A 222768-nucleotide genomic window follows, 5' to 3' on the forward strand; every position below is an offset into this window, starting at 1 on the left:
GCCCTCCGGACCACCGACAGGGGATCCAGCCGCAGCGCGGCCTGCTTCGCCAGCGCCCCGATCCGTTTATCCCCGCACCCGTGCAGCGTCTTCGGATCCGCACACAAGTCCTTATCGACGCGGGCGCGGTCTTCCACGCTCAGGCAGGCGGTTTCGCGGACCAGGATGGTCGCCCGCCACTCGTTCAACCGGCCCTCTGCCAACGCCCTATAGGCGTGCGGCATCTCCCTGATCAGCGTGGTCGACAAGCCCAGATGCTTCCCGCCCCGGTTGGGCGAGTCCTTGCGGGCCAGGCCGATCTCCTTGGCCAGGCCCCGGCCCCGCCTCTCCGCCGGAACCCCGGCCGCGGCCCGGGCCTCCCGCCGCGAGGCCACAAACGCTTCCGTCTCGCGGGCCTGCGCGGCAGCGAGGGCGCCCTTGAGTTCCTCCAGCGCGGTAATCCGGTCAATCCGCACCCCCTCCGAAACATCCTGATCCAGACCTGCAAGTTCGGCGGCCCAGCCCCGGACCAGCACAGCACCCGGATCACCGGGAACCGGCTTCACCGGATCCATCTCCGCCGGAACGATTGACTCGAACATGTATTCGATTCTACCGTAGGGTGACGAAGAACATAACGGATGGAGGCCGCCTGTTGATATTCCTCCGCGCCAGAAGCAGCACGCTTCAGATCCTGGCCAGACGAACACAGAAAGTGGCGCCGAGACGAGCGCATGACGTCGCGGCGAAGAGAGCGCCCGACCCGCGCCAACCGGCGGTAGCGACGCCAATTAGCCTGCCACAGCAGCCGTGGAGGCCCCTTCATCAGAGGCGGCCTCTTCGGCGAGCACCATGCTGCGTGAAATTTTTTCCACGGCATCATCCATATGCTCCGCCAGCAGCTTGTGGAACACCGGCACATCCGCGGCTCCGATAGCGTCCGCAATCGCAACGTGCTCCGCCAACCGGGCCTCAGGCGTATAGCCGGTGTCTTCGAGCGCCGCCATGCACATGCGCGTCTCGGTAATAAGGGTGTTGTGCATGCGCGACAACCTCGTGCTGTGCGCCATCGCCACCAGCAGTTCATGGAACTCAATGTCCAGGTCGCTCAGGACCCCGCCCCGCTCCCCCGCGGCAACGGCATTGGCCATTCGGTCGGTCACTTCATGCAGTGCCGCCGCAACCTCTTTGTGCCGACCTTCCAGTTCGATGATTTTCAATCCGGCTGCACGTTCGACGGCGGTGCGGGCCAAATACATATCGACGATATCCGCGGGGCCCAGTTCAGTGACGAAAATACCGCGGTTGCGGATACTGACCAGAAGGCCTTCCTGCGTGAGCCGCTGCATGGCCTCACGGAGCGGCCCTCGGCTGACCCCAAGATCGCGGGCCAACTCTGCCTCCCCAAGCTGCTGGCCCGGCTCGAGCTCCCCATGGCCGATGGCGTACCTAAGCTTCCGGGCGATGATCGCCGGCGTCGACTCCTGGACCAGGGGCTCGATAAATCTGCTCTTTGCCATGGCTTCCTTGCTTTCGGCAGTGGATCCTTGGCAGGCGGCGTACGAACCACCACCTGTCTCATTGCAGACAATCTTACAACTTAGCAGCAGAAGCGACTACAGTCCGGCAGCCATCACTTTAACAAGAGGCAAAGACGCCTTAAAGCCAGCAGGGGCGGCGGTACAGTACCGCCGCCCCTGCTGGGCGATCAAGATGATCCGGCTGTCGCGCCAGCGAAAAGAACCTGTTAGACGCCCGCAAGCTCCCGGTTAGCGGAAGCCAGTTCCAGCCCATGGGCTTCGGAAACCGAGCGGTGCGTGACCTGCCCCGCCGCGACGTTCAGGCCCGCGGCGAGTGCCGAGTCCTTGGCCAGCGCAGCCTCCACGCCTAGATCCGCGAGCGCTACGGCGTAGCGGAGCGTGACATTGGTGAGGGCGTAGGTGGAGGTGTTCGGAACGGCGCCGGGCATGTTGGCGACGCAGTAGAACAGCGAGTTGTGGACGCGGAAGGTCGGCTCCGCGTGGGTCGTCGGGTGGCTGTCGGCGAAGCAGCCGCCCTGGTCGACGGCGATGTCGACGAGGACGCTGCCGGGCTTCATCTTGGCGACGAGTTCGTTGCTGACAAGCTTCGGTGCCTTGGCGCCGGGAATGAGCACGGAACCGATTACCAGGTCGGACTCAACAACCGCGCGCTCGATCTCCAGGCTGTTGGAGGCGAGGGTCTTGAGCCGTCCGGCATACTGGGCGTCGAGCTCACGCAGGCGGTTAATGTTGATGTCCAGAATGGTCACATCGGCACCCATGCCCACTGCCATCGCCGCAGCGTTGGTGCCCGCGACACCCGCGCCGAGCACGGTGACCTTGGCCGGACGGACACCGGGGACGCCGCCGAGCAGGATGCCGGGGCCACCGGCGGGAACGGCCAGGGACTGCGCGCCGACCTGCACGGAGAGGCGTCCGGCCACTTCACTCATCGGGGCCAGCAGCGGCAACGCGCCGTTGGCCGTCTGGACGGTCTCATAGGCGATGGCAGTGACGCCGGAATCCAGCAGCGCGCGGGTCAGCTCCGGCTCGGCGGCCAGATGCAGGTAGGTGAAGAGCACCAGGCCCTCGCGGAAGTGGCGGTATTCGGAGGCGATGGGCTCCTTGACCTTCATGACCATGTCGGCGCGGGCCCACACCTCGTCGGCGCTCTCGACCAGCTCGGCACCGGCGGCCGCGTACTCGGCGTCGTCGATCCGCGAGCCGGCACCTGCGCCGGCTTCGATCAGTACAACGTGACCGCGGCTGCGCAGTTCGTGTACGCCGGAAGCCGTGATGGCCACGCGGAATTCGTTGTTCTTGATTTCCTTGGGAACGCCGATGATCATCGGGAGCCTCCGTATCTAGGTGTGCGAATAGCCAGGTGCGCTATCGAAAGGGTTGGAACTGCGCCGCAACCGGCGATGAGTCAACTGTAGGACCCGATTTACGACGTCGTTCCTTGTCTTCCGCAACGACCTCGCCGCACGCTTTGGCAATGTTTGCGGACGAAGCGGACGCAGCCAGCCGCTCCGCCTACCCGGATCCGCGCCATTGCAGGGAACAGCACGGCACGTAGCGGGACCAGGACGCGGCGATCAGTGTGACCGCTACCACATCGATTGCCCGACGGCAATCGACAAATGTCGCGTCGGCGCGCGCCAAGTGTCGCCCCGTGTCTGTCCGGCTTCCCTAGACTGGAGGCAGACCAACCACCACCAGGAGGCCCAATGCAGAGTCCCGATGCCGAACGGGCTGTGGAGGAGATTGCGCAGGCGCTGGGCCACGGGGTTTCCGTTGAGGATCTCGACGGCGACCTCATCGCCTACAGCAGCCATCAGGCCTCGGCGGATCAGGTGCGGGTGAACTTCCTGCTGAGCAAGAAGGTGCCGGCGGATGTCAGCGCTTGGCAGCTGAGCCATGGGATCGCGACGGCGGTGCGACCGGTGGTGGTTCCGGCCAACGCGTCGCTGGGCATGCACGGCCGGGTCTGCGTTCCGCTGCTGGTGCGTGGCTTCCGCGTGGGCTACCTGTGGGTGCTGCACGAGCAGGATGAGGAGGCTCCGGATACCATCCTCGCGGCGCTGCCCGGGGTCCGGCCGCTGCTGGACAGGCTGGCGGAGCAACTGCTGGATACCAATACGCCGGAATCGGATGCCCGACGGCGGCGCGAAGCCGAGTTCCTCGCCGCCTGCGAAGGTGACGCTGCCGCCGTCGAAAGCGTGGCGGGCTGGCCCGAGGTGCAGGGCCGTTCGCCCTGGACAGTGGGCAGCATGATGGAACGGATCGAGGATCCGGACACGGCGCTGGCGGAGCAGGCCGACCCGGAGGCGGCCGTGCTGCTGCAGCGGATTTCGGCGCTGCAGGCCACCGTCGGGATCAGGCCGGCGCTGTTCAGTGCAGGCTCCCAGCAGCATGCCGTCATCCTCTTCCGCGACCTGCCGGGCCGGGCCGAGCACGCCGAGGTGCTGAAGCGGTACGGGGCGGAGATTTCCCTGCGCGGCGGCCACCCGGAGCGGCCGGACATGCTCGGCCTCAGCGAGCCGTTCACGGACCTGCGCCGGCTGCCCGAAGCCTACGAGCAGTCGAAGACCGCGGTGCAGGCCGCTGCCGTGGACCCGCAAGTCGGCCCACTCACGGACTACCGGGATACCGGCGTGTACCAGTTCCTCGCCACAGGCAAGGGGGCGTTGCCCGGCCGCTCGGTGCACTTCGCCGACCTGCAGGAGCAGGACCGCAACGCCGAACTGCTGCCAGTGCTGGAACTGCTCTACGACACGGACGGCTCCGTCGCGGACGTGGCCGCCCAACTGCACCTGCACCGCAGCAGCGTCTACAACAGGCTGGCGCGCGTGCGCTCCGTCATCGGCGCGGATCCGCTCAAGGGCAGGGTGCGGCTCGAGCTCCACCTGGCGATGAAGGCCGCGCGCTGGTCCGGCAGGCCGCGGCTGTAAGTCCGGCTGAGGCATGGCTGTTGCCCCGCGTAACACGCAGCCAAAGGCCGCGCGCCCCCTGCAATAAGACGGCTCCACTGCAATAATCAGACCAGGCTGCCCCGTGGCAGCGCACCTGATCCTGACGTAGCCGGGCGAACGAGGCGGACTAGATGACAGTGACCCAGAAGACGGCGGACCCGACGATCAACGAGGCGAAGCTGCACCAGCTCGCTCAGACCCACGGTGTGGGCACCAAGTTCACTGGGTGGGACGGGCTCCCCTATGACGTGGATCCGGAAACCCTGGTCAAGGTGCTGGCCGCGCTCGGCGTTCCGGCCGGGACCGGTGAGCAGGTTGAGGCTTCCCTAGCGGACGCGGAGCTGAGGCCATGGCGGCGGATGGTGCCGCCCGCCGTCGTGGTTAAGGACGGAAGCGCAGACAACGACGGCGGGGCCGGCGACAGTGGGGAGACGCTTGTTCCGGTCCATGTGCCGCAGGGCGCCGAGGTACGGGTGCGGATCGTCACCGAGGACGGGCTGGTGCTGCTGCCCGAACAGCGGACCGTTCCCGCGCAGCCGCGGATGGTGGACGGTACGCTCACCGACCGCATCATGTTCGCCGTTCCGCCCGGGCTGCCGCTGGGCTGGCACACCCTGGTCGCCGAGACCGGCGGCGGGATCGGCAGTGGGTCGGGTGGTGCGCCCGGCAGCGGGACGCGCGGCGCGCCTGGCACCCAGGTCGGCACCGTCCGCGCTGAAGCCGTCTTGGTCGTGACGCCGGCTCGGCTGACTACCGCGGACCCGCTGGAGCAGCGACCCGGCTGGGGGCTGGCCACGCAGCTCTACTCGTCGCGCTCCACGCGGTCCTGGGGCATCGGCGACTTCGCGGATCTGGCGGATCTCGCCGCGATCAGCGGTGCCCGCGGCGCGGACTACGTTCTCGTGAACCCGCTGCACGCCGCCGAGCCCGCGCCGCCGGTGCAGCCGTCACCCTATTCGCCGTCCACCCGCCGGTTCTTCAACCCGCTGTATCTGCGAATCGAGGCCGTGCCGGAGCTCGCCTACCTGCCCGCGGACCAGCGCGCGCGGATCGATGCCCTGGCAACGGAGTCCCGCCGGCTGAACGAGCAGGCGGACCGGCTTGACCGGGACACGGTCTACGCGGCGAAGCTGGAGGCGCTGGAGCTGCTGTACCAGGCGAAGCGGTCGCCGGCGCGGCAGCGTGCGTTCGAGAAGTTCTGCGCCGAGGCCGGCCAGGGGCTGGAGGACTTCGCCCTCTGGTGCGCGCTGCGCGAGGACCTGCCCGCCAACGATCCGCTGTGGCATGATCCCGCGGCGGCCCCGGGCACCGCGCTGATGGACGGCAAGCGGCGCGAGCTCGCCGGCCGGATCGACTTCCACCGCTGGCTGCAGTGGCTCTGCGACGAGCAGCTCGAATCCGCCCAGCGCGTCGCGAAACTGGCCGGCATGCGCCTTGGGGTGGTGCACGATCTGGCCGTGGGGGCTGACCTTTCCAGCGCGGACGCGTGGATGCTGCGCGACGCGCTGGCTCCGGGCGTCAGCGTCGGGGCACCGCCGGACATGTACAACCAGCTGGGGCAGGACTGGTCGCAGCCGCCGTGGCACCCGCGCCGGCTGGCCGAGGCCGGCTACGCGCCGTTCCGCGACATGCTGCGCACAGTGCTCCGGCATGCCGGCGGCGTCCGGGTGGACCACATCCTGGGCCTCTTTCGGCTCTGGTGGGTGCCGGCCGGCAACGGTCCGGCCCGCGGCGCGTACGTGCAGTATGACCACGAGGCGCTGATCGGTATCCTGGCGCTCGAGGCCCAGCGTGCCGGCGCCGTCGTTATCGGCGAGGATCTTGGCACGTTCGAGCCGTGGGTGCGGGACTATCTGGCGGAACGGGGCATTCTCGGCACCTCCATTCTTTGGTTTGAGAACGACGACGGCGCTCCCCTGCCGCCGGAAAAGTACCGGGTGCACTGCCTCGCCAGCGTCAACACCCACGACCTGCCGCCGACCGCGGGGTTCCTCGCCGGGGACCATGTGGTGCTGCGCGAATCGCTCGGGCTGCTGGAGCGGCCGGTCGCCGAAGAGCGGGCCGAACACGACGCCTCGCTGGCGTCCTTCCTCGCGTTGGCGCGCAACCGCGGGCTGCTGCCGGCGGACGGAAAGGCCGGCGAAGAGGAGCAGATCGAGGCGCTGCACCGGCTGCTGGCGCAGGCGCCGTCGGTGCTGCTCGGCGTGGCGCTGGTGGACGCGGTCGGCGAGCGCCGGGTGCAGAACCAGCCCGGCACCACCGCGGAGGTCTACCCCAACTGGCAGGTGCCGCTGGCGGATTCGGCCGGCAAGGCGGTGCTGCTGGACGAGCTGGAAGGCAACGCGAGGTTCAACCGCCTGCTGGCCGCAGTGGAAGAATCGATGGCCAAGTAGCGGCGCCAGACAGCGTCAGAGCAGCAGCGGCGACACGGCGAAGACCGCGGTAATCACGTGCCGTTCGCGCCGCGCCACCTGGTGCATGAGGCCGGGGCCGTCCTCGAACGGCACCACGTCCGTCACGAAGTGCTTGCGGATGAGGTCGCCGTGCAAGCGCAGCAGCTTGACCGTCTCGGCGGACAGCCGTCCCCGGTCCCACTGGGCAGACAGCCCGCGCGGCGTCCGGCCGATCTGGGCGCAGCGCAGGCTCAGTCCGTTGTGGTGGAACTCCTCGCCCAGGCGCACCGCGTCCGCACCCTGGGTGTAGAAGGCCAGGTCGATCACCGTGCCCTGCGGCCGGACCGCACGCAGGGCGGCGTGGAGGGCTTCGGCGCGGCCGCGGCATTGGAAGACGACGTCGGCGCCGCGGTCCCCGGGGCCGTGCCGCCAGCGCGTTTTGAGCAGCTTGCCCGGATCGCCGTCGAGGTCCACGGCGAGGAAGCCCAGCTCCTCGGCCAGCTGCCGGCGGCGGGGATCGGCGTCCGCCACCGCCACTTCGCGCGCGCCCAGGGACGAGGCGAACAGTGCGGTCATCAGGCCGATGGGCCCGGCTCCGGTGACCAGGACAAGGCGCCCTTCGACGCCGTCCTGCAGCCCGCGGACCATGCCGCCGGTGGCATCAGCGGCGGCATGCAGGAGTCCGTTGGCGCAGATCGGCCCGAAGTGCGCGACGAAAACTCCCAGCAGCGGATCCAGCTGCGCGGGCAGCGGCACCAGATGCTCGGTCAGCGGGTCGGCCACATGCGCGGTGGCGTGCCCGTAGGCCGAGGCCAGCACATCCCCCTCGGCGAACGCGTCCGTGCGGGACCGCACCACTTTCGCCACCTCCATGTATCCGAGTCGCCGCACCGGGTAACCCGTGCCGGGCGAGCCGGGCAGGAAGAGGCTCAGCTCGGGATGCAGCCTGGAGCTCAGGCCGGGGTGGTTGCCCTTGACGAAGGCCAGTTCGGTGCCGGCCGACAGTCCGGTGGCCAAGGTCTCCAGCAGGACGCCGCCGTCGGGCACGTCGGGAAGCTCCTCGTCGACAATCTCGACGTTTCCGGCAGCGGCAACAATCAAATTACGACGGCGATTCATCGCCGTTAGGGAACGCGGATCTCTTGCTGGGCGGGCGGCGGGCAGGCCCGTAAGCAGTATTGCGGAAGGCCGGACGGGTTCCGGCTCCGGCCTCGGGTCCGCCTTCGGCTCCGGCTCCGGCTCCGGCTGGAGCTTTACCGGGCGTCCGGTCCGCGCCGATTCGGCAATGGCACACGCCAGACGGTGGCTGCGGAGGGCTTCGGCGTAAGGCACGCGGGTGGATTCGCGTTCGCCGCGCACGGCCTCGATAAATTCCCGGTCGACGGCGATCCGCGGGTCTTCGCCGCATTTCATGTTTGTCCGGGCCGAGCCGTCGAAGCTGCTCAAGCCGTCCTCCGACAGCTCCAAATACAAGCCGCGGCTGACCGTGTGCAGGGACGCCCGGTGTTTGGCGGCCAACACCGACGTGGCCGCCAGCGTTGCCACGGTCCCGGAGGCAAACCGCACGGTCGCCGCGGTGGCGTCGTCGACCTCTTCGTATTCCTCCCGGTCAGCCGGCACTCGGTCGGAGGGGTCAGTTTCTTCCAGACCACGGCGGAGCCCGGCGGCGTAGACTTCCACGGCTTCGCCGAGCAGGAAGCGTGCGGTGTCCAGCACGTGGGTGAGCTGCTCGACCACCTGTCCGCCGGAGCGGTCCATCCGGCCCCACCATGGCACGGGCGGACGCTTGTCCAGCCAGTAGCCGTTGGCCAGCAGCGGCGGGGCGTCCGCCAGCAGTTGCCGAGCGTGCTCAACAGAGTCCATACAGCGCCAGTGGTAGCCGGTTCCGGTCACCACCCCGCTCTCTTCCACGAGGGCGCCGATCTCCTCGGCCACGTCCCGGCCAAGCCCCACAGGCTTTTCCACAAACAGCGGCAGGCCCCTGGACAGTGCCGCCCGTTCCCCGGGACCATGGGCAAAAGGAGGTACACAGACGTACACCGCGTCCACATCGACGGCGTCGAGCGCTTCTTCCGGGTTGGTGAAGGCTGGCAGGTCGAGCTCGCCTGCCAGCGCCTGGGCCGCGGGCTCGTGGGCGTCGGTAATGCTGACGAGCCTGACACCGGGCAGCGAGTTCAGGACGCCGGCATGGCGCCGCCCCACCGATCCTGCTCCGATCAGGGCGATGCTGATGGTCATGCGGCCTCCCGGATGAGCTTTTCGTACAGATCGAGGTAGTGTGCGGCCATGGCGTGCGGACTCCAGGCCGCGGCGGCGGCGCGGCAGTCCTGCGGATCGATGCCGTCCAGCTTCTGCAGGTACTGCGCCAGATCCGGCTCGCTGGCCGCCAGGTAGCCGGTGCGGCCGTGGTCCACCAGCGAGGGCAGCACGCCCAGCGGCGTTCCAACCACCGGTACGCCACGGGAGAGCGCCTCAACCACTCCCGTTGCCCCGGGTTCGGCCCAGCGGTTCGGAGCCAGCAGCACCCGGGCCGAGCGCAGCACCCGCTCCTTCGCCTCGCCGGCCACGCCGCCGATCCATCGTGCGCGGCGCCCGTCCAGCAGCGGACGGACCTCGGTCAGGAAGTACTTCACGTCGGGGTGGGCGGCAAGGGCGTTGTCCCCCTCGGCGAGCCGGCGGTCCAGTTCCTGCGGATCGTTGATTCCGGCCACCGGACCGGCCAGGACCAGCGGAATGCCGGCCGCCGCGCAGATCCGTACGGCGGTGTCCTGGCCCTTGTCCTGGGTGATTCGGGCGAGCAGCAGAGCGTGGTCGCCCGAATCCACCTGCACCTCGAGTGCCGGGGCCGGGGCCAGCGGGACCACGCCGATGGCCTGGCGCTGCAGCTGCTCCGGAGCGCGGTCCAACTGGGACTGCGAGACAGCGGCGAAGCGCACCCGGCCACGCCCGTTGAACGTCGAATAGAACGCCGCATGTTTGGCCAGGTCCCAGTGCAGGGTCTGCAGGACCGGTGGCGCCGAGGCGCCCATCGCGGCGAAGACGGCCGGCCCCACCACCTCAAGGTGATCGTGCACGAGATCCCAAGTGCCGCCGTCGTACATTGCATTCACCAACGCATGCATGTGAGCGTGGGCAATGCCGGAAACCTGGTTGTACGGCAGCGCGATGGAGCGGAACTGCGGCTCGTCCAGCGGCCGCAAGTAGTCATCCGCCTCGATGGAACTGGGCCCTACGGTGGCAAGGGTGACATGGACACCGGCGCGGCGCAGTTCCGGGATGAGCGTGGCCAGGACGATTTCGATCCCGCCGTAGCCTTCGGGCGGAACCGGAAGCCAGGGGCCGGCATTGACCAGGATCCGCATGGCTTAGCTGGCCTTGCCCGCGGTCAGCCGGTAGTCGGGGATCTCGATCATGGGCGGACGTTCGGAAATTTCGATCTCGCAGGTTTCCTCGATGAACCTCTCGCCGTCGCGCAGGAACTGGGTCAGCGGCGCCGACGCCGGCGCGGCCGTTACCAGCCCGCTGCGGAACAGCCGGGACTGGACGGTCAGTTGCACCTGCATCGCCATCTTGGACAGGTCCGCATCCGTGGCGTTGCGGTGGCAGCGCACGCCCAGGTCCACCTGCGCCATGCCCTCCAGCCCCACCGCTTCCAGCACGTCGATCAGCATGCCGATCTCCACCCCGTAGCCAGAAACGAACGGGATGCGCTCGAGCAGGGAACGGCGGGCCGCGTATTCACCGGCGAGCGGCTGCACTATCCCGGCGAGTTCGGGCCAGAAAAGGTTGAGCAGCGGACGGGCCACGAGCTCGGTCACGCGGCCGCCGCCGGCGGGCATCACCGTGACCCCGTTGTTGAGCGGGCGGTCGTAGCAACTCTTGACGAAGTGGACGCGCGGTTCGGTCAGCAACGGGCCCAGCATTCCGACGGCGAACTGCGGATCGAAATCATGCAGGTCCGCGTCGATGAACACCACGATGTCCCCGGTGGCCACCGTGAGGGATTTCCACAACGCCTCGCCCTTGCCCGGGACGTTGCCCAGCTCCGGCAGGATGTGCTCCTGGCGGGCGACCTTGGCGCCGGCGGCGGCCGCGACGGCGGACGTGGCGTCCGTCGAGTTGGAGTCGATGACGATGATTTCATCCAGCAGCGGCACGGCTTCAACCAGCCGGGTGCGCAGCGCCGAAACGATCTGCCCCACCGTGGCCTCTTCGTTCTTTGCCGGCAGGACAACGCTCACTTTCTGGCCGTCTTTTTGTGCTGCCAGTTGCTCCGCCGCATACCGGGATCCTTGGTAGCTTCCGGTGGAAAACCACCGCTGCAGGTCTTCGCGCATGCCGATCTCTTTTCGTGCTGAGGCCGGATTCCCCGTCCCGGCTGTCGATAGGATCTAGACGAAGCCTACGTTTCTGTCCTGCCCGTGTGAATACCCTGAAAGGAGATGCAGCTCCTTCGATGGACGTCCCGAAGGGGATCCGGACGGAGTTCGCTCAAGTCATGTCGGCGGTTCCGCGGCCCCGATGCAACGGCACCAGAACGGAGAAATTAATGCAGACCGCTTATCCATCCCCGCGGCCTCAGCGGCCCCGGCTGGTGCTGTGGCGCCACGGCCAGACCGAGTGGAATGTGCTGGAGAAAGCCCAGGGGCAGGCGGATGTGCCTTTGGATGACACAGGCCGGACCCAGGCGAAACAGGCCGCAGGGATGCTGGCCACCTTCGACCCGGCCTTCATCTGGTCCAGCGATCTGCAGCGTGCCCGCGACACCGCCCAGGAACTGGCCGCGCTGACCGGCCGGGACCTTGAGCTGGACGCCCGGCTCCGGGAGTACCACGTGGGTATCCGGCAGGGAACAACGTTCGCCGAGTTCCGGGCGCAGCACCCGGACATCTACGAAAAGTTCTTCTCCGAAGAGAACTACCGCGTCCCGGGCGCCGAACTCCCCTCGGAAGTCAATGAGCGGATGAAGGCTGTCATCGATGAAGCTGCCGCCGCAGTGAACGAAGGCGAGACGGGTGTTCTGGTCGGCCACGGTGCTGCCCTGCGCAGCGGCCTGCTGGCGTTCTTCGAAGCACCGTCCCATCTGCGCGAAATGTTCGCGGGCATGGCCAACTGCGCCTGGACCGTGTTGGAAAAGCATGCCGAGCGCGGCTGGCAGATCATCGACTACAACGCGCAGACCCTGCCGGACGCCTCCTCCGTCTTGGCCGATGAGATGCCGGTGGAGCATTGAGCCAAGCGGCGCGCGCCGGTACAGCCTGAACGCCGGCATCTCCGGGACCCGGGCAGGAGGTTTTGGTCACACCTGTCCCCTGTTCGCCGCGGGGATTGGTGACGGTTAGAAAAATGCCGGATGAACACTTGGTACGCTGGATGTAGCCAGCCGGGCTCTCCGGCGAGGTATCCCAGCCACTCGACGAGGCCCCGTCGTCGTTATCTTCCGTTCGCATCCCGTAGGAGACACCGCACTCAATGCAAAGTCTGGCAGTAGAAACTCAGCAGGAACAGCTCTGGAACCGTCGCTACGATGAGAACGTCGCCGACGTCAACCAGCTGTGCGACTCCCTGAAGGAACTCAAGCCGGGCAGCGAAGTCCCCTATATCGATCCGATGCATGACACGGACCAGTGCCGGATCATCAGCCTCTTCTCCAGCCCTGCCGCCGACTCCGGCTCCGGCTTCATTTCGGCCGGGGACCACGACGCCGTGACACGGCTTCTCGGTGTCCAGTGGCAGGTGGGACTGCGCCCCGAGTACGTCATGCCGTGGAACGCCTACCCGTGGCTGGTGCCCGGTGCCGAAGGCAAGCTCACGCCGGCCCAGATCGCCGAAGGCGTCAAGCCGCTGCTGCGTTTCCTGGCGCTCGTTCCCCGTGCGTCGGCGCTGGTGGCCCACGGCACCGAAGCGCAGAAGCTGGCCAACCTGTTCCTCAAGACCGAAAACCGGATGATCTACCGCCGCGGCTTCAAAACCTACAAGGTCCGCGCCCTCAGCGGCCGCCCGTTTGCCGGCTCGCCCGAGAAGCAGCAGCAGTGGCTTGACGACATGCAGGCTGCCTACGGCGATGCCATGGCGCGCACCGGGCTGCCCCGCCGCGGCCAGTAACCTCGGCCGCTCCGCAGAGGGCGCTGACCGGGCCCGCCGGAGGGTAGTAGGCTGAGAAGCAGGAGATGGACGGTCGTCCCCTGCTGGTCGGCCGCCCGTCGGAGAGCAACAGCTGCTCATCGTAGATCCGGCACAAAGGAATTCTGATGCGACGCATGGCAGACCCGGCATACCGAGAACAACAATGGAGCAGGCGGTTCGACCCGAACATCGCCGAAGTGAACCAACTCTGCGAGTCACTCGTGGAGCGCAAGCCCGGCAGCGAGGTACCCTTCGTTGACCCGGTGCACGATGTGGACGAGTGCCGGATCGTGAGCCTGTTCGCCAGTCCCGGACCAGGCGCGGGTTCCCGCTTCATCTCCACGGAGAACGACGACGAGACGGCCGCCCGGACGCTGGAAGTCTACGAGGCCGTAGGTCTTCGTCCCGAGCACGTCATGCCGTGGAACGCGTACCCCTGGTACGTCTTCGACGAGCAGGACGGCAAGCTCACCGCCGCGCAGATTTCCGAAGGACTCAAGCCGCTGCTGAAGTTCCTGCGGCTGGTCCCGCGCGCTTCGGCACTGGTGGCCCACGGCGGCGAGGCCCAGAAGCTGGCGGACCTGCTGCTGAAATCGAAGATTCCGGACATTCAAAAGCGCGGCTTCAAGACCTACAAGGTCCGTGCGCTCGGCGGCCGGGCCTTTGCGGGCAAGCCGGCCGACCAGCAGAAGTGGCTCGATGAGGCCCTTGCCGCCTACACAGACGCTATGGCCAGGGCCGGGCTGCTGCAGGCCAACCGTTAGGCGGGGCGGGGGCAGCACAGGACTTAGGGCAGTCGGCGGTCCTCGGCGTGCAGCACCCGCAGCCATCGATAGCCGTAACCGCCAAGCGGCAGTTCGCACCTGCCGCCGTCGGCCAGTTCCACGTCCTCGTCGCCGAGCAGGTCCAGCAGCACGGAACCCACAAACTTGTCTTCGGCCTCGTCCTCCGTGGCTAGATCGATTGCCACGGTGGCCGGCTCCGGGCTCAGGTTGTGGACCAGCACAAGGCTGGCCGTTTCCCACGTGCAGCGATGGGCCAGCACCGACGTGGCAGGTTGCTGCAGCAGCTCGAAGCGGCCCCACCCCAGTTCCGGACATTCCCGGTAGCGCCGGATCAACGTAGCCATGAAGCTCCACAGCGAGTCCGGGTCACGTTTGGACTGGGCAGCGTTGACGAACTGCGGCCCGCAGCCGCCGTCCACCAGGGGCGACACGAGTTTCCCGGACGGTGCGGTGGAGAATCCGGCATTCGCACCGTCCGTCCACTGCATCGGGGTCCGGACTGCCAGCCGGCCCTCGGCCTCCAGGTCCTCGCCCATCCCGATCTCCTCGCCGTAATAGAGCACCGGCGTGCCGGGCAGCGAGAACAGCAGCGAGTACACCATCCTGATGTGGCGCGGATCCCCGCCCAGCATCGGCGGCAGCCGGCGTTTGAGCCCCCGACCGTACAGCTGCATCCGCTCTTCGGGCCCGAACGCCGCGAAGACCTCCTGACGTTCGTCCTCGGAGAGTTTGTCCAGCGTCAGCTCATCGTGGTTCCGGACAAAGGTGGCCCATTGGTTGTCCGGGTTGATGGCCGGGCGCTTGGCCAGCGTCTCTGCCAGCGGCCGTGCGTTCTGCCGCGCCAGCGCAAGGTACATGTTCTGCATGGCCATGAAGTCGAACATCACATTGAGCTCGTCGCCTTCACTGCCGCCGAAGAACTCCGTCTGCTCCTTGTACGGCAGGTTGACCTCGCCGAGCAGAATCCCCTCGCCGGAGCGCCGGTTCAGGAAGCGGCGCAGGTCCCGCAGGAATTCGTGCGGATCCGGCAGCTCCTCCGGCTCCTCGCCCGTGGTCTCGAGGAAGAACGGCACGGCGTCCACACGGAAGCCATTGATCCCAAGCTCCAGCCAGAATCCCATGGCCTTGGCGATATGGTCGCGGACGGCAGGATTAGTGACATTCAGGTCCGGCTGGTGCTTATAGAAGCGGTGCAGGTACCACTCCCCCGTGGTTTCCTCCTTGGTCCAGATGGAGTCCTCCTTATCCGGAAACACCACCTGCTCCGACGTGGGCGGGGGCGGATCCGAACGCCACACGTAGTAGTCCCGGTACGGGCTGTCCTTGGACTGCTTGGCGGACTGGAACCACGGATGTTGGTCCGATGTATGGTTGACGATCAGGTCGGCGATAACCCGCATCCCCCGGTCCCTGGCGGTGCGCAGGAACTCCACCAGGTCCCCGTGGTCGCCCAGCCGCCGGTCCACCCCGTAGAAGTCGGTGACGTCGTACCCGTCGTCGCGGTCCGGCGTGGGGTAGAACGGCATCAGCCAGATGCAGGTGACGCCGAGGTCCGCCAGGTAGTCCACCCGCTGGGCGAGTCCGGCAAAGTCGCCGATGCCGTCGCCGTCGCTGTCAAAGTACGTTTCAATATCCAGGCAATAGACGACGGCGTTCTTCCACCACAGGTCAGATGTGTCCGTGATCCTCACGCGAGCTTCCTCTCGTCGTCCTGCGGATGTGGTCTCAGCGCAGCTGCGGGAGCACTTTTTCGGCGAAGGTGTTGATGAACGGCTCCTGCTCCTGGCCGACGAAGTGCAGGTACAACTCGTCGAAGCCCAGGTCCAGGTATTCCTGCAGCCACTCAACGTGTTGGCTGGTGTCGGCCGAAACGTTGACCGACTGCCGCAGCTGGTCTTCGCCGACGTGCTCGCTGACGGCGTCGAAATGCTTGGCCGTCGCCAGGTCCGCGGCGACATGCGGCGGGAAGACGTTGGTCCGCCACTGGTCCAGGCCGATTTCCACGGCGGCCTCCTCCGAGGGTGCCCAGGACAAGTGCACCTGCAGCGCGGCCTTGCCCCGGCCGCCGTTGTCACGGTAGGCGTCCAGGACCTTCTTCAGCTGCGCCGGCGGCTGGTTGACCGTGATCAAGCCGTCCGCCCAGGCAGCCGCGCGGCGGGCGGTGTCGACGCTGATGGCCGGGGCGATCAACTCGGGTTTGGGCTCGGGCACCTCCCAGATCCGGGCGTGCTCCACGGTGACCAAGCCGCGGTGGGTGACTTCCTCGCCATCATGCAACCGGCGGATCACCTCCACCGATTCCTCGAGCCGCTGCTGGCGCACATCCTTGGACGGCCAGGCGTCGCCGGTAATGTGCTCGTTGGTGTTCTCGCCGCTGCCCGGCGCCAGCCAGAACCGCCCGGGAAACATGACCGCCAGGGTAGCGGACGCGTGCGCGATGATCGCGGGATGGTAGCGCTGGCCGGGCGCACTTACCACGCCGAAGCGGAGCCCGGTCGACGCGAGCGCCGCGCCGAGCCAGGACCAGGCGAAGCCAGAGTGCCCCTGCCGGGCGGACCACGGTTCAATGTGGTCCGAGCACATGGCCGCGTCAAACCCGGCAGCCTCGGCGAGCTGGACATCGGTCAACAGCCGCGCGGGACTGATCTGTTCATGGGACGCATGGAATCCGATCACAGGCACCCTCCATGCTTACCCGGCGGCATAGGCGTTGTCGAGGGTTACAGTGGCATTGTGGAGGACAATATCGGCATCGGACGCGCCTGCCCATGAGCCAGGGAACCGCGGACACGGATCTGGCGGGCATCGCCGTCGAACTCTATGCCCTCCTGCCCAAGGACTTCACGGCCGCCCGCAACGAGCGGGCCAAGGAGCTGGGCAAGACCGACAAGGACCTGTCCAAGCAGGTCCGCGGCCTGCCGAAACCCTCCACCGCGGCCTGGCTGGTCAACATGCTGGCCGCGCACCGGCGGGAAGAGATCGACGGCGTGATCGGGCTGGGGGCGGCCATGCGCGAGGCGCAGGACGAGCTGGATCCGCAGCAGCTGCGGGAGCTGAGCGACCAGCGGCACCGGTTACTGGCGGCGATCGCGAAACAGGGCCGGAAGCTGGCGAAAGAGCTCGGGCATCCGGTCAGCGAAACCATCGCCGCGGACGTGGAGCAGACACTGCGCGCGGCCATGGCGGATCCGGCTGCGGCCGCCGCCGTGGCCAGCGGCCTGCTGACCGATTCGCTGTCCTCGAACGGGCTGGATCCGGTGGAGCTGGACGGCAAGGTGGCGGTCCCGGAGGCCGTCGGCGAGGCCGCTCCCACGGCGTCGAAGACCCGGCAGAAACCGGTGGATGAGCTGGCCAAACGCCGTACCGAACGCGCCGCCCGGACGGACCGCGAGAAGCAGCGCCGCGCCGAGGAAGCCGAACGGCGCCGTCAAAAGGCCCAGTCGGATGTGGACAAGGCTGCCCGCCGGCTGGCCGAGTCGGAAGCCGGCGAGCAGGACGCCGAAGCCGACGTGGAACAGATCTCGGCCAAACGGGAGGACCTCGCAGCGGAACTGGCGGAGCTGAAAAGCCGGATCCGCACCCTGGAGCGGAGCATCACGGCGGTGGACACGGAGGTCGCGGCCGCCGAGGACCGGCTCGAGGAAGCCACGCGTTCCGCGGCGGAGGCGCGGCGCGGACTGCAACGCGCACGGAAGGCCTTGGAGGATCAGGACTAGGGGTCGACCTGAAGGCAGACAGTAAGTATGCTTATAACCTTCCCTGCAAGCCGTCTTTCCAGGAGTTCACAATGTCAGGAAATCTTGTTGCCCGGTCCGTCCATGATCTGACCGCAGGCGCCTGGTTCGGCGGCTCCCTGATGGGAGCCATCGGACTGAACGGTGCCGCCGCACAGGCGAAGGACCCCAGAGAACGGGCCAGGCTGTCCAGCCTAGGTTGGAAAAAATGGGCTCCCGTCCAGGCCGGAGCCTTCGGCGCGCACCTGCTCTCCGGGATTCCGCTCGTCATGAAGAACGCGGACCGGCTGGGCAGCCAGCACGGCGTGGTCCGGCTCTCCGTCTACAAAGCTATCGTGACGCTGACCGGCGCCGGCGTGACCGCGTACGCGGGCCTGCTGGGCCGGAAGGTCGAAAAACTTTCGCAGGAAGGCGCTGCTGGAGCCACCGAGCCGAGTCCGACGTCGTCGGAAGAACTGGCACAGGCGCAACGCCAGTTGAAGATCCTGCAGTGGACCATTCCGGTTTTCGCCGGCTGGGTCATGGTGCTCAATGCCAAGGAAGGCGAGATGCAGCGGCCGCAAAACGTCGCCTTGGGTCTCCGGAAGAACATGTCCCGCCCCGAACTGGCCAGGATGCTGCAGGAGTGGAAGGAGCGCTCCCGGCTCATGTAGCCTGCGCCTCTAGTGGCCGGATGCCAGCAGCCGCTCGAAGCACCGGCTCGATCGAACCCTGCCGTCGGGCCTTGGACCGCCTTGGTCCGGGCCCGACGGCGGCCGGATGCTACTTCAGCTTGCGGCCTATGCCAGCTCCGGCACCTCGGCCAGGACAGACCTGTCCTTGATCCGCGAGGTGGCAGCGTACTCACGCGTCGCGTTGATCGCGGCCACCACGGCAGACTTCTCCGCGTAAGCCTCCGAGACTGCTATGACCATATTCTTGGCCCCGAGCAACCGGAAACGATACTGCTTGTTGCGGTCTTTGAAAATTTCAAACAATCGCATTCTCCCAAAATCGTGGGGCGCCTTGCTCTCCGTTGAGCGGTCGAAGCTGTTCCCCAATCCAGAAGCATAAGCGCCGAAATCCGTACTGCCGAGTAGGAAAGTAGCCTGCGTCACAGATAGTCAGGAAATCCCAAGAACGACGCCGGCACTAACCTTCCTCGGTCTCGGCCCGATAGCGGGCGGCCAGTTCGCTGCGGGAACTGATGCCCAGCTTCGAATAGATGCGCGTCAGGTGGTACTGGACCGTCTTGGCCGCGATGAACAATTCCAGACCGGTCTCCTTATTGGTCCGGCCCTCCGCCACCAACCGGGCCACGGCAATTTCCTGCGCGGTCAGGACTGAGAAGTCCAGGGCACCCCGGCGGCCAGTGCTCTGCACTCCGCTGGCCTGGATCTCGCGGTCGCAGCGCTCCACGTAGACGCTGGCGCCCAGTGCCAGATAAAGGTCCCGGGCCCGGGCCAGGACGTCGGCGGCATCCCGGCGCTGACCGGCCCGGCGCAGCATCTGTCCATAGGCGAAGTTTCCGCGCGCCCTGACGTACGGCGTGGGCAGGTCCTTGATGCCGGCGAGACTCGTTTCGAATACCTCGCGGGCTTCATCCAGCCTGCCCTCGGCGCCAAGGATCCGGCCCCGAGGCACCGCCAGCCGGGCCATCACGGTACGGTGGCCGCGCTGGGCCGCCAGCTCTTCATGCGGCACGAGGAAGTCTGCCGCTTCCGCCATCCGATCGGTCATCACCAAGGCGTTGGCGTAGACATCGTGCCACGGCCAGAACCCGGGCTCGTCCATTCCGTTGGCGCGGTCCAGCTGCAGCAGCGGCCCCAGTGCGCGCAGCACGCCGTCGTAATCCGCAGCGGCTTCGGCCACGAAGGCGGCGGCCATCGCGGCGGGCAACTGCATGATGGCGTAGCTGTCCGCCGGCGCCCTGGCCGCGTCCCGGTGGAGCGCGCTTTTGGCCGTCTCTCCCCGCAGGGCATGGATCTGGGCTGCGGTCAGATGGAGCAGCGGGCGGGCCAGCTGGATCTGCAGGCGTTCCTGCTGGAGCAACCCCCGCTCCACCGTGCGCAGGGCTTCGTCCCAGTCCCCGAGCTCGAACTCCGCCCGGGCCAACCAGCCTTGGGCCCATTGCGCGATCCGGCCTGAACCCAGATGGTATTCGGTGGGGACGGCGGCGGCGAGCTGGTCCCGGGCCAGATAATGCTCGTCCTGCGCCAGGAGCAACCAGCCCCGGCCCAGCTGCACGCGCTGGCGCTGGGCCCCAAGGGCCTTCAGCGATGGAAACTTCCCGTACTGGGCGTGCGCCTCCTCGATGCGGCCGAGCCCGGCCAGACCCAGGCCCATGATGGAGCGCGATTCGATGAAGGCAGGGGAATCCTCGGGTGCCAGTTCGATCGCGCGCTGCGCCCAGAGCACCAGATCGGCTCCGTTCTGCGCGGCCAAGGCATGCAGGACGCGACGCTGGCAGATCATCGCCGCGATGTCCGGCGACGATGCCGGATTGCACTGCTGCCAGGCCTTGTCCAGCTGCATGTCTGCCTCGGTTTCCCTGCCGCGAAGGACGGCCAGGTAGCCCAGCACGGCTTCCTTTAATGGGCCGGGCCGGAAACCCGCGACCTGCTGCGCATAGGCGCTGGCCCGGGGCAGGTCGCCGGCGGCGACGAGGGCATCGAGTGCCTGGAGCAGACGCTGCTGGCGGCCGGTGGCATCGGGCCAGACATAGCTGGCGCGCAGCAGGGCAGCGGCCGCGGACAACCACGCGCCGCGCTCTGCCTGGTGCGCGGCGTACGCGTCGAGTTGTCGGGCCAGACCGATATCCGGCAGCGCCGCGGCGGCAGCCAGATGGAACAGCTGCTCGCCTTCGTCGTCGCCCATCGACGAAGCGGAGCGGTGCAGTGCAGCCCGCTGGGTCGCGGTCAGGGCGGCGTAGACGGCGGCCCGGACCAAGGGATAGGGGAAGTTCAGCACCTGCAGATCGGCGCCGATCTTCAACAGTCCCAGCGCACGGGCCTCGTCCAGGGCCGCCAGTGGATCCTCGATGCTGTCCGTTCCGGCGGCGTTGGCCAAGGCGACGGCGTCGGCGAGCAGACAGCCGGGTTCCAGGACCGCAGCGGCCTGCACCAGAGCACGGGTCGCCGCGCCGGCACCGGCCAGCGCGGTTTCGATTTCGTCTCTCAGGCGCAGCGGCGCCGGCAGATGCTCGTGCCACTCGTTCCAGTAGTCGTCCGGCTGTTCCTGCAGCAGTTGGAGGAGATAGCCCGGATTGCCGCCGGCATGGGTGCAGAGCCGCAAGGCCATCGGCGCGGGAAGTTCCAGCGCCCGGACCGACCAGGCGAGCGAAACGACGTGTTCGGGGGCCAGCGGACGGAGCCGGAGCTTTTGCACGGCGGCGGAGCCGGCGAATTCGCGGAAACCCGCCGGCAGCTGCCACCACTGGTCATCACGCACTGCCAGGAGGACCAGCACGCGTTCGGCAGCCAGGCGCCGCAGAGCGAAGACCAGCGCACGCAGCGAAAATTCGTCGGCCCACTGCACATCGTCGATCCAGACCACGAGCGGCGGGTGGTCCGTCTCAGCAGCGGCATTGTGCGTGCCGGCTGAGCGGAGCCGTGCCAGCAGCAACTGCCCGGCCTCCGCGGGGTCAGCAGGGACGGCGGCGGGTGCTGTTGTGCCGCCGTCGTAACCTCGCAGCAACTGGGCCAGGACGCTTCCGTCCAGAGTCGTTTCCCAGCGGGCGCCTGCTGCCCGCAGCACTTTGCCGGAATCGGGCCGGGACAAAAAGTGCTCCACGAGGCTGGACTTCCCCATGCCCGCAGCACCGTGGATGATGGCGACCTGCGGGTCGGCGGAACTGGCGGCGCCGGCCATTGCTGCCAGCGCCGCCAGTTCCGCGGATCGCCCCGCCAGGGGTTCGGTTTTGGTCTCAGTCATTCCCGACAATGTTAGCTGCCGTGGCCATCTCGGGTGCCGGACGGTCCTCGGCCAGGCCGGAGCTCTCCTCGGTAACCGGACGCTTAGGCAGGAACAGGGTCACCAGCGCTCCGGCCAGCGCGACCCCGGCGAAGACGTAGAACGCCGTTGCGGTCTGCACCCCGGCAGCGATCAGGAAACCGCCGAGCAACGGGCCGAAGATGCCGCCTAGGCGGCCGAAGCCGGCGCACCAGGCCACGCCCGCGGCGCGCACCGAGGTGGCGTAGTAGTTCGAGACGAGGCCATAAATCAGCACTTGGGTGCCCAATGTACCGACGCCGGCGATGGCGATGGCGGTCAGCAGCACCGGCAGCGGGAAGCCGAAGGTCAGCAGGACCAGGGATACCGCGGCCAGCGCGAAGGTTGTCGACACAATCCGCTTGGCACCGAACTTATCCGCGGACCGGGATGCGATCAGGCCGCCGACTACGGCACCGGCATTGAGCGTCACGAGGAACATCAGCGAGTAGTTCTTGTCGTACCCGTACTGGCTCATGATTTCCGGCAGCCAGGTGTTCAGTCCGTACGTCAGGAGCAGCCCGGAGAAGCTCATGATGCCTAGGAACGCCGTGGGAACTGCGTAGCGCCGGCTGGCGAGACCGGCAAAACCGGCCTTCTGCTGCACTGCCCGTGCTGCGGATGCAGCGGTCGCCGTCGAGGCGGGAGCTGCTAGCAGCGGAATACCGGTCTTCACCGACAGCAGTTCCGCTTCGCGCTGGCGGCCGCGGGCCTGCAGCCAGCGGGGCGACTCGGGAAGCTTGAACAGGGCCACCGGGAGCAGGAACACGATGGGCAGCGCGCCGATCATGAACAATCCGCGCCAGTCGAGGATGCCGTTGAAAACGATGGCAAGCACCGAGGCCAGCGTGGCACCGGCCGGGACGCCCGAGTAGACGATGGCGTTGTAGAAATTCTTCTTGCCGGCCGGCGCGAACTCGGCCACGACCGCTCCCGCCGTCGCCACCAGGGCGCCGACGCCGATGCCGGTGAGGAAGCGCAGGATGCCGAAGGCGAAAACGCTGGTGGCCATGGACGTGAGCGCCATGCCGATGGAGAACCAGGCGATGTTGATCAGCATGACTTTGCGACGGCCGAGGAAGTCGCCGACGGCACCGACTACAAGGGCACCGACCATGACGCCGACCAGGGCATAACTGCCCAACGCACCGGCTTGGGCCGCATCGAGCGGGCCAAGCTGGCTGGGATCGTCCAGCAGGCTGGAGACCACGGTGCCGTACACCACCAGGTCGTAGCCGTCGAAGACCAGTGCGAGGGCGGCGATCAGCACCACCCAGCGGACTGTTTTGCGGCCGCGCGCTGCTGTCGCGGCGGATTCGGTAAGAACGCTCATGTACAGACTCCTTTGTCCGGCGGCCTGTTTTGAGACAGGGCGCGATAGGGATTCGTGTCGAAATGGGGACTGCGCGGCCGTCGAAGGCCGGCAGGATTTAGCCGCGGGGAGCGGCCGGCAGGAAACTAGCCCGCGAAGCGGCCGGGGGAAATCATGGCATTCCCCGATTGTCACCGGAGACTTCGGTGTGGCCGGGCTGGCCTTCGTGTTCCTCCCCCGTCTCCTTGATGGAGCTGGTGGAGCCGACGGCGAAGCGCTCGTAGTAGAAGTTTTCCGGCACGATCCCCTGGCCGTCCCAATACTTGCGCACGGCGTCGACCATGGCCGGCGGTCCGCAGAGGTAGACGTCCACGTCGCCGCCGTTGAGCTGTTCCTCGGCGATGTGCTGGGTGACGTAGCCCTTCTTCTCCGCAGCGCTTTCGGGGTCGGCGACGCAGTAGTCGAAGGTGAACTCCTTGATCCGCTCCGCGTAGTACTCCAGTTTGTCTAGCTCCACCAGGTCCTTGTCGAAGGTCACGCCGTAGACCAGGTGGATCGGGTGCAGTGGATGGCCCTGTTCGGTAGTGTCGAGCTTTTCCAGCATGGCCAGCAGCGGTGCGATCCCGGTGCCTCCGGCGAGCATCAGGGTGGGGCGCTTGATGTCGCGGAGGAAGAAGCTGCCCATCGGTCCGGTCAGCTCCAGCACGTCACCCGCCTGCGCGCGGTCCTTCAGGTAGCCGGTCATGGCTCCGTCCGGGGCGGTGCGGACCAGGAACTTCAGCTGTTCGGAACTGGGCCCGCTGCTGAAGGAGTAGGACCGGACGGCGTCCGTGCCCGGTACAGCCACATTCATGTACTGGCCCGGCAGGAAGGACAGCTCGTCGCGGTTCTCGATGTCCAGGGTGAAGCCGGCGGTGTTGTCCGCGAACCAGTGCAGGTCCGCAATCTTCGCCTGGAAGGTCTGGGCTCCGGTTTTCGCCATTTCTGCCGTGCCGGAAATCTGCAGCACCAGGTCCGATTCCGGGACCATCTGGCACGGCAGGCAGAAGCCCTTGTCCGCTTCGTCCTCGGTGAGCGCTTCGTCGATGTACTCGCCGGCGTCGTAATTTCCTGACTCGCAGAAAGCCTTGCAGGTACCGCACGCGCCGTCGCGGCAGTCGAAGGGGATGTTGATGCGGGCCTTGTAGGCGGCGTCGGCCACCGTTTCATAGGTGTTGCACTTGATGAATCGGGTCATGCCGTCTTCGAAAGTGAGGGCAACTTGATAGGACATGGGAACTCGTTTCCATCGGGACCGGGGCTGTCTGGGGAGGCGGTGCCTTCGGCTGCCGGACAAGGATCCCGGTCCGGCAGCCGCTCGATCAGATGTGGTAGACGTCCACGACGTGGTGGATGTAGTCGTTCTTCAGGACGACCTTCTTCTTCATGATGACCGGCTGGGTACCGGAGAAATCGAGCGTGTAGAAGGAGGTGCCGAAGTAGGTGTCCACGTTGTTGTAGCGGTAGTACAGCGTGAACCAGTTGAAGCGCACGTCCACCGTGTCACCGCGCTGCTCGATCACCTCGACGTTGGTGATGTTGTGGCCGGTGCGCGGCTCGGGCAGGCTGGTGGCGCTGGAGCGGTCGGTGCGGATCCGGAAGACCCGGTCCTCGATGCCGCCGCGGTTGGAGTAGTAGATCAGCGAGATCTCGCGCTGCGGATCCTCGGTGAGTTCATCGTTGTCGTCCCAGGCCGGCATCCAGAACTCGGCCGAAGGGTGGTAGCAGTCGATCCATTTCTCGAATTCGCGGTCGTCCAGGAACCGTGCCTCGCGGTAGAGGAACTGCTGGATGTCCTCCAGTGCGACGGCGGTGGCGGGCTGTTCAGCGGTTGCAGTCATCGTCGATGCTCCTTAGGCGTTGTTCTTCTCGGCGGCTTCGGCCTCGACCGCTGCCTTAATGCTTTGCAGCCAGTAACCGTGCTGCACGGGGTACAGGCCTTCGTCCTCGGTCTTCGCGCCGCTGGAGAGCGGGTTCAGGCCGATCTTCTTGGCCTGCTCGTCCGGCCCGTTCAGCTGGTGGGTCACCCCGCGGCTGAGATCGTTCCACTTCGCCGTGCCCGCGAGGTAGGTCTTCTGGCAGGAGCGGAATTCCTCCAGGTCGTCCGGCGTGGCCATGCCGGAGGCGTTGAAGAAGTCCTCGTACTGGCGGATCCGGTTTGCCCGCGCCGCATCGGACTCGCCCTTCGGTGCGATGCAGTAGATGGTGACCTCGGTCTGGTCCACCGAGATCGGCCGGAAGTGGCGGATCTGCGAGGAGAACTGGTCCATGATGTAGACGTTCGGGTAGAGGCACAGGTTGCGTGAAGCGCCCACCATGAACTCCGCCTTCTCGGCGCCGAACTCCAGCGCGAGCTCTTCGCGCCGCTCGTACAGCGGGCGGTCTTCGGGGTTGCCCCACCACATCCACAGCAGCAGGTGGCCGTGCTCGAAGGAGTAGTAGCCGCCGCCCTGCTTGCCCCAGGTACCGGCGTCCATCGCCTTCGTCTCATTGCTGGACTCGCCCGCGGTCCGGCGGGCAGTCGTCGCCGCGTAATTCCAGTGCGTGGCGGAGACATGGTAGCCGTCGGCACCGTTCTCGGCCTGGACCTTCCAGTTCCCGTCATAGGTGTAGGTGGAGGCGCCGCGCAGCACCTCGAGGCCTTCCGGGGACTGATCCACGATCATGTCCATGATCTTGGTGGAATCGCCCAGGTGCTCTTCGAGCGGCTTGACGTCTTCCTTCAGCGAGCCGAAGAGGAAGCCGCGGTAGGACTCGAAGCGGGCGACCTTGGTCAGGTCGTGCGAGCCGTCCTTGTTGAACTGCTCGGGGTAGCCGGCGTCGCGGGAGTCCTTGACCTTGAGCAGCTTACCCTTGTTGTTGAACGTCCAGCCGTGGAACGGGCAGGTGAAGTTGTTGCGGTTATCCGTCTTGCGCCGGCACAGCATCGCGCCGCGGTGGCTGCAGGCGTTGACCAGGCAGTTCAGCTCGCCGTCCTTGGACCGGGAAATGACCACCGGAGTCCGTCCGATATAGGTAGTGAAGTAATCGCCCACATTCGGGATCTGACTCTCATGCGCCAGGTACACCCAGTTGCCCTCGAAAATGTGCTTCATCTCGAGCTCGAAGATCTCCTCGTCGGTGAAGATACTCCGCTTGGCCCGGTGGATCCCGTTCTCATGATCCTCGATCAGGGCGTCCTCAAGGTGAGTGCGGATGCTATCCAAGGTTTCGGTCATGGTCACTCCATTCAACGTTGGGCGTCGTTGCCCGGCAGGCCTCTTGGCAGCCGGTCCAAATCAGATATTCCACCCTCGCAGTACTGTGACCTGCGTCGCACCAGACATTTGCCTAGTCGCGGCTAGGGGGTCCAGCAAGACTCCCGGCATCCTAAAACCACCCTCGATTGTCTGAATCCTTTTGCCCTGTAATCCCGCGTAAAACCGGGCGTATTCCCGTCGTGGAAAAGCCAACGGACCCCGGCTGCCGAAGCTTCCGGGGCCCGCCACAGCGAGACCAGGCGTTAAACCTTGGCGCGTCTGCGCAGGATCAGGTAGGACACCGTGCCGGCCAGGCATCCCCAGAACGGCGACACGATGCCCCACGGCGCAACGCCGGACGCCGTCACCACCAGGGTGATCAGCGCAGCTTCCAGGACAGCCGACGAGGCCTTGTCCGCCGTCACGGTGTCCTTGAAGGATCCCTGCAGCGCACCGATCAGGGCCACCCCGGCCAGGGCGGTGAGCATCTCCCCCGGGATCACCGCAAACAGCGCCACGATCGCCGTGCTGAAGGTGCCGAACGCCAGATAGAACAAGCCGCAGAAAACCCCGGCAACGTAACGGCGCCGCGGATCGGGGTGGGCCTCCGGACCGGCGCAGATACCGGCGGTGATGGCGGCGAGGTTGATGGCGTGGGAGCCGAACGGGGCGAACAGCACCGACGCCACCCCGGACGCGCCGAGCAGCAGCTTGTCGTTCGGCTCGTAGCCGCTGGCGTGCATCATCGCCAGTCCCGGCCCGTTCTGGCCTGCCATGGTGACGATCAGCAGCGGTATGGAAATGCCCATGATCGCCGTCGCGTTGAACGTGGGCATGGTCCACAACGGGCCGGCCAGCGAGAGGGACAGCTGCGGCGCGGCAAGCTCCCCGGTGGAGATGGCAAGAACGACGCCGGCAAACAGCGCCACGAAAACCGCATACCGCGGCAGGAAGCGCTTGCCCGCCAAATAAGCCAGGACCAGGCCGCCGGCCACCAGCGGGGAGGCGATCACGGCCGAAGCCGCATTGACCACGAAGGGCAGCAGCACGCCGGCCAGGACGCCGGCGAGAATAGGCTTCGGCACCGCGGCCAGCAGCTTGCCGAAGAGCCCCGTGACCCCGAGGACGGTGCCCAGGATGCCCGCGACGATGTACGCGCCGATAGTGTCGGAGTAAGAGTAGTCGCCTAGGGCAGTCAGCAGCAGCGCGGCGCCGGGAACGGACCAGGCCACCATCACCGGCTGGCGGGTGAACAGGCTCAGCACCGTACACACCAGCCCGCTGGCAATCGAAACCGCCCACACCCACGAAATGGTCTGCTCGGGCGTCAGCCCCGCGCTTTTCGCCGCTTCGAGCACCACCAGCAGGGGCCCGGCATAGGAGACGGCCACGGCGATAAGCCCGGCCAGGACAGCCGAGAGAGACATCGCGGAGCGGTGGGTCAGGCGGGAAGAATCAGTCTGTGTGTTTGCCAGCGCCATAATGTTGCAGACACTATCCGACGGCTGTGGCGCGGCCAACAACTGCCCGGCCGATCCTGCGTATGTGCGTAACAACCTAGGCAATTGTCCTAGCCAACCCGGACATTTACGACGGCGGTGGCTCACCCGCCGTCGTTGGTTTCAGTAGGCGCCGTTTCTAGAACGGGACGCCGCAGCGCAGCACCACGTTGGCGTAGGGGGTGGCTTCCCCCGTACGAATGATCAGGGCCGCCTGCGGGAGCAGGGCCTTCAGTTCCTCGTGGCTTATCAGGCCGGGCTGCAGGCCGCGTTGCTCCAGCCAGCCCAGCACCTCGGGACCGGTTTCGGCGGCTGCGGTGCTCGCCTCGACTTCGAGCTCGGCCAGCACCGCATCCAGGACCTCGGCGAACCGGGGAACACCCCGCACCAGCGCGAGGTCAACCACGGGACCGGCTGCCGGCAGGGGCAGTCCGCAGTCCGCGATAACCACCAAGTGCCCGTGGCCCAGCCGGGACAACCCGGCGTTGAGCGCCGGATTCAGGATGCCTGTCTTCTTCAACGCTGCTCCGCTTCTTCGGGTTCAATGCCTCGCCTGACCGCCGGCAGCTCATCGGCCAGCGTCGGATACGAAGGCTGCGCACCGGCTGCCTGCACCGCGAAGGCGCCGACACGCGCAGCGAAACGGGCGGCTGCGGCAAGGTCCTCGCCGCGGGACAGGGCAGCGGCAAGGGCTCCGGTGAACGCGTCGCCGGCCCCCGTCGTATCCACGGCCCTAACCTTTGGCGCCGGTATCACGGTGACGGAAGCGCCGCCGTCGTCCGTGGTTTCTCCGACCAAGGCACCCGCGGAGCCAACGGTCATGACGACGGACCGCACCCCCGCGTCAAGGAGCCCGCGGACCAGATCCTCGTGGCCGTTTCCTGCGGGCTGCCCGCCCAAACCGGTCAGCGCGAGCTCGGCTTCGTGTTCGTTGACCACCAACGGATCGGCAGCGCGGACAACCGCCGGATCCAGATCAACCACGGGGGCCAGGTTCAGCATGACCCGTCCGGTGGCGAGCGCGGCCGCAGCTTCGATGCCGCACCGGGGGATCTCGCCCTGCAGCAGCACGATCTCCGCCGAGGCGATCAGCTCGCGCTGGCTTTCGACGGCGGCCCTGTCCACGGTCCCGTTGGCACCGGGGATCACCACAATGGTGTTTTCGCCTTGCCGGTCCACCTCCACCAGGGCCACGCCCGTGGAGCCGTCCGGATGCACCAGACCGGTGAGATCCACGCCGGCTGCACGGAGTCCGGAGAGGGCAATGTCGGCATAAGCGTCATTGCCCACGGCGCCTACCAGCGCCGTTGCCGCTCCCAGCTGGGCCGCGGCAACAGCCTGGTTGGCGCCCTTACCGCCGGGCAGAACTGCCATCGATTCGCCCAGCAGCGTTTCGCCGGGGCCCGGATGGCGGTCAAGGCGGATCAGCAGATCCGCATTGATGGATCCTACGACGACGGTCAGGCCGTTCACTTGATGAATTCCTCCACATTTTCCTCGGTCACGGTGGTTACCGGGACCGGCACGTCGGACTCGACGGTCTCGCCGGCCAGCAGCTGCGCCATCAGTTCCACCGAGCGCTTGCCCAGCTCGGAGGGCTGCTGCGCGATGGTCGCGGTCATGGTGCCGGCCTGGATCGCGGCGAGGGCGTCTCCGGTGCCGTCGAAGCCGACCACCTTGACGTCCGTGCCGGCCCTGTCGCCCAGCGCCTGGATGGCGCCGAGGGCCATCTCGTCATTTTCGGCGAAGATGCCGGTCACGTCGGAGTTGGCCTGCAGCAGGTTGGTGGCGACGTCGAGTGCCTGTGCGCGGTCGAAGTTGGCGGTCTGCTTGGCCACTACCTCGATGTCCGGGTAGGCCTTGATGCCCTCTTCGAAACCGGCGCCGCGGTCGCGGCTGGCGGAGGTGCCGGCCACGCCCTGGAGCACGATCACTTTGCCCTTTTCGCCCATGGCCTTGGCCAGCTCGTCAGCGGCCTGCTTGCCGCCGGCGACGTTGTCGCTGGAGACCAGGGATGCGATTTCGGCGTCGTTGACCGCGCGGTCAACCGCGATGACGGGGATGTTGTTTTCCAGCAGCGGGCTGACCGCCGCGGCTGCCGAGTCCGAGTCCACCGGGTTGATGATGACGCCCTGCACACCGCTGGTCGCGGCGGTGGCCAGCTGGTTGGTCTGGGTGGCCGAATCGTTCTGCGCGTCGACTACTTCCAGCGTCATGCCCGCGGCCTCGGCGGCCTCGGTGGCGCCGTCGCGCAGGTCGACGAAAAACGGGTTGTTGAGGGTGGAGACGGCCAGGGTCACCTGGCCACCGGACGCGCCTTCTTCGCCGCGGTTGCAGCCGGTCGCTCCCAGCGCCACGGTCAGGCCCAGGGCCAGCACGGCTGTGCTGCGCTTGAAAGATGTGAACTTCATTGTTTTGGATCCTTCTCTAGTAATTTGTTCGGGTTGTTCGGATGTCAGTGGATGGTGTTCTTGCGGCGCAGCACGTCGATCCCCACGGCCAGCGCGATGACCAGGCCGATCACTACCTGCTGCCAGAAGGAGGACACATTGAGCAGGTTCAGGCCATTGCGGATCACTACCAGGACAAGGGCGCCCACGAGCGTGCCGGAGATCCGGCCGACGCCGCCGGCCAGGGAGGCACCGCCAATAACGACGGCGGCAATCGCGTCCAGTTCGTAGCCCACCGCTGCCTGCGGCTGGGCCGAGTCCAGCCGTCCGGAGAGCAGCATTCCGGCCAGACCGGCAAACAGGCCGGAGAGGGCGAAGACAATGACCAGCACCTTCTGGACCGGGATGCCGGAGAGCCGGGCGGCCTCCTTGTTGCCGCCTACCGCATACATGTAGCGGCCGATGACTGTGCGGTTGAGCAGGAAGGCAGCGACCAGGCCGGCGACCACCAGCACCACAATGGGCATCGGGATCGGCCCGATGTTGCCGCCCAGGAACGAGACCTGGTCGGCCGTCCGCACCGGCCTGCCTTCGGAGATCACCAGCGTCAGCCCGCGGGCCACGCTGAGCATCGCCAGGGTGGCGATGAAGGAAGGCAACCGGCCGTAGGCGGTGGCCAGACCGCTGGCGACACCGCACGCCGCTCCGGTCAGGAGCCCGCCCAGCAGCGCGACCCAGCCATTGAGGCCGGCGGTAGTGAACATTGAGGCGGAAACCATCGCGGACAGCGCCGCCACCGATCCCACCGAGAGGTCGATGCCGGCTGCCACGATCACGAAGGTCATCCCGAAAGCCAGCACGGCAATAGTGGACGCCTGGATACCGATGTTGAGCATGTTCCCGGCAGTGAGGAAGTCCGGCGTCGCAATAAACAGCGCCAGGCAGAGCACCAGCAGCCCGACCAGCGCCCCGTTGTTCGCCAGGAACTTCTTGATGTCCGGGCCTTGGCGCTTCTCGGCCTTCACAGCAGTAGTCATGTTCTTAGTCCCTTAACTCTTGTCTTCCAAGTCCCGCACCACGTCCCGGACGGCCAGTGTCATGACCTTGTCCTGCGTGGCGTCTTCTGCTGCCAGTTCGCCGGAGAGATGCCCTCCGCTCATCACCAGGATCCTGTCGCTCATTCCGAGCACTTCCGGCAGTTCGCTGGAGACCATAAGCACGGCGCCGCCGGCAGCGGTCACCGAGTTGATCAGCTCATAAATTTCCACCTTGGCGCCGACGTCGACGCCACGGGTTGGTTCGTCGAGCAGGAGCACTTTGGCGCCGGCCGCGATCCAGCGGCCGAACACGGCCTTCTGCTGGTTGCCGCCGGAGAGCGAGCGCACCGTCTGGTCCAGTCCGCTCATCCGGATGCGCAATTTTCCTGCCACATCCTGCGCCTTGTCGCGCTGGCCCTTGAAGTCCACCAGACCAGCCTTGGCTGTGCTGGCCAGCGTGGCGTAGCCAATGTTCTCGTTCACGGAGGCGTCCAGCACCAGGCCCTGGACTTTGCGGTCTTCGGGCACATGCCCCAGTCCGGCCTTGATTCCGGCGCTGATGTTGTGCCGCGGGATTTTCCGGCCCCTGATGGTGACGGCGCCCGAGTCATAGGGATCCACACCCGCGACGGCGCGGACTACTTCCGTCCGGCCGGCACCCACCAGCCCGGCAAGGCCCACCACTTCGCCGGCGTGCACGGTGAAGCCCATGTTGTTGACCAGGCCCTTGATGGACAGCCCCTCCACTTCCAACAGTGGCTCGGACGGACCGGTATACTCGCGGCGGCGTGGAAACTGCTGGCTGATATCGCGGCCCACCATGAGGCGGACCAACTCCGGCTCGGCCGTGTCCGCGGGCACCTCGGCCACGAATTTGCCGTCGCGCAGGACCGAGACGGAATCGCCCACTTCGGCGATCTCATCGAGGTGGTGGCTGATAAACACCATGCCCACGCCGCGCTCGCGCAGATCGTGCACCACGCTGAACAACGCGGCGATCTCGCGCCGCGTGAGTGCCGCCGTCGGCTCGTCCAGAATCAGCATGCGGGCATCAAGGCTGAGCGCCTTGGCGATCTCCACCAGCTGCTGCCGGGCGATGCCGAGTTCACCCACCGGCTGGTCCAGGTCGATGTCCAGGCCGATCAGGTCCAGGGCCGCGCGTGCCTGCTTGCGGAGTGCCGGGCGGTCCACCATGCCGAACCGCTTCGGGAACCGGCCCATCATGATGTTCTCCGCGACGGACATGGTGGGCACGAGGTTCAGTTCCTGGTGGATAGTGGCGATGCCGGCCGCCTCCGATGCGTTGGTGTCTCGGAACTTGACCGGTTCGCCGTCGAGCAGGATCCGTCCGCCGTCGGGCTGGTAGACCCCGGCCATCATTTTGATCAGCGTGGATTTGCCGGCACCGTTTTCGCCGAGCAGCACCTGGACCTTGCCCGCGTGAACGCTGACGGTCACCTCGTCGATGACTTGCACAGGCCCGAAGGATTTGCTGATTTTTTCCAGCGTCAGAATCGGCTGTCCGTTCATCGGTTCTCTCCAGTCTTTGCAGGTCCGGTTGATTTGCGCACCATCAGCCGGGTGGGTAGGATAACCGGCTCCGGTTTCTCCCCGGCAATCACTTGATGCAGCAACCGGACGGCCGTGCGGCCCATCTCGTCGGCGTCCTGTGCGATCAGGGTCAGCGCCGGACGCATGATGGCGAAGGCATCGATGTCGTCGTAGCCGACCAGGGACAGGTCCTCGCCGATGCGAATGCCCAGTTCCTGACAGACCCTGACTGCACCCATGGTCATCAGACCGTCCGCGGCGATCAAGGCGGTGGGTGCGTCGGAGAGTTCGAGGAGCTGCCGGGCACCCGCAGCGCCGCTGCCAGCCTGGAAGTCACCGAACACCACCAGTTCCGGATCCTGCTCCAGTCCGCACGCCTTGGTCGCAGCCTGGAACGCAGCGAAGCGTTCCCTGCCGGTGGAGGCGGACCGCGGCCCGGATATGTAACCGATCCTGCGGTGGCCCAGCTCCGCCAGATGCTGCACCGCCTCGCCCATGCCGCTGGAATTATCTGCGGTCACGCTGGGCAGATCGATATCGTCAATCACGCGGTCCACGAATACCGCCGGCAGTCCGCTCGAAGCCAGCATTTCGACATTGGCGTTGTCCCCGCCCTGCGGCACCAGGATCAGCCCGTCGACCCGCTGCGCCAGCAGGACGTCCAGGTAGCGGTTCTGCTGCTCGACGCTCTCATTAGCGTTGGCCAGCAGGGTAATCAGTCCAAGTTCAAGCGCCTGCTGCTCCGCGGCATGGGCGAGGTCGGCGAAGAAGGGGTTCCGGACGTCGGAGATCAGCAGTCCAATGGTACTGGTGCGGGTAGAGCGCAGCGAGCGTGCCTGCGCATTCGGGCGGAAGCCGAGCTCGGCGACAGCCTGCTCCACGCGTTCCCGCGACAGTACGGAGGTTGCCGGATGGCCGGAGAGAACGCGGGAAGCCGTGGCCGGGGAAACACCCGCACGGGCCGCGACATCGCGGATCGTCACACCCCGCACAGCAGCTCCTTTGCTTGTCAGCTCACGAAAACGCGGCAACCATTTGCCCGTCCACCAGTTAGTGGAATCGATTCCATGAAATCGTTTCCACGAGTATGAAACAGGTCACCATGCGGTGTCAACCCCGCCCCTTGCCTCCGCTGCCTCTTCATGTTTTCGGCGCCGGAGACTCCTCGGCAACAGGGAGGCGTGGAACACTGGTAGCGGGAGTCAGGCGAGGAAGCATTTCCAGCTATCGGAGGCGCCATGCTGTTCGAGACACTCTTCATCAACGGGGTCATCTACACCCAGGATCCGTCCCGTCCCCGTGCCAGCGCGCTTGGCGTCCATGCCGGCCGGATCATCAGCCTCGACGACGAGCTGCCGGCCACGCACTTCCGCAAGGTTTACGACCTCGGCGGTGCCGCCGTCGTTCCCGGTTTTAATGATGCCCACTGCCACCTGTCCATGGTGGGGCTGGCCGAATTGCAGGTGGACCTGCGGCCGTCCGTTTGCCCGACGATGGAGGACCTGCTCGCCGTCGTTGGTACTGCTTGCGCCGATGCACCCGATGGCGCCTGGGTCCAGGGCGCCGGCTACAACCAGAACTATCTGGACGGCCAGCACCCCACCGCAGAGCAGCTTGACGCCGTCAGCAACGGCCACCCGGTCTGGCTGATCCACAACTCCCGCCATATGGGCGTGGCCAACACGGCCGCGTTCGAAGCCGCCGGCTTCAGCGGACGCCGTAGAACAAAAGCGCCCGACGGCGGCGCCGTACCGATCGATGCAGACGGCCGTGCCGTCGGGCTGCTGCAGGAAACGGCTCGGGCACTGGTCACGGACAGCATCCCCATCCCGACCGTCGACGACGTCGCCGCGATGGTCGAAGCCGGCAGCCGCAAGGTCCTGCCGCTCGGCGTCACCAGCATCACCGAGCCTGGCCTCGGCGCTCCCGCACACATCGGCCACAGCCCCGCCGACATCGCCGGTTACCAAACCGCGCGCGACGCCGGGAAGCTGGGCGTGCGTGCCACGGTGATGCCCTATCTGACCACGCTGCATCCCTTGGACGGCTCAGATGAAACAGGAGCTCCGTGGGGTCTCGACCTGGGCATCCGCAGCGGCCTGGGCGACGAGTGGCTGCGGATCGGGCCCACCAAGATCCTCTCCGATGGCTCGTTGATCGGCCGCAGTGCCTTCATGAGCCACGACTACGCCCTCGACTCCCCTCCGGAAAACGGTAACCGCGGCCTGCTGCAGTTCCCGCAGGAGATGCTGCGGCAACGCATCATCGGCGCCCACCGCGCGGGCTGGCAAGTGGCTACCCATGCTATCGGCGACGCCGCCCTGGACGTCGTGATGGATATCTTCGAGGAAGCCCAGCGGCTCTTCCCCCGCGAGGACGCCAGGCACCGCATCGAGCACGTGTCGGTTGCCAGCGACGCGCAGATCCGCCGGATCAAGGAGTTGGGCCTGATCCCGGTTCCGCAGGGCCGGTTCGTCTTCGAACTGGGCGACGGCGCGGCGCAGGCCATGGGGTCGGAACGGGTGAAGCTGACCTACCGGATCAAGGGTCTGTTTGATGCCGGCCTCGAGGTTCCGGCCAGCACGGACGCCCCTGTGGTGGAGGTGAACCCGATCCTGAACATCCACGACATGGTCAACCGCAAGACGGCTTCCGGCGCGGACTTCGTTCCCGCGGAGCGGATAACGGTGGCGCAGGCGGTCCATGCCTACACCGTGGGCAGCGCCTATGCCGTCCACGAAGACCATGACAAGGGCGCCCTGACACACGGCAAGCTCGCCGATTTCGTCACCCTCTCCGAAGACCTGTACGAGGTTGCCCCGGAAAACATCAAGGACGTAGTCGTTACCGCCACTGTGGTCGGCGGCGCTGTGATCCATGGTGAACTGTGAAAATCTTTGTGTCGCCCGCCACGCCCGGGCTTTCGATGCCGACGCTAAATCCGTAAACTCAAACGTTCAGGCGGCTGATGCCGCCCCCCGGCCATCTTCCACGTCATCACCAACCAGCAGGAGAACATATGACTCTTTATGCCGTCACGAACCCGGCCACCGGTGAAACCGTCAAGGAGTACCCCACGGCTACCGACGTCGAAATCCAGACAGCCTTGGAGCGCACGGACAGCGCCTTCCGGAAGTGGACCCGGAGCCCGCTGGAGGAGCGCGTGAAGCTGCTCAACCGTGTTGCCGAACTCTATGAAGAGCGCCGCGACGAGCTGGCCGCCATCATCACCCGCGAAATGGGCAAGCCCATCCGCCAGGCTGGCTTCGAGGTCGACATCGTCGCATCGATCTACCGCTACTACGCCGAGAACGGCCCCAAGTTCCTGGAAGACGAAGAGCTCGACGTCGTTGCGGGCGGAAAGGCCGTGGTCCGCAAGGAAGGCCTCGGCGTGCTGCTGGGGATCATGCCCTGGAACTACCCGTACTACCAGGTGGCCCGCTTCGCCGCGCCGAACCTGATGAACGGCAACACCATCCTGCTCAAGCACGCCCCGCAGTGCCCGGAGTCGGCCCTGGCCATGGAACAGATCTTCAAGGACGCCGGCGCACCCGAAGGATCCTACGTCAACATCTTCGCCACCAACGAGCAGGTCGCGGACATCATCGCCGACCCGCGCGTCCAAGGCGTCTCGCTCACGGGCTCAGAACGCGCCGGCGCCGCCGTGGCCGAAATCGCCGGCCGCAACCTCAAGAAGGTCGTGCTCGAACTAGGCGGTTCAGACCCGTTCCTGCTCCTGGATACCAAGGACCTGGACAAGTCCGTCAAGACCGCTGTTTTCGGCCGCATGACGAACGGCGGCCAGGCCTGCAACGCGTCCAAGCGCTTCGTCGTGATGGAGGACATCTACGACGAGTTCGTGGAGAAGTTCACCAGCGCCCTCGCTGCCATCACCCCCGGCGATCCGACTAATCCCAAGACCTACCTGGGCCCGCTGTCCTCACAGGCTGCGGCCGACAACCTCGCCAAGCAGGTGGACTCCGCGGTAGCCGAAGGCGCCGTGGTCCGCACCGGCGGCGGCAAGGTCAGCGACGATTCCGCCTTCTTCCAGCCGACCGTGCTGACCGATGTCACGCCCGACATGAAAGCATTCCGCGAGGAACTCTTCGGGCCGGTCGCCATGGTCTTCAAGGCGTCCTCCGAGGACGAAGCCATCCGGCTGGCCAACGATACCCCCTTCGGTCTCGGCGCCTCGATCCACACCAACGACGGCGAGAAGGCCCAGCGCATCGCCGAGCAGATCGAGGCAGGAATGGTCTACATCAACGAACCGGGCGGCACCGCGGCTGAACTGCCCTTCGGCGGCGTCAAGCGCTCCGGCGTCGGCCGCGAACTGGGCAAGTACGGCATGGACGAGTTCGTCAACAAGAAACTGGTCCGCACCTCGGCCCGCTAGGACCCTCCTGCGGCTCAGCTGCACGACGGCGAAGTGGCGGGAACCTTTGTGGCTTCCCGCCACTTCACTGCATGCCCGAGGGCTGCGGCCGGTCTGAGTATCCGAACTTTGAGTTGTCAAAGGTTGGCGGTTCCGTAGACGTGCTTTCCTTAATACATGGCTACGTTGCCCGGTGATCATCGTCCGTACGTACTCGTACATATGGCCGTTTCGCTCGATGGCTCCTTTTCCGGGTTCCAACCGGACGTCTCTCAGTTCTATTCATTGGCGGCCGAGTGGCAAGAGGATGCCACGCTCGTGGGAGCCGACACGATATTGGCGCAGGAGAACGAGTTGGCGGATGCCGACCTGCCAGGACCGAAGGAGGGCGGCCCCATACTTGCCGTTGTGGATAGCGGGTATCGGGTGATTGCCTGGAATGCGCTCCGCGACGTTGGCCATTGGTCGCGCGTGATTGCCTTGAGGGGCAATGCCCTCAGTCCGACACACGGTGTGGAAGAAATCGTCACAGGCGGCCAACGGGTCGATCTTGCGGCCGCATTGGCTAAACTGCGGAGCCTGTACGGTGTGCAGAGGCTCCGCGTAGATAGCGGCGGCAAGTTGGTTGGCGCTCTGATGGCCGGAGGCCTCGTCGACGAAATCAGTTTACTCGTGCATCCCGCCCTCGTCGCAAATATCCATCGTCGTCCTTGGTGGGGCGGAGGGCACGCGGTTCCTATGTTCCGACTAACTGACCTCGATGCGCGGGCGATCGGCGACGATATTGTTCAACTGCGGTATCGGCTCGTCTGGTGAAGATGCGGGCTGTTCCTGTGGCAAGCGGAGCGCTCTGATGCGGTAACGCGAGCGCAAACTGGGCCGGTCAACGGGCATCACTTAGCCGGTGACCGGCCCCTGCCATTTCGCGTAGGCCTTTGATCCAGGCTTCAGCATCCGAAACTGCGCGCGGACCACCCCTGCGCAGAGAGCCTAGGCACTAGGCGCTCGCGCGGTCCACCGAAGAGCCAAGCGCCCGGGAGATCGCGTCCGCGGCGGCGACTGCTTGCGGCGCAAACTGCTCGATTGTGGAGCCAGGGTATTCAAGCTCAAGCGATGAGATCGACAGGCCATACATCACTCGTCCGAGGTGATCCCGGATCGGAGCTGAGACGCACACCGTGCCGCGCTCATTCTCACCGAGATCTAGCGCATAACCCCGTTGACGCACGTTCGCGAGCTCTGTGCGCAACTGTTCGGGATCGGTGATGGTCTTGTCGGTGCGGGGCGGCAGGCCCACCTCGGCTACCAACTGGGCCACCTGCTCAGGCGTCCAGCTCGCGAGCACAACCTTTCCCATGCCAGAGCAGTGCATCGGCATCGGTAACCCCACGCGCGAAGCCATCCGATAGGGCTTCGACGAGTCCTTGCGGATGACGTACACCATCTCGAAACCATTCACGACGCCGACGTGAACCGTGCAGTCGACTTCGCGTACGAGCTTCTCGACGATCGGCTCCGCGATGAAGGAGATGTCCAGCCGGGAGATGGCCCGGCCAGCAATGCCGAGGAGACGGGAGCCTGGGTGATAACCGCGATCGCTATCGCCGGTGATGAACTTCAACTCCGCCAGCGTCGCGAGAATACGGTGCACAGTCGCCTTGGGCAGCCCGGTCTCTTCGACGATGTCGGTGAAGCGGTCGTAGAGGATCGCGGCCTCGAGCACCCGCAACGTTTTCTCACTCGCGCCCATAGATGGCGCCGGGCTCGTGTCAAGCTCCTTGGGTTCCCCGGTCATGATCCGCATCATCTCATGTCGACAATCGCGACGCCATCCATGTCGTCGAAGGCCTGGTTCTCGCCGGCCATCGCCCACACGAACGAGTAGTTCGACGTTCCGACACCCGAGTGGATTGACCACGACGGCGAGAGCACCAGTCCCCCATCACCGACAAGCATGTGACGGGTCTCGGACGGTTCGCCCATGAGGTGAACGACGCGGGCCTCCTCGGGTACATCAAAGTACACGTAAAACTCGGTGCGGCGGTCATGAGTATGCGCCGGCATCGTATTCCACATGCTGCCGGCGTGCAGTTGGGTGACGCCCATGACCACCTGGCAGCTGCGCACGCCGTCTTCGTGAATGTACTGGTTGATCGTCCGGCGATTCGAGGTCAGCGGATCACCGAGCTCTCTGACCGTGCCCTGACCGGGTTCGACGAGCGCCGTCGGGCAGGTGGCATGCGCGGGCGCCGAGAAGCCGTAGAAACGAGCAGGCGTCGCGGCATCGTCGGACTCGAAGGAAACGTCCTTCACGCCGCGGCCCAAGTACAGGCACGCGCCGGTCGTCATCACATGGCGCTCACCATCGGCACGGACGGCACCCGCCCCTCCAATATTGACGATGCCGATCTCGCGGTGATCGAGGAACTGCTCACTACGGATCTCCGGCACTGCCTCGAGCGCAAGCGGTGCGTCAGTCGGCATAGCGCCGACCGCGACCACGCGATCGTAGTGGGTGACGATGGTGCGTACGGTGCCAGGAGTGAAGAGATCTTCGACGAGATAGCGGTCGCGCAACTGCTGCTGCGTGACCCCGGGAATCTGCTCGGGAGAAGTGGGGCCGTAAAGGGCGGTCATGGTATTTCCTTCCAATGGGAGAGTCAGAGCAGGCCCATGAGGCCAGGGAGCCACAGGGAAAGCTGGGGGACGAAGACGATGACGAACAGCAGCGCGATGAGTACGAGCAGGAACGGCATCAGTTTGGCGATAACCGGCTCGAGCTTGACCTTCGCCACCTGAGTACCGACGAACAGCACGGGTGCCGACGGCGGCGAGATCACGGCGATCGAGAGATTGAAGACCATCACGATACCGAAGTGCACCGGGTCGATGCCGTAGGAAACCGCAATCGGCAGGAAGATCGGAGTGAAAATCAGGATCGCCGGCGTCGGGTCAAGCGGGATGCCGATCAACAGCAGCACGAGCATCATGATGAGCAGCACGACGACCTTCGAGTCAGTCCACCCGAACAGTGACTCGGCGATCAGTTGCGGCAGCCGGGCGTAGGTCATGACGTAAGACATGATCGTCGACACCGCGATCAGGAAGATGACGATCGCGCTGGTGCGGCAGGCGTCGAACAGGACTCGCGGCAGGTCCTTGACCGAGATGGTGCGGTAGAAGAACGAGAGCAGCAGCGCGTAGATCACGGCCACGGCCGAGCCCTCGGTCGGGGTGAAGAAGCCAGCCACGATGCCGCCGATCGCCACCACGATCAGGCCGAGCGACGGAACAGCGCGCCCGAACGTACCCAGGAAGACGGGGAACTTGGGCCAGGACTCGCCCCGCAGCTCGGGGTGCCGACGGGCGTAGACCAACCCGACGAGCGCACATGCGAGCGCCCACAGGATGCCGGGGATGTAACCTGCGACGAACAGCGCACCAAGTGACGTACCGCCAGCAGCGAGTGAGTAGACGATAAGCGTGTTGCTCGGCGGGATCAGCATTCCAGCCGGCGCCGAAGCGATGTTGGCCGCCGCACTGAAGGCCCGGTCATAGCCCGCCTTCCGCTGCATTGGAGACATGGTGGAGCCGATGGCGGCGGCACTCGCGACGGCGGAACCGGACACGGAGCCGAAGATTGCGTTTGCGATGACGTTCGTCTGCACGAGCGGCGCCGGCGTGCGGCCCACGAGCACCCGTGCGAGGTTGATGAGCCGCTCGGCAATACCGCCGTTGTTCATGATCACGCCGGCCAGGATGAAGAACGGGATGGCGAGCAGTGCGAACGAGTCAGCACCGCCGATCATTTGTTGTGCGGAGGTGATGGCGCCTCGCTCGAAGTCCACTATCAGCAGCATGCATAGGGCCGACGGCAGCGCGATCGCTATGGAGACAGGGGCGCCAATCGCGAGCAGCAAAGCCAGGCCGCCGATAAGGATGACGCTGATGGTACCGGGCTCAATCACAGCGATGCCGCCTCGAGGTCCTCGTCGTGATCCATGTGGCCGGCATAACGGCTAGAGAAGGTTCCGACGATGTGGATGGTCAGGTAAATGGTCAACAGCACGCCGGAGATCGGCAGAGCCAGGTAGAGCTGGCCCTGCGTGAGGGGCAGCAGCGGATTCTGCTGCCCCCACGCGAGGGCGGACTGCTGGAGACCGCCAAACACCATCACGTACAGCACGAACGCGAGCGTGGTGAGGTAGGCGACGAAGTCGGCGACTCGCTGGAGCGACACGGGCAGTCGTGCCACCAGGAAGTCCATGATGACGTCAGCCTTCTCGCCGACGGCGATAGCGATTCCGATCAGGCTCACCCACACGAACGTGTGTCGCGCCGCTTCCTCGGACCATGCGCTTGGCTGCCCGAGCACCAAGCGGGTGAAGACCTGCCAGGCCACCAGCAGCACCAGCAGCGCAAAGAGGGTGACACAGGTTGCTCGGAGCGTGCCATCGAGCCACGCCCGTGCAGTCTTTATGAGCTTCCCGGTTGCCATTAGCTGCGCGCCGCCTCGATGGCGTCGTAAACCGTCTGCGCAACCTCGGACGTGACAAGCTCCTCATGCAGCGGGCGCGTCGCCTCACGGAACACCTCGGTGTCGACCTCGCTGAACTCAGCACCGGCTTCCTCGGCTGCGGCGGTTGCCTCCTCGACGGCGGCACCGAACAGCTCGAGTTCGGTGTCGACCGACGCCGTCAGCAGGTCCTCGAAGATCGCGCGGTCCTCCTCGGAGATGCCATCCCATACGGTGGGGCTCGTGACCAGGTAGTCGGGCATCATCAGATGTTCGGTGCGCGAGTAGTAGGGCGCAATCTCGTCGTGCGAAAGCGTCGAGTAGATAAGCTCGTTGTTTTCTGCGCCGTCAAGCACGCCTGACTGGATTGCGGTGTAGACCTCGCCCTGTGCCATTGGGGAACCGACGCCGCCCATGAGTCCCATCATGCGGACGTTCGTATCCGAACCGATAACCCGGATCTTCTGACCCGAGAGGTCGGCGGGCGTCTCAACCGGACCAACGCTTGAGTACACGTTGCGGACACCACCGTGATAGGCGGAGAGCACCTTGATCTTGTCGTCCAGCAGCGTGTCGTACAGCCCGCCTGCAACCTCAGGGTCGTTGAGCACGCTCATCTGGTGCTCGGGCGACTCGTAAAGGTAGGGCAGGTTCACGACCGAGAAGTCCGATTCGAAGTTCTCGAGCAAGCTGCCGGCGACGACGGCGAAGTCGATCGTGCCCGACTGCACCTGCTCTATGGTGGCCGCCTGGTCGCCGAGCGTCTCATCGGCGTAGAGCTCCAGCGCATAGCGACCGTCAGTCTGGGCCTCGAGCTCATCCGAGAGCTGCAGCAGCGCCTGAGCCTGGGGGTGGTTGATGTCCTGGTTGAAAGCAACGCGGAGGACAGTCTCACCGCCGCCGTCTTCCGCGGAAGCGGAGCACGAAGCAAGTGCCATTGTGGTGATTACGGCGGCGCTCAGTACGCCCAGAATCCTTTTTCCCTGCATGAAATTTCTCCTCGTCGAGTCATTTGATCGATGTGATTTGCACCACCGGCGTGATCGAAGACTACTATAACCAGATAGAACTCGGTTGCGCCACACGGAACTCGTAGCGGAACATGGTTCCATTAGATGAACAGCGGACCGAAGAAGGAGAGATGGCATTGCGAGCAGCTAGATACATCGGCGATCAAAGGATCGAGGTGGGCGACGTTGAAGCCAAACCGCCTGCAGCCGGGGAAGTCACCATACGCGTCGCATACAACGGAATCTGCGGCACCGACCTGCACATAGTGCAAGGCCACATGGACACTCGAGTGGACATGCCGGCAGTGATCGGCCACGAGATGAGCGGCGTCATCAGCGCGATCGGCTCTGACGTGGACTCGCTGACACCGGGGCAACCGGTCACTGTGATGCCGTTGCGCTGGTGTGGGGAGTGCGCCTCCTGCCGCGCCGGCCACCAGCACATCTGCCAGCGTCTTGACTTCGTTGGCATCGACTCCCCCGGCGCGCTGCAGGAGCAGTGGACGGTGCCCGCTTCCCTCGTGGTTCCGCTACCTGAAGGCGTCTCGCTCGAGCACGCCGCGCTCGTCGAGCCGCTCGCAGTAGCGGTGCACGACGTGCGGCGCTCGCGGCTCGCGGCGGGCGAGACCGCCGTCGTAATCGGTGGCGGGCCCATCGGCCAGCTCATCGCCGTCGTGGCTCGCGCCGTGGGTGCGGAGGTGATCCTGGCTGAGCCGGACGCCGCCCGCCGCGCCTTCGCGGCACAGCAGGGCACCATCGTCGTCGATCCCATCGAGGGCGACCTCGCAGCCGTCGTCGAAGAGCGCACCGGCGGCGCCGGAGCCGACGTCGTGTTCGAGGTCGCCGGCACCCGCGGCACCGCGCTTGATGCCACTCGGCACGCTCGCACACGCGGCCGTGTGGTATTTGTCGCGATTCACCCCGAACCGGTGCCCGTCGATCTCCATCGCATCTTCTGGCGCGAACTTGAGGTGCTTGGCGCCCGCGTTTACGAGCGCGAGGACTTCGAGCACGCCATCGAGCTGCTCGCCTCCGGCGTGGTACCGGCGGACGCGCTCATCACGCGCGTCGTGCCGCTCGACGACGCCTCTGAAGCGTTCGAGGCACTGCTCGCGGCGTCCGCAATGAAAATCCTCGTCGACGTGCAGGGGGTGCGCGCGTGAGTATCTCATTTGACCTGACCGGTACGACGGCCGTGGTCACCGGCGCCCGCAGAGGCATCGGCTTCGCAATGGCTGAGGGGCTCGCAATGGCCGGCGCCGACATCATTGCGGCATCCGCGAGCCAAGAGGCCGACGGCGGTGCGATCGGTGCGCGAGTACGCGAACTCGGACGCACTTTCGAGGGACATACCGTCGACTTCCGGGACCGCGATGCCGTCGCCGCCTTCGGAGCAGCCGTGCGGGATCGCGCGGACATCCTGGTGAACAACGCCGGCACCATCCGCCGATCGCCTGCGGCCGAGCATCCGCTCGAATGGTGGGACGAGGTGCTCGATGTAAACCTGCGCAACCAGTTCGTCCTCACGCAGGCAGTTGCGGCCGGAATGCTCGAGCGCGGCTACGGACGCATCGTCTTTACTGCGAGCCTATTGAGCTTCCAAGGCGGCATCACCGTGCCGGGGTACACCGCGGCGAAGTCGGGCATTGCCGGCCTGGTGAAAGCGCTCAGCAATGAGTGGTCCGCGCGCGGCGTCACGGTCAACGCGATCGCACCGGGCTACATCGCCACCGACAACACCGCGGCATTGCGCGCCGACGAGGATCGCTCGCAGGCTATCCTCGATCGGATCCCAGCCGGACGCTGGGGCAGGGCCGAGGATCTGCAGGGCGCGACGGTCTTCCTCGCCAGCCCGTCGGCAGCCTACGTCACCGGCGTCACGCTGCCGGTCGACGGCGGATGGATGGCCCGATGACGCTCGAGCTAAGCGGTGTTGTCCCGCTCGCGACCGTCGACGACGACGCGGCCGCCGATGTGCTCGCCGACGGCCTCGTCGCCGGCGGCCTGCCGGTGCTCGAGGTCGCGCTGCGCAACCCTTACGGAATGGCGGCGATCGAGCGCATTGCCGCGCGAGGCGACGTGCTTGTCGGCGCCGGCACCGTCCTCAATCGCGAGCAATTGCGCCGCGCGCTCGACGTCGGCGCAGCATTCGTCGTCGCGCCGGGTCTCGACGAGGAAATCGTCGAAGCCGCGCTCGCTGCCGGCGTTCCGGTACTGCCGGGGGTGATGACGCCGAGCGATATACAACGCGGCATCCGCCTCGGCCTTGACCGGCTCAAGCTCTTCCCCGCCGGCGTCGCGGGCGGGCTCGCGCTCGTCAACGCGCTGGCCCCGGTCTTTCCAAGTGTGCTCTTCATGCCCAGCGGAGGAGTGAGCACCGCGAATCTCGGCGAGTATCTGACGCATCCGGCTGTCTTCGCGGCGAGCGGCTCGTGGATTGCTTCGCCCGCGCGTATCGCGGCAGGCACCGAGGCTGTTGCCGAGGCCGCTCGGGAGGCAATCGCGGTTCGAGCCGAGGCAGGCCTGGGGGCCGTGCGATGAGCGTCGTCACACTCGGCGAGTCGCTGGGGCTGCTTGTCGCCTCCCGCATCGGCAGGCTCGAGCTCGTGCCGACGATGGATCTGGGCTTCGGCGGTGCCGAGAGCAACGTCGCGATTGGTCTGGCGCGCCTCGGCGTGCCCGTGACCTGGATGGGTCGCGTCGGTGACGACGCGCTCGGCCGCCTCATCGAGCGACAGCTTCGGGCCGAGGGCGTCAGCGCCGTGACGACCCTCGACCCGACGGCGCCCACCGCCCTCATGTTGAAGGAGCGTCCGGCGGCGGGCTCCAGCGCCGTCTCGTACTACCGTGCGGGCAGCGCAGGCTCCCGGCTCGTGCCGGAGCACCTCGACGTCGCCCGCATTCGGGAGGCTCGTATCCTGCACATCACCGGCATCACGGCCGCGCTTGGTGCTGGTCCGCGCGCTGCGCTGGACGCCGCGATTGACGCCGCGATCGATGGCGGCACCATCGTCTCGTTCGACGTGAATCACCGCTCGCGGCTGTGGAGCCACGCAACGGCAGCCTTCGCGTACCGCGAGATCGCGGCCCGCGCCGATGTCGTCTTCGCCGGCGATGATGAAGCGGAACTACTCACCGGTGAGCGCGAGCCGGCCGCGCAGGCCGCGGCAATTATCGAACTGGGCGCGACACAGGCGGTCGTGAAGCTCGGAGCTGAGGGCGCGTACGCGCTTGCCGATGGCCACGCCGCGGAACAGCCGGCATTCCCCGTGCACGCTGTCGACACGGTCGGCGCCGGGGACGCGTTCGTCGCTGGATACCTGGCCGAACTCCTCGCCGGCGCCTCGCTAGACGAGCGTCTCCGCACGGCCGCTGCCTGCGGTGCGGTCGCCTGCACCGCGCCTGGCGACTGGGAAGCGGCCCCCGACCATGCCGCGATCGCGCGGCTACTTGGAGCCGGTGACCCCGTGCAACGCTGACGTTCCGGTGCCCCGGGAGGCCCTACGGCTCTTCCTTTACGTCCCGGGGCCAGTGGCGCGATGAAGGAGGGGAAGCTGGGAGTCACTTGGTACACCGAAGCCAGTTGCGATTGCCGAGCAGACTCCAGCTGTCAGTTTGCCGTTACGGGGACGAACCGGTGTCCCAGGCACGCGGGCACTCTAGACCGGATGGATAACTGAAGGAGTCCTTCGGGTCTAACCACAGAGGGGCAGAGGGCACTGCACTCGGCCCCTCTGTGGTCTGGACTCAGGCTTGGAAAAGGTTTGGACGGCCAGTTCCTAAAGTCTCCCGATTGCGATTGGCGGCCCGAGAATTCCGAAAGCGGTGATTGCAGCTTGAGCTAGGCTCACAGTATGAAAGCTTCCGTCAGTCAGCGTGAATAACTGGAAATCCAAATCCGTAGCTGGCTGCTTGGTCCAATGAAGAAGGCGGCGCTGCGGCCCAACGAATAGGGATACTGCATGGACTTCTTCGAGACAATCCTGTTTCCCTTCAAATGGTTCGTATCGATCATCATGCTGGGCTTCCATGAAGGACTAAGCTTCATCGGCCTCCCTGCGGCTTCGGGCTGGACCTGGACCGCGTCCATCATCGGCCTCGTGCTAGTGATCAGAGCGGCGCTTATTCCCATCTTCATCAAACAAATCAAAGCGCAGCGGAGCATGCAACTGCTCCAACCTGACCTGCAAAAGCTGCAGGACAAATACAAGGGCAAGACCGACCAACTGTCCCGCCAGGCCAGGGCACAGGAACAAATGGCCATCTACAAGAGACACGGCACTAACCCGTTCTCGGCGTGTTTGCCGATGCTGATTCAAATGCCGTTCTTCTTCGCCCTCTTTACTATGCTCGCCGGTGTCACTACCGCTTCCCAAGAGGGCAAGGGCATCGGGGCGATGAGCCACGAACAGGTCCAGCAGTTCGAAGAGTCCACAATTTTCGGCGCTCCACTATCGGCGGCACTGCTGCACGGCGGCTTCGAGAACGTCGCGGTCACGGTCCTGACCATCGTAATGATCCTGGCAATGACGGGTTCGCAATTCATCACGCAGAAACAGATTATGGCAAAAAACATGTCGGAAGAAGCCATGGCCAGCCCATTTATGCGCCAGCAAAAGATGATGCTTTATATCCTGCCTGTCGTCTTTGGCATCGGTGGCATCAACTTCCCAATTGGCGTTCTCATCTACTGGACCACCACCAATCTCTGGACCATGGCGCAACAGTTCTTCGTAATCCGCCGCATGCCGACCCCTGGATCCCCCGCAGCCAAAGCTCTTGCAGCACGCCGTGCTGCCAAAGGGCTCCCGACCCTTTCTAACCCAGGGAACGAAACGGGCGAAAATAAGGCGGAGTCGACCGCCGCTGAAGATGCGCCAGCGAGGCCGCAGCGCGTCCAACCCCACCGTAAGAAAAGGAAGAAGAAGCGCCCCTGAAGTGTCCCTTGCAGTTTGGAGAAGACTAGTTCGTTCGCCATTAGCCAGAACGCCCAGGTTCAGTTCAAACGGAGCCTTACGTCCACAACCGCTGACCACGGACAAGCTGTGCGCCACGGCACTTGCGCTGTCGCCCATAGTGCCGATACGGCTTCAGCCGTTGCAGCGCCCTGTCCAATGATTGACCCGCACTATTAGAGCGCTTCCTCCACTGGCACATTGGCCTGATATTCTCGCCCCTCGGCCTCGCTAAACGCTGTCATTAGGTGCCCTTTTTCCAGTCCCAGTACCGTGCTTATGGGGAAGTGGCCGGTAATAGTATTCCCTGAATGCTCCACACCGCTGAGGTCGAAGTTCTCCTCGGTGCCGTCATGGCTGAAGCAATAGAACGAGACAGCTTCGCCGTTAATGAACTCGATTCCCATTCTGCGTTGGTGGGAATGATCCGGGGTGGCAGCCACGAGGCCGACCACATAGGGCCCCGACCCGGGAAGGTTGCCGTCTATATCGAATCTCGCTACCAGGGTGGCTTCCTGGGCTGCGATGGATACGTGCTTAAGAAATGCGTTGTGGGAGCTCATGGCTCCATCCTGCTTTCTGCGCTCTCATTCGTCTACCCTTCTCGGTGCCTATGCCACGGCAGTCGCACCGAACCAGGTGGTGAGAGCGTCGGGAAGCCCGGGATCAGTCGACTCTCCCACCCCAAGCCACGTACCCGTCGGGACGAATCAACACCGCAGTAGGCGCAGTGACCGCACCGATTGCTGGAAGCTCCCACGCACCGGCAAATTCCGCGTCCACCAGTTGGATATGATCTGCCCAAGGCGTGATGTCGAAGCGCCCGGGCTCGCCGAGGTTGAGGAGCACGGGGTTGGCCCGATGCAGCAGGGTGAACACGCGGACCGGACCGTCGGCGGTGGCCAGGTCAAGATCGGGCATACGGCGTCCGAGCAGCGGATGCCCCTCGCCGAGGTCATAGCGGACGTCCAGGCCCGACATCATGGCTCCGAATCGCTTCCGCGGTTCGTCCATACTCAGCAGCTCGGCGACGGTGTCGCGCAAGGCCGCAGTGCGCTCGTCAGCGCGGCGGAGCGCGACTTGCGCCATCGAGTTGCGCAGCACGCGAGCAGCAACCGGATGCCGCTCGGCGTGGTAGGTATCCAGAAGGCTCACCGGCGATGTTCCCTTGACGACCTGAGCCAACTTCCACCCCAGATTCACCGCATCCTGCATGCCCGTGTTGAGGCCTTGTCCGCCGTCCGGGGAGTGCACGTGCGCGGCATCGCCTGCCAGCAGGACGCGCCTGTCCCGGTAGGCTGCGGCCTGCCGGGCCATGTCTGTGAACCTGGAGATCCACGTTGGATTGTGGACCCCGTAGTCCGTCCCGTAAACAGTGATGAGCGCCTCGCTGAGATCACTCAACGTGGGTTCTGCCGTGTTTCCGACAGCTGCTTCAGTCACCATGACCTGCATAGGCCCGCCATCCAGGAAGACCACCTCGCCGTCGTGAATTTCATAATTCAGCTTGCCCAAGGCATGAAGTCCGAGGGCGTCGCGTCGAATGCCCAGCTCCGGCTCCTCGGCCATCTCGACCTCGGCGATCAGGTTGCTGACGGTCGGATCACTGCCGGGGAACTCGATGCCGGCCGCCTTACGAACCAGGCTTCGCCCGCCGTCGCAGCCAACGAGGTACTCCGCCCGCAGCTGCCCGCCGTCGGCCAACTTGATGTCGACGCCGGTGCCGCACTGAGCGAAACCGGTCACCTCGCGTCCGCGATAGATTGTCACGTCCAAATCGTTGACCCAGCCGGCCAGGATCCGCTCGATGTGGATCTGCCACAGCCCGAGCCCATAGTTATGCCGGGTGGGGAAGTCGCTGATGTCTAAATGAGTGCCGCCGAACCCGGCGACCTGCGCCACCTGCCCCTCCGACAGGAATCGATCGGCTATCCCACGCTGGTCCAGGACTTCAATAGTGCGCGAGTGCAAGCCACCTGCGCGGGCGCCGGCAAGGTCTTGGCTCGGACGCCGCTCGACGACGGCCACATCAACCCCTGCCAACGCTAACTCACCCGCCAGCATCAGCCCTGTCGGACCTCCTCCGGCGATCACCACCGCGTGCTCGGTCATCGACATGTGCATCCCCATTCCCTCAGTTCCCGCGTTTGCCGATTATGCAGCCGGGCCGGGGGCTTGCCGCAAGCCCCCGGCCGGGATATAGATTGGAAATAGGAAGTACGGGTTGCCCTGAACTCGGTCAGGGCCCGTCGGGTAGCCGAACTTTCTTCTCGCCCTTGAGCGCGCCTTCCATGGTGTCTTGCCAGACCGGGCCAGCCACTTCCGAACCGGTCAGGTCCCGATAGGTATTGCCGTAGGCCTGAACTCGGGTCAGCGGATACTGTGCGCCACCCCTCGGGTCGCCCAGCCACACGGCTGCCACCAGTTGAGGCGTGCCGCCCACGATCCAGTTGGCGGCGAAATCGTTGGTGGTGCCCGTCTTGGCTCCCGCTTCCCGGCCTTCGGGGCGGAGCCGCGGGCCAAGGGTGCCGGTTCGCTTGAACGGTTCCTTGAGCACATCGGCCACAGTATCGGCTATGTCCTCATCAATCGCCTGGTGGCAGTTAGGGTCCGGGACCGGCAGCTCTTCCTTGGTGCCGGTGCGCACTGCCCTGATGACCGTCACCGGTTGGCAAAGCACGCCCCCGCCCATGAATGCGGAGTAGGCATTGGCCATCTCCAGCGGGCTCACTTCGTAGGCGCCCAGGGCCAGCGAGGCTTCCCGCCCAACCAGCTGATCGGTCGGGATGGACGTGATGCCCAGTGTTTCGGCCATCTTGGCCGCGTTGATAACGCCGACGCGTTCAATAAGGCGGACGAAGTACACATTCACCGAGCTGCGGATGGCCTCATAGGCGTTGATGACCCCGTAGTCGCGGTTGCCGTAGTTGACATAGCCGCCCCGCGGGTTATCGAGTTTCGACGATCGGTAGGGTCCGTCAGCGCGTAGCCGGGTGGAGGTCGGAATGCCTTGGTCCAGCGCCTCGGCCAGAATGATGGGTTTCATGGCAGACCCGACCTGGAAGGCGTTTCTGGCGTAGATCACTTCCGTCTTGCCCTTGCCCTCGCCCCAGTCCCGGTTCTGGGCGATGGCCGCGATATGGCCCTTGCCCGGCACGATGATCGCGGTACCGAGGGCCGCACGGTTGGTGTTGCCCAGTGCTTTCTCGACCGCAGCCTGTGCAGCGTCTGCCGCTTTCCGGTCCAACGTCGTCGTTAGCGTTAAACCGCCCAGGTGGAAGCGTTCCTGACGGACCTCGGGTGTCTTCCCGAACGCCTTGTTCGTCAGGATTTCCTCGCGGACAACCTCGCAGTAGAAGGGGTACTTGGATTCCCCGCAGCTGGAGGGGGCCGCGCCGCGCTTCACGGCCAGGTCCGAGTCCAGTGCCGCCTGAGTCTCTTCGGCGGTCAGGACACCCCGTTGCTCGAGCACCGTCAACACGGTGTTGCGCCGTTCCGTGGCACCTTCGGGGTTGGTAAAGGGGTCGAGGTCAACGGGTGCCTTGAGCATGCCGACCAGCAGGGCCGACTGGACATGGTTCAGCTTCGCCGCCGTCGTGCTGAAGTAGATTCGGGCGGCCGCCTGCACTCCGTAGGCGCCGTTGCCGAAGTAGACGGCGTTCATGTACTGGGTGAGGATCTCGTCCTTGGACAGCTGCTTCTCCAGCGCAAGCGCGTATTTGGCTTCGCGGATCTTGGCGTTGTAGGTGACGCCGACTGCCACCTGCTCCTCGACTTCGTCCCGCGCATGGTTGACCAGCATGTTCTGGACCAACTGCTGCGTGATCGTGGATGCGCCTTGGACGTTCTCGCTGGTCACATTGTTGATCAGCGCGCGGGTGACGCCGAGGGGATCCACGCCCCGATGCTCATAGAACCGCGCGTCCTCGGTTGCGATCAGTGTTTCCTTGAACGCCTCGGACACCTGGTCCAGCTTCACATCTGTCCGGTTTTCACTGTAGATGCGGGCAAATTCCTTGCCGTCCTTGTCCAGCAGCACCGTATGCTGCGGCAGCGGGCGGTCCACCGGCAGGTCAGTCGGCAGCTCCTCCCACATGTCCAGCACGGAATTGCCGGCGACAGACAAGCCCACCGCAGCGGGTGCCACGATCATGCCGACGCCCAAAGCTGCGACAGCCACGCTCGCCAGCCACAGGTCGACGCGCCGCTGCCCGGCGCGTCGCTTCGGGGTTCGGCCGGGACGGGCTCCCGCCAGCAACTCGTCAAGGTTGACCGGTTCCGGTTTGTTGCGTCCCCATAGCCGCATGATGTTTTGTGGGGGAATTCCGGTGCCGGTTACACCTGTTGCGCAACCGGCCGCTACCGCGCATTATGAGGGGCCGCTGGGAAGGCACCCCTCGGGCGCCGCTGGTTTTCCCACACCCCTCCTTTGCCAAGATGGAGCAGATAAGAAAACAGTAGAACCTCCGCCGGGCGTTGACTAGAGCGTCAGGCATAATGGTGGACAGGACCCAAACGGTCCGACAGAAAGTCGTCCCACGTCTTGCGGCCTACCGCCTGTTCGGGCGTCAGGTTGGCGCCGTTCCTGAACGCCCGTGCTGCCCCGCCCGGCATCGGGACCGGCATGATCAAGCGGCGACGGCCGGTGGCCTGCAGGTAGCTGTGGATCAGGTCCGCCATCAAGTGCACCTGAGGCCCGCCCATCTCCGGTACCAAGCCGGACGGCCCGCCAAGGGCCAGTTGGGCCAGCCGTGCCGCTACTTCCGCTGCATCGATTGGCTGGACGCGGAGTCCGGCAGGAACCGGTATCACGGGCAGCTTGGCAATCCCCTGGGCCATCATCAGCACCAGGTCATGGAACTGGGTGGCCCGGAGCGTCGTGTAGGGCAAACCGGAATTGGCGATGATCAGCTCTGCCGTCCGCTTGGCTCCGACGTAGCCGAACATCGCCCGGTCAGCGCCGCTGGTGATCGGTGTGCGATCCGCGCCGACCACCGAAATATACACAAGATGCCGGACGTTGGCCCCCGCCGCGGCGCGAACCAGATTGCGTGCCTTTTCATCATCCCCTTGGCCGCTGCCGGCACAGTGGACAATGATTTGCACTCCTTCCACCGCCGCTTCGATGCCCTCACCGGTCGCCAAATCCCCGGTTACGAATTCGATGCCCTCCACCGGCTCGCGCTTGGTCCGGCTCAACACCCGGACGCGGCAACCGGCTTCCTGCAGGCGCGGAACCAGATGCCGCCCCAGCGTCCCGGTTCCGCCGGTGACCAGCACCGGCGTCGTCGTACTGTGCTCTTGATTGGTGTGCAGCTGCATTGTTGTTCCCCTATCAGGATTGTTACTCGTTATCGTGGTTCACTGTTATGACCCTTCCGGGCGGGAGAATGTGACAGATGGACGATCTTGAACAGCTGGCCGAGCAGTTCGAGCCGCACCGGGCCCGGCTCCGGGCCATGGCGTACCGGATGCTCGGTTCGCTCAGTGAGACCGACGACGCTGTCCAGGAGACCTGGCTGCGGCTCAGCGGCACGGATTCCAAAAGTGTCGAAAACCTTGGCGCCTGGCTGACAACCGTGCTCGGACGGGTCTGCCTGAACCTGCTGCGTTCCCGCAACACACGCCGGGAACAGCCGTTCGGGCTGCACATGCCGGATCCGGTGGTGAGCCGCGTCGAGGGGGCTGATCCTGAGCAGGAGAGTCTGCTGGCCGACTCCATCGGGCTCGCGCTGCTGATTGTGCTGGACGCCTTGACTCCTGCCCAACGGCTGGCTTTCGTCCTGCACGACATGTTCAGCGTTCCGTTCGACGAGATTGCCGAGGTTGTCGACACCTCACCGGCAGCGCCCGGCAACTCGCCAGCCGCGCCCGCCGCCTGGTGGAGCAGGAATCCCAAATCCCCGATGCCGACCCAGTACGCCAGCACGAAGCGATGGATGCTTTTTTCGCAGCCTCGCGCAACGGAGATTTCGCTGCGCTCGTCGCGGTGCTGGATCCCGACGTCGTTCTTCGTTCCGACGGCGGACTCACCCGTCGCGCTGCCACCACGGTCCTGCGCGGCGCCTCGAACGTGGCCGGACAAGCGGTTACTTACCAGCAGCTCGCCCCATTCGTGCGACCGGCGCTGGTCAACGGGAGCGCTGGAGCCGTGATGGTTCCGCGCAAGCAGGCGGTTTCAGTCATGGCATTCACTGTCAGGAACGGAAAGATCGTGGCGATAGATGTGCTCGCCGACCCGGCGCGGCTCAGCCGACTCTGCCCGGCCGTCTAGCCGAAGCCCGTTATCCGCCGTCGTGGATAGCGGGCACCGGTCCGGGAAATCAGGAAGGGTTCCCGGGGAGGGCTGCCGCGAGCGCGTCCAGGATCATGTTGAGCCCGAACTCGAATTCATCGCCGAAGTCGTAACCAGGTTTCAGCACGTGTTCAGTCGCCATTTCCATGAGGTGGGGGTACTCGCCCTCGGCAAAGAGCTGCACTATCGGTTCGGCGACGCCGGCAACGGTATCCGGCCCGCTGAAAGGCAGCGCGGCTTCCTGCAGCACGGAACCGTAGACATACGCGTCGAGCAGGGAGTAGGCGTGGGCGGCCATCTTTACGGAGAAGCCCGCCGCCCGCAGCGTGCCGAGGATGGCGTCGTGATGCCGCAGGGTGGCCGGCCCCGGCGTAGTGCGTGACTCCATCAGGGCGGTTGCCCACGGGTGCCGCTGCAGTGCCTGCCGCGCCGAATCCGCCCGGCGCCGTAGCTCGGCTCGCCAGTCCCCCGCAGAAGACGGCAGCTCGATCTCGCTGAAGACGAGGTCCACAACGCCATCGAGCATCTCGTCCTTGTTCGCCACGTAATGGTAGAGCGACATCGGCTTGGCTCCGAGTTCCTGCGCCAGCGAACGCATGGTGAGTGCCGCGAGGCCCTTTTCGTCGGCGATGGCGATGGCTCCGCGCAGTACCCGCTCCCTGCTTAAAGGAGAGCGTTCCTCGCCTGTTCCAATTGTTTCTTGAAGCATTCAGTTAAGCCTATCGCATTTTCGTACACTGTACGATACTCTCGTCGTACTTAGTACGGCATCTTTGCCGCACTTCATGAGTAAAGGAAACGGCCATGGCATCTCGTGCAGAGCATGTGGATAAGGGAACCCTGAAGAACAGCCCGGCGAAGGGGGAAACCGCCATGCGGGCCATCGCGCAGGACGTTTACGGCTCCGCGGAAGTCCTGCACCTTGCGCAGGTTCCACGCCCCGTTACCGCGGAGCACGAAGTACTTGTCCGGGTGCGGGCGGCCGGGCTGGACCGCGGCGTCTGGCACCTGACAAGGGGACTGCCCTACCTGGCCCGGCTGGCCTTCGGGCTTCGCAAACCCAAAAACCCAATACCGGGTATGGACCTCGCGGGCATCGTGGTTGCAGCCGGACCGTCAGTTGCCAGGTTCGCCGTCGGCGACGAAGTGTTCGGAAGCGGCCGCGGCTCCTTTGCCGAATACGCAGTGGCCCGCGAGGACCAACTGGCCATCAAGCCGGCAAACCTCACTTTCGAGCAGGCCGCCGCCGTTCCGGTATCAGCGGTCACCGCATTGCAGGGCCTGCGCGACGCCGGCAGGATCGAGCCGGGGCAGAAAGTGCTGGTCATCGGTGCGTCCGGCGGGGTGGGATCCTTCGCGGTTCAGCTGGCCAAGGCCTTCGGGGCGCACGTCACCGGCGTGGCGAGTACCGCAAAGCTCGACGTCGTTCGTTCCCTGGGTGCCGATCGCGTCATCGATTACACCCGCGAAGACTTTGCCGACGGCGCCAGCCGCTACGATCTGATCCTCGACATCGCAGGGAACCCCTCGCTCACCCGGCTGCGCCGTGCGCTGACCCCGGCCGGAACCGCCGTCATCACCGGCGGGGAAGAAGGCGGAAACCTGACGGGCGGCATGAACCGGCAACTGGGGGCCCTGCTCCTGTCGCCCTTCGTCGGCCAGCGGTTGACCATGTTTATCGGCAAGGTACGCTCCGTCGACCTCGAAGAGCTGACCGGGCTCATCGAGGCAGGGAAGCTCAAGCCCGGTATCGACAAGACCTTCCCTTTGGCCGAGGTCCCCGACGCGTTGCGTTACCTTGAGGACGGCAAGGTCCGCGGAAAGGTTGCTATCACCATTTGAACGGCCCGCGGTCCAAGTGCCGATGGGAGATTTTCCTCTGGAGCGGCGCGGCGGTGCTCCTTGGTGGAAGATGGAGCCATGGATGCTGTCGCCGCACTCAATGAGATTGCTTTCTGGCTCGAACGCGAGCTTGCTCCCAGCTTCAAGGTGCAGGCTTTCCGCAAGGCCGCCACCGCCATTCGCAGCCTGGAGCCCGAGGAGCTCGCGGCCCGGGCGCGTGACGGCCGGCTCAAGAACATGAAGGGGATCGGCAGCAGAACGTTCGAGGTCATCAGCCAGGCGGTCGACGGCGGGGTGCCCGATTACCTTGCGAAGCTGCGGGAACGTTCGGCCAAACCGCTGGCCGAAGGCGGGGCGGAATTGAGCTCGGCACTCCGCGGCGATCTGCACAGCCACAGCAACTGGTCCGACGGCGGGTCCCCCATCGAGACCATGGCGGACACAGCCCGGATGCTGGGACGGGACTACCTGGCGCTGACCGACCACTCCCCCAATCTGAAGATCGCCAACGGGCTAAGTGCCAAGCGGCTTACCGAGCAGTTGGACGTAGTCGCGGAGATCAACGATGCAGCCGACGGCTTCCGCCTGCTGGCCGGGATCGAGGTCGACATCCTCGAAAACGGCACGCTGGACCAAACTCCCACCATGCTGCAGCAGCTGGACGTTGTGGTGGCCAGCGTGCATTCAAAACTCCGCTCCGATAAGCGCACTATGACCAAGAGAATGCTGGGCGGCGTCACCGATCCCCATACCAATGTGCTGGGCCACTGCACGGGCCGCCTGGTCAAAGGGTCGAGGGGCACCCGCCCGGAATCGGAGTTCGACGCCGAGCGGGTGTTTGCCGCCTGCGCCGAACACGATGTCGCCGTCGAGATCAATTCGCGGCCCGAGCGGCAGGATCCGCCGGACAACCTGATCCAGCTTGCCCTGGACGCCGGCTGCCTGTTCAGCATTGACAGCGACGCCCACGCGCCCGGCCAGCTCGACTTCCTCCAGTACGGGGCTGAGCGCGCCGCGCGGAACGGTGTCCCGGCGGAACGGATCATTAATACATGGCCTTTGGAGCGGCTGCTGGAGTGGACGGGCGCGGGAAAATAACCGGACAAAAGCCGTGGGCAGGAACGGGGTTTTTTGTTGACCTTGGAGTGGGCTCCAAGGTTTAAGCTGAAGCCATGACTGGCTTACAGGCGCCTCACGCGCTGAAAGTTGGCGAGTTGGCCAAGGCTGTCGGCGTCTCCACCGATGCGCTCCGCTACTACGAGCGCGCGGGCTTGCTTCCGCCGCCGGACCGGTCCCCCGCGGGCTACCGGTTGTATCCGCCCAGCGCCGCGGACCGCGTGCAGTTTATCCAAGGTTGCCAGCGGCTGGGCCTGCGGTTGGCAGAGATAGCCGATCTGCTCGACGTCCGGGACACTGGCCGGTGCCCCTGTGAACCGGCAGAGTCATTGCTCCGCCGGCGGATCGGCGAGCTGGACAGGGAGCTGGACCGCCTCACCCGGTTGCGCTCCGATCTGCAGGCCATGGCCGACCAGCTGCACGGCACAGATTGCCCGGATCCGGCCCCTGGCACGTGGTGTCCGCCCGGTCCGGAAAGCAGAAAGGAGGTGAACCTTGATGCACACCCAGAAGGCGTGCCCCTGCTGCGATGACCCTGGCTGTGACGGAAGCTGCTGCGGCGGCGGTTGTTGCTGAACACGATCCAGAACAACGACGGCGGCCCTCCCGGTGAGATTTCCTTCCCACCTTGAGTGCCGCCGTCGTACGTAGTTAGGTTCTTCAGTTGGCGAAAACGTCCTGCAGCTGGCCCTGCGGGGTCCACAGCGCCACGGAGTCGCCGCCGTTGTTCAGCACCGAGGCGGTGCCATTGTTGTAGAAGCTCTCCGCGGTGTTGGTGCCGGGGCCGGTGTAGACGCGCAGCTCGGCGCCCGGGGCCAGGACGTAGCCGTCGCCGATGGCGAGGATGTTGTTGGCCGCGTCACGGATGATGCTGCCGCTGACATCGATGCTGCGTCCGGTGGTGTTACGCAGGAGCACGTGCTCGCCGGTTTCCGCCTGGACGTCGCTGCCGGCCGGGTTGTTGACCGAGTCCACGATTTCGACGCCGTTCGCCGAGGGGAAGGGCTTCCCGCCGTCGAGGTAGCGGGCGGTCTGGATCGGGAAGTCCCCGGTGACTGCGTCGACGCCAAGGTCGATGGAGTGCTGGACGGCCTCCGGGGAATTGGCGGTGTAGACGCCGATAACCAGACCGGCGGCCTTGACGTCGGCGACGTTCTGCGCGTTCAGCGTGCGGTAGTTGGTGCCCACGGAATCGGCGAAATCGGCCCACTGGGCCAGGGTTTCCGGTCCGGGAACGGTGCTGGAGAGCTGCTGCAGCTCGATCTCCGGGGCGATGGAGGCGAAGATCCGGTTGGAGGCCTCGTCGAAGCTGAGCACCTGGATCTTGTCCGCGGCTACCAATTTCTGCCACTTCTTATCGGTGCGCAGCTCATCGGCGACCAGCTGCTCGATGCCCGGCGAGTTCTTCGGGGACTTGATCTCGATGTAGACGCCGGTCTCGGTGGTGGCGACCCTGGCGGCATCGTCCAGATGCGGGATGCGCTCGCCGGCGAATTCCTCGCCGAAGTAGGCGCCAGCGTCGAGCTGCTGCAGCTCCGCCCAGGTGAAGGACGTGATCGGATCGTTTGCGCGGTCCGGGAAGACGCCCTCGACGTTGGTGGTGCGGGCCGGAGTGTCATCGTGGAAGAGGAACGGAACTCCGTCGGCGCTGAGCTGGACGTCGATCTCGAAGAAGTCTGCACCGGAGGCCCGGCCGTCCTTGAACGCGGCAACGGTATTCTCCGGTGCCGTGCCGGCGGCGCCGCGGTGCCCGATGAGCAGCGGAGCTTCGGCCTGGCTGCTGGCCGCGGTGTCCTGCGCGGCGGAGCCTGCTGTTCCAGTCTGCGGCGCGGTCTGCGGCCCGGTCTGCTGGGCAACGGCGGCAGGCGCTGCGAGCAGAGACAGCCCGACGGCGGTGGCCGCGGCTGACCCGGTCAGAAGCGTGGTGATGCGTGATGCCATACGAATTGAACTTCCTTCATCCTGGTGGTCAATATCCCCCTGGACCGATGCTGGGCCCTGGTTGCATCCGGCACGCCAACACAGGGTAAACCCGGAATGAAGGGCGGGAAAAGGTGGACGAGGAGTGGCGGCCGCCACTAGATTACGAGCATGGCTCAAGATGGGGGAACCAACGATCCTGCCGCTGCCGGCGGACGGACAGACGCCGCCCGGCCGGCCCAAGCTGGCGCCTCGCTGCCGGGACGGCCGCCGAGACCGCAATTGTCCGACCGGACCCCGCCGCCCATAGGGCAGGCACTGCCTCCTACCGGCATGGTGAAGGCGGCGAGATCCCTGTGGCTGGTGAGCTTCCTGCTTGGCGGGGTGGCCATCGCCTTTGCCTACCTATCCCGCGACGACCGGTTGGAGCGGCTCCGCGAGATCGTGACCGAGGTTGACCCTGCCCAGGACGAAGCGACGGTCGATGCAGCGGCTGCCCTAGTGCACTGGGGCAGCCTGGGAGCCCTGGCACTCATCATTGTGGTCGAGGCACTCCTGCTGCGCGCGCTGATGCGCCGGCGCGGCGGGATCCGGTGGGTCCAGCTGGTGGTCATACTGCTCCACGGTGGAGCAGCGGTCCTGGCGGACGCTTTCCTGGTGGCTCCGGGCGAGGGCGAAATGTACCTCCGCTGGGCGCTGATAGCGCAGGTGGTGCTAGCCTGTGCGGCGCTGCTGGTCAGCCTGCTGCCCGGCGCCGACGCTTGGTTCCGCGCCAAGCACGAGACGTACGGTAGGCCGCGGGGCTGAGGCATCCGGCATCCCGGCAAGGACCGCCTCGCAGCTGCGGACCACAATATGGCAAGCTTCCACGGCAGTGCGGTCGGTCATCGGGTTCTCGGCCAGTGTGCGCCAGCGGCGCAGGCTGGCCAGGGCTTCGGCCCGCAGCGCCTCCGCTGGCATGTCCTCGGGCAGGCCGAGCCGGAGCGCCGGCAGCATCCCCCGGCCGCCGATCAGGCGTTCGGCCTCTGCCGCCAGCTCCTTGGGCAGGTCGAGGCCCGTTGTCCGCGCGGTAGCCAGCAGCCGCAGCTCCCGGAATTCATGGGCACCGGCCTGGATCCGTTCGAGCAATGCTGCCACCCGCTCCGTTCCGGCCCGGGGCCGCTCACGGAGAAGGGCCTCCACCCCGGCCAAGGCGGTCCGCGCCTTGAGCTGCGCGGCGCGAGCCTGGAACTGGCCGGACATCAGGCCCAGCAGGTCGTCCAGTCCGCTGCGGCGCGCGAGCGCGTGGGCCAGCGCCGTCGGCTCGCTGATGCCGCCCCGGATGAGAGCCGTGGACATCCGGATCCCGAACAGGCCGAAGCGTTCCAACAGAGCCGCCCGGACCTCGGGGTCGGCTTTCAGTCCTTCGGTGGGACGGGAAAACCTGTCAGCGGAGAGCAGCATGCGTTCGCGTTCCGCCCGGCCCAGCTTGGCCAGTTCCAGCAATGCAGTGAACTCTGCTTGGCGTAGGGTGCGAGCACTTTGGGCCAGCAGCCCGGCGATAGGAACGACGCCCAGGGCCAGCGACCGCAGCGTGCCGTCACGCCGGTAGCGCTCAGCGATCTCGCCCGCCGAAAGCAGCGAGTCGATCCGTCCGGCGCCGATTTCATCTGCACGGGACAGCACCGCGAGCGCGTTGACCGTCCCCGATTGGCCTGCTGCAGTGTCCTTGAAGGCCTCCAGGAACTTCAGGTCGGTGGCGTGCAGGTGCCGCATCAGGTAGACGACGGCGTCCGCTTCGGAGGGAGCGTCCCGGGGCATGAGGAAGTTCGTGGAGCGGGCGGAGACGTCGCCGGAGAGTGAAGCGATGCCCGGAGTGTCGATCAGGGTGAGATCGCGCAGGCTCTTCGCGGGCCAATCCACCACCAGCCGGTCAACCTCCTCCGCGCGGGTAGCGCCCAGGTCGAAGACCAGCCTGCCTCCGGCGCGTTTGACCGGCAGCCCCCGAGGTTGCCCGTCGACGGGGTGCAGGGTGATCCGCGGTGTGTCCCGGTAGCGGTACCACGTCACCACCTTTGTGCATTCACCGGCGTCGGTGGGGGCGATCTCTTCTCCGATGACGGCGTTGAGCAGGGTGGATTTGCCGGCCTTCACCATGCCGGCCACGGCCACGCGCAGCGGCTCGTCCAACCGTCGGGCATAACCCTCCAGGGCACCGCGGGCTGCCGGGTCGTCGTTGTAGGCCCGGAGGGCTTCCTGGACGAGCTCCGTCACGTCGGTGTTGCCGGTGCCGCTCATGCGCGTCCGGCCGGGACGGGCTTGGCCTCCAGCGCCTGTGCCTGTTGGCGCAGCGCCTCGACGCGCTTGAGCGCGGCCTTGATGTCCCGGATACGCTGTTCGCGTTCGAGCGTGTAGCTGGCCGCGGCTTTTTGCGCGGCAAGCACGGAGTCCGACAGGGAGCGGTGGTGTTCCTCGGCGATTTCGGTGAAGTGGTCCCGCGTGCCGCGCTGGACCAGCCGAAGCCGGTCCTTGAGCTGTTTGCCGACTTGGAAGACGACTTCGTCGATTTGCCGGCGCACCAGCGTCTTCGCTTCATTTTGGCGGCGTTTGAGCCGGGCTTCCTTGTCTTCGCGGTAGGCTTTGCCGCCGAGCAGCAGGCCAGCGCCGACGGAGAGCGGGTTGATCAGCGACATGCCGATGATGCCGGTGAGCAGGCCGAACATGAGCACGCCGCCGTAGGAACCGCGCATACCGATGAGGATTTTCTGCATCGGTCCGAGCCTGCCGGGGTCCAGCGTCGGTACGGGAACGACCGGGTCGAGCACGTCGTCGGTGCCATCGACCTGGAGGACCGGCAGGGGTACTTCGTCGTGGGCGAAGTGTTCGGCGACCTGTCCGGAGAGCCATTGCGCGCGTTCGTTGGTCCAGACGAAGGTGTCCGAGACGGCGGAGGCTACGCGTTGTTCCAGCCACTCGGTGAACTTTTCCCAGACCCGTCCCGGGTCTGCTGCATCGATGGCCTGTTCGGCGTCGCGCTGTATACTGCGCAGTCGATCGCGCAGGTCATGTTCCATATCGGCGATGAGGTCGCTGACGCCGTCGTTGAGTGTTGTCTGCCAGCGCGCGGAACGCTGGCGCTGCACGTCGGCGCGTTCCTTGGCCGCTTCCAGCTCGGCGATCATCTGCGGAGTGCCTTCCGGGTTTTGAAGCGCGCTAAGTTCGGATTGCAGCGACAGGCGCAGGTGTTCGGTGCTGGAGAGCAGGTCGTGTGCGACGGAGCGGCGCTGGAGCCGTTCGGCCTGGCCAAGGACTTCCTGGCGCAGATAGGTCACGAGCGCGGGAAAGCCGGACTCGGTGTTGAGTTCACTGTCGTTATGCCGGGCACCATACAGGCGCAGTTCGGAGGAGACGGGCAGCAGCGGGATGTCCGGGCCGACATTATCCAGGTGGCCCCGGTCCAGTTCCGCGACCTGCCGCCACTGCGGGTACAGGTCAGTTTTGGAGAGTACGCAAGCCACGTTTGGGCAGATTCGCATGGCTTGTCGCAGGAACCGGATCTCCGGCTCGGTGTACTCCTGCGAGGCGTCGGAGACCAGCAGCACGGCGTCCGCCGTCGGCAACGCGGTCAGGGTTGTGAAGGAATGGGTTGAATTCAGGCCGCCTACCCCGGGGGAGTCCACCAGGGTCAGACCGCCGGAGAGAAGTTTCCGCGGCAGGGAAACCTCAGCGGCGGCAAGGCGCCGGCGGTTGCCGGGGTTGCCGTTCTCGGACACGTAGCCGGCCAGGTCCTCGATGGGCACCTGGCGGCGCTCGAGTTCGGGTTCACCGTCGCCGTCCTGGCTGCCCTCGCGGGGGACCATGATGGTGGCGGAGGCCGGGTCCCCGTACCGGACCACGGTCGGCACGGAGGTGGCAATATCGTCGTCGACCGGGCAGATGGGGGCGTTGACGAGTGCGTTAATCAGCCTGCTCTTGCCCTGCTTGAACTCGCCGACAACGATCACACGGACATTCGGATCCAGCACCCGCTGGCGGGTTTGCTCCAGCCTGCGGCGCAGATCCGCCCGATCGGCGTCCGCTGCCAAGGCGATGCTTTGCTCCACGAGCTTGACCAGCTCTGCCATACCTGTCTCCTCCTGTGTGCGGACGGCCTAATGCACAGACCCGCCCGGCAGGTCCCCCTTCCTGCCGGGCCGGCTGTGAGCCGTGAATTTCGAGCCGATGATCAGTCTTCGACGAGCGCGCTGCCTTTCTCGATCTCATTGTCATCGTTGTCCGTAACGACGACGTTGTCTTCGATGTTGGTGAATTCGGCTTCGAGGTCGAATTCGTTGCCGACATCGTTCAGGTGCGTTTCCTCGTTGCCGACATCGTTCAGGTGCGTTTCCTCGTTGCCGACGTCGTTGTTGTTGCCGTCGATGCCGTCGTTGTCCTCGAACTTGATCTCGGTGTTGGTTTCGTTACCGACGTTGTCGAGATGGGTCTCTTCGTTGCCGACATCGTTGTGGTTGCCATCGATGCCGTCGTTGTCCTGGAAGGAATCCTCGTTGCCAACGATGTTGTGGTTGCCGTCAATGCCGTCGTTGTCCTGGAAGGAGTCCTCGATCTCGACATTGACATCGGTCTTGTCGACATCAACATGGTTGTTGTTGCCATCGATGCCGTCGTTGTCCTCGTTGCCGATTTCGTTGTCGTTGCCGTCGATGCCGTCGTTGTCCTCGTTGCCGATTTCGTTGTCGTCGCCGTCGACGCCGTCGTTGTCCTCGTTGAACGAGCCGATGATCGTGGTGTCCTCGCTGCCGATTTCGACGTCGGCGTCACCATCGGCCTCGACATCGACGTTGGTGGAGTTGTCCTCGGAGTTGTCCTGCTTAACATCTCCGCCCGCAGCGATGGAATCATCGCCGTTGGCCACGTTCGCGTCGTCGCCGGCAGCCACGGAGTCGTCACCGGAGGCGATGACGGCGTCGTTGTCGAACCACTGGTTGACGTCGCCGTCGGCCCAGATGTTCTGGTTCACGGACTGGTCGTTGATGGTGTCCCGGTCGTCCACCGTGGAGGTGTAGGAATACTCGTTGACGATGTGGGTCAACTGCTGGACGGCGTGGCCGTGGTCGTCATCGTCGTCCCGGTGATGGCCGTGGTCGTCGTCGTTATCCCGGTCCGGACGGTGGTTGTCGTTGTCGTTGTCGTTGTTCCAATCACGGCCGCCACCGCCGCCGTCGTTGTTGTTTCCCCCGTCGCTGTCCGGATTGTTGTGGTCAATCCGCGAGGAGTTGTCCCCGGTGTTGTACTCGCGGTCGAAGGAGGCGCCGACGCCAACCGGGGCAAAGTCCAGGACTACCGGCATAACGGCGTCAACGTCGTCCGAGCAGACGTCGCTGAGGCCGGCGTGCTCCAGCTCCCGCTCGGGATCCTCCCGGAAGGCGTGGGCCGCATCGGGGTCCCGGAGCAGGTTCATAATGAATTCAAGAAGGGTGCTCGCAAGTGTAGGCATGGTATTCCCTCAATCTGAAAAGGTGTGTGAACTTGGATCCGCCGAGCTGGTTGCCTGGCTTGCATCAAACGTAGGTCCGGGGTGGAAGGGCCTGCATCGGGGTTATCTCCCCCGTTGCGGTTGCCCCCTATAGGGGTTTGGACGTCCCCCAGCATTAGGGAGGACCGGACGCTTCCTCGCCGAGGAGCAGCCGCAGTTGCGCCAACAGCTCCGAGCGGGTGGCTGCCCCTAACCGGCGGCGGATCCTGGCGATATGGTGCTCGGCAGTGCGGGGCGAAATGAAGATCGCGGCGCCGATTTCACGGTATGTCTTGCCTTCCAGCACCAGCCGAGCCACCTCACGCTCGCGGCCACTCAGGACCTCCGAGGCGGCACCAGCCGGCTGCCCTGCCGACGGCCGACCGGCGGGCCGGACCGCCGGCAACGTGGGAACGGGCTCGGTCTCCGCGCTGACCGAGACCACGGATCCGGGATGAAGATCCCGGGCGCAGGCGAGCAGCCTGGCCATGTCCTTGCGCTCGTCGGCGCGGGGGGCGGCATGGCCGGCTAACCGAGAGCCGTCCCAGGTCAGCCCGACCGCGGCCAGAGCGCGTGCCGCAGCTTCGACCGCGTCGACGTCGATATGGCCGGAAAGGACCGCTACCCAGGACCGTCCGGCGGCCGCCAGTACGGAGGCCAGATGGTTATTCCCGGAGGCACGGACCAGCGCCGAGGCATGGGGAGCAAGGTCCGACGGCCGCTCCGCCAAGATCGCGGCCTGGACAGCGTGCCAGCGCAGCGGAATCGACCACAGCGGAGGATCCCCGAGACGCTCCAGCACAGCCCAAGCCTCGGCGAGCTGCGGCGCCAGCCGGGCCGAATCGCGCAGCCGCGCTGCCGCGACGGCCAGTTCGCCGAACGGCAGCAGGCTGTAAAGGTCCACCGAGACATGCAGGATACGCTCGCGGGCGCGCTGCCAGGCGTGGACGAGGGCAGCGGTGTCATCGGTACGGCGGGCCAGGCCTACTTCCAATGCGTCGAACAGCAGTTCGTCGCGGGGTGTGAGTCCGCCCTCGCAGGCAGCGGCCTCGGCGATGGCCGCACGAACCCGGTCCGGACGGTCAAGCTGCATGGCGGTCCAAGCTCGCAGCAGCAACAGCCTGGGACGCGCCGCCGGACCGGCCTGCTCTCCGGCCAAGGCATCGTCCAAAACAGAGTCGGCCACGGCCAGTTCGCCGCTGTGCAGCGCTACCAGCGCAGCCAGCGCCGCCGGGACGTCCGGGAGCGGAATGCTGCTGCCGGACGCCGTCATCATGTCCGAAGCCCGGATCAGCGCGGGCAGGGCGCGGTCCGGCTGCGCCGCAATGGACGCGCTGATCCCTTCCCCCATAAGTCCGACGGCGACAGCGGCGAGCGTGGGCGAACCGCTTGGTCCGCACGACTTGAGCATGGTTTCGGCGCCGTCGCGGTCGCCGGTGCCGATCATCGCGACGGCGGCGAGTGCAGCCGAGGGCCCTGCCCTGTCCGCTCCCAGCCACCGGTAAACTTCCGCGCTGCGTGCCAGCATGCCCCGCTGTGCCCAGGTGGCGGCGGCTACGTCCACGCCGCGGACGAGGTCGGGTGCGTCTTGGCTTGAGAGCAGGTTATCCAGAATCCGGCCGGCGCCGTCAAGATCGCCGACGGCAGAGGCGGCCTGTGCCCGGCGGGCCGCGGTGGCAAGTTCATCGGAGCCGGCGGCTCCCGCTTCGTCATAGAGGGCAGAGGCGAGCGCAGGCTGCCCGGCCAGCACGTTGTCGCCCTCGCGCTCCAAGGCATGGGCGATCCGCGGGTCTCTCAATCCGCCCCGCGCCAGCCCGCGGGCGACCTCGCCGAGTGAACGTCCCTCTGCGGCAAAGGCATCCACCAGAGCCCGCTGCGCCTCGTGGACCCGGTACGGTGGCGTCACAGCCAGCACGGCTTGGCGCACCAGTGGGACCAGCTTGCCGTCGGCGCGCAGCAAACCCGCTGCCCGCGCCCTGGTGACCAGGTGGTCGAGACTTTCCCCGGCCTGGTCCAGAGCTGGCGGAATTTGCCCGGCGAGGTCGAAACCGACGCTCAGGGCAAGCAGCAGGTCGGACAGCCCGCCGTCGATCTTGTCGAGCTCATAGCCAAGCTGGTCCATCAGACCGCGTGAACGGTGCGGCTCAGACAAGACACTGCTGCCATGCTGGCCGATCGCTTCCATAACCAGATGCACCAGCCAAGGCATGCCGGCGGTAGCCTCCGCCAGCTTGTCCACGAGCGACGTCGTGGGGGCAGCCTCGAGCACTTCCGCAGCCCGCGCGCGGATTTCCTCGCTCGACAGCGGACCGAGGATCACGGGTGCGTGGTGCTGCTCCAAGGTGGCTGACAGACGCCGCAAAGCGGCCGGCTGCGGCCAGGGCCGGTACGCCACCACCAGGTTCACGTCCCGCTCCTCGATCAGCGAACCGAGCTGGGCCAAGGCGGAATCGCTGAACTCATGGGCATCATCGACCAGTACCGCGCCACGTGCATTGACCCTGCAGAGATCGAGATCCGTGGGGCTGAGGTCCACGCAATTGCGCAGAACATGGAGTCCCATGGCTCGGTACTGTGCCTCAAGGTCGTCCAGCAGGACGGTTTTCCCGGTTCCGCCGGCACCGACGATACCGGCCAGCAGCCGCGATTCCGGGGCGGCCGCTACCTCGGCCAAAAAAGAGGCAGCAACAGAAGGGCGAAGCGGGCGCGATCCGATGCCCGCAAGACTTGTCTCCACCGTGTCACCCCTCCGGCGCAGGAACAGGCGCAGTCGAGGGCGCCTCCGGAGCGGGCGCGGGCGGCACCGGGTCAGCTGCTGGTTCGGTCGCAGTGGACGCCGGTGGTGCGGGTTCAGGAGGCGCAGGTTCAGGAGGTGCAGGGGCCGGCGGGTCAGCGGCGGGAGCCGTCGGTTCAGGGGCGGGTGGTTCGGGCACCGGGGTCTGCGGGACGTCAGGAGCTGGCGTCACGGGCGGCTCGGCTGTGGTCGGCGGCTGTGTGGCCGGAGGTTGGGCCGGCGTCGTCGGAGCGGGACCGGTTGCCGGCGGCGCCGGTGCGGGGTCGGCGGGTTCCGAAGCGGACTGGTTCGGTTCGGCGGCTGGCGCGGGTGCTGAAGGGCTCGTTCCCTTGGTCGTCGGCTTCGGTGCGCTCGACGGCAAGTCCGGGCGGGCTGCGTTTGTGCCTGAAGTGGAGCCCTTCGGCGTTGTGGCTGTGCCGCCGTCATTATTCACTGCTCCCGAGGCCCCGTCCGCGGGCGCCGTCCCGGTGACCGGATCGGCGTCGGCGTCCACCGCCTGCCAGTTATCAGTGATCGGAGCCCCGCCGCTGCCGTCCAAGACCGGCATTCCTGCCGGTCCCCCCGCGCCTGATCCCTGTGGTCCGGCAGCGCCATCGGGTGGAGCCGTCCCCGCTCCGCCTTCCTCTTCCGGAGCCTGCGTCCCCGCTGCCCCGGCCGCCAACGAATTCATCTCCGCCGGACTCTGGGCCGCTGTGGCCGTCAGAATGGTGAGCGTAGCGACGGTTGCCGCTACCGCCGTCATCCGGGCGCCGGTCCGCGGGTGCGCCGGTTTGACGGACGCCACTGGCGCACCCGTCCCGGTGCCAGTCCCGAAACCGTGACTGTGGCCAGTTGTTTGCCACGCGGCCGCTTTGCCTGCGGTTACTTCCTCGGGCTCGGCCGGGCTGTCCGGAGCAGTCTGCGCTCCGGCAGCCGCCGGAGCCAGCATGGCCGCAGCCGAGAACGCCGCGCCCAGCGAGATGGAAGCCTTGGGATCGGCGTCGATAGCGATCGGGCGGTTGAACTCCGCCGAGAGCAGCTGGGCCACGAGCGGGATGCGCGAAGAACCGCCGATCAGGAGGATGGCGCTCAAGTCTTCGGCATCGGTGTCTGCCGCCTGCATCGCACGCTTGAGCGCCACAATGGTCTGCTGCACGCCGTCGTCGATCATCGCTTCGAACTCCGAGCGCACCAAACGTATCTGGCTTTGGCCGCCCGGCAGAAGTACCGGGATGGAGGCCTCCGAATCCGTGGAAAGGGCTTCCTTCGCCTCCGTGCATTCCCGGCGGAGCCGCGCGAGCGCCATCAGCACCCCTGGGTCGGTGATATCGAGACCGGCCAGAGCGTCCGCCGCGCAGGAAGCAACGTGGCAGAAGACAGCGTCGTCGAAATCGGCGCCGCCAAGGCGTTCAAGTCCCTCGGGACGCCCCAACGTACGGAATGTCTCCGCATTGCTTTTCTGAAGCACGGCCGCGTCGAAGGTCCCGCCGCCGAGATCGTAGACGGCGATGGTGCTGCCTTCATCGACCCGTTCCTGGGAGGCGTAGTGGACCGCCGCAGCCTCCGGTTCGCTGACCAGCGTGACGTCTGAAAGTCCCACGCCTGCCAGGGCTTGCCGGATCAGGTCCCTTTTATAGCCGCCCCAGCTGGCCGGATGCGCAATAGCGATGGCGGCAGGCGGTTCCCCCTCGCGTTCCTGGGCACGGTCTACCACCCAACGTGCCATGGTGGCGACGATATCCTCGGGTGCCACGGACAGGTCGCCGACGACGATGGGAACGGCATCGCCCACACGCCGCTTGAATTCACGTACCAACCGGTCCGGATGGGTTGTTCCGCGACGTTCGGCTGCTTCGCCCACCAGGACCTGGCCGTCCTCGCCGAGGAAGATCACCGATGGCACCGCCCCGCCGCGTACGCCCAGGTTCAGCACCTGCGGCGCGGACTGGCCTGAACCGTCGAAGCGCGCGACCGCCGCAGCGGAAAAGCTCGTGCCAATATCAATGCCAAGTACAAAGCTCATGGACTCCCCCAGCAATGCGCGATCGAACTCGATCGTCCCCACCCGTGAACGGGTCTTCAGTCAGAGCAGTGCGATGCTCCCCAATAAGCCAGGCAGAAATCCATGCCATGGATGCGGCATGTCAGCGGACCTCATAACCTCCGCTGCGGTGACCCTCGAAAGTGCTTGCGATGATGATCGTGCCGGTTCCCAGCCGGCCCGATCGTGGTCTCTGCTTGACCCCAACTCCTTCAGGTTAGGAGCCCCTCTGCTGGAATAGCAAGGGGTGTGGACCCCGTAATTCCGCCGGAAAATGCCATCGTCCATGGTTAATGGATTAGGTGGACTTGAACGTCTCGCGGGGTGCAGTCCCTGGGGCTGACGCGCCGGTCATCGATCTCATCCTTCGGACTGATGCCACCCGTCGTGCTGGAAATCTAGACTCGCAAACGGGGGTTGGGAAAACCGTGGCCAACCGGCGCCGACAGCATTGCACCCCCACACCGACCGAGGGAACGGGGGATACGGATTGGAGTATGACCAGCTGATCTGGCTTGTATGTGCCGGCCCGTTTGCCCTGTGCCTCAGCGCAGGCGCGCTGGTCAGCGTGCTCCGCAGCGACTTCCCGCCCGGTGCAAAAACCGCCTGGGCCTGCGCGGTCCTCTTCGTCCCGATCCTTGGCGCTTCCCTCTGGCTCGCGGCGCACCGAACCCCCAGTAAGAACCAGCGGGGAGATGTCCGTTCGTGATGGAATAACCGAAGGCAGCCCGACAACCTGGCTAAAGGGGCTGGCCGGAATCGAGGCTCCATGGCAACCGCACGCCGCAGCACTTCTGTGCGGGTGGGAATCCTGGTTTTCGACGGCGTGAAGCTGCTCGACGTCGCCGGCCCGGCGGAGGCGTTCGCCGAGGCGAATCTGCTCGGCGCCTCGTACGAACTTGTCCTTCTGTCACCCGATGGGAATGACGTCCAATCCTCGGTGGGCATGCGGGTTTCAGTTGATGCCGCAGCGACCGAAGCGGCCAGCTTCCACACGGTCCTGGTGGCTGGCGGTGATGTCCTGCCCACGAAGCAGGTTCCCGCCAGGCTGGTCGCTGCCGCCGGGCATTTGGCCAGCAACACCCAGCGCATGTCCTCCATTTGCACGGGCGCCTTCGTTCTTGCCGCGGCGGGGCTGCTCGACGGCCGCCGCGCCACAACCCATTGGAAACATACCAAGCAGCTGGCCCTGCGCTACCCGGCGACGCAAGTGGAGCCTGACGCCATTTTTGTCAGTGACGGTGGAATCCACACTTCGGCCGGCGTCACTGCTGGAATCGACCTCGCGCTGGCGCTGATCGAAGACGACCACGGCCCGGATCTGGCCAGAGCGGTAGCCCGTTCGCTGGTGGTGTACATGCAGCGTTCAGGCGGCCAGTCGCAATTCTCTGCCCCGTTGCAGGGGGAACCGCCCAAGTCCTCACCACTGCGCCCGGTACTTGACGCCGTCCAAGCCGACCCTGCAGCGGAGCATTCTGTCCCAGTGCTTGCCCGCAACGCCAACCTGAGCGTGCGGCATCTGACCCGGCTCTTCCGCGAGGAACTGCAGACCACTCCCTCGAAGTACGTGGAACTGATCCGCTTCGACACCGCCAAGGCCCTGCTCGACGCGGGCTACAGCGTCACAGAAGCGGCCGGACGCTCCGGATTTGGCAACTCCGAAGCGCTACGGCGGACCTTCATCGCGAGGATCGGCGTGCCGCCGTCGAAATACCAGCAGCGTTTCCGGTCGACGGCGAAAAACGACTGAACGCCACTGGCGCCATGGCCGAATCCGAGGGAATGTCGTCCGGCGGGACGGGGCCGGTCCCCCGTCCCGCCGGACAGTATGGGATACAGGCACACTTCCGTGCCGTTGGACAAAGGAGACATTCATGGCGGAAATCATCGCCGGCATCACCGTTCCGGACACCGACCTCGTCCGAAGCGCCACCGAACTGGTCCGCGACACCACCAACGACCTGCTGTTCGACCACTCCCGGCGGGTATTCCTCTTCGGCGCGCTCCAGGGCCAGCGCCTCGGCCTCGACGTCGACCACGAACTGCTCTATGTGGGCGCACTTTTCCATGACCTGGGCCTAACCGATAAGTACGGTACGGACAAGCTGCGCTTCGAGGTCGACGGCGCCAACGCCGCCAAGTCCTTCCTGCTGGACCATGGCCGCTCGGAGGCTGACGCGACCAAGGTGTGGACCGCCGTCGCGCTGCATACCACCCCGGGCGTGCCTGAATTCATGGATCCGGAAATCGCGCTGGTGACCGCCGGCGTGGAGACGGATGTGCTGGGCATCGGCTATCAGGACCTTGACCGGACCGACATCGACGCCGTCACCGCGGCCCATCCGCGGCCGGACTTCAAGCGGCAGATCCTGGCCGCCTTCACTGACGGCAACAAGCACCGCCCGGAGACCACCTTCGGCAACGTCAACGCGGATGTGCTCGAGCACTTCAGCCCCGGTTTCCGCCGCACGGACTTCGTGGAGATCATCCAGAACTCCGCCTGGCCCGAATAGGTAGCGCCTTCCGTTCCGATCCGTCTTAGTGCTAGCGGCCACCCGCCGGCACTAGGATCGGACGAGAAGATGGAGGGCCAACAACCAGGGAGGAGTGTGCCATGGCATCGTCACCAGTGGCCGCTGGCCTCCCCGGCCCAAAATCCGCTGGTCTCGCCCTCGCCCGGGTCAGCCTTGAACCGGGCGGCGTTGCCCTCGTCCCCCATCGGCCCCGCGCTCCGCGGCCTGAGGAGGTGGAACTCAAGGTGACGCTGTGCGGACTCTCCGGCGCCGACGTCGTTGTTTACCATGCCGATCCGGCGTTTGACTGGGTCCGCTCCGGCACGGTGCTCGGGCACGAAGCCGTGGGGGTGGTATCCGCCGTCGGCCTGCTGGTGCCGGAATGGCCGGCCCCGGGTACGCGCGTTGTTCCGGTATCCATGCTCAGCTGCGGCGACTGTGAAGAATGCCTGGACGACCGGCCGCAGCAGTGCGCCCGGCCCAGCACCCTAGGGCTCAACCGTGACGGAACGGCAGCGCGGACCGCCCTGGTTCCATGGCAGAATCTGCTGGCGGTGCCGGAGGGCCTCCCGGATACGACGGCGGTGCTCGCCGAGCCCACGTCCGTCGCCTGGCGTGCCGCCGCCACCGTAGGACAGATCCGTCCCGGCGACCGCGTGGCGGTTTCGACTACGCGGGCCGTTGGGCTGCTTGCTGCCCTGATTGCCCGGAGCCTGGGCGCCGACGTCGTGATGGTGGGACGGCCCGGGCCCCACCATCAGCAACGCCAGGAACTTGCCGCGAGCCTCGGCCTGCGCAGCACCACCGAACCCGAGCCGGAGAGCGCCGATGTCTGGATCGAGGCGTCCGGTTCGGGCAAACAGTTGGCTTCCGCGGTGGAGGTGCTGCGGCCGGGCGGCAAACTTGTGCTCGTGGCCATGTATGCCACGGGTGCCCGGCAGACGGTGAACACGGTGGTCGGCAAGGAGCTCACCGTACTGACCAGTTATGCCTCCACCCGCTCGGACTTTGACGACGCGCTCGCGTTCCTGTCCACCATGCCCGACCTCGGTGAACGCCTGATCACCGTCTATCCGATGGGGCAGGCCGTGGAGGCCCTGCGCCTGACGGCAGAAGGGGCGCCCGACGATCCCGGCCGCCCGCTGGTCAAAGCGGTGCTCCGGATGAACGGCTAACGCCAAACCGCCTGGTCAAGCCGATGTCCGGCGGACGAAATTGACACGCGCGTGTGACCCGTGACATATTTCTCTGCGTGAACCTGTCAGACAGCTGGACAGCAGGACAGCCCATTGTCCGAGTCGGTGCCGCCGAGGCCGTACTGCGCTCCCTCCGCGCCGCCATCGAAGAAGGCAAGCTCCCGGTCGGCACCAAGCTCAGCTCCGAGGCCGCGCTGGCCCAGCAGTACGCCGTCAGCCGCTCCGTGATCCGCGAGGCGCTGCGGTCCTGCGCGTCCCTGGGGCTGACGGTGACGCGGACCGGCAAAGGCACCTTCGTGATCTCGGACCGAGTGGCCTCGGACCTTACCCTCGGCCAGTACTCCGCCCGGGAACTGACCGAGGCCCGCCCGCACATCGAAGTTCCGGCCGCCGGGCTGGCTGCCGAGCGCCGGAGCGACGAGGAGCTCGCGTTCCTGCGGGACGTCGTCCAGTCGATGTGCACCGAGGACGATCCGGAGGCCTGGGTCAGCCTCGATGCCAGCTTCCATTCCGCCATCGCCCGCGCCAGCGGCAACCGCGTGTTCGAGTCGGTGGTGGCGGACATCCGCGATGCGCTGGCCCACCAGTCCGAGACGCTGAACATGGTGGCCGGCCGCCAGCAGAAATCCGATGTGGAGCACCGCCGCATCCTCGATGCCATCGAAGCCGGTTCCGCCGACGAAGCCAGCGCCGCCATGCGCGACCATCTGGCCGCGGTGGGCGTGGCGCTGGACCGGCTGCTGAACGCCAGCTGATTTACCCAGGCGGTTTCCGCCTCGCCTATTTTGACCTCATTCCCAACAGAAAGCCGCCATGCCGCCCTTGATGTCCCAGGTTGAACCCGCCCAGCCCTGCTCCGTGCCCCGGCCCAGCCATGTCCCGCTCGCGGAGCAGACCCGCGACGGACTGGTGGAAAGCGTCCACTACGGTTCCGTCATCGCCCTGGATTACGACGGCGGCACCCGGCTTACCGCCGGGGACCCCCTGGCGCTGTTCTACCCGCGCTCCTCGCTCAAGCCGCTGCAGGCCGTGGCCATGGTCCGCGCCGGTCTGGACCTGCCGCCGGACCTGCTGGCCCTGGCCGCGGCGAGCCACTCCGGCTCCCGGGAGCACCAGGACGGGGCAATGCGCATTCTCCAACTGCACGGCCTCACCGAAGCGGCGCTTGAGAATACGGCTGACCTGCCCTACGGGGATGCGGAACGGCAGAGCTGGCTCCGCGCCGGCGGCGAAGCGTCGCAGCTGGCCCAGAACTGCTCGGGCAAGCACGCCGCCATGGCGGCCACGTGCGTGATCAACGGCTGGCCGGTAGCAGGGTATCTCGATCCGGAACATCCGCTGCAGGCGGCGATTGCCGCCGTCGTTCTTGAGCTGACCGGCGAGGAATCCCCGCTGACCAGCACGGACGGTTGCGGCACGCCGCTCTTTGCCCTGAGCCTGCGGGGCATGGCCCGCGCGTATGGCCGGATTGCCTCCGCCGCCCCGGGCACGGCCGAGGCCGCCGTGGCCAACGCGATGATGGCGCACCCGGAACAGGTCGCGGGTGCCGGCAGGGATGTGACCGCGCTGATGCGGCTGGTTCCCGGCTTGCTGGCCAAGGACGGTTTCGAGGGCCTGCAGTTGGTGGGGCTCCGCGATGGCCGCGCCGTCGCCATCAAAATCTCGGATGGCTCCGACCGCGCCCGCATGCCGGTCACGATCCAGGCGCTGGTGGCCCTGGAGCTTGACGCCGGCCTGCTGCAAACTCTTGCCCCCGCGCCCGTCCTGGGCGGCGGGCGTCCGGTGGGAGAGCTCCGCGCCATCGATTTCAGCACCTCGAACTAAGGAAAAAGGAAAACAGTGACAGCTTCGTCATTCCGTACCGACCACGATCTGCTGGGCTACCGGGACATTCCCGCGGACGCCTACTGGGGCGTCCACACCCTGCGGGCGCTGGAGAACTTCCCCATCACAGGCCAGCCGCTCTCCAGCAACGCCCACCTGGTCAAGGGCCTGGCGGCCGTCAAACTCGCGGCAGCTCGCACCAATGAAGAACTGGGACTGCTCGATAGCGTCCGCGCCAACGCCATTGCCCAGGCCTGCCAGGAAATCATCGACGGCAAGCTGCACGAGCAGTTCGTCGTCGACGTGGTGCAGGGCGGTGCCGGCACCTCCTCGAACATGAACGCCAACGAGGTCATCGCCAACCGCGCGCTGGAAATCCTCGGCCAGGCCAAGGGCGACTACTCGCAGCTGCACCCGAACGACCATGTGAACCTGAGCCAGTCCACCAACGACGTGTACCCCACCGCGGTCCGGGTGGCCACCATCAACAGCGTGCGCAGCCTGCTGGACGCCCTGGCCACGATGGAAGAAGCCTTCGCCGACAAGGCCGCGGAGTTCCGCACCGTGGTCAAGATGGGCCGCACCCAGCTGCAGGACGCCGTCCCCATGACCCTGGGCCAGGAATTCGGCACCTACGCGGTCACCATCGGCGAAGACCGGGAACGCCTGGCCGAAGCCACGCTGCTGATCCACGAGATCAACCTTGGTGCTACCGCCATCGGCACCGGGCTGAACGCCCCGGCCGGCTACAGCGAAGCGGCCTGCCGCCACCTGGCGGAAGTGACCGGCCTGCCCCTGGTCACTTCGGTGGACCTGATCGAGGCGACGCAGGACGTGGGCGCCTTCGTCCACCTCTCCGGCGTGCTCAAGCGGGTTGCCGTGAAGCTTTCCAAGATCTGCAACGACCTGCGGCTGCTCTCTTCCGGCCCGCGCGCCGGGTTCGGCGAAATCAACCTGCCGGCGGTGCAGTCCGGCTCCTCCATCATGCCCGGCAAGATCAACCCGGTGATTCCCGAGGTAGTCAGCCAGGTGGCGTACGAGGTGGTCGGCAACGACGTCACCATCACCATGGCCGCCGAATCCGGCCAGCTGCAGCTCAACGCGTTCGAGCCGATCATCGTGCACAGCCTGGACAAGAGCATTTCCCACCTCGAGGCCGCCTGCCGGACCCTGACCGAGCGCTGCATCCGCGGCATCACGGCCAATACCGAACGGCTCCGGCTCACCGTGCAGCAGTCCATCGGCCTGGTCACCGCCCTGAACCCGCGGCTCGGCTATGCCGCCGCAACCGCCATCGCCCAGGAAGCGCAGGCAACCGGCCGCGGCGTGGCCGAACTCGTCCTTGAGCACCAGCTGCTCACCGGCGCCGAACTCGACGAGCTGCTCTCACCCGAGCGGCTCGCCAACCTCAGCAACTAAGTCCCCTCCCCCGCAGTATCCGCAACAGCAACCCGTCCCCCATCCAGAAGGACAACTATGACTCCCCCACCCCAGGGACTCCAGAACGCCAAACCCGTTCAGACCGACCACGCCTCCGACACCGCACTGCATGCCGAGGACCAGGGTTACCACAAGGGCCTCAAACCCCGGCAGATCCAGATGATCGCCATCGGCGGCGCCATCGGCACCGGCCTGTTCATGGGCGCCGGCGGCCGGCTGGCCGACGCCGGCCCCGCCCTGGTACTGATCTACGCCATCTGCGGCTTCTTCGCCTTCCTTATCCTGCGGGCCCTGGGCGAACTAATCATGCACCGGCCGTCGTCGGGCTCCTTTGTCTCCTACGCCCGCGAATTCTTCGGCGAAAAGGCCGCCTTCGCCACCGGCTGGCTGTACTGGCTCAACTGGGTCATGACGGCCATCGTCGACGTCACGGCCGTGGCCCTGTACATGAACTTCTTCGCCAAATATTGGGCACCCATCGGCGACGTGCCGCAGTGGGTCTTCGCGCTCGGCGCCCTGGTGCTGGTGCTGGGCCTGAACCTGGTCTCCGTCAAGGTCTTCGGCGAGCTGGAATTCTGGTTCGCGCTGATCAAGGTCGTCTCCCTGGTCGCCTTCCTGCTGGTGGGCATCTACTTCGTCATCTTCGGCACTCCGCTGGAAGGCCATGAGGTCGGCTTCAGCCTAATCTCCGGCAACGGGGGCATCTTCCCCAACGGCCTGATGCCGGCCATCGTGGTCATCCAGGGCGTGGTTTTCGCCTACGCCTCGATCGAGCTCATCGGCACTGCCGCCGGCGAGACCAAGAACCCCGAAAAGGTCATCCCGCGGGCCATCAACACCGTAATCCTGCGCATCGCGGTGTTCTATGTCGGCTCGCTCGTGCTGCTCTCCCTGCTGCTGCCGTACACCGCCTACAAGGCCGGCGAAAGCCCGTTCGTGACGTTCTTCGGCACCATCGGCGTGGCCGGCGTCGACGCCATCATGAACCTCGTGGTGCTCACCGCCGCGCTCTCCTCGCTGAACGCCGGCCTCTACTCCACCGGCCGCATCATGCGCTCCATGTCCGTCTCCGGCTCGGCTCCCAAGTTCGCCGGCCGGATGAACAAGTCCGGCGTACCGTACGGCGGCATCGCCCTCACCGCCGTGGTCGCGCTGCTGGGTGTCGCGCTCAATGCGATCGTGCCGGCGAAGGCCTTCGAGATCGTCCTCAACGCTGCCGCCATCGGCATCATCAGTGCCTGGGGCATGATCATCCTGTGCCAGCTGAAGCTGGGCCACTGGGCGAAGAAGGGCCTGCTCTCCCGGCCGGCCTTCCGGCTCCCCGGCGCGCCGTTCACCGGCTACCTGACACTGGCGTTCCTCGCCGCCGTGCTGGTGCTGATGGCGTTCGACTCCCCGGTAGGAACCTGGACGGTGGCCTCACTGGTCATCATCATCCCGGCGCTCATCCTGGGCTGGTACCGCTGCCGCGACAACATCTACGCCATTGCCGCACGGCGGGAAGAGGAAGAGGCGCGGTCCCGGGCCGAGTCAGTTCCCGCCGACGTCTGACGTCTGTTCCACGTACAGTCCTGAGGTCCGGTAGCAGTACCCACCAAGGTACGGCTACCGGACCTTTGTCTTACCTTTCCCGATTGGGGGCCCCAACGGACACAGCTGTATTTCCACTGGGAGTTCTCGGCAACTTAGGATCGTTCCGGTCCGGCCGGGACGGGAGTGAGGGAAATGTAATCGACGCCCGGCAGCCCTTGGTGCAGTGCGGCTATCAGCCGGCGCTCAAGCTGGTGGTATCCGTCGATCGTCATCGCTGCGTCCAGTTGGACGGCTGCGCTGACATTCAGCCGGTGCCCGTTCCAGCGCAGGCGCAGGTCGGGCAGTTCCTGCACGGCCTCGTCCGACAGCAGGATCCTTTCGGCGCGGTCCACGAGATCAGGATCTATGCCGTCGAGCAGCCGGCGGCCGATGTCGCGGGCCGTGCCCCAAAGCAGGATGACAATCGCGAGCGTGATGATGAGCCCAACGATCGGATCCGCCAGCGGGAAGCCGAGCCAGACCCCTATCACGCCCAGGACCACAGCCAGCGAGGTGAAGCCGTCCGTTCTGGCGTGGATTCCGTCCGCCACCAGGGCAGCCGACCCAATGCTTCGACCGACTTTGATGCGGTACATCGCAACCAGTTCATTCCCTGCGAAACCGACCAGTCCGGCGGCAAACACCCAACCAAGATTCTGCAGCGGCTGCGGATTCAATAACCGGTCTACGGACTGCCAGCCCGCACCGAGGGCGGACAGTGCAATCATGGCCACGATGAACAGTCCTGCAAGATCCTCGGCCCGGCCGTAGCCGAAGGTATAGCGGCGGGTCGCCTTGCGGCGCCCCAGGATGAACGCGATCCACAACGGGATGGCGGTCAGCGCATCCGAGAAGTTATGGATGGTGTCGGCCAGCAGTGCCACGGAACCGCTGATAACGACGACGGCCAGTTGCAGCAGGGCCGTGATTCCCAGTCCCACCAGACTGATCTTGACCGCCCGGATGCCACGGATGCTGGACTCCAGGGCGTCGTCGATGGAATCGGCGGCGTCATGGCTGTGCGGCACAAAGAGGTCGTGAAAGAAGCCCCGGATACCTGTCGGATGATGATGGCCTTGGTCTTCCTGCCCATGTTGATGGTTGACAACATAGCCCCGGGCGGTGCGAGTCATGACGCCGCCGCCGGCCTGATCCGGTGATGGCGGGGCGCATCGCCCAATGCGTGCTCGGCCTGGAAAATTGCATCCGCGACGAGCTGCCGGGCGTGTTCGTTCGCGAGGCGGTAGAACACTCGGGTCCCGTCCTGGCGGGCGGTCACTATCCGGGCCATCCGAAGTTTTGCCAGGTGCTGGGAAACGGCTGCCGGCGACTTACTGACCGTTTCCGCCAGCTCATTGACGGGCAGTTCCTTGTCGCGGAGGGCAAGGATGATCCGAACCCTCGTAGCATCCGCCAGCATGGAGAACACCTCCACAGCCAGCTCAACATACTGGCTGTCCACACCAAGCTCGCACATCTGCTTATCTTCATTCATACGCAGATAGTTGCACAGGATCGGGGTAACAGCAACGCCCCTTCATGCCAGCAATCGTTCTTCAAGGGGCATAATCGAAAGGTGCGGCCGGAGACCGGTCGGTGAGCCGGCTGGAATCTGCGGGAGGGCCTTTGCGCGAGAAACTGTGGACCAGGAATTTCGTGCTGGCCATCGGTACCAACCTGTTCATCTACATGGTCTTCTACCTGCTGATGACCTCGATGGCGCTGTACGCGCTGGAACGGTTCCAGACGGCGGACAGCGCGGCCGGCTTCGCCTCCAGCGCGTTCATCGTCGGGGCACTGGTGTCGCGGTTTTTCGCCGGCATGCTGCTGGACAGGGTGGGCCGGCGCCGGATCCTGCTGCTGGCCCTGCTGGTGTTCGTTGCGGTGTCAGTACTGTACATCCCCGCAGGATCGCTCCAGCTGCTGCTCGTGCTGCGCCTGGTCCACGGCGCCGCCTTCGGGCTGGCGCACACTGCCGTGACCACCGGAGCGCAGGCGCTGATTCCGCAGGCCCGGCGCAGCGAGGGCACCGGCTACTTCGCTTCCTCGACAACCATCGCTACCGCCCTGGGTCCGTTCTTGGCCGTGCTGCTCGCCGACGGCGCGGACTTCCAGTCCGTGTTCTGGTTCAGCGCCGGCTGCTCGGCGGCCGCCTTCGCCGTCGCCCTGGCCCTGCGTCTGCCCGAGAACGACGACGACGCCATGGATGCAGAACCGGACCCGGAGGGCCGAGCGGCCCGTGTGCTGGCCGCCGTCATCGAACCACGGGCGCTGCCGGTGGCCAGCATCGTGCTGGTGGCGGGGCTGGCCTACTCCGGCGTGCTGTCCTTCCTGACCTCGTATGCCGCATCAAGCGGTGAGCCCTCGTCCGCTGCCCTGTATTTTCTGGTCTTCGCAGCCGCGGTGCTGGTCTCGCGGCTGTCCCTGGGGCGGCTCCATGACCGCAGAGGCGACAACGTTGTCATGTATCCGTCGCTGCTGATCTTCGCGATCGGGCTCGCCGTACTGGCCGCCGGTTCCTCACCTGCGACGGTCACCGCGGCCGGGATCCTGACCGGATTCGGCTTCGGCACCTTGGTCCCGTGCAGCCAGGCGATCGTGGTCAACTCCGTGCCGGCACGGCGGCTGGGCACCGCCATCGCCACCTATTACCTGATGTTCGACGTCGGCACCGGCTTCGGCCCGGTCCTGCTGGGCCTGCTGATTCCTCTCGCCGGATACCAGGGCATGTACGTGGCCACGGGTGTCCTCATGGTCGCCTGCATCGGGCTCTACTTCGCAGTGCACGGCCGCCGGACTCCGAGCGAAGCGACGCGTGTGTAGGCAACGTCTCTGTTCGCTGGTTGCAAGAGGCGTTCTCCCTGACGGTGGCCCGGCGTAAAGTCTGAAGACATGAGCGAACATGTTGGCCATAACCATGGCGAAACGGAAGTACCGGACGATTTTTGGGAATCCTTCTACGCCGAACGGGACCAGATCTGGAGCGGCAACCCGAACGCGATGCTGGTCCGCGAGGCGGCGGACCTGCAGCCGGGCAACGCCTTGGAATTGGGCTGCGGAGAAGGTGCGGATGCTATTTGGCTGGCAGCCCAGGGCTGGCAGGTTACCGGCATCGACGTCTCCGGTCTCGCCCTGGAGCGGGCGGCAAAGCATGCCGAGGACGCCGGCGTGGCGGAGAAGATCCACTGGCTGAAGCGGGATCTGTCCAGTTGGGAGCCGGAGGCCCAGTACGATCTGGTTTCGGCCCAGTTCCTGCACTCACCGGTAGAGCTGCCCCGTAACACCATCCTCGCGGCCGCGGCCCGCGCGGTCGCGCCCGGCGGCGCCTTGCTGGTGGTCGGGCACGAGTCCTTCCCGTCCTGGTCCAAGCATCCCGAACCCCACGAACCGCTGCCCACCGCCGCGGAGCTTGCGATGGAACTCGGGCTCAACGCCCCGGATTGGTCGCTGGAAACGGTCGACTCTGTGGTCCGCGATATCACCGGGCCGGAAGGACAGATCGGCACGCTGACGGACAGCGTGCTGCTGGCTCGCCGCGCTGGATAAACATCTGCCCGCCGGATAGAACACGTGATTAACGACGGCGGCACCCGGCCAGGTTCTACCCTTGGCCGGGTGCCGCTCATTAGGAGCTGAAGCTTAGCCCCAGGGGATGGCGCCGAGCAGGATGCCCACGGCGAGCATCACCAGCGAGACCACTGCGGCACGCCAGAGCACCTTCTTGTGGTGGTCGCCCAGCTCAACGCTGGCCAGCGAAACCAGCAGCAGGATCGCCGGAACCAGCGGGCTCTGCATGTGCACCGGCTGCCCGGTGATGGAAGCGCGGGCCATCTCCGCCGGGGTGATGCCGAAGTGGCTGGCAGTTTCACTCAGCACCGGCAGCACGCCGAAGTAGAACGCGTCATTGCTCATGAAGAAGGTCATCGGGATGCTGAGCAGTCCGGTGATCACGGCCATGAACGGGCCCATCGAGTCGGGGATAATGTCGACCAGCCAGGCAGCCATGGCATCTACCATGCCGGTACCGTTCAGCACGCCGGTCAGCACGCCGGCGGCCATGACCATGGACACCACGGCCAGCACGCTCTGGGCATGGGCCACCAGTTGTGTCGCCTGGTCCTTGACCTTGGGGAAGTTCACCAGCAGGGCGATCGCGGCGCCAACCATGAAGACAAAGGCCAGCGGCACGATGTCCAGCACGAGCACCACCATGACAGCGGTGGTCAGGGCCAGGTTGAACCAGAACAGCTTGGGGCGCAGCGTGGCTCGGTTAGGATCCAGCGCGGAACCAGTCAGCGACGCGTCCGCAGTATCTACCTGTTCCGGCGCGTCCAGCACGGCAACGGAACCGCCGCCACCCTGACCGCTTGAAGAACCAACGACGGCGGTGCCACCGTTGCCGCCGCGCCCGCTGCCGGCACCCGTGCCGGTCAAAGCGGAACCGCCGCCTGCAGAACCGGCCGGAGCGCCGCCGTCGTTCTTTGCACTGCCCTTGGCGTTGCCGCCGGCGTTCCAGAACTCCGGCTTGGCGTTGGCCAGGCGCTTGCGCTCGTGCAGTCCGAGGGTCCAGGCGAAGACCATGACTACCAGGATGCCGGCGATCAGGGACGGGATCATGGGGACAAAAACATCGGTGGGCGAGACGTCCAGGGCGGCGGCGGCGCGTGCCGTCGGGCCGCCCCAGGGGACGATGTTCATGGTGCCGTTGGCCAAGCCGGCCACACAGGTGAGCACTACCGGGCTCAGGCCCAGTCGCAGGTAGATCGGCAGCATCGCCGCGGTGGTGAGGATGAAGGTGGTGGAACCGTCGCCGTCCAGCGACACGACGGCGGCCAGCACGGCCGTGCCCAGGACCACCTTGGCCGGGTCATTGCCCAGCGTGCGCAGGATAAAGCGCACCAGCGGATCGAACAGGCCGACGTCGATCATCAATCCGAAGAAGATAATGGCGAACATCAGCAGGGCGGCCGTGGACGTCAGGGACTTCATCGACTCCAGGACCATCTCGCCGATGCCGAGCCCGGCGCCGGCGAAGAGGCCAAAGATGGTGGGGACCAGGATGAGCGCCAACACCGGTGTCAGCTTCTTGGTCATGATCAGTGCCATAAAGACCGCGATCATCGCGAATCCGAGGAATACCAGCACAACAACTCCTTAAAACAGCAGGCCGGGGTGCGTGTGACCGGCCTTACAAACTGTAGGGTGGGCCGGATCACGGATGGCGGTTTAGCCCACTTGAGGTGCATACTGCTTATTGCGCACGTTTTGCTCATTTAGCTCACAGGCCTGCCGATCTGCCGGATCCGCGGGCGCTACATCCGCCGGATCCACAGGAGGAATGATGGAATCCTCCCCCACACGCACCCTGCGGCCGGGCTTTTCGGCCCGCATGCTGCTGATGCAGCTGGCCGTGGTGGCGCTGGTGGTGCTGCTCTCGGCCGTGGTCTACGGCTGGCTGACATATGAGCGGCTCGGCGACGAAGCCGAAGACCAGGCGCTGGCCGTCGCGCGCACCGTGGCGGCCTCGGGCGATGTGCGCTCGGGCGTCTCCGCCCTGGCCGATGCCGGCCCGGAAGAACTCACCGCCGAGGTGCTGGCCGACGGGGAGCTGCAGCCGCTGGCCGAGGACGTACGGCTGCGCACCGGCGCGCTGTTCGTGGTGATTACCGACGACGCCGGGCTGCGGCTCTCACACCCGGATCCGGATCTGCTGGGACAGCGGGTCAGCACCGATCCGAGCGAAGCGCTGAGCGGGCGCGAAGTCACGGTGCAGGAGCAGGGCACGCTGGGCCATTCCGCCCGGGCCAAGGTGCCGGTCTACGCGCCTGGATCCGACAGGGTGGTCGGGGAGGTCAGCGTGGGCTTCTCCAGCAAGGACATTCTCGAAGGCCTCGGCGGCAGCATCCTGCCCATCGCCCTCACCGCCGCCGGGGCGCTGGGCCTAGGTACGCTGGCTTCGCTGGTCCTGGGGCGGCGGCTGAAGCGGCTGACCCTCGGCCTGGAGCCGGAGGAGATCGCGGCCCTGACCCAGGACCAGGAAGCGGTGCTGCGCGGCGTGGACGAAGGCGTCATCGGCGTCTCCGCGGACCGCCGCATCACGGTTTTCAACCGCGAGGCCAAGCGGCTGCTCGGGATGGATATCGGTACCGAAATCGTCGGCTTGCCGCTGGATGAAGCCAGCCTCCCGCCGTCGTTCTCCGCGCTGTTGGCGGCAGCGGTGCCGCAGTCCCCCACGGTGGACCAGGTGGTCGGGTCCCGGGTGCTGATCCTGACCGCCCGCGCCGTGCAGCCCAGCCGCAAACCGGGCCGCCGCGGCTACCGCCCGTGGGCCGCCGCAGAAGGGGGCGCAGCCCAGGGGTACGCCGCGCCGGAGCTCGGTTGGGTGATCATGCTGCGCGACAGGACCGAGCTGCAGTCCCTCACCCGCCAGCTCGACGCCGTCGGCGCGCTCACCACGGCCCTGCGAGCGCAGCGGCACGAATTCGCCAACCGGCTGCACACGGTCTCGGGCCTGCTGGGCATCGGCGACTATGCCGCGGCGCAGAACTACATGGGCTCGATCATGAAAACCGGTCCGCTGAACTACCCGGCCGAGCAGTCCGAGCTGCTGCGCGACCCGTACCTGCAGGCGTTCATCGGCGCCAAGAGCGTGGAAGCTGCCGAACGCGGCGTCACGCTGCGGATCGGCCCCGAAACCCTGATCCGCGGCCGCATCACCGACCCGCAGGACGTCACCACGGTGATCGGCAACCTGATCGACAACGCGGTGCGGGCGGCGGTGCACGGCAGCAACCCCGAGCGCTGGGCAGAGGTCGAACTGCTGGATGAGCTCACCGAGGACGGCGGGGTGCTGCACCTGGTGGTCGCGGACTCCGGTGACGGCCTGTCGGAGCCGGCGCAGGAAACCTCGTCAAACAACGACGGCGGCGGCGCGCCCTTCGAGCGCATCTTCACCGAGGGATTCTCCACCGCCGAAACCGCCGGAGACAGCCTGCAGGATGTGCACGGCCAGGGCTTCGGCCTGCCGCTGAGCAGGCAGCTGGCCCGCCGCCGCGGCGGCGATGTCTGGGTGGCGGAACCCGGCCAGCCCGGCGGCCCTGGCGCAGTCTTCTGCGCCAGGCTGCCCGGAACAGTTGCCCCGAAGGAACCAGGAGAGATGCATGACGAATGACCTGCAGGTGCTCATTGTCGACGACGACTTCCACGTTGGCCGCCTGCACGCCAGCTACGTCGAGGCAGTCCCCGGCTTCACCGCGCTGCCGCCGGCCGGCACCGCGGAGCAGGCGCTGCGCGCGGTGCACGCCCGGGAGCCGGACCTCATCCTGCTGGATGTGTACCTGCCCGATGCCCTCGGCCTGGACCTGCTGCGGACCCTGGACGTTGACGTCATCATGCTGACGGCCGCTGCCGATGCCGCCTCGGTTCGCAAGGCGCTGCGCCGCGGGGCGCTCGGCTACCTGATCAAGCCCTTTACGGCCGAGCAGCTGACCCGGAAGCTGCGCGCCTATGCCCGCTACCGCCGGCTCCTCGCCAACCAAAGTGCCGTGGACCAGGACACGGTGGAACGCGCCCTGCATGCCCTCCACCCCGGTGAGGCCCCCGGTTCGGGCCGCGCCCGTTCCGCCACGGAGACGTCGGTACTGGAAGCACTGGAGCCCGGAACGCAGAAATCCGCCACGGACGTGGCCCGGCAGGTAGGCATCTCGCGGGCTACCGCCCAACGCTACCTTTCCGCTCTGGCCGACGACGGTGCCGTCGAAATCCATCTTCGCTATGGCAGCACCGGACGCCCCGAGCACCGCTATGGGCCGGTGGGACCATAACCCGAACCGCCGGCCGGTGCTTACCTGGATGCGGGTCCCTTCGGTTCACGGCACACAGCGAGGCCCCCTGCCGGTAGTGGCAAGAGGCCTCGCTGTTTTTTGGTCAGATCCGGATCAGAGGATGTTGTTCATCATGTTCCAGCCCCAGCCGATCTTCTTCCTCGGTGCCATGCTGCCCTGACCGTCGCCTGCGTAGAGGAACAGGTCCCCTGCACGGTCCCGGGTCACCAGGTCAGCCTTGCCGTCACCGTTGAAGTCACCGGGTCCGACAATCATGGTCATGTTGTTCCAACCACCCCAGCCGATCTTCTTCTTCGGCTCGTAGCTGCCCTTCCCGTCGCCGATGTAGAGGTACAGGTCCCCTCGGCGGTCCCGGGTCACCAGGTCAGCCTTGCCGTCGCCGCTGAAGTCGCCCGGTCCGACGATCATGGTCATGCTGTTCCAGCCCCAGCCGATCTTCTGCTTCGAGGCGTACCAGCCGTTACCGTGGCCGGCGTAGAGCCACAGATCGCCTGCCTTGTCGCGGGCAATCAAGTCGTTCTCATTGTCGCCGTTGAAGTCGCCGGGTCCGACGATGCTGGTCATGATGTTCCAGCCCCATCCGATCTGCTTCTTCGGTTCGAACCAGCCAGTTCCCTTGCCGGCGTAGTGCCAGAGCTTGCCGGCCTTGTCGCGGGCCACTATGTCGGCCTTGCCATCACCATCCGTATCGCCGGTGCTGATCAGGCTGGTCATGCTGTTCCAACCCCATCCGATCTGCTTCCGCGGTTCGTAGCCGCCGTTGTTCTTGCCCACGTAGAGCCAGAGCTTGCCGGAGCGGTCCGTGGTAATCAGATCGGCCTTGCCGTCAGAGGTGAAGTCGTTGCCCGACTCCGCCCCAGCGGGCTCCTCCTCGACCGGCGTCTCCTCGCCCGGCTCCTCACCCGGAGTCTCGCCCGGGTTTTCCTCGCCCGGGTTCTCCTCATTTGCAGGAGCGTTCCAGGTTCCGATCGCGCTGGTGTTGCCTGCTTCATCGATCGCTACGGCCCGCAGCGTCTGGCCTGCGGAGAGCTGCACCGGTGCCGCATAGAGGGTGCTGTCCTTGCTCGGCTCAGTTCCATCGAGGGTGTAGAAGATGGCCGCATTCCCATCCGCAGCCAAGGTAACCGCGGTGCCCGCAGCCATCTCACCCTCCGGGGTACCGGTGAGTGCCGGTGCCGTCTTGTCCAGCGTGAAGGTTTCCGTCACAACCTCGGACGGAATGCCGAAGTTGAAAGCAATGAACTTCAGTGTGGTCACTCCCTCATTCGTGATGGCGATCGGCTCCTCGTACAAGGTGCTGTCCTCGGTCGGATCCGTGCCGTCGGTGGTGAAGAAGATCTGCGCGGTGTCCGGGGTCGCCGACAGCGTTACCAGCTGGTCGGCGGCGAACAGCCCTCCGGCCGTCGCGGCGGTTGCCGTCGGCGCCTCCGGCGGAGTTGCATCGGTCATCTTGCCCTGGACCACGAACTCGTCGGTCTCAGCCAGTACCTCCGGGGTCGACAGCTCGCCGCCGTCGGCCTCGGTCACCTGCTCAATCTTGAAGAAGTTCGTATCGTACGGGCTGCCAACGACGGCGTGCGGCGTGTTGCCGTCGCCGAGGTAGCCTGCCGGGGCGCCCTCGTCCCACCGCAGGAACGGCCCGATCTTGGCTTCCAGCAGATGCGAGAAGTCGCCCGTGCCGTTCAGCGCGCCGAGGTCCTCGGTGTAGTTGATGTTGCCATCCACGTCTGCCACGAGTTCCAGCACACCGTACGGATGCGTGAACTTGTAGGTGGCGCCCGGCTCGAAGACCTCGTCTCCGCGGACCCGGATCCGGCCGAAGGCCACCTGGTCCCCGTCCCGAACCATGTCGGCCCCGAAAGCTGCTTCCGATGCCAGCGTCAGCTGGACCTCTTCGCCCCCAACATCGAGCACCGACTCCGAAGCGAACCAGAAGGCTTCGCCTGGGAAGTTGTTCGGGAACGACGTCGCCGATGCCGGATCAGGCCGCTCCTCGACGACCGGGCACAGCGGGTCTTCCAGGCACAGGTCCAGCTGGACCGGTTCCTGGCCTTCCCAGCCGTTATCCCGCAGCCATTCAGGGAAACCATGCTCTTCGCTCGTCGGGCCAACTTCCTGCAGGTTGTGGATCTTGAACGGGAAGGACCGGATTTCACCGGCAGTCCCGGTAGCTGGATCCACGGCAACGGCGCGGATATTGGTGGAAGTGCCGATCTGCATCGGTTCCGTGTATTCCCAAGTGTTGCCGAGCGGCTCTCCTTCCGCAGAGAACGACGGCGTGGAGCCGTCCGTGGTGTAGTAGATCTCCGGCGCGACAGCGGGATTGTTGGTATTTCCGCTCAACGTCACCGTCTGCGGCCCGGCCAGCGCACCGGCAGCGGCATCGGGCGTTGCCTCCAGCCACGGCCGGGTGGCGTCCAATTCGTACACTTCGGTGTAGATCTCGGTGGTCTCATTGGTTGCCGGGTCGATCGAAATGTACTTCAGCGTGCTGGTCCCGGGAGTAGCCAGATCCACGGATACTTCCGAGACAGCGGCTCCGGCTTCCGGCACAAACTCGGTACCGGTAACCGTCCCGTCCGCATTGACGGCGGGATCCGTCCCATCCGTGGTGTAGATGATCTTCCCTTCGGGGAAGGACGAATGGATCGTCACGGTCTGGGCGGAGTTGTAAAGGCCGCCTGGCTTGTCCACGCCCGCTTCGATCGTCGCGATCTTGCCCTGGACGGCGAAGAGGTTGGTCTCTGCTGTGCCGCCGGACGGCCCTGAAACCTGGAAGAAGTTCGTATCGTTGGGGCTGCCCACAACCTCGTGTTCCACGTTCGGGTCGCCGATGAAGCCGTCTGGCGCGGCCGGGAGAACGTCCGGATTCCAACGCAGGAACGGGCCGATGCGGCCTTCCGAGGGCTCATCCCAGGAACACGGTTGCTGCATGCAGCCGATGTCTTCGGTGAAGCGGATCCGACCGCGGTCATCAGCTGTCAGGACATCCACACCGTACGGGTGCGTGAAGGTGTATTGCTGGCCGGGTTCGCCGTCTTCGAGCCGGATGCGCAGCCGGGCGAATCCGTTCTGCTGGCCGTCGGCCACCTCGCCCGCTCCGCTGAAGGCTGCTTCCTGGGCCATGATCAGCCGGGCCTCGGCCCCGTCGGGCATGGTCAGGGACGCTTCGCCCGACCACCAGAAGGATTCTTCCGGGAAGTTCCCCGGGACGGTCAGCGGCTGTGTCGGGTCGTAGTCGGTACCGATGACCGGGCAGGCCGCGGCGTCCACGCACAGTTCCAGTCGGATGGGAGCGAGTCCGCGCTCCGGATCGCCGCCGTCGCCGTACCAGTACGGATAGCCATTGTTAGGATTGACCGGCCCTACCCCGGCCGGGCCTTTCGGCAGGGCTGCCGGCAGCATGCCCGCGAGCGCGGACTGCGAAAGCCCTGCACCGCCCGCGGGAAGAGAGGCCGCCGACGCCGGCGGCAGAACGGACAGGCCCGAGAGGAGGACGGCTCCTGCCGCTGCCATCCCCACCGCCCGCCGTCGTTGTTTTCGGCCGTTTGGCGGCCTCAGCTTGATTTCAGGATCGGATGTCATGAGTTCCCCCTCGTGCACAGTTTCCTCGTCCAAGGCGCGATATCAGTGCGTGCCCCGCAACCAGCTTCCTGATGGGGCGTTGGGAAAAACCTATGAACGGTTAACCCTCGGACTCACGCAGGGCCAGGGCGGCCTGGACCAGCGCGGCATGGGTCAGCGCCTGCGGGAAGTTCCCCAGCTGGGCGTGGGTCTGCGGATCCATCTCCTCGGCGAAGAGGCCCACGTCATTCGCCAGCCCGAGCATTTCTTCGAACAGTTGCGCAGCTTCGGTGCGGCGGCCCGTTTCGGCGAGCGCCTGGACCAGCCAGAAGGAGCAGGGCAGGAAGGCACCCTCCGTCCCGGGCAGGCCGTCGCGTCCGGGCGGGTAGCGGTAAAGCAGGGGTCCGCCGGCGGACAGCTTGCGGCGGATGGCGTCCACGGTGCCGCGGGTCCGCTCCGAGCCCGGCTCCTCTATGCCCAGCAGCGGCAGGATCAGCACGGCCGCGTCGAGGTCGGTGGATCCGTAGCTGCGAGTATAGGTGTTCCCCTCCGGGTCGAAGCCCCTGAGCCTGATCTCGGCGGCGAGCGCTTCCCGCGCTGCATGCCACCGTTGCTGCTGCCGTTGCGAGACGCGGTGCGTCCGACCGATATTCAGCGCGCGGTCGAGGGCGAGCCAGCCCATCATCTTGGAGTGCACGTGGTGCGCGGCGTCGTCGCGGATCTCCCAGATGCCCGCATCGGGTTCCTGCCACCGGCGCGCCACCAGATCGGCGAATCCGCGCATGGCCCGCCAGGTCTCGGAGTAGAGCTTGTGCCCTGCTTCCACCAGCACCCAGGCCCCATCGAGGACCCAGCCGTAACCGTCGAGCTGATGCTGAGTCGCGGCGCCGTTGCCTACGCGGACCGGCGTGCTTGCGGCGTAGCCCGGCCATCCGGCCAGGGTGCGTTCCGGCGGGACATGCCTGCCGGTCAGCGTGAGCATCGCGGGCAGCCGGGGCCGCTCCAGTCGGCTGGCGTGCAGCAGCCAGCGCAGGAAACTGCGGGCCTCGCCGGCCTTCCCGACGCCGAGGAACGCACCAACCCCGATGCTGGCGTCCCGGGGCCAGGCGTAGCGGTAGTCCCAGTTGCGGATCCCGCCCGGGAACTCGGGCAGGGAGGTTGTCGGCGCGGCCACGGGAGCCCCGGAGGGCGAATAGGTCAGCAGCCGCAGCGTCAGCAGACTGCGCACCACCGCGTCCCGGTATGGTGTTCCGCCGTCGATCTCCGCCGCCCACGCCCGCCACAGCTCCTCGTCCGTCGCCAGCAACTCCCCTGCCGCATCCGGTTCCACGTGGACCAGCGGTTCCCCGTACGCCACGGCCAGCACCAGAGTGACGGGATGTCCCGGGGTTACTAAGAACGACGCCGGGGTGCCGGGTTCGATCGATAGTTCCGGACCGCTGCCCAGGCTCAGTGCCAGCTGGCCCCACTCACAGACCAGGCTCGGGCCGGAACGGATCCGTGGCCGGACATGCCGTTCACCCAGACGCGGATCAAACAGCACCGCTGCTTCCACCGGCTGGCCCACGGCCGTCAGCCGCCGCACCAGCAGCGTGGCGGGCAGCAGCTGTCCGCGCACTTCGGCCACCATGGCATCGGTGAGGACCAGCGTACCCTCGCCCATCGCCCAGGTTGTTTCCAGCGTCGCCGTCTCTTGGCGGTAGCGGCGCTGTGTGGGGGCCGCCGGAACGGCCGGGCCCAGCCGGAAGGTCCCTGCTTCGGGCCCGCCCACCAGGCGCCCGAACACGGGTTCGCCGTCGAAACTGGGAACGCACATCCAGTCGATCGCGCCGGCGCCGGAGACGAGCGCGGCGGTCCGGGTATCGCCGATCAGCCCGTAGTCTCCAATGTCCGGTTGCCGGGCGTTCTCTGTACCCCGCTGTCCCGCATCCATCAGCGGACCTGGAAGAGCAGCCCGAGCATGACGCCGTAGACCAGGTGCGCGGCCACCGCCACGGCCGGGGTCTGGATGCCGTAGTTCAAAGCCAGCAGGCCCGGCGGTTCCAGCGCGGCGCGGCTTGACGGTCCAGCCCGGTGCGAGGCCATCCGCGGGTGGACGCCGGGCAGCAGCGGAAGCACTATTGTCAGGGCGACTGCTACGTGCAGCAGGCCCAGCAGTCCCCCGAGCCACCAGGTCGCCTGGCCCAGCAGCGCGAACGTGGCCGCGTAGCCCAACGCGAAGATCTGGCCGGCCGCGAGGTGGATAAAGAAGCCTGCAACCCGCGCGTGGTCTGGATCCGGGGTGACCAGCGTCCCCAGCACCAAAGGCAGGTCGAGCCGGGTCAGGCCGGCCATCTGCGCGGCGATCATGACCATGGTGAGTGCACCCGTTGCGAGCAGTCCGAACACCGCCCAGCCTGCCCAGTCCATTTCGTCTCCGACTTCCGACGCCGCCCGGCTGCCCGGCAGCGTCCTGCCGACACGCTTGTTTCCCCGCCGGCATTCACCGAAGAGGATCTGGGTGGAAGTATGCGCGGCGAGACTTGTGGAAAGACTATGGCTCCCGGGCAGCCCCGGCAACGGCCAACGGCGGAACTTCCATTTAGGAAGTCCCGCCGGAGAGCCCGCAGCGCGAAGCCGCTATTGCCCGCTGTCTAAAACGCGGACAGGAACACCGTCCCGGCGGATAGGTGAAGCGGCCTTCCGCCGGTTGCGCAGTGCTTTGAAAGTAGGCAGGGCCACGGCGGCAGCAGCGGCAATGAACACCAATTGCATCAGCGTTCGCGGCAGCAGCGCGGTGGCAGGTTCCCCGCCGAAGTCGATTCCGGCAACAGCCGCATAGACGTTGGCTGGGAACATGAACACCAGCAGCAGCGTCAATCCCGCTCCCGCCCAGGGAGCAGTCTTCCGGTGCAGCAGTCCAACGGCCGCAGCCAGCTCCAGCACGCCGGTCAGCGTGACCAGAAACCCGGGGTAAGGAAGCACCGGAGGCACCATCTCGATGAGGTCCGCGCGCATTCCGTTGAAGTGGGCCGTTCCGGTCAGGACCAGCATGGCGGCCAAGCCGCCGCGCAGGCTCACCCGCCAGGATCGGAGGGGCTTGACGCCGAGAGTCCCGGCCAGCCGCAGCAGCAGTGTGACTGCCAACAGGGTGATGAGGGGTGCCATGGGAAGTCCTTCCATCGGACATCGTATTTATCTTGACACTGACTAGATTACTCAGATGATCGAACTTGTCAATGGCTAGATAGCAGCTAATCTAAGAGGATGGAAACCTCGAGCTACCACCATGGAGATTTGCGCCGTGCCATCATCGATGCCGCGCTGGAGGTGATCCGCGAGTCCAGCCCGGCCGCGGTCAGCCTCCGGGATCTGGCCCGGCGCGCCGGCGTCTCCCATGCCGCCCCGGCACACCATTTCGGCGACAAAGCCGGCCTCTTGACCGCCGTCGCCGTGCAGGGGTTCGGCCTGCTCGGCGACGTCCTGCATGAGGCTGCTGACCAGCCCGACGGATATCTGGCTGTTGGCGTCGCCTACGTGGGGTTCGCCGTCGAGCACCGCGCGCACTTCGAGGTAATGTTCCGGCCTGAGCTCTACCATACGGACGATCCGGAACTGCTCGAGGCCCAGGCCAGGACATCGCGGATGCTTTACGAGGGTGCCGCGCCGTACGCGCAGGACGCCGGGACCACGCCTCGGGACGCTGCACTGGCGGCCTGGTCGCTGGTGCACGGATTCGCATCCCTGTGGCTCAGCGGAAACCTGCCCTCGGATCTGCCGGACGATCCACAGGACGCGGCCCGGAAAGTGGCGCGCGTCCTCTTCCCTCACAAAGCCGGCGATAACGCCTGAGGTACGGCCCGGCGTCGTACTTTGGCATTAGTCTGGGCAGCATGGAATTCAGATACCTGGGCAACAGCGGCCTGAAAATATCCGAGATCACCTACGGCAACTGGCTTACCCACGGCTCGCAGGTGGAAAACGACATGGCAACGCAGTGCGTGCGGGCGGCGTTGGACGCCGGCATCACCACCTTCGACACCGCGGACGTCTACGCCAACACCGCCGCGGAGGAAGTCCTCGGCGCCGCATTGAAGGGCGAGCGGCGGCAGTCGCTGGAGATCTTCACCAAGGTCTACTTCCCCACCGGACCCAAAGGGCACAACGACACCGGACTGTCGCGCAAGCACATCATGGAGTCGATCGACGGCTCGCTGCGCCGGCTGCAGACGGACTACGTGGACCTCTATCAAGCCCACCGGTACGATGTCGAAACCCCGCTCGAGGAAACCATGCAGGCCTTCGCCGATGTGGTCCGCGCGGGCAAGGCACTGTATATCGGCGTCAGTGAGTGGAACGCCGAGCAGCTGCGCGCCGGGCACGCGCTCGCGAAGGAACTGGGCATCCAGATGATCTCCAACCAGCCGCAGTACTCCATGCTGTGGCGGGTCATCGAGGGCGAGGTGATTCCCGCATCCGAAGAGCTGGGCATCTCGCAGATCGTCTGGTCCCCAATGGCCCAGGGCGTGCTCAGCGGCAAGTACCTGCCGGGCGCCGAACCGCCCGCCGGCAGCCGCGCCACGGACGAGAAGGGCGGCGCGCAGATGATCGAGCGCTGGATGTCCGACGACGTGCTCGAAGGCGTCCAGCAACTGGCGCCGCTGGCGGAGGAAGCCGGACTGACCATGGCCCAGCTGGCGATCGCCTGGGTCCTGCAGAATCCCAACATCGCCTCCGCAATCATCGGAGCATCCCGGCCGGAGCAGGTGGTCTCCAATGTCGCCGCTGCCGGCGTGCGGCTGGACGAAGCAGTGATGGGCAAGATCGACGATGTCATTGGCGGCCTCGCCGAGCGTGATCCGGCCAAAACCCGGTCACCGAAGGAGCGGCTGGCCTGACCGCCCCTAGCGCGACTGGTTCTGCCGGTGGACCTCCTCAATAATCCTGACGACGGCGAGTGACTCCGCCGGGTCCACCGGCACCGGCGCGCCGGCCGTGATACTGGCGGCCAGCTGCCGGTAGAACTCCGGATACGCCCCGCGCTCCGCCTTGACCGTCCGCATGTTGCCGGGCACGCCGGTGGCCCCCCAGGTCTCTTCCGGCTCCTCGCCGTACCCTGCCGCGGAAGGCAACATACCGCCGTCGAGCGCTGCCTCCTGCCCGTCCATCCCCCACTTCGTGAAGGCGGCCTTGGACCCGAGCACGTGGAAGCGCGGCGCCGGCAGCCCGGAGATCAGGTTCATGGACAGCCGCGAGCGCACGCCGGACTCGTGCAGCAGGGACACAAACGCGTCCTCATCCGCTTCCGAGCCACCCGCATCGGTATGCCGGGCCGTCTCGCCGTAGACCGTGGCCACGGGACCGAAGAGTTGCAGCGCCTGGTCGATCAGGTGCGAGCCGAGATCGGAGAGGATGCCGCCGCCCTCGGCGATCGCGGCCGTCGCCTTCCAAGCCCGCAGGCCCGCCGGCTTCCACCGCTCAAAACGCGACTCAAAGAGATGCACCTGGCCGAGTCCGCCGTCGTCGATCAGCTTTTTGAGGGTGAGGAAATCCGAGTCCCAGCGCCGGTTCTGGAAGACCGAAAGTACGACGCCGGCGTGCCGCGCCTTCTCGATCAGCGTCTCGCCTTCGGCGGAGGTGGGGACGAACGGTTTGTCCACCACCACGCTCAGCCCGAGTTCCAGCGCAGTGCCTGCGAGCGCGAAGTGGCTGGCCGGCGGGGTCCCGATGACCACCAGGTCCAGTTCGGCGGCGCGGTCGAACAGCTCCGGCGTGCCGGCGAGGACTTGCGCTCCCGGGTAGGTTGCCTGGGCAAGGGCGGCGCGCTCGGGGTTGCCGGTGACAATGAAGTCCAGCGAGTAGTCGCCGCTGGCTTCAAGGAACGGCGTATGGAAGACCCGGCCGGAGAGGCCGAAGCCGATGACTGCGGTGCGGAGTGGTTTAGCGTCGGTCACGAGCGCCATCTTACGGGGAAAGGATCTCTGTTAGCGCGGCTCGCGGGCCGTTGTGTAGGACGGCTCGCGAAGGGATCGGGTCCACCGGTAGGTGCCGGCGCCGGGCAGCGGGTGCAGCAGCGGATCGAACCGCCGGTCTGTGTCGTGCTGGGTTTGATCGAGCGACAAGGACATGGTGGCGAACCGGGTCCATGGCCCGCGGAGTGCCGAATGGTAAAGCCCAAGCGTCCAGACGCGGTTCCCGAGTGCCTGCCGGAAGGCCTCCGGTTTCGCGGGGAGCCTGAGCGCTGAGTCCAGCGTACGGGCCGCCAGTAGGACCGGTCCGCGGCTGCTCTGGTACGGCATCAAGGTGGTGAAGGCTGGCTCCGACGCGAATCGGTGCGGCGTCAGGATGAATCGGCTGGCTCCGGACATCCCCGTGGACGCTAGCAGTACATCGAAGGGCTCCGATCCAGCTTGGACCCGCAAGGCCAGCCCCACGATGTCCGGCAGCGGTCCCGGCAGGCCGATCGACCGCGACAGCCGGGCCTGGACCTGAACGGTACCGGGAGTATCAAGCCACGAAATACCGCTTCTCCGCCCGGGCGGAAGCCTGTCGACCGACCCTGTGAGGCTGACGCCTTCCGGATGGATCGGGCGCTGAGGGCGAACGGCTTTGATTCCACGGAAGAGAAGCGCAAAGCCGCGTCCCGCCGTCGTACTTATCTGTTCCATCTCCGGCTCCTTCCCATACCGCCGGCTGGCGCGTCGGATCCACCCTGTCGGGGTGAGCGAATCGAAATGTCCGTTGTGAGGAATATACGCGGCAAGTGCCCGGAGCGGCAGTTGGAATCGAAACCGGCCCCTTGCCAAACGCAGGCGGCTAGCTAGGCTGAAGGTCAGGGGGGAAGCGCAGCGAGGCGTTCCCCGCTCCGGCCGATCGGATCTGTCTGCGGCCTAAGCCGCACGGTCCAGGAAGGTGGCTTGCTGGTGGATTCCCATGCCCCGGTAACCGCGCGCGACATCATGACAACGCCGGTCATCAGCGTTGCTGCGGAAGCACTGATCGAAGACGTCGCCCAGATGCTGGGCCAACACCGCATCAGCGCCGTGCCGGTAGTGGACGATGAGCAGCATGTGGTCGGGCTGGTCAGCGAGTACGACCTGCTGGCGACGCCGGGCGTCACCGCGGCCCAGGTCATGACCAGCTCCGTGATCAGCGTGACCACGGATACCGCCATCTCGGACATCCGGCAGTTGCTGGTCAACCAGTGGATCGCGCGCGTTCCGGTGCTGGAGAACGGGCGCCTGGTCGGGATCGTCAGCCGCGCGGACATCGTGGCACTGCTGGCGACCGAGTGGGTTTGCGGTGCCTGCGGCGAACCGGTCCGGGGCGAACACCCGCCCAAGGCCTGCCCCAAATGCGGGGCGGACAGCGAGAGGTTCGTCCTGCACGAGCAGGCGCCGGGCCCCTGAACCCGTCCCTGAGCTGACCAGATCCAGTAGATGGAGGTAAGCGATGACTGACCAGGCAGCCGCGGCAACAGCAGGGTCCCAGGCGGCAGGATCATTCCCCGGGGCTGAACCGCCCGAGGTGCTCATCGGGTACTACCGGGAAATGGTCCTGATCCGGAAGTTCGAGCTCACTGCGGACCAGATGTACAAGCGGGCCAAAATCGGCGGATACTGCCACCTCAACCTCGGCGAGGAGGCCACCGTCGTCGGGCTCATGGCGGCGCTGCGAGAGAAGGACTACCTCTTCACAAATTATCGGGACCATGGCTATGCCCTCTCCCGCGGGATGGATCCCGGGCGTGTCATGGCCGAACTCTTCGGTAAGTCCACTGGGGTGGCCAAGGGCCGCGGTGGTTCGATGCACATGTTCGACACGCAGACGCGGCTGCTGGGCGGTTACGGCATCGTCGGCGGGCAGCTGCCGCCGGCCACCGGCGCCGCGCTGGCACTGACCTACCGGGGCAAGCCCGGTCCGGAGGCCGAAGCAGTGATGTGCCAGATGGGCGACGGCACTACCAACATCGGCGCCTTCCACGAGTCTCTCAACCTCGCTGCTGTCTGGCATCTGCCCATTGTCTACGTGGTGGTGAACAACCGGCTGGGCATGGGTACCACGGTGGAGGCGGCCTCGGGCGAGCCCCTGCTCTACAAACGCGGTGCTTCCTACCGGATCCCCGGCGAACGTGTGGACGGCAACGACGTCGTCGCAGTGCGGGAGGCGGCGAACACCGCGCTGGACCGCGCCCGGGCCGATCGCCAGCCGGGGCTGCTGGAGGTCATGAGCTACCGGCTGCGCGGCCACTCCGTGGTGGACCCGGCGCGCTACCGCTCGGCCGCCGAGGTCGAGGAGGCCCAGACCGCGGATCCGGTGCCCGCGTTCCGGGCGCAACTGCTCGCCGCTGGTCTGCTGGCCGAGGAGCAGGCAGTCCAGATCGAGGACGACGCCGCGGAGAAGGTAGCGTCCGCCGTCGCCTTTGCCGATTCCAGCCCGGCGCCCACGCCCGACGAGCTTTTCGACTTCGCCTACGCCACCCCGGTGGCCAACGCGCCGCAGGCCTTGCCCGGCCAGCCGGCCGCGGCCCGGGAGCCGCTGTTATGACCATCACCGGAGCCAGCAGAGGAGACGGAATGCCCACCACCAGCTACCGGCAGGCCCTCAATGACACGCTCCGCGCGGAACTGACGCGGGACGAGAACGTTATCCTGCTCGGCGAGGAGATCGGCATCTTCGAAGGGTCCTACAAAATCACCGCCGGCCTCCTGAAGGAATTCGGTCCGGAACGGGTGAAGGACACTCCGATCGCCGAAGAGGGCTTTGTGGGAGCGGCCATCGGTGCCGCGATGCTGGGTATGCGCCCGGTGGTCGAGATCATGACGCTGAACTTCAGCCTGATCGCCATCGATCAGATCGTGAACCACGCCGCCAAAATCTACGGCATGTTCGGTGGCCAGACTCCGGTGCCCATGGTGATCCGGTTCCCGGGCGGCGGCGGTCAGCAGCTGGCGGCCACACATTCGCAGAACCTGGAGGTCTGGTACGCGCATGTGCCGGGGCTGAAAGTGGTAGCCCCGGCCACTCCCGCCGATGCGAAGGCCCTGCTCACCGCAGCCATCCGCGACGACGACCCGGTCATCTTCCTGGAGAACCTCTCCCTCTACAACACCAAGGGCGAAGTGCCCGACGGCGAGCAAGTCGCCGAAATCGGCAAGGCGGCCGTGGTCAAGGAGGGCACCGATCTGACCGTCATCACCTACTCCCGCGGCACGGTCATCGCGTTGGAAACCGCCCGGCAGTTGGAGGACGAAGGCATCTCCGTCGAGGTGGTCGATCTGCGGAGCCTGCGGCCTCTGGACCGGGAAACATTCTGTGCCTCGGTGCGCAAGACCAGCCGGGCCGTCGTGCTGGAGGACGATTGGTTGAGCTACGGAATCGGCGCAGAGATTTCCGCTTCCCTTATGGAGGGCGCGTTCGATTATCTGGACGCCCCGGTCAGACGCGTGGCAGCCGCCGAAGTTCCGTTGCCGTACGCCAAAGCCCTGGAAGTAGCGGCGCTGCCGGACGCCAGCGACCTGGTCCGGGTCATCCGGGAAGTCCTCGACGACACCAGTTTCTCCCGATAGGAGCCAGCCATGCCGGAAGTATTCATGCCGCGCCTGTCCGACACCATGGAAGAAGGTGTTATCAGCCGCTGGCTTAAGAAGGAGGGCGACACGGTCCATCAGGGCGACGTGATCGGCGAGATCGACACGGACAAGGCCACCATGGACCTGGAGGTGTTCGAGGACGGCGTCCTGGAGAAGCTTCTCGTTCCCGAAGGCACCACCGTAGCCATCGGCGAACCGGTCGCCATCATCGGCGACGGGAGCGGAACCGGAGGCGGAACGGCTCCCTGCACTTCAACAACGCAAAGTACGACGGCGGCCGAGGCACCGGCAGCACCGAGCGAACCTGCAACGCCCGCACCATCCGGGGCGCCGGCTGCCTCGTCTGCTGGGAAGGCTGAGGCGGCAGAGCCGGCCAAACCCACACCGGCAGGCCAGGTCTTGACCTCTCCCCTGGCCCGCCGGATCGCCGCCGAGCACGGCCTCGATCCAGCCACCATCACGGGCACCGGTCCGGGCGGCCGGATAGTCCGCGCCGATGTTGAAGCCGCTGTGGCTGCGGGCGAAGGTCGCGCCGAAAAGCCGGGTCAAGGCGCTCCGGCAGGACAAGCGGCGCAACCCAGCCCGGCTGAAGCTCCGCGGCCAGCAGCAGCGGCTGGCCAGACCGATACGGGCGCAGACTCCGTTGATGTGCCCCTGACGCAGATGCGCAAGGCAACGGCCGGCCGACTGACCGAAAGCGCCAGCGCGCCCCACTTCTTCCTGACCAACGTGGTGGGCGTAGACCGACTGTTCGCTTTCCGGCAGGAAGTAAACCAGCGCTATGCGGACTCCGGAATCAAGGTCAGCGTGACCGATCTGCTGGTGCGGGCCTGCGCCGTCACCCTGCATGCACACCCGCAGGTCAACTCCTCCTGGGCCGGAGATAAGATCCTGCAGCACCGCCGCACGCACATCGGCGTCGCCGTCGCAATCGAAAACGGACTCATTGTCCCCGTGGTCAGGGATGCGGAGGCCAAACCCCTGGACGAACTCGCTGCGGAGACACGGGAACTGGCGGAGAAGGCCCGCGCCGGTAAGCTCAAGCCCGATGAATTCAGCGGCGGCACGTTCACTATCAGCAACCTGGGCATGTTCGGAATCGATAACTTCACGGCAGTGATCAACCCGCCCGAAGCCGCTATCCTGGCCGTAGGTGCCGCTATTGAGGAACCGTTCGTGCAGGACGGGACGCTGCAGAGCCGACGGATCATGAAGCTGACCATGACCGCGGACCACCGAGTGCTGGACGGCGCCACTGCAGCCGCGTTCCTTCGGGACCTCAAACAGACGCTGGAGGAACCCCTGCGCATCCTCCTTTAGCAGTTATCCCCAGTCTGGAAGTGCGGGATAGCGGTGCATCGTCGTAGAGGGGAAGGTGGACAAACCAGACCACCCTTCACGACGAAAGGCACCAACGTGGGACGAAGCAAGAAGCGCCGCTCCAAAAACACCCGTCCGAATAAGTCCCGCCGGCCGGCTCCCGGCCCGGCTGCGGAGATCGATATGCTCGCCCCCGCATTCATTAGCTGGTTCGGCGGGGAGGACAACCAGCGGGAGGAAAGCGGCATTGTCATTGCCTATACCAAGGCAATTCTGGCATTCCACCAATACTTGGAGCCACGCTCCAGTGGCACCTCGTTCCGCGCGCTCCCCCTTGAAGCTGCGATCTGCCTGTGCGTTGACTCGATCACGAATGGAAATGACTTTTTCTTCCTTCCGTTTGTGAACTCGATATCGGTGTATACGAATTTCCTGGAGCAGACTGGTCGTTGGACAGGAACCGCCAGACAGTTGCAGGACCTGAGGCAGTTCTATCGGAGGGCTCGCGCTTCTCTGGACATAGATGGCTCCCGCCATGGTTTCGAGTGGCCCGAACTGGACCAAACAGACCAGCTGAGGTTCCTCGAAGATACGCCTCTCGCGAAGAAGGCCCGAAACTTGCTCGCAGCCGTGGATGCACAATTGCACAGCAAATCCGGACCCACCTGGCGCCAGGCGTATTGGGCATCCGTCACATTGTTCGATAAGGACGCTCCCGACGAGAACTCAGCACAAGTCAGGAGGTTCGATATCCTTGCGAAACTGGGCCTCACCCCGGTTCAAGGCTCAGCAGAACGACTGGCAGATATTCGGAATACCTTTAGTAACGGGGACGATCTCGACCGTCTGGCACTTCTCGAAACTCTCGTTTACGCATGCTTCGAAGATGAGTTCAGTCGCGGCGGCTCCCCTTACAGCGACGAGCTTCCCGTAGGTCAGACCATCGGCCGTGTCCTTGCACAGGCGGCCGCAACGACAGGGTCAGTGTCCGCGCTGATTCTGACTAATCCGGGTGCGCTGATGCCGGCCGGTGCACCTCCGGAAACTGCGGAGCTCTACGCCGAGGTGGGACGGCGTCTGAAGTACCTCCATGAGTTGGGCCTGATCGTCATCGGACAGTACATCACCGTTCCAACCGTACTGCGGCGCTGCGTCCTCGACGTTTGGGAAGACGCAGAACGTGACCGGCTGGCCGCCTGATGCCAATGCAATAGCTTGAAGGTCTGTACCAGTCCCGAGCATAGTACGCTCAGCGCCCACTGGTGTGCTCGCCCAACTGCTGGGTGATCTTGTGCGCCTCTTCAAGCAGAAGTTTCCCGAGGAATTCCTGCCGTTCCGGGCGGAACCGCTGCTCGATGCCGGTGAGGGACAGGGCCCACGCCGGGTTGCCCTGGCGGTCGAAAACCGCGGCGCCCATGCCCCAACTGCCCTCGAGGATGAGCCCTGGGTTCACCGTGTAGCCGTTGCGGCGGGTCGCTTCCAGGTTCGCCCGGATCCGTTCTGCGGTATGGGCCGGGCCGAAGCGTTCGGCGCGCGTACCGCCGTCGTCAAGCAACCGGTCCACCTCCTCTTCCGGGAGGAAGGCCATGATGGCCAGTCCCGCGGAGGCAACTCCGAGTGGAAAGCGGACGCCCTCATGCAAAACGAACGACCGCACCGGAAAGCTCCCTTCGACGCGCAGCAGACACACCGTTTCATCGCCGCGCCTAATGGAAAGGAACGCGCTCTCGCCGGTTTCGTCTGCCAGGCGTTGCAGGCTAGGCCGAGCCAGGTCCTCGATGGCGTACCGGTTGGCGGCGACAGCTCCGAGGACGTAGATCTCGGGGCCCAAATGCCACGTGCCCGTCTCGGCATGATGATCCAGCAGCCCCTCGGCCGCCAGCGAGTTCAGCAGCCGGTAGACCGTGGGCCGTGTCAGCCCCGATGCCTCGACGATCGCCGGAAGCGCCGCGCCTCCTTCAGGGGAGCGCCCAACAATGCGCAGCAGCTGGGCCACGCGCCCGACCACTTGCGCCCCCTGCACCGTTTTTTCTGCCATTTCACTCCTTCGATCCACAATATGGACACTCTACTGCAGCGCGTCCATAGTGTGAATACGGGGAAATAGCCCCTCTTGACGTCCCCTTCGAAGCACCGCTAGCCTGCAGGTAAACCACTTGTCCACAAGATGGACATCAGGCGTACCGAGCGCCAGACACTCAACGAGGAGGAAGCATGTCCAAACTGGCAGCAGGACCCGCGGCGGCATTGGAAGGTGTACTGCATAACAGAATGACCATCGCCGTGGGCGGTTTCGGACTCAGCGGCATCCCGGCCAACCTGATCGATGCCGTCCGCGACTCCGGCGTCAAGGACCTCACCATCGTCTCCAACAACATGGGCATCGATGGCAAGGGACTGGGGGTCCTGATCGAGTCCGGCCAGGTCCGTAAAGTCCTCGCCTCCTACGTGGGTGAAAACAAGCTCTTCGCCGAACAGTTCCTCGCCGGGACCCTGGACGTGGAGTTCAACCCCCAGGGCACGCTGGCCGAACGGCTGCGCGCCGGCGGTGCCGGCATCCCCGCGTTCTACACCAAGACCGGCGTCGGCACCCAGATCGCCGAGGGCAAGCCGCACGAAGAGTTCGACGGCGAACTGTACGTCCAGGAGCGCGGCATCGTCGCCGATCTGGCTCTGGTCCACGCACACACGGCGGACACTGACGGCAACCTGATCTACCGCTACACCGCCCGCAACTTCAACCCGGTGGTAGCCACCGCCGGCCGCGTCACCATCGCCGAGGCCGAGGTCATCGTCGAACCCGGCCAGCTGGACCCCAACCACATCGTCACCCCGGGCGTCTACGTCCAACACCTCGTCCAGGCCAGCGGACGCGCCAAGGACATCGAAAAGCTCACCGTCCGCCCGCGGCCCGCCGCCGTCGGCGCCTGAGCAGACCACCGGACACGAACATTAAGGAGAGAACCATGGCTTGGACACGAGACGAGATGGCAGCCATCGCTGCCACCGAACTCAATGACGGAGACTACGTCAACCTCGGAATCGGCATCCCCACCCTGGTGGCGAACAACCTGCGCGAAGGCGTGCGGGTTGTGCTGCAAAGCGAGAACGGCCTGCTTGGCATGGGCCCGTTCCCTTACGAGGGCGAGGAAGACGCGGACCTGATCAACGCCGGCAAGCAAACCGTCACCGTGCTGCCCGGCGGGTCGATCTTCGACTCGGCCACCTCCTTCGGCATGATCCGCGGCGGGCACGTGAAGGTCGCCATCCTCGGGGCCATGGAGGTCTCCGGCGCCGGCGACCTGGCCAACTGGACCATTCCGGGCAAGATGGTCAAGGGCATGGGCGGCGCCATGGACCTGGTCGCAGGCACACCGCGCGTGGTAGTCCTGACCGACCATGTGGCCAAGGACGGCACCCCCAAGATCGTCAAGGAATGCTCGCTGCCGCTCACCGGCGTCCGCGTAGTCAACCGCATCATCACGGATCTTGCCGACTTCGATATCAATAACGACGGCGACAGCCCGGCACTGGTACTGACGCAACTGGCGCCCGGGATCACCCTCGAAGAGGTCCGGGACAAGACCGAGGCACCCTTCACGGTAGCCCCCGAGCTCGAGGCGGAACTAGCTGCAACCTTGGAAGGAGCACAGCGATGAGCCTGCAGGAACAATTCGGCAAGGATATTCTGCTCACCGGCTGGGGGCACTCCCGGTTCGGCAAACTGACCGACGAAACGCTGGAATCCCTGATCGTCCAGGTCTCCCGCGAAGCCATCGCCAACGCCGGGCTGGAACCGGGACAGATCGATGAGATCTATCTCGGCCAGTTCAACTCCGGCATGCTCCCCTTGGGCTTCGCCTCGTCGCTGGCCCTGCAGGTCTCCGACGAGCTGGCCAACGTCCCCGCAACGCGGGTAGAAAATGCCTGCGCTTCCGGTTCCGCGGCCGTGCAGCAGGGCGCCAAGTCGCTGCTGGCCGGCACCGCGCGCAACGTGCTGGTCATCGGGGCTGAAAAGATGACCCAGGCCGGACCGGACGTCGTCGGCGCAGCGCTGCTCGGCGCCGACTACGATATGGCCGGCAAGTCCTCCACCACGGGCTTCGCCGGACTCTTCGCCGAGACCGCCAAACACTATGAGAAACGCTACGGCCCGGCGGGGGATGTGCTCGGCTCGATCGCCGCGAAGAACCACCGCAACGGCGTCCTGAATCCCTACGCCCAGCTGCGCAAGGACCTCGGCGAAGAGTTCTGCCGGACCGTTTCGGATAAAAACCCGATGGTCGCCGACCCGCTGCGCCGCACGGACTGCTCCCCCGTCTCCGACGGGGCCGCTGCACTCGTGCTCACAAGCGGCCCCGTGCCGTCGTCGTCGGCCACTGCACCGGTCCGGCTCACCGGATTCGGCCAGGCCAATGACTTCATGCCCGTGGAAAAGCGCGATCCCACCGCGTTCGCCGGCAGCGTCGCAGCCTGGCAGCGCGCGCTGGCGATGGCCGGCACTGGTCTGGACGGGCTGGACTTCGCCGAGGTACATGACTGCTTCACCATCGCCGAACTGATCATGTACGAAGTCATGGGCCTCACCCCGGCCGGCGAAGGCCGCCGCGCGATTGAAGAAGGCTGGGTCTATCGGGACGGCAAACTGCCCGTGAACCTCTCCGGCGGCCTCAAGGCCAAGGGCCACCCCGTCGGAGCCACCGGCGTCTCCCAGCACGTGGTCACGGCCATGCAGCTCAGCGGTACGGCCGGCGAAATGCAACTGCCCGGTACACGCCGCGCAGCCGTACACAACATGGGCGGCCTCGCCATCGCCAACTACGTCAGCGTGCTCGAAGCGGTCTAGTACCCGGCGCCGACCGGCTCTACATGCCGCGGCGAAGAGCCCGCCATCTCCAGCGTTATGCGGGATGGCCGGCTCTTCGCTTCTCGTCGCTACTTGGAGACCTTGCCCATCCGGGCGGCGATGGGTGTGGTGAAGAGCGGTTTCGTCAGGAACCACGCGGCCGCGATAACCAATAGGGAGACCACGAAGATGACCAGCCCCCACCAGTCCACGACGTCCCGCGAGGTGTACATGTGGTTCAGGTTGCGCAGGGCCCCGGTAAAGAAGACCAGGAACACGTGGACGATGGTGAAGGCGACGAAGTAGAGCATCACGGGAAAATGGATCGCCCGGGCCCACTCCACCGGGTACGCCTTGTTGAGCCCGGCGCCCTGCTCCGGCCACCAGGTGGAGATCCGGATACCGGAAATGATCGCCAGCGGCGCAGCAATGAACACGGTGATGAAGTACGTCATGACCTGCAGCGCGTTGTAGTGCACCCACCCGTTCTCCGTGGGCCAGTCCAGGGAAACGTACTGGATACCGGCCGAGAGTATGTTCGGGAAGATGTCCCAACTGGTTGGCACAATGCGCATCCACTGCCCGGTGGCCAAGAGCAGGACGATAAAGACCAGCCCGTTGACCACCCAAAGCACGTCCAGGCTTTGGTGCAGCCACTGGGACAGGGAGACCTTCTTCGGGGTGTTGCCCTTCGGTGAGAAGAACGAGTCCTTCTTCGCGGTCCAGTAACCGGGAGGCTTGCGCTCGGTGCGAACCTGCAGGCCCGTCCGGACGATCAGCACGATGAAGAACATGTTGAGGAAGTGCTGCCAGCCCAGCCATGCCGGCAACCCGACCGGGGCGCCGGCCGGTTGGGATGCATGACCGTCGTAGGCCGCGATGAACTCCTGCACCGGCTCCATGCTCCGCAGCCATCGGGCACAGAGCACCGCTGCCACAGCTAACACAAGCACGACGGCGGTCACCAGCACCGGCTTCAGCCACGCCGGGCGTTCGCTCGCCTTGGTGGTTCCGTTGGACGGGGCGGGCCGATTCGAGGTTGTAGGCGCAGCCGATCCGGAACCGCTCCGGGCGGCCACATCGGCGGTCGGCGTGGAAGCCGGTGTCGTGGGCGGCGTCGGTGCCGGCGCTCCCATTCGCGAGCGGGTCGGCGCGGCTGAGTCACTCTGGACAGGAGCCGTACCTGCGGCCGCTGCGGCTCCCTGCCCTTGGGTGGTAGCGCCCATGCGCTGGCGGGTGCCGCCAGCAGTGACGGGTTTGGCTTCGGGTGATGCGGCCGACGCCGGGGCTGCTCCCATTCGCGTCTTGCCCGTTGACGTTGTTGCAGATTCCTGCCCGGCCGTCGACGGCGCCGCCCCCATACGCTGTTTCCGCACTGGAGCAGCAGGCGGTGCGTCGGTGGACGCGGCCGGCTGGACGCCCATGCGCTGCTTTCGCACGGGAGCGGCAGGTGGTTCATCGGCGGGTGCCGGTTCCGCAGGTGCTCCATTAGTGGAAGCGGCCGGCTGGACGCCCATGCGCTGCTTGCGCACCGAAGCCGCTGGCTCGGGTGTCTTCGGCGGCTCCGGCGCCTTGGCAGCCGGTCCGACGCCACTGTCGATCTGCTCTTCCTGTGGCAATGGCCGATAGCCGCCCATCCGCTGCCTCTTCGCCGGAGCGGCCGGTGCGGTTTGCGTTCCCTGCGACGCGGCAGCCGTATCCTGTGCAGGCGACGGGTCCGAGGCCTGACTCGCGGCCTGCTGCGGTGACTGCGAGACTGGCGCCTCCGATACCGCAGAATTCTCAGCCGCGGCGGGGACTGTGCTGGCGGCGTCGGCGTCCTTCACCACCCCATCCTGCTGAGCCTGCGGTGCCAGTGGCCGATATCCGGCCATGCGCTGACGGCGCAGGGCGGGGTCAGCCGCGCTGTTCTCGTTGGTCATCGTGCCTCTCGCCTCCGGGACAGTCAATCGATCAGGTACAGCAGATCCGCCAGGCTCAGCCGCGGCGGGCGTTGATCTCGTCGATCAGCTGCGGCACCACGGTGAATACGTCGCCAACCACGCCGAAGTCGGCGATCTCGAAAATCGGCGCGTCCCCGTCCTTGTTGATGGCCACAATCGTCTTCGCGGTCTGCATGCCCGAGCGGTGCTGGATGGCGCCGGAGATCCCCAAGGCCACATAGAGGTCCGGAGTCACAGAGACGCCCGTCTGCCCCACCTGGAACGACTGGGGCACGTACCCCGAGTCTACTGCCGCACGTGATGCGCCGACTGCGGCGCCGAGGCTGTCTGCGAGCTGCTCGACCAGGGCGAAGTTCTCCTTCGAGCCAAGTCCGCGCCCGCCGGAGACCACGGCCTGGGCGCCCCGCAGGGCCGGCCGGTCGGTCTGGGCCGGCGCGTCCAGAACCTGGTCGATCCGCGCTCCCGGGGCAGCGGCGGTGGACACCGCTGCGGTCTTGACCTGCGGCTCGGCTACTGCCTCCGCCCGCGCGTCAAACGATCCCGGGCGCACCGTGACGATCATGAGACCGCCCTCGATCGTGGACTGTGTAGTGAAGTCACCGCCGAACACCGCGTGCTCTACGATGACCTCCTGCCCCTCTTCGTCGTAGCGCACGCCGACCGCGTCGGCGGCAACGGAGCCGCCGGCGACGATCGCCAGCCGTCCGGCGACAGTCTTGGAGTCATTGGTGTTCGACACCAGCACGGTCTGGGCAGAGTACTCCTTTATGGCGTCGGCCAGGGCCCCGACCTCCGCGGTGCCCAGCTCGGTGTTCGCCGTGTCGGATTCGGCCAGGTAGACATGGGCGGCGCCCAGCGAACCCAGCTGCGCCGCGAGTTCCGCGCCCTGCCCGGGCGGGGTCACCGCCACGGCCACCGGTGTGCCGATGGCTGCGGCCGCGCCGAGCAGGCCAGCCGCCGTCGGCTTCGACGCGCCGGCGGCGGTGGTTTCGATCAGTACCAGGATGTTTCCCATAATGTTTGCCCTTCCGGTCAATCAGGTCATCAAGTCAGGTCTGCGGTCAGATCAACCGCTGGGCGGCGAGGAATTCGGCCAGCTGGCTGGCCGCCGTGCCGTCGTCGACGACCTTCGGACCGGCTTCCTTCGGCGGGCGCGCCTCGGCGGAGACCATCACCGAGCGAACCGGGGCCGCATCCGGGCCGGCCTGAATGCCCAGCTCAGCCAAGGACCAGGTCTCCATCGGCTTCTTCTTGGCCTGCATGATGCCCTTGAAATTCGGAAAGCGCGCCTCCGCGGACTTCTCCGTGACAGAGATGGCAGCCGGCAGCCCGGAGCTGAGGCTCAGCGATCCGCCGTCGACCTGGGTTGTCCCGGAGACGCCCTCGGCGGTGATGGCCACCTCGTCGAGGCTGGGCAGCACCGGCCAGCCCAGAATCTCCGCGACCATAGCCGGGACCATTCCACCGCGGCCGTCGGTGGCTTCATTGCCGGCCACCAGCAGGTCCGGGGCGGTCCGCTGCACCGCAGCCGCCAGCACCCGCGAGGTCTGGACCATGTCCGATCCGGCCAGCGCGGGGTCCGTGACCAACACAGCCGAATCCGCGCCCATCGACAGCAGTTTACGAAGCGTCTTAGTCGTATCTTCCAACCCCATGGAGAGCGCGACGATCTCGGCGTCGGGGTTCGCGTCCTTGAACTGCAGCGCGACTTCCAGAGCACGCTCGTTGATCTCATCCGGCACGGGCTCGGAGGCTTCCCGGTCCAGCATGCCGGTTTCCAGGTTGATCTTGCGGTCCGACCAAGTGTCCGGCACCTGCTTGGCCAACACGACAATCTTCATGACGGGCTCTCCTTACTCACGAGTTGGTCCGGTTTATCAGCAGTCTATCTGCCCCTGCGTGGCGCACTCGACGAGTTCCAGAGCGTGACCGCAACAAAACGACGCCGGCACTCAGGTGGGTGGAAAACCCAGCCGAGTACCGACGTCGTACGTAACTTTGTTGCAGGAAGCGCCGTTTACCGCGCGGACCAGCCGCCGTCCATGGTGTAGCTGGCGCCCGTGACCATTGACGCATCGTCGCTGGCGAGCCAGGCCACCAGTGAGGCCACTTCTGCAGGCTCGACCAGGCGTTTGATGGCGCTTTCCGTCAGCATGATCTTTGCCAGCACCTCGGATTCCGCGATGCCGTGGACCCGCGCCTGGTCAGCAATCTGCTTTTCCACCAGCGGGGTGCGGACGTAGCCGGGGTTAACGCAGTTGCTGGTCACGCCGTACTCGCCGCCCTCCAAGGCAGTGACCTTGGACAGGCCTTCGAGCCCGTGCTTGGCGGTGACGTAGGCGGACTTGAACGGGGAAGCACGCAGCCCGTGCACGGATGAAACGTTGATGATACGGCCGAATCCCTGTGCATACATCTTCGGCAGTGCCGCGCGGACCAGCAGGAACGGCACCTCCAGCATCAGTGTAAGGATCCGCCGGAAGTCCTCCGGGTTGAAGTCCTGGATCGGGCTGACATGCTGGATGCCGGCGTTGTTGACCAGGATGTCCACGCCGTCGAGCGCTTGGGTGAGCCGATCGTCGGTGACGGCCGACGGGTCCAGCAAGTCGGCTGCCCAGCTTGAGCCGCCGACTTCCCTGGCCACCGCCTCGGCGCCGGCCTGGTCCACGTCCGCGACGACCACGTGGGCGCCGCGGGCGGCGAGGGCATGCACCACGGCTAAGCCGATCCCGCCGGCGCCGCCGGTGACCAGGGCCCGCCTGCCCGCCAGTGGTTGGGCGGCGGGCTGGTTGGTCCGTTCGGTTTCGTTGGTCATGAAAGTTCCCTTACGTAGAGCAGGTTGGTGCTTGTTGCGGGCGTGGACTGGCTCAGTTGGTGACGCGGGCCGTGTTCAGTCCATGCTTGCGGGCGTCGGCGTCGTCAATGTCGTGCAGGGAAGCGCCCCGGGTTTCCTTCAGCGTGATCACCGCGACGGCGGTAATGGCGCAGGCCACCGCCACATAGATGGCCACCGGAACCCAGGAGCCGAAGTCCTGCAGCAACGCGGTCGCGATGATCGGCGCCATCGAGCCGGCAACAATCGAGGTGACCTGGTAGCCCAGGGAGACGCCGGAGTAGCGCATGCGGGTGGGGAACATTTCGGCCATGATGGCCGGCTGGCCCGCGTACATCAACGCGTGGAAGCACAGGCCGATGGTCACGGCGGCGATGATGACGAACGGGTTCTGCGTATCGAACATAGGGAAGGCGAAGAACGCCCAGCTGGCTCCGAGCACCGCACCGGCCAAGTAAACCGGCTTGCGGCCGAAGGCATCCGAGAGGCGGCCGACCTGCGGAATCACAATGAAGTGGATGATGTGGGCCACCAGCAGCGCCAGCAGCAACTGGCTCGTGTCGTACTCGTGCACGGTCTTCAGGTACACGATGGTGAAACTGACGATGATGTAGTAGAGGATGTTTTCGGCGAAGCGCAGGCCCATGGCGCCGAAGATGCCCTTGGGGTACTTCTTCACTACTTCCATCACGCCGTAGCTGACGGCCTTGTCGGCTTCCACCTGGGCGCGGGCTTCCAGGAAGATCGGAGCCTCACTGACGTGGGTGCGGATGTAGTAGCCGATGATGACGATGAACGCGGACACCCAGAAGGCCACGCGCCAGCCCCAGCTGAGGAACTGGTCCGAGGGGAGGATCCAGGACATGCCCAGCAGCACCAGGGTGGCAAGCAGGTTGCCCACTGGAACGGCGGCCTGCGGCCAGCTGGACCAGAACCCGCGCGACTTGTTCGGGCTGTGTTCGGCCACGAGCAGGACGGCTCCGCCCCACTCGCCGCCCACGGCGAAGCCCTGGACGAAGCGCAGGATCACCAGCAGTGCCGGCGCCCAGTAGCCAATGGAGTTGAAGCCGGGCAGGCAGCCCATCAGGAACGTGGCCACGCCCACCATGATGATGGTGACCTGCAGGGTGTGCTTGCGGCCGAGCTTGTCGCCGATCTGGCCGAACACAATGCCGCCGAGCGGACGGGCGATGAAGCCCACCGCGTAGGTCAGGAAGGCCGCGATGATGCCGTCCAGCTCCGTGTTGGCGTTGGGGAAGAATAACTGGCCGAAGATCAACGAGGCGGCGGTGGCGTAGAGGAAGAACTCGTACCACTCCACCACCGTGCCCACCATCGAGGCGGCCACAATCTTTTTCAGTCCCGACTTCTCCGTCTCTGGGGACGTCGGCTTGTTGACGCTCATCGGCGCACTCCTTTGTTCTGCAGCTGTCAGCGTTGACATCGGCGTTGGGGGGTCCTGTGGTCCAGCGCACTGGACGGCTTTACCGAGTATGGACACAGCCATTGCTGTGCATCAATGACCAGTTGCGCAGAGATGAAGTGCACAATTGCAGATATGAACCACCAGTCCCCCGGCACCGCCGCCGCGAACCCTCATGATCTGCTGATCCTGCTTGCCGTGGCCCGGACCGGAAGATTTACGACGGCGGCCGAGAGCCTGGGCTTGAACCACACCACCGTCTCGCGCCGGATCGCCGCGCTGGAGAAGAGCCTCGGCGGCCGAACGCTCGCGCGCACCGTGGGCGGCTGGGAGCTGACGGACCTGGGCCGCCGGGCCATGCGGGCCGCCGAAGACGTGGAGACCGCGGTGGCTGCCATACACGAAGGCGAGGAAGAAACGGACCAGATCGCTGGCGTCGTACGCATTTCCGCCACCGATGGCTTCAGCGCGTTCATCATCGCGCCGGCGGTCGCACAGCTGCGCCGGAAGCACCCGAACCTCAGTGTGGAGATCGTCAACGTCACGCGACGGGCGCTGCAGCACCGCTCCGGTCTGGACCTGGAAGTGGTGGTCGGTGAGCCGCAGGTACACCGGGCCGAGGCCATCCGACTGGGCCACTACATGCTGGGGATGTATGCCTCGCGCCGCTACCTGGAGGACTTCGGCACGCCCGCCAGCGTCGCCGAACTGAGCGAACACCGGCTGGTGTACTTCGTCGATTCGATGCTGCAGGTTGATGATCTGGATGCGCCGCGGCGGCTCGTTCCCGGCATGCTGGATTCACTCAGTTCCACTAACGTTTTCGTCCACGTCGAGGCCACGCGGGCCGGTGCCGGGATCGGCTTCCTGCCCTGTTTCATGGCTGGCCGCCACCCGGATCTGGTCCGGCTGTTGCCCGAGGACTTCCAGGAACGACTCCCTTATTGGATGGTGCTGCGTCCGGACTCGCTGCGCCAGCCCGCCGTCGCTGCCGTAGCCGAGGCGCTGCGCCGCCGGACGGCCGCCGTCGAAGACGCCCTGCTGGGCCGCGAACCGCTGGATTACTGAGATCGACGGCGGGTGCGTCGCCGGCCGAAAAATCCCCTGATCCAGCCGAAGCCGACGCCGGCCTGCCAGCCCCCTCCGGTAGCGCAGGTGCAGCGGCGGGACTGCGGAACGTTACGCATCACTTGGTCAACGTGGTTGCCGCAGCCTGCCCACGTCGCCTTTCCGCATTTTTGGCATGTCGCCGTCCGGCACATTCAAGACCCTCCATCACGTTTTGGCAGGTAGCCGCTTTACGTGCGGCACCCCTCATCATACATACCCCCATGGGTATGGCCAAGCAACGAGATCGGGGCTTGTCTTATACCCCCGTGGGTATTACCGTTGTCATTGAAGATATACCCCTGGGGGTACCTCAGGAAGCGACGACAAGGAGACGAGATGCTGCTCGAGCGAATCTATGACCAGGACCTGGCCCAGGCCGGCTACTTCATCGGCTGCCAGCGCAAGGGTGAAGCCGTGGTGGTTGACGCCCGCCGTGACATCGATGCTTACCTGGACCTGGCAAAGGCCAACGGGATGAAGATTGTGGCCGTGGCCGAGACGCATATTCATGCCGACTACCTCTCTGGGACCCGCGAACTGGCCGCGGCCACCGGCGCCGGCATTTACGTTTCCGGTGAAGGCGGGACGGACTGGCAGTACGGGTTCGACGCCGAACGCCTGCACGACGGCGATATGATCTCGATCGGAAACATCACGGCCCGGGCCCTGCACACTCCCGGACACACCCCCGAGCACCTCTCGTTCCTGGTCACCGACGGGGCATTCAGCGACCAGCCCGGCTACCTGCTCTCCGGCGACTTCGTCTTCGCCGGCGACCTGGGCCGCCCGGACCTGCTGGATGAGGCCGCGGGCGGCATCGACACCCGCTTCGAGGGCGCGAAGCAGCTCTTCGCCAGCCTGCGGACCAAGTTCCTGGCGTTGCCGGACCACGTCCAGGTGCACCCGGGCCACGGTTCCGGCAGTGCCTGCGGCAAGGCTCTCGGCGCCATCCCGTCCACGACCGTCGGCTATGAGCGGCTGTACGCCTGGTGGGGCAAGTATCTGGAAGCCAACGACGAGCAGGGCTTCATCGATGAACTGCTCGACGGCCAGCCCGACGCGCACGCCTACTTCGGCCGGATGAAGCGACAGAACCGCCTCGGCCCGGAGGTTCTGGGCGAACGCGGCCCGCTGCCCGAACTGGATAACCAGGCCGTCGCTGCGGACCTGGTCGCCGACATGGTGACCTTTGTCGATACCCGCCCCAACGCGCAGGTCCATGAAGGAACCGTGGCTGGCGCCCTGAATATCCCGGCCGGGAACAAGGCCGCCAGCTTCGGCGCCTGGGCCTATGACCCGGAGACCGACGACCGCCCGCTGGTCCTGCTCGCCTCCGAGCAGGACGCAGCACAGCAGATGTGGGACCATCTCGTGCGCGTGGGCATCGACAATGTTGCCGGCTACACTACGAGCCTGGACGGGCTGCCCATCGTGGTCCCGCCCCTGGTCCAGCCAGAGGAACTCGACGGTTTCGACGCCGCCCTGGTCCTGGACGTGCGGAACAAGAGCGAGCACGCCGCCGGGCACATCCCCGGCTCCGAGCAGCTCAGCGCCGGCCGGGTGCTCTGGAACCTGGACCAGCTTCCGGCCGACGGCCCCATCGTGACCTACTGCCAGAGCGGGGTCCGCAACTCCGTCGCCGCAAGCACCCTGCGCCGCGCGGGCTACAACGTCGTCGAACTCGACGGCAGCTACGCCGCATGGGAAGCCCGGCAGAACACCGGAGAGAACGTCCCGGTGTTCTAGCCATTGCACGCCAACAAATAGGAAGGCGACCTCGCGCAGTTTCCATCGCGCGAGGTCGCCTTCTCAGGCCTGCCGAGGTCAGGCCAGGGAGAGGAAGAGTTTTTCCAGTTCCTTCTTGTCGAGGGAGTTGTCCTGCTTGGCCAGGCACTGCTCCAGGCCGGTGGAAATAATCGCGAACCCTGCCTTGTCCAGCGCCTTCGAGACGGCGGCGAGCTGGGTGACCACATCCTTGCAGTCGCGGCCCTCCTCGAGCATCCGGGTAACGGCGGCCAGCTGGCCCTGGGCGCGCTTGAGCCGGTTGATGACCGGGGTGAGTTCGGTGCTGTCGAGCTGCATGATGTTCTCCTCGAGGTGAAAGCCTTCCTCCATTCTATACCCCACGGGGTTTATTGCATACCCCCAGGGGTATGTGGCAGACTTGTGGCGAAACACCCCACCCCTTGAAAGGAAACTCCCCTTTGGCTTCCGAAACTTTGACAGTGACCGCCCTCGACGCGCCGACGCTGCGTGAATGGATGGGCAAGCACCAGGACCTGACCGTGATCGATGTCCGCTCCGCCGCCGAGTTCGAGACCATGCATATCCGCGGCTCCTACAACGTGCCGCTGCCGCTGCTTTCCGAGCACACCGACGAACTCGCCGAACGCCTCGGGGCGTGCGTTGTCCTGGTCTGCCAGTCGGGCGTCCGCGCCGAGCAGGCCCGCCAGCGTTTGAACAACGCCGGAATCGGCGCGGCCCGCGTGCTCACCGGCGGCGTGCCCGGCTTCGCTGCCGCTGGCGGCGACGTCGTCCGCGGCGCGCAGCGCTGGGACCTCGAACGCCAGGTCCGCATGGCAGCCGGCACCCTCGTCGTCGGCGGGCTGCTGGCGGGCAAATTCATCTCCCCGAAGCTGCGCCTGATTGCCGGTGCCATCGGCACCGGCCTGACCTTCTCTGCGGCGACGAACACCTGCGCCATGGGCAAGGCCCTGTCCAAAATGCCGTGGAACAAGACCGCAGCCGAGCCCACTGCCGACAGCGCCATCCGGCAGCTGCCGCGCACCTCGGCCTGCCCCCTCCCCTAAGCCGGTTCCCGCCCGGTCCCCACCCCGGGCGGGAACCCGCCGACCCGCTGCCCCAGAAGGACTGATCACATGACCGTTGCCCTCACAGCCACCCTGCTGCTCTCCGTAGTCATCGGACTCTGCCTCGGCCTGCTCGGAGGCGGAGGCTCCATCCTCACGGTCCCCATCCTCACCTACGTCGCAGGCCTCGACCCCAAGGAAGCCATCGCGGCGTCGTTGTTTGTCGTCGGTGCCACCTCGGCATTCAGCGCCGTTGACCACGCCCGCAAAGGCCGGGTGAAGTGGCGCACCGGCCTGATCTTCGGCGCCGCAGGCATGGCCGGGGCGTTCGGTGGAGGCCTGCTCGGCGGGCACATCCCCGGCACCATCCTCATGATCGCGTTCGCCCTCATGATGGTCGCCACCTCCATCGCCATGATCCGCGGCCGAAGGAAAAAGACCGCCGCCGCCAACAACAGCGAACTGCCCGTCCTCAAAGTCGTCCTCGAAGGCCTCGTCGTCGGCCTGGTCACCGGACTCGTCGGCGCTGGCGGCGGTTTCCTCGTCGTCCCGGCCCTCGCCCTCCTCGGCGGCCTCGCCATGCCCGTCGCCGTGGGCACCTCGCTGGTCGTCATCGCCCTGAAATCCTTCGCCGGGCTCGGCGGCTACCTCACTACAGTCAGCCTCGATTGGGGCCTCGTCGCCGCCGTCACCGCGGCCGCGATCGTCGGCTCCGTCGCCGGTTCCCGCCTCGCCGGCCGCATCCCCGAAGCGGCCATGCGCAAGGGCTTCGGGCTCTTCGTCCTGGCCATGGGCGTCTTCGTCCTTGTCCAGGAACTCCCGGCGCCGGCCAACGTCACCCTCGCCATCACCGCCGCCGCGCTGGCCCTGGCCGCGCTCACTTGCCGGATCGCCATCCCTGCATGCCCGCTCCGCAGAGCCGTCGTCCATCCCTCGCCCGCAGCAACCCCATGAGGTCTGTTCGTCCCCACCGACCAGCCGGAGCGCGCAAGGGCTAAGGCGATTAAATGCACGACGGCGGGGCCCGGCAATCTGCCGCACCCCACCGTCGATCTTTGCTCCAGCTTGGCTAGAGTTGGGCGCCGACCTTGAAGCCGCGCTCCTCGCCCGGCTCGCGGGTGTAGGAGAAGCCGTCGGCTCCGATGGTCACGGCCATTTCGGAGGCGTCGGTACGCTGGATGACCGGCTGGGGGTTGCCGTCCAGGTCCAGGACCAGGGAGGCCTCGGTGTACCAGGACGGCACTACCGGGTTGCCCCACCAGTCGCGGCGCTGGTTGTCGTGGACGTCCCAGGTGACGGTGGGGTTGTCCGGGTCTCCGGTGTAGTAGTCCTGGGTGTAGATCTCGATGCGGTGGCCGTCCGGATCCAGGATGTACAGGTAGAACGCGTTGGAGACGCCGTGGCGGCCGGGGCCGCGTTCGATCCGGTCCGAGATGCGCAGGGCGCCCATCTTGTCGCAGATCTGGATGATGTTGTGCTTTTCGTGCGTGGCGAAGGCAACGTGGTGCATGCGCGGGCCGTCGCCGCCGGTGAGGGCGGTGTCGTGGACGGTCTGCTTGCGGTGCATCCAGGCCGCGTAGGTGACGCCGTCGGAGTCCTTGATGTCTTCGGAGACGCGGAAGCCCAGGTCCTCCAGGTACTTGCGCCCGCGCGGGACGTCTGGGGTGACCTGGTTGAAGTGGTCCAGGCGGACCAGTTCGCCGGCGCTGTAGAGGTCGTAGCGCTGGGTGAGGCGCTCGACGTGCTCGACGTCGTAGAAGAACTCGTACGGGAAGCCCAGCGGGTCCTCCACGCGGACGGAGTCGCCGATGCCCTTGGAGAAGCCGTCCTTGCGGCGCTCGGTGCGGCAGCCGAGTTCCTTGTAGTACGCCTCGGCGGCGTCCACTTCGGCCGGGGACTTCACGCGGTAGGCAAACGATGCCACGGCGGCGACCGGGCCCTTGCGCAGCACCAGGTTGTGGTGGATGAACTCCTCGAAGGAGCGCAGGTAGATGGTGTTCTCGTCCTCTTCGGTCACGTGCAGGCCGAGGACGTCCACGTAGAACTCGCGGGACTTGGCCAGGTCCGTCACGACCAGATCCATGTACGCGCAGCGGACAATGTCCGGAGCAGGGACGCTGGGCTTGGGAATTTCGTTGCTCATGATGCTTCCTTAGAATTTTTGGATTGGTGAGGGAGTGGGCCCATGGACCTGGGCCCACTCCCTTCGGGGGCTAACGCTAGCGACGGAGGTCTGGACTCGGCGTCAGCCCCGGTCAAACGTCCGGAGCAAGCCGGACAAGCAATTAGGCGTCGCCGGTTTCCCGGCTGGCCTCAACGCCGAACTTGGGCGAGTGGGCCTCGTTGAGGGTGATCTGCACCGACTGCTGAGTGGTGTAGAAGTCGACCGAGCGGTAGCCGCCCTCGCGTCCGAGGCCCGAGGCCTTGACGCCGCCGAACGGGGTGCGCAGGTCGCGCACGTTGTTCGAGTTCAGCCACACCATGCCCGACTCGATGGCGTGCGCGAAGTTGTGCGCGCGCTTCAAGTTCGTGGTCCAGACGTAGGCTGCGAGACCGTACTTGGTGTTGTTGGCGAGCTCGAGCGCCTCTTCGTCGGTGTCGAAGGGGGTGATCGCGACGACAGGCCCGAAGATTTCCTCCTGGAAGATCCGGGCATCGGGGGCGACGTCCGCGAACACGGTCGGTGCAACGTAATTGCCCGTGGGGAAGCCGTCGGGACGACCGCCGCCTGCGAGGAGGCGGCCCTCGGACTTGCCGATCTCGATGTAGCTCATGACCTTGTCGAAGTGGTTAGGGTGCACGAGCGAGCCGACCTCGGTCCCGGGATCGCTCGGGAGACCCACCACGATGTTCTTCGCGCGCTCGGCGAAGCGTGCCACGAAGTCGTCGTAGATGTCCCGCTGCACGAGCACGCGGCTGCCAGCCGTGCAACGCTCGCCGTTCAGGCTGAACACACCGAAGACAGTGGCGTCGAGGGCGGCCTCGATGTCGGCGTCGGCGAAGACAACAGCCGGGCTCTTGCCGCCAAGCTCGAGCGAGAGGCTCTTGAACTGGGGGGCGGCCGCGGTCGAGATGGTGGCACCGGTCGAGCTGTCACCGGTGAACGAGACGATCGGCACATCCGGGTGCTTCACGAGGTAGTCGCCCGCGACGCCACCGGAACCGAAGATCAGGTTGAAGACTCCCTCGGGCACGCCTGCCTCGCGGAAGATCTCGGGCCACAGCGCGGCGGAGAGCGGCGTGTAGCTGGCCGGCTTCATGACGACGGTGTTGCCAGTCGCGAGTGCCGGGGCGAGTTTCCACGACTCCTGCATGAAAGGCACGTTCCACGGCGTGATGAGCGCGGCGACGCCGATCGGCTTGCGGTTCACGTAGTTGATCTGGCGACCGGGCACCTTGAACGCGTTGTCTTCCTGCCCGACGATGAGGTCGGCGAAGAAGCGGAAGTTCTCGGCGGCGCGGCGGGCCTGGCCCTTGGCCTGGGTGATCGGCAGGCCGGAGTCATAGCTCTCGAGGTAGGCGAGTTCGTCGTCGCGCGACTCGACGATATCGGCGATCTTGTGCAGCACTCGCGAGCGTTCGCGGGGCAGCATCTTCGGCCAGGGGCCTTCCTTGAAGGCGTGCTTGGCGGCCGCGACGGCGAGGTCCACGTCTTCCGTCTGGCCGGAGGCGGCCGTGGCGTAGGTCTGGTTGGATACCGGGTCCAGAACCTCGAAGGTCTCGCCGCCGATGGAGTCGACGAACTTGCCATCGATGTAGTGCTGGATGTGGTCGGGCAGGTTCTCCGGGACAAAGTGCTTGCTCACGGGCGTGATCCTTCCCCCCTCGTTCAAGGGGTTTTCTTCCAAGGGCGAGAACGTTTCGGATTTGAAATCGTATACGATCCATGGTGACCGAAGACACGCGCTGCTGTCAATAGCTCACCCACGCGCATCTGCGCCAGGAAGGCGCTCGACCCTTCCCGAGCCTCGGCACTGCGCTCAAGCTGACCGGCTGGCTGCCGAAGGATCTTGAGGAGTCAGCCACCGACTGGGGCGACCTCATCAACGCCGTGCTGGTCCCGGCCCTGCTGGTGGGCGTCTCCCTGACCTACATCAAGATCGACGAGGTCCTCGTCTCCCTGGCCGACCCGACCTTCATCGTGCTGACCTTCCTGTGCGTGCTCGCGGCCGGCCTGTCCTCCGGCATCATCGGCTGGTTGGTGAAGTTCAACTTCGTGGAGGTGGCGATCGTCCCCGGCCTCGTCATGGCGGACACCGGCGGATCCGGCGACGTCTCGGTCCTTAGCGCCTCCTAACGCTGCACCTGATGCCGTTTGCGGCGATCACCAACCGTATCGGCGGCACCTTGGTGCTGTTCCTTACCTCCCTGATGGTGCCGATGCTGGCCCTGTGAAACGGAAATAAGAAACCGGTGATCGCTAGGTGCCTTGGGCCGATGTCAATCGATCCAGGGCACCTCATCGACTTAAGCGGCTACCAGACCGCTGACCTCGGCCGTAAGCTCCACCGAGCGGAGCCGCTGCGCCGTCGTCGGCGATTGGTGCGCGACAATAAGTTCGTCGGCGTCGGCATGCTTGGCGAAGCCGTCCAGGTACTCCTTGACGGCTTCCGGCGTGCCGACCGCGGAGTACTTCACCATCTGCTCGATGTGCTGGCCCTGCGGGGACTCGAGGATCATGTCCGCTTCCTCGTCGGTGAACGTCCGGTCGCGGCCGAAGAGCAGCGAGACCCGGGAGCGCTTGGTGATGTGGAGCTGCGCCTGGGCATCTTCGTTGGAATCGGCGGCGATGACGTTCACGCCCGCGATCACGTACGGCTCGGCCAACTGCTCGGAGGGCTGGAACTCTCGCCGGTACGCGGCCACCGCATCCCGCAGCGCGTTCGGTGCGAAGTGCGAGGCAAAGGAGTAGGGCAGGCCCAGCGCGGCGGCCAGCTTGGCGCCGAAAAGGGAGGAGCCGAGAATGTACAGCGGCACATTGGTGCCCTTGCCCGGCGTCGCCTCCACGCCGGGAATGCGTGTCTGCCCGACCAAGTAGCCCTGGAGCTCCTGCACGTCCTGCGGAAAACTCTCGGCGCTCATCGGGTCGCGGCGCATCGCGCGCATGGTGTTCTGGTCGCTGCCCGGCGCGCGCCCCAGGCCAAGATCGATCCGTCCCGGGTGAAGCGTCTCTAGCGTGCCGAACTGCTCGGCGATGGTCAACGGCGCGTGGTTGGGCAGCATAATGCCGCCGGCGCCCAGCCGGATGCTCTCCGTGTGTACGGCAACATGGGCAATCAGCACGCTGGTCGCCGAGGACGCAATCGAGGACATGTTGTGGTGCTCGGCGTACCAAACGCGCCGGTAGCCCAGCTCTTCGGCCCGTTGCGCGAGGGCAACGCTGCCCTCAAGGCTGTCCCGCACCGTCTCACCCTTGCCGATGGTTGCCAGATCGAGAATGGAGAGAGGAACAGTCACTGGTAAGCCAGCCTTTCGTCAGACGCGCATTTCCGGGCATGGTTGCCCGGGTACACCATGGACAACGACGGCGGCGCTCAGCTTATTTCTGCGGCTGCACTTTGGAGCCGCTCAGGGCGCTTTGGGAATCATGATCCACAGCAGGATATACACGATTTCGCCGATGCCCACCAGGCCAAAGATCACGAACCCGATCCGTACAAGCAGCTTTGGAATTCCGAACCGGGCGGCGAGCGCGGCGCAAACGCCGGCGATCATCTTGCCACTGCGGGGCCGAACCAACGTAGAGTTCATGATTTCAGGCTACGCGCGTATTGCTATGCCGTGAACAATTGCCTGCCCAAGCAGCTGCCGGATCACCTCAGCAGTCCGCTCGTCGCTGGCGGCGATAGGCATCGAACGTACCTGCTTACCGTTGCCGATCAGCACGCCCTCGGGATCCGGCAGCGCGGCTCCTTGCTCGAAGGTCAGCAGGAGACGCTCTGGACTGGGGAACAGGGCGCACACATAGCCGGCCTCGGCATCATGAAAGCCAACAGCCTGCCACCCGCGGTACACCCGCTGCTCAAGGTCCGGCTCGGCGTCGAGCAGAATGGAGCGGACCCACAGAGCCAGCTCTGCCTGCTCCGGGTGATACCGGCGCAGATAGTCCTCGGCATCTTCTGCTGCAGTCATCCCGTCTGCCTCCCTTTGGAACTACTGAATCGCAGCAGTTTAAGCCCGGATCTGGATCCCAGTCGATGCCTGCGCGGGAGCCGGATCATTTTTATCAGGGCCACCGAGGAGCAGGACACTGACGTTGGCACAGACGATCAGCACGGTGCCGAGCCACTCGGTTGCCCCGAATGCCTGGCCCAACATGAGCATCCCGATCACCGCGGCGAAGACGGGGTTCACACTCATCAGCAGTCCGAAGACGTGGGTGGATATGTTACGCAAGGCGATGAGGTCGGCTACGTAGGGCACCGCGGATGCCATGACGCCGGCAGTCGCTGCGCAGGCAATGGCGAAGAAGCTCGGCGGATTGTTCAGGAAGAGGATGATGCCCACCGGTACGAACAGCAGCGCCGACACGCCCGTCGCGGCCGCGGTTCCTTCGATCCCCGGAATGCGGTGTCCAATAGAGCGGTTTAGCAAAATGTAGGACGCCCAACTGCACGCGGCAACGAGCGCGAGCCCGATGCCAAGGTAGTCGGTCGAGGGCTCGGGCCAGGTAATGATCACAACGCCGGCCCCGGCAAAAAGGCCGGCGATTGCCGTGCCGACCTTCCGGGAGCTGAAGAGCGCAACGGCGAGCGGGCCGAGGAATTCGAGCGTAACGGCCAGACCGAGGCCAATACGCTCAATGGCGGAGTACAGGCTGAGGTTCATCGTCGCAAAAACCAGAGCCAGCAGCAGGACTGGCCACCACTGATGGCGCGTGAAATTGCGCAGGCGCGGCCGGACGGTCGGTAGCAACAGCGCCGCCGCGACAAACTGGCGCACTGCAACGACTCCCACCGGCCCGATCAGCGGAAAGCCGAGGGAAGCGACCGCGGCTCCGGTTTGGTTCGACATTGTGCTTCCGAGCAGGGTGAGCACGCCCGCCCACCCGCGCTTCTTCGTGCTGCCGTTTGCCTTCATATGGCCATCGTTCCCGTCAAGCAACGGTTCGAGAAATGCATCGACCGTGCGACTTATACACTGAGCGCATGAGTGTTGAGATCCGTCACTTGCGCTGTTTGGTTGCCCTCGCCGAAACGGGCAGCTTTACCGATGCAGCCATCGAACTCGGGGTCTCGCAGGCTTCCATCTCCCGCAATTTGGCCAGCCTTGAAGACGCGCTCGGCGTCCGGCTTATCGACCGCACAACGCGGTCGCTGGAACTGACTCCGGCTGGCGAGAGGACGCTGACCCACGCACGCCGCCTCCTTCTGGTCCTCGACGGCTTGGAACGGGACGCTCGGTCGGAGAAAGCGGTAGTCCGGTTGGGGTATGCCTGGTCCGCCCTTGGAAAGCACACCGTTGAGTTTCAACGCAGGTGGGCGACCGCCCATCCTGATACGGAGCTCCAACTCATTCGCACCAATGCCGCTACCGCGGGTCTGGCCGAAGGGGTAGCAGACCTGGCCATTCTCCGGCGGGCGCCCGATCCCGAAGCCTTCGACATGACGCGCATCGGCTTCGAGAGACGCTATTGCGCGATGGCTTCGGATGACCCGCTGGTTTCACGCCGGAGCGTGACCCTGGCCCAGGTCGCCGAGGGCACCGTTGCGCTCGACCTCCGCACGGGCAGCACGAACATTGAACTGTGGCCGGCAGACGGGCGGCCCGAATCCACCATCAGCATCGGCAACATCGATGACTGGCTGACGGTCATCAGCAGCGGCCAAGCCCGCGGCATCACTGCGGAAGCAACCATGCACCAGTACCGCAGACCGGGGCTGACCTATCGCCTGGTACGGGACGCCCCCGCGCTGCCGGTCTATGCAGCCTGGCCGAAATCCCGCCCGTCGGGCGAGACAGGCGCCATCGTCAAACTGCTGACCGAGCTTTATAGCTAGCCGCAAGGACTTTCCGGGCTACCCATCCGCCCTCCCCCGCCAACCGTGTCCGTCAGAGTGGCAGTCCCGCGCCGGCCTTGAGGTTCTTCATGACGATGGTGGAGGTCAGTTGCTCGACGGCGGGCAGCGCGGAGAGCTCCTCATCGTAGAAGTGCTGGTAGGCAGACAAATCGGCCGCGACTACCTTGAGCAGGTAGTCAATGTCACCGAAGAGCCGCTCCGCTTCAATAATGTGCGTATTGGCAATGACTTGGCGCTCGAACTCCGCCAAGGTGGCACGGTCCACTTGGCGCAAGGTGACAAACACGATGGCCTCAAAACCCAGGCCGACGGCGGACGGCTCGATGTCCGCCCGGTAGCCGCGGATCACGCCGGAGGACTCCAGTTCGCGCAGCCTGCGGTGGCAGGGAGCGACGGTCAGTCCGATGTCACTGGCGAGCGCTGTGGCAGTCCTTCGCCCATCCTGCTGGAGACTGCGCAAAATACTTCTATCAATCTTGTCAACCACGCAAGAATCTTACTCCAGACCTGCAGTTCGGCAATAAAAAGGTAAGCACTTCTCACCGGATTTTTCATACGGTTATTCCAGCTAGCCAGTCATCCCTTCGAGCAGGAGTTCCCCATGGATCAGCAGCTGTTTTTCGGCTTCGCCATTGTCGCCTTTACGCTGGCCTGCACCCCGGGAGCCGACTGGGCCTATTCGATTGCGGCCGGCCTGGGCCAGCGCAGTTTCGCCCCGGCAGTTGCCGGGCTGTGCAGCGGCTATGTTCTGCACACCCTGCTGGTCGCCGCCGGACTCGCTGCCCTCATCGCCAGCCAGCCATCCCTCCTTGGTTGGCTGACGGTAGCCGGCGCCGTCTATCTCGTCTGGCTGGGAATCAGCACGGCGCGGAGTTGGCGCGCCGCCAGTTTCAGCAGCGGAGGGGCCAACAACCCGCCCAGCGCCAAAGGCAGGGTGGCGACATTTTTCCGAGGGATGGGGACCAGCGGCATTAACCCCAAGGGCCTGCTGCTTTATGTGGCGCTGGTACCGCAGTTCGTCAGCCCGCAGGCGTCCCTGCCCGCATCCATCCAGTCCGGCATCCTAGGCCTGTCCTTCGTCGCGGCTGCCGCCCTCGTTTACACCCTGGTCGCCTTGGCGGCCAGGAAGTTACTCGCCTCCCGTCCTGCCGCCGCCGGCCGGGTCACCTTGGCCAGCGGCACCATCATGATCGCCCTGGGCGCCGTTCTGCTGTGGGAGCAGGCCGGATCTTTGCTGGCCTTCTTCGCCTAGCCGCCACCCGCGATGCGGGCCCTGCCAAGGCAGGCGCCGCCGTCGTTGTTTCCCTCCCTTCCCGAGAAAGCACGGCAATCGGACTGCATTTTCGGGGGAAGCTGGACATGGTCCTGGCACTGGTCGGGCAGGCTGTGCCCGCGTAGCGTAAGGGGCAATGCCTGTACGGGACAGAAAATGGCGGCTGACCCGGCCTCGATCCCTGACAAGCGCTGCAGGAGGCAATTGTGGAGCAACGGTCCACCATCACCATCCGGAACAATCCCGACCGCCAGCGTTACGAACTCCTGGACGGCGACGCCGTCATCGGCAAGGCCCTCTGGGTTCCTTATGAGGCGACGGACGGAGCGCAGCGGATTTTTTACCACACCGTTGTCGACGACGCCTACGCCGGACAGGGCCTGGCCTCCCAGTTGGCTCGCTATGCGCTGGACGACACCAGCAAAGCAGGCCTACCGATCATCCCGGTATGCCCCTACATCAAGAAGTGGCTGCACAAACATCCCGACTACAAGTCACAAACCGTGCTGGTACGCCCAGAGCACCTTGCCGCCGTACCCCGGTCAAAGGCGTAGTAACGGCGCCAGGTCGGCGCCCTGCCAAGGCAGGCACCGCCGTCGTTGTTGAAATCGCCCCGTAGGGCGCCTACGAGGTGGCTTGGGTTGAGCCAGCGCCGTGGCTGCGGTCACAAACGGACAAGCGGAGTCGCTAGCATGGAGCAAACCGGGTAACCAGCCCGTCTTGAGCCCGATCAGGCCAAGTCGTTCCGAACGGAGTCCTTCATGCCAGAACCCGCCGCTGTGCCCCAGCTGACCGAACCGGTGAAACCAGCCGAACTGCTCTGCGACCGGCATCCGGCGGCCGATACCGCCTTCACCGTGATCGAACCGGATTTGAGCTCGACGGACCTGAGCTACGGCTGGCTGAAGGACCGCTCGGAGCAAGCCGCGGCCGCCTTCGCCGCCCTGGGCGTGAAGCCGGGAGACCGGGTGGCGACGCTGATGGGCAAGAGCGCGGATCTGGTCGCGGTGCTCCTGGGCCTCTGGCGGCTGGGCGCCGTGCACGTTCCGCTGTTCACCGCGTTCGCCACGCCTGCCATCGAAGTACGGCTGGCCCGCAGTGGCGCCGCCGTCGTCGTCGCCGATGCAGCCCAGTTGCAGAAGCTCGATGGCCTGCGGGACAAGCTCGGATTGCAGGTGATCGTCGCCGAGGCCGATCCCGCAACAGCAAATAACGACGGCGGTGCGGCGCACTTGACCGCGTTGCTCGACGCGCAGGGCGCAGGCTTCCCCGCCGTCGAACGCTCGCTCGATGACCCGCTGGTGGAGATCTTCACGTCCGGGACCACGGGCGAGCCCAAGGGCGTCCCGGTTCCGGTCAAGGCTCTGGAGGCATTCCACGCTTACCTGTATTGCGGGCTGGATGTGCGCGAGGACGATGTCTTCTGGAACGTGGCCGATCCGGGCTGGGCCTACGGGTTGTACTACGGGCTGCTCGCGCCGCTGTATGCCGGCCGGCGCAACCTCCTGCTCCGCAGCGGCTTCGATCCGGAACTCTGCTGGCAGATCCTGCGGGACTTCAAGGTCACCAACTTCGCCGCCGCACCCACCATCTTCCGGTCCATGCGCGCCGCACGCCCCGAGGGCATCGACGGGCTGGCCGTCCGTCGCGCTTCCAGTGCCGGCGAACCTCTGGATGCGGACACGATTGCCTGGTCCGCGAAGCATCTCGGTGCGGCGGTCCGTGACCACTACGGGCAGACCGAAATGGGCATGTGCATCATCAACTGCTGGGAGGAATCGGCCGCCCGCGAGGTCCGGCCGGGGTCCATGGGCTTTGCCATGCCCGGCTACACCAGCACGGTGCTGGAGATGGACTCCGACGAGGCCGCGGCTCCCGGCGTGAAGGGGCGGGTGGCGCTGGATGTTCCGGCCAGCCCGCTGTTCTGGTTCAACGGCTACACCAACGATCCGGCCAAAACCGCCGGGCGGTTCAGCGCCGACGGGCGCTGGTACTATACCGGGGACACCGGGCAGTTGGACGAGGACGGCTACACCTATTTCTCCTCGCGCGACGACGACGTGATCATCATGGCCGGCTACCGGATCGGTCCGTTCGAGGTTGAGTCCGTCCTCGCCACGCATCCACTCGTGCAGGAAAGCGCCGTGATCGGGGTGCCGGACGAGCTCCGGGGCGAACGGCTGGAGGCGTACGTGGTGCTGAGGGATCCTGCACGGGCGTCGGATGAACTGGAGGCCGAGCTGCAGCAGCTGGTCAAGCAGCAGTACGCCGCGCACGCCTACCCGCGGACGGTCCACTTCGTCGACGAACTGCCGAAAACCCCCAGCGGCAAGCTGCAGCGGTTCGTGCTCCGGGCCCAGCACGCCAAGGAATAGCAGCCGTCAAAACCGAAGCCGCGCCCCCGCCGTCGTTGTTAGTGGTCTTTACTTGAGCCAGGCGTGCGGCGCGGGGCGGCGCGTGCTGGGCAGCGAGTTGTTCAGCCGCCACTCGTGGATCCACTCGGGCAGGACCAGTTCCGCCGGCGGCTGGCCCGTCTCGGCGAAGATCTCTTCGTTGCCGACCGGGCCCTGTTTGGAGACCAGGCGGGCGCAGATGTAGGCGCGGGCGTAGATTTCGCCACCGCTGACCATCCGCTGCTCGAAGAAGATGGCCCGCTCGTCGAACCCGATGATCTTCGATTCGATGGTGTATTTGGCGCCGAGGTTCAACGGCTTGCGGAAGCTGATGGTCTCCCCGCCGACAATCGGGTTCCAGCCGTTGCGGCGCATCACGGCCCACATTCCGCTGCGGACCATCAGGTCGAACCGGCCCAGATCCATCAGCGAGAAATACATCCCGTTGTTGATGTGCAGGGCCATGTCCACGTCGGTGGGCAGCACACGCAGCGGCAGCGATGAGGTGTCCCAGATGCCGAGTTTCGGCCGGCGGCGGGAGCGGAACAAATGGAAAAGGGTGCGCAAAAGCAGATGCATGACCCACATGCTACCCGCTGGTAACTTAGGCAGCGCGAACTTGGCCGCGGCCCTGTTGCGCCGAGCGGGCTCCGCGTAGGGTAAGGGCATCTGATTCCAGAGGAGGGCCGCCATGCGAGTCGCCGTGATCGGAGCTACCGGAAACGTCGGAACCGCGCTGTTGCGCCGCATGCAGCGGGCGAAAGCGGAGGACCATGACGCGCTGGAGATCGTAGGGATCGCCCGCCGTCTGCCGGAGATGCCCCGGGAACCGTACGACGGCGTCACCTGGCATTCCGTCGATGTCGCTGGAGATGCGGCGCGCGAACGGCTGGCCGAGGCACTCAACGGCTGCGACGCCGTCGTCCATTTGGCCTGGGTGCTCCAGCCCAACCATGACGAGCCCTTCATGCGCCGGGTCAACGTGCACGGCACCGCGAACGCATTGGCGGCGGCGGCGGAGTCAGGAGTGCGGCACTTTGTCTGCGCCTCGTCGGTGGGCGCCTACAGCCCCGCGAACAAAAACCGGCCCGTGGACGAAAGCTGGCCGGCGCGCGGCATAGCCTCCTCGCACTACAGCCGGTTCAAGGGCGAGCAGGAGCTGCTGCTGGACGAATTCGAACGGCGGCACCTGGAGATGCTGGTGGCGCGGCTGCGGCCCGGCCTCATCTTCCAGCACGACGCCGGCGCCCAGATTGGGCGCTACTTCCTCGGTCCGCTGATCCCCAAGTTCTTCCTGAACAAGCTCCGGATTCCGCTGCTACCGATCCCCCAGGCGTTCAAGTTCCAGGTGGTCCATGCGGACGATATTGCCGATGCCTACTGGCGGGTGGTTGACCAGCGCGCAGGCGGCGCGTTCAATGTCGCGGCGGATCCGGTGTTTACGTCCGAACTGCTCGGCGGAATGCTCGGCGCCCGGAGGGTGCTGAACGTCCCGGTGGGACTGATCCGTGCCGCCGTCGGCCTCTCCTGGGCCGTGCGCCTGCAGGCGTCGGACCCCGGCTGGATCGACATGGCCCGGAATGCTCCCATCATGAAGACGGACCGGGTCAGAACCGAGCTCGGCTGGACCCCGCGGTACAGTTCCATCGAAGCGCTCCAGTCGGTGCTCGACGGGCTGGCTGCCGGCCAGGGCGTTGCCGGCTCCCCGCCGCTGCACCCGCGGTAGTCGCAATTTTGCGCCAGCCGTTACTTGTCGTCTGATTCCCTCTTCGGCGGGCTGTCAACGGTGTCGATGGCGCCCGTCTCTACGGGTTGGGCAAAGGGAACCGTGGTCGGCACGGCAGTTGCGCCCCGGACCGGGCCCATCCGGCGTTGCCGCAACGGGTCCTTCCGAAGGTCCGCATAGAGGGCGACGCAGAGACCCATAATGATCAGCACAAACGGCGTGGCCGCCAAAATGGTGAACGTCTGCAACGCACCCAGCCCGCCCACAAAGAGCAGGACCGCTGCCACCGCGCCGGTGAGGATCGCCCACATGATGACCAGCGGTTTCCAGGGTTCCTTCTTGCCCCGCGAGGACAACGTGCCAAGCACCAGAGAGCCGGCATCGGCGCCGCTGACGAAGAAGACTGCGGTCAGGACCATGACCACAATCGCCGCGCCGATAAAGAACGGGTACTGCTGCAGCAGTGCGAAGAATCCGGCCGCCTCGCTGCCGGTACCGGCAATATCCAATCCGCCCAGCTGTGCGTTGATGCCGGCGCCGCCGAAGATGGTGAACCAGATGATGCTGACGGCGGTGGGAACCAGCAGCACGCCGAGGACAAATTCCTTGATGGTGCGGCCGCGCGAGATCCGTGCGATGAAGGTGCCCACGAACGGCGTCCACGAAATCCACCAGGCCCAGTAGAAGATGGTCCAGCTTGCCAGCCAGTCCCCGCCGCCGAAAACAGCCGAGTGGAAGCTCATCGACATGAGGCTGGACAGATAGGTACCGATGGAGTTCGGCAGCAGGTCGAGGATGAACACCGTAGGCCCGACGACGAAAACGAATACCAGCAGGACAGCGGCCAGGATCATGTTGGTGTTGCTCAGCCACTTGATGCCCCTGGACACCCCACTGGCCGCAGAAAAGACCACGCCTACCGTCAGGACACAGATAATGAGGATGGGCAGCGCGGCGCCTGGGTTGTCGTCGAACTCGCCCGTCCTCAGCAAGGTCAGTCCTGCGGCAATCTGCAAGGCACCCAGCCCCAGCGAGGTGGCCGAACCGAACTTCGTGCAGATGATGGCGAGGATGTCGATCGGCTTACCCCAGCCCTTCTCGATCCGCTCTTTGCCCAGCAGGGAGTGGAACGGCGAGCTCATCAGGTTGCCGCGGCCCATTCTGTAGGTGGAATAGGCCAGTGCGAGGCCCACCACGGAGTAGATGGCCCATGGATGCAGTCCCCAGTGGAACAAGGTGTAGGCCATGGCCTCGCTTGCGGCGGCGTCGCTGCCCCCTTCCGCGCCCACAAACGGCGGAGGCGAAGCGAGGTGGGTGACCGGTTCGTAGACGCCGAAGAACATCAAGCCGATGCCCATGCCGGCGCTGAACATCATGGCAATCCAGGACAGCGTTGAGAATTCCGTTTCCTCGCCTTCGCGGGAGAGCGGTATGTTCCCGTACCGGCCGAACGCCAGGACCAGGGAGAACGCGACGAATCCGGTGGCAGCGAGAATGAAGAGCCAGCCGAAGGTGCTGGTGATCCAGCCGAGGGCCGCGGCGGCGGCTTCCCCGATAGCCTCTGTGAAAAAGATGCCGAGAATACAGACGGTGACGACGATCACTAAGGAGACACCGAAAACAGTTTTATCTATGCCGGCCCATCCATGGGCCGGAGTGTCGGAGACCGCATCACCCAATTGCGATTCCGGCGATTTACCCGCTTGATGTTCACTCATGGAAACCCTCGCTGGTCCGTGTTGTTCTGCTTTGCTGCAACGGGACTAAGCCCTGCTCTACGTTTGCCACTTCTGCCCCGGAATCTATCGTTAGTATAGTTGCAGCCATGAACGAGCTAGGCTACACGCACAGCGGCGACTCCGGCCAGACGGATTTCGGCGGACATGGCACCATTCCCAAGACAGACGTGAGGGTCCTCGCGTACGCGGAGTGCGATGAGGCAAACGCGTCCATCGCTGTAACGCTGGCTGGAGGCTCCCTGCCTCCGCATGTAGTAGCAACGCTGATCAGCGTGCAAAATGACCTGTTTGACTTGGCCACGGACCTCAGCACACCCACCAACAGCCCCACACCGGCCAAGGCCAGGATCATTCCCGCCCATACTGAGCGGCTGGACCGGGCATTGGAACACTTCGAGCAGGAGGCCGGCGACCTAAGTGGCATGCTCCTGCCCGGCGGAACCTTCGCGGGGGCTATGTTGTACCAGTCCCGCTCAGTTGTCCGGCGCGCCGAGTTCGCTGTGTGGCGCGCCGTCGAGGAACACCCGGACACCGTCAACATCGAATGCGCCCGCTACATGAACCGCCTGTCCGGCCTGTTGTTCGTGATGGCGCGTAGAGCCAACGCCGAACACGGAGACGTGATGTGGGTGCCGGAATCCTCCGTCTCGATGCCGGCCGAACCCACGGAAGAAACCGGCGGAGAAAGCCGCTAGCGGCGGAACCTAAGCGTGGCCAGCTGGAAGGGCCGGAGCCGCACTCGGACTCCTGAGCGCACGTCCTGGAGCCAGTCGGCCGGCACTCCGCGCTCCAACAGATCCGTGGCGGCCACGCCGTCATAATCAAAGTCGGGTTGCAGTACGGCTTCGGCCCGGCCGCCGTGCGCCTCATACAAGCGCACCACAACATCGCCGCTGCGGTCTTCGGCCAGCTTGACCGCTTCGATGACGACCGCGGGATTAGGGACGGCGAACAGCGGCTTAAGCGCAGTGCTGCCTGCATCGGCGCCTCCCGCGTCGTCATCGGACACCGCAACGTCGGCGGTGCGCAGCGGCAGGTTCAGCCGGTACCCCTCCGCCACGGCTTCGGGTATTCCGGCGTTGGGCCGCAGCGAGAAGCGGAAGGAATGCCGCCCCTGGTCGGCTCCCGGATCGGGGAACAGCGGCGCGCGCAGCAGCGATGCCCGGACGGACGTGTATGTGCCGGCACCGTCGGCGAGCGCCGCGCGGCCGATGTCGTAACCGTAGGTGGCGTCATTGGCCAGGGCCACGCCGTAGCCGGGCTCTGCGACGTGGATCCAGCGGTGCGCCACCGTTTCAAAGCGGGCGGCGTCCCAGGATGTGTTGCTGTGGGTGGGCCGGTAGATGTGTCCGAACTGGATTTCCGATGCGGCGCGGTCCGCGTGCACGTCCAGCGGGAACGCCAGTTTGAGCAGTTTCTGTTGCTCGTGCCAGTCCACCTCAATTTCAAGTTCGACGGCGCTTCCGTCCTGGCTCAGCCGGATCTGCTCGGTCAGGACGGAGTCCCCGAAGGAATGGCGGATCCGCAGCCCGGGCGTCCCGTCCGTCTCCAGCGGTTCCACAAAGTCCGCCTTGCGCAGCTCTGCCACAGTTGCCTTGTAGTTCTCGTCGATGTCCCATGCATCCCACTGGTTGGGCGTGTCACGGAAGATCTGGAACAGGTTGCCCGCCAGCCTGGCCGGCACCAGCTGCCGTTCGGCGCCGCGGTCCAGCAGCGAGGTGAGCAGTCCGGCGTCGTCGATTGTCAGTTCCAGCGCTTCACTGCGCAGGGTCCACCCGCCCTCGCCATGTTCCAGCCGGACCGGCACAGGTTCTGTGGGCGCACCGCCGCCCAGTCCGGACACCCCGGCTATCGGATAGGGACCGGCGTTGACGCTGAGCCGGCCGCGGTCCGGATTGACGACGGCGGCGAGCGCCTCCGCGATCAACCTTTCCAACGTTTCGGTTACCTGCGCGTAGTTGCGCTCGGCCTCCTGATGGACCCAGGCGATCGATGAACCGGGCAGGATGTCGTGGAACTGCTGCAACAGCACCGTCTGCCAGGCACGCTCCAGCTCGTCATAGGGGTACGGCGTACCTTTGCGGATGGCCGCGGTGGTGGCCCAGAGCTCGGCCTCGCGCAGCATATGCTCGCTGCGCCGGTTGCCCCGTTTGGTCCGCGCCTGCGAGGTATAAGTGCCGCGGTGGAACTCCAGATACAGCTCTCCGGAAAAGACCGGCGGCTCCGGATACTCCGCCTCTGCCGCGCGGAAGAACGTTTCCGGGCCGGAGAGCTGCACCCGCGGCGAACCCTCGAGATCTGCCGTTCGGTAGGCCGCCGCGAGCATCTCGCGGGTGGGCCCGCCGCCGCCGTCGCCCCAGCCGAAGGGCAGCAGCGAGGTGTTGGCCGGGCCCTTTTCGCGGTAATTCCGTTGGGCGTGGGCCAGCTGTGCCGCGGAGATGTCCGAGCTGTACGTATCCGCAGGCGGAAAGTGCGTGAAGATCCGCGTGCCGTCGATCCCTTCCCACTGGAACGCGTGGTGCGGGAAGCGGTTGGTGTCGTTCCAGGAGATCTTCTGCGTCAGGAACCAGCGGGAACCGGCGGCCTTGACAATCTGCGGCAGCGCACCGGAGTAGCCGAAGGAATCCGGCAGCCACACGTCCAGCGGCTCCACCCCGAAGTTCTCCAGGAAGAAACGCTTGCCGGCAACGAACTGCCGCGCCAAAGCCTCCCCGCCGGCCATGTTGGTGTCCGGTTCCACCCACATGCCGCCGGCGGGCACAAAGCGGCCGCCGCGCACGGCTGCGGCCACCCGCTCAAACAGTTCCGGATAGTGCTCCTTCAGCCACGAGTACTGCTGGGCCGACGAAGCGGTGAAGACGAAATCCGGGTGCTCCTCGATCAGGTCCAGCACGTTGGAAAACGTCCGGGCCACCTTGCGCACGGTCTCACGCACCGGCCAGAGCCACGCACTGTCGATGTGGGCATGGCCGACGGCATGGATCCGGTGCGCACTGGCATACGCCGGGGCCTGAAGCACTTCGGCCAGGCAGGCCCTCGCTGCCGGGGCCGTCGAGGCGAGGTCCTGCGGATCGGAGGCATTGAGGGCCCGTTCCAGTGCACGCAGGATCTCATGCCGGCGCGGCAGGTCCTCGGGCAGCACGCGCATCAGCCCGTCCAGCGTCCGGAAGTCCTGCGTCAGTCCCCACACCTGCATATCCAGCAGTGCCAGGTCCGCCCGGGCCAGCACATTCTGCGGCTCGCTCCCGGCGGTGGCCTTGTCCCCCAGCGGCGTGGGCGCGAAGAGGAATCCGTCCGCGACGTTGGGGTTCGACGCCGCCTCCACATAAAACTCGATCCTGCCATCAGCTCCAGGAGCCAGCGGGACATGCATGTTCAGCGGTTCGATGCCCTTGATGATGCTGCCGTCCGGGCGGTAGGCCATCCCTTCGGCCTGGAAGCCGGGCAGCAGAGAGGTGCAGCCGAGGTCGATCACCGCCTCCAGCCGCGCGGCGCCCTCGCACTCCCCTACGGGCAGCCCAACGGAACCTTCCCCGCGGAGGCGGGTGCCGCCGTCGTACTTTGCGGTCCAATCCGCGGGAACCTCGCCGGTGAACCGGAACCAGGTGGTCCCCCATGGCAACCCCCAGGGCCGGCCCACGGCAAAGGGCTCGAACTGCTGCAGCATCGCCTCCGCGCAGGGAACCGGCTCATCCGGGCAGGCCCACGCCTCGACCCGCAGCGGTACAGCCTCCCGGTAGAGCTGCGCTGCGAGCCGCTCCGTCATGAACCGCTGGATCCGTGCCTCGACCAGTAACCGGTTGTCGTGCATAAACACTCCTTAAGGACTATTGCGACGAACTACCCCTTCATCGCACCGGCCATGGCGAACGAGCCGCCGATGCCGCGCGCGACCAGCACGTAAAGCAGGATCACCGGAATCGAATAAAGGATGGAAAAGGCGGCAAGCTGTCCGTACGCCACGGTGCCATACTGGCCGAAGAAGCGGAAGATGCTCACGGCGGCTGGCTGCTTGCCGGAGGACAGCAGCAGGATGAACGGCACAAAGAAGTTCCCCCAAGCCTGGATGAAAACGAAAATGAACACTACGGCCAATCCCGGTCGCATTAGCGGCACCACCACGTAGGCGAGCGCCTTCATCGAGGATGCGCCGTCCATCCAGGCGGCTTCCTCCAGGCTGATGGGGACCGAATCCATGAAGTTCTTGGTCATCCAGATGGCCATCGGCAGGAATGTCGCGGCCATAAAAAACGTGGTGGCCGGCAACGAGTCCAGTAGATTCAGCTGCACAAACAGGCCGTAGACCGGAACCATGATGGCGGTGATCGGCAGGCAGGTGCCGAACAGCACCGTATAAAGGAACGGTTTGTTGAAGCGCAACTGGTACCGGGACAGCGGGTACGCCGCCAGCACGGCCGCAACCACAGTGAGGGCGGCGGCCCCGGCCGAGAGCAGCAGGCTGTTCAGCAGCGGCACAAACGCCAGTTCCGGGGTCAGCACCGCCGCGAAGTTATCCAGCGTAAAGGTCTTCGGCAGCTCGGTGGTGTAGCCGGCCTCGGGATCCAGCGACGCCAGCACCAGCCAGCTCAGCGGGATGAGGAAACACAGCCCCAGCAGGATCAGCACCGCATTGGCCAGCGTCTTCGACGCGGACCTGCGGGCGGAGGAAACGGACAAGCCGGAACGCGGACGCCGCTCCCCGCCCCGGACAGGGGCGGGCGAAGCGGCGGCAGCAGTTGCAGGAGCAGGCGTTGGTGCTGGTGTCGGGGACATCGCTCACTTCTCCTTCAGCAGACGGATGTACACCACGGAGAACACTGCGCCGATCAGGATCATCACGACGGCGATTGCCGTGCCGTAGCCGATGTTGCTGTACCGGAAGGCTTCCTCGTAGGCCATGACGGGCAGCGTGGCACTGCGCCGGGAAGGACCGCCGGCGGTCATCACGTAGATCAGGGTGAAAACCGCCAGAGTCTGCAAGGTGATCAGCATCAGGTTCGTGGCGATGCTGCGCCGGATCATCGGCAGCGTGATGTACCAGAGCCGCAGCACCCCGCCGGCGCCGTCGATCATCGCGGACTCGCTGATTTCCTGCGGCACATCGTTCAGCGCCGCCTGGTAGACCATCATGGAGAACGCGGTTCCCCGCCAGATGTTGGCCAGAATGATTGCCAGCATGGGATGTTCGAAAAGCCAGTCCACCGGCGCGATCCCGACGGTGGCCGTCAATTGGTTGAGGGTGCCTTCGCGGAAGAAGAACGCGTAGGCCACGAAGGCGGCCACGATTTCCGGCAGCACCCACGCCGCCACCACACAGACACCGACGACGGCGGCAACCGCCTTGGTTGCCTTGTTCATCAGTAACGCTGTTCCCAGCCCGAGCAGGTTCTGCCCCACAATGGCCGAGGCGAACACAAACAGCACGGTCAGCCACAGGGACTGCGGAAAGTTCGGGTCGCGGAACAGGTCCGCATAGTTTTCGACCCCGATGAACTGCGGGTCCTTGGCATTTTTGCCCGTCAGCGCGGCATTGGTGAAGGACCCGTAGACGGAGAAGATGATCGGCCCGGCCAGGAAAATCCCCAGCAGTGCAATCGCCGGGGCCAGAGGCAGCAACTTCAGCCACAGCGCACCGGTCCTGCCGCTGTTCCCGTGCCCCGGTCCGTTGCCCGGCCGGAGCTCGGGCCGGGTGCTGGTCCCGGCGGTCATGTGGTCACTCGTCGACGACGTTGTCAGCTCCGACGATGTCCCGCACGGCGGCGTCATAGTCCGCCGCGGCCTCCTCCGGACTGCGCTGCCCGGTGATGACGGCTTCCGTCGCCTGCTGCGCCGCCGTGGAGATTTCCGGGTAGTCGCTGGTGGCGGGGCGGTAATGCGTCACGTCCACAACCTCGGAGACGTCGGCCACGAACGGGTTCGACTCCAGATAGGTTGGGTCTTCGGCGATATCCGAACGGACGGCGATCTGCGAGTTGTCCACCGTGTACTTCAGCAGGTTTTCCTGGCTCATCGCCGTCTTGAGGAACTCGAAAGCCAGGTCCGGGTTCCGGGAGTTGGCTCCGATGGCCAGTGTCCAGCCGCCAGACATGCTGACCGCGCCGGGCTCCTGGCCGTTCTGCGTGGGGAACGGCGCCACGCCCATCACGTCACCGTAGTCGGCCCATTCAAACATGCCTCCCTCCTGCCAGAAACTCGGCGAGTAGGAGCCCTCGACTACACCGCCCATCCTGTCCTGGGGCAGGTACTCGCCGAAGACAGCCTGCCAGATGTTCGGATCCAGCGCCTGGGCCGGGGTAAGCGCGAGTTCCTCGTCGTAGAGCGTCTTCAGGAAGGCCAGCGAATCCACAAAGCCTTGTGAACCGACCACCCATTTCTGCTGGTCCTCGTTGTAGAGCCGGCTGTCCGTGCCGTACAGCAGTTCGTAGAAACTCTGCATGACGGTGCCCTCGCCGGTGCCCGTGCCGGCATACATATGGAAGGGGACAACGTCCGGCTGGGACTCCTTGATCTGGCGTGCGGCCGCCAGGATGTCCTCCCAGGTCTTCGGTGCCCAGGGCACCTCCACCCCTGCGGCTTCCAGGACGTTCTTGTTGTACCAGATCACCCGGGTGTCGGTGCCGAGCGGGACTGCGTAAGTGGCGCCGTCGTCGGCCACGCCTGCCGCTTTTGCGCCTTCGTTGAAGCGTTCCCAGTCCGGCCATTCAGCGAGGTACGGGTCAAGGTTGAGCAGGTACCCGGCGTCGACGTCGGAGCGCACCTTGAACGTATCTTCGTAGAACACGTCCGGCGCGGTATCCGGCGAGCGCTGCGAGAGCGCCAGTCGGGTGGCGTAATCCTCGTCGCTGCCCTCAACCGGCTCCAGTTGGACGGTGACGTTTTCGTTCCCGGCTTCGAACTGGGTCTTGACGTCCTGCATCAAAGTGTCCAGCGGGGAACCTTCACCCGACTTCTGGTACACAATGCGCAGCGTGGCCTCGTCGCCAGCGCCGGCATCCCCTCCCCCGCCGCCGGCCGAACAGCCGGTCAGCACCAGCAGGCCGGCTGCAATCAGTGACAGCGATGATTTGACGGAGGTGCTCCAGATGCCACGCATGGTTCTCCTTTGATCCGCAGGCTGGATGCCGGTCACGATCTCAAGGGCAGCGAAGCCTGATGCGCACGATGGCTCGATGCTACCTCCATCGAATGGAGTAACCAATGGCTGGGGCCGAAACGTGATCTTGCATCGGAAACGGGCAAAATGTCGGCGGCAGCAAGGCCGGTGCCCAGGCAGGGAGCAACCGGAGCTTCCGCTTCGTGGTTATCAACGAAGCATTCGGCCACGGCTCGTACGAATGGGGCCGCGGTGCGGCTGGAGGGCGGCTAAACCAACCGGCCATCTTCTGCAGACAGACCAGCACTGACTAAAGGAAAAACCCCCACCTCATGGTCTTGACTAGGCCCAACCACAATGCCAATTGTTGTCACTTCGGCGTAGGGTGGCCGGTATTGGGAGCGGACGCTGGACAAGCTGCCGGGTCATCGTTATTGGCGTCACATGCAGGTCGCTGGAATACTGGACAGGCTCACTCACCCCCACCCGGTCACCCCGGAAGGACACCTCGTGAACGACCAGATATATCAGATCATCGCCATGGCGCTGTACATGGCAGGAATGCTAGGCATCGGGTGGTGGGCTTTCCGGCGCACCGACGACCTGGACGACTACATGCTCGCGGGCCGCGGCCTGCATCCCGGGGTAGCGGCACTGAGCGCCGGCGCCTCCGACATGTCCGGCTGGCTCCTGATGGGCCTGCCCGGCGCCCTCTACGTGGGCGGCCTGTTCGAAGCGTGGATCGCCATCGGCCTGACCATCGGAGCCTGGCTGAACTGGAAGTTCGTCGCCCCGCGGCTGCGCGCCTACACCGAGGTCTCCAACAACTCCATCACGGTGCCGAGCTTCTTCGATAACCGGCTCAAGGACAAGACCCACATCCTCCGGGTCGCTTCCGGCGTCATCATCCTGGCCTTCTTCACTTTTTACGTCTCCTCCGGCATGGTGGCCGGCGGCGTGTTCTTCGAGGCGTCCTTCGGCTCCAGCTACCTGACCGGCATGCTGGTTGTCGGAGGCGTCACCGTGTTGTACACGCTCTTCGGCGGCTTTATGGGCGCAACGTTCACCGACGTTGCTCAGGGCATCCTGATGTTCCTCGCCCTGCTGATCGTCCCGATCGTGGGTGTTTTCGCCACCGGCGGCATCGGCGCAACGTTCGACTCGATCCGCGAGGTGGACCCGTCCTTCCTGAGCCTGTTCGCCGGTGGCACACTCGTGGCCGGCATCTCGGCTGCCGCGTGGGGGCTGGGCTACTTCGGCCAGCCGCACATCATTGTCCGCTTCATGGCGATGCGCTCTGCCGCCGACGCCAAGGCCGGCCGCCGCATCGGTATCAGCTGGATGATCCTGACCGTTCTCGGCGCCACCGCAACGGCCCTCGTCGGTATCGCCTACTTCCAGCAGAATCCGGACGCTACGCTCGCGGATCCGGAATCGGTGTTCCTGGATCTGGCCCAGATCCTCTTCCACCCGTTCATCGCCGGCATGGTGCTCGCTGCCGTGCTCGCCGCGATCATGAGTACCCTCTCGTCGCAGCTGATTGTCTGCTCGTCGGCACTGGTCGAGGATCTGTACAAGATTGTCAGCAAGAAGCAAGCCTCGGCCAAGGCGCAGGTGATGCTGGGCCGGATGGGCGTACTGGTCGTCGCCCTCATCGCCATGGCCCTGGCCTGGAGCCAGAACGACACAATCCTTGGGCTGGTGGCCTTCGCCTGGGCGGGCTTCGGCGCTTCCTTCGGCCCGACCGTAATCCTCTCGCTCTACTGGCGTAAGCTGACCATGCCCGGTGCCCTTGCCGGCATGGTTGCCGGTGCGATCACCGTCTTCTGGTGGGGCAATTCGGCGCTGACCGAGACCATGTACGAGATCGTTCCGGGCTTCATCCTCAACGTGATCGTCGCGGTGGTGGTCAGCCTGATCACCTACAAGCCCAATGCCGAGATCGAAGCGGAATTCGACGAAGCCGTGGGCCGGGCCAATGCGCCGGCACCGGCGCCTGTGGCTGCCGCCGAGCGGTAACCGGTGGCGGCCGGCCGCTCCCGCAGAAGCAGCTTCCGGCCCTGAACCACAGCAAACGTCCGACGGCGGCACTCATCAAAGTGCCGCCGTCGGACGTTGTTTCCCACCAGCCCCAAGAGTGATTTGATTTTCCCAATCACTTGGGCGGATACTGGTACTCCGCTCAACCATCCGAGGAACACCCATGTCCGTGCCGCGCGCCCTGCGCCCCTTTGCACACCACAACTACCGGGTGCTGATCGCCGCCCTGGCGATCTCCATTTTCGGCACCGGCATGTGGGCAGTCGCCATGGTGTACCAGGTCATCCACCTGGGCGGCGGTCCGGCCGAACTGTCCATCGTGGCCACCTGCTCGAGCGTCGGCCTGCTGGCTTTTGTGCTGCTGGGCGGCATCGCAGCCGACCGGCTGCCGCGGCGCCGGCTCATCCTGGCCGTGGAGGCAGTCAATCTGGCCGCCATCGGCGCGGTCAGCTTTTTGGCGCTCACGGGCCGCCTGCAGCTGTGGCATCTGGCGGCGGCCGCCTTCCTGCTGGGCGTGGGTGCGGCGTTCTTCTTCCCGGCATACTCGGCGATCCTGCCCCGGATCCTGCCCGCGGATGACCTGCTGGCAGCCAACGGCATGGAAGGAACCATCCGGCCGCTGCTGCAGCAGGCCGCCGGCCCTGCCGCCGCGGGCATGGTGGTCGCCGCGTTCTCACCTGCCGCCGCTATCGGCTGGATCAGCTTCGGCCATCTCGCGGCCCTGGTGATCCTCTGCTTCCTCGGCGCCGAACCCGTCCCGGAAGGCGGCCCCGCCGCACCTGCCAAGGGTTCCGTCCTAGCGGACCTGAAGGAAGGCGTCGCCTACACGGTCAAGACACCCTGGCTGCTCTGGACGCTGCTGTGGGCCGTGGTCGCAACGCTCATTTTCATCGGGCCGATCGAGGTGCTGCTGCCCTTCGCCGTGGCTGCGCAGCTCGAGGGCGATGCCCGCACCTTCGGCTTCCTGCTGGGCATCTTCGGAGCAGGCGGGGCAGTCGGCGCCATGGTGACGGCCTCGCTGCCTCTCCCCCGCCGCTACCTGAGCGTGATGATCATGATGTGGGGTGCCGGCATCATGCCGCTGGCTATCCTCGGGTTCACCGACAGCTTCTGGGTCATGGCCGGCGCGTTGTTCATCATGGGTGCCACCGGCAGCGCGGGCATGGTGATCTGGGGAACCCTGCTCCAGCGCCGCGTCCCGTCCCACCTGCTCGGCCGCATCTCCAGCCTGGACTTCTTCGTCTCGCTGGCGCTGATGCCGGTGTCCATGGCGCTGGCCGGCCCGCTGGGCGAGATCATTCCGATCTGGCTGATTTTCCTGCTGGTCGGGCTGGCGTCGCCGGTGCTGTCCGTGATCGCGATTGTCTGCGGCCGGATGCTGCGGAACGAGATTGAGCACCCGCTGGAACGGACGCTGGCACCGGCAGACGAACCCGCGGAAGCGTAGCCGGCCCACCCACTACCCATAACGACGACGGCGGCCCCTCACCTGGGTGCTGGCGAAGCCTGGACTTCGCCCGCCAAAGGTGGGGACCGCCGTCGTTATTGTCTGTTTGGCTGTTTGCCTACCTGGCGGAGGCGTCCGCCAGTTCGGGGCGGGCGGCGCTGCTCTCGCGGACCGGCCCGAGCAGGCGGACCGCGACGGCGGCAACCAGGACCACCGCGCCGACGCCCAGGTACAGCTGGACCGGGCTCCAGTCGGCGTCCAGCAGGGAGCCGGTGATCATCGGGGCAACGATGGCGCCGATGCGCCCGATGCCGATCGCCCAGCCCACGCCGGTGCTGCGGGTTCCGGTGGCGTACAGTGCCGGCGTGACGGTGTAGAGGCCGGCGATGCAGCCGTTGATGAGCATGCCGACGCCCACCCCGGCGATGAATGCGAGCACCAGGATGCCCGCGGAGCTGATGAAGAGCACCATGGACACTGCCGAGAGCACCGCGAAACAGATAAACACGCCGCGGCTGCTCCATTTGGTGGCCAACACCCCGTACAGGATGGAGCCGAAGGTGCCGCCGAGCGTCAGCATCAGGCCGCCCACCACGCCCTGCTCGGCGGTCATGCCGGCTTCGACCAGCAGGCGCGGCGTCCAGCTGTTGACGAAGTAGAAACCGAACATCGTGGCGAAGAACGCCAGCCAGATCAGCAGCGTGGTGCGCCGGTTCGCCGGGGCCAGCAGGTCGCTGACTTTGTTGCGCCCCTTGGCCTGTCCCGCGGCGCCGTGGGCCTCGCCGAGGTCCGTGACTGCAGGTTGCCCGATGCGGCGGGCAATCCGGTTCAGCCGCTCCACCACATTGCGCGGGCGCCGGGTCAGCAGGAAGTCCACGGACTCGGGCAGGAGAACGGCCAGCAGCACCAGCGCGGCAGCGGTGGCAATGCCGCCGAAGACGAAGACCGAACGCCAGCCGTAGCTGCCCTGCAGCGACACGGCCGCCATGCCGCCCAGCGTGGCGCCGACGCCGTAGCCGGCGGTGTAGATGCCGATGCCCAGGCCGCGCCAACGGTCCGAGGAGTACTCGCTCGCAATGACGTTGGTGCAGGCGAGGATGCCGCCGACGCCCAGCCCGGTGATCACCCGCCACAGCCCCAGTTCGACGGCGGAGTTGGCCAGCGCGGACAAGAACATTCCGCCTGCCGCCAGGGCCAGTGAAACCAGGATCATCGGACGGCGTCCGACGACGTCGGCAAAGGGTGCCAGCACCAGGGAGCCGATGGCCATGCCCACCAGCCCGGCGCTCAGCAGCAGGCCGAGTTCGGTGCCGCTGAGGCCGAAATCGTTGGTCACACTGGTGGCGGTGAAGGCCATGGCCATGACGTCGAAGCCGTCGAGTGCGTTCAGCAGGACGCACAGTCCGATGATCAGCCACTGGTAGGGAGACATGGCTGACTTATTGATCCGCTCGCGCAGTTCCATTCACTACTGTCTTTCTCGAAGTTTGCTCGAATTTGAAGGGCGTCCCGCTGGCTTGGGTCAGGAGACTTCGATGGTCACGACGGCCGGTCCCCGGTGCGGGTCGGCGTCGGCCTTGGCTCCGGTCTTGGAGGTGACGGCGCGGGAGACGCAGCAGCACATTTTTGCCGCGGCGTGCTGCTGGCGTTCGGAGTAGAACACGTCGCGGTGGTCCACGGCGCCGTCGAGTTCCAGGATCCTCACCTCGCATAGGCCGCATTCGCCCTTGCGGCAGTCGAACATCATGTCCACGCCGGCGTCCTCCAGGGTCTCCAGCATGGAGCGGCCCTGGCCGACCGTTGCCTCGACGCCGAGCCGCGGAATCCGAACGATGAACTCTTCCGGGTCGTACCAGCCGGAGTTGCCGAAGGTCTCGTAGCGCAGGTTCGGCAGGTTCAGCTCCCGTTCGGTCCAGGCGCGGCGGACCACGTCCATCAGCCGGATGGGACCGCACATGTACAGTTCGGTTTCCAGATCCGCCGACGCGACCAGTTCGTCCACCTTCAGCGAGGTGCCTTCGTCATCGACGTGGACCACCAGATTCTCCCCGTGCAGCTCCTGCAGCTCGGGCAGGTATGCCATTGCCGCGCGGTTCCGGCCCGCGTAGACAAAGGTGTAGTTAGCCTTCAGGTTTTTCAGCACGCGGCCCATGTTGACCATGGCCGTGATGCCGATGCCGCCGGCCAGCAGGATGTAGCGGCCGGCGCCCACGCGGAGCGGGAAGTTCTGCAGCGGCTGGGTGATCTCCAGAGTGTCCCCCGGCTTCAGCGTGTGCATGAAGAGCGAACCCCCGCGGGACTGCGGGGCCTTCATCACGCTGATGACCAGGCGCTTGCCGTCCTCGCTGGACTCGACCACCGAGTAGGAGCGCTTGTCCTGCTCGCCGTCGATCATGACCTTCAGGTCCACGTGCGAGCCCGGCTCCGCCTTCTTCGGCAGGGAGGGTTCCAGGACAATGCGCTGGATGTCGGTGGCGATGGCCCGGGCCTCGACAACAGTTGCCTGCTGCCAGACCTCGACGTTTGTTGCTGCCATTAGTTCATAACCTGTCTCACGTGTGGCCGGCCCCTACGCGGTGGGGACCAGGCGTCCTTCGGCTTCGAGCATGCGTTCGATCAGGCGGCGCACCCACATGCCGCCGGCGTCGATATTGAGGTTGTAGAACTCGTAGTCCGGGTTCGCGTCGATCGCCGCCTGCTGGGCCTTGAGCATCTCCTCGTCTTCGCCGAACACCCCGTGCACGCCGTTGCGCAGCTGGGTAGTGATCAGCTGGCTCTCCAGCCGGTAGTTGCGCATGAACGCCCAGAAGTAGTGGCAGGACCGGTCGGTCTCCGGGGTGATGGTGTTCATGACAAAGCCGTTGACGCCCTGGCTGCGGTCCCCTTCCGGCGCGCCGGTGCCGGCCTTGGCCACCCCGACGTCGATGTTGATGGTGGACGGGGCCTGGAAGGTGATGATCTGCCAGCGGTCCACTTTGCCCTCGAAGCCGGGGAACTTGTCCCGCATGTTCTTCAGCCAGAACGGCGGCGCATCGATGTTGTGCATCCAGCGGGAGACCGTGACGGTGCTGCCGTCGTGGGTGACCACGAAGTCGGATTCGCTGAGCTCTTCCTGGCCGATCGAGGAGGAGTGCACAAACTCCTCGTGCGTCAGGTCCATCAGGTTGTCCAGCACCAGCTGGTAGTTGCAGTCGGCATGGATGGTTTCGCCGTCACCGGCCCACTCCTCGGAGGACATCTGGTGCATATCCGGCACCAGGTCCGGATCCGCCTTGGTCGGATCGCCCAGCCACACCCAGACATAGCGGTAGCGCTCCACCACGGGGAAGGACGGCACTGTGGCGCTGGGGTTGATGGTTTCCTGCGCCGGCATGGACACGCACCGGCCGGCCGAGTTGTAGACGATGCCGTGGTACGGGCACTGGATCCCGTCCTTACCCATGGTCTTGCCCATCGACAGCGGCGCCAGCCGGTGCCAGCACGCATCCGCCAGCGCAACAGCCTTGCCGTCCTCGGTGCGGTACAGCGCCAGCGGACGGTTCGCGACGCGGCGCGACATCGGCTTACGCGTCACTTCGTGGTCCCAGCCCGCGACGTACCAGGCGTTCAAAGGATGGCCCAGGACCTTGTTGGTCGTGGAACTGGTGGACTGCACTGCGGTCACGGTGATTCCTTCCGGTCACCGGGCATCCCATCTGCTATGACAGAAGGAACCCGGAATTGAATAAGTACAAGATGAATAAGAGTTGGGTCGGCACTATCCGGCTGATCCACTATCTATCTCCATAGTTAGTGCCGTGGGACACAGCATATCTATGGATATAGTGGTTTGCAACACACCGACGAGAAAAGGTTGACGCGTGAGTCTTCGCTACGCCCTGCTGGCGCTGCTGACAGTTGAGCCGATGACCGGCTACGACCTCTACAAGGAGTTCGAATCATCGGTAGGCCACGTATGGCATGCACCGGATTCGCAGATCTACCCGGAGCTGCGGCGGATGGAGAAGGACGGACTGCTCGAAGGCGAGGAGGTCAGCTGGGGCCAGCGCGGCAAGAAGCGGCAGTACCACATCACGGAAGCCGGAGTGGAGGCCTTCCGGACCTGGATGAACGGAACTTTGGACTATGCGCGCGTGCGGGACCCCGCGCACCTGAAGGCCGCGTACCTGGAGTGGGCGGAGCCGGACGCGGCCCGGGAGCAGATGCTGGCGCATATCCGGCACCATACGGAGTTGCTGCAGCAGTGGCACGACAAGGTGCGCGAAATCGAAGAAGGCGCCAGCCCTATGCTCAACCGGCGCTTGGCCAAGGTCCCGCCGGAGCAGCGCCATAAGACAGCCGCGTTCAAGAAGTTCACCTACGAGGGCCTGATAGCGCGGGCCGAGCAGGAGATCGCCTGGGCCAACCGCGGCCTGGCCCTGATCGACGAGCTGTATGCGGAGCCGGAGACCGCGGACGCAGGGAAAAGCTGACCCTGCCCGGCCGGCAGGATCAGCTCCCCTTGCGTCACTCCCCTGACGGAATCAGCTGGAGTACTGTTTGCGCAGGTCGGCCTTGCGGATCTTGCCGCTGGCCGTCCGCGGCAGGTCCTCCACGACCACCACGCTCTTGGGAATCTTGTAGCGGGCCAGCCGGTCCCGCAGATGGTTCTGGACGTCTTCTTCCGACAGGTTGAAACCTTCCCGGACCGTCACGATGGCCCGCGGCACTTCCCCCCACTTCGGATCCGGAACACCGATCACCGCAACGCTGCTGACGGCCTCCATCTCCACAATGATCTGCTCGACTTCGGCGGGGTAGATGTTTTCGCCGCCGGAAATGATCATGTCCTTGAGCCGGTCCGAAATGAACAGGTAGCCCTCTTCGTCCACATAGCCCATGTCCCCGGACTTGAACCAGACGCCATCGGCATAGCTCTCCGCCGTCGCATCCGGCCGGTTCCAGTACTCCTTGATGACGTTCGGCCCGGAAATCTGGATTTCGCCGACCTCGCGGGCGGGCAGGACTGTACCGGCAGGATCCGCAATGCGGATGTCGCTGAAGAAGTGGGGCAGTCCGGCCGACCCGGCCTTCTCGCGCGATTTGTTGGGAGCGAGGCTCGTGGCGCCCGGCGCGGTCTCCGTCATGCCGTAGCCGCCGGAGAAGGACAAGCCGCGCGATTCATACGCTTCCAGCACCCGCATCGGCACCGCGGAGCCGCCACAGGTCAATTTCTGCAGGGAGCTGATGTCCGTCTTGCCCCAGTCCGGATGCTCACAGAGCAACTGGTAGGTGGTGGGCACCCCGCTGATGCTCGTCGCCTTGTATTGTTCGATCAGCTGTAGGGTCCGGCCGGGCTCGAACTTGGGCTCCAGGACCACCGTGGCCCCCTTCAGCAAGGCGGGCAGCACGCCCATGCCCAGCGAGGCCACATGGAACATCGGGGCGATCATCAGGGCAACATCGGTGCTGGCCATGTCATAGTCCACCAGGACGTTGAAGCTGTTCCAGGTCATGTTCCCGTGCGTCAGCAGGGCGCCCTTGGGCCGGCCGGTGGTTCCCGAGGTGTAGAGAATCATCGCCGGATCATCCAACGAGACTTCCGTATCGCGGTGTTCGTCCGAGCCCGAAGCGATGACATCTTCAAAAAGTTCGACGGCGGCGCCGGATTCGATCTCGTCGTCCGGCGACATGCCGGCTGGCCCGTCCTCGACCACCAGCCGGTGCGTCACGGCCGTTTCCCTGCCACCGCGGACGGCAAGACCCTCGAGCGTGCGCGCATGGACCAGGATTTTGCTGCCGGAATCCTGCAGCGCGAACTGGATCTCCGGCGGCGCCAGGCGGGTGTTGAGCGGGACGAAAATTGCACCCAGGGTTCCGCAGGCGAAGAACGTCTCCAGGAAGGCTGCATGGTTTTCGCCCAGGTAAGCCACCCGGTCACCCTTCGCAACACCGCGGTCGACAAAGGCACTGGCAAGGCGGTCCACGCGAAGCGCAAAGTCGTCATATGCCAGCTGACCCGCACTGCTGATGATGGCGGTTTTGCCCGCGGACTTAACGCGGCGCTTGTGAATCCATGAACCCAACCCTTGGTTGTGCATCCTTACACGTACCCTTCGTGATGTTCCGGCACCCGGAAGACTTCCCTCAGCAAACTAGACCCCGTGAGCACAGTCACAGGAGGATACCCCCACGGTAGAACCGATTCGTTGAAAAAGTCAATAGTTGTGAAAACACTAACGACTGCTTCCATGAGGCGCGGCAATGGGCACCGAAGCTGTCTGCTTCGATGCCCATTGGCTGGACTCCCGGCGGACCGATGTGCGGTTACTGGGGAAGCAGCGCTTCCATGTCCGGAATCTCCTCGATCAGACCGCCCTTGAGGGAGATGTCGCCGATCTCCTGGATGGATTCCGCGTTCACTTCCTGCGCGAACTTCGGCAGGGTGAGCTCCTCGATGATGGCGGGATCAATCTGCGTGTACTCGGGGAGGATTGCACGCACCTTGTCCGGGTTCTCTTCGGCGAAGGCCTGGGACTTCTTCATCGCGCCGATGAAGGCCTCAGTGACTTCCGGCTTCTGCTCGGCAATCTCGTCGGAGGTGAAGTAGACAGCCACCGTCAGGTCCTGCACCGGATGCGCGTAGTTGGAGAAAACCGGAACGGCCCCGTCCTGCCGGGCAAGTGTCAGGAACGGTTCTACTGCGGCGATGGCGTCGACGTTGCCCTGTTCAAGGGCGGCGCGCATATCCGGGAACGGCATCTCCACATAGTCCACATTGGAAGGATCGCCGCCAGCCTCTTCGACCGCGGCGCTGATAGTGGAGTCCGAAATATTGTTCAGCGTATTGACTGCGATCTTCTTGCCCTCAAGGTCAGCAATCTCCTCGATGCCGCTGTCCGGCTTGACCATCACGGCAGCAAAGTCTTCTTTTTCGTTACCGTTAGTGGACGAGCCGCTCGCGACCATCTGCATGGGCAGCCCCTTGGACCGGGCGATGATCAGCGAGGTGACATTGCTGAAGCCGAAATCCATCTGGCCGCTGGTGATGGCCGGGACAATCGCCGCCCCGCCCTGTGCCTGGGTCAGCTCAAGGTCCAGTCCGGCTTCCTCGAAGAACCCTTCCTTTTCGCCGAGGTAGATCGGGGCGACGTCCACAATGGGGATGACGCCAACGTTTACCGGAGTCAGCTCTCCGCCGGCACCGGGCGATCCACCGCCACCCTCCTCTCCGGAGGGGCTGCCGCCGCCACAGGCGGTCACGGCCAGCACGGCCGTCAGGGCAAAGGCTGCACGAAGTTTCTTCACTTGCTTCTCCAAATCCGGGTTCCCAACAAAGCAAGGCACAGCCGAAGACTTTCATGTGTGCCCCGCATCACAATATCTATGGCCATAGTGCCGGTCAATGGTACGTGGTGGATCTTGTCCGCATCGTGACGCACCGCCTCGGGCAAACGCCCCTACTCGTCGTCGAATGTATGGGCCAGCACCCACGACGGGAAGGAGCTGATCTTCGCGTCAATCACCAGCGGCGTGGTCCGCTCCCCCTCCAGCCAGTCCCGCACACCCTGCAAGTCTTGGACGGAACGCACCGTAACCGCGGTGCAGCCGAAACCGCGCGCGACGGCGGCGATGTCCGTTTCGGGGAACTCTACCGTCTCCATCGAGGCGCCCTCGTGGACAAAGTGGTGGACTTCGGCGCCGTACGCGTTGTCGTTGTAGACCACCGCGACCATCGGCAGCTTCAGCCGTACCGCGGTGTCGAGTTCGGTCAAGCTCATCATGAAACCGCCGTCGCCGATTCCTGCCACCGCCATCCGGCCGGGAGTCGCCAGTGCGGCACCGATGGCGGAAGGCAGCGCCAGGCCGATCGACTGGAACGCCAGCGGCACGCAGTAACCGCGCTCGTCCGGAATCTGGAAAAACATCGCTGGGTAGCCATTGAAGTTTCCGCCGTCCGGAACCACCACTCGTTCCATCGGCAGCAGGTCATCCAGCGCGATGGTCAGCGTCCGGGGGTCGATAGTCTCCGTCGTAGCTATCTCATCGAACGGGACATCGCGCCAGCGCCGGCCGCCCTTGATCTGCACCGCCACGTCCTCCGTCCGGTAGCCCGTATTACTCACCGCCCGCCGCTCGAGTTCGGCGTTCACCGCTGCGGCGACCAGAGCCGAATCTCCGACCACGCCCAGCTGGACCGGCCGGTGGAAGCCGATGGCCTCGGCGGTATCGTCAACCTGCACCACCGTGGCGGACTCGAGCAGGGAACCGCTGCGGGAAGTCCAGCGGTTCAGGCTGGCGCCGAAGGCAATAACGACGTCGGCGCCTTGGACGAGTTCGGCCGTCACCGGGCTGGCGAAGCCACCCATCACATCCAAGTGCCACGGGTCCTGGTTGAACAAGCCTCGGCCCACCGCAGAGGTAGTCAGCAGCGCGCCGGCCTTGGCTGCGAGCGCACGGATTTCCGCCTTCGCACCGAAGGCCCCGCGGCCTCCCACGAGGACCGGCCGTTCGGCCTTTTCCAGCAGGTCCGCCAGCCGGGACACGGCTTCCGGCGAGGGGCCGGCGGCGAGCCGGGGCGCAATGTCCGGCACAAGATCCGGAGACCAGTCGATCTGCTCTTCCTGAACATCCAGCGGCAGGTTCAGCAGCACCGTCCGCCGCTCATCCCGGGCAAGCCGGTAGGCCCGGACCGCGTCCGCCACCGCCGTCCGGGCAGAATGAATCCGCTCGGCCTTGGCCCCCAGCGCGCTAACGGCACCCTCCTGATTGATCCAGAAGTTGGAGGCCTTATCCGTGGGCGGTGTCTCGCCGGAAAGCACCAGCAGAGGCGTCCGGCTCTTGGCCGCTTCCCCGATCCCGGTCATGGCGTTGGTGAGCCCGCAGCCCTGGTGCACGCTGAGCACCGAGACCTGACCGCTGGCGCGGGAGTAGGCGTCGGCCATACAGGCTGCGCCATTCTCGTGCCGCGCCGCCGTAAACTTCACGCCGCCGTCGATCAGGGCGTTGGTTACGTGGAAGTTCCCGCTTCCGGTGACCCCGAATGCGTGTCCGATGCCCAACTGGGCCAAGGTGCGTCCAACAGCTTCTGCGACTCTCATATTAATCCTTTTCTATCGTTCGTTGGGCTACGGCAGCAGCGCGTCCAGGTCCGGCGCCTTGTCGATGGTCCCGTACTTCACAGCCGCTTCGCCCAGGGTCTGGGCTGCGTCCCGGTGGAACTCCGGGGTAAAGCGCGGCAGGGCGATCTCGTCCAGCAGTTCCTTGTCGATTTGCGTGTAGGTGCCGATGATCTCGCGGACTTCTTCCGGGTTCTCCTGTGCGTACTCCATGGACTTCTTCATGGCGGCGGTGAACTTCTCCACCATCTCGGGATCCTGCTCGATCTTCTGCTCAGTGGTGAAGTATCCGCCGATGTCCAGGTTCGGATGGCTCTCAGCGTACGGCCAGGACACCACGCGGGCACCGCTCTGGATCGCCGGCGTTAGGAAAGGCTCCAAAATCAGCGCCGCATCAACCTGCCCGTTCTCCACTGCAGCGAGCGCGTCCGGGAAGGCCACTTCGACAAAGGTCAGCTTGGTCCCGTCCCCGCCGGCTTTGTCCACCGCGGTCCGGACCGCGGTGTCGCCGATGTTGGCGAGGTTGTTGGACGACACCGTCTTGCCCTCGAGGTCGGTGACCGTCTGAATGTCCGAATCCTCTGCAACAATGACGCCGGCAAAGTCGTCTTCGTCTCCGCCCGCCGTCGTTGTTCCGTTGGCGACGTATTTCAGGTCCAGCCCCTGGTCACGGGCGACCATCAGCGAGACGGTGTTGCCGAAGGCGAAGTCGAAACTGCCGCTGACCACGCCGGGAACGGCGACCGCGCCGCCCGTGGTGTTTTCGATGGTCAAGTCCAGGCCTTCCTCTTCGAAGAAGCCCTTCGCCTTGCCCAAGTGGATCGGTGCGACGTCGCCGATCGGGATCGCGCCGACGGTTACCTCGGTCAGGCCCGCGGCAGCACCGCTGCTGGCAGGCCCGCTGTCGGCCCCCGACGTCGTGCCCGAACCGCACGCGGTCAAAAGGACCAGCGAGGTCCCAGCGAAAATTGCGGCACCCAGTCGTTTCATCATGCACTCCCTTGTGTTGAAGCTGAAGGTCCACAGACGGCTTCAGTCTAGGAAGCGATGGTTCATGACACCACTGAATAATATGACTAGTTGAAATAGATACATCTAATAGTCACGGGAGGGCTTCGAGCAGCGCTTGATGGAACCAAGCCAACGCCGCCGATTCCCTGTCTGCCGCACGCCGGTGCAGCGTCACTTCGAGGGGCGGCACGTCGAAGGGCAAATTCTCGATCTTCAGCGGCCACTGCTGCAGCCATCCGGCCGCCATGGATTCCGGGACAATGGCAGCTAAATTGCATTCCGAGACAATGGCCGGCAGCACAGCAAAATGGTGGACCATGACGATGGAACGTCGAACGATGCCCAGAGCGTCCATGGCCTGCTCGGCGAGCTGGTGTCCCGTGCTGCGCGCCACGATGGCATGTCCGGCGGCGAGGAACTCCGCCATGCTGAGCTGTTCACCGGCCAGCGGGAAGTCTTTGCGCAGCAGACACACATAGTTTTCCCTTTTCAACAGCACGCTCTCGAAGCTGCCACTGATGGGCCAGGACGCTATGGCCGCATCCACCGAACCCTTGGCCAGCCACTCGGCGAGGTGTGCAATTTCCATCGGCACCACTTCGATTTCCACCTCCGGCGCCTCGGCAGAAATCCGGCGCAGGATTTGCGGCAGGAAACCCAGCTCCCCCAGGTCCGAAAGGCAGAGCCGGAACCGGTGCGCCGACGTCGCAGGGTCGAAGGTCCTGACGCTGTCGACCGCGAGGTCGATTCTGCCGACCGACTCCTGGAACACCGGGTAGAGTTCGCGCGCCAACGGTGTCGGTTCCATCCGCCGGCCGCCGCGGACAAAAAGCTCGTCGCCGAGTTCCTGCCGCAGGCGGGCCAAGGTGTGGCTGACCGAAGGCTGCGTGACGAACAACGCCCGCGCGGTCAGGGTAAGGCTGCCCGTCTCGTAGACGGAGAGGAACGTCCGCAGCAGGTTCAGGTCCATCCTCGCAGCCTCCAGTCGGTACCGATCACTACGCGGATGTGCGTAGTCATGATGTTATGAAATCATGCGAGTGGACTTCTCCCCTGATGACCTCGGCCCCCGGGACTTCTACAAGTTCCTGACCTCCGTGGTCATCCCGCGCCCCATCGCCTGGGTCTCAACGCTCAGCGCCGATGGCACTCCCAATCTTGCCCCGCACTCCTTCTTCACAGTCGCCTCCACCGATCCGCCGATCGTCCAGTTCACCCCGACGGCGCGAAAGGACTCGCTGAACAACGTGGAGGCCACGGGCGAATTCGTGGTCAACTTCGCCTCAGAAGACCTGTTCGCGGAGATCAACGGCACGGGCACCAATTTTCCGTCGGACATCAACGAGTTCGACGCCGTGGGGCTGGCGATGGAGCCGAGCCGCACCGTGCGTCCGGCGAGGGTCGCGGACTCGCCGGCAGCGCTTGAATGCAAGTTGCACCGGATCATCCCGGTGGGCAATTCGTGGCTGGTCCTCGGGGAGGTGAGCCACGCCGTCGTGAATCAGGAGATGATGGACGGCAGGCATCCGGAGGCACGCAGGCTGAAGCCCCTGGCCCGGCTGGGGCTCAACGAGTGGAGCCGGCTGGGACAAATCCTCACGATCGACCGGATCCCCTACCGCGACTGGCCGAAAAGCTAGACCTTCCTGCGGCCGAAAAGGAAGTAGGCAATGGGGCCCAGGAAATTAACGAACGTACCGGCCACCCAGGCTGCCTTCGGCCCGTTCACCTCCGCGGCAGAGCGGCGCTTCAGGTCCTTCAGCGCCACGGCCTGCAGTCCCAACTGGATGCCGATCATCAGCGCGCCCTTGGCCTTCTGGCCGCTGTTGAGTTCCTTCCAGGTTTTCTTCCGTGCCATGGTGCGCTCCTGTCATAAAGGGCCGTCATATAGGGCTGGACCCAGTCTATGGTCAGGGGCGCCGAGCATAATAGGCCCATGAGCATCGCGAAAATCAACGCCATTACCGTACCCGCCGACTCCGGAGACGAGTTGGCCAAGCGCTTCGCGGCCCGCGCCGGCGCCGTGGACAACCAGGACGGCTTCGAGGGTTTCGAACTGCTGCAGCCCACCGACGAGCGCAACACCTGGCTGGTCATTACCCGCTGGCGGGACGAGGAATCCTTCGAGGCGTGGAAGAGCTCGAAGGCTTTCGGCCACGGCCACTCCCAGGAAGGCGGCGAGGGCGCCCCGGCGCAAAAGCCCGTGGGCATGTCCGCGGAGCTGTGGAGCTACAAGGTTTCCGGCGGCAGCGCGGGCAACACCGCCACCGCCTGATTATTACGGAAGCGGGCCTGGCTAGCTCCGCTCGTAGATCCAGTTCAGGCCGTTCATCGTCAGCCGGTGCCTGCCGGTCGCCTGTGCCTCCAGAGTGTCTTGCTCGTATTCCGCGTCGCCGGCCCAGACGATCACCTGACTGCCGCCGCTCGCCGCCAGCCGGCGGCTCTGGAAGGTCTCCGGTTTGCCCGAATCCGCCCGCTCCAAGGCCGCGGCTACGGTCGAGTCCTGCAGCAGTAGGTGCAGTGTCACCCAGGTTGGCGTAACCAGTTGCATGGTTGCTGCCTGATGGCGGCGCAGGGCTTCGGCAGGGGTCAGCCAGGCGTAGTCCATCAGCTCGCCCTCGTTCAGCCTTATCTCCTGCCCGGGGGCGGGCGCGAGGAAGAACCAGGTCTTGAGCCGCTTCGTCGCCTCGGTCGGCGGGATCCAGCAGGACACGTGGACCAGGCTCTCCGGCGGAACCACTACGCCCGTCTCTTCCTGGGTTTCCCGCACCCCGGCACGGCGGGCAGCGGCCAGGTCTTGCGCCTCATCCCCCGGCCTGTCCGCGCCGCCGTCGTTATTGGCATCCGCGGAAGCACCAGCGTAGTCCTCCGGATCGACCCGGCCGCCCGGAAAAACCCAGGCGCCGGCGAAGGAGCCGGTGTGCCGCGGCCGCTCGAGCAGCAGCACTTCCAGCCCGGCCGGGGAATCGCGCAGCAGCACCACCGTCGCCGCAGACCCAACTAAAGTCATTGCCGGCCCCTTCCTCTACCGCCACTGCGGCGGCAACTGTCGCTGCCAGCTTTGACCGTATCGCAGACAATGCAGGAACAGCAGCGTACCCTCGATCCATGATGGTGCATTCCTGGGATGCGGCGAAGAACGACACCGAATGGCAGGACTGGCTGGCGCAGGGCCGCGACTTCGGCACGCTGGTCGCCAATGGTGCCGGCGGCGGGTTTCCGGAGGTGGTTCCCGCGCACTTCTTTTTCGATGACGACGGCCGCCTCATCATCCACCTGGCCCGGCCCAACCCTGTTTGGAAGGCCATTGCTGCCAACCCGAGCGTCGCCTTCAGCGTGATCGACGATTATGCCTACATCCCGGGGACCTGGCGGCTGCGGACCGATGCGCCGGTTGATTCCGGCGTGCCCACCAGCTACTACAGCGCCGTCATCTTCCACGGCACAGCGTCCATCGTTTCCGACGCCGGGGAGAAGGCCGCGCTGCTCGCTGAGCAGATGGGCCGCTTCCAGCCCGAGGGCGGCTACGGCCCCATCGCGGCGGATGAAGGCCCTTACGCGCGGATGTTGCCGGCAATCCAGTTCGCCGTCATGGAGGTGGCGCAGGTCCTGGCGAAGTTTAAGTTCGACGACGACAAGGACCCGGAGTTCCAGCAAAGGATCATTCCGCGGCTGGAGTCACGCGGCCGGCATCTGGACCGGTCGGCGCAGGCCCAGCTTGAGCGGAGAATGAGCCTACGGCTGGCGGGTGTGCCGGAGTCCGGGTCTGCCGTCGAGCCGGACACAACCGCTCCGCAGGCTTAAATGCAGCGGCACCGTGAACGGAGTAATCCGTTCACAGTGCCGCTCAGTCTAGGCCAGGTTTACTTGGCCGGGTCCAGCACGAAGTTGTAGGTGACTTCGCGGCCGGTGCCATCCGCCTTGTCCTGCGGATCCAGGACCAGTTCGGGCTTCACGGCCGAGGCGATGTCATCCGAGAGGTGCTCGTCGCCCACGAAGTACAGCTGGGCGGTGATGAGCTGGTGGTCGGCAGCGTGCACCTTGACGTGGATGTGCGCGGGACGCCAGGCGTGCCAGCCGGCGGCGGCGATCAGCTTGCCGCAGGCGCCGTCCGTCGGGATCTGGTACGGGGCGGGCTGCATGGTGTTGATCTGGTAGAAACCGTCGGCATCGGCAACCACGGTGCCGCGCAGGTTCCACTCGGGCAGGCCCGGCGCGAACTGGGAGTAGAAGCCCTGGTCATCTGCGTGCCAGATCTCCACAATGCCGCCGGCCAGCGGTTCGCCGTCGACGTTGGTGATGCGGCCCTGGAACAGCAGCGGCGTGCCTGGCTCGTCGTCGCGCATCGGCAGAGTGGCCGGGGTCTGCTGCTTCGGGGAATCCGGAACGTAGTACGGGCCCTCGATGGTGCCCTTGCTGCCCTCGCGGTCTTCGCTGGCGACCTCTTCGACGGAGTGCTCCACCCACACGTCGAGGAACAGTGGCCACTCGCCGTCTTCGCCGACCTGGATCAGCCACGCCTTCAGCGCGTTGTACTCGTCGTAGGTGACCTTTTCTTCCAGGATCGTGTCATTGATCGCCCCGATCACGCGGGAAGCCAGCAGGTTGACCCGTTCCTTGCTGGTGTCAGCGGCGAACTTCTTGTTTTCACGGAAGCGCTCGGTCGCATTGGCACCCGAGGCGGCGGCGGTGGCCTGAATTTCCTGTGTCATGTCGTTTCCTTCTTTTCCCTTGGCGGTACCGCTGCCGGTTGCGGCCCTGTTTCCCCAAGCCGCGCCCCGCACTGCTGGGTGAGCAGCGATACAGAAAAACGTGATGCTGTAACCCTAACCACATTGTTTAGGACGGACAAATACGAAAAGCAGCAGTATTGATATGCACTTCGTTTTAATGTCACCCTAGGTCAACCCTAGGGGCGCCCCTAGTGTGAGGCGCGTCTCCGGCTGGAAGAGTAGTCGCTAAATGCCAAGACTCCGTGTGACAGCGACCACAAGGTTGCGTGGCCGCGGACATACATGAAGGAGACGAAGATGACCCAGGCACTGAGCGATGTCAGCGCTACGCTGGACGATGCCGTCGTCGAGGATCACGAGAACGGGATCCACCGGGCCAAGCGCAAGATCTTCACCGACGAGGAGATCTTCGAGCTCGAGATGAAGCACATCTTCGAGGGCAACTGGGTGTACCTGGCGCACGAGAGCCAGATCCCGAACGTGGGAGATTACTTCACCACCTACATCGGCCGGACCCCGGTGGTCATTTCCCGGTCCAAGGACGGCGAGCTGAACTGCCTGGTCAACGCCTGCAGCCACCGCGGCGCGATGCTCTGCCGGCGCAAGACGGATAACCGCAACAACTTCACCTGCCCGTTCCACGGCTGGACATTCAACAACAAGGGCAAGCTGCTCAAGGTCAAGGACTCGCGCGACGCCGGCTACCCCGAGCAGTTCAACAAGGACGGCTCCCACGACCTGACCAAGGTCGCCCGCTTCGAGTCCTACCGCGGCTTCCTCTTCGGCTCGCTGAAGGAAGACGTCAAGCCGCTCGAAGAGCACCTGGGCGATTCCACCAAGATCATGGACATGCTGATCGACCAGTCCCCGGAGGGCCTGGAAGTGCTGCGCGGCGCCTCGACCTACACCTATGACGGGAACTGGAAGGTCCAGGCCGAAAACGGCGCCGACGGCTACCACGTCTCCGCCACACACTGGAACTACGCCGCCACCACCTCACGGCGCGGGACCGGCGAATCGGCCAACGAGACCAAGGCCATGGACGCAGGCACCTGGGGCAAGCAGGGCGGCGGCTACTACTCCTTCGAGCACGGCCACCTGCTGCTGTGGATGTGGTGGGGCAACCCCGAAGACCGCCCGCTGTACGAGCGGCGCGAAGAGCTCGCGCAGGAGTTCGGCGCCGACAAGGCAGAGTTCATGGTGGGCGCCTCGCGCAACCTGTGCCTCTACCCGAACGTCTACATCATGGACCAGTTCTCCTCGCAGATCCGCCACTTCCGGCCGATCTCGGTGGACCAGACCGAGGTGACCATCTACTGCATCGCACCGAAGGGCGAGTCCGACGCGGCCCGGGCAAACCGGATCCGCCAGTACGAGGACTTCTTCAACGCCTCCGGCATGGCCACCCCGGATGACCTGGAGGAATTCCGCTCCTGCCAGAAGACCTACCTGGCCGAAACCGCTCCCTGGAACGACATGAGCCGCGGGGTGACCCACCAGCTCAACGGCCCGGACGAGCAGGCCAAGAAGATCGGCCTGAACCCGCTCTCCAGCGGCGCCAAGACCGAGGACGAAGGCCTCTACCCCGTCCAGCACAGCTACTGGGCCGAGACCATGCGCAAGGCCGTCGAGGCAGAAGAACGCGAGGTCGCTGAGCGCGCCGCGAACCCCGCCGCCGCGCAGGCCGGAACGTCCACTGGCTGCGGACACTAGAGCGAGAGCGGAAGGAACACCACCATGAGCACCGAAACAACCACCATCAGCCTGAGCGCCGAGGAACAGGCGGTCGAACTCGAACGGATCCGCCAGTTCCTGTACCGGGAAGCCCGCTTCCTGGATGACCGCGAGTTCGAGAAGTGGCTCGACTGCTACCACCCCGACGCCGAGTTCTGGATGCCCGCCTGGGCCGATGACGACGAGCTCACCGAGGATCCGCAGCGCGAGATCTCGCTGATCTACTACTCCAACCGCGGCGGCCTGGAGGACCGGGTCTTCCGGATCCGCACCGACCGCTCCAGCGCCACCAGCCTGCCCGAACCGCGCACCGGCCACAACATCACCAACGTCGAAATCATTGAACAGCGGGGCGATGTCATCGACATCCGGTTCAACTGGTTCACGCTGTACTACCGCTACAACAACGTGGACACCTACTTCGGCACCTCCTTCTACACGCTCGACTGCAGCGGCAGCCAGCCCGTCATCACCAAGAAGAAGGTCGTCCTGAAGAACGACTACATCCACCACGTCGTGGACATCTACCACATCTGATCTGAAGCATCCGGAAAGGAACACCCCCATGACCTACAAGGTTGCACTGAGCTTCGAAGACGGCGTCACCCGCTTCATCAACTGCGGTCCCAACGAGACCGTCGCCGACGCCTCGTACAAGGCCCGCATCAACATTCCGCTGGACTGCCGCGACGGCGCCTGCGGTACCTGCAAGTCCCTCTGCGAGTCCGGTACGTACGACGGCGGCGACTACATTGACGAGGCGCTCACCGACGACGAGGCGGACGCCGGCTACGCGCTGCCGTGCCAGATGACGCCGAAGAGCGACCTGGTGCTGCAGATCCCCACCACCTCGGACATGGCCAAGACCGGTGCCAGCACGCACACGGGCACCGTCACGGACATCAAGCGCTACTCGCCCACCACCATCGGCTTCAGCATGTCCGTCGGCGACCGCGCCGCGCTGGCCTACCTGCCCGGCCAGTACGTCAACATCCAGGTGCCCGGCCGCGGCGTCGAGCGTTCCTACTCCTTCAGCAACGGGCCAGACGTGGAAGAGATCTCCTTCCTCGTCAAGATCACCGACGGCGGCGCCATGTCCACCTACCTGAGCGACGAGGCCAAGGTCGGAGACACCCTGGAGTTCACCGGTCCCATGGGCAGCTTCTTCCTCCGCGAACCCAAGCGCCCGGCCCTGCTGCTCGGCGGCGGCACCGGCCTGGCCCCGCTGCTGGCCATGCTCGAAACCATGACAACGACGGCGCCCGGCCAGCCGGTACATCTCATTCTCGGCGTGACCACCGACGCGGACCTGGTGGAACTGGACAAGCTGCGCCACTACGCCGAGACGATCGACGGCTTCACCTGGGACTACTGCGTGGCTGATCCCGACAGCGAGGCCCCGAACAAGGGCTACGTGACCGCGCTGATCGAGCCGACGCACATCAACGAAGGCGACGTCGATGTCTACCTCTGCGGCCCGCCTCCCATGGTCGAGGCCGTGCGCGGCTACCTGAAGTCCGAGGGCATCACTCCCGCGAACTTCTACTCGGAGAAGTTCGCGCTGGCACCGGCGGCAGAGCTGGTCGGGGCCTCGGCATGACGGGTGTCCCGGAGGCAACGCCGGCGAGCGCGCCCAAGGCGTTCCCTGGCCGGTTCGACGGCAAGATCGCAGTCGTCACCGGCGCCGCGCAAGGCATCGGGCTGGCCGTTGCCCGCCGGATCAGTGCGGAGGGCGCCGCCGTCGTGCTGGTGGACCGCGCCGAACTGGTCCATGAGGTGGCCGCGGAGCTCCGCGCCAACGGTGCCAAGGCCAGCAGCGTGACGGCCGACCTGGAGCAGTTCGACGGGGCGGAGTCGGCGGTGGCCGAAGCCGTGGCTGCCTTCGGCCGGATCGATGTGCTGATCAACAACGTCGGCGGAACCATCTGGGCCAAGCCGTACGAACACTACGCCGCCGAGGAGATTCAGAAAGAAATCCAACGCTCGCTGTTCCCCACCTTGTGGACCTGCCGCGCGGCTCTGCCGCAGTTGATCGAACAGGGCGCCGGCGTGATCGTGAACGTTTCATCCGTCGCCACCCGCGGAGTCAACCGGGCGCCGTACGCCGCAGCGAAGGGCGGCGTCAATGCCCTGACCCAGTCGCTGGCGCTGGAAGCCGCACAGCATGGCGTCCGCGTAGTCGCCACGGCTCCGGGCGGCACCGAGGCCCCGGCCCGCAAGGTCAAACGCGGACCCGAACCGGAGCAGGAACAGGAAAAGGCCTGGTACCAGCAGATCGTCGACCAGACGGTGGACTCTTCGCTGCTCAAGCGCTACGGGACCTTGGACGAGCAGGCCGCGGCCATCATTTTCCTGGCCTCGGACGAAGCGTCCTACATTACGGGCACCATCCTGCCCGTGGCCGGCGGCGATCTGGGCTGATCGGCGCCCTCGGCGCCATCGGGCCAAGCTCGAGCGGGCTAAGCTCGTAGGCGATGGCTTACCGGAATTACGACAGCCTTTTTGTCGGGCGTTTGCAGGAGCTCTCCGTTCTCGAGGAGCTCCTGCAGGACGTTAAGCAGGGCAGGTCCAGGACTGCGGTCCTGTCCGGCCCCGGCGGTAGCGGCAAGAGTGCGCTACTGGAAAAATTCCTAGCCGGCCATCCGGAACTGCAGGTCCTGCGTTCCGGCGGGTTCCAATGGGTCGAGTCCGCGCCCCGGTCCGCCCTGTCCCGCCTGGCACACGGCAGCGATCCGGCGGACCTGCTCGACCGGCTCCGGGAAGACGGACCGGCCGCCGTCGTTCTTGAAGATATCCAGTGGGTGGACGCCGAATCCGTTCATGAGCTGCTCCAGCTGGCGGAAGACCCGGCTTCGGGTCCGCTGCTGGTCCTGCTGACCCTTGACAGCACCGCCGCGATCGACCGCGCCACCGCGCGCCACCTGTCCGGCCACCGGATCACCCGGCTGCTGCTTGAGCCGCTGTCCCCCGGAGAAATCCGCGAACTGCACGAGCACCTCACAGGCCGGGAACTGTCCGGGCCGGCCGCGCAGCAGATCCGCCGCCACACCGGCGGCCTGCCCAGCTATGTCTGCGAGCTGCTGCCGGAACTGCCCGCGCGGTCGGCCGGGGACGGTCTCAGCCGGTTGCCGGCCTCGACCTCCGTCGCCGCCCAGGTGGCGCACCAGCTCGAGGAAGTTCCCGCCGCCGTCCGGGCACTGATCGAGGCAACGGCGATCATCGGCCAGTCCGGCGACCTCTTCGACATCGCCGCAATCGCAGGGGTTTCCGATCCCCTGGCCGTCATGGATGCCGCCGTAACGACAGGCCTGCTGCGGACCGAGTTCTCCGACAATGCGCACCTGCTCGACTTCCGGCTGCCGCTCTTCCGGGCCGCGGTCTATGATCAGCTGTCCGGGCTGCGGCGCGCCGAGCTGCACCGCCAGGCCGCCGAGGTACTGCCGGATGAGGCCCTGCATCTGTGGCATCTGGCGCGGTCCGCTCCGGCCGCCGACGACGAGCTGGCGGACAAACTGGATGAATTTGCTTCCACCCAGGCCTCCATCGGAGCGTGGGCGGCTGCCGCCGACGCGCTGCTGGAGGCCAGCAGGCTCAGCACGCAGGCGCGCAACCGGCAGGGCCGGCTGGTGCGGGCGGCTGACGCGCTGGTCGGTGCCGGACGCCTGGTCCGGGCCATCCGCCTGCTTCCCGCGCTTGAGAGCATGCCCGCCACGGCCGAGCGCGACGGGGTGTTGGGCTACCTCGCCATCTGCCGCGGCCGGGAAGCCGAGGCGCAGTTCCATCTGGACAATGCCTGGAAGCGCCGGCCGCCCGAGGACCGGGCGATCGGCGCCCAAATCGCCCAGCGCCAGGTCATTCACGCCTTGGCACGGTGGCGGGGCGCCGACATCATCGAATGGGCCACCCGTGCTGTGGATCTGGCCGCGCCGGGCAGCCCTACCGCTATCGAAACGGAGGCGATCATCGGTCTGGGGTTGGCGGCCTCCGGCCAGCCCGACGCCGCCCACCGGCACTATGAGCACGTGCTGGCCGATGCCCCTCCGGGCGCCCACAGCCAGCGGGTCCTGCTGGGCAGCGGCTGGGCGCGGCTCGCCCTGGACGATCCGGAAACCGCGCGCATGCAGCTGGAGGCCGCCGTGCCCACGGAGTACCGTTCCGGGTCGCTGCGCATCTCGCTGTGGGCCAGCGCCTGGCTGGCGCGCACGCACTTCACGCTGGGTGACTGGGACGCCGCCCTCGCCACGGTCGGCTCGGCCACGGCGAAACTGGAGCGGGCACAACTGGATCTGTTGCGGCCGCTGCTCCACTGGACCGGCGCCCAGATCCATGCCCTGCGCGGCAACCCGGACCAGGCCAGGGAGCATCTCCGGCTCGGGTCCGCCTCTGCGGAGAACTACGAAAGCATGCTGAGCCCGGCGCTGCTGGCGCAGGCCCAGGTGCTGGAAGCCGGTACGGATTACCAGGGGGTTGTCCGGGTACTCGCGCCGCTGGCGCAGACGCACACGGCCCGGCGGTCCGAACCGTTCTTCTGGATCTGGCAGGATACGTATGCCAATGCCCTGGTGCTGCTCGACCGGCTGGACGAAGCCTCGGCGTTCCTCGCGCCGTACGAGAGCTTGGCCGCGGAACGCCGGCACCGTACCTCGCTATCCCAGCTGAGAGCGGTACGCGGCCGCATCCATGCCGCGCGCGGCGACCTCGACGCCATGCGCCGCTCCTTCGAAGGCGCCTTGGGGCAGCTGGCTCCGCTGTCCGCTCCCTACCACCGTGCCCGCGTGCAGTACTCCTATGGCCAAAGCCTGCGGCGCGCGGGCAAACGGCGTGAATCAGCGGAGCAGTTAGCCGCTGCCCGCCAGGCCTTCGCCCTGCTCGGCGCGCAGGCTTATGTGGCTCGCTGCGACCGTGAACTGGCCGCCAGCGGCGTGGATGTCCAGCGCCGCGACGACGCGGACGGCAGTTCGTTGACGGCGCAGGAACACGCCGTAGCCCTGCTGGTCGCGCAAGGCAGGAGCAACCGTGAGGCGGCGCAGGAGCTGATCGTCTCGGTCAAAACGGTGGAGTACCACCTGACCCGGATCTACGCGAAGCTCCAGATCCGTTCCCGCACCGAACTGGCGGCGCGGTACCGGCCGGAAGGCCAACGCCCCTAGCGCCGGCAAAGGCAACGCCCCTGACTCCTGTGGGGAGCCATGGGCGTCGGTCTGCCGGCAGCAGCGGCGTACTACTTGATCGAGGACGGGTGCTTCGCCAGCGGAATCACGTCAATGTCCATGTACGGGAACAGCGGCAGCCCGGAGAGCAGTTCGTGCAGCTCATCGTTGCTTTCGACGTCGAACACTGAGTAGTTGGCGTACTCGCCGACAACGCGCCAGATGCTGGCCCAGCGTCCGTCCTGCTGGAGTTTCTGCGAGTACGCCTTCTCGGTGGCCTTGATCGAGGCGGCTTCCTCGGCGGGCATGTCGACGGGAATATTGACGTCCATTCGGACCAGATACAGCATGGGATTCCTTCGGTTGGGAACGGCTTGGGTTACTTGTTGTCCTGGCGGTAATGCGCCAGCTTGGCTTCATCAATGGCGGCCCCCACGCCCGGCACCTGGCGGACGCTGATCTTGCCGCCCTTGATCACGAGCGGCTCGGCCAGCAGGTCATCGCTCATGTCCAGGAAGTTGGACAGCTCGCCGGCGCGGCGCGAAGTGGCTTCGTGGGCGGCACCGAAGGTCACGGTGGCAACGGTGCCGATCTGGGTATCGATCTGGTTGCCCATGACGACGTCGACGCCGAGACCCGTGCACAGGCCCAGGATCTGCTGGGCCTCGGTGAAACCGCTGCGGGCGGTCTTGATGCTGATCGCGTTGCAGCCGCCGGAGAGCAGCTCGCGGGAAACATCGCCCGCCGTCGGCACGCTTTCATCCCCCACCACGGGAATCGGGGATTTGTCCACCAGCCGGCGCCGGCTCATGGCTTCCTTGGCGTCACACGGTTCCTCGAGCAGCGAGAGCCCCAGGCCGTCCGTCTGGCGCAGCACTTCCATCGCCTCGTTGGCGGTCCAACCGCGGTTGGCGTCCAGGTACAGCTCGGTGTCCTGGCCCAGCCCCTCGCGCAGGACATGGCAGGCCTCGATGTCCAGCGCGAGCGGCCGCCGCCCGACCTTGAGCTTGAAGGTGTTGATGCCGTAGTCGCTGCGGAAGCGCAAGGCCTCGTCGAGCAGCTTCTGCGCGGGCTGGAAGCCGAGCATGTGGGAAACATCCATGGCGTCGGTGTAGCCGCCCAGCAGGGAACTGACCGGGGCGTTGGCGGCCTGGCCGATGATGTCCCAGAGCGCGATGTCCAACCCGCCCTTGGCGGTCTGGTTGTGGATGGTCCGCGACAGGATGGCGTGGATCTTCTGCCGGTCCATCGGATCAAGACCGACGACGGCGGGTGCGAAGATTTTCGTGACCACCGAAACGATGGAGTCCTGTGTCTCGCCGTAGGTGTAGGGCCGCGGCGGGGTGTCGGCGGTGCCGACGATACCTTCATCGGTGTGGACCCGGATCAGCACGTGGTCCGCCTCGGTGACCTGGCCGCTGGCAAACTTCAGCGGCTTGGCGTACGGGATGGAATAGGGAATTGCCTCGATGCGCTCGATTTTCACGGGTCAACGTTCCTTTACGGGCTGGGTGACGGATTGCAGAAGTTCGGTGAAGCGGGCGACCAGTGGCCGGGTATCGGCGCCGCGCCAGGCCATAGCCAGATCGACGATGGGCGCGTCCTTAAGCTCGCGGAAGACGGTGCCGCGGATGGAGAGGGTGCGTGTGGTGGTGGGGATCAGTGCCACCCCGGTGCCGGCAGCGACGAAGGAAAGCAGGGTGGACGTTTCGCGGGCTTCCTGTACAACGTTCGGGTAGAAGCCGGCTTTGCGGCAGGCATCGATGAAGGCCTCGTTGACCGCGGAATTCGCCGGGTAGCTGATAAACCGCTCCCCCGCGAGCTGTTCGAGTGAGACTACTTCGAAGGCGACCAGCGGAGAATCATCCGGCAGCGCCACCACGAGTTCGTCGTGTTCGAGGAACTTCAGTTCCAGGCCTGCGGAGCGGACCGGTGGCCGCAGGATCGCCACGTCAAGGCTATGGTCTTCCAGGCCGTCCACCATCTGCGGCGTCAGCATCTCGCCGCGGACCTTGAGCTGGACCCCGGGCAGCTTGTCCTTGGCTTCCCGGACGATCTGCGGCATTAAGCGGTAGGTCGCGGAGCCCGCAAAGCCGATCCGCAGGATGCCCTGCACACCCGTGCCGACCTGCGTGACATCGGATTCCAATGTCTCCAGGTCTTCGAGGATCCGCCGCCCGCGCTCCAGGAGCATCTCACCGGCCGCAGTGAGCTCGACTTTGCGCGTGGTGCGGGTGAAAAGGAGCGTGCCCAATTGCTCTTCGAGCTGCTTGATTTGCTGGGAGAGCGGCGGCTGGGCCATACGCAGACGATCGGCCGCGCGGCCGAAATGCCGTTCCTCGGCCACGGCAATAAAATAACGCAGGTGCCGGGTTTCCATTACGCACCTCCGTTTCTTCGCGTCCTGATGACTAGCACTTCATCCAGATTAGGACGCGTTCTTTACTAATGAGAAATACATATTAGGCCACTATTCATACTCAGGACATCCTAAACGCGGCCAAGCTCGACCTGCCCTTCCCTCCGCCGCAGCCTGCGCGGTCACGTCCGAACCCGCTGGGCGGCAGTTGCCCCTTCTCTCGTGCGCGAAGCCGTGCAAGAGTGGCCGCATGGGAGAAATGCTCGAGATCGGCACCGGCGAGAACGCTCTCCCGGTCTACCAGTGCAGCCCAGGCCTGGATATCAAAGGCGGCCTCATCGTCATCCACGAGGTGTGGGGCCTGAACGATTACGTTAAAGAGGTAGCCGACCGCTTCGCCGCCCAAGGCTACTTTGTCATCGCCCCTGACCTGCTCTCGAGTACGGGGCTGGACATGGACGTGGCCGCCCAACTGGGCGAGGCGATGGCGTATCCGGAAAAGCGCAGCGCCACGCAGCCCCGGATGCGCCCTTTCCTGGCCCCGCTGCGATCGAAGAAGACAGCCGCCGGTATCACCGCCAACACGAAGCGCTGCTTCGACTACCTGAAAGGCAACGACGCGGTAGCTGGACGCATCGCCGTGACAGGCTTCAGCTTCGGCGGCACCTACGCCTGGTCGCTGGCGGCGCACGAACCGGAGCTGAAGGCCGCAGTACCCTTCTACGGCCACGCAAACTTCACCCTGGACGAGTTCCGCAACATCCACTGCCCGATACTCGCGTTCTACGGCGAGCGCGACACCCGGCTGATCGAAAAACTGCCGGAGGTCGAGGCCGGCCTGCGGGAAGCTGGAATCAGCTTCCGTTCGGTCGTCTACCCAAATGCCGGCCATGCCTTCTTCAATGACCGCAACCCGAAGGCGTATAACGAAGCCGCCGCAACCGATGCCTGGAACCGCTCCCTGGCGTTCCTCGACCGGCACCTGAGCTGATTCCGCCGCGGGACCGCGCCTTCGGCTGCCCTAGGGAACGGCGACAAATGATCCGAGCCAAGGCACCATGGGTATATGTGGATCGGCTGGATTGAATTCGACCTGCTCCTGGGAGACGTCCATTCCCTAAAGGAGAAACGCTCAGTGGTCCGGCCAGTCATCGCCGAAGTGCGCAAACGCTTCGACGTTTCCATCGCCGAAGTCGACCATCACAACCTGCACCGGCGCGCAGGGCTCGGCGTCGGACTCGTCGGAGCGGACCGCGCCCACATCGTCGAAGTGCTCGACGCCGCAGAGAATTACGTGGCCTACCGTCCCGGGGTGGACCTGCTCAGCGCACGCCGGCAGATCCTCTCCAGCGACGACTGACTTCTTGCAGGCGTCCTCGATCGGGCTGTCTCTCCGATACGGTTGACTTCGAGACCCACGCCACTGTCATGGAGGAAACTGTGACCATGCCCGCAGCCAAAGATTACGAGACGGTCGAAGACCGGATCCGCCACCTCTACTCCTTCGATAAGTCCTCGCAGCATCTGGGCATCGAGGTGGTGGAAGCCGAAGCCGGCCGCGTGGTCATGTCCATGGCGGTGCAGGACAGCATGCTCAACGGCCACGGCATCCTGCATGGCGGCTATCTGTTTACCCTGGGCGACACTGTTTTCGCGTTCGTCTGCGAATCCCTCGGACACCCCTCCGTTTCCCGCCAAGCGGAAATCACCTACATCGCACCGGGAGCGGCCGGCTCCAAACTGATCGCCACCGGCGTCGAACGCACCCGCTATGGCCGCAACAACATCGTGGACATCACGATCGAGGACCAAGACGCGCAGCATCTGGCCGAGCTGCGGGTCTTCGGCGTCCACGTACCCAAGAAGTAGCCCGCGAAAAAGCCTGTCCGTCTACCGTGAAGGAAACCACCATGGCCACTGTGCCCGCGATCGAACTGAACAACTCCGTCTCCATCCCCCAGCTTGGGTTCGGTGTCTTCCAGGTGCCGCCGGCCGAAACCCAGCGCGCCGTCGAAGCAGCCCTTGAAGCGGGCTACCGCCATATCGATACGGCTGCGGCCTACCGCAACGAGTCCGGTGTCGGCGCCGCCCTCAAGGCCAGCGGCATTGCCCGCAAAGACCTGTTCATCACTACCAAGCTGCGCAACGGCGAGCAGTCCATGGCGCGTAAGGCGTTCGATAACAGTCTGCGCGAGCTCGGCCTGGACTATGTGGATCTGTACCTGATCCATTGGCCGGTTCCGGCGCAGAGCCTCTATGTCCAGGTCTGGAAGGAACTGGAAAAGATCCAGGCCGACGGCGGCTCCCGCGCCGTCGGCGTCTCGAACTTCCTCCCGGAGCATCTGGAGACACTGCTCGCAGCAGCGGATGTCGTGCCCGCCGTCAACCAGATCGAAATCCACCCGACACTGCAGCAGGCGGAGACAGTGGAACTGAGCCGCAAGCACGGCATCGCCATCGAGGCATACAGCCCGCTGGGCCAAGGCGCGGACCTGAATCACGCTACGGTCACCGACTTAGCAGCCAAGCACAACGCGACGCCGGCGCAGATTATCCTGGCCTGGCATCTGACCCAAGGCAATATTGTCATCCCCAAGACCGTGAGCTCGGAGCGCATGGCTGAGAACCTCGCTTCAGCCGAGCTGACGCTTGCCCCGGACGAGGTCAGCGCCATCACGGCGCTGGAAGCCGGCAACCGGATCGGGGCGGACCCAGCCATCGCGGCCTTCACCCAGATGTAGGGTTTCGGGACGGTACGCCGCTTGAGGCATCGGGTGGCGGCGCATAAACGAGTTGAGGGCCGCGGCGACCTGGGCGGTGTGGGTGATGGCCAGCGAATGATCAGCGCCGTCCACCACGACGTCCTCGGCATCCGGGAACCAGTCCAGGATGAGCCGGCGAACCTCGGCGAACCACGGTCCGCTGGCGGTGCCACCCACGTGCAGGACTGGGCATTTGATGCGGTTAGCATCCTCGGCCGAGAACTGCCAGGCTAGCAGCGCGGGCATGTCGACATCGAAGAACGGGCGCGAGTCCCGCCTCATCTGCTCTACCGAGCCGGGCAAGTATCGCTCCATGTCCGTGCGCCAGTGCGGGCCGATGACCTGCGTCAGGAATTCTTCGAGTGCCGCGTCGAGACCGCGGGCACGACGTGCGGCGAAGAGTTGCTCGTTGGCGGCGCGGAATTCGGGAGCACTTGGGACGTGCACCGGTGGTGGTTCTACCAACGTCAGGCTGCGCACTTTCTCCGGCGCGTCCGCGGCAAGCTGCATCGCGACCGCCCCGCTGTAGGAAAACCCCACGACGTGTGCCTGCGGGATCGCTAACACTTCGAGCAGGGTGCAGCAGTCGGCCGCGTCCTGCGAGATCGATCCCGGGCCCGCAGCTGGGGTGCTCTCTCCGTACCCGCGCCGGCGGTAGACAATCGTCCGGAACCGGTCGCGCAAACGGTCGGCCACGGGGAACAACTCGTCCGCGGTGAGCGCGGTCTGGATGAAGACCACGGGCTCACCCCAGCCCGCGTCGAGAACCTCCAGCCGGGCAGCTCCAACTGCAGCCATGCTCATCGCCGGGCCTTAACCCCGCTGATGAGAGTCGCGCGCACCCACCACGGTGTCTCCCTCCGGTCATCTCAGGTTAGTCTCCGGCCCGTCATCACTCCAGTGCCAGCAAAGGTGTCATCTGCGTGCACATTTAGTCGGCAAGTGTCCAGTTGGATCCATCTACAATCAGCCCCAGCGTCGGCGAGTGCAACGTCAGATCGGATTCGACCGTACTTGAGTACCGATGACTCTTGTAGACAATGTCGGCATCGTTTTCTACGTTTCGTTCCTCTTGACGCAGCGGCGTCGCAAGCGGACAGTAAAACTGCGCGGCCGAACGCCACCGCTCGGCGCCGTCATCGGCCGCACAGGAACCGACAGCCGCCATGAAGAAGCCTTTCGCACAGAAACAGCGCGTGAGTACTGCTGCGCACCGGCCCGGGGCCGGCAGGCTCCGGGCCTTGAGGCCGCTGGGCCGGCACGACTTCCGGATCCTGATCACGGCCCTGTCCATCTCCATCTTCGGCAGCGGCATGTGGGCGGTGACCATGGTCTACCAGGTCATCGCCCTCGGCGGCGGGCCGGCAGAGCTGTCCCTTGTGGCCGCGCTGGCGGGTCTTGGGCTGGTCTCCTTTGTGCTCCTCGGCGGCATTGCGGCGGACCGGCTCCCCCGCAGGCTGATCCTCATCAGTGTGGAGGCGGTAAACCTGCTGGCGCTGGCCTCCGTCACGCTCCTGGCCCTGACCGGGCGGCTGCAGCTGTGGCAGGTGGCGGCCGCGGCGGCGATGCTGGGCATCGCGTCGGCCTTCTTCTTCCCGGCGTACTCCGCCATCCTGCCGCGCATCCTGCCGCCCGAGGAGCTTCTCGCCGCCAACGGCATGGAGGGCACCATCCGGCCGGTGCTGCAGCAGGCAGCCGGTCCTGCGGTAGCGGGCATGATCATCGCGGCCACCAGTCCGGCGCACACTGCTGCCCTTATCGCCGCCGCCCACACCATCGCCTTCACCATCCTGCTGCGTCTGCGCTCGGATGACGGCGGCGAACCTTCCGTGACCGCCCGATCCTCTGTGTGGGCTGACCTGCGCGAAGGAGTTGCCTACACTGTCCGCACCCCGTGGCTGTTGTGGACGCTGTTGTACGCCATTGTCCTATTGCTCCTGCTGATGGGGCCGCTGGAAGTGCTGCTGCCCTTCGCCATCCGGCAACAGCTCGGCGGCGGGGCCCAGACGTTCGGATTTATGCTGGCGATGTTCGGCGTCGGCGGCGCGGCTGGCGCGCTGACCGTGTCCAGCTTCCGGCTGCCCCGGCGTTATCTGACCCTGATGATGCTGCTGTGGGGTTTCGGAACCGTGCCGATGGGCATTCTCGGGCTGACCAACAGCTTCTGGCTCATGGCCGCGGCCCTTGCCGCCTGCGGCTTCACTTGGGGCGTGGCGCAGGTCATCTGGGGAACGCTGCTGCAACGCCGGGTTCCACCCCATCTGCTCGGCCGCGTTTCCAGTCTGGACTTCTTTGTCTCGCTGGCGCTGATGCCGGTGTCGATGGCTCTCGCCGGTCCGGTCGCCGAATTGGTGCCGATCTGGCTGATACGTGGTGGTTGCCGTGGCGTCACCCGTGCTCGCCATCGCTGCCATTCTTATTGCCCGGATGCCGCAGGATGAAATCACACACCCGTTGGACACTTCCGAAGGAGCCATACATAGTGCGCAGCCGCCGCCGTGAGCCGCGCTTAAGCCGAAAACGGCGGCGCCAGCTAGGCACCGCCGTCGTTGTATGAAGGTCTGGAGGTTACCGCGGGCGGTAGGTGTTGACCATCGGGCAATCGAACGGATCCCGCGCCGACAGGCCCACCTTGTTCAGATAGTTGATCACGATGCCGTACGACTGCGGCAACGTAGTCTCTGTGTAGGGGATCTTGTGCGTCGCGCAGTATTCGCGGACGATCTCGCTGGCATGGGCCAAGTTGGGCCGCGGCATGCTCGGGAAGAGGTGGTGCTCCACCTGGTAGTTCAGCCCGCCCATGAGGCCGTTGACAAAACGGTTGCCCAGCGGGGTGCGGCCGATGATGTTGCGGCTGGTCAGGACCTGGCGGCTGAGGAAGTCCACCTTGGAATCTTTCGGGATCAGCGGCATGCCCTTGTGGTTCGGCGCGAAAGACGCGCCCATGTAGACGCCGAAGACGGCCAGCTGCACGCCGATGAACGCGAAGGCCATGCCGAGCGGCAGGAAGTAGAAAATGGCCGCGATGTACAGGGCCAGCCGGGCGAAGACCATGCTCAGTTCGCGCTTGCGTCCCTTGACCGTCTGGCGGGAGAACAGGTACCGGATGGAGGTGGCGTGCAGGTTCAGGCCCTCGAGCGTGAGCAACGGGAAGAACAGGTACCCCTGGCGGCGCGTCATCCAGGCCATGAAGCCCTTGCGTTCGGCGACCTGTTCGGGCAGGAACGAAATGGTGTCCTGCTCGATGTCCGGATCCTTGCCCAACGTGTTGGGGTTGGCGTGGTGGCGGTTGTGCTTGTTCATCCACCACTGGTAGCTGATGCCGACGAAGACATTGGCCACCACTCGGCCGGCACGGTCATTCGCGGGGCCGGATTCGAACACCTGCCGGTGCGAGGCCTCGTGCGCGATGAACGCCAACTGCGTGAACAGGATGCCCAGCACACCGGCGATGATCAGTTGGAACCAGCTGTCGCCCAGCAGCACGAAGCCCGTGGCGGCGCCTGCCAGCCCCAGACAAAGGGCGACGAAAAGAGTGATGTAAAAAGACGTGCGACGGCGCAGAAGGCCGGCTTCGCGGATGGTCTTGATCAGATTCGAATAGCTGCTCGAGGCAGAGGTTCCGCGGGTTGTGCGGGTTGTGCGGGTATTACCCGGTGACGCTGTTATGCTCATACGGCCTTCAGGGGATTGGGTCCGACTTCCCAGCCGTGTGATAAACGGGCGTATGCCCTGCAGATACGTTTCATTGTAACCGGCGAAACTGGACGGCGGCTGAACGCGAATAAAGCGGTGGTAGAAGCAGTGGTAATTCGCCCCCTGAAACATCCTGTACAGTTATCCCTGTAGTTGTTGTGTTGCGCATTTGATTTTTAGCAACAGGTTCCTCCGCCGGAGTAACTTGTGCTTCTCTGAACGGCCGTAAAGAACACCGCTGCGAGGGGTCCCGAAAAGCGGGATCTCATTCAAGGCTCTAGAGGAGTACAAAAATGGCAACAGGAACTGTGAAATGGTTTAATTCCGAAAAGGGCTTCGGCTTCATCGCTCCGGACGACGGCTCTGCCGACGTTTTCGCTCACTACTCGGCTATCGAAGCCAATGGTGGCTACCGCGAACTGCGCGAAGAGCAGAAGGTCGAGTTCGAGACCACCCAGGGCCCCAAGGGCCTGCAGGCAGCGAACATCCGCGCCCTCTAAAGGTGGCTGCGGCTAACGCCGCACACTGATTTCCAAACGGAGCCGGTTTCTTCTCACGAAGAGACCGGCTCCGTTTTTCGTTGCCCGGATCACGCCACTAGCAAGAAGCAGACCCGGGAGGGCAGAATGGTTGTTATGCTCCCAACCACCGTTGACGCCAGTGCCACCGAATTTGTGACCGAGGTAGTGCCGCAGATCCTGCTGATTGGCGGCGCCGTGGTAGTTGCCATGGGTCTGGCTTTCGCCGTCACGTGCTGGCTGGTGGTGCGCCGTATCCGGCGTTCCGGCGTGGTGCAGCGCGGGGTGCGCAAGGGCAGCATGGCCGTCCGGTCGGTCGCTGCGGACGATGCCGGACGCAAACTGGCGCGGCTGAGAATGCAGCTGGAGCGCTCCTCCGAGGCAACCGTCCGCTCGCTCGCTGCCGCCGATGGCCAGGGCCGGCCGCTGGGCGATCTGCCGGCGGTAGCTGCCAATCTTGCCCGCGCGGAACGCGCCTTGGACGAACAACTGCATCTCGCCCAGCGTGAACCGAATCCGCAGCTGCGCAAGACGCTGGTCCCGGGACTTGCCGAGCAGGTTGAACGGCTGTCCGGATTGTCCGCGGAGCTGCGCCAGTCGCTGCTGCAGAACGGACATACCGTCAGCACCTCGCAGATCGAGCGCGTCAGTACGCATCTGGCGGTGGAAGTGGATGCCCTCCGGACTTGGAACACGGCCTACGGCTCGCGGCAGCTCCCCTGACCACGGCCCTGACCCTGCCCAGCTCCTCTCACCACTAAGGATCCTGCCATGTCGATCGGACGACGCCTTTCCCGCATCATCCGGGCCAAACGATCGGCTGCTAACCAGGAACCCGAGAACCCCATCAGCTCCCTCGATGGCGCCCACCAGCAACAGCTGGACCTGTTGGACCAGGCCCGCCGCAGCGTCGCGGACGTCGCCGCAAACCGCCGTCGCGTGGAGCTGCTGGCCGAGCAGGCCGCCGCTGAGGTGGCTTCGCTCAACCGCTCCGCCGAAGAATCGGTGCAGGCAGGGAACGACGACGGCGCGCGGGAGGCTCTGCAGCGCAGCATCACCGTGGGCAAGCGGCTGGAAACCTTGACGGCACAGCGCCAGCAGCTGGACGCTCAGGTGCGCGGGCTCGAACAGACTTTAATGCGGCTGGAGCACGGGATCGAGGACTCCAGGCTGCGCTACCAGTCCCTCAAGGCAGACCATAATGCGGCGCAGGCGGCCCTCGGAATGCGCGAAACCCTGACGGCGTCCGGCCAGCAGGCCGCCGCTGCCAACGCCGCCGCACGGGAAGCGGAGCAGGAGGCCCGCCGGATGCAGGCCCAGGCCGCGGCCTACGAAGAGCTGGCCTGGTCGGACCCGAACTCGCCGCAGGTACTGCAGGCCTTCGAAGAACTGGAGACCAGGCTGGGCGCGGAAGAGGAACTCAGGCAGCTCAAGGAGCGCCGGAATCCCGGCTAATAGCATTCTTGATTGTTGACAATCCACATTCGTCAAGCGCGACGACCTAGAATGGTCGTGATGACAGTAGGGAATGGTCAACAATCGACGGAGGGCTTCCAACATGCCTGGACTTGACGATCTGGCGGCGTTGGAAGAGCGTCCCACCGCTGTGCTGATCGCCAACCGGCTGCGGAACCGCATCATCAATGGCTCCTTCGAGCTGGGCGAGCAGGTCACCGAAGCGGCCATCGCCGCGAAGCTCAAGGTGTCCCGCGGGCCGGTACGCGAAGCACTCCAGCGGCTGAGCCAGGAGGGCTTGCTAGTGGGCCACCGGAACCGCGGTGTCTTCGTCCTGGAACTCACGCCGAAGGACGTCCATGAGATCTACGCTGCCCGACGCGCTGTGGAAACTGCAGCTGCGGCCGAAATAATCGCGGCCGGCGACAAGACCGTTAAACAGGCGGCACGGAAGCTGACTACCCTCGTCCGGAAACTGCCGGATGCCGTAGCGGCCCGGGACTGGGCCAAGGTCGCAGAACTTGATCTGCGGTTCCACGAAACACTCGTGGCAGCCTCAGGCAATTCCCGGCTGTCACGCATGTTCGTCACCCTGGCGGCCGAGTCCAGAATCTGCATGGTCCACGTCAAAATCTCCTACCGCAGGATCGACATGCTGGTCGAAGAGCATCAGCAGATGATCGATCTGCTTGCCGCCAAAGACGCCGATGGCCTGTATGCCGCCATCGTGAATCACATGGATACAGCGACGGTGGATCTCACTGAGTCCATGGAGGAAATGCTGCGGCTGCAGGAAGCAGACATAACAGCTCCCGACGCCGAAGCGCCTTCGCCTGACGGACAGACACCTAGTCGCGATGGGAAGACACCGGCCGGAGCGGCGGCCAATCCGGCCGCTGTTTCCAAGCCCGACGCCGCAGCAGTCCCGGCGCCGGCCAGCGCCTAAGCACTCCGCCGGTTGAACAGTCCGTCAGCTGAACGCTCCGGCGCCGGACTAATCCCGTCGCTCCCCTGCCACGAGCACCGGCGGCCGCCCGAATTCCCCGCGCGCCTGCTCATACGCCGCGGCAGCCCGAAGCACCAGCGCGTCGGCGTGCCGCGGGCCCACAATCTGCAGCCCTACAGGCAGCCCTGAGGCAGTCAGACCGCACGGCACGCTGATGGCCGGCTGCTGGGTCATGTTGAACGGGTACGTGAACGGGGACCACTGCGCCCACCGCTTCAGGCCGGATCCCGGCGGAACTTCACAGCCGACGTCGAACGCCGGAATCGGCATGGTCGGCGTGACCAGCAGATCATACTGCTCGTGGAAAGCGCCCAGCCGCTGGCCCAGCTTCGCCCGGACGGCGTTGGCGTCCAGGTACTGGTCCACGGTCACCGCGTGGCCCTGCCGGCAGACCTCCAGCAGCCCCGGGTCCAGCTCGTCCCAGCGCGCCTCGTCATAGGCACGGATGACCTTGCCAGCCCCGGCGAACCACAGCGCATGGTACTCGTTGATCGGGTCTTGGATGCCCGGATCGGCAGGCTCGACCTCCGCGCCCAGCGTGGCCATCAGGTCCACAGCCCGGGCCACCAACCGCGCCACTTCCGGATCAACATCAGCGAAACCTAGGTCGGGGCTGAAGGCGATCCGCAGCCCCTTGATGCCGTCGTGCAGCCCCTCTGTGAAGGACTGCCGCGGCGGCGCCAACGCGGACCAATCCCGCGGATCGGAGGCGGCGAGCACATCCAGCAGCAAGGCATTGTCCAGAACCGTCCTCGTCATCGGTCCGGCGTGCGCCAGCGTGCCGTACGGCGTCGGCGGGTACAGCGGAATGGTGCCGTAGGTCGGCTTCAGACCCACAATCCCGGAGAACGACGCCGGAATGCGCACCGAGCCGCCGCCGTCGGTCCCCACGGACAGCACGCCCATGCCCAGTGCGACGGCGGTTGCCGAACCGCCGGACGAACCGCCGCAGGTCTTGGACGCATCCCACGGGTTCCCGGTGTTGCCCGTCAGCGGATTGTCCGTCACGCCCTTCCAGCCGAACTCCGGCGTGGTGGTCTTGCCGACAAACACGGCACCGGCCGCGCGCATCGCGGCGACCACCGGGGCATCCTCGTTCCATTCCTGGTCCGGGCTGATCAGCTTGGAACCGCGCAGCGTCGGCCAGCCCTTGGTCAGCAGCAGGTCCTTGATCGAGGTCGGCACGCCGTCCAGCGGCCCGGCCGGCTTGCCCGCGGCCCAGCGTTCCTCCGACTCCCGTGCTGCCGCCAGCGCCTCATCCTCCGCGACGAGGCAGAATGCGTTGAATTCGGCGTTGTGCGCTTCGATGCGCGCCAGGCTCGCCTCAGTGACCTCGACCGGCGAAATTTCCTTGGTCTTGTACCCCTGGAGGAGTTCCGCCGCGGAGAAGTCGGCGAGCGCCGTCGTCGTTGTTTCGGTGGTCATGGTGATCAGCTTCCTGCCGGAATTCGGATGGCTTCGGTGGAGCGGAACAGGCTGCCCAAGCCGCTGAAGTTCCGCAGCAGGCCGGCGATGCGCAGCCCCTCCCAGACGGTGACCTGGTTGGCCGTGAGCACGGGCTTGCCGACGGCGTCCTCGAGTTCGTCGAGCCAGGCCAGCGAGTGCATGGCGGTATCCGGGATCAGCACCCCCTCCGCTTCGGGACGGTCGGCGGCCGCGGCCATGCGGGCAATCTCATCCAAGCCCATCAGGCCCACCTCCCCCGCCGTCGCTATCCCGCTGCTGCCCAGATGAACGACGTCGATGCTTGCGTCCGCGAGGAAGCGCCGGAAGTGCCGGGCCAGGTCTTCGGGGTAGCTGGCGGCAATGGCCACGCTGGACAGGCCGAGGTGCTTGACCGCGTGCGCGAAGGCCAGCGAGGTCGAGGATGCCGGCAGGCCCAGGTCTTCGCCGATCCGGCGGGCCTGCTCCTGCGCGCCCTCCCAGCCGTACACGAAGGAGCCGGAGGTGCAGGCCCACATCACCGCGTCGGGCTGGTAGGCCGCGGCCCGGCGTGCGCCTTCAAGCAGGTTTGCCGAACTGCCCACGCTCAGGAGGGTGTCCACCGTATGGAGCACGTCGCCGCCGGCCGTCGTGACCACCGGCAACCGAAGCTGGCCGGCAAGGCGTTGTTCCAGCCGGGGGAAGTCGTCCTCGGCTCCGACTCCGGGGTAGAGCAGTCCGATGGTGGGCACTCGGGTCATGTTCTGCACCTGCTTTCTTTCCTTCGGTGTTCTATCGTTCAGTAGGGTGGACGGCCAGGAGCCGCTGCCCCGGCCCCACCGGCGCCAGGCCAAGATGGTGAAGGGCGGCCCACATGACGGCCTGGTTGGCGGTGATGATGGGCTTGCCGAGCAGGCGCTCCAGCGGCTCGATCAAGTGGTAGGTCGGCAAATTGGTGCAGGCGACCACGATCGCCCCGGCATCGGGCCGGTCCGCGGAAACGATCAGTTCGGCTGTGTAGGAGTAGGGGACCTTCCAGATCTCGCCCGACAACCCGAGCATCGAGACGTGCCGGACGTCTATCCCACCCTCATTCAGGAACTTCACGAAGCATTCGGTGACGGGTGCTGTGTAGGGCGTGGCGACGGCGATGCTGTGCAGATCGAGTGCCGCCAGGGCCTTGAGGATGGCGCCGGAAACGGTGAGGACATTGGGCACGCCGTAACCCTGCACGGCCGAAACGAATTCCCGTTCACCCTGCAGGCCATGGATAAAGCTGCCGGAGGTGCAGGCGTAGATATAGCAATCGGGTGATACGGCGCTGATCCGCCAGGCCGTATCGGCAACGATGTCCGGCCGGCTCACAAGCTCGGCCTGTTCGACGCCGACCAGGACAGGCTCGAAGGGCGAGCGCGCGAAATAGAGGTCGGCGCGACCTTCGGCCCAGCGCGCCATCTCATGATCCAGGGCCATGTCGTAAGGGGCGACAACGCCGATTTTGTTCAGCACCAGCGGTCCTGCCGGGACAACACTTGCGTAGCTCGCAATTGAAGTCATTTTCCCCTCCCCACACATCCAGCAATGGTTGATTGTTGACAATCGTAGGGCATGATCGGCTACGCTCGCACTAAGAATTCGAGGAAATTTTTTTGTGTATTTTTCTGCCGCCGTTATTACGTTGTGATGGCTGGCGGGAAAGCGAACAAGGAGGATCAGGTGGCGCGGTTTATCAAGGTTTCGCTGGAGCAGCGGCAGGTCTCCTGCATTGCCAGGCTGCTTGATGAAGAGGCTCCGCGGACGGCAGCAGCAGTATGGGATGCGCTGCCACAATCCGGCCAGGTCTTCCACGGCAAGTATGCGCGCAACGAGATCTACAACCTGCTGCCGGCGTTCGCGCCGCATGAGCCCGGGCCGGAAAACACCACCATCACCCCGATCCCCGGCGACCTGTGCTACTTCACCTTCAACGCGGACATCCTCCACACCCCCGCATACGGCTACAAGGACGACGATCGGGTCCAGACACCGGAAGCGATCATCGACCTGGCGTTGTTCTACGGCCGCAACAACCTGCTGATCAACGGGGACCAGGGGTGGGTACCGGGAAACGTCTTCGGGACCGTGGTCGAAGGACTCGAAGAAATGGCCGCTGCCTGCCAGAGCATCTGGATGGACGGAGCGCGCGGAGAGACGCTGACGTTCTCGCGCCACGAGCCCACCAGCTGAGGTTTGAACGGGCCCCCAATCTGCGGGAGTGGCCTGCCAGGCTCGACGGGCCTGGCGGCTGAAGTAAATACCCAATTTCGGGGTTGTAGGCGAGTTATCGCAGGCCTACTGTTACAGACACACCGCAGAAGCACGGTGTAGGGGCAAGCTCTTTGGGGAGGGCTTCACCAGTTGAAGCAAACTGGAACTGTGTACGATAACGAGCCGGTCCGGGTGATGTCGCGACCGGTCTTCGCACAACATGAAACGGCACGCCAGGATGCGCGGCCGGGGGGCCTGTGCCGTATTTAGGGAAACGAGGCGAACGCCCGAGGGGTTCGCTGTGCCCGGCAAAAACCAGGAAGTAAAAGTCATCATGAAAAAGTCAGTAACTTGGCGCGTGTTTACTCTGATCACAGGCATGTTGCTTGGACTCCTCGCAGGACTGGGATTTGCAGCACCAGCCAGCGCAGACACCGGATCCGCCACCGTTGCGGATGGGCCAGATAAGGACCGTCGGGGCGACGACGGCCGGGGCCACTACGACGACGACGACAATCGGCGTGACTGGGACGACCGGCGTGACAACGGGCGTGACTGGGACGACGACAACGGGCGTGACTGGGACGACGGCGACAATGACGACGCTGAACTAGATATCGAAAGGATCCGGAACAGGGCCGTCGAGGTCACCGGCGAGAACTACGAAGACGACCAGAGGGTAACCGTCTACCTTTTCCGTAACGGACATTTCGTGGAGAAGGACCGCGTATGGCTCGACGACGATGAGGAAGACTTCACCGTCAAGTTCCGCGACCTACGTTGCGGCCGCTATGTGGCCTTCACCCACAGTGAAGAAGAAGGCTGGGTACGTAGCGACGACTCGGTCCGCATTTGTAACCGTGATCGCGACGGCAAGCATTAATTAGGATCAACAAGAAGCACGGCGTCAGGCTGTGCGTGGAGGGCCGGCTCGTCCCGGTCCTCCACTTCGCGCTCCGCTGCCTGCGGATATAGCCGGACCCCGGCAGCTGGGGCGAGCTGTCGGGGTCCGGGGCCTTTGACCATCTGGGGTCTCTGACCACTAGTTACTTTCGTATACGAGGCTTGGAAAAACCTCTAAGCAGATTGCCGCCGTCGCTTGGGGAAGGCGATCCGGTCAAAGTCATTTGCGGCTTGGACAACTGCTCCGCCCGCCTGCGCCCGCGCCTGTTCCGCCAGCGGGCCAACGTCGACATAGCGCGACGAGAAGTGGGTCAACGCCAGCAGCCCGACCCCGCCGGCAGCCGCTAGGGCACCTGCTTGTCCGGCGGTGAGGTGGCGGTACTGGGCGGCCAGCTCGGCGTCGTCGTCGTCAAACGTGGACTCGGCCACCAGCATGTCGGCGCCGGCCGCCAGTTCCTCGGCACCCGCACAAGGAGCCGTATCCATCACGAAGGCGAAGCGTTGGCCAGCCCGTGGGACACTTACGTCCTCCAGGCTCACGCCGCGCAGCTTCCCCTCGCGCTGCAGCCGTCCGACGTCGGGCCCTGAAATTCCGGTAGTTGCGAGTCTCTCCGGCAGGAGGGTCCGGCCATCAGGCTCGACGAGCCGGTAGCCGTAGGTTTCGATGCGATGATGCAACGGCCGCACCTCGAGTCCCGGCGCGATCGGCCCAGCCTCCGTGTGCGGATGCAGTCGCAGATCGATGCCCGGGGACGAAACGGACACCAGCGCTTTGACAACTTCCTCGCCGGAGGCCGGATAGTGCAGGTGCACCGGGTGGGCGACGCCGTCCAGCGCCATGCGCGACAGCACGCCGGGCAGGCCATAGCAGTGGTCGCCGTGGACATGGGTAAGGCAGATGCGCGTGATCTGACCGGCGGAAACACCGGCATGGATCATCTGCCGCTGCGTGCCCTCCCCCGGATCGAAGAGCAGCCCCTCGCCGTCCCAGCGCAGCAGGTACCCGTTGTGGTTGCGGGTCCGCGTAGGAACCTGCGAGCCAGTGCCGAGGACAACGAATTCACGCATGGAACAGAGTGTGCCACTTATCGGTGGCGTGCGGGCAGCTACTGCGCGAGACGGGTGCGGACGATCTCGCTGACAGCCTTGCCGTCGAAACGGCCGGCGACCTTGGCAGTGACCGGCTTCATCACCACGCCCATCTGCCGCATCGAGAGCTCGGCGCCGTCGGCCTTGAGGCTGGCTATGACCTCGTCCACGATGGCCTCCACGTCAGTTGCCGTGAGCGGCTCCGGCAGGTAGGCCTCGATGATCTCCGCTTCGGCAATCTCGGCGGCAGCGCGGCTGTCCTGTCCCGCTTCCCTGAAAGTATTGGCGGTGTCGCGGCGCTTGGCTGCTTCCTTCTGCAAGAGGGCAGTCACCTGGGCATCATCCAGTTCCATGGGTGTCTTGCCCGACTTCTCGCGCGTCGCGATCTCCCCCAGGACATTGCGCACGGTCGTCAAAGCAACCTTGTTGCCAGCCTTCATATGTACGACGACGTCAGCCTGGAGCTGTTCTTTGAGCCTGGTCATAGTGTTCCTCGATTCGATAGCCGAACGTATCCTGCCTCCACAATAAGTCCTCCTCGCGCTTAGTCTTTGCGACCCGGCTTCGGGAACAGCTGACTGCGGCAGCGCCCAACGTGGTGGCGCGCAAAGAAGCCCCGGCCGAATGCGACCGGGGCTTCTTCTAACTGCTCGGAGGAGATGTCCTAAACCGCCGAAACGATCCAGATGATCAAGGCAATGGCTGCCAGGACGCCTACGATGGTCCAAATAAGATTGCTTCCACGCATGTTGCTTCCTCCATTCTGTTTGTACTCCCCATTATTTGCACAGGAGAAACGTTTTAAGGGGGGAACGGCAATATCCGCTTGGTGGCTTGCCTCACGACAGCCGGTTATCCGGCGCCGCCTGCGCAGGCAGTCTTGCCCGCCCAGGCGAACTTGTGACGAACTGCTCCTGGTCAAAGCGGCTAGAGGGTTCCGGGATCAGGTTCCGGCAGAAGTCCCAGCTGCATCATGAAATCAAGCTGGTCCCAGTAGAAGTGGTGGGAAGTTATCAGGCCGCCTTCGGCTCGGGCAACATCACAGCTTCTAAGCCTCAGCTGCCGGCCAGTCGGCGGCACAGTCTCACCTGAGGGCGTGTGCATTTGGCCGGTGTGGGTCCCGATGAAATATCCCTCGTCGATTGCGACGCTTCCAGCCTCGTGCCTTTCAATAGACTCGTAGACGGCGTCCGGAAACGCCTCTGTCAGCTGCGACATGTAGCTGCGGATAGCGTCACGTCCGCTGAGTTCGCCCTGGTCAGGTGTAACGGCCACCGCATCCTCCGCGTAACAGGCAGCCAACGCCGCTAAATCCTTCGACGTCATGGCCGCGGTCATCCTGTCCATGATCTCCCGCACCTCACCCATGGGTTCCTCGCTCCCGGCCCTACCGCATGCGCTCGGGCCACTTGCTAGCATGGCGCCTTTCCTGCCGGCGCCCGTTCATTTCTAGTACACGCCCGGGATCAGGGCAGGTCAATGGGGCGGCGTCCTGCACGAAAGGGACCAGTGCCATGTTCGCCGGTCCTTCACCCGCAAGCGTCCAGGCAGCCCTTGACGAGATGGCATGCGCGTAGATGATCTTCCGTGCTACCTAAGCCGCCGGTAGGATCGCGTCCATGGAATACGTCGTAATGTACAGCCTGCGTGATGGCATCGACCTCTCGCACATTATGGAGACGTTTCCCCGTCACAAGACCTACTATGAGGCTTTCCGTGCCGACGGCGGCGGACTCATTGCTCTCGGCCCGTTCCAGACCGCCGATCCTGCCGGCGCCTCGATGGGAATCTTCACTTCGCGGGAGGAGGCTGAACGTTTCTTCGCCGATGATCCGTTCGTCACCGAAGGTCTTGCAGAACCACGAATCCTCGAGTGGGACGTTGAACGCTTCGAATAGGCGGCACGTCCTGGCCGACGCCTGCTGTCTCAGCCTCCTCCAGTACAGGATTGAGCTCTAGCGACGGGCAGACCTGGCGGGCAAGGCTTCTTCTCCGGACCGATTCGGAGCCTTCTGCTCTGCAGACGACGCACACATGGGAGGATTTCCCCATGGGGAGAAGGATCAATGCCATCCCGCTTTGGCTGCGGCGGACCGGCGTCGAAGTGCTCGGCTGGACCCTCATCCTTATTGGTGTCGCAATGCTCGTATTGCCGGGCCCGGGCCTGCTCGCAATCGTGAGCGGCCTGGTAGTGCTGTCGCTACACAATGTTTGGGCAAAGAATCTGCTTGCCCGGGTCAAGACTCGTGCGACCAGCATAGCGATGGCGGAAGTGCAAACGTGGCCCCGTATACTAGCAGGCGCCATGGGCGGGCTGATGGTTGTTGCCGCAGGGGTCGTATGGACTGTCCGACCATCCATACCGGACTGGTGGATGTTCGGTGAGCAGTGGTGGTTTCCCGGAGGATGGGGCGTCGGACTCGCCTTGATCTCCTCCGGCCTGATAGCACTGCTCATCCTCTTTTACTGCTTTCGCAGGTTCCGCCAGCCCCGTTCCTCGTCACCCCGCGGGGGAGCAAACCCATAGGCATCCGCCCCTTGCCAGGGCAGGGATCGGTTTCAGCGCCGATGTCTTTCCGGATGACGAAGGCGACCGCGACGCGCATAGCGTCGGTTCAACCTTGGCCGCACCGTTCCGGATGCCGTGCTGATCCAGCTGTTCGTCTCCGAGGACCTCATCGGCCAGCTGGAGGCCCTGTCAGAAGGTCGCCAAAGAAAGGCTCCTCCCCCGGGACACCTCCGGCATCACCGGTTTCGGGCTTCACTGCGCCCGATTTGGGAACCTGCCCCTGACCCTGGCCCTGTGAGAGGGATTGAAGAAGCTGGCACGCGGGCCGCTGGATTTGGGCAAGGAGCTCAAAGCAATTGGGGGCTTGTTCGAGGGCCTGAGCCTCCCAACGGTCCTGGTTCCCGGCTAGGCTGCCGTCATGACAACGCGTGCCCTGCCCTTCGCCACCACGGCCATCCTGCTGCTGTCGTTGACGGCCTGCGTGGGTGGCGATTCCGCTGAATCCGCAGGCCAGCACGAGACCGATCCGGGCACGTGGGCACAGGAAATCCTCGGGGAGGGTTTGTGGCAGGGCGACGGAGTTTCGGCTGGCACCGGCGGCATTGCACCGGGCGCAGACGCCGGATTGACCCTCTCACCACAGAATCCCGGTTGGAACAGCATCACCATGGCATGCAAAGGCCCCAGCTCCATGTCGGTGAAGATCACCGGGTCCGACGGCGAAATCAGCTCAGGCATGACTTCCTGCGGCACGCCGGTTACCACCACGGTGGAATTGCCCGCAGGCCGGATCGACATAACAGTGGCTGCGGTAAACGCCAAGGGGATGTGGGCCCTGGCCATCGCGTCAACGGAAGCCCCGTAGGCACAGACCTCGCTGCGACCAGGTCATCTTTGCCCTTGTCAGGGCACCCCAGTATCGGATGACTGGGGTTTTTGGATGCAACCATTCGCCTTCCAGCGAGCAAGAATAGTTACGGCGGAGAGCACGGGAAGCAGTCTCGAAGCCGGCTGCAGCGACTGGTTGGGGCGGCCGCACCTGTGGCCGGGGGAATACCCGGTAACCGCAGCAGTACAGTGAAATGGCTTGAAGTGAGTAGGTCTGGGGAGGCCTGACTTCAGGCCATTTCGCATGTCCGGGTGCCGGGGCGGGCGGCCTCCCCAAAGACCTGCCCGTGCCCCGCACCGGATGAGCCGAGACGAGCCGGCCGCTGACAGTCCTGCACTCCCCAGCAGCCCGGACCCCGGCTTCAACTCTCGTCATCTGCTGGTCCAAGAGTGGCCGGGCAACCTCAAGGCTTCCGCAAGGCCACCTCAAGATTGGCTCAAGACGCGAGGCTTGCCTCACCGCCGACTTGTCCCTCTCACATTTTTCCAAGTCAGGGCCCATATTGTCCTGTTGACGGCCCCGCTTGAATGATGACCAGGCAGCGCCGCCGCCTCTCCTTTGGGAGGGATGAAGGCATTGCCCCGGGAAACGCCCCCAACTCCCGGGGCAATGTCTTGGTTTTGGTGCGCGTACACATGATTTTCCCAAGCTGCCGCACGTACACTTCAGAGTGGACGGGGATAGCCGGTTGCATGGGGGTGCGGCCGGCACTCCACCCCGTTCCACTCCCTGTCGAGACGCCCGTCGTTACTGGCCGGCGGATCTCTCTCTGAACCAGCAAAGTCGTCCTAAGCGGCCTGTTCGTTCTGCGGGTCCTTCGTGATGATTCGGGTAACCCGGTGGGGAGATTCTTTACTTGAGTGAAAAGCTGGTCCGGTTCACCGATCCGACATCGCCGGCGTTCGGCATCTCGTCTTCCGTGGCGGTCGGAGCCCTCACACTCGTGGACCCTGCCAGACTGCAAGGCAGGGCGCGTATCGCCGTTCACGCTGCCACCACCGCTGTCACCGGTTGGACCGTCGCAGCCACCATAGACCGCGACAACACCGTGCGGAGGCCCCTGAAGGCGGTCGTCGGCTTGGCTGCCGCGGGCGCGGCCATGGCCTTGGCCGATAAATCCGACCAGCTGGACGCATGCATGGTCCAGGCGCTTCGCGCCGCCGGGTCACGGCACCCGAGATGGTGGCTGGCCGCCGAAGCGTCGGCGCTTATGTTCGGCTCCTACCTGGCGGACCGGAACACGAGGGGCGCAGAAACAGCACATCTGATCATTGCCGTTTGGTTCATCTTCACGATCGACTACTTCGTCAGGTTTGCCCTCGCCCGGCACGCTGGAAATGGATCTTCCGGCACCTGCATGACCTTGCCATGGTGCTGCTGCCGGCCCTGCGTCCGCTGCGGCTGCTGCGCCTGGTTACGGTCATCAGTGTCCTGCAGAGCGCGGCCGGGAACGCGCTGCGGGGCAGGGTGATCACCTATGTGGTTGGCTCGTCCGTCCTTCTGGTCTACGTGTCCTCCCTGGCGATGCTCGATGCCGAACGCGGTGCCCCCGATGCCACTATTACCTCTTTCGGGGACGCCTTGTGGTGGGCCGTTGTCACGATCACCACGGTCGGGTATGGCGACTATGCGCCGGTCACTTCCCTGGGCCGCGTGATAGCGACAGGACTGATGATCGGCGGTATTGCCCTGGTCGGCGTGGTCACGGCAACCCTGGCATCCTGGCTGGTCGAGAAGGTGTCCGCGGAGGAACAGCGCGGCGTGCATGAAACCGCACAGGCACTTGAGGAACTCCGTAAGGAGATCGCAGCACTGCGCAGATCGGAAGCGGTGGATTCGCAGGAGGACACGGGTTCAGCCCGATGATCAAGAGGGACCAATGCCGCATCAATACTGCCCGTCGTAGCTGTCCCTGAGTCCTTGTGCGGTAAACTTCCAACCCTCGATGCGTTCGTTCAGATCGAACTCTGCCGTTGACCTGCCGAGCTCATGAAGAGTTCCATCTCTGCCTGCAGGAAAGCGGCCATGTTCTCGGCATAGGAGATCAGGCCCCTAATTTGTTCCGGCTCCAGCGTGGGCGTTTCCGGCACCGAGGGCATCTCAATCATGGCCAACATCCTGTCAACTGCGCCTTGCTAAGAACAGGTGTCGAGTCGGAGCCTGCGGGTTGGGAAGACGTAGGCTCCGGCTCGACCGGCCGTTCCTTCGGGGAACCGATGCTGTTGCAATGGATATGCCTAGTGTCCAATCCATTCACCAGGGCGGTAAGCCCTGTCCGAGGGGCACCTGTACCCCTCGTTTTCGGTGGCGTTACGCCCGGTGGTTGCGCGTGAAGGAGGCTCATCGTCGTTGAGCACGACTCTCACCATGTGCAGGATGACCTCGCTCTGGCGTGCGGTCAGCCCGTTGGCCAGCTCCGAGAGCACAAGCGGCTCCATCTCCCCTAGAGGAATGCCGGCCGCTCCTTGGCAGCTGGACCCTCGGGCGTCTCGTCGTCGCCCGTGCCGGCGGCCGCAGCGGTACAGTACATGTCTCCCATGGCCCGTGCACAACTGCGAAGGAGCGTTTAGGTATTTGAACGCCTGAAGGGGGTCCAACCGTCGCTTTTCCGACCTACCCTGAATACAGGCAGGCCAGGGTTTGCCGCACGGATCGGTAGAGCACATCCATCGTTACTGATCGATTCAGACGGCTGCGGGAACCGCAGTCGAAACCACAATTTGGCAGCGGATGTCTTCATCCCTGCCCTTTCACATCCAGGACACCCGCATCAGGGTATGAGCATTGGGGATAACAATGAACAAGGGAATTCTGACCGGCATCACGGCGACAGCCTTCGCGGCAACCTTGGCGCTGGCGGCACCGGCAACCGCGGCAGTCACCTTCGATCCGGCCACCGGCGAAGGTTTCGTTGGCAAGGGCGACGTGCAGACGGCGTTCGCATGGAACAATCATCAGCTGCAGGGCAACGCCTCAGGCCTCTCGTTCACGTACGAGTCGGAAGCCACTTACGACGCGGTCTGCCAATGGGTGACCGGGGAAGGGACGAGGGGCGAAAAGACGCACACGGTGTCACAGAAGAAGAAGTCTTCACTGGAGAGCACCATTACCCATGAGGCCCGCGCCAAGAACCAGATCACCGGTTTCAAGCTCGCCGGGTTTGGCGCGACAACAACCACGGGCACCGTTCCTACGGTGGGAGAGACTTGCCCTGGCCAGGGCAAGAACGGCACATACATTTCGGTGACGGAAGTTAGCAGCGAAAGCGGTGGCCTGTACGTCAACCACACGGGTCTCGGGCTGTCTTCACTGCTTCAGTAAAAGCCCCGTCGTCCGAAGGCCATGGCCTACGGCGGCGAACAAAGCTCCCCGGTGAAGGATCCCGCGGCTCCCGGCCGCGGGATCCTTTGCGATCCGCTACTCCTTGAGGATATGGAAGGCGCTCTCCCGGTCCTTGACCCGAAGTTTGCGCAGGACCGTCGAGACATGGACGCGGACCGTGGTCGGGGCGACGAACAGTTTGTTGGCGGCATCCTCGGTGGACAGCCCCTGGGCAAGAAGCTCCATAACTTCCCACTCCCGCGGGCTCAATTTGGCTGCTGCCGCCGATTTCCGACGCAGGATTCTTCGGCTGGGGGCTCTAAACTCCTGCAGGATGCGTGCGACGAGCGCCGGTGACATCGCGGCTTCGCCGGAGAGCACACCCCGCAGGACGTCGGCCAGGGTGCCCGGGTCCGTGGTCTTGAGCAGGTACCCGGACGCTCCCGCCCGCAGAGAGTCGAAGAGATCCTCGTCGTCGTCGGACTGGGTGAGCATCACTACGGCGGCCTCGGGCACTGTCCGGGTGATCTCCTGGGCGGCGTAGATTCCGTTGCCGGGCATGTTGATGTCGAGCAATGCGACGTCGGGACGGTGCTCTACAGCGAGCTGGATCGCTTCCTTGGCGGTGGCGCCTTCCGCGCACACTTCCCAGCCGTCCGCTTCCAGTGCTTGGCGGACCTTCCCGCGGATCCGCGCGTGGTCGTCAGCAAGCACGACCCTGAGTTGGGGCTGGGCTACCATGTCACCGTCACCACGCTTCCTTCTCCCGGCCGCGACGTCACCTCAAGGGTCCCGGGCAGGGTTCGTGCCCGGTCCTGCATGCTGATCAAACCATAGCCCGCGTTCGCGCCCGTCGCGGCAGCGACATCAAAACCCGTGCCGTCGTCCTGAATGATCAGGCACCGTCGGTCACCGTCCCTACACAGGCGCAAGCGCAGATGTTTGGCCTGGCCGTGGTGCACCGCGTTGGCCGCGGCTTCCCGGGTGATGCGCAGCAGCGTGTGTTGCTGCTCCCTGCTGGCTTCAATGGAGTCATCGACATCGGTCTCCAAGCGGACCTGGTATCTCTGGGACAGCTCCCTCCCTGTCCGGCGCAGGACAAGTTCCAGGGGGTCATCCCCGCCACGGCCGAGGGCATGCACCGCGGCGCGGGCCTCGTCCAGCGCCCGATCACAGGCCGCGAGGATCCGGCCCCTGGCCGGGAGGTCTGAGGGAAGGGCATGGCCCTCCATTCGCAGCAGTGCGAGTTCCTGGATGGTCCCGTCGTGCAGTTCGCGGGCGAGCCGTCGCCGGTCCTCTAGCACAGCCAGCCGGGAGTAGGCGTCCCAGTACTGCCTGATCTCACGGGCAGCCCCGATCAGCAGCAGCACGTAGAAACCGGTCCGCAACAGGTCGCCTGTGTAGAACCAGTCTGAGTACAGCGAGGGGAACAAACCGTAGTTGACGCGGGCGAAGCCGGCCAGGGCGCAAGCCGGGCCGAGCCACCGCAGCAGCGGGTCGATACGGCCCGCCGCGCGCACGGTAAAGGCGATGGACGCCACGAAGAAACACAGCCCCGAGGCGCCTTGGGCGGCTAGGAAAAGCGGATGGACGGAAAGCAGCGTAGGAGACGCGCCCGAGTTGACCGACAGGTCGAGGGCCATGGGCAGCTGAAACCCCACGGCCCACAATACCGAGGACGTCACTACGACGACTGCCGCGGGCACGAACACCGCCCACCACCCCGACTTGACCGGCGCCTCCCGCGCCGGGCTGACCAGCGCCGCGGCCATGAGAAGGACCGCGCCGAAAAGCCTGAGCGTCAAAGGCAACCAGACATCGAGGACGCTGTCGCTGCCTTCGCTCAAGGACTCGGTCACCCAAGACAGGCCGGTCCCGGTGACCGCCAGGAGCACGAGGCTTTGAGTGAGTAGCAGGTCCTGGAGCTTGCGTCGACGCACGAACCGGCCGCCCAGCAGATACGCCACCAACAGGGCAACGCAGGCATCCACCGAGTCCACGACCAGGTGCAAAGACGGACTGCGGTAGCCGAACAGCACGTGCGGACTCCACAGCACGAGGCTGGTCACGATGACGCCGGCAGCCCAACCGGCCGCGGTTAGCCGGACGGCACGCCGAAGACTCACCTCATCGAGGCGGTCGCCCACCCTCACCACATCAAAAAGGGAAGGGCTTCGGTTACGGGGCTCACTTCACACCTTCTTCGTCCGCAGTGCCAGGCAACCAATCGTGCCGCTTCCGGCTTCGGAAAAGACTAGGGAAGGAAAAGGCCGAGCTTGATCCATGGCCAAACAACGCAGACTGCCCGGCTCCGCCTGTTCACCAGAAATAATCCAAAGGATCTACCTGTGTCGGCCAGGTACACCTCGATGAAGGCGCGGTTCGGGTCGTCCCCTTCGACTTGAGGCCGGTAGCTGAATCAGGCAGCCAGCAGTTGCCGACGACCTAGTCCCACGCATCAACGATTTCGGTGTCTGTCTCGAAGGGAAGTGCGATGTCGGCAACACCGTGGCGTCTGGAATCGATGACGATGATTTTCCATGCTCTCTCCTGTGTCAGATGTTCATTTTGCATGTGTGCGGAGGCTACTGAAACCGCGCCCATCGGACGGTATGCTGAGGCCACGATTGAGGGGGAGAGATGCACGGACGCACAGATCAGGAATGGGACGAGCTGGTTCGAGAGGGCCACAGGTTCCTGCAGGAGAGGGCAAAGCTGGGCAGGGAAACTAGCTACTCTGACCTGAACGCGGCGCTCCACCGCCGGACCGGTTTGCGCGAATTCGACTTCCACCATCCTGAGGAGCGCGCTGCAATGGGGCATCTCCTCGGCCAGATCGTCGAGGTCGACATGGAAACCAACCCGTGCATGATCTCTTCGCTGGTTATCTATCTGAACGAAAATGATGCAGGGAGTGGGTTTTACCAGTTAGCTCAGGACAAAGGATTGCTGAGCCAGGGAGCGTCGAAGGACGAGAAGATCGGCTTCTGGATCGGCCAGATGCAGGGCACGTACGACCATTACAGGGGAAGTCGTTCCTGGCGCTAGACAATAGTGCTTGCAGCCGATTCGAACGACTCCACGGTCACGGTATGCGTCCCGCGCCGCCCCGTCCATGTACGGAACAGGCTGGCCGCATCCCTGTGAAGGACAGTCTTACCGGGAGGATGAACGCGAACCCCGTCGCGAGGATGTACGGTCGGGATTCCGGCCGCGCCACCTCGGACTGGAGCAGGTTATTGTCCTGCTCCAAGAACTGCTTGAACCTGGGGATGTCGCCAGGTGGCCGTCGTCCTGCACAGCATCCAGATGCTCGGCTACGGAGGCATTGAGTCTGGCGGCGTCCTCCCATACCCGGTCGAGCTCCTGGAGTTCTTTCTTGCTCCGACCCTCACATGCTTTGAGCAGGGCGAGGATCTGACCGCGGTTCAGGGGCCGGACGACGGATGTTGTGCGGCCTGAGATGGCTCCGAGCCGGGGATCGATGGCTTCCATGCTGCCCGTTCTTCATCGTTGCGCCGTTATATACACGGACAAAGATATATATACGGACAAAGACAGGCCGGTCCACTGCGGAAACGGAGCTCCTTCAGGGCGGACATTTCTGTGCGGCCGCAAGTAGACCTACCGGCGATGAAGTGCCGGCAATGTTGTCTGGTTCCGCTATTGCCCGTGGGCCCTGAACGGTTCCTACTGGTGGGAGGAGCCAGAATCGCCGACATGGCTTGAGGCCACAAGGCTGTGGCAACTCAAGGGCCTGTATCCATGGCGGCGGCTGACGAGGCTCCAGTAATCAAATCATTGGAGGTCATTATGTTCGCTCGAGTCAGCACTTACGGAGGCGGCCAAAGCGGTTCCAGCGGACCAGCACAGGATCTCGTCAAGCGGGTGCTGGAAATCCCGGGCTGCCGGGGCTTCTATTTCATGAACGGGAAGGAGAACGGCAAATCTTTGTCCATCGCGCTGTACGACACGGAGGAAAACCTAGCTGCAAGTAGGGAGATGGCGAACCGCCTTCGCTCTGAGGCAAGCAGCTCCCTGACACTGGAGATCCTCGACGTCGAAGAGTACGAAGTCGTCACTAATGAGCTCAACGGCTAAACAGATCCACACAGTCGGCCGATAGCCGGTCGGGCATGAAAAAGCGGCGGAAAGATCGTTCTCCGCCGCTCCCGTTATTTCGAAGCAGGCCGCCCGTCGGGAATCGAACCCGGCCGGTCCGAAGACCGGTAGTGACCTGCAGGGTAAGGGAGGTTAAGAAAATGACACTCTCAGCTAAGCACTTCTCACCCGTCGGCTAACTCCGGGAAGCCGCTCTCTGCGGGCCTCCTTGTCTATTGCTGGTAATTGAATCCGGGCCCCGTCATAGGATGATCCAATCGAGGACCAATGGCGGGGTGAGCGCCCCGTACTGCCCCGGCCCCTCCACCTCCCGCGCGATCCTCAGTCTGCTTGTTCGTCGGGCCAGCTGAGCATCCCGAGCCTGTTGAGGGCTGCGGCCAGTTCAGTGAAGTGTGCGCGTCCTTCCCGAATCGGGTGAGGTAGCGGGCGTTTACCTCCGCAAGTGAATTCGACGCGCAGGGTGTCCGCGTCCGGGTCTGGGCTTTCGGGGTCTCCTCTATAAAGCGCACGGGTCCTCTTTCCGTTGATTGTCTTGAGGACTATGTGCAGGGACAGAGGCACACCCTTCTCCGCACCGGGCCTGTGATCGGGGCACAGACAGACGCACCGGCCGACGGGAGATGGAACTCTCAGACCTTCTCGACCAGTTCGCCTCTGCTGAGGTGGAACTCTTCGGCTGTATAGCCGGTCGTGAATTCGACGACTTCGACCCGGTGCTCCTTGAGCACCTCAAGGACCTCGGAGGGCTTGACGTAGAAGAACTCCCGGCGGGTGTTGATCTTGTTCACCCGATGCTGTGCGAAGGTGCGGTGCAGCATGGCCTCCACCTCGACGGCGTCCTCGGCGAAGAAAAGGGCGTGGATGTCGAAGGTGAACGGAACCGAGGCATCGCCGAGTTCACGGACCCGGTCCATCGGCTCAAGCCGCCGGGTCATGCCGATCTTCACCATGTTCTCGCCAAATGCCCCCACGTTGGAGATCACGTAGACGTAGCCGGCGCGTATGTTCGCAGCTCGGTAGTCGACGTCGGTGATGGCCCTTTCAGCGTCCTCGATCAGGGTCCGCATCCGTTCGGCACCATCTATGTCTCCGTTGGCTTCCAGCGCTGCCAAGGTTGCCTGGTAGTGGCTGAGCTCTTTCTCCAGCTTCTCCTTGGCCTTGGCCAGTTCCTGCTCGACCTTGCGCTGTTCGCGTAGCTCCTCGCGGTGGGCCCGCTCGGCTTCCTTCTCTGCTTGGAGTGCCTGCAAGTGCCTCGCGGCCAGGGACATCTCGTCCAGGCGCAGCCGATGGTACTTCGGGGAGACTTCCAGGTTGATCATGGTGCCCTGCTTCACGATCTGCTCGCGGGCCTTCGAAAGCCGGGCCTGGGCGGTTTGCAAGTTGCCGGCTTTCACCGTTTTGACGCAGTTTTCGGCTTCGGCGTTGTAGGCGCGCAGCATGATCTGCGACATCTGCGCGACGAACTTCTGGCCCTGCCTGGCTGAATTGTTGAACGTGAAGTTGCTCGTCGCTGTGACAGCACGCTTGTTGCGGGCCGTGTCCTTGATCTCCGCGCGGACTCCCTCGAGCTCGGCGGCCAGCTGGGCTGAGGATTCGGCAGGGTGAGCGTAGTCGTAGAGCCCGAAGTCCTGCAGTACCGCGTGGTCGCGAGCGGTGACGAGGTCACGTTGCGCTGCATCAAGCTCGGCCCGCACAGCGGCCAACTGCTGTTGAGCAGCTGCACCCTCATTCTGGATTTGCTGCCGGAGCCCAGCCAGCTCGGATTCAGCCTGCTGCTTGAGCTCGGTCAGCTCTGATTCGGCCTGCTGCTTGAGCCGGTTGACCTCGTCCAGGTCTTTGAGTCCGTGTTCGTCGATGAGCGCCTGCAGCCGCTGGTTTTCGGCCATTTCCTCCTCGGCAACTTGTCGGGCATTGAAGAAACCGAGCTTGCGCTGTTTCTGCGGCTTTTCCGCTTCCGGCTCAGCTTGGGCGGCGGGTTGCTGCGCTTGGACGGGCTGCGTGTGCTCGGTCCACTGGATGCCGTCCCACCAGCGGACGACGGCAGGGTTTTGACCGTCCGGGTACCAGCCTGCAGGTGTGCTCATGACTCCCCCATTTGATGCATCGTTGTACTGACTATCAATGCCTATCACTTTTGGCAGGCATTGCAAGAGGGCTGTGGCCGAGTGCTTCCGCAACAGCCCTCTTGCATAAGACTGGCCTCGCCTTCGTCCTGCCTAGGATCAGGAGCAGCAGAAGACACACGCCGCCGAGGATGGCGACGTGTGTCTTGATCAGCTGGTCCGGCATCTACCTGGACTCGATGCTGTCAGCCCTTCACGCAGAGGACCGTGCGCAGGTGCTGGACGACGTCGACCAGGTCCTTCTGGGCGTCGATGACACTCTGGAGGTCCTTGTATGCGCCAGGGATCTCATCCACGATCGCATGGTCCTTGCGGGATTCGACCCCCGCGGTCTGGGAGATCAGGTCATCGACCGTGTAGGTGCGCTTGGCTGCATTACGCGACATTTTCCGGCCTGCTCCGTGGGAGGCGGACTGGAATGACGCGTCGTTGCCGCGACCACGCACAATGTAGGAGCCGGTGCCCATCGAGCCCGGGATGAGGGCGAGGTCGCCCTTGCCCGCCCGGATGGCGCCCTTGCGGGTGACGAGCATGGTCTCGCCGTCGATAATCTCTTCGGACACGTAGTTGTGGTGGACGTTGATTTCCTCGCCGAAAGTGACGTTCGCCGAGCCGAAGTGCTTGCGGACCTGTTCCTTGAACAGCGCCATCATGATGGAGCGGGAGCGGGCCGCGAAGTCCTGGGCCCACCAGAGGTCACGCCGGTAGGCGTCTATTTCAGGGGTGCCGGCCAGGAACACGGCGAGGTCTTTGTCGACGATGCCGTTGTTGTGGCTCAGACCTTTGGCGATCTCGATGTGCCGTTCCGCGAGTTCCTTGCCGATATTCCGCGAACCCGAGTGCAGGGTGAGCCAGAGGGCGCCGGCTTCGTCGACGCACACTTCGATGAAGTGGTTGCCGCCGCCGAGGGTGCCGAGCTGGTGGTGGGCGCGTGATTCGAGCTTTTGGACCCCTCCGTGGAGGTCCTTGAACCCGTCCCAGAACGTCTTCATTCCGCGGTCGAGACCAAGGCGCTTGAGGTTCACTTCGTGCTTGTGGGCGTTGAACCCGACCGGGATGGCGGCCTCGATGGCAAGACGGAGACCATGCAGGTTATCCAGGTCGCTCTCGGTCAGGGAAGTCTTCACGGCGGATACGCCGCAGCCAATGTCGACGCCGACGGCCGCCGGGGAGACCGCCTGTTTCATGGCGATGACAGACCCGACCGTAGCTCCCTTGCCCAAATGGACGTCGGGCATAACTCGCACGCCTTGAACCCAATCGAGAGTGGCAATGTTGCGCAACTGCTGGAGCGCAGCGGGCTCGACCTCGTGCTCATTCGCCCACATGTGGACCGGGTGCTTGGTGCCTTTCAGCTCTACTGGAAACATAATCTCCATCTTTCCTTGTACCCCTATGTCGAGTATGCGCCGCCGGGGAATCCGGCGCACGGCCGGATGCCGCACTCTTGTTGGGGGAACAGGCCGGGATCGAACCGGCTCCGGGAGGCCTCCCGCGATTAACCAACCGGGATGAATCTAGTCATAAATGCTCCGTGTACTCACGGGATTCTTCTCTATGGACGAAGCAATCATCGAAGCCGGAGAAAGGATACCGCCCATCTCGCGCAGGTCGTCATGGCATTCTGGGCCCTTGATGAGAAAGGGCTCTTAGCTTGGTGTGCGCCTGGCATTCCTCCTCTCAAAGGCCGCCATCGCCGCCCTGGAGCCCCGCATCGAGGATGGAATTCCCTAGGCGCGTGCCGGCGTGATGCTCACCGACCTGTCCCGGGCCGGGGCACAGCCACAGTTCGAGGAGTTCGTCTCGGTGCACCAGCAGCGGAGCATTGGCGACATCCTGGGGCAAATCAAAGACAAGTATGGCGCGACCAGCATCGGCCTCGGCCGGGCGGGGATGATGGAGACACCGCCGGACTGGACGATGGCGCGCCGGCACCGGTCGCCGCGTTACACCACGGACTGGGACGAATTGCTGCTCGTGAAGGCGGGTTAGTGAGTCTCCTGACCCGGTTCCGGAAGCAGACCCAGCTGACTCATAAAGTCCAGCTGGTCCCAGTAGAAGTCATGGGAGACTACCAGGCCGCCTTCGACGCGGGCAACGTCGCAGCTCCTCAGCCTCAGCTGCCGACCCGTCGGCGGGAGACTCTCCCCCTGGGGCATCTGCAGCTGGCCTGTGTTTGTTCCGGTGAAGTACCCTTGGTCAATAGCGACGTCCCCTGCCTCGTGCTGCTCCAAGGGTTCGTATCGTGCATCGGGAAAAGCCTCAGCCATCTGCGACAGGTAACTGACGATGGCATCGCGTCCCCTGATTTCGCTTTGGTCCGGCGCGGTAGCCACGGCGTCCTCGGCATAGCAGGCAGCCATTGCAGCGCTGTCCTGCGACATCATGGCCGCGGTCATTCGGTCCATCACTTCGCGTGCCTCACCCATCGGTGCCTCCCTTCATCAGGCGGTCCGCGCGGGGTGCGGTCGGGCCGCTTCCTGAACGCGCCTTACGGCCGGCGCCGTTCATTTCCAGTAGACTCCCGCGCTCACTGCTAGTCAACGAGTTTGCACCCGACATGAAGACGGAGCCCGGACCGTAGCCCCGGCTCCCTTGTCTACCTCCACGGCTCTTAAGCGGACAGCCGTTCGCGCACCGGGGCCGACTGGTAGAACTCAGTCGTCTGGAACATCCTGAGTAGATCCAGGCTCTTGTCGGCTACTTCTTCCGAAACATCCATGTTCCAGACGAAGTAGCCGATCGACCCCAGAATTTCGAGCTCGGTCGCGGTGAGCCCTGCCCCCTGGACTTTCCGCGAGTAGCGCTCCAACGGTAGGGCCATCATTTACCTTTCAATGAGCGTGTCGGCGGGTTCGCAAAGGGCCGATGTCGACGCCACGATGCGGCAGGAGGGCCGCGGCCAAACCGTGCCCTCCTGCACAGGGCTGCCTATCAGGCGGACAGCCGGCTCCGGACGATCTCTCTGATGCCCTTGCCGTCGAAGCGGCCAGCAACCTTGGCGGTGACCAGTTTCATGATGAGGCCCATCTGCCGCATGTCAATTCGGCACCGTCGGCCTTGAGCCGGGGAGGGACTCATCTACGATGCTGCCGGCTTCGGAGGCATGTAGCCCTTCGGGCAGGTAGACAGCGATCACTTTCTCCTAGGCGTTCTCGGCGGCAGCCCGGTCGTCTTCGCCGGCGTTGTTGCAGATTTCTGCCGTCTCGCGTCGCTCGGTCGCTTCCTTCTGGAGCATGGCCATGACCTGGGCGTCGGTCAGTTCGAATGGCGTCTTGCCGGCCTTCTCGCGGGCAGCTTGTGAAGAAGTCATCGACACCACGACAAAGCTGCCGCAGATGACGTTACCGTGGTGCCATGACAATGGCACTTGAGACCAGCCAAAGAGGCAAAGTGTGGGATCGCCCTCCGGAAGAGGCAAAAATCCCCGTCAATAGTGGAGCTTAGGGGAATCGAACCCCTGACCTTTTCATTGCGAACGAAACGCTCTACCAACTGAGCTAAAGCCCCGTGCCACTGCGTTCGATCATATGGCGGCTGGCGGCTTTGGAACAAGCTGAGGCGTCAAAAACCTTTACGCGGCCGCAGTACACAGCCGGCAATAACGAATCGGGAGCACTTCTCCCGCGACCGCGATGGCACGGGACAACAGACCTAGAATCTGGTCATGGACGACAAAGTGCTCAAGGCCGTTTACACGGTCTTCCTGGGGGTCATTCTCGCGTTGTTCGTCGGTCTCGGGGTCCGCACCTTCTACCCGCCGCCTGAGATGCCGGAATTCCCCATCGAATTGTCCGTCCCGATAAATACGGAGCCCACGGATGAAGAGCTGGCCCAGCAACAGGAGGCCCAGCAGGAATACGAGATCGCGAACCGTGCCTGGATGGAGGAAAACGAAGCCTACAACCGCAATGTCACCACGGTGTCGCTGGCTGCATCGGTGGTGATGCTCGGGCTCAGCCTACTGCTTGAGAAGCGGAACAGGGTTCTGGCCAACGGCGTGATGCTGGGCAGCCTCTTCACCCTGATCTACAGCATCTTCCGCGGCTTCCTGTCCGGAGACACCACGCTCACGTTCATCACGGTGACCATTGGACTAGCCATCGTGCTGTTCCTTGGTTACCGCCGGTTCTTCCAGCCTCGGGCCCAGACTCCGGTGGAGGCCTCCGGCTGACCCCCGCCCATCCAGTGCACCTAAACAGCAAGACCCCTGTATCTGCCAGGATCGGCGGATTCAGGGGTCTAAAGCTATGTGAACAACAAGGTCGGTGCCTTGCGGGCTCCTTTGACAGGTTCGCGGCGGGTTGTGCCGTTTCTCCTGCACCTCACGGGCACTTGCTTGTGGCGCGGCCCGTTCTGGAATCCATTTCAACAGGGCTCGGACAATCCGTGCAATAGTTGGTTTATTAGTTGGTCAAACTGATCAAAGTAAGCAGGCTTGACAGGACAGGAAGTGGTCATTTTGCAGCAACTCGACCAGACGGACCGCAAAATCCTCCTTGCCCTCGACGAGGATCCCCGGATTCCCGTCATGCTGCTCGCGCAGAAGCTCGGGCTGGCCCGCGGCACGGTGCACTCCAGGTTGGAACGCTTGGCTGCCGCCGGCACGCTGCGTCCGAATTCGGCCCGGGTGGTTCCCGAAGCTGTCGGACGCGGAGTCACGGCCATGGTCAGCGCCGAACTGGACCAGAGCAAGCTCAATGACGCCGTCGACGCCTTGCGGAACATTCCGGAGGTGCTCGAATGCCACGCGCCGGCCGGAGACACCGACCTGCTGCTGCGGGTGGTCGCAAAGAGTCCGGACGACCTGTACCGGGTCAGCGAGGAAATCCGGCTGTGCCCGGGCATCACCAGGACGTCCACGCAGATGTTCCTGCGGGAGGTCATCCCCTACCGCATCACGGGTCTGCTCCACGAAGAGTAAGCCGGTGGGCGAGCCGCCCGGCGGAAGGCCTCGGGGTCAGAAGAAGAAGTGCAGGATCACGCCGATGCTCCAGATGCTGCCGGCCGCGAAGGCGCAGCCCAGCTCTATCAGGATGCCGATTCCCATCGCTTTCAACGCAACCGCACTCGAGTGCAACGCGGGACGGAGTTCCCGCTGGCGCAGGTACTCGCTGAGCAGCAGGCCTACCGTAAAGCCGACAAACAGGCCCACCACGGGGATGACGAACATTCCCACCAAGCCAACCACCACGCCGACCACAATGGAGCGGTTGGGGATCTGGCGGCCCTTCAGCCGTTTGCCGGTCAGGACGGCGCTGGCCAGCATGCCGGCAACCACCAGCACTGCGCCCAAGCCGAAGACCACCCAGCCCACCGTGTTCTGCAGGACCAACGCCCAAATGAGCAGGCTGACGCCGATGGTGATGGCACCGGGCAGCACGGGAACAATAATTCCGGCAACGCCGACGGCGATGAGCAGGCCGCAAACGAGCGTGACGATGATCTGGGCTTCCATAGCCCCAGCCTATGCGGAATGGTCCGTGTGGTCCGGTGGCGCCGCACTGAATGTCGGATCGGACGTGCCTTCGGCGGGCTCCGCCGTCGTTAGTTTTTCCGGTTGCGGGTTCTGCCGCTTGCCACGGTTCCTGCGCCAGATCAGGAGGCCCAGAACACCCAGCAGCACCACCACAATAACGACGGCGGCGATCGGGGACGCGAGGACCAGCGCCACCCAGGCGGCGATCGCTGCCATCCCCACGGTGGCGTAGACGATGGCCCAGAGGAGACTGCCCAGCACGACGGCGGGCAGGAACCGGATCATGCGCATCCTCGCGATACCGGCGCTGCTGACCACCGCGGTCTGGATGCCGACCGTGAGGAAGCACAGCGTGACCGCGAAGGGTCCGAAAGTGTTCATGAACCGCTCGGCGCGCTTCATGACGGTGCCGTTCAAGTGCCGCTCGAACCGCGTATGGCGGCCGCCGGCGGCGATTCCGCGGCCGATCCAGTAGGTGGCATTGGCACGCATCATGGCGACGCAGAACAATGCCAGAATCGCCCAGCCCAACGGAAGGTCGAGGAAAATATCCACAAGCTTCCTTTCGACGCCGCCGTCCTGACACCTAAATTCTACAGGCCGTAGAAACAATGGGGGAACGGGGTCCCCACACCGCGCAACGGCCGGTTCCACCCGGATTATTCCGTTACTGCACGCCTACTGCACGCCCTTGATCTTCACCACGAACACCGCACCGAGCAGGCCCACCACCGCGGCGAGCACAAACAGCGCGGTGTAGCCGCCCAGATACAGCACCACGGGGGCCGCCACGAGCGGGGCGAAAACCTGCGGCAGCGAGTTCGCCACGTTGATCACGCCCAAGTCCTTGCCCCGGTCCGCCGCGCTGGGCAGCACCTGGGTCAGCAGGGCGAAGTCGACCGCCAGGAACATCCCGAATCCGGCGCCGAGTACCGCCGCCGCCACGAGCGCCATCGGCCAGCTGGGCCAGAACGCCACCAGGAGGGACGCCGTCGCAATGGTCACCGCGGAAGCGATGACAAACGGCTTCCGGCGGCCCAGCCGGTCACTCCACGGTCCGCCGATGACGGCGGTGATCATCACCATCACCGCGTAGACGCCCGTCAGGAGCAGCACGCCGGCGGCCGGATCGGTGTGGCCCACTGCGTCCTGCAGGAAGAAGAACAGGTAGAGCGTGAAGAGGTTGTTGCCCAGGTTGACCAGGAACCTCGTCAGCCAGGCCCAGCCGAAGTCGGGGTACTTGGCCGGGGAGATGTAGAAGCTCTTCAGGAACCGACCCCACACAAACGGCGGGCGGAGGGCCGGATCCAGCGGGATGTCCCGGCCCTTGACCAGGAACGCGATGATGCTCACGGCCAGGAACACCGCGCAGTAGATGTAGCCTAGGACAAAGCCGCCGGCGAGATTGGCCAGCACCACGCCGAAGACGATGCCCACGGTCTGGCCCATCGCGGCCAGGCCGCCCACCTGTCCGCGCTGCAGCGTGGGCACCTTGTCCGGAATGGTCGCGGTCACCGCGGCATAGGCACCGTTGCAGCCGGCCTGGACCAGGCACCAGCCGATCACCATAACGGCGATGTTCGGCGCCCCGGAGAGCATGAGCAAGGCGGCGAAGGCCAGGATGGTCCCGCCGAGCACCCACGGGACGCGGCGGCCCAGCCGCGAGGTAGTGCGGTCGCTCAGCGCCCCGGCGATCGGGTTGGCCACCAGCGATACGGCCGCGCCGAACCCGGTGGCCAGCGCCAGCACGGCTTCCTTGTTGGCGGCGTCGAAACTTTGCGACTGCTGGGCCAGCAGCACCTGCAGCGAGGCGAAGAGGACCGCGTTGATGCCGAGGTTGGTCAGCAGGACGGCGGTGATCCAGCCCGGTCCAACCTTGCGGGTGGGTTCGCTGTAAACGTCCGGGGCCGCGGGAAAGGCCTGCCCGGTCTCGCCCGGATCCTGGATTGCCACCTCTTGCTGCGCCCCTTACTGCCCGGCCAACTGCGTGATGAAGCCCGCCCCGATCGTGGCCACCATGGCCACAACGACGAGCCAGACGAAGGGTGTTTTGAATCTGCGCATAGTCTTCATGATGGAACCAGTTTAGGCCCCAGGGGTCAGCCGACCGGCGCGCGGCCGGATTGTTTAGCGAGCTTCTTCAGCCCCACCGAAACCTGCACCGGCTCCGGCCAGCGCGGCGGCAGGTTGTCCCCCAGCGTGACGCCTTTGAGCTTGCGCCCGAACATCGGCACCACCCAGTCCCGCAACCAGGCCCGCTCCGCCCGAGCCAGCTCCCGCCAGCCCGCGCGTTCCAGCGGTTCCAGTTGCTTGAGCTTGAGGGTGTGCCGCACGCCGAGCGCCGAAAGCACCTGCGCGGCCATGTATTTGTGCCCCACCGGGGACATGTGCAGTTTGTCGGTGTCCCACATCCGCGGGTCCTGGTAGATCTCGAACGCCCAGTGGTCCACCAGCAGCGCATCGTACCGGCCGGCAATCTCGCGCACCGCCTCGTTGTACAGCCAGTTGCGGCGCCGCATCGGTTCGAGCACCGGCGGCAGCATCACGTCGAACCCGGTGAACAGCAGGAGCTGCGCGCCCGTGGAGGCCAGCCGCGCCACGGCATTTTCGTACTGCTGCAGCAGGGCGTCCATGTCCTTGCGCAGTTCCAGGATGTCGTTGCCGCCGGCATAAAAGGAAACCAGCGTCGGCTTCATCGCCACGGCGGGCTCGATCTGGTCCGCCACGATCTGGTGCAGCCGCTTGCTCCGCACCGCGAGGTTGGCATAGCGGAACTCCGGGTCCTGCTTGCCCAACTGCTTCGCCACCCGGTCCGCCCAGCCGCGCACCCCGTTGGGGAACTTGGCGTTGCGGTCCCCCACACCCTCCGTGAAACTATCCCCGAGCGCTACAAATAGACCTGCCACCCGCTTCACGCTAGCCGCGCGCGGCAACGGCCGGGCAAACACCGGATGAACTTCCGCGCCCCGAGGCGGAGCGGAATATGCTGTACCCATGAGCGCTCAATCCAGTCCCGTGTCTGCCGCCGAAACCGCCATCACCGGAGCCACCGGCTCCCTGGGCAGCATGGTTGCCCGGCTGCTCTCCGAGGCGAGGCTGCCGACACGGCTGATTGTGCGTGACGAAGCCAAGGCTCCGAAACTTCAAGGAACGACGACGGCGCAGGCCGACTTTGGCGACAAGGCCGCCTCGCGCCGTGCTTTGGAAGGCATCAAGACGCTCTTGATGGTTTCCGCCTCGGAATCCGAGGACCGCCTTGAGCAGCACCAGACGTTCATCGACGCCGCCGTCGAGGCGGGCGTGGAGCACATCATCTACACCTCGTTCTTCGGCGCCGGACCGGAAGCCACCTTCACCCTGGCCCGGACCCACTACGCCACCGAGCAGAAACTGCGGGAAACGGGCTGCAAGCACACGCTGCTGCGGAACAACTTCTACGCCGACATCCTGCCGCACTTTGCCGACGAGAACGGCGTCATCCGCGGCCCGGCCGACGACGGCAAGGCCGGCTTCGTGGCCCGGGAGGATGTTGCCCGCGCCGCGGCGGCGATCCTGCAGCAGCCCATGGCACACGCCGGCTTCGCGTACGAGCTGACCGGACCGGAATCAATCAATCTGACCGAAGCGGCAGCCATCATCGCCGACGCTACGGGACGGCCGACGTCGTTCCTCAATGAAACGGTGGAAGAAGCGTACGCCTCCCGGGCGCACTACGGCGCGCCGGACTGGCAGCTGGATGCGTGGGTGAGCACCTACACGGCGATCGCCAACGGCGAGCTGGACAAGACGACCAACGACGTCGAACTGCTCACCGGCCGTCCGCCGCTCAGCCTCCGGGACCTGCTGACCCAGTAGGTCCCGGACGCCCCGAAAACCTTACGCGTTCCAGAGTCCGTACGAGTCGGCCAGCGACGAGATCTTTTCGGCGCGGGCCAGTCGCGGCAGGTAGGAGCCGTCGCCCACCACGGCCCCGGCGGCATGCGCTTCCAGAAGCTCGTGTGCCCAGCGGATTTCGGACTCACTCGGCGAAAGCGACTTATTGATGGTGTCCGCGGCTTCCAGCAGCAGGCACAGCTTGCCGGTCATGCCCATGGACGCAGTGACCTTGCAGGCCTGCTTCAGGTCATCGCCCAGCGCGCCCACGGTGGGGCCGTCGATCGGGCCGGGCAGCTGCCCCACGCGGGACGCGACCACCAGCCGGGAGCGCGCGTAGGCGAGTGCCATCGGATCGTCGCTGGCACCGGTGTCCTTGCGGAAGTCGCCCACTCCGAAAGCCAGGCGGAAGGTGCCCGGAGCGCGCGCAATGTCCGTGGCGTTCTCAATGCCGATGGCCGACTCGATGAGCGCGAGCACCGGTGTGCCGGCCTGCAGCCGCATGGCGGTATGGGTGACCTGGTCCGGCCGCTCGGTCATGGCCAGCATGACGCCGCGGAGCCCCGGCGCCTTGGACAGCGCCGCCAGGTCATCGGCCCAGTACTCGGTGTCGATGCCGTTGACGCGCACCCAGGCCGTCATGCCGGTGGACAGCGCTTCCACCACGCGTTCGCGCGCTTCAGCCTTGCCCGGGGCCGGCACTGCGTCTTCCATGTCGAAGATCACCGAGTCGGCTTCCGACGCCAGCGCTGGAGCGAAATTGGCTTCATCAGCGGCCGAGGCGAGGAGCCAGGAACGGGAAAGTTTTGCAGGCAGTGCTGCGGCGCGGCTGTTTCTGAACGTGGGCATACCTAGAGCCTACTTAACGCAGGCGCAACCGGCTAACTTCTTGGGTGAAGAATGCGGCCAACATCACGCGGTTCACGCGCTTTGTGCGCCTACGGCCCGGCGCCCCGTCTGTGCAGCAGCTGTGGCTTAAGGTGTGACTATGGCGCAGTTGAAACCCCGCACCACCGACGCTTTGTCCGACGCCGAGACCAAGCGGCTGGCCCGGGCCTTGGCGGACAGCGATGATGTAACCGTTTTCGTCAACGGCACCACGGTGAAGCTTCCCGCACAGGCGCGCGACGCCGTCGTCGATGTTTTGCAGCGCTTTGCCCAGGGCGACGCGGTCATGGTCAGTTCGGCCGAGGACCTGCTCAATACCTCGCAGGCGGCCGAAGTTGCCGGCGTTTCGCTCACCTACATGCGGCGGTTGACCGATGCCGGGACCATCCCGGTGGAATACCGCGGCACGCACCGGCGCATAAGGCTGCGCGATGTGCTCGTCTGGCTCGAAACCCGCGAACAAAAGCACGGCTGAGCGAACGGGCTCCCAGCCTGCCGTGAGCGGAAACACAGGGCAAAACGGCCGGTATGGGGAATGGTTGCGGGGAAGTACGTGGTTACCGATGGTGCACGTACTACTTTGCTAGGAGATTTCATGAGCATCAAGGTCCTGACCCTCGTCGGCAGCCTTCGCAATGGTTCCATCAACCGCCAGCTGGCCGAAGCCGCTGCAACGGTTGCCCCGGAAGGTACCGACGTACGGATCTACGACGGCCTCGAAAACATCCCGTTCTATAACGAGGACCTGGACGTTGAAGGCTCTGTTCCGGCAGCAGCCGAGGCACTGCGCGAGGCCGCCAAGGAGTCCGACGCCGTGCTGCTGGTCTCCCCCGAATACAACGGCACCACCCCGGCCGTGCTGAACAACGCCATCGACTGGCTGTCCCGCCCCTTCGGCGCCGGCGCGCTGAACGGCATGCCGGCCGCCGTCATCGGCACCTCGCCCTCCCCCTACGGTGCGCAGTGGGCGCACGACGACGCCCGCAAGGCACTGGGCATCGCCCAGGCCAAGGTGCTCGAGGACGCCAAGCTTTCCATCGGCGCCCGCTTCGAGGTCTTCGCCACGACCCACCCCAAGGACCACGCCGAATCGGCCGCCGAGATCGCCGGTGTCGTCTCCGCCCTGGCCGGCGCGGTGGAACTGGTCAACGCGTAAGCATCTTCTCCAGGCACTGAGCGGAGAGCGGTTGTTAACTGGCACCAGCCAGGGCAGCGGCTCTCCGCTTTTGCCTTCCGGGTTCAACCCGAGCGCGGGAGCCCTTAGGCTGAGGGTCTGGCAATACCACCGATGCTTCAGAAACGATCACAGGAGGTCCCGTGAGCGTAGAACTTGCTCCGATCATTGAGCTGCGGAACGGCGCCAAGCTGCCGTTTCTTGGCCTTGGCACCTGGCCCATGGACAACGCGGAAACAGCCGATGCCGTGGAGGCTGCGCTGAAAATCGGTTACCGGATGATCGATACCGCCGAGAACTACGGCAATGAACAAGGAGTCGGCGAAGGCCTGCGGCGCAGCGGGCTGGACCGCAGCGAGGTCTTCCTGACCAGCAAGTTCAACAAGGAATGGCACAGCTACGACGGCGTTGAGCAGGCCTTCGAGGCCAGCGCCCGCCGGCTGGGCGTCGAGTACATCGACCTGCTGCTCATCCACTGGCCCAATCCCGCCCAGGACCGATACGTCGATGCCTTTGCGGGCATGACAAAGCTGCTGTCGGACGGCCGGGTCCGGGCCATCGGCACCTCCAACTTCAAACCGGCCCATCTGCAGCACCTCTTCGATTCGGGCCTGGTGCCTGAGGTCAACCAGATTCAGCTGGATCCGCGGCACACCCGGCAGGACATCGTCGCCATCCACCAGGAACGCGGCATCGCTACCCAGGCCTGGAGCCCCATCGGCCGCGGCGGCGAGCTGCTCAAGGAGCCGGTCATTACCGAGCTGGCCGAAAAGTACCAGAAGACGCCGGCCCAGATCGTGCTGCGCTGGCACACCCTGCTGGGGCACGTCGTCATCCCGAAGTCGTCGAATCCGCAGCGGCTGGCAGAGAACTTCAGCATCTTCGACTTCGTCCTCACCGGTGACGAGTTGCGCCGGATCAGCGCCCTGGACACCGGCGACGACGAAATTCTCGACGCCGACAGGTTCGGCCACTAGGCTGCCGGGCACACAGATGGGCGGCTCCCGTGCAGGGAACCGCCCATCTGTTGGACATGTGCCGGCTGTTATTGCACGGTCATGGCAGCCACGTCGGGCGTGCTGTCCACGTACTCGTACTTGACCATCAGCTCGCCCATATCGTTGAGCACTTCGGTGCGGACTTCGCCGTCGAACTCTTCCATCTTCAGGTTCTTGGCGACCTCCTCCGGCATGCCCATGAACTCCGGCAGGACCGCGCGGACGCCGTCGGTGTCGGCCTCTGCGGCGGTCAATGTTTCGGTCACCGCCGCCTTGAAGTCCGCCACAATCTCCGGGTTCTGCTCGGCATAGCTGCCGCTGGTGAAGGTCACCATGGTCGGCAGGCCCGGCAGCGTCTTCTGGTTCGGATAGCCCAGCAGCTTGTAGTTGTCATTGGACAGCGCCCGTGACTGGAACGGCTCCGGCACCCAGATGGCGTCCACGTTGCCGCGTTCCAGCTGTGCTTCCATGTCCGGGAACGGCATTTCGCTGAAGTTCAGCTTGGATGGATCCGCACCGTCCATCGCGGCCGATTCCATGATGGTCAGGTCGCCCTGGGTCTTGAGCGTGTTGACCGCGGTGGTCTTGCCGGCCAGGTCGGCAAAGTCCTCGATGCCCGAGTCAGCCTTGACGATGACTGCGTTGTTGTCCTCGCCCTCGGCCCGCGAGTTGCTGTAGCCGGAGACGATCTTCATGTCCAGGCCCTTGTTCGCGGCGGTCATGACTGAGAGCGGGTTGCCCACCGCAAAGTTCATGGTCCCGGTGGAAACGGCCGGCAGCATGGCCGCACCGCCCTGCCCTGTCTGCAGTTCCAGTTCGAGGCCGTGCTTCTCGAAGATGCCCTCCTCGATGCCGTACTGCATCGCGCCCGACGGGGCGATCGAAAGCACGCCGACCGTGATCTTGGTGAGGTCACCGCTGGCGGCGCCGGTCTCGCCGGCAGCGCCGCCACCGGTGCCGGATGGAGAGCCTGAGCCACAGCCGGTCAGGGCAAGGGCGATGATGGCGCCGCCGGCAAGAACTTTGGAGAAATGCCTTTTCATAACGAGCCTCTTCCTTGAGGTGGGTGTTGACTTCGCCCGGACGCTGACTTGTCCTGGCGCGGGGTTAGGCGTAGAACCGGGCGAGGAATTCCGCGACGACGGCGGGACGTTCTTCGCCTTCGATCTCGATGGTGTTGCTGGTCTTGATCTGCACGCCGCCCTTGACCTCGGTGACTTCGGCGATGACGGAGTGCAGGCGGACCTTGGCACCGACCTTGACCGGGTTGGTGAAGCGGACACGGTCCAGTCCGTAGTTGACCTTGGTCTTGACTCCTTCGACGTCGAACAGTTCGCTCCACAGCGGGATGATGAGCGACAGGCTGAGGAAGCCGTGCGCGATCGGGGCGCCGAAGGGACCGTCCTTGGCCTTCTCCGGGTCGGTGTGGATCCACTGGTGGTCGTTCGTGGCGTCGGCGAAGGTGTTGATCTGGTCCTGGGTGATCTCAAGGTAATCGGTGTAGCCGAGGTCCTTGCCGACCAGCCCGGACAGTTCTTCGAAAGTCACAACGAGGTTGCTCATAAGATGCTCCTGAAAGGTAGATGTTGAGGGTATTGACGAATATTTAGCGGAAGGCGCCCTTGCCCGTGATGGCCCGCCCGACGATCAGCGCATTGATCTCATGCGTGCCTTCGTAGGAATAGACGGCTTCTGCATCCGCGTGGAAACGTGCGACGTCGGTATCCAACGTGATCCCGTTGCCGCCGACCACTTCGCGGGCCAGGGCGACGGTTTCGCGCATCCGGGCGCAGCAGAACATCTTGGCCAGCGCGGAGTTCTCATCCGCGTAGATGCCCTGTTCCTGCTGCTGGGTCAGCCGCACCACCATGCCAAGGGAAGCGGTGACGTTGCCCAGCATCGTGGCCAGCTTCTCCTGGACCAGCTGGAAGCTACCGAGGCTCTTGCCGAACTGCTGGCGCTGCTTCACATACCGGACCGCCGCCTCATAGGCCCCGGCCTGCAGGCCCGCAGCAATCCACGCCACGTCCGAGCGCATGTTCCGCAGCATGGCGGCGACGTCGGCAAAGGAGTTGACGTTCTGCAACCGGGCGGATTCCGGCACGGTCACATCGCGGAAGTCGATATCGGCGTTCTGCATCAGGCGCAGCGAGGTCTTCCGGTGGATCTTGGAGATGGCCACGCCCGGCGCGTCGGTCGGAACGAGGAAAGCCTTGACCTGCTGGTCCGCCTCGTCCCGGGCGAAAACCGCCAGCACGTCGGCGGAGGCCGCTCCCCCGATCCAGCGCTTGGCGCCGTTGATGGTCCAGGTGTCCCCGTCCCTCCGGGCACTGGTTTCCAGCCCGCCGGCGATGTCCGAACCGTGGTCCGGCTCGGTCAGCGCGAAGACGCCCTTGTAGTCAAAGGAGCGGATCTTCGGGTCCAGTTCCGCCGCCTGCTCGGCGCTGCCGCCAAGATTGACAGCGGTCCGGAACAGGCCGGACTGGGCATTGTAGAACGTCGCCACGGAGGCATCAGTGCGGGCCAGTTCAAAGTTCCGGAAGCCCACATAGAGCCCGCTGGCGACGGCGCCGCCGTCCGGCTGCGAGGGTTCCATCAGGTTCAGATCGAACAGCGGCTGCGCAATCTGGTAGGGAAACTCTCCGGCCTCCCAGTAGTCGGCCAGCAGCGGATGGACCTGCTCGTCCAGCACCTTGCGCAGCCGCCCCAGCACCGCCAGTTCGTTCTCGGTAAGCAGGGACGAGAAGCCGTACTGATCCGAGGGGTAAAAGCGTCCCGCCGCGGCTCCGGTCCGTACATCTGCGGCCACACTCATGCCTTTCTCCCAGCCTTGAGGCCCAGCAGCTTCACGGCGTTGGCCTTCAGGATCTTCGGTCTGACCTCGTCCTTCAGCGGCAGGTCAGCGAACGCGCTGAGCCATTTCTGCGGGGTAATCAGCGGGTAGTCGGTGCCGAACAGGACCTTATCCTGCAGCACCGAGTTGGACATCTTGACCAGCGACTCCGGGAAGTACTTCGGAGACCAGCCGGAGAGGTCGATGAACACGTTTGCCTTGTGCGTGGCAATCGAATTCGCCTCATCCTGCCAGGGCACCGAGGGGTGTGCCATGATGAGCTGGAACTCGGGGAAGTCCGCGGCGACGGCGTCGAGCAGCAGCGGGTTGGAGTACGCCAGCTTGATGCCGTAGCCGCCGGGCAGTCCAGCGCCCATGCCGTTCTGGCCGGTGTGGAAGATTGCCGGCAGACCGATTTCCTGCAGCGCCTCCCAGAGCGGGTAGTACTGCTCATTGCTCGGGTCGAAGCCCTGCAGGCTGGGGTGGAACTTGAAGCCGCGCACCCCGTAGTCGCCGGCCAGCCGCTTGGCCCGGTCGATCGCGTCCGCACCGGTCAGCGGGTCGACGGAGCCGAACGGGATCAGCACGTCGTTGTTCCGCGCCGCGCCCTCGACAATGTCCTCGATGCTGTTGGGTTCGCGCTTGAGCTTGGTCCGGGCGTCTACGGTGAAGACGACGGCCGCCATGTTCAGCGCCCGGTAGGTTTCCGCGATGCTGTCCAGGGACGGCGTACGTTCCTCGGCCTTGAAGTACTTGCTCGACGCGTCATTCAGCGCCGGAGGCAGGGACACGTGGCCGCAGTTGTCGATCTCTACGTGCACGTGCATGTCGACCGCTTCAATCGCCCCGGCGTCGATCCCGAGTTCGTATGCCGTCGCCGCCATGTTTACTTCGCTCCCGCAGCCTCGGGCTGCAGCTCGGCGGGCAGTTCCGGGAACTCCTCGCCCACGCCCTGCAGCCGCTCGCCGAAGAGATCATCGAACCGCTCGACCAGTTCCTCGTAGCTCCAGCCGCCGTCCTTGTACTCGGTGGCCACGGCCTCCGGGTGCGACCACAGCTGCAGCCGGTCGCCGCCGACACCGATCGCCTGGCCGGTCACCTTGGCGGCGGCCTCGGAGGCGAGGAAGGCCACCAGGCCGGCAACGTCGTCGGCCGTTCCAAAGCCCAGGTCCTTGCGGAAGAAGTCCGGCATGGCCTCGCCTCGCTCGTCGGCCTCCACCGCCTTCTGAAAGAACGGCACGGTCTTGGTCATCGCCGTCGCCGCTACCGGGATGATGGCGTTGGCGGTGACGCCGGCCTTCTTCATTTCCAGCGCCCAGGTGCGCACCATGCCGACAACGCCGGCCTTCGCGGCGGCGTAGTTGGTCTGGCCGAAGTTGCCGCGCTGCCCGGTCGGGGACCCGATGGTGATGATGCGTCCGGCAACGTTGTTTTCCTTGAAGTAGGCGTAGGCCTCGCGGACGCAGGTGAAGGTCCCGCGCAGGTGCACGTTGATGACCAGGTCGAAGTCCTCGTCGGTCATCTTCAGCAGGGACTTATCCCGCAGCACGCCGGCGTTGGTGACCAGGATGTCCAGCCCGCCGAAGGACTCGACGGCGGTCTTGACCAACTGCTGGGCGGTCTCGGTGGAACCAACGGGAGCGACAACGGCTACAGCCTTGCCGCCGGCACCGGTGATGCTCTCGACGGCCTCGCGGGCCACCTGCTCGTCAACATCATTAATAACGACGGCGGCACCCTGGCGGGCGAGCTCCTGAGCATAGGCGAGACCCAGTCCGCGTCCGCTGCCGGTAACAATGGCTACTTTTCCTGCCAGTGACATTTAAAGCTCCTTCGCTTCCACCGGCCTCAGGCCGGTGTTTTGGGGTTATCCTGAACTAATATCAATGACAACGTATATCATTGAAAAAGTCAACAGTATTGAACCAATCAACGGATGAGGAACGATGTCCGCACAAACTACGACCAGGGGCAACGACGCCGACCTGGCCGAGAACGCAAACGGGGCCCAGCGTCTCCACACCACCGAACTGGCCAACGAGATCGAGTTCCTCACGGCGCGCGCCCGGTCCCTGGGGTCAGGACGGGCCAACAACATGCTCGCGGAGCTGGACCTGAAGGTCCGTTCCTATTCGGTCCTCTCCCTCGCGTGCAGTGGCGAGAATCCTTCACAGCGCGAACTCGCGGACTTCCTGAGCCTGGATCCCAGCCAGATCGTCGCCCTGGTGGACCAGCTGGAGCAGCGCGGCGCCGTCACCCGCGAAACGGACCCGCGCGACCGGCGCTCCAAGGTCATTGTGGCCACCACAGCGGGCCGGAACCTCTACAAGCGGGCCGAGGCGATTATCCGCCGCGCGGAGGACCAGTCCCTGTCAGCGTTGACGCTGCAAGAACGCGAAGCCCTTCGCGATCTGCTCAAGCGCATCGCGTTCTAGACACTTCGACCTCGGAAAGCGCCGACCTCCCCGCAGGGGAAGGCCGGCGCTTTCCGTTCTGACAGGACATATCAGGCAGTGGCGGAACCTGCGCCGGAATCGGTCTGCACCGCAGCCGCGGGGCGGTGGCCCTGCTTGGCGAGCTGGATCTGTTCGTAGACGTGGTGGCGCAGTTCGGTGAAGCGCGGCAGCGAACGGGTGTTGAGCTGGTCGCGCTCGTCCGGCAGGTCGATGGCCAGGTCTTCCTGGATGACCGTCGGCGAACTGGAAAGGATGATCACCCGTTCGCCGAGGTAGACGGACTCGTCGATGTCGTGGGTAACGAACAGGACCGTGACACCGAGTTTGCGCCAGACGGTGCGGATCAAGTCTTCCAGGTCCGCTCGGGTCTGAGCGTCCACGGCCGCGAACGGCTCGTCCATGAGCAGCACTTCGGGCTGGTACGCCACGGCGCGGGCGATCGCCACGCGCTGCTGCATGCCGCCGGAGAGCTGCCAGGGGTAGGACTGCGGCACGTGGGACAGTCCCACGGCCTCCAGCGCGTCGTCGACGAGCTTGTCCCGCTCGGCACGGGGCACGCCCTGGTTCTTCAGCGGCAGCTCAACGTTTTCGCGCACCCGCATCCAGGGGAAGAGGGAGCGGCCGTATTCCTGGAACACGACGGCCATCTTCTTCGGCGGCCCGGAGACTTGTGTGCCGTTCAGGAGCACTTCGCCCTCGGTCGGTGCCATCAGCCCGGAGATGCACTTGAGCAGGGTGGTCTTGCCGGAGCCGGACGGGCCGACCAGGCAGGCCAGCTCGCCGGCCTTCAGGTCGAATGTCAGGTTCCGCACGGCCTCGATATCGCCGCCGTCGGTCTTGTAAACCTTCTTCAGGTTCCGGACCGAGAGCATGGCCTCGTTCCCGGGCAGGGTCTTGCCTGCCGGGGCGGGGGTGGTTCCGGGTGTTGTTTCAGACTGCATTTTCTACCTCTCGCAGGCCGTGGTACCAGCGCAGCACACGCCGCTCGGTCCACTGGAAGATGAATGACAAGGCGACGCCGATCAGGCCCAGGACCACAATGCCGGACCACATTTCCGGAATCGCGAAGGACCGCTGGAACTGCACGATTGTGAAGCCGAGCCCCGAGGACGAGGCGAACATTTCGGAAATGACCATCAGGATCAAACCGATGGACAGGCACTGGCGGATACCGGCCATGATCTGCGGCCCGGCCGAGGGAAGCACCAGGTACTTGACCCGCGCCCAGCCCTGGATGCCGTACGTGTGCGCCGAATCGGAGAGCACCCCATCAATGGCGCGGACACCTTCGATGGTGTTCAGCAGCACCGGCCACACGCAGCCCGAAATGATCACCGCGACCTTCATACCGTCCGTAATGCCCATCAGCAGCATCAGCACCGGCACCAGGACCGGCGGCGGAATGGCGCGGAAGAATTCGAGCACCGGTTCCGTCAGGTCCCGAAGCCACTTGACCGAACCGATCAACAGGCCCGCGACAATGCCGATGATGATCGCCGAGACCACCCCGACGACCAACCGCCCGATACTGGGCAGCACATCAGAGAGAATCCGCTCCCCGAACCATGTCTCGGCAAACGCCTCCGCCAGCAGGGCCGGGGTCGGCACGAAGAAATTCGTCTCCCCCAGCGTCGAAGCCCACCAAATTGCAACCAGGATCAGAGGCAGCGCCAGCACGTATCCGAGAGTCTTCAAGAACCTCATACGATCACCTCCGAACGGATCGAGGAATGCCAGGACAAGGTCTTGCGCTCAATGAAACGCATGACCAGATTAATGACGACGCCGATCAGGCCGGTCGCGAGTACCAGCGCGTACATCCCCGAGATCGCGCCGCCGGACTGGGCCAGGGCGATCTCCCTGCCCAAACCGGGGGAACCGATCACCAGTTCGGCCGTGATCGCTAGGATCAGCGCCACGGAGGCTGCAAGGCGGATGCCGGTCATCAGGTACGGCAGCGCCGTCGGGAACACCACGTGGCGGACCCGGGCCATGGCGCCCAGGCCGTAGGACTTGGCGGTCTGCATCGCCACATTGTCCACATCGGCCACTCCGTAGAGCACCTGGATGAAGACCTGCCAGAACGATGCGTAGACCACCAGCATCAGGGTTGATTCGATCTTCACGCCGAACAGCAGCACGGCCAGCGGGATCAGCGCCACCGACGGGATCGGGCGGAGGAACTCCACGGTCGAGTTGGTGAACTTCCGCAGGAACATCGATGAACCGATGATGAAGCCCAGCACCACGGCCAGCACGATCGCCATCACCAGACCGATCGCCCAGGCCAGCATGGTCTCGCCTACCGCAACCCAGAACGCCGTCAAACCGAAATCAGTGATCAGCGCCGCGATGACCTCACTGGCCGGCGGCAGGAAGCGGGGCTCAACGATGCCCACCCGGGGAACCAGCTCCCACAGCAGCAGGAACCCGATAATGCCCGCGATCCCAAGCAGCTGCTTCGACGGCAGCTTCTTTGCTGGCTGCTTTCTGCCCCGCGGGATGGGCGCAGCACTGTTTGTTGTTACGGCTTCTTGGGTCATGGCAGCAGCTCATCCAGGTTCGGGGCCTCGCTCAACGTGCCGTACTTTGCGGCCGCTTCGCCGAGCGTCTGGGCCGCTTCACGGCTGAATTCCGGGCGGTATTCCGGCAAGGTCAGCTCTGCGAGGGTTTCAGCATCGATTTCGGTGTAGGTTCCGACGATGTCGCGGACTTCCTGCGGGTTCTCCTGCGCGTATTCAAGGGACTTGTTCATGGCTCTGGTGAACTTCTCCACCAGTTCCGGTTCGCTCTGAACCTTTTCGGAAGTCGTAAAGTAGCCGGCAATGTCGAGTTCCGGGTGCATCTCCGTGAAGTTCCACGACACCACACGGGCCCCCTCGGACCGTGCCTGGGTCAGGAAGGGATCCAGAATCCATGCGGCATCAACCTGCCCGTTTTGGAGTGCTGCCGGAGCATCTGGGAATGCTACTTCCACGAAGTCGATGTTGTCAGGATTCCCGCCGTCCTGTTCAACCACGTGCTTGATGGTCGTGTCGCCGATATTGGAGAGGTTGTTGACCGAAACAGTCTTGCCTTCGAGGTCGGCCGCGGACTGAATATCGGAATCTTCAGGAACGACCACGGCACCGAAGCCTGACTCTTCTTCACCGGTTGTGGAGGCCCCGTTGGCAACGAACTGCAGGTCCAGTCCTTTGTCGTTCGCCACCATGACCGAAATCAGGTTGGAGAAAGCGAAGTCAAAACTGCCGCTGACCACGCCGGGAACGATCGCGGCTCCGCCGGTAGCGGTCTGCAGGTCCAGCTCTAGACCTTCTTCGGCGAAGAAGCCCTTCTCGTCACCGAGCCAGATGGGTGCCGTATCCACAATCGGGATCACCCCGACGGAGATCTTGGTCAGTCCGCCGCTACCGGCGTCGGCGGGAGCCTCGGAACCGCCACCGCTCGGGGAGCCACTGCCGCAGGCAGATAGGGCGAGCACTGAAACTGCGGCCACAAGCGCGGTCAGTCTACGTTTCATTTCTACTCCTTAGTGATCCCCTGGAGACCCGGGATAACCTGAATGTTCGCGTAACGAACGAGTGTTCACCCATCAGTCTGCGCGACTCGTTTTGTGACGTCAAACACATCACTTCATCGTTATAGACACGATACTCGGTGACGCACCTCAGCGGCACTGAATTGAACTTTTCAACGAATTGTGAAGCGGGATAACAAACGGGAGCCCAAGACTCTCCGGTGTCAGAACTGTGTTGATCGACGAGTCCGGGACGTGACAAACCTGCAACGGGATGGTGACCGGAAACCCGTTTGTGGCTGGTTCTTTCGCGCGTATCGTGAGTGATAACCACAGGCCACCGGCCCCTGAGCGGATGCATGAGCATCCTCGTCCCGGCGGCATCACGTTTCCAGGGGGTCAACATGAGCAAGCAACGGGTTCTGGGGACCGCATCGGCAGCACTGCTGCTGACTCTGACAGCGTGCAGCCCTCCGACCGGTCAAGGGCAGTCGCCAACGGCAAATCCACCGGCCACGGTCGCTGCCGAGCCGCAGGCCATTGCCCCGCCAACGGCTCCGGCTCCCGGCCCATCAGCACCGCCAGCGGCATCGGCACCATCGGTGAAGGCCCCCGCACCGACCGAGGAAACGGCTGCAGCGCCCGTCGCCCAGCCGGAAATTTCGGTAAGGTCCGAGAACGGGGCAGGAGTTCCGTTGACGATGTATTACATTGCCGTAGAAGACGGCGGAGTCTCCGGCGCGGAGATCGGCTGCAGGGACAGCCTCGTCGCCACGTATACGGAGCCTGTCAAGACTCAGGATCAGGTGCAGGCCAGCATCGAGCGCCTGCTCGCCGAGAGGGACAGATTGCATGGATCATCCGGGCTTTACAACGCCCTCCACGAATCCACGCTGACCTTCGAACGCGCCAGGATCAATGGCGACACCGTCACCGTCCATCTTGCCGGCGAGCTCAAATCCGGAGGCTCGTGCGATGACCCGCGCGTGGAATGGCAACTAAGACAGACCGCAGCCACTGCCGCCGGAGTCGGGGAGGCCATCATCCTGGTCAACGGGATTCGGATTGAGGATTACCTCAGCGGACGCGGACCTGCCGTTCCCGAAGCACCAGCGCCAGCTGCACAGGCCCCCATTACAGTTCCCCTGACCGTCTACTACATCGGGCTTGCCGGCGAGGAGACCTCAGGCAGCGGTATAGGGTGCGGAGACAGCCTCGTTGCGACCCTTACACAACCTGTAACATTCACCGATCAGCTTGGGGCGAGCATGACACACTTGTTAGCAAACAAGCAGGAGTTTCTAAGCGAGTCGGGCCTCTATAACGCGCTGAATTCCTCCGCGTTGTCTTATCAGAGCAGTAGTCAAGACGGCGACACCGTGACAGTTAATCTGTCCGGTAGTGTCACCGTCGGCGGAACCTGTGATGGTCCTCGCATTGAAGCTCAGCTGGAACAGACCGCCGCCACAGCCGCCGGTGTTGCCGAAGCCATAGTGCTGGTTAACGGCATCCCAATTGAAAAACTCCTCGACGTGAAGTAGTCATCAGCCAGCGTGTATCCGGGTGAGCGTGCTGATTGGCCCCGAACAGCCGACTGGCCGGAACCGTTGGGGGCAGTTCCGGCCAGTAAGCCTTGGGGGAACTGGCCGGAACCGTTGGGGGAAGCTCCGGCCAGTGGTTTATGGGGTTGTGATGCGGGATTTACTGCCAGGCGTGGTCTGCCCAAGCTGCATCTCGCGAGTAATCGCTCCCAGTCAAGTTCCACAGATCGCCATCCTGGCCGTGGGCTCCCACGACTCCGATCTGGTCGAGTGCTGAAGCCGGGCCTTGTTCTGCGTTGCCGGGTGCCAGAGGGCCCACGGGCGCCGATTTGATGCCATAGGGAGTCATCGTCTTCTCTTCTCCAACAGAGCGGACTCAGTTTCCGGGGTCCAGGCGCGGGCATAAATTCCCAAAGCCGCCTCTTCCCACAGTGTGAAGCCCAAGCGGTTCATCATCAGATGTGACTGGCTGAAAGTCAGATTCTGTGCACCGCGGCTAACCCTCGATTTATCTGCCCGGTACAGGTAGGCGTCAATAGCCCGCTTCCAGCGGCGACGCCAGTTTTGCACGCTTCCTTCGGCTGCCGTAGCGGCCATGAGTCGGTGCATCGGTGCGGTTTTCGGCGCCAGGGTGGCAGTCAAACCGAGTCGGGCCTTGGCAGCGCCACGTCCAAGTTCCATGGTCGAAACACGAAGGTGGTTGTCCCAGCAGTAATCCCAGGAGAGCCGGCGGCGGTCTGGCCACTGCGGAGCCTTCGGCCCGTTGAGCATGGCCCAAGCCGCATCGGAGAGCAATAGGGCACCAAGGGCAGTGCGGCCCTGCGACTTGTTGAACCGTTGCGCTGCCCAGCTACCAAGTTCAGAAGACAGTTCAAAGACCTCTTCGGCAAGTTCAAGCCCTTCGAGCCCGCCGAATCTGTCCAGATCCGATTCCTGCACTAAGGCGACAGAATCCGATCCCAGAGCGCCGACCAACTCTATATTGTCCGGCGACACGACATAGTGCTGCTGGACTCGAACTGTTGGCAGGATTTCAAGGAGCCGGTTCCGGGCCGCCAGCTCAAACCTTTGGAGGCTATCAAGGGCTGAGCGGTGGCCCAGGAACCGGACCTTTATGTGAGGCCCCACCTCATCAACATGGTGGCTGAAGTACCAGCGGCCCACGCCTTCGCGGCGAGCGTGGGCCACCAGTGGTGTAACCAGTTCTCCTATGACGGCTTCGGCTACGTCTTGTCTACCCGTGTAAATAGACAGGACCCACCAGTAGCGTTTGAGACTGAGCTTTTCCGAAGAGCGTACGGCTGTCAGCTGGCTCATGCGCTTCTCCTAGATCTGCTCGCTGGTGGTTGGGGAGGAATAGCCGTTGCCGTCCTGGTTACGGGATCAGCGGGTATGCTGTTGCGGTGGGGCAGCTTATTACCAGTCCCAGGCAGCCGTAACGATTGCGTTGGACTGCTGGCTCTGGTCGATTGCCACTGCAGGAGTGGCCGCCGAGACCGCGCCTACAGCAAGCAGTAGACCTGCCGTTATGCCGGCGATCTTCTTGAACATGTCATTCCCCTTCGATGTGAGTGGCAATCCATCGAGTATCGTTCCCCCGACTCTTCAAGAGTTCCGCGTCGCCCTACATGCTGTCCAGTCAATATGGGGGCAACATCATGACATGCCCTTATCGGGACGAGTCCCGGCGTTCATGAACGTCCCGACGCATGGTCAAAACCGCGGATTCCCGCCTGATTCAAGGATTTTCCAACATGAGTATGATTTGAGTATGACCACTACAGTTGGGTGGCATATACCGGACATGGCAAATAGTTACATGCCACGAATCATGCTTGAGGGGGCACCAGATGTTGAGTGGGACAGCCTTTGAGCTTTATGAATATGCGGTAACCCACCCGGACTGGACCAAGGAGTCCGCTTCGACTGCGCTCGGCTACACCATTCGGGATCTCAATAGCGCCATTACTGAGCTCACCGGACGACGCCTGTTCCAACAGCCGGCGCCTGATGTGGACTGCTTTACGGCCATCTCTCCGGACGTGGCCTTGGCGCAGCTAGTCGAGGCCGACGAACGCCTGCTTATCGATCTACGCGCCAAAATCAGCGGGCACCGGAGCGATATGGCTTCGCTGGTCCCCACATATCTTGCGGCACGAAAGCGAATCGCTCTCGATTCGTCCATCGAAATACTCGAAGACCCCGGGGTAATTCGAAAGCTGCTGATGGACTATGGGCGGGATGTCACAGAACAGGTCCTGATCAGCCAGCCTGGCTCAGGATCTACGGCCGAGGTCCATGAAGAGGGCATCCAGAAGGACCTGGAACTGCTGGAACGCGGGATTGTCAGAAAAAATCTCTACAATGCCAGCACACTGGATCACGTTCCTACCCGGAAGGCGGTCGCCGCCACAGCCCCTGCGGGCCTGGAGTATCGGACATTGCCCTACGTGCCATTGAAAGTCCTGATCTTCGACCAGTCCTTGGCACTCGTAGCCCGCCAATTGGACGCGGACGATCGAGCGGCTCTGGTGGTGCGCGACGCCAATCTGATCCATGTATTCACGCAGCTATTCAATGTGGCATGGGAACTGGCCACCCCCTACGGCTGGGAGACGGAAGGCCGAAACCCTGCTGACCTCAATAGCATTCAGCGGTCCGTTCTCCGGGGCATGGCTGCCGGTTACTCCGACGAAGTGATTGCACGAAGGCTGGACATCAGCGTGCGGACCTGCCGCCGGCATATCGCATGGATGCTCGAAGAACTGGGCGCCGAAAGCCGCTTCCAAGCAGCGCTAAAGGCCAAAGAAGCGGGCTGGCTGTAGTCGCGAGGCACGAGGCCAACAGCACAAATAGAAAACAGCTGTTGCCTTGAGGGCAACTGTTCGGGTTATCCTGTGTGAGTGAGAACACAGGAATCTTCCGCTTCTGCCGACATGCCAACCGAAACCGAAGTTGCCCTTGAGCGCGCGGTCACTTCGCACCGGCACCATAGCCTTTACTCCGACCGGGCAGCTAAAATCAAGCAATCCGCCGTTCGCGATGTCTTCGATATTTCGCTACAGCCTGGCCTCGTCTCTCTTGCCGGGGGGAATCCGTTCCTGCAGTCCCTGCCCCTGGAGAAGCTCGGCGGGATGGCCTACCGCCTCATTACCGAGCAGGGCTTAACAGCCCTCCAGTACGGCGGCGGCCAAGGAACCGAGCGGCTTCGGGCCCAGGCCTGCGAAGTCATGGCCGAGGAAGGCATTGAGGATGCGGACCCAGCAAACGTAGTGATCACCACCGGTTCCCAGTCCGCCCAGGACGTCGCCTGCAAGGTCTTCTGCAATCCCGGCGACGTTGTGCTTTGCGAAGACCCGACTTATGTGGGTGCCCTGAACACTTTCGAGGCTTATGAAGTCACGGTGGCGGCCGTGGCAATGGACGAGCTCGGCCTCGTTCCCGATGAACTGCAGCGGCGCATCGATGAGGTCCGTTCTGCCGGCGGCAATATCAAGTTCCTTTACACCATCCCCAACTTCAACAACCCATCGGGCATCACGCTCGCCGCAGAGCGCCGGCAGCGCGTCGTACAGATCTGCCAGGACGCGAACATCCTGATTATCGAGGACAACCCGTACGGCCTGCTGCGCTTCGACGGCCATCCGATCGCCCCGCTCCGCGCGGGCAACGCGGACGACGTGATCTACATGGGTTCTTTCTCGAAGATTCTCGCGCCCGGCCTGAGGATCGGCTGGGCTCTGGTTCCGGCGCACTTGCAGCGGCGTTTCTACCTGGCCAGCGAGGCGGTCACGCTCTGCCCGCCCACACTGAACCAGATGCTCATCTCAGAGTACCTGGACGGCCACGATTGGCGCGGCCAGATCACTACCTACCGCAGCCTCTATGCAGAGCGCTGCGCAGCCATGCTTCAAGCGCTCGAAGATTTCATGCCGGAAGGCGTCAGCTGGACCCAGCCGCAGGGAGGTTTCTTCGTCTGGGTGAGCCTGCCGGAGGGAATCGATACCTATCCACTGTTGTACAAGGCGATCGACGCCGGCGTCATCTTCATCCCCGGTGCCGCTTTCACCCCCTCTGATGATCCCTCCAGCAAGCTCAGGCTGGCATTCAGCGCCGTGTCCACAGAGAACATCCGCGAGGGCGTGCGCCGGCTGGCGCCCGTGTTGCAGGAGGCTATGGGCGCCCGGTAGCAGCTATCAGCGCTTCTTGAGGTACTTGTAGTAGACATAGCGGCCGCCGAAGTAGAGGCCAAGGACCAGGATGATGCGCAGAATGCCGTTCATGCCCGGGAACAGAAATATGAACACATAGCTCAGCAGGAATATGACGGCCATGCCCCAAAGGGTGCGGCGCCAGTCGATTTTAGGCACGTCGGGACGGTTGCCGGACCCTGAAGGTCGGTTATTGCTCATGGCCCAAGTCAATCACAGGCGCAGGCGGTCCCCGTTTTCGAATGGTCAGCGCTCGACGAGGATGCCATCCGCGTCGGCATAAACCATGGCACCTGGCCGGAATGCCACACCAGCGATCTCGACGGGCACATCCACCTCGCCGAGAGAGTCCTTAGCACTCTTGCGCGGGTTGCTGCCCAGTGCCTTGACCCCCAGCGACAGTTGCGCAATGGCAATGCGGTCGCGTATGGGCCCATTGATGATGACGCCGGCCCAGCCGTTTTCCACCGCTGCTGCGGCGATCATGTCCCCCATCAGGGCGGTGTTGAGCGAGCCGCCGCCGTCCACCACGAGAACCGAGCCTCCGCCGGGTGAATACAGAACGGATTTCACCAATCCGTTGTCTTCATGGCAACGAATGGTACGGACGGGTCCGCTGAATGCCACGTTGCCACCCAGGTCTTGAAACTGCAGCGGCACCGACTGGAGGTCCTCGCCTCGCTCGTCATACAGGTCCGCGGTGGAAACAGAACCGGAAAGATCAGTGCTTGTCATCGGGATGGTCTCCTTTACGCCACATTCGCTCGATCATAGCCCACGGCAATAGGGATCCGCCGTGCCTCCGTCGTGGATCCCTTCGACGACTACGCGTTCCGCGGCACTTAATCGAGCAGAAGCGCGGGTTCTTCCATGATCGCGGCAACGTCGGCCATGAAACGGGCGGAAAGGTCGCCGTCCACCACACGATGGTCGAAGGAGCCGCCAAGAGTAGTGATCCAGCGAGGAATGACTTCCCCGTCCAGCACCCAGGGCTTCTGCTTGATGGTGCCGAAGGCCACGATCGCGACTTCGCCCGGATTGATAATGGGAGTGCCGGTGTCGATGCCCAACGCACCAACGTTGGTGATGGTCAACGTGCCGCCCTGCATCTCGGCAGGTTGGGTCTTGCCCGCGCGCGCTTTGGTAGCCAACTCGTTGAGGGCGATGGCCAGTTCCTTCAGGGACAGATCCTGTGCATCCTTGATATTCGGCACCATCAGACCGCGCGGCGTGGCGGCGGCGATCCCGAGATTCATGAAGTGCTTGATCAGGATCTCGTCATCGGTCCACGTGGCGTTGACGGAGGGGTTCCGCGCTGCCGCCCAAATCACCGCTTTAGCCAGAATCAGCAACGGTGAAATCTTGATGCCTTCGAAGTCGCGGCTGACCTTAAGCCGCTTGACGAACTCCATGGTCCGGGAGGCGTCCACATCCACGAAGATGCTTACGTGCGGAGCGGAGAAGGCCGATTCAACCATGGCCTTAGCCGTGGCCTTTCGGACACCCTTGACCTTGACCCGTTCGATGCGCTGGTTCTGCGGCTTCTTGCTCGGCGCCCAGAAGGTCTCGGCCTGGTCCAGTTCGGCATCCCGCTGTGCCTGATAGCTCAGCAGGTCCGCCTTGGTGACCTCTCCACCGCGGCCCGTGGGGGTGATGTCCGCCAAATCGATCCCCAGATCCTTGGCAGCCTTGCGCACCGGCGGCTTCGCCAGCACGCGGGTCAGCAAGCGGTTCACCGCGGCCTGCACAGCCTCGCCGCGCTGTTGTCCCTTGGCACCGTCCCGGATTAGTCCGCTTTCGACGGCGGAGTCAGGGGACGCAGCCGAGGGAACCGGCGGCACATGCGGGGCATGCTGCTGTGGCGCCGAATCGGAGACGCCGTGGTGGTGGGGAGCCGCCGTCGTTGTTTGGTCCGTAGTAGGGCTGGGGCTGGGGCCGGACGTGCGGCGCGGGCGGCGCTTGACAGCATCTGCCTTGGGTCCTGAGCCGACCAGTGATCCGCTGACCATGCCCGGTTCGCTGGCTGCCGGCGCTGCCTCGACTGCGCCCGCCAGCGGATCGCCCTCCGTTTTCGCGGGCGCTTCCTGCGGCAGGGCAGCGCTGTCCGGACGCGCGGACGCTTGGAGCGCGTCCCCGGTGTCCTTCACGGGTGCGGGCTGGCCGGCACTGCCGACGTTCACGGAGATGATCGGCGTGCCCACCTCGATGGTCTCGCCCTCGGGCACGAGCAGTTCCGCCACGACGCCCGCGTACGGGCTGGGCAGCTCTACCAGGGACTTGGCCGTTTCAATCTCCACGATCACGTCGTTGACGGCGACGGTGTCCCCGGGCTTGACCTTCCAGGAGACGATTTCGGCTTCGACCAGGCCTTCGCCGACGTCCGGGAGGTTGAATGATTCGATGTTCGACATGGAAACTCCGATGCGTCAGTAGGCGAGGGAACGGTCGAGGGCCTCAAGCAGGCGGTCGATGTCCGGAAGATAGTGCTCTTCCACCTTGGCCACGGGGTAGGGCATGTGGAAACCGCCCACCCGCAGCACCGGGGCCTCGAGGCTGAGGAAGGCGCGTTCCGAGATGCGTGCGGCGATCTCGCCGCCGACGCCGCCGAAAGTGGGTGCCTCGTGGGTGACGATCAGGTGCCCGGTCTTGTGCACCGACGTCGTGATGGTGTCGAAGTCGATCGGCGAGATGGAGCGCAGATCGATCACCTCCACGCTGTTGCCGTCCTCCTCGGCGGCCTGCGCCGCTGCCAGCGCGACCGGGACGAGCGGGCCGTAGGCGACGATCGTGGCGTCCGTTCCCTCGCGGACCACCTTGGCGCTGAACGCGTCCTGGCCGGGACTCTCCGTGTCCACTTCGCCCTTGAGCCAATAGCGGCGCTTGGGCTCGAACACGATGACCGGGTCGTTCGACTCGACGGCCTGCTGGATCATCCAGTAGGCATCGTGCGGATTGGACGGGGTAATGATGCGCAGCCCCGCGGTGTGCGCGAAGAGTGCCTCCGGCGATTCGGAGTGGTGCTCGATGGAGCCGATACCGCCGCCGTAGGGAATGCGGATGACGACGGGGGCGCTGAGATCGCCGGAGCTGCGGGCGTGGATTTTGGCCAGCTGCGTGGTGATCTGATTGAAGCCCGGGAACACGAAACCGTCGAACTGGATTTCGCAGACAGGCCGGTAGCCGCGGAACGCCAGTCCGATTGCCGTGCCGATGATGCCGGATTC

General features: G+C 65.1%; 211 protein-coding genes, 1 tRNA gene and 2 pseudogenes (1 of these 214 only partly in view). 93 read left to right on the forward strand and 121 right to left on the reverse strand.

Annotation, left to right across the window (positions count from 1 at the left end; translation table 11 throughout):
- From AC5RWO_RS03135 to ald, 3 genes and pseudogenes are all read right to left on the reverse strand, one after another.
- Positions 1-581: pseudogene (locus tag AC5RWO_RS03135) on the reverse strand (HNH endonuclease); the annotation flags it as partial.
- 189 nt (positions 582-770) lie between these two features.
- The gene (locus tag AC5RWO_RS03140) at positions 771-1499 is read right to left on the reverse strand and encodes a GntR family transcriptional regulator (RefSeq protein ID WP_498729338.1); all 729 of its coding nucleotides are present in this window, start codon (positions 1497-1499) and stop codon (positions 771-773) included.
- Positions 1500-1726: 227 nt separating this feature from the next.
- Complete coding sequence (gene ald / locus AC5RWO_RS03145; RefSeq protein WP_498729339.1) at positions 1727-2848, reverse strand: alanine dehydrogenase; 1122 nt, start codon at positions 2846-2848, stop codon at positions 1727-1729.
- Positions 2849-3229: 381 nt separating this feature from the next.
- Between ald and AC5RWO_RS03150 the strand changes: the two genes are divergently transcribed.
- A complete protein-coding gene (locus AC5RWO_RS03150) occupies positions 3230-4453 on the forward strand; it encodes a PucR family transcriptional regulator (RefSeq protein ID WP_498729340.1) in 1224 nt (407 codons plus the stop codon).
- 152 nt (positions 4454-4605) lie between these two features.
- Positions 4606-6867 (forward strand): 4-alpha-glucanotransferase, encoded by a 2262-nt coding sequence (gene malQ / locus AC5RWO_RS03155; RefSeq protein WP_498729342.1) that lies wholly within the window; start codon positions 4606-4608, stop codon positions 6865-6867.
- Positions 6868-6882: 15 nt separating this feature from the next.
- Here malQ and AC5RWO_RS03160 read toward each other — a convergent pair whose 3' ends face one another.
- The 3 genes from AC5RWO_RS03160 to AC5RWO_RS03170 are packed head-to-tail and all read right to left on the reverse strand — an operon-like array spanning position 6883 to position 11204.
- A complete protein-coding gene (locus AC5RWO_RS03160) occupies positions 6883-9105 on the reverse strand; it encodes a Gfo/Idh/MocA family oxidoreductase (RefSeq protein WP_498729343.1) in 2223 nt (740 codons plus the stop codon).
- Positions 9102-10229 carry a glycosyltransferase gene (locus tag AC5RWO_RS03165; protein WP_498729344.1) on the reverse strand — a complete coding sequence of 376 codons (1128 nt, stop codon included), beginning with the start codon at positions 10227-10229 and terminating at the stop codon, positions 9102-9104. The genes AC5RWO_RS03160 and AC5RWO_RS03165 overlap by 4 nt, the downstream gene beginning before the upstream one ends.
- Positions 10230-10232: 3 nt before the next feature.
- A complete protein-coding gene (locus AC5RWO_RS03170; RefSeq protein WP_498729345.1) occupies positions 10233-11204 on the reverse strand; it encodes a glucosyl-3-phosphoglycerate synthase in 972 nt (323 codons plus the stop codon).
- Positions 11205-11416: 212 nt separating this feature from the next.
- On the opposite strand from AC5RWO_RS03170, the gene AC5RWO_RS03175 reads away from it, so the two are divergent.
- The 3 genes from AC5RWO_RS03175 (at position 11417) to AC5RWO_RS03185 (ending at position 13757) form a co-directional block, all read left to right on the forward strand.
- The gene (locus AC5RWO_RS03175; protein WP_498729347.1) at positions 11417-12100 is read left to right on the forward strand and encodes a histidine phosphatase family protein; all 684 of its coding nucleotides are present in this window, start codon (positions 11417-11419) and stop codon (positions 12098-12100) included.
- A 239-nt stretch (positions 12101-12339) separates the two neighbouring features.
- Entirely contained in the window at positions 12340-12972 is a 633-nt protein-coding gene (locus tag AC5RWO_RS03180; protein ID WP_498729349.1) for a uracil-DNA glycosylase family protein, read from the forward strand.
- 146 nt (positions 12973-13118) lie between these two features.
- Positions 13119-13757, forward strand: coding sequence for a uracil-DNA glycosylase family protein (locus AC5RWO_RS03185; protein ID WP_498729351.1), 639 nt, complete (start codon positions 13119-13121; stop codon positions 13755-13757).
- A 23-nt stretch (positions 13758-13780) separates the two neighbouring features.
- Here the strand turns inward: AC5RWO_RS03185 and AC5RWO_RS03190 are convergent, their stop codons facing one another.
- Positions 13781-15469 carry an alpha-amylase family protein gene (locus AC5RWO_RS03190; RefSeq protein WP_498729352.1) on the reverse strand — a complete coding sequence of 563 codons (1689 nt, stop codon included), beginning with the start codon at positions 15467-15469 and terminating at the stop codon, positions 13781-13783.
- Between the two features lie 34 nt (positions 15470-15503).
- On the reverse strand, positions 15504-16460 hold the full coding sequence (locus tag AC5RWO_RS03195) for a TIGR03885 family FMN-dependent LLM class oxidoreductase (RefSeq protein WP_498729353.1): 957 nt from the start codon (positions 16458-16460) through the stop codon (positions 15504-15506).
- Between the two features lie 86 nt (positions 16461-16546).
- Between AC5RWO_RS03195 and AC5RWO_RS03200 the strand changes: the two genes are divergently transcribed.
- Positions 16547-17494, forward strand: coding sequence for a hypothetical protein (locus tag AC5RWO_RS03200; protein ID WP_498729355.1), 948 nt, complete (start codon positions 16547-16549; stop codon positions 17492-17494).
- A 71-nt stretch (positions 17495-17565) separates the two neighbouring features.
- Entirely contained in the window at positions 17566-18165 is a 600-nt protein-coding gene (locus tag AC5RWO_RS03205) for a hypothetical protein (protein WP_498729357.1), read from the forward strand.
- 126 nt (positions 18166-18291) lie between these two features.
- Here the strand turns inward: AC5RWO_RS03205 and AC5RWO_RS03210 are convergent, their stop codons facing one another.
- From AC5RWO_RS03210 to AC5RWO_RS03270, 13 genes are all read right to left on the reverse strand, one after another.
- Positions 18292-18489, reverse strand: a complete 198-nt coding sequence (locus AC5RWO_RS03210) for a YegP family protein (protein WP_498729358.1) — start codon at positions 18487-18489, stop codon at positions 18292-18294.
- A 154-nt stretch (positions 18490-18643) separates the two neighbouring features.
- A complete protein-coding gene (locus AC5RWO_RS03215; RefSeq protein WP_498729360.1) occupies positions 18644-21424 on the reverse strand; it encodes a helix-turn-helix transcriptional regulator in 2781 nt (926 codons plus the stop codon).
- On the reverse strand, positions 21417-22814 hold the full coding sequence (locus tag AC5RWO_RS03220) for an MFS transporter (protein ID WP_498729362.1): 1398 nt from the start codon (positions 22812-22814) through the stop codon (positions 21417-21419). Before AC5RWO_RS03220 ends, AC5RWO_RS03215 begins: the two co-directional genes overlap by 8 nt.
- Positions 22815-22965: 151 nt before the next feature.
- Entirely contained in the window at positions 22966-24066 is a 1101-nt protein-coding gene (gene benC / locus AC5RWO_RS03225) for a benzoate 1,2-dioxygenase electron transfer component BenC (RefSeq protein ID WP_498729364.1), read from the reverse strand.
- Positions 24067-24154: 88 nt separating this feature from the next.
- Entirely contained in the window at positions 24155-24673 is a 519-nt protein-coding gene (gene benB / locus AC5RWO_RS03230) for a benzoate 1,2-dioxygenase small subunit (RefSeq protein WP_498729366.1), read from the reverse strand.
- Positions 24674-24685: 12 nt separating this feature from the next.
- The gene (gene benA / locus AC5RWO_RS03235; protein ID WP_498729367.1) at positions 24686-26050 is read right to left on the reverse strand and encodes a benzoate 1,2-dioxygenase large subunit; all 1365 of its coding nucleotides are present in this window, start codon (positions 26048-26050) and stop codon (positions 24686-24688) included.
- A gap of 284 nt (positions 26051-26334) precedes the next feature.
- Complete coding sequence (locus AC5RWO_RS03240; RefSeq protein ID WP_498729368.1) at positions 26335-27552, reverse strand: benzoate/H(+) symporter BenE family transporter; 1218 nt, start codon at positions 27550-27552, stop codon at positions 26335-26337.
- Between the two features lie 157 nt (positions 27553-27709).
- A complete protein-coding gene (gene rbsD, locus AC5RWO_RS03245) occupies positions 27710-28090 on the reverse strand; it encodes a D-ribose pyranase (protein ID WP_498729370.1) in 381 nt (126 codons plus the stop codon).
- The gene (locus AC5RWO_RS03250) at positions 28087-29043 is read right to left on the reverse strand and encodes a ribokinase (protein ID WP_498729372.1); all 957 of its coding nucleotides are present in this window, start codon (positions 29041-29043) and stop codon (positions 28087-28089) included. The genes rbsD and AC5RWO_RS03250 overlap by 4 nt, the downstream gene beginning before the upstream one ends.
- Positions 29040-29981: a substrate-binding domain-containing protein gene (locus AC5RWO_RS03255; protein ID WP_498729374.1), complete on the reverse strand. Its 942-nt coding sequence runs from the start codon at positions 29979-29981 to the stop codon at positions 29040-29042. The genes AC5RWO_RS03250 and AC5RWO_RS03255 overlap by 4 nt, the downstream gene beginning before the upstream one ends.
- A 44-nt stretch (positions 29982-30025) precedes the next feature.
- Positions 30026-30997: an ABC transporter permease gene (locus AC5RWO_RS03260; protein ID WP_498729376.1), complete on the reverse strand. Its 972-nt coding sequence runs from the start codon at positions 30995-30997 to the stop codon at positions 30026-30028.
- Between the two features lie 12 nt (positions 30998-31009).
- Positions 31010-32527, reverse strand: a complete 1518-nt coding sequence (locus tag AC5RWO_RS03265) for a sugar ABC transporter ATP-binding protein (protein ID WP_498729377.1) — start codon at positions 32525-32527, stop codon at positions 31010-31012.
- The gene (locus tag AC5RWO_RS03270) at positions 32524-33540 is read right to left on the reverse strand and encodes a LacI family DNA-binding transcriptional regulator (RefSeq protein ID WP_498729378.1); all 1017 of its coding nucleotides are present in this window, start codon (positions 33538-33540) and stop codon (positions 32524-32526) included. Before AC5RWO_RS03270 ends, AC5RWO_RS03265 begins: the two co-directional genes overlap by 4 nt.
- A 246-nt stretch (positions 33541-33786) precedes the next feature.
- On the opposite strand from AC5RWO_RS03270, the gene AC5RWO_RS03275 reads away from it, so the two are divergent.
- From AC5RWO_RS03275 to AC5RWO_RS03285, 3 genes are all read left to right on the forward strand, one after another.
- Positions 33787-35439 (forward strand): amidohydrolase, encoded by a 1653-nt coding sequence (locus AC5RWO_RS03275; RefSeq protein WP_498729379.1) that lies wholly within the window; start codon positions 33787-33789, stop codon positions 35437-35439.
- A 128-nt stretch (positions 35440-35567) separates the two neighbouring features.
- On the forward strand, positions 35568-36944 hold the full coding sequence (locus tag AC5RWO_RS03280) for an NAD-dependent succinate-semialdehyde dehydrogenase (RefSeq protein ID WP_498729381.1): 1377 nt from the start codon (positions 35568-35570) through the stop codon (positions 36942-36944).
- 156 nt (positions 36945-37100) lie between these two features.
- Positions 37101-37739: a RibD family protein gene (locus tag AC5RWO_RS03285; protein WP_498729383.1), complete on the forward strand. Its 639-nt coding sequence runs from the start codon at positions 37101-37103 to the stop codon at positions 37737-37739.
- A gap of 181 nt (positions 37740-37920) precedes the next feature.
- Here the strand turns inward: AC5RWO_RS03285 and AC5RWO_RS03290 are convergent, their stop codons facing one another.
- From AC5RWO_RS03290 to AC5RWO_RS03310, 5 genes are read right to left on the reverse strand one after another with little or no spacing between them, the layout of a single operon-like run.
- Positions 37921-38718, reverse strand: a complete 798-nt coding sequence (locus tag AC5RWO_RS03290) for an IclR family transcriptional regulator (protein WP_498729384.1) — start codon at positions 38716-38718, stop codon at positions 37921-37923.
- An 8-nt stretch (positions 38719-38726) separates the two neighbouring features.
- Positions 38727-39560, reverse strand: a complete 834-nt coding sequence (gene kduI / locus AC5RWO_RS03295) for a 5-dehydro-4-deoxy-D-glucuronate isomerase (RefSeq protein WP_498729385.1) — start codon at positions 39558-39560, stop codon at positions 38727-38729.
- Positions 39561-39583: 23 nt separating this feature from the next.
- Positions 39584-40891 carry a TRAP transporter large permease gene (locus AC5RWO_RS03300; protein WP_498729386.1) on the reverse strand — a complete coding sequence of 436 codons (1308 nt, stop codon included), beginning with the start codon at positions 40889-40891 and terminating at the stop codon, positions 39584-39586.
- Complete coding sequence (locus AC5RWO_RS03305; RefSeq protein ID WP_498729387.1) at positions 40888-41421, reverse strand: TRAP transporter small permease; 534 nt, start codon at positions 41419-41421, stop codon at positions 40888-40890. The genes AC5RWO_RS03300 and AC5RWO_RS03305 overlap by 4 nt, the downstream gene beginning before the upstream one ends.
- Positions 41421-42428: a TRAP transporter substrate-binding protein gene (locus tag AC5RWO_RS03310; RefSeq protein WP_498729389.1), complete on the reverse strand. Its 1008-nt coding sequence runs from the start codon at positions 42426-42428 to the stop codon at positions 41421-41423. The genes AC5RWO_RS03305 and AC5RWO_RS03310 overlap by 1 nt, the downstream gene beginning before the upstream one ends.
- A 152-nt stretch (positions 42429-42580) precedes the next feature.
- Between AC5RWO_RS03310 and AC5RWO_RS03315 the strand changes: the two genes are divergently transcribed.
- The 5 genes from AC5RWO_RS03315 (at position 42581) to yidC (ending at position 47386) form a co-directional block, all read left to right on the forward strand.
- The gene (locus AC5RWO_RS03315; protein ID WP_498729390.1) at positions 42581-43612 is read left to right on the forward strand and encodes a zinc-dependent alcohol dehydrogenase; all 1032 of its coding nucleotides are present in this window, start codon (positions 42581-42583) and stop codon (positions 43610-43612) included.
- Positions 43609-44364 carry an SDR family oxidoreductase gene (locus AC5RWO_RS03320; protein ID WP_498729392.1) on the forward strand — a complete coding sequence of 252 codons (756 nt, stop codon included), beginning with the start codon at positions 43609-43611 and terminating at the stop codon, positions 44362-44364. Before AC5RWO_RS03315 ends, AC5RWO_RS03320 begins: the two co-directional genes overlap by 4 nt.
- The gene (locus AC5RWO_RS03325; protein WP_498729393.1) at positions 44361-44990 is read left to right on the forward strand and encodes a bifunctional 4-hydroxy-2-oxoglutarate aldolase/2-dehydro-3-deoxy-phosphogluconate aldolase; all 630 of its coding nucleotides are present in this window, start codon (positions 44361-44363) and stop codon (positions 44988-44990) included. Before AC5RWO_RS03320 ends, AC5RWO_RS03325 begins: the two co-directional genes overlap by 4 nt.
- Positions 44987-45928, forward strand: a complete 942-nt coding sequence (locus AC5RWO_RS03330; RefSeq protein ID WP_498729395.1) for a sugar kinase — start codon at positions 44987-44989, stop codon at positions 45926-45928. The genes AC5RWO_RS03325 and AC5RWO_RS03330 overlap by 4 nt, the downstream gene beginning before the upstream one ends.
- A gap of 483 nt (positions 45929-46411) precedes the next feature.
- Positions 46412-47386: a membrane protein insertase YidC gene (gene yidC, locus AC5RWO_RS03335; protein WP_498729397.1), complete on the forward strand. Its 975-nt coding sequence runs from the start codon at positions 46412-46414 to the stop codon at positions 47384-47386.
- A gap of 194 nt (positions 47387-47580) precedes the next feature.
- Here the strand turns inward: yidC and AC5RWO_RS03340 are convergent, their stop codons facing one another.
- The 4 genes from AC5RWO_RS03340 to AC5RWO_RS03355 all read right to left on the reverse strand — a co-directional run bounded on the left by AC5RWO_RS03340 (position 47581) and on the right by AC5RWO_RS03355 (position 52726).
- Positions 47581-47967 (reverse strand): hypothetical protein, encoded by a 387-nt coding sequence (locus AC5RWO_RS03340; RefSeq protein ID WP_498729398.1) that lies wholly within the window; start codon positions 47965-47967, stop codon positions 47581-47583.
- 103 nt (positions 47968-48070) lie between these two features.
- The gene (locus AC5RWO_RS03345) at positions 48071-49528 is read right to left on the reverse strand and encodes an FAD-dependent monooxygenase (protein WP_498729399.1); all 1458 of its coding nucleotides are present in this window, start codon (positions 49526-49528) and stop codon (positions 48071-48073) included.
- A gap of 115 nt (positions 49529-49643) precedes the next feature.
- Complete coding sequence (locus AC5RWO_RS03350; protein ID WP_498729400.1) at positions 49644-51710, reverse strand: transglycosylase domain-containing protein; 2067 nt, start codon at positions 51708-51710, stop codon at positions 49644-49646.
- 182 nt (positions 51711-51892) lie between these two features.
- Entirely contained in the window at positions 51893-52726 is an 834-nt protein-coding gene (locus tag AC5RWO_RS03355) for an SDR family oxidoreductase (RefSeq protein ID WP_498729402.1), read from the reverse strand.
- A 77-nt stretch (positions 52727-52803) separates the two neighbouring features.
- On the opposite strand from AC5RWO_RS03355, the gene AC5RWO_RS03360 reads away from it, so the two are divergent.
- A complete protein-coding gene (locus tag AC5RWO_RS03360) occupies positions 52804-53559 on the forward strand; it encodes a sigma factor (RefSeq protein ID WP_498729403.1) in 756 nt (251 codons plus the stop codon).
- Positions 53560-53727: 168 nt separating this feature from the next.
- Here AC5RWO_RS03360 and AC5RWO_RS03365 read toward each other — a convergent pair whose 3' ends face one another.
- Positions 53728-54408, reverse strand: coding sequence for a TetR/AcrR family transcriptional regulator (locus AC5RWO_RS03365; protein WP_498729405.1), 681 nt, complete (start codon positions 54406-54408; stop codon positions 53728-53730).
- A gap of 95 nt (positions 54409-54503) precedes the next feature.
- Between AC5RWO_RS03365 and AC5RWO_RS03370 the strand changes: the two genes are divergently transcribed.
- The 3 genes from AC5RWO_RS03370 (at position 54504) to AC5RWO_RS03380 (ending at position 57190) form a co-directional block, all read left to right on the forward strand.
- On the forward strand, positions 54504-55541 hold the full coding sequence (locus AC5RWO_RS03370; protein WP_498729406.1) for an NAD(P)-dependent alcohol dehydrogenase: 1038 nt from the start codon (positions 54504-54506) through the stop codon (positions 55539-55541).
- Positions 55542-55619: 78 nt separating this feature from the next.
- Positions 55620-56639 (forward strand): PHP domain-containing protein, encoded by a 1020-nt coding sequence (locus AC5RWO_RS03375; protein ID WP_498729408.1) that lies wholly within the window; start codon positions 55620-55622, stop codon positions 56637-56639.
- A 74-nt stretch (positions 56640-56713) separates the two neighbouring features.
- Positions 56714-57190 carry a heavy metal-responsive transcriptional regulator gene (locus AC5RWO_RS03380; protein ID WP_498729409.1) on the forward strand — a complete coding sequence of 159 codons (477 nt, stop codon included), beginning with the start codon at positions 56714-56716 and terminating at the stop codon, positions 57188-57190.
- Between the two features lie 127 nt (positions 57191-57317).
- Here AC5RWO_RS03380 and AC5RWO_RS03385 read toward each other — a convergent pair whose 3' ends face one another.
- The gene (locus AC5RWO_RS03385) at positions 57318-58598 is read right to left on the reverse strand and encodes a glycerophosphodiester phosphodiesterase family protein (protein WP_498729410.1); all 1281 of its coding nucleotides are present in this window, start codon (positions 58596-58598) and stop codon (positions 57318-57320) included.
- Between the two features lie 150 nt (positions 58599-58748).
- On the opposite strand from AC5RWO_RS03385, the gene AC5RWO_RS03390 reads away from it, so the two are divergent.
- A complete protein-coding gene (locus tag AC5RWO_RS03390) occupies positions 58749-59384 on the forward strand; it encodes a hypothetical protein (protein WP_498729411.1) in 636 nt (211 codons plus the stop codon).
- On the opposite strand, the gene AC5RWO_RS03395 is transcribed toward AC5RWO_RS03390, so the two are convergent.
- The 5 genes from AC5RWO_RS03395 to AC5RWO_RS03415 form a co-directional block, all read right to left on the reverse strand.
- The gene (locus AC5RWO_RS03395; protein ID WP_498729413.1) at positions 59292-60854 is read right to left on the reverse strand and encodes a dynamin family protein; all 1563 of its coding nucleotides are present in this window, start codon (positions 60852-60854) and stop codon (positions 59292-59294) included. The genes AC5RWO_RS03390 and AC5RWO_RS03395 overlap by 93 nt on opposite strands.
- Entirely contained in the window at positions 60851-62680 is a 1830-nt protein-coding gene (locus tag AC5RWO_RS03400) for a dynamin family protein (protein WP_498729414.1), read from the reverse strand. Before AC5RWO_RS03400 ends, AC5RWO_RS03395 begins: the two co-directional genes overlap by 4 nt.
- Positions 62681-62781: 101 nt before the next feature.
- Positions 62782-64053 carry an IniB N-terminal domain-containing protein gene (locus AC5RWO_RS03405; RefSeq protein WP_498729415.1) on the reverse strand — a complete coding sequence of 424 codons (1272 nt, stop codon included), beginning with the start codon at positions 64051-64053 and terminating at the stop codon, positions 62782-62784.
- Between the two features lie 154 nt (positions 64054-64207).
- Positions 64208-66808, reverse strand: a complete 2601-nt coding sequence (locus tag AC5RWO_RS03410; protein ID WP_498729416.1) for a helix-turn-helix transcriptional regulator — start codon at positions 66806-66808, stop codon at positions 64208-64210.
- A gap of 4 nt (positions 66809-66812) precedes the next feature.
- Positions 66813-68867, reverse strand: a complete 2055-nt coding sequence (locus AC5RWO_RS03415) for an Hsp70 family protein (RefSeq protein WP_498729418.1) — start codon at positions 68865-68867, stop codon at positions 66813-66815.
- A 508-nt stretch (positions 68868-69375) separates the two neighbouring features.
- On the opposite strand from AC5RWO_RS03415, the gene AC5RWO_RS03420 reads away from it, so the two are divergent.
- The 8 genes from AC5RWO_RS03420 to AC5RWO_RS03455 all read left to right on the forward strand — a co-directional run bounded on the left by AC5RWO_RS03420 (position 69376) and on the right by AC5RWO_RS03455 (position 77409).
- Complete coding sequence (locus tag AC5RWO_RS03420; protein ID WP_498729419.1) at positions 69376-69594, forward strand: PLD nuclease N-terminal domain-containing protein; 219 nt, start codon at positions 69376-69378, stop codon at positions 69592-69594.
- 60 nt (positions 69595-69654) lie between these two features.
- Entirely contained in the window at positions 69655-70635 is a 981-nt protein-coding gene (locus AC5RWO_RS03425; RefSeq protein WP_498729420.1) for a GlxA family transcriptional regulator, read from the forward strand.
- A 124-nt stretch (positions 70636-70759) separates the two neighbouring features.
- Positions 70760-71398: an HD domain-containing protein gene (locus AC5RWO_RS03430; protein WP_498729421.1), complete on the forward strand. Its 639-nt coding sequence runs from the start codon at positions 70760-70762 to the stop codon at positions 71396-71398.
- A gap of 101 nt (positions 71399-71499) precedes the next feature.
- Positions 71500-72573 carry a zinc-dependent alcohol dehydrogenase gene (locus AC5RWO_RS03435; protein WP_498729422.1) on the forward strand — a complete coding sequence of 358 codons (1074 nt, stop codon included), beginning with the start codon at positions 71500-71502 and terminating at the stop codon, positions 72571-72573.
- A gap of 77 nt (positions 72574-72650) precedes the next feature.
- Positions 72651-73349 carry a FadR/GntR family transcriptional regulator gene (locus tag AC5RWO_RS03440; RefSeq protein WP_498729423.1) on the forward strand — a complete coding sequence of 233 codons (699 nt, stop codon included), beginning with the start codon at positions 72651-72653 and terminating at the stop codon, positions 73347-73349.
- Between the two features lie 58 nt (positions 73350-73407).
- A complete protein-coding gene (locus tag AC5RWO_RS03445) occupies positions 73408-74418 on the forward strand; it encodes an asparaginase (RefSeq protein ID WP_498729424.1) in 1011 nt (336 codons plus the stop codon).
- A 15-nt stretch (positions 74419-74433) separates the two neighbouring features.
- A complete protein-coding gene (locus tag AC5RWO_RS03450; RefSeq protein WP_498729426.1) occupies positions 74434-75837 on the forward strand; it encodes an aspartate ammonia-lyase in 1404 nt (467 codons plus the stop codon).
- 57 nt (positions 75838-75894) lie between these two features.
- A complete protein-coding gene (locus AC5RWO_RS03455) occupies positions 75895-77409 on the forward strand; it encodes an amino acid permease (protein WP_498729427.1) in 1515 nt (504 codons plus the stop codon).
- Between the two features lie 134 nt (positions 77410-77543).
- Here the strand turns inward: AC5RWO_RS03455 and AC5RWO_RS03460 are convergent, their stop codons facing one another.
- Together AC5RWO_RS03460 and AC5RWO_RS03465 are read right to left on the reverse strand one after the other, a co-directional pair.
- Entirely contained in the window at positions 77544-78563 is a 1020-nt protein-coding gene (locus tag AC5RWO_RS03460) for a cation diffusion facilitator family transporter (protein ID WP_498729429.1), read from the reverse strand.
- On the reverse strand, positions 78560-78925 hold the full coding sequence (locus tag AC5RWO_RS03465) for an ArsR/SmtB family transcription factor (protein ID WP_498729431.1): 366 nt from the start codon (positions 78923-78925) through the stop codon (positions 78560-78562). The genes AC5RWO_RS03460 and AC5RWO_RS03465 overlap by 4 nt, the downstream gene beginning before the upstream one ends.
- A gap of 131 nt (positions 78926-79056) precedes the next feature.
- On the opposite strand from AC5RWO_RS03465, the gene AC5RWO_RS03470 reads away from it, so the two are divergent.
- Positions 79057-80253 (forward strand): MFS transporter, encoded by a 1197-nt coding sequence (locus AC5RWO_RS03470; protein WP_498729433.1) that lies wholly within the window; start codon positions 79057-79059, stop codon positions 80251-80253.
- Between the two features lie 69 nt (positions 80254-80322).
- A complete protein-coding gene (locus AC5RWO_RS03475; protein WP_498729434.1) occupies positions 80323-80976 on the forward strand; it encodes an SAM-dependent methyltransferase in 654 nt (217 codons plus the stop codon).
- Positions 80977-81069: 93 nt separating this feature from the next.
- On the opposite strand, the gene AC5RWO_RS03480 is transcribed toward AC5RWO_RS03475, so the two are convergent.
- On the reverse strand, positions 81070-82575 hold the full coding sequence (locus AC5RWO_RS03480) for a CitMHS family transporter (protein ID WP_498729436.1): 1506 nt from the start codon (positions 82573-82575) through the stop codon (positions 81070-81072).
- A 193-nt stretch (positions 82576-82768) separates the two neighbouring features.
- On the opposite strand from AC5RWO_RS03480, the gene AC5RWO_RS03485 reads away from it, so the two are divergent.
- Both AC5RWO_RS03485 and AC5RWO_RS03490 read left to right on the forward strand, forming a co-directional pair.
- Positions 82769-84601, forward strand: coding sequence for a sensor histidine kinase (locus AC5RWO_RS03485; RefSeq protein WP_498729437.1), 1833 nt, complete (start codon positions 82769-82771; stop codon positions 84599-84601).
- Positions 84591-85253 (forward strand): response regulator, encoded by a 663-nt coding sequence (locus AC5RWO_RS03490; protein ID WP_498729438.1) that lies wholly within the window; start codon positions 84591-84593, stop codon positions 85251-85253. The genes AC5RWO_RS03485 and AC5RWO_RS03490 overlap by 11 nt, the downstream gene beginning before the upstream one ends.
- 114 nt (positions 85254-85367) lie before the next feature.
- On the opposite strand, the gene AC5RWO_RS03495 is transcribed toward AC5RWO_RS03490, so the two are convergent.
- From AC5RWO_RS03495 to AC5RWO_RS03510, 4 genes are all read right to left on the reverse strand, one after another.
- Positions 85368-88859, reverse strand: coding sequence for a chitobiase/beta-hexosaminidase C-terminal domain-containing protein (locus AC5RWO_RS03495; RefSeq protein WP_498729439.1), 3492 nt, complete (start codon positions 88857-88859; stop codon positions 85368-85370).
- A 100-nt stretch (positions 88860-88959) separates the two neighbouring features.
- Entirely contained in the window at positions 88960-90771 is a 1812-nt protein-coding gene (locus tag AC5RWO_RS03500) for a glycoside hydrolase family 15 protein (RefSeq protein WP_498729442.1), read from the reverse strand.
- The gene (locus AC5RWO_RS03505; RefSeq protein ID WP_074700780.1) at positions 90771-91247 is read right to left on the reverse strand and encodes a hypothetical protein; all 477 of its coding nucleotides are present in this window, start codon (positions 91245-91247) and stop codon (positions 90771-90773) included. Before AC5RWO_RS03505 ends, AC5RWO_RS03500 begins: the two co-directional genes overlap by 1 nt.
- Before the next feature lie 210 nt (positions 91248-91457).
- Positions 91458-91985, reverse strand: a complete 528-nt coding sequence (locus tag AC5RWO_RS03510; protein ID WP_498729443.1) for a DoxX family protein — start codon at positions 91983-91985, stop codon at positions 91458-91460.
- Between the two features lie 99 nt (positions 91986-92084).
- Here AC5RWO_RS03510 and AC5RWO_RS03515 point away from each other — a divergent pair, with 99 nt between their 5' ends.
- Both AC5RWO_RS03515 and AC5RWO_RS03520 read left to right on the forward strand, forming a co-directional pair.
- The gene (locus AC5RWO_RS03515; RefSeq protein WP_498729445.1) at positions 92085-92669 is read left to right on the forward strand and encodes a TetR/AcrR family transcriptional regulator; all 585 of its coding nucleotides are present in this window, start codon (positions 92085-92087) and stop codon (positions 92667-92669) included.
- A gap of 41 nt (positions 92670-92710) precedes the next feature.
- Entirely contained in the window at positions 92711-93715 is a 1005-nt protein-coding gene (locus AC5RWO_RS03520) for an aldo/keto reductase family protein (protein ID WP_498729446.1), read from the forward strand.
- Between the two features lie 6 nt (positions 93716-93721).
- Here the strand turns inward: AC5RWO_RS03520 and AC5RWO_RS03525 are convergent, their stop codons facing one another.
- Together AC5RWO_RS03525 and AC5RWO_RS03530 are read right to left on the reverse strand one after the other, a co-directional pair.
- Positions 93722-94771, reverse strand: a complete 1050-nt coding sequence (locus AC5RWO_RS03525; protein WP_498729448.1) for a Gfo/Idh/MocA family protein — start codon at positions 94769-94771, stop codon at positions 93722-93724.
- A 30-nt stretch (positions 94772-94801) separates the two neighbouring features.
- Positions 94802-95485 (reverse strand): hypothetical protein, encoded by a 684-nt coding sequence (locus AC5RWO_RS03530; RefSeq protein WP_498729450.1) that lies wholly within the window; start codon positions 95483-95485, stop codon positions 94802-94804.
- Between the two features lie 255 nt (positions 95486-95740).
- Between AC5RWO_RS03530 and AC5RWO_RS03535 the strand changes: the two genes are divergently transcribed.
- The 5 genes from AC5RWO_RS03535 to AC5RWO_RS03555 all read left to right on the forward strand — a co-directional run bounded on the left by AC5RWO_RS03535 (position 95741) and on the right by AC5RWO_RS03555 (position 100930).
- The gene (locus tag AC5RWO_RS03535; protein WP_498729451.1) at positions 95741-96226 is read left to right on the forward strand and encodes a CBS domain-containing protein; all 486 of its coding nucleotides are present in this window, start codon (positions 95741-95743) and stop codon (positions 96224-96226) included.
- 43 nt (positions 96227-96269) lie between these two features.
- Positions 96270-97364 carry a pyruvate dehydrogenase (acetyl-transferring) E1 component subunit alpha gene (gene pdhA / locus AC5RWO_RS03540; RefSeq protein WP_498729453.1) on the forward strand — a complete coding sequence of 365 codons (1095 nt, stop codon included), beginning with the start codon at positions 96270-96272 and terminating at the stop codon, positions 97362-97364.
- A 29-nt stretch (positions 97365-97393) separates the two neighbouring features.
- Entirely contained in the window at positions 97394-98386 is a 993-nt protein-coding gene (locus tag AC5RWO_RS03545) for an alpha-ketoacid dehydrogenase subunit beta (RefSeq protein WP_498729455.1), read from the forward strand.
- Between the two features lie 9 nt (positions 98387-98395).
- Complete coding sequence (locus AC5RWO_RS03550) at positions 98396-99730, forward strand: dihydrolipoamide acetyltransferase family protein (RefSeq protein ID WP_498729456.1); 1335 nt, start codon at positions 98396-98398, stop codon at positions 99728-99730.
- A gap of 183 nt (positions 99731-99913) precedes the next feature.
- The gene (locus AC5RWO_RS03555; RefSeq protein ID WP_498729458.1) at positions 99914-100930 is read left to right on the forward strand and encodes a hypothetical protein; all 1017 of its coding nucleotides are present in this window, start codon (positions 99914-99916) and stop codon (positions 100928-100930) included.
- Positions 100931-100979: 49 nt separating this feature from the next.
- Here AC5RWO_RS03555 and AC5RWO_RS03560 read toward each other — a convergent pair whose 3' ends face one another.
- On the reverse strand, positions 100980-101768 hold the full coding sequence (locus AC5RWO_RS03560; protein WP_498729460.1) for an IclR family transcriptional regulator: 789 nt from the start codon (positions 101766-101768) through the stop codon (positions 100980-100982).
- 176 nt (positions 101769-101944) lie between these two features.
- Between AC5RWO_RS03560 and AC5RWO_RS03565 the strand changes: the two genes are divergently transcribed.
- From AC5RWO_RS03565 to AC5RWO_RS03575, 3 genes are read left to right on the forward strand one after another with little or no spacing between them, the layout of a single operon-like run.
- Entirely contained in the window at positions 101945-102661 is a 717-nt protein-coding gene (locus AC5RWO_RS03565; RefSeq protein ID WP_498729461.1) for a CoA transferase subunit A, read from the forward strand.
- A 35-nt stretch (positions 102662-102696) separates the two neighbouring features.
- Positions 102697-103389 carry a CoA transferase subunit B gene (locus AC5RWO_RS03570; RefSeq protein WP_498729463.1) on the forward strand — a complete coding sequence of 231 codons (693 nt, stop codon included), beginning with the start codon at positions 102697-102699 and terminating at the stop codon, positions 103387-103389.
- Entirely contained in the window at positions 103386-104576 is a 1191-nt protein-coding gene (locus AC5RWO_RS03575) for an acetyl-CoA acetyltransferase (RefSeq protein ID WP_498729464.1), read from the forward strand. The genes AC5RWO_RS03570 and AC5RWO_RS03575 overlap by 4 nt, the downstream gene beginning before the upstream one ends.
- An 89-nt stretch (positions 104577-104665) precedes the next feature.
- Here the strand turns inward: AC5RWO_RS03575 and AC5RWO_RS03580 are convergent, their stop codons facing one another.
- The 5 genes from AC5RWO_RS03580 to AC5RWO_RS03600 all read right to left on the reverse strand — a co-directional run bounded on the left by AC5RWO_RS03580 (position 104666) and on the right by AC5RWO_RS03600 (position 110757).
- A complete protein-coding gene (locus AC5RWO_RS03580; RefSeq protein ID WP_498729466.1) occupies positions 104666-106498 on the reverse strand; it encodes a cytochrome b/b6 domain-containing protein in 1833 nt (610 codons plus the stop codon).
- A 55-nt stretch (positions 106499-106553) separates the two neighbouring features.
- A complete protein-coding gene (locus tag AC5RWO_RS03585; protein ID WP_498729468.1) occupies positions 106554-107534 on the reverse strand; it encodes an electron transfer flavoprotein subunit alpha/FixB family protein in 981 nt (326 codons plus the stop codon).
- 46 nt (positions 107535-107580) lie between these two features.
- Positions 107581-108360 (reverse strand): electron transfer flavoprotein subunit beta/FixA family protein, encoded by a 780-nt coding sequence (locus AC5RWO_RS03590; protein WP_498729469.1) that lies wholly within the window; start codon positions 108358-108360, stop codon positions 107581-107583.
- 176 nt (positions 108361-108536) lie between these two features.
- Positions 108537-109334, reverse strand: coding sequence for a 3-hydroxybutyrate dehydrogenase (locus tag AC5RWO_RS03595; protein WP_498729470.1), 798 nt, complete (start codon positions 109332-109334; stop codon positions 108537-108539).
- 52 nt (positions 109335-109386) lie between these two features.
- Complete coding sequence (locus tag AC5RWO_RS03600) at positions 109387-110757, reverse strand: MFS transporter (protein WP_498729471.1); 1371 nt, start codon at positions 110755-110757, stop codon at positions 109387-109389.
- 153 nt (positions 110758-110910) lie between these two features.
- Between AC5RWO_RS03600 and AC5RWO_RS03605 the strand changes: the two genes are divergently transcribed.
- A complete protein-coding gene (locus AC5RWO_RS03605) occupies positions 110911-111843 on the forward strand; it encodes a LysR family transcriptional regulator (protein ID WP_498729473.1) in 933 nt (310 codons plus the stop codon).
- Here the strand turns inward: AC5RWO_RS03605 and AC5RWO_RS03610 are convergent.
- A complete protein-coding gene (locus tag AC5RWO_RS03610; protein WP_498729474.1) occupies positions 111837-112037 on the reverse strand; it encodes a DUF8730 family Cys-rich protein in 201 nt (66 codons plus the stop codon). The genes AC5RWO_RS03605 and AC5RWO_RS03610 overlap by 7 nt on opposite strands.
- A 184-nt stretch (positions 112038-112221) precedes the next feature.
- On the opposite strand from AC5RWO_RS03610, the gene AC5RWO_RS03615 reads away from it, so the two are divergent.
- On the forward strand, positions 112222-113631 hold the full coding sequence (locus AC5RWO_RS03615) for an MBL fold metallo-hydrolase (RefSeq protein ID WP_498729476.1): 1410 nt from the start codon (positions 112222-112224) through the stop codon (positions 113629-113631).
- Positions 113632-113709: 78 nt separating this feature from the next.
- On the opposite strand, the gene AC5RWO_RS03620 is transcribed toward AC5RWO_RS03615, so the two are convergent.
- Positions 113710-113967 carry a metal-sensitive transcriptional regulator gene (locus tag AC5RWO_RS03620; protein WP_264670963.1) on the reverse strand — a complete coding sequence of 86 codons (258 nt, stop codon included), beginning with the start codon at positions 113965-113967 and terminating at the stop codon, positions 113710-113712.
- A gap of 122 nt (positions 113968-114089) precedes the next feature.
- On the opposite strand from AC5RWO_RS03620, the gene AC5RWO_RS03625 reads away from it, so the two are divergent.
- Together AC5RWO_RS03625 and AC5RWO_RS03630 are read left to right on the forward strand one after the other, a co-directional pair.
- Positions 114090-114695 (forward strand): rhodanese-like domain-containing protein, encoded by a 606-nt coding sequence (locus AC5RWO_RS03625; RefSeq protein WP_498729478.1) that lies wholly within the window; start codon positions 114090-114092, stop codon positions 114693-114695.
- 69 nt (positions 114696-114764) lie between these two features.
- Positions 114765-115649 (forward strand): sulfite exporter TauE/SafE family protein, encoded by an 885-nt coding sequence (locus tag AC5RWO_RS03630; protein ID WP_498729479.1) that lies wholly within the window; start codon positions 114765-114767, stop codon positions 115647-115649.
- A 115-nt stretch (positions 115650-115764) separates the two neighbouring features.
- Here the strand turns inward: AC5RWO_RS03630 and hpaD are convergent, their stop codons facing one another.
- Positions 115765-116838 carry a 3,4-dihydroxyphenylacetate 2,3-dioxygenase gene (gene hpaD, locus AC5RWO_RS03635; protein ID WP_498729480.1) on the reverse strand — a complete coding sequence of 358 codons (1074 nt, stop codon included), beginning with the start codon at positions 116836-116838 and terminating at the stop codon, positions 115765-115767.
- Between the two features lie 142 nt (positions 116839-116980).
- Complete coding sequence (gene hpaE / locus AC5RWO_RS03640) at positions 116981-118501, reverse strand: 5-carboxymethyl-2-hydroxymuconate semialdehyde dehydrogenase (RefSeq protein WP_169998178.1); 1521 nt, start codon at positions 118499-118501, stop codon at positions 116981-116983.
- A gap of 191 nt (positions 118502-118692) precedes the next feature.
- Between hpaE and AC5RWO_RS03645 the strand changes: the two genes are divergently transcribed.
- Positions 118693-118992, forward strand: coding sequence for a 2-hydroxycarboxylate transporter family protein (locus AC5RWO_RS03645; RefSeq protein WP_498730071.1), 300 nt, complete (start codon positions 118693-118695; stop codon positions 118990-118992).
- 170 nt (positions 118993-119162) lie between these two features.
- Here the strand turns inward: AC5RWO_RS03645 and AC5RWO_RS03650 are convergent, their stop codons facing one another.
- The 4 genes from AC5RWO_RS03650 to AC5RWO_RS03665 all read right to left on the reverse strand — a co-directional run bounded on the left by AC5RWO_RS03650 (position 119163) and on the right by AC5RWO_RS03665 (position 121709).
- Positions 119163-120152, reverse strand: a complete 990-nt coding sequence (locus tag AC5RWO_RS03650) for an LLM class flavin-dependent oxidoreductase (RefSeq protein ID WP_498729482.1) — start codon at positions 120150-120152, stop codon at positions 119163-119165.
- 111 nt (positions 120153-120263) lie between these two features.
- Positions 120264-120446, reverse strand: a complete 183-nt coding sequence (locus AC5RWO_RS03655; RefSeq protein WP_074700742.1) for a PspC domain-containing protein — start codon at positions 120444-120446, stop codon at positions 120264-120266.
- Between the two features lie 9 nt (positions 120447-120455).
- A complete protein-coding gene (locus tag AC5RWO_RS03660; protein ID WP_498729484.1) occupies positions 120456-120827 on the reverse strand; it encodes a hypothetical protein in 372 nt (123 codons plus the stop codon).
- Positions 120828-120866: 39 nt separating this feature from the next.
- Positions 120867-121709, reverse strand: coding sequence for an EamA family transporter (locus tag AC5RWO_RS03665; RefSeq protein WP_498729485.1), 843 nt, complete (start codon positions 121707-121709; stop codon positions 120867-120869).
- A gap of 134 nt (positions 121710-121843) precedes the next feature.
- Here AC5RWO_RS03665 and AC5RWO_RS03670 point away from each other — a divergent pair, with 134 nt between their 5' ends.
- Entirely contained in the window at positions 121844-122695 is an 852-nt protein-coding gene (locus AC5RWO_RS03670) for a LysR family transcriptional regulator (RefSeq protein ID WP_498729487.1), read from the forward strand.
- Between the two features lie 52 nt (positions 122696-122747).
- On the opposite strand, the gene AC5RWO_RS03675 is transcribed toward AC5RWO_RS03670, so the two are convergent.
- Positions 122748-123203, reverse strand: coding sequence for an Lrp/AsnC family transcriptional regulator (locus AC5RWO_RS03675; protein WP_498729488.1), 456 nt, complete (start codon positions 123201-123203; stop codon positions 122748-122750).
- Positions 123204-123317: 114 nt separating this feature from the next.
- Here AC5RWO_RS03675 and AC5RWO_RS03680 point away from each other — a divergent pair, with 114 nt between their 5' ends.
- From AC5RWO_RS03680 to AC5RWO_RS03690, 3 genes are all read left to right on the forward strand, one after another.
- Entirely contained in the window at positions 123318-123968 is a 651-nt protein-coding gene (locus tag AC5RWO_RS03680) for a LysE family translocator (RefSeq protein WP_498729489.1), read from the forward strand.
- A gap of 227 nt (positions 123969-124195) precedes the next feature.
- The gene (locus AC5RWO_RS03685; protein WP_498729491.1) at positions 124196-124543 is read left to right on the forward strand and encodes a GNAT family N-acetyltransferase; all 348 of its coding nucleotides are present in this window, start codon (positions 124196-124198) and stop codon (positions 124541-124543) included.
- A 207-nt stretch (positions 124544-124750) separates the two neighbouring features.
- A complete protein-coding gene (locus AC5RWO_RS03690; protein WP_498729492.1) occupies positions 124751-126364 on the forward strand; it encodes an AMP-binding protein in 1614 nt (537 codons plus the stop codon).
- A 48-nt stretch (positions 126365-126412) separates the two neighbouring features.
- Here the strand turns inward: AC5RWO_RS03690 and AC5RWO_RS03695 are convergent, their stop codons facing one another.
- Complete coding sequence (locus AC5RWO_RS03695) at positions 126413-126961, reverse strand: thioesterase family protein (RefSeq protein WP_498729493.1); 549 nt, start codon at positions 126959-126961, stop codon at positions 126413-126415.
- A gap of 112 nt (positions 126962-127073) precedes the next feature.
- On the opposite strand from AC5RWO_RS03695, the gene AC5RWO_RS03700 reads away from it, so the two are divergent.
- Entirely contained in the window at positions 127074-128108 is a 1035-nt protein-coding gene (locus AC5RWO_RS03700) for an NAD-dependent epimerase/dehydratase family protein (protein WP_498729494.1), read from the forward strand.
- 20 nt (positions 128109-128128) lie between these two features.
- Here AC5RWO_RS03700 and AC5RWO_RS03705 read toward each other — a convergent pair whose 3' ends face one another.
- Entirely contained in the window at positions 128129-129826 is a 1698-nt protein-coding gene (locus AC5RWO_RS03705; RefSeq protein ID WP_498729495.1) for a BCCT family transporter, read from the reverse strand.
- 107 nt (positions 129827-129933) lie between these two features.
- Here AC5RWO_RS03705 and AC5RWO_RS03710 point away from each other — a divergent pair, with 107 nt between their 5' ends.
- Entirely contained in the window at positions 129934-130542 is a 609-nt protein-coding gene (locus AC5RWO_RS03710; RefSeq protein WP_498729497.1) for a cob(I)yrinic acid a,c-diamide adenosyltransferase, read from the forward strand.
- Here AC5RWO_RS03710 and AC5RWO_RS03715 read toward each other — a convergent pair.
- From AC5RWO_RS03715 to AC5RWO_RS03730, 4 genes are read right to left on the reverse strand one after another with little or no spacing between them, the layout of a single operon-like run.
- The gene (locus AC5RWO_RS03715; protein ID WP_498729499.1) at positions 130539-133658 is read right to left on the reverse strand and encodes an alpha-mannosidase; all 3120 of its coding nucleotides are present in this window, start codon (positions 133656-133658) and stop codon (positions 130539-130541) included. The genes AC5RWO_RS03710 and AC5RWO_RS03715 overlap by 4 nt on opposite strands.
- Positions 133659-133687: 29 nt before the next feature.
- Positions 133688-134620, reverse strand: coding sequence for a carbohydrate ABC transporter permease (locus AC5RWO_RS03720; RefSeq protein WP_498729500.1), 933 nt, complete (start codon positions 134618-134620; stop codon positions 133688-133690).
- A gap of 3 nt (positions 134621-134623) precedes the next feature.
- Positions 134624-135556 (reverse strand): carbohydrate ABC transporter permease, encoded by a 933-nt coding sequence (locus AC5RWO_RS03725; RefSeq protein ID WP_498729501.1) that lies wholly within the window; start codon positions 135554-135556, stop codon positions 134624-134626.
- Between the two features lie 4 nt (positions 135557-135560).
- Positions 135561-136940, reverse strand: a complete 1380-nt coding sequence (locus AC5RWO_RS03730) for an extracellular solute-binding protein (protein ID WP_498729503.1) — start codon at positions 136938-136940, stop codon at positions 135561-135563.
- 510 nt (positions 136941-137450) lie between these two features.
- On the opposite strand from AC5RWO_RS03730, the gene putP reads away from it, so the two are divergent.
- Both putP and AC5RWO_RS03740 read left to right on the forward strand, forming a co-directional pair.
- A complete protein-coding gene (putP, locus tag AC5RWO_RS03735; RefSeq protein ID WP_498729504.1) occupies positions 137451-138959 on the forward strand; it encodes a sodium/proline symporter PutP in 1509 nt (502 codons plus the stop codon).
- A 184-nt stretch (positions 138960-139143) separates the two neighbouring features.
- Positions 139144-140427, forward strand: coding sequence for an MFS transporter (locus AC5RWO_RS03740; RefSeq protein WP_498729506.1), 1284 nt, complete (start codon positions 139144-139146; stop codon positions 140425-140427).
- Positions 140428-140545: 118 nt separating this feature from the next.
- Here the strand turns inward: AC5RWO_RS03740 and AC5RWO_RS03745 are convergent, their stop codons facing one another.
- From AC5RWO_RS03745 to AC5RWO_RS03755, 3 genes are read right to left on the reverse strand one after another with little or no spacing between them, the layout of a single operon-like run.
- Positions 140546-141892, reverse strand: a complete 1347-nt coding sequence (locus AC5RWO_RS03745) for an MFS transporter (protein ID WP_498729507.1) — start codon at positions 141890-141892, stop codon at positions 140546-140548.
- Between the two features lie 57 nt (positions 141893-141949).
- Positions 141950-142963, reverse strand: a complete 1014-nt coding sequence (locus AC5RWO_RS03750; protein WP_498729509.1) for a PDR/VanB family oxidoreductase — start codon at positions 142961-142963, stop codon at positions 141950-141952.
- Between the two features lie 33 nt (positions 142964-142996).
- Positions 142997-144091, reverse strand: coding sequence for an aromatic ring-hydroxylating oxygenase subunit alpha (locus AC5RWO_RS03755; RefSeq protein ID WP_498729510.1), 1095 nt, complete (start codon positions 144089-144091; stop codon positions 142997-142999).
- A 196-nt stretch (positions 144092-144287) separates the two neighbouring features.
- Between AC5RWO_RS03755 and AC5RWO_RS03760 the strand changes: the two genes are divergently transcribed.
- Positions 144288-144899 (forward strand): PadR family transcriptional regulator, encoded by a 612-nt coding sequence (locus AC5RWO_RS03760; protein ID WP_498729511.1) that lies wholly within the window; start codon positions 144288-144290, stop codon positions 144897-144899.
- A gap of 51 nt (positions 144900-144950) precedes the next feature.
- On the opposite strand, the gene AC5RWO_RS03765 is transcribed toward AC5RWO_RS03760, so the two are convergent.
- The 5 genes from AC5RWO_RS03765 to AC5RWO_RS03785 form a co-directional block, all read right to left on the reverse strand.
- On the reverse strand, positions 144951-146507 hold the full coding sequence (locus AC5RWO_RS03765; protein ID WP_498729512.1) for an acyl-CoA synthetase: 1557 nt from the start codon (positions 146505-146507) through the stop codon (positions 144951-144953).
- A 226-nt stretch (positions 146508-146733) separates the two neighbouring features.
- Positions 146734-147714: an ABC transporter substrate-binding protein gene (locus AC5RWO_RS03770; RefSeq protein ID WP_498729514.1), complete on the reverse strand. Its 981-nt coding sequence runs from the start codon at positions 147712-147714 to the stop codon at positions 146734-146736.
- Between the two features lie 152 nt (positions 147715-147866).
- Positions 147867-149507: a thiamine pyrophosphate-binding protein gene (locus AC5RWO_RS03775; RefSeq protein WP_498729515.1), complete on the reverse strand. Its 1641-nt coding sequence runs from the start codon at positions 149505-149507 to the stop codon at positions 147867-147869.
- A gap of 27 nt (positions 149508-149534) precedes the next feature.
- A complete protein-coding gene (locus AC5RWO_RS03780) occupies positions 149535-150518 on the reverse strand; it encodes an ABC transporter substrate-binding protein (RefSeq protein WP_498729517.1) in 984 nt (327 codons plus the stop codon).
- A 109-nt stretch (positions 150519-150627) separates the two neighbouring features.
- Positions 150628-151506 carry a LysR family transcriptional regulator gene (locus tag AC5RWO_RS03785; protein WP_498729519.1) on the reverse strand — a complete coding sequence of 293 codons (879 nt, stop codon included), beginning with the start codon at positions 151504-151506 and terminating at the stop codon, positions 150628-150630.
- Positions 151507-151570: 64 nt separating this feature from the next.
- Between AC5RWO_RS03785 and AC5RWO_RS03790 the strand changes: the two genes are divergently transcribed.
- A complete protein-coding gene (locus AC5RWO_RS03790; RefSeq protein ID WP_498729521.1) occupies positions 151571-152176 on the forward strand; it encodes a flavin reductase family protein in 606 nt (201 codons plus the stop codon).
- On the opposite strand, the gene AC5RWO_RS03795 is transcribed toward AC5RWO_RS03790, so the two are convergent.
- A complete protein-coding gene (locus AC5RWO_RS03795; protein WP_498729522.1) occupies positions 152173-152394 on the reverse strand; it encodes a PLD nuclease N-terminal domain-containing protein in 222 nt (73 codons plus the stop codon). The genes AC5RWO_RS03790 and AC5RWO_RS03795 overlap by 4 nt on opposite strands.
- Before the next feature lie 78 nt (positions 152395-152472).
- Between AC5RWO_RS03795 and AC5RWO_RS03800 the strand changes: the two genes are divergently transcribed.
- The gene (locus tag AC5RWO_RS03800; protein WP_498729523.1) at positions 152473-152811 is read left to right on the forward strand and encodes an antibiotic biosynthesis monooxygenase family protein; all 339 of its coding nucleotides are present in this window, start codon (positions 152473-152475) and stop codon (positions 152809-152811) included.
- A gap of 21 nt (positions 152812-152832) precedes the next feature.
- Here AC5RWO_RS03800 and AC5RWO_RS03805 read toward each other — a convergent pair whose 3' ends face one another.
- Positions 152833-153546 carry an NUDIX hydrolase gene (locus AC5RWO_RS03805; RefSeq protein WP_498729525.1) on the reverse strand — a complete coding sequence of 238 codons (714 nt, stop codon included), beginning with the start codon at positions 153544-153546 and terminating at the stop codon, positions 152833-152835.
- A 98-nt stretch (positions 153547-153644) separates the two neighbouring features.
- Between AC5RWO_RS03805 and AC5RWO_RS03810 the strand changes: the two genes are divergently transcribed.
- Complete coding sequence (locus AC5RWO_RS03810; RefSeq protein WP_498729527.1) at positions 153645-154340, forward strand: FMN-binding negative transcriptional regulator; 696 nt, start codon at positions 153645-153647, stop codon at positions 154338-154340.
- Between the two features lie 59 nt (positions 154341-154399).
- Here the strand turns inward: AC5RWO_RS03810 and catA are convergent, their stop codons facing one another.
- The gene (gene catA / locus AC5RWO_RS03815) at positions 154400-155248 is read right to left on the reverse strand and encodes a catechol 1,2-dioxygenase (protein ID WP_498729529.1); all 849 of its coding nucleotides are present in this window, start codon (positions 155246-155248) and stop codon (positions 154400-154402) included.
- 318 nt (positions 155249-155566) lie between these two features.
- Between catA and benA (AC5RWO_RS03820) the strand changes: the two genes are divergently transcribed.
- Genes benA (AC5RWO_RS03820) through AC5RWO_RS03840 form a run of 5 tightly spaced genes read left to right on the forward strand, consistent with a single transcriptional unit; the run spans position 155567 to position 162153 of the window.
- Complete coding sequence (gene benA, locus AC5RWO_RS03820) at positions 155567-156982, forward strand: benzoate 1,2-dioxygenase large subunit (RefSeq protein ID WP_498729530.1); 1416 nt, start codon at positions 155567-155569, stop codon at positions 156980-156982.
- A 24-nt stretch (positions 156983-157006) separates the two neighbouring features.
- Positions 157007-157540, forward strand: a complete 534-nt coding sequence (gene benB, locus AC5RWO_RS03825) for a benzoate 1,2-dioxygenase small subunit (RefSeq protein ID WP_498729531.1) — start codon at positions 157007-157009, stop codon at positions 157538-157540.
- Between the two features lie 28 nt (positions 157541-157568).
- Positions 157569-158603 carry a benzoate 1,2-dioxygenase electron transfer component BenC gene (gene benC / locus AC5RWO_RS03830; protein ID WP_498729533.1) on the forward strand — a complete coding sequence of 345 codons (1035 nt, stop codon included), beginning with the start codon at positions 157569-157571 and terminating at the stop codon, positions 158601-158603.
- A complete protein-coding gene (locus AC5RWO_RS03835) occupies positions 158600-159424 on the forward strand; it encodes a 1,6-dihydroxycyclohexa-2,4-diene-1-carboxylate dehydrogenase (protein ID WP_498729535.1) in 825 nt (274 codons plus the stop codon). Before benC (AC5RWO_RS03830) ends, AC5RWO_RS03835 begins: the two co-directional genes overlap by 4 nt.
- A 53-nt stretch (positions 159425-159477) precedes the next feature.
- Positions 159478-162153, forward strand: a complete 2676-nt coding sequence (locus AC5RWO_RS03840) for a helix-turn-helix transcriptional regulator (RefSeq protein ID WP_498729536.1) — start codon at positions 159478-159480, stop codon at positions 162151-162153.
- Positions 162154-162224: 71 nt separating this feature from the next.
- Here AC5RWO_RS03840 and catC read toward each other — a convergent pair whose 3' ends face one another.
- Genes catC through AC5RWO_RS03855 form a run of 3 tightly spaced genes read right to left on the reverse strand, consistent with a single transcriptional unit; the run spans position 162225 to position 164533 of the window.
- Positions 162225-162503 (reverse strand): muconolactone Delta-isomerase, encoded by a 279-nt coding sequence (gene catC / locus AC5RWO_RS03845; RefSeq protein WP_498729537.1) that lies wholly within the window; start codon positions 162501-162503, stop codon positions 162225-162227.
- 29 nt (positions 162504-162532) lie between these two features.
- The gene (locus AC5RWO_RS03850; RefSeq protein WP_498729538.1) at positions 162533-163639 is read right to left on the reverse strand and encodes an enolase C-terminal domain-like protein; all 1107 of its coding nucleotides are present in this window, start codon (positions 163637-163639) and stop codon (positions 162533-162535) included.
- A gap of 3 nt (positions 163640-163642) precedes the next feature.
- Positions 163643-164533 carry a LysR substrate-binding domain-containing protein gene (locus AC5RWO_RS03855; RefSeq protein WP_498729540.1) on the reverse strand — a complete coding sequence of 297 codons (891 nt, stop codon included), beginning with the start codon at positions 164531-164533 and terminating at the stop codon, positions 163643-163645.
- 229 nt (positions 164534-164762) lie between these two features.
- On the opposite strand from AC5RWO_RS03855, the gene AC5RWO_RS03860 reads away from it, so the two are divergent.
- The 4 genes from AC5RWO_RS03860 to AC5RWO_RS03875 all read left to right on the forward strand — a co-directional run bounded on the left by AC5RWO_RS03860 (position 164763) and on the right by AC5RWO_RS03875 (position 167253).
- Positions 164763-165503 (forward strand): dienelactone hydrolase family protein, encoded by a 741-nt coding sequence (locus tag AC5RWO_RS03860; protein WP_498729542.1) that lies wholly within the window; start codon positions 164763-164765, stop codon positions 165501-165503.
- Positions 165504-165578: 75 nt separating this feature from the next.
- On the forward strand, positions 165579-165872 hold the full coding sequence (locus AC5RWO_RS03865) for a DUF503 domain-containing protein (RefSeq protein ID WP_498729543.1): 294 nt from the start codon (positions 165579-165581) through the stop codon (positions 165870-165872).
- 86 nt (positions 165873-165958) lie between these two features.
- Positions 165959-166381, forward strand: a complete 423-nt coding sequence (locus tag AC5RWO_RS03870; protein WP_498730073.1) for a hotdog fold thioesterase — start codon at positions 165959-165961, stop codon at positions 166379-166381.
- A gap of 41 nt (positions 166382-166422) precedes the next feature.
- Positions 166423-167253, forward strand: coding sequence for an aldo/keto reductase (locus AC5RWO_RS03875; protein ID WP_498729545.1), 831 nt, complete (start codon positions 166423-166425; stop codon positions 167251-167253).
- Here AC5RWO_RS03875 and AC5RWO_RS03880 read toward each other — a convergent pair.
- Entirely contained in the window at positions 167146-168072 is a 927-nt protein-coding gene (locus tag AC5RWO_RS03880; protein WP_498729546.1) for an alpha/beta fold hydrolase, read from the reverse strand. The two genes, AC5RWO_RS03875 and AC5RWO_RS03880, sit on opposite strands and share 108 nt — an antisense overlap.
- A gap of 133 nt (positions 168073-168205) precedes the next feature.
- Positions 168206-168442 (reverse strand): hypothetical protein, encoded by a 237-nt coding sequence (locus tag AC5RWO_RS03885; RefSeq protein ID WP_498729548.1) that lies wholly within the window; start codon positions 168440-168442, stop codon positions 168206-168208.
- On the opposite strand from AC5RWO_RS03885, the pseudogene AC5RWO_RS03890 reads away from it, so the two are divergent.
- Positions 168441-169776, forward strand: a pseudogene (locus tag AC5RWO_RS03890) (MFS transporter). The gene AC5RWO_RS03885 and the pseudogene AC5RWO_RS03890 sit on opposite strands and share 2 nt — an antisense overlap.
- 66 nt (positions 169777-169842) lie before the next feature.
- Here the strand turns inward: AC5RWO_RS03890 and AC5RWO_RS03895 are convergent.
- The gene (locus tag AC5RWO_RS03895) at positions 169843-170949 is read right to left on the reverse strand and encodes a fatty acid desaturase family protein (RefSeq protein WP_498729550.1); all 1107 of its coding nucleotides are present in this window, start codon (positions 170947-170949) and stop codon (positions 169843-169845) included.
- Between the two features lie 314 nt (positions 170950-171263).
- On the opposite strand from AC5RWO_RS03895, the gene AC5RWO_RS03900 reads away from it, so the two are divergent.
- From AC5RWO_RS03900 to AC5RWO_RS03915, 4 genes are all read left to right on the forward strand, one after another.
- A complete protein-coding gene (locus AC5RWO_RS03900) occupies positions 171264-171470 on the forward strand; it encodes a cold-shock protein (protein ID WP_074700699.1) in 207 nt (68 codons plus the stop codon).
- A 126-nt stretch (positions 171471-171596) separates the two neighbouring features.
- Entirely contained in the window at positions 171597-172211 is a 615-nt protein-coding gene (locus AC5RWO_RS03905; RefSeq protein WP_498729551.1) for a hypothetical protein, read from the forward strand.
- A gap of 48 nt (positions 172212-172259) precedes the next feature.
- Positions 172260-172943, forward strand: coding sequence for a PspA/IM30 family protein (locus AC5RWO_RS03910; RefSeq protein WP_498729553.1), 684 nt, complete (start codon positions 172260-172262; stop codon positions 172941-172943).
- Positions 172944-173046: 103 nt separating this feature from the next.
- Entirely contained in the window at positions 173047-173889 is an 843-nt protein-coding gene (locus AC5RWO_RS03915; protein WP_498729555.1) for a GntR family transcriptional regulator, read from the forward strand.
- 48 nt (positions 173890-173937) lie between these two features.
- On the opposite strand, the gene AC5RWO_RS03920 is transcribed toward AC5RWO_RS03915, so the two are convergent.
- From AC5RWO_RS03920 to AC5RWO_RS03930, 3 genes are read right to left on the reverse strand one after another with little or no spacing between them, the layout of a single operon-like run.
- A complete protein-coding gene (locus AC5RWO_RS03920; RefSeq protein ID WP_498729557.1) occupies positions 173938-175374 on the reverse strand; it encodes an amidase in 1437 nt (478 codons plus the stop codon).
- Between the two features lie 5 nt (positions 175375-175379).
- The gene (locus tag AC5RWO_RS03925) at positions 175380-176132 is read right to left on the reverse strand and encodes a maleate cis-trans isomerase family protein (RefSeq protein ID WP_498730075.1); all 753 of its coding nucleotides are present in this window, start codon (positions 176130-176132) and stop codon (positions 175380-175382) included.
- 31 nt (positions 176133-176163) lie between these two features.
- On the reverse strand, positions 176164-176928 hold the full coding sequence (locus tag AC5RWO_RS03930; RefSeq protein ID WP_498729558.1) for a maleate cis-trans isomerase family protein: 765 nt from the start codon (positions 176926-176928) through the stop codon (positions 176164-176166).
- 159 nt (positions 176929-177087) lie between these two features.
- On the opposite strand from AC5RWO_RS03930, the gene AC5RWO_RS03935 reads away from it, so the two are divergent.
- Positions 177088-177597, forward strand: a complete 510-nt coding sequence (locus AC5RWO_RS03935; RefSeq protein WP_498729560.1) for a DUF3830 family protein — start codon at positions 177088-177090, stop codon at positions 177595-177597.
- A gap of 355 nt (positions 177598-177952) precedes the next feature.
- Complete coding sequence (locus AC5RWO_RS03940; RefSeq protein ID WP_498729562.1) at positions 177953-178501, forward strand: hypothetical protein; 549 nt, start codon at positions 177953-177955, stop codon at positions 178499-178501.
- Positions 178502-178695: 194 nt separating this feature from the next.
- On the opposite strand, the gene AC5RWO_RS03945 is transcribed toward AC5RWO_RS03940, so the two are convergent.
- From AC5RWO_RS03945 to AC5RWO_RS03955, 3 genes are all read right to left on the reverse strand, one after another.
- Positions 178696-179589 carry a ribonuclease Z gene (locus tag AC5RWO_RS03945; RefSeq protein WP_498729563.1) on the reverse strand — a complete coding sequence of 298 codons (894 nt, stop codon included), beginning with the start codon at positions 179587-179589 and terminating at the stop codon, positions 178696-178698.
- A 38-nt stretch (positions 179590-179627) separates the two neighbouring features.
- Positions 179628-180095, reverse strand: a complete 468-nt coding sequence (locus AC5RWO_RS03950) for a GatB/YqeY domain-containing protein (RefSeq protein WP_498729565.1) — start codon at positions 180093-180095, stop codon at positions 179628-179630.
- A 442-nt stretch (positions 180096-180537) separates the two neighbouring features.
- Positions 180538-180978 (reverse strand): ester cyclase, encoded by a 441-nt coding sequence (locus tag AC5RWO_RS03955; protein WP_498729567.1) that lies wholly within the window; start codon positions 180976-180978, stop codon positions 180538-180540.
- Between the two features lie 251 nt (positions 180979-181229).
- On the opposite strand from AC5RWO_RS03955, the gene AC5RWO_RS03960 reads away from it, so the two are divergent.
- The 4 genes from AC5RWO_RS03960 to AC5RWO_RS03975 all read left to right on the forward strand — a co-directional run bounded on the left by AC5RWO_RS03960 (position 181230) and on the right by AC5RWO_RS03975 (position 184874).
- Complete coding sequence (locus AC5RWO_RS03960) at positions 181230-181508, forward strand: YciI family protein (RefSeq protein ID WP_498729569.1); 279 nt, start codon at positions 181230-181232, stop codon at positions 181506-181508.
- A gap of 152 nt (positions 181509-181660) precedes the next feature.
- Positions 181661-182137 carry a PGPGW domain-containing protein gene (locus tag AC5RWO_RS03965; RefSeq protein WP_498729570.1) on the forward strand — a complete coding sequence of 159 codons (477 nt, stop codon included), beginning with the start codon at positions 181661-181663 and terminating at the stop codon, positions 182135-182137.
- Between the two features lie 400 nt (positions 182138-182537).
- Positions 182538-182984, forward strand: coding sequence for a hypothetical protein (locus tag AC5RWO_RS03970; RefSeq protein ID WP_498729572.1), 447 nt, complete (start codon positions 182538-182540; stop codon positions 182982-182984).
- 1392 nt (positions 182985-184376) lie between these two features.
- The gene (locus AC5RWO_RS03975; RefSeq protein ID WP_498729574.1) at positions 184377-184874 is read left to right on the forward strand and encodes a potassium channel family protein; all 498 of its coding nucleotides are present in this window, start codon (positions 184377-184379) and stop codon (positions 184872-184874) included.
- An 89-nt stretch (positions 184875-184963) separates the two neighbouring features.
- Here the strand turns inward: AC5RWO_RS03975 and AC5RWO_RS03980 are convergent, their stop codons facing one another.
- Together AC5RWO_RS03980 and AC5RWO_RS03985 are read right to left on the reverse strand one after the other, a co-directional pair.
- Positions 184964-185116: a hypothetical protein gene (locus tag AC5RWO_RS03980; protein WP_498729575.1), complete on the reverse strand. Its 153-nt coding sequence runs from the start codon at positions 185114-185116 to the stop codon at positions 184964-184966.
- Between the two features lie 129 nt (positions 185117-185245).
- Positions 185246-185446 carry a hypothetical protein gene (locus AC5RWO_RS03985; protein ID WP_498729577.1) on the reverse strand — a complete coding sequence of 67 codons (201 nt, stop codon included), beginning with the start codon at positions 185444-185446 and terminating at the stop codon, positions 185246-185248.
- Positions 185447-185804: 358 nt separating this feature from the next.
- Between AC5RWO_RS03985 and AC5RWO_RS03990 the strand changes: the two genes are divergently transcribed.
- Positions 185805-186329: a hypothetical protein gene (locus AC5RWO_RS03990; protein ID WP_498729578.1), complete on the forward strand. Its 525-nt coding sequence runs from the start codon at positions 185805-185807 to the stop codon at positions 186327-186329.
- A gap of 96 nt (positions 186330-186425) precedes the next feature.
- On the opposite strand, the gene AC5RWO_RS03995 is transcribed toward AC5RWO_RS03990, so the two are convergent.
- Positions 186426-187070, reverse strand: a complete 645-nt coding sequence (locus AC5RWO_RS03995; RefSeq protein WP_498729580.1) for a response regulator — start codon at positions 187068-187070, stop codon at positions 186426-186428.
- Complete coding sequence (locus AC5RWO_RS04000) at positions 187064-188476, reverse strand: sensor histidine kinase (protein WP_498729581.1); 1413 nt, start codon at positions 188474-188476, stop codon at positions 187064-187066. The genes AC5RWO_RS03995 and AC5RWO_RS04000 overlap by 7 nt, the downstream gene beginning before the upstream one ends.
- A gap of 493 nt (positions 188477-188969) precedes the next feature.
- On the opposite strand from AC5RWO_RS04000, the gene AC5RWO_RS04005 reads away from it, so the two are divergent.
- Entirely contained in the window at positions 188970-189377 is a 408-nt protein-coding gene (locus tag AC5RWO_RS04005) for a hypothetical protein (RefSeq protein WP_498729582.1), read from the forward strand.
- A 765-nt stretch (positions 189378-190142) separates the two neighbouring features.
- Entirely contained in the window at positions 190143-190430 is a 288-nt protein-coding gene (locus AC5RWO_RS04010; RefSeq protein WP_498729583.1) for a hypothetical protein, read from the forward strand.
- Between the two features lie 650 nt (positions 190431-191080).
- On the opposite strand, the gene AC5RWO_RS04015 is transcribed toward AC5RWO_RS04010, so the two are convergent.
- Both AC5RWO_RS04015 and AC5RWO_RS04020 read right to left on the reverse strand, forming a co-directional pair.
- Complete coding sequence (locus AC5RWO_RS04015) at positions 191081-192535, reverse strand: SNIPE associated domain-containing protein (RefSeq protein ID WP_498729585.1); 1455 nt, start codon at positions 192533-192535, stop codon at positions 191081-191083.
- Between the two features lie 224 nt (positions 192536-192759).
- Positions 192760-193944, reverse strand: a complete 1185-nt coding sequence (locus AC5RWO_RS04020) for an RtcB family protein (RefSeq protein ID WP_498730076.1) — start codon at positions 193942-193944, stop codon at positions 192760-192762.
- A gap of 379 nt (positions 193945-194323) precedes the next feature.
- Between AC5RWO_RS04020 and AC5RWO_RS04025 the strand changes: the two genes are divergently transcribed.
- Positions 194324-194566, forward strand: coding sequence for a DUF4113 domain-containing protein (locus AC5RWO_RS04025; RefSeq protein ID WP_498730078.1), 243 nt, complete (start codon positions 194324-194326; stop codon positions 194564-194566).
- Here the strand turns inward: AC5RWO_RS04025 and AC5RWO_RS04030 are convergent.
- The 5 genes from AC5RWO_RS04030 to AC5RWO_RS04050 all read right to left on the reverse strand — a co-directional run bounded on the left by AC5RWO_RS04030 (position 194563) and on the right by AC5RWO_RS04050 (position 196084).
- Complete coding sequence (locus AC5RWO_RS04030; RefSeq protein ID WP_498729586.1) at positions 194563-195003, reverse strand: ester cyclase; 441 nt, start codon at positions 195001-195003, stop codon at positions 194563-194565. The two genes, AC5RWO_RS04025 and AC5RWO_RS04030, sit on opposite strands and share 4 nt — an antisense overlap.
- Before the next feature lie 185 nt (positions 195004-195188).
- Positions 195189-195401: a hypothetical protein gene (locus AC5RWO_RS04035; protein ID WP_498729587.1), complete on the reverse strand. Its 213-nt coding sequence runs from the start codon at positions 195399-195401 to the stop codon at positions 195189-195191.
- Between the two features lie 107 nt (positions 195402-195508).
- On the reverse strand, positions 195509-195613 hold the full coding sequence (locus AC5RWO_RS04040) for a GatB/YqeY domain-containing protein (RefSeq protein ID WP_498729589.1): 105 nt from the start codon (positions 195611-195613) through the stop codon (positions 195509-195511).
- Positions 195614-195719: 106 nt separating this feature from the next.
- The gene (locus AC5RWO_RS04045; protein ID WP_498729591.1) at positions 195720-195887 is read right to left on the reverse strand and encodes a hypothetical protein; all 168 of its coding nucleotides are present in this window, start codon (positions 195885-195887) and stop codon (positions 195720-195722) included.
- 124 nt (positions 195888-196011) lie between these two features.
- Positions 196012-196084: transfer RNA gene (locus AC5RWO_RS04050), tRNA-Ala, on the reverse strand.
- A 157-nt stretch (positions 196085-196241) separates the two neighbouring features.
- Here AC5RWO_RS04050 and AC5RWO_RS04055 point away from each other — a divergent pair.
- Together AC5RWO_RS04055 and AC5RWO_RS04060 are read left to right on the forward strand one after the other, a co-directional pair.
- Positions 196242-196748 carry a hypothetical protein gene (locus AC5RWO_RS04055; protein ID WP_498729593.1) on the forward strand — a complete coding sequence of 169 codons (507 nt, stop codon included), beginning with the start codon at positions 196242-196244 and terminating at the stop codon, positions 196746-196748.
- Positions 196749-197027: 279 nt separating this feature from the next.
- Positions 197028-197498, forward strand: coding sequence for an Lrp/AsnC family transcriptional regulator (locus AC5RWO_RS04060; RefSeq protein WP_498730079.1), 471 nt, complete (start codon positions 197028-197030; stop codon positions 197496-197498).
- A 36-nt stretch (positions 197499-197534) separates the two neighbouring features.
- Here the strand turns inward: AC5RWO_RS04060 and AC5RWO_RS04065 are convergent, their stop codons facing one another.
- The 4 genes from AC5RWO_RS04065 to AC5RWO_RS04080 all read right to left on the reverse strand — a co-directional run bounded on the left by AC5RWO_RS04065 (position 197535) and on the right by AC5RWO_RS04080 (position 200959).
- Positions 197535-198032, reverse strand: a complete 498-nt coding sequence (locus AC5RWO_RS04065; protein WP_074700665.1) for a DUF456 domain-containing protein — start codon at positions 198030-198032, stop codon at positions 197535-197537.
- A 9-nt stretch (positions 198033-198041) separates the two neighbouring features.
- Positions 198042-198608: a DedA family protein gene (locus tag AC5RWO_RS04070; protein WP_498729595.1), complete on the reverse strand. Its 567-nt coding sequence runs from the start codon at positions 198606-198608 to the stop codon at positions 198042-198044.
- Between the two features lie 123 nt (positions 198609-198731).
- A complete protein-coding gene (locus tag AC5RWO_RS04075) occupies positions 198732-200000 on the reverse strand; it encodes an MFS transporter (protein WP_498730081.1) in 1269 nt (422 codons plus the stop codon).
- Between the two features lie 152 nt (positions 200001-200152).
- On the reverse strand, positions 200153-200959 hold the full coding sequence (locus tag AC5RWO_RS04080; protein ID WP_498729596.1) for an SGNH/GDSL hydrolase family protein: 807 nt from the start codon (positions 200957-200959) through the stop codon (positions 200153-200155).
- 88 nt (positions 200960-201047) lie between these two features.
- Between AC5RWO_RS04080 and AC5RWO_RS04085 the strand changes: the two genes are divergently transcribed.
- On the forward strand, positions 201048-201908 hold the full coding sequence (locus tag AC5RWO_RS04085; protein WP_498729597.1) for an SDR family oxidoreductase: 861 nt from the start codon (positions 201048-201050) through the stop codon (positions 201906-201908).
- A 21-nt stretch (positions 201909-201929) separates the two neighbouring features.
- On the opposite strand, the gene AC5RWO_RS04090 is transcribed toward AC5RWO_RS04085, so the two are convergent.
- A complete protein-coding gene (locus AC5RWO_RS04090; protein WP_498729598.1) occupies positions 201930-202775 on the reverse strand; it encodes an HpcH/HpaI aldolase/citrate lyase family protein in 846 nt (281 codons plus the stop codon).
- 139 nt (positions 202776-202914) lie between these two features.
- Here AC5RWO_RS04090 and AC5RWO_RS04095 point away from each other — a divergent pair, with 139 nt between their 5' ends.
- From AC5RWO_RS04095 to AC5RWO_RS04105, 3 genes are all read left to right on the forward strand, one after another.
- Positions 202915-203289, forward strand: coding sequence for a helix-turn-helix domain-containing protein (locus AC5RWO_RS04095; protein WP_498729599.1), 375 nt, complete (start codon positions 202915-202917; stop codon positions 203287-203289).
- A gap of 120 nt (positions 203290-203409) precedes the next feature.
- Complete coding sequence (locus tag AC5RWO_RS04100; RefSeq protein ID WP_498729601.1) at positions 203410-203970, forward strand: NAD(P)H-dependent oxidoreductase; 561 nt, start codon at positions 203410-203412, stop codon at positions 203968-203970.
- Positions 203971-204131: 161 nt separating this feature from the next.
- A complete protein-coding gene (locus AC5RWO_RS04105; protein WP_498729603.1) occupies positions 204132-204965 on the forward strand; it encodes an aldo/keto reductase in 834 nt (277 codons plus the stop codon).
- 68 nt (positions 204966-205033) lie between these two features.
- On the opposite strand, the gene AC5RWO_RS04110 is transcribed toward AC5RWO_RS04105, so the two are convergent.
- From AC5RWO_RS04110 to AC5RWO_RS04130, 5 genes are all read right to left on the reverse strand, one after another.
- Positions 205034-206029, reverse strand: a complete 996-nt coding sequence (locus AC5RWO_RS04110; RefSeq protein ID WP_498729605.1) for an ABC transporter substrate-binding protein — start codon at positions 206027-206029, stop codon at positions 205034-205036.
- Between the two features lie 64 nt (positions 206030-206093).
- The gene (locus AC5RWO_RS04115; RefSeq protein ID WP_074700654.1) at positions 206094-206549 is read right to left on the reverse strand and encodes a MaoC family dehydratase; all 456 of its coding nucleotides are present in this window, start codon (positions 206547-206549) and stop codon (positions 206094-206096) included.
- A 43-nt stretch (positions 206550-206592) separates the two neighbouring features.
- Positions 206593-207801: an acyl-CoA dehydrogenase family protein gene (locus tag AC5RWO_RS04120; RefSeq protein ID WP_498729606.1), complete on the reverse strand. Its 1209-nt coding sequence runs from the start codon at positions 207799-207801 to the stop codon at positions 206593-206595.
- A complete protein-coding gene (locus AC5RWO_RS04125) occupies positions 207798-208703 on the reverse strand; it encodes an amidohydrolase family protein (RefSeq protein WP_498729608.1) in 906 nt (301 codons plus the stop codon). The genes AC5RWO_RS04120 and AC5RWO_RS04125 overlap by 4 nt, the downstream gene beginning before the upstream one ends.
- A gap of 2 nt (positions 208704-208705) precedes the next feature.
- Positions 208706-209641, reverse strand: coding sequence for an SDR family NAD(P)-dependent oxidoreductase (locus AC5RWO_RS04130; protein WP_498729610.1), 936 nt, complete (start codon positions 209639-209641; stop codon positions 208706-208708).
- A gap of 124 nt (positions 209642-209765) precedes the next feature.
- On the opposite strand from AC5RWO_RS04130, the gene AC5RWO_RS04135 reads away from it, so the two are divergent.
- Positions 209766-210254: a MarR family winged helix-turn-helix transcriptional regulator gene (locus tag AC5RWO_RS04135; RefSeq protein ID WP_498729612.1), complete on the forward strand. Its 489-nt coding sequence runs from the start codon at positions 209766-209768 to the stop codon at positions 210252-210254.
- Between the two features lie 71 nt (positions 210255-210325).
- Here the strand turns inward: AC5RWO_RS04135 and AC5RWO_RS04140 are convergent, their stop codons facing one another.
- The 4 genes from AC5RWO_RS04140 to AC5RWO_RS04155 are packed head-to-tail and all read right to left on the reverse strand — an operon-like array spanning position 210326 to position 213795.
- Positions 210326-211216, reverse strand: a complete 891-nt coding sequence (locus AC5RWO_RS04140; RefSeq protein ID WP_498729614.1) for an ABC transporter ATP-binding protein — start codon at positions 211214-211216, stop codon at positions 210326-210328.
- Positions 211206-211979: an ABC transporter permease gene (locus AC5RWO_RS04145; protein ID WP_498729616.1), complete on the reverse strand. Its 774-nt coding sequence runs from the start codon at positions 211977-211979 to the stop codon at positions 211206-211208. Before AC5RWO_RS04145 ends, AC5RWO_RS04140 begins: the two co-directional genes overlap by 11 nt.
- Positions 211976-212818, reverse strand: coding sequence for an ABC transporter permease (locus AC5RWO_RS04150; RefSeq protein ID WP_498729618.1), 843 nt, complete (start codon positions 212816-212818; stop codon positions 211976-211978). Before AC5RWO_RS04150 ends, AC5RWO_RS04145 begins: the two co-directional genes overlap by 4 nt.
- Complete coding sequence (locus AC5RWO_RS04155; protein WP_498729619.1) at positions 212815-213795, reverse strand: ABC transporter substrate-binding protein; 981 nt, start codon at positions 213793-213795, stop codon at positions 212815-212817. The genes AC5RWO_RS04150 and AC5RWO_RS04155 overlap by 4 nt, the downstream gene beginning before the upstream one ends.
- Before the next feature lie 698 nt (positions 213796-214493).
- Here AC5RWO_RS04155 and AC5RWO_RS04160 point away from each other — a divergent pair.
- Positions 214494-215333 carry a GerMN domain-containing protein gene (locus tag AC5RWO_RS04160; RefSeq protein ID WP_498730083.1) on the forward strand — a complete coding sequence of 280 codons (840 nt, stop codon included), beginning with the start codon at positions 214494-214496 and terminating at the stop codon, positions 215331-215333.
- A 345-nt stretch (positions 215334-215678) separates the two neighbouring features.
- Here AC5RWO_RS04160 and AC5RWO_RS04165 read toward each other — a convergent pair whose 3' ends face one another.
- A complete protein-coding gene (locus AC5RWO_RS04165) occupies positions 215679-216650 on the reverse strand; it encodes a lantibiotic dehydratase C-terminal domain-containing protein (protein WP_498729620.1) in 972 nt (323 codons plus the stop codon).
- A gap of 99 nt (positions 216651-216749) precedes the next feature.
- Positions 216750-216884 carry a hypothetical protein gene (locus AC5RWO_RS04170; protein ID WP_498729621.1) on the reverse strand — a complete coding sequence of 45 codons (135 nt, stop codon included), beginning with the start codon at positions 216882-216884 and terminating at the stop codon, positions 216750-216752.
- 299 nt (positions 216885-217183) lie between these two features.
- On the opposite strand from AC5RWO_RS04170, the gene AC5RWO_RS04175 reads away from it, so the two are divergent.
- Positions 217184-218158 carry a helix-turn-helix transcriptional regulator gene (locus tag AC5RWO_RS04175; RefSeq protein WP_498729623.1) on the forward strand — a complete coding sequence of 325 codons (975 nt, stop codon included), beginning with the start codon at positions 217184-217186 and terminating at the stop codon, positions 218156-218158.
- A 111-nt stretch (positions 218159-218269) separates the two neighbouring features.
- Positions 218270-219523 carry an aminotransferase-like domain-containing protein gene (locus AC5RWO_RS04180; protein ID WP_498729625.1) on the forward strand — a complete coding sequence of 418 codons (1254 nt, stop codon included), beginning with the start codon at positions 218270-218272 and terminating at the stop codon, positions 219521-219523.
- Positions 219524-219529: 6 nt separating this feature from the next.
- Here the strand turns inward: AC5RWO_RS04180 and AC5RWO_RS04185 are convergent, their stop codons facing one another.
- The 4 genes from AC5RWO_RS04185 to AC5RWO_RS04200 form a co-directional block, all read right to left on the reverse strand.
- On the reverse strand, positions 219530-219745 hold the full coding sequence (locus tag AC5RWO_RS04185; protein ID WP_139006979.1) for a hypothetical protein: 216 nt from the start codon (positions 219743-219745) through the stop codon (positions 219530-219532).
- 45 nt (positions 219746-219790) lie between these two features.
- The gene (gene rraA / locus AC5RWO_RS04190) at positions 219791-220279 is read right to left on the reverse strand and encodes a ribonuclease E activity regulator RraA (RefSeq protein ID WP_498729626.1); all 489 of its coding nucleotides are present in this window, start codon (positions 220277-220279) and stop codon (positions 219791-219793) included.
- Positions 220280-220386: 107 nt separating this feature from the next.
- Positions 220387-221955 (reverse strand): dihydrolipoamide acetyltransferase family protein, encoded by a 1569-nt coding sequence (locus AC5RWO_RS04195; protein WP_498729627.1) that lies wholly within the window; start codon positions 221953-221955, stop codon positions 220387-220389.
- A gap of 15 nt (positions 221956-221970) precedes the next feature.
- On the reverse strand, positions 221971-222768 hold the 3' portion of the coding sequence (locus AC5RWO_RS04200) for an alpha-ketoacid dehydrogenase subunit beta (RefSeq protein ID WP_101632544.1). It continues 177 nt past the right edge of the window; 798 of the gene's 975 nt are visible here — the last part of the coding sequence; the start codon falls outside the window, past its right edge — the gene reads right to left on this strand; it ends in the stop codon at positions 221971-221973.

The sequence above is a fragment of the Arthrobacter sp. B055-34 genome (genome assembly GCF_059090425.1).

Excerpts from the sequence above, each read along its gene's own strand:
- AC5RWO_RS03140 (WP_498729338.1), bottom strand. The coding sequence starts at position 1,499 with ATGGCAAAGAGCAGATTTATCGAGCCCCTGGTCCAGGAGTCGACGCCG.
- ald (WP_498729339.1), bottom strand. The coding sequence starts at position 2,848 with ATGATCATCGGCGTTCCCAAGGAAATCAAGAACAACGAATTCCGCGTG.
- AC5RWO_RS03150 (WP_498729340.1), top strand. The coding sequence starts at position 3,230 with ATGCAGAGTCCCGATGCCGAACGGGCTGTGGAGGAGATTGCGCAGGCG.
- malQ (WP_498729342.1), top strand. The coding sequence starts at position 4,606 with ATGACAGTGACCCAGAAGACGGCGGACCCGACGATCAACGAGGCGAAG.
- AC5RWO_RS03160 (WP_498729343.1), bottom strand. The coding sequence starts at position 9,105 with ATGACCATCAGCATCGCCCTGATCGGAGCAGGATCGGTGGGGCGGCGC.
- AC5RWO_RS03165 (WP_498729344.1), bottom strand. The coding sequence starts at position 10,229 with ATGCGGATCCTGGTCAATGCCGGCCCCTGGCTTCCGGTTCCGCCCGAA.
- AC5RWO_RS03170 (WP_498729345.1), bottom strand. The coding sequence starts at position 11,204 with ATGCGCGAAGACCTGCAGCGGTGGTTTTCCACCGGAAGCTACCAAGGA.
- AC5RWO_RS03175 (WP_498729347.1), top strand. The coding sequence starts at position 11,417 with ATGCAGACCGCTTATCCATCCCCGCGGCCTCAGCGGCCCCGGCTGGTG.
- AC5RWO_RS03180 (WP_498729349.1), top strand. The coding sequence starts at position 12,340 with ATGCAAAGTCTGGCAGTAGAAACTCAGCAGGAACAGCTCTGGAACCGT.
- AC5RWO_RS03185 (WP_498729351.1), top strand. The coding sequence starts at position 13,119 with ATGCGACGCATGGCAGACCCGGCATACCGAGAACAACAATGGAGCAGG.
- AC5RWO_RS03200 (WP_498729355.1), top strand. The coding sequence starts at position 16,547 with ATGAGCCAGGGAACCGCGGACACGGATCTGGCGGGCATCGCCGTCGAA.
- AC5RWO_RS03205 (WP_498729357.1), top strand. The coding sequence starts at position 17,566 with ATGTCAGGAAATCTTGTTGCCCGGTCCGTCCATGATCTGACCGCAGGC.
- AC5RWO_RS03215 (WP_498729360.1), bottom strand. The coding sequence starts at position 21,424 with ATGACTGAGACCAAAACCGAACCCCTGGCGGGGCGATCCGCGGAACTG.
- AC5RWO_RS03220 (WP_498729362.1), bottom strand. The coding sequence starts at position 22,814 with ATGAGCGTTCTTACCGAATCCGCCGCGACAGCAGCGCGCGGCCGCAAA.
- benC (WP_498729364.1), bottom strand. The coding sequence starts at position 24,066 with ATGTCCTATCAAGTTGCCCTCACTTTCGAAGACGGCATGACCCGATTC.
- benB (WP_498729366.1), bottom strand. The coding sequence starts at position 24,673 with ATGACTGCAACCGCTGAACAGCCCGCCACCGCCGTCGCACTGGAGGAC.
- benA (WP_498729367.1), bottom strand. The coding sequence starts at position 26,050 with ATGACCGAAACCTTGGATAGCATCCGCACTCACCTTGAGGACGCCCTG.
- AC5RWO_RS03240 (WP_498729368.1), bottom strand. The coding sequence starts at position 27,552 with ATGGCGCTGGCAAACACACAGACTGATTCTTCCCGCCTGACCCACCGC.
- AC5RWO_RS03255 (WP_498729374.1), bottom strand. The coding sequence starts at position 29,981 with ATGAAGTTCACATCTTTCAAGCGCAGCACAGCCGTGCTGGCCCTGGGC.
- AC5RWO_RS03260 (WP_498729376.1), bottom strand. The coding sequence starts at position 30,997 with ATGACTACTGCTGTGAAGGCCGAGAAGCGCCAAGGCCCGGACATCAAG.
- AC5RWO_RS03265 (WP_498729377.1), bottom strand. The coding sequence starts at position 32,527 with ATGAACGGACAGCCGATTCTGACGCTGGAAAAAATCAGCAAATCCTTC.
- AC5RWO_RS03275 (WP_498729379.1), top strand. The coding sequence starts at position 33,787 with ATGCTGTTCGAGACACTCTTCATCAACGGGGTCATCTACACCCAGGAT.
- AC5RWO_RS03280 (WP_498729381.1), top strand. The coding sequence starts at position 35,568 with ATGACTCTTTATGCCGTCACGAACCCGGCCACCGGTGAAACCGTCAAG.
- AC5RWO_RS03285 (WP_498729383.1), top strand. The coding sequence starts at position 37,101 with ATGGCTACGTTGCCCGGTGATCATCGTCCGTACGTACTCGTACATATG.
- AC5RWO_RS03290 (WP_498729384.1), bottom strand. The coding sequence starts at position 38,718 with ATGACCGGGGAACCCAAGGAGCTTGACACGAGCCCGGCGCCATCTATG.
- kduI (WP_498729385.1), bottom strand. The coding sequence starts at position 39,560 with ATGACCGCCCTTTACGGCCCCACTTCTCCCGAGCAGATTCCCGGGGTC.
- AC5RWO_RS03305 (WP_498729387.1), bottom strand. The coding sequence starts at position 41,421 with ATGGCAACCGGGAAGCTCATAAAGACTGCACGGGCGTGGCTCGATGGC.
- AC5RWO_RS03310 (WP_498729389.1), bottom strand. The coding sequence starts at position 42,428 with ATGCAGGGAAAAAGGATTCTGGGCGTACTGAGCGCCGCCGTAATCACC.
- AC5RWO_RS03315 (WP_498729390.1), top strand. The coding sequence starts at position 42,581 with ATGGCATTGCGAGCAGCTAGATACATCGGCGATCAAAGGATCGAGGTG.
- AC5RWO_RS03325 (WP_498729393.1), top strand. The coding sequence starts at position 44,361 with ATGACGCTCGAGCTAAGCGGTGTTGTCCCGCTCGCGACCGTCGACGAC.
- AC5RWO_RS03330 (WP_498729395.1), top strand. The coding sequence starts at position 44,987 with ATGAGCGTCGTCACACTCGGCGAGTCGCTGGGGCTGCTTGTCGCCTCC.
- yidC (WP_498729397.1), top strand. The coding sequence starts at position 46,412 with ATGGACTTCTTCGAGACAATCCTGTTTCCCTTCAAATGGTTCGTATCG.
- AC5RWO_RS03340 (WP_498729398.1), bottom strand. The coding sequence starts at position 47,967 with ATGAGCTCCCACAACGCATTTCTTAAGCACGTATCCATCGCAGCCCAG.
- AC5RWO_RS03345 (WP_498729399.1), bottom strand. The coding sequence starts at position 49,528 with ATGCACATGTCGATGACCGAGCACGCGGTGGTGATCGCCGGAGGAGGT.
- AC5RWO_RS03350 (WP_498729400.1), bottom strand. The coding sequence starts at position 51,710 with ATGCGGCTATGGGGACGCAACAAACCGGAACCGGTCAACCTTGACGAG.
- AC5RWO_RS03355 (WP_498729402.1), bottom strand. The coding sequence starts at position 52,726 with ATGCAGCTGCACACCAATCAAGAGCACAGTACGACGACGCCGGTGCTG.
- AC5RWO_RS03360 (WP_498729403.1), top strand. The coding sequence starts at position 52,804 with ATGGACGATCTTGAACAGCTGGCCGAGCAGTTCGAGCCGCACCGGGCC.
- AC5RWO_RS03365 (WP_498729405.1), bottom strand. The coding sequence starts at position 54,408 with ATGCTTCAAGAAACAATTGGAACAGGCGAGGAACGCTCTCCTTTAAGC.
- AC5RWO_RS03370 (WP_498729406.1), top strand. The coding sequence starts at position 54,504 with ATGGCATCTCGTGCAGAGCATGTGGATAAGGGAACCCTGAAGAACAGC.
- AC5RWO_RS03375 (WP_498729408.1), top strand. The coding sequence starts at position 55,620 with ATGGATGCTGTCGCCGCACTCAATGAGATTGCTTTCTGGCTCGAACGC.
- AC5RWO_RS03380 (WP_498729409.1), top strand. The coding sequence starts at position 56,714 with ATGACTGGCTTACAGGCGCCTCACGCGCTGAAAGTTGGCGAGTTGGCC.
- AC5RWO_RS03385 (WP_498729410.1), bottom strand. The coding sequence starts at position 58,598 with ATGGCATCACGCATCACCACGCTTCTGACCGGGTCAGCCGCGGCCACC.
- AC5RWO_RS03390 (WP_498729411.1), top strand. The coding sequence starts at position 58,749 with ATGGCTCAAGATGGGGGAACCAACGATCCTGCCGCTGCCGGCGGACGG.
- AC5RWO_RS03395 (WP_498729413.1), bottom strand. The coding sequence starts at position 60,854 with ATGAGCGGCACCGGCAACACCGACGTGACGGAGCTCGTCCAGGAAGCC.
- AC5RWO_RS03400 (WP_498729414.1), bottom strand. The coding sequence starts at position 62,680 with ATGGCAGAGCTGGTCAAGCTCGTGGAGCAAAGCATCGCCTTGGCAGCG.
- AC5RWO_RS03405 (WP_498729415.1), bottom strand. The coding sequence starts at position 64,053 with ATGCCTACACTTGCGAGCACCCTTCTTGAATTCATTATGAACCTGCTC.
- AC5RWO_RS03415 (WP_498729418.1), bottom strand. The coding sequence starts at position 68,867 with ATGAGCTTTGTACTTGGCATTGATATTGGCACGAGCTTTTCCGCTGCG.
- AC5RWO_RS03425 (WP_498729420.1), top strand. The coding sequence starts at position 69,655 with ATGGCAACCGCACGCCGCAGCACTTCTGTGCGGGTGGGAATCCTGGTT.
- AC5RWO_RS03430 (WP_498729421.1), top strand. The coding sequence starts at position 70,760 with ATGGCGGAAATCATCGCCGGCATCACCGTTCCGGACACCGACCTCGTC.
- AC5RWO_RS03435 (WP_498729422.1), top strand. The coding sequence starts at position 71,500 with ATGGCATCGTCACCAGTGGCCGCTGGCCTCCCCGGCCCAAAATCCGCT.
- AC5RWO_RS03445 (WP_498729424.1), top strand. The coding sequence starts at position 73,408 with ATGCCGCCCTTGATGTCCCAGGTTGAACCCGCCCAGCCCTGCTCCGTG.
- AC5RWO_RS03455 (WP_498729427.1), top strand. The coding sequence starts at position 75,895 with ATGACTCCCCCACCCCAGGGACTCCAGAACGCCAAACCCGTTCAGACC.
- AC5RWO_RS03460 (WP_498729429.1), bottom strand. The coding sequence starts at position 78,563 with ATGACTCGCACCGCCCGGGGCTATGTTGTCAACCATCAACATGGGCAG.
- AC5RWO_RS03465 (WP_498729431.1), bottom strand. The coding sequence starts at position 78,925 with ATGAATGAAGATAAGCAGATGTGCGAGCTTGGTGTGGACAGCCAGTAT.
- AC5RWO_RS03475 (WP_498729434.1), top strand. The coding sequence starts at position 80,323 with ATGAGCGAACATGTTGGCCATAACCATGGCGAAACGGAAGTACCGGAC.
- AC5RWO_RS03485 (WP_498729437.1), top strand. The coding sequence starts at position 82,769 with ATGATGGAATCCTCCCCCACACGCACCCTGCGGCCGGGCTTTTCGGCC.
- AC5RWO_RS03490 (WP_498729438.1), top strand. The coding sequence starts at position 84,591 with ATGACGAATGACCTGCAGGTGCTCATTGTCGACGACGACTTCCACGTT.
- AC5RWO_RS03495 (WP_498729439.1), bottom strand. The coding sequence starts at position 88,859 with ATGACATCCGATCCTGAAATCAAGCTGAGGCCGCCAAACGGCCGAAAA.
- AC5RWO_RS03500 (WP_498729442.1), bottom strand. The coding sequence starts at position 90,771 with ATGGATGCGGGACAGCGGGGTACAGAGAACGCCCGGCAACCGGACATT.
- AC5RWO_RS03505 (WP_074700780.1), bottom strand. The coding sequence starts at position 91,247 with ATGGACTGGGCAGGCTGGGCGGTGTTCGGACTGCTCGCAACGGGTGCA.
- AC5RWO_RS03510 (WP_498729443.1), bottom strand. The coding sequence starts at position 91,985 with ATGGCACCCCTCATCACCCTGTTGGCAGTCACACTGCTGCTGCGGCTG.
- AC5RWO_RS03515 (WP_498729445.1), top strand. The coding sequence starts at position 92,085 with ATGGAAACCTCGAGCTACCACCATGGAGATTTGCGCCGTGCCATCATC.
- AC5RWO_RS03520 (WP_498729446.1), top strand. The coding sequence starts at position 92,711 with ATGGAATTCAGATACCTGGGCAACAGCGGCCTGAAAATATCCGAGATC.
- AC5RWO_RS03530 (WP_498729450.1), bottom strand. The coding sequence starts at position 95,485 with ATGGAACAGATAAGTACGACGGCGGGACGCGGCTTTGCGCTTCTCTTC.
- pdhA (WP_498729453.1), top strand. The coding sequence starts at position 96,270 with ATGACTGACCAGGCAGCCGCGGCAACAGCAGGGTCCCAGGCGGCAGGA.
- AC5RWO_RS03545 (WP_498729455.1), top strand. The coding sequence starts at position 97,394 with ATGCCCACCACCAGCTACCGGCAGGCCCTCAATGACACGCTCCGCGCG.
- AC5RWO_RS03550 (WP_498729456.1), top strand. The coding sequence starts at position 98,396 with ATGCCGGAAGTATTCATGCCGCGCCTGTCCGACACCATGGAAGAAGGT.
- AC5RWO_RS03555 (WP_498729458.1), top strand. The coding sequence starts at position 99,914 with ATGCTCGCCCCCGCATTCATTAGCTGGTTCGGCGGGGAGGACAACCAG.
- AC5RWO_RS03560 (WP_498729460.1), bottom strand. The coding sequence starts at position 101,768 with ATGGCAGAAAAAACGGTGCAGGGGGCGCAAGTGGTCGGGCGCGTGGCC.
- AC5RWO_RS03565 (WP_498729461.1), top strand. The coding sequence starts at position 101,945 with ATGTCCAAACTGGCAGCAGGACCCGCGGCGGCATTGGAAGGTGTACTG.
- AC5RWO_RS03570 (WP_498729463.1), top strand. The coding sequence starts at position 102,697 with ATGGCTTGGACACGAGACGAGATGGCAGCCATCGCTGCCACCGAACTC.
- AC5RWO_RS03575 (WP_498729464.1), top strand. The coding sequence starts at position 103,386 with ATGAGCCTGCAGGAACAATTCGGCAAGGATATTCTGCTCACCGGCTGG.
- AC5RWO_RS03580 (WP_498729466.1), bottom strand. The coding sequence starts at position 106,498 with ATGACCAACGAGAACAGCGCGGCTGACCCCGCCCTGCGCCGTCAGCGC.
- AC5RWO_RS03585 (WP_498729468.1), bottom strand. The coding sequence starts at position 107,534 with ATGGGAAACATCCTGGTACTGATCGAAACCACCGCCGCCGGCGCGTCG.
- AC5RWO_RS03590 (WP_498729469.1), bottom strand. The coding sequence starts at position 108,360 with ATGAAGATTGTCGTGTTGGCCAAGCAGGTGCCGGACACTTGGTCGGAC.
- AC5RWO_RS03595 (WP_498729470.1), bottom strand. The coding sequence starts at position 109,334 with ATGACCAACGAAACCGAACGGACCAACCAGCCCGCCGCCCAACCACTG.
- AC5RWO_RS03600 (WP_498729471.1), bottom strand. The coding sequence starts at position 110,757 with ATGAGCGTCAACAAGCCGACGTCCCCAGAGACGGAGAAGTCGGGACTG.
- AC5RWO_RS03605 (WP_498729473.1), top strand. The coding sequence starts at position 110,911 with ATGAACCACCAGTCCCCCGGCACCGCCGCCGCGAACCCTCATGATCTG.
- AC5RWO_RS03610 (WP_498729474.1), bottom strand. The coding sequence starts at position 112,037 with ATGTGCCGGACGGCGACATGCCAAAAATGCGGAAAGGCGACGTGGGCA.
- AC5RWO_RS03615 (WP_498729476.1), top strand. The coding sequence starts at position 112,222 with ATGCTGCTCGAGCGAATCTATGACCAGGACCTGGCCCAGGCCGGCTAC.
- AC5RWO_RS03620 (WP_264670963.1), bottom strand. The coding sequence starts at position 113,967 with ATGCAGCTCGACAGCACCGAACTCACCCCGGTCATCAACCGGCTCAAG.
- AC5RWO_RS03630 (WP_498729479.1), top strand. The coding sequence starts at position 114,765 with ATGACCGTTGCCCTCACAGCCACCCTGCTGCTCTCCGTAGTCATCGGA.
- hpaD (WP_498729480.1), bottom strand. The coding sequence starts at position 116,838 with ATGAGCAACGAAATTCCCAAGCCCAGCGTCCCTGCTCCGGACATTGTC.
- AC5RWO_RS03655 (WP_074700742.1), bottom strand. The coding sequence starts at position 120,446 with ATGAACTCTACGTTGGTTCGGCCCCGCAGTGGCAAGATGATCGCCGGC.
- AC5RWO_RS03660 (WP_498729484.1), bottom strand. The coding sequence starts at position 120,827 with ATGACTGCAGCAGAAGATGCCGAGGACTATCTGCGCCGGTATCACCCG.
- AC5RWO_RS03665 (WP_498729485.1), bottom strand. The coding sequence starts at position 121,709 with ATGTCGAACCAAACCGGAGCCGCGGTCGCTTCCCTCGGCTTTCCGCTG.
- AC5RWO_RS03670 (WP_498729487.1), top strand. The coding sequence starts at position 121,844 with ATGAGTGTTGAGATCCGTCACTTGCGCTGTTTGGTTGCCCTCGCCGAA.
- AC5RWO_RS03680 (WP_498729489.1), top strand. The coding sequence starts at position 123,318 with ATGGATCAGCAGCTGTTTTTCGGCTTCGCCATTGTCGCCTTTACGCTG.
- AC5RWO_RS03690 (WP_498729492.1), top strand. The coding sequence starts at position 124,751 with ATGCCAGAACCCGCCGCTGTGCCCCAGCTGACCGAACCGGTGAAACCA.
- AC5RWO_RS03695 (WP_498729493.1), bottom strand. The coding sequence starts at position 126,961 with ATGCATCTGCTTTTGCGCACCCTTTTCCATTTGTTCCGCTCCCGCCGC.
- AC5RWO_RS03700 (WP_498729494.1), top strand. The coding sequence starts at position 127,074 with ATGCGAGTCGCCGTGATCGGAGCTACCGGAAACGTCGGAACCGCGCTG.
- AC5RWO_RS03705 (WP_498729495.1), bottom strand. The coding sequence starts at position 129,826 with ATGAGTGAACATCAAGCGGGTAAATCGCCGGAATCGCAATTGGGTGAT.
- AC5RWO_RS03710 (WP_498729497.1), top strand. The coding sequence starts at position 129,934 with ATGAACGAGCTAGGCTACACGCACAGCGGCGACTCCGGCCAGACGGAT.
- AC5RWO_RS03715 (WP_498729499.1), bottom strand. The coding sequence starts at position 133,658 with ATGCACGACAACCGGTTACTGGTCGAGGCACGGATCCAGCGGTTCATG.
- AC5RWO_RS03720 (WP_498729500.1), bottom strand. The coding sequence starts at position 134,620 with ATGTCCCCGACACCAGCACCAACGCCTGCTCCTGCAACTGCTGCCGCC.
- AC5RWO_RS03725 (WP_498729501.1), bottom strand. The coding sequence starts at position 135,556 with ATGACCGCCGGGACCAGCACCCGGCCCGAGCTCCGGCCGGGCAACGGA.
- AC5RWO_RS03730 (WP_498729503.1), bottom strand. The coding sequence starts at position 136,940 with ATGCGTGGCATCTGGAGCACCTCCGTCAAATCATCGCTGTCACTGATT.
- AC5RWO_RS03740 (WP_498729506.1), top strand. The coding sequence starts at position 139,144 with ATGTCCGTGCCGCGCGCCCTGCGCCCCTTTGCACACCACAACTACCGG.
- AC5RWO_RS03745 (WP_498729507.1), bottom strand. The coding sequence starts at position 141,892 with ATGGAACTGCGCGAGCGGATCAATAAGTCAGCCATGTCTCCCTACCAG.
- AC5RWO_RS03750 (WP_498729509.1), bottom strand. The coding sequence starts at position 142,963 with ATGGCAGCAACAAACGTCGAGGTCTGGCAGCAGGCAACTGTTGTCGAG.
- AC5RWO_RS03765 (WP_498729512.1), bottom strand. The coding sequence starts at position 146,507 with ATGCACAACCAAGGGTTGGGTTCATGGATTCACAAGCGCCGCGTTAAG.
- AC5RWO_RS03775 (WP_498729515.1), bottom strand. The coding sequence starts at position 149,507 with ATGAGAGTCGCAGAAGCTGTTGGACGCACCTTGGCCCAGTTGGGCATC.
- AC5RWO_RS03780 (WP_498729517.1), bottom strand. The coding sequence starts at position 150,518 with ATGATGAAACGACTGGGTGCCGCAATTTTCGCTGGGACCTCGCTGGTC.
- AC5RWO_RS03785 (WP_498729519.1), bottom strand. The coding sequence starts at position 151,506 with ATGGACCTGAACCTGCTGCGGACGTTCCTCTCCGTCTACGAGACGGGC.
- AC5RWO_RS03790 (WP_498729521.1), top strand. The coding sequence starts at position 151,571 with ATGCGAGTGGACTTCTCCCCTGATGACCTCGGCCCCCGGGACTTCTAC.
- AC5RWO_RS03795 (WP_498729522.1), bottom strand. The coding sequence starts at position 152,394 with ATGGCACGGAAGAAAACCTGGAAGGAACTCAACAGCGGCCAGAAGGCC.
- AC5RWO_RS03800 (WP_498729523.1), top strand. The coding sequence starts at position 152,473 with ATGAGCATCGCGAAAATCAACGCCATTACCGTACCCGCCGACTCCGGA.
- AC5RWO_RS03805 (WP_498729525.1), bottom strand. The coding sequence starts at position 153,546 with ATGACTTTAGTTGGGTCTGCGGCGACGGTGGTGCTGCTGCGCGATTCC.
- AC5RWO_RS03810 (WP_498729527.1), top strand. The coding sequence starts at position 153,645 with ATGATGGTGCATTCCTGGGATGCGGCGAAGAACGACACCGAATGGCAG.
- catA (WP_498729529.1), bottom strand. The coding sequence starts at position 155,248 with ATGACACAGGAAATTCAGGCCACCGCCGCCGCCTCGGGTGCCAATGCG.
- benA (WP_498729530.1), top strand. The coding sequence starts at position 155,567 with ATGACCCAGGCACTGAGCGATGTCAGCGCTACGCTGGACGATGCCGTC.
- benB (WP_498729531.1), top strand. The coding sequence starts at position 157,007 with ATGAGCACCGAAACAACCACCATCAGCCTGAGCGCCGAGGAACAGGCG.
- benC (WP_498729533.1), top strand. The coding sequence starts at position 157,569 with ATGACCTACAAGGTTGCACTGAGCTTCGAAGACGGCGTCACCCGCTTC.
- AC5RWO_RS03835 (WP_498729535.1), top strand. The coding sequence starts at position 158,600 with ATGACGGGTGTCCCGGAGGCAACGCCGGCGAGCGCGCCCAAGGCGTTC.
- AC5RWO_RS03840 (WP_498729536.1), top strand. The coding sequence starts at position 159,478 with ATGGCTTACCGGAATTACGACAGCCTTTTTGTCGGGCGTTTGCAGGAG.
- catC (WP_498729537.1), bottom strand. The coding sequence starts at position 162,503 with ATGCTGTATCTGGTCCGAATGGACGTCAATATTCCCGTCGACATGCCC.
- AC5RWO_RS03855 (WP_498729540.1), bottom strand. The coding sequence starts at position 164,533 with ATGGAAACCCGGCACCTGCGTTATTTTATTGCCGTGGCCGAGGAACGG.
- AC5RWO_RS03860 (WP_498729542.1), top strand. The coding sequence starts at position 164,763 with ATGGGAGAAATGCTCGAGATCGGCACCGGCGAGAACGCTCTCCCGGTC.
- AC5RWO_RS03865 (WP_498729543.1), top strand. The coding sequence starts at position 165,579 with ATGTGGATCGGCTGGATTGAATTCGACCTGCTCCTGGGAGACGTCCAT.
- AC5RWO_RS03870 (WP_498730073.1), top strand. The coding sequence starts at position 165,959 with ATGCCCGCAGCCAAAGATTACGAGACGGTCGAAGACCGGATCCGCCAC.
- AC5RWO_RS03875 (WP_498729545.1), top strand. The coding sequence starts at position 166,423 with ATGGCCACTGTGCCCGCGATCGAACTGAACAACTCCGTCTCCATCCCC.
- AC5RWO_RS03880 (WP_498729546.1), bottom strand. The coding sequence starts at position 168,072 with ATGGCTGCAGTTGGAGCTGCCCGGCTGGAGGTTCTCGACGCGGGCTGG.
- AC5RWO_RS03885 (WP_498729548.1), bottom strand. The coding sequence starts at position 168,442 with ATGGCGGCTGTCGGTTCCTGTGCGGCCGATGACGGCGCCGAGCGGTGG.
- AC5RWO_RS03895 (WP_498729550.1), bottom strand. The coding sequence starts at position 170,949 with ATGAGCATAACAGCGTCACCGGGTAATACCCGCACAACCCGCACAACC.
- AC5RWO_RS03900 (WP_074700699.1), top strand. The coding sequence starts at position 171,264 with ATGGCAACAGGAACTGTGAAATGGTTTAATTCCGAAAAGGGCTTCGGC.
- AC5RWO_RS03905 (WP_498729551.1), top strand. The coding sequence starts at position 171,597 with ATGGTTGTTATGCTCCCAACCACCGTTGACGCCAGTGCCACCGAATTT.
- AC5RWO_RS03910 (WP_498729553.1), top strand. The coding sequence starts at position 172,260 with ATGTCGATCGGACGACGCCTTTCCCGCATCATCCGGGCCAAACGATCG.
- AC5RWO_RS03915 (WP_498729555.1), top strand. The coding sequence starts at position 173,047 with ATGCCTGGACTTGACGATCTGGCGGCGTTGGAAGAGCGTCCCACCGCT.
- AC5RWO_RS03920 (WP_498729557.1), bottom strand. The coding sequence starts at position 175,374 with ATGACCACCGAAACAACGACGACGGCGCTCGCCGACTTCTCCGCGGCG.
- AC5RWO_RS03925 (WP_498730075.1), bottom strand. The coding sequence starts at position 176,132 with ATGACCCGAGTGCCCACCATCGGACTGCTCTACCCCGGAGTCGGAGCC.
- AC5RWO_RS03930 (WP_498729558.1), bottom strand. The coding sequence starts at position 176,928 with ATGACTTCAATTGCGAGCTACGCAAGTGTTGTCCCGGCAGGACCGCTG.
- AC5RWO_RS03940 (WP_498729562.1), top strand. The coding sequence starts at position 177,953 with ATGAAAAAGTCAGTAACTTGGCGCGTGTTTACTCTGATCACAGGCATG.
- AC5RWO_RS03945 (WP_498729563.1), bottom strand. The coding sequence starts at position 179,589 with ATGCGTGAATTCGTTGTCCTCGGCACTGGCTCGCAGGTTCCTACGCGG.
- AC5RWO_RS03950 (WP_498729565.1), bottom strand. The coding sequence starts at position 180,095 with ATGACCAGGCTCAAAGAACAGCTCCAGGCTGACGTCGTCGTACATATG.
- AC5RWO_RS03955 (WP_498729567.1), bottom strand. The coding sequence starts at position 180,978 with ATGGGTGAGGTGCGGGAGATCATGGACAGGATGACCGCGGCCATGACG.
- AC5RWO_RS03960 (WP_498729569.1), top strand. The coding sequence starts at position 181,230 with ATGGAATACGTCGTAATGTACAGCCTGCGTGATGGCATCGACCTCTCG.
- AC5RWO_RS03965 (WP_498729570.1), top strand. The coding sequence starts at position 181,661 with ATGGGGAGAAGGATCAATGCCATCCCGCTTTGGCTGCGGCGGACCGGC.
- AC5RWO_RS03970 (WP_498729572.1), top strand. The coding sequence starts at position 182,538 with ATGACAACGCGTGCCCTGCCCTTCGCCACCACGGCCATCCTGCTGCTG.
- AC5RWO_RS03975 (WP_498729574.1), top strand. The coding sequence starts at position 184,377 with ATGGTGCTGCTGCCGGCCCTGCGTCCGCTGCGGCTGCTGCGCCTGGTT.
- AC5RWO_RS03980 (WP_498729575.1), bottom strand. The coding sequence starts at position 185,116 with ATGATTGAGATGCCCTCGGTGCCGGAAACGCCCACGCTGGAGCCGGAA.
- AC5RWO_RS03985 (WP_498729577.1), bottom strand. The coding sequence starts at position 185,446 with ATGGAGCCGCTTGTGCTCTCGGAGCTGGCCAACGGGCTGACCGCACGC.
- AC5RWO_RS03990 (WP_498729578.1), top strand. The coding sequence starts at position 185,805 with ATGAACAAGGGAATTCTGACCGGCATCACGGCGACAGCCTTCGCGGCA.
- AC5RWO_RS03995 (WP_498729580.1), bottom strand. The coding sequence starts at position 187,070 with ATGGTAGCCCAGCCCCAACTCAGGGTCGTGCTTGCTGACGACCACGCG.
- AC5RWO_RS04005 (WP_498729582.1), top strand. The coding sequence starts at position 188,970 with ATGCACGGACGCACAGATCAGGAATGGGACGAGCTGGTTCGAGAGGGC.
- AC5RWO_RS04010 (WP_498729583.1), top strand. The coding sequence starts at position 190,143 with ATGTTCGCTCGAGTCAGCACTTACGGAGGCGGCCAAAGCGGTTCCAGC.
- AC5RWO_RS04015 (WP_498729585.1), bottom strand. The coding sequence starts at position 192,535 with ATGAGCACACCTGCAGGCTGGTACCCGGACGGTCAAAACCCTGCCGTC.
- AC5RWO_RS04020 (WP_498730076.1), bottom strand. The coding sequence starts at position 193,944 with ATGTTTCCAGTAGAGCTGAAAGGCACCAAGCACCCGGTCCACATGTGG.
- AC5RWO_RS04025 (WP_498730078.1), top strand. The coding sequence starts at position 194,324 with ATGCTCACCGACCTGTCCCGGGCCGGGGCACAGCCACAGTTCGAGGAG.
- AC5RWO_RS04030 (WP_498729586.1), bottom strand. The coding sequence starts at position 195,003 with ATGGGTGAGGCACGCGAAGTGATGGACCGAATGACCGCGGCCATGATG.
- AC5RWO_RS04035 (WP_498729587.1), bottom strand. The coding sequence starts at position 195,401 with ATGATGGCCCTACCGTTGGAGCGCTACTCGCGGAAAGTCCAGGGGGCA.
- AC5RWO_RS04040 (WP_498729589.1), bottom strand. The coding sequence starts at position 195,613 with ATGCGGCAGATGGGCCTCATCATGAAACTGGTCACCGCCAAGGTTGCT.
- AC5RWO_RS04045 (WP_498729591.1), bottom strand. The coding sequence starts at position 195,887 with ATGACTTCTTCACAAGCTGCCCGCGAGAAGGCCGGCAAGACGCCATTC.
- AC5RWO_RS04055 (WP_498729593.1), top strand. The coding sequence starts at position 196,242 with ATGGACGACAAAGTGCTCAAGGCCGTTTACACGGTCTTCCTGGGGGTC.
- AC5RWO_RS04065 (WP_074700665.1), bottom strand. The coding sequence starts at position 198,032 with ATGGAAGCCCAGATCATCGTCACGCTCGTTTGCGGCCTGCTCATCGCC.
- AC5RWO_RS04085 (WP_498729597.1), top strand. The coding sequence starts at position 201,048 with ATGAGCGCTCAATCCAGTCCCGTGTCTGCCGCCGAAACCGCCATCACC.
- AC5RWO_RS04090 (WP_498729598.1), bottom strand. The coding sequence starts at position 202,775 with ATGCCCACGTTCAGAAACAGCCGCGCCGCAGCACTGCCTGCAAAACTT.
- AC5RWO_RS04095 (WP_498729599.1), top strand. The coding sequence starts at position 202,915 with ATGGCGCAGTTGAAACCCCGCACCACCGACGCTTTGTCCGACGCCGAG.
- AC5RWO_RS04100 (WP_498729601.1), top strand. The coding sequence starts at position 203,410 with ATGAGCATCAAGGTCCTGACCCTCGTCGGCAGCCTTCGCAATGGTTCC.
- AC5RWO_RS04110 (WP_498729605.1), bottom strand. The coding sequence starts at position 206,029 with ATGAAAAGGCATTTCTCCAAAGTTCTTGCCGGCGGCGCCATCATCGCC.
- AC5RWO_RS04115 (WP_074700654.1), bottom strand. The coding sequence starts at position 206,549 with ATGAGCAACCTCGTTGTGACTTTCGAAGAACTGTCCGGGCTGGTCGGC.
- AC5RWO_RS04120 (WP_498729606.1), bottom strand. The coding sequence starts at position 207,801 with ATGAGTGTGGCCGCAGATGTACGGACCGGAGCCGCGGCGGGACGCTTT.
- AC5RWO_RS04125 (WP_498729608.1), bottom strand. The coding sequence starts at position 208,703 with ATGGCGGCGACGGCATACGAACTCGGGATCGACGCCGGGGCGATTGAA.
- AC5RWO_RS04130 (WP_498729610.1), bottom strand. The coding sequence starts at position 209,641 with ATGTCACTGGCAGGAAAAGTAGCCATTGTTACCGGCAGCGGACGCGGA.
- AC5RWO_RS04135 (WP_498729612.1), top strand. The coding sequence starts at position 209,766 with ATGTCCGCACAAACTACGACCAGGGGCAACGACGCCGACCTGGCCGAG.
- AC5RWO_RS04140 (WP_498729614.1), bottom strand. The coding sequence starts at position 211,216 with ATGCAGTCTGAAACAACACCCGGAACCACCCCCGCCCCGGCAGGCAAG.
- AC5RWO_RS04145 (WP_498729616.1), bottom strand. The coding sequence starts at position 211,979 with ATGAGGTTCTTGAAGACTCTCGGATACGTGCTGGCGCTGCCTCTGATC.
- AC5RWO_RS04150 (WP_498729618.1), bottom strand. The coding sequence starts at position 212,818 with ATGACCCAAGAAGCCGTAACAACAAACAGTGCTGCGCCCATCCCGCGG.
- AC5RWO_RS04155 (WP_498729619.1), bottom strand. The coding sequence starts at position 213,795 with ATGAAACGTAGACTGACCGCGCTTGTGGCCGCAGTTTCAGTGCTCGCC.
- AC5RWO_RS04160 (WP_498730083.1), top strand. The coding sequence starts at position 214,494 with ATGTATTACATTGCCGTAGAAGACGGCGGAGTCTCCGGCGCGGAGATC.
- AC5RWO_RS04165 (WP_498729620.1), bottom strand. The coding sequence starts at position 216,650 with ATGAGCCAGCTGACAGCCGTACGCTCTTCGGAAAAGCTCAGTCTCAAA.
- AC5RWO_RS04170 (WP_498729621.1), bottom strand. The coding sequence starts at position 216,884 with ATGTTCAAGAAGATCGCCGGCATAACGGCAGGTCTACTGCTTGCTGTA.
- AC5RWO_RS04175 (WP_498729623.1), top strand. The coding sequence starts at position 217,184 with ATGTTGAGTGGGACAGCCTTTGAGCTTTATGAATATGCGGTAACCCAC.
- AC5RWO_RS04180 (WP_498729625.1), top strand. The coding sequence starts at position 218,270 with ATGCCAACCGAAACCGAAGTTGCCCTTGAGCGCGCGGTCACTTCGCAC.
- AC5RWO_RS04185 (WP_139006979.1), bottom strand. The coding sequence starts at position 219,745 with ATGAGCAATAACCGACCTTCAGGGTCCGGCAACCGTCCCGACGTGCCT.
- rraA (WP_498729626.1), bottom strand. The coding sequence starts at position 220,279 with ATGACAAGCACTGATCTTTCCGGTTCTGTTTCCACCGCGGACCTGTAT.
- AC5RWO_RS04195 (WP_498729627.1), bottom strand. The coding sequence starts at position 221,955 with ATGTCGAACATCGAATCATTCAACCTCCCGGACGTCGGCGAAGGCCTG.